The organism is Leminorella richardii (assembly GCF_900478135.1).
GTDB classification, from domain to species: Bacteria; Pseudomonadota; Gammaproteobacteria; order Enterobacterales; family Enterobacteriaceae; genus Leminorella; species Leminorella richardii.
Genome location: NZ_LS483470.1, coordinates 1225820 through 1456505 on the forward strand (window position 1 = coordinate 1225820; position 230686 = coordinate 1456505).

187 protein-coding genes, 3 tRNA genes, 9 pseudogenes and 1 CRISPR repeat array (2 of these 200 cut by a window edge) are annotated in these 230686 nt (G+C 51.7%); of the genes and pseudogenes, 116 read left to right on the forward strand and 83 right to left on the reverse strand.

Translation table 11 applies throughout. The annotated features are described in order from the left end of the window. Positions 1–236 carry the start of a copper-exporting P-type ATPase CopA gene (gene copA, locus DQM29_RS05850; protein WP_111739752.1) on the reverse strand. Its footprint begins 2677 nt before the window's first position, so only the first 236 of its 2913 coding nucleotides appear in the window; the start codon lies at positions 234–236; its stop codon lies off the left edge, out of view. 316 nt (positions 237–552) lie between these two features. On the opposite strand from copA, the gene DQM29_RS05855 reads away from it, so the two are divergent. From DQM29_RS05855 to DQM29_RS05865, 3 genes are all read left to right on the forward strand, one after another. Continuing rightward, a complete protein-coding gene (locus tag DQM29_RS05855) occupies positions 553–1743 on the forward strand; it encodes a mandelate racemase/muconate lactonizing enzyme family protein (RefSeq protein ID WP_111739754.1) in 1191 nt (396 codons plus the stop codon). Positions 1744–2030: 287 nt separating this feature from the next. Next, on the forward strand, positions 2031–3422 hold the full coding sequence (dcuC, locus tag DQM29_RS05860; protein WP_111739756.1) for a C4-dicarboxylate transporter DcuC: 1392 nt from the start codon (positions 2031–2033) through the stop codon (positions 3420–3422). A gap of 56 nt (positions 3423–3478) precedes the next feature. After that, positions 3479–4837, forward strand: a complete 1359-nt coding sequence (locus DQM29_RS05865; RefSeq protein ID WP_111739758.1) for an MmgE/PrpD family protein — start codon at positions 3479–3481, stop codon at positions 4835–4837. 54 nt (positions 4838–4891) lie between these two features. On the opposite strand, the gene DQM29_RS05870 is transcribed toward DQM29_RS05865, so the two are convergent. Continuing rightward, positions 4892–5629, reverse strand: coding sequence for an SMI1/KNR4 family protein (locus DQM29_RS05870; RefSeq protein ID WP_232054865.1), 738 nt, complete (start codon positions 5627–5629; stop codon positions 4892–4894). Positions 5630–5760: 131 nt separating this feature from the next. Between DQM29_RS05870 and DQM29_RS05875 the strand changes: the two genes are divergently transcribed. Further along, positions 5761–6432, forward strand: coding sequence for a GntR family transcriptional regulator (locus DQM29_RS05875; RefSeq protein ID WP_170126493.1), 672 nt, complete (start codon positions 5761–5763; stop codon positions 6430–6432). A gap of 70 nt (positions 6433–6502) precedes the next feature. Here DQM29_RS05875 and DQM29_RS05880 read toward each other — a convergent pair whose 3' ends face one another. Then, a complete protein-coding gene (locus DQM29_RS05880) occupies positions 6503–7099 on the reverse strand; it encodes a FumA C-terminus/TtdB family hydratase beta subunit (protein WP_111739764.1) in 597 nt (198 codons plus the stop codon). A 2-nt stretch (positions 7100–7101) separates the two neighbouring features. Beyond that, complete coding sequence (locus DQM29_RS05885; protein WP_111739766.1) at positions 7102–7995, reverse strand: fumarate hydratase; 894 nt, start codon at positions 7993–7995, stop codon at positions 7102–7104. A gap of 206 nt (positions 7996–8201) precedes the next feature. Here DQM29_RS05885 and cysJ point away from each other — a divergent pair, with 206 nt between their 5' ends. The 3 genes from cysJ to DQM29_RS05900 are packed head-to-tail and all read left to right on the forward strand — an operon-like array spanning position 8202 to position 12494. Next, complete coding sequence (gene cysJ, locus DQM29_RS05890; protein ID WP_111739768.1) at positions 8202–10016, forward strand: NADPH-dependent assimilatory sulfite reductase flavoprotein subunit; 1815 nt, start codon at positions 8202–8204, stop codon at positions 10014–10016. Then, positions 10016–11731: an assimilatory sulfite reductase (NADPH) hemoprotein subunit gene (gene cysI, locus DQM29_RS05895; RefSeq protein ID WP_111739770.1), complete on the forward strand. Its 1716-nt coding sequence runs from the start codon at positions 10016–10018 to the stop codon at positions 11729–11731. The genes cysJ and cysI overlap by 1 nt, the downstream gene beginning before the upstream one ends. A 28-nt stretch (positions 11732–11759) precedes the next feature. Further along, positions 11760–12494: a phosphoadenylyl-sulfate reductase gene (locus tag DQM29_RS05900; protein ID WP_111739776.1), complete on the forward strand. Its 735-nt coding sequence runs from the start codon at positions 11760–11762 to the stop codon at positions 12492–12494. Between the two features lie 10 nt (positions 12495–12504). On the opposite strand, the gene DQM29_RS05905 is transcribed toward DQM29_RS05900, so the two are convergent. Next, complete coding sequence (locus DQM29_RS05905; RefSeq protein WP_111739778.1) at positions 12505–12807, reverse strand: type II toxin-antitoxin system RelE/ParE family toxin; 303 nt, start codon at positions 12805–12807, stop codon at positions 12505–12507. Next, entirely contained in the window at positions 12804–13085 is a 282-nt protein-coding gene (locus DQM29_RS05910; RefSeq protein ID WP_111739780.1) for a YlcI/YnfO family protein, read from the reverse strand. The genes DQM29_RS05905 and DQM29_RS05910 overlap by 4 nt, the downstream gene beginning before the upstream one ends. Positions 13086–13196: 111 nt before the next feature. On the opposite strand from DQM29_RS05910, the gene DQM29_RS18155 reads away from it, so the two are divergent. Next, entirely contained in the window at positions 13197–13340 is a 144-nt protein-coding gene (locus DQM29_RS18155) for a hypothetical protein (protein WP_170126494.1), read from the forward strand. Between the two features lie 126 nt (positions 13341–13466). Here DQM29_RS18155 and DQM29_RS18160 read toward each other — a convergent pair whose 3' ends face one another. From DQM29_RS18160 to DQM29_RS05925, 3 genes are all read right to left on the reverse strand, one after another. Then, on the reverse strand, positions 13467–13634 hold the full coding sequence (locus tag DQM29_RS18160; protein WP_170126495.1) for a hypothetical protein: 168 nt from the start codon (positions 13632–13634) through the stop codon (positions 13467–13469). Between the two features lie 254 nt (positions 13635–13888). Then, positions 13889–14755 carry a DUF3828 domain-containing protein gene (locus DQM29_RS05920; protein WP_170126496.1) on the reverse strand — a complete coding sequence of 289 codons (867 nt, stop codon included), beginning with the start codon at positions 14753–14755 and terminating at the stop codon, positions 13889–13891. A 146-nt stretch (positions 14756–14901) separates the two neighbouring features. Beyond that, positions 14902–16119 carry a carboxypeptidase-like regulatory domain-containing protein gene (locus DQM29_RS05925; RefSeq protein ID WP_111739786.1) on the reverse strand — a complete coding sequence of 406 codons (1218 nt, stop codon included), beginning with the start codon at positions 16117–16119 and terminating at the stop codon, positions 14902–14904. Between the two features lie 173 nt (positions 16120–16292). On the opposite strand from DQM29_RS05925, the gene DQM29_RS05930 reads away from it, so the two are divergent. The 6 genes from DQM29_RS05930 (at position 16293) to tam (ending at position 23046) form a co-directional block, all read left to right on the forward strand. After that, positions 16293–17066, forward strand: a complete 774-nt coding sequence (locus DQM29_RS05930) for a tetratricopeptide repeat protein (protein ID WP_111739788.1) — start codon at positions 16293–16295, stop codon at positions 17064–17066. Between the two features lie 178 nt (positions 17067–17244). Next, entirely contained in the window at positions 17245–18669 is a 1425-nt protein-coding gene (gene cysG / locus DQM29_RS05935; protein ID WP_111739790.1) for a siroheme synthase CysG, read from the forward strand. A 19-nt stretch (positions 18670–18688) separates the two neighbouring features. Further along, complete coding sequence (cysD, locus tag DQM29_RS05940; RefSeq protein ID WP_111742011.1) at positions 18689–19597, forward strand: sulfate adenylyltransferase subunit CysD; 909 nt, start codon at positions 18689–18691, stop codon at positions 19595–19597. A gap of 22 nt (positions 19598–19619) precedes the next feature. Continuing rightward, entirely contained in the window at positions 19620–21080 is a 1461-nt protein-coding gene (gene cysN, locus DQM29_RS05945) for a sulfate adenylyltransferase subunit CysN (RefSeq protein ID WP_111739792.1), read from the forward strand. Positions 21081–21083: 3 nt separating this feature from the next. Further along, the gene (gene cysC / locus DQM29_RS05950; RefSeq protein ID WP_111739794.1) at positions 21084–21683 is read left to right on the forward strand and encodes an adenylyl-sulfate kinase; all 600 of its coding nucleotides are present in this window, start codon (positions 21084–21086) and stop codon (positions 21681–21683) included. Positions 21684–21838: 155 nt separating this feature from the next. Next, a CRISPR array of direct repeats spans positions 21839–22166; the repeat unit is 28 nt; unit sequence GTTGACCGCCGCATAGGCGGCTTAGAAA. 106 nt (positions 22167–22272) lie between these two features. Further along, entirely contained in the window at positions 22273–23046 is a 774-nt protein-coding gene (gene tam, locus DQM29_RS05955; RefSeq protein ID WP_111739796.1) for a trans-aconitate 2-methyltransferase, read from the forward strand. Between the two features lie 41 nt (positions 23047–23087). Here the strand turns inward: tam and DQM29_RS05960 are convergent, their stop codons facing one another. Beyond that, the gene (locus DQM29_RS05960; RefSeq protein ID WP_111739798.1) at positions 23088–24077 is read right to left on the reverse strand and encodes a sulfate ABC transporter substrate-binding protein; all 990 of its coding nucleotides are present in this window, start codon (positions 24075–24077) and stop codon (positions 23088–23090) included. Positions 24078–24276: 199 nt separating this feature from the next. Here DQM29_RS05960 and DQM29_RS05965 point away from each other — a divergent pair, with 199 nt between their 5' ends. The 11 genes from DQM29_RS05965 to DQM29_RS06020 all read left to right on the forward strand — a co-directional run bounded on the left by DQM29_RS05965 (position 24277) and on the right by DQM29_RS06020 (position 35325). Continuing rightward, positions 24277–24681: a lysozyme inhibitor LprI family protein gene (locus tag DQM29_RS05965; protein ID WP_111739800.1), complete on the forward strand. Its 405-nt coding sequence runs from the start codon at positions 24277–24279 to the stop codon at positions 24679–24681. A gap of 183 nt (positions 24682–24864) precedes the next feature. Continuing rightward, complete coding sequence (locus DQM29_RS05970) at positions 24865–25044, forward strand: type II toxin-antitoxin system HicA family toxin (protein ID WP_197708850.1); 180 nt, start codon at positions 24865–24867, stop codon at positions 25042–25044. A 12-nt stretch (positions 25045–25056) separates the two neighbouring features. Next, the gene (locus tag DQM29_RS05975; protein ID WP_111739802.1) at positions 25057–25467 is read left to right on the forward strand and encodes a type II toxin-antitoxin system HicB family antitoxin; all 411 of its coding nucleotides are present in this window, start codon (positions 25057–25059) and stop codon (positions 25465–25467) included. A gap of 37 nt (positions 25468–25504) precedes the next feature. Next, on the forward strand, positions 25505–25915 hold the full coding sequence (gene cueR, locus DQM29_RS05980) for a Cu(I)-responsive transcriptional regulator (RefSeq protein ID WP_111739804.1): 411 nt from the start codon (positions 25505–25507) through the stop codon (positions 25913–25915). A gap of 595 nt (positions 25916–26510) precedes the next feature. Further along, a complete protein-coding gene (locus DQM29_RS05985) occupies positions 26511–27650 on the forward strand; it encodes an MFS transporter (protein WP_338418319.1) in 1140 nt (379 codons plus the stop codon). A gap of 504 nt (positions 27651–28154) precedes the next feature. Beyond that, positions 28155–29912 carry an SLC13 family permease gene (locus DQM29_RS05990; protein WP_232054950.1) on the forward strand — a complete coding sequence of 586 codons (1758 nt, stop codon included), beginning with the start codon at positions 28155–28157 and terminating at the stop codon, positions 29910–29912. 357 nt (positions 29913–30269) lie between these two features. Further along, positions 30270–31019, forward strand: a complete 750-nt coding sequence (locus tag DQM29_RS06000) for a hypothetical protein (protein WP_111739810.1) — start codon at positions 30270–30272, stop codon at positions 31017–31019. A gap of 118 nt (positions 31020–31137) precedes the next feature. Further along, a complete protein-coding gene (locus DQM29_RS06005; protein WP_111739812.1) occupies positions 31138–32898 on the forward strand; it encodes an alkaline phosphatase in 1761 nt (586 codons plus the stop codon). Further along, entirely contained in the window at positions 32898–33386 is a 489-nt protein-coding gene (locus tag DQM29_RS06010; RefSeq protein WP_232054866.1) for a hypothetical protein, read from the forward strand. The genes DQM29_RS06005 and DQM29_RS06010 overlap by 1 nt, the downstream gene beginning before the upstream one ends. Positions 33387–33397: 11 nt before the next feature. Next, entirely contained in the window at positions 33398–34087 is a 690-nt protein-coding gene (locus tag DQM29_RS06015; protein ID WP_111739814.1) for an ABC transporter ATP-binding protein, read from the forward strand. Continuing rightward, the gene (locus tag DQM29_RS06020; RefSeq protein ID WP_111739816.1) at positions 34084–35325 is read left to right on the forward strand and encodes an ABC transporter permease; all 1242 of its coding nucleotides are present in this window, start codon (positions 34084–34086) and stop codon (positions 35323–35325) included. The genes DQM29_RS06015 and DQM29_RS06020 overlap by 4 nt, the downstream gene beginning before the upstream one ends. A gap of 41 nt (positions 35326–35366) precedes the next feature. Here DQM29_RS06020 and yfbR read toward each other — a convergent pair whose 3' ends face one another. The 5 genes from yfbR to brnQ form a co-directional block, all read right to left on the reverse strand. Next, complete coding sequence (yfbR, locus tag DQM29_RS06025; protein ID WP_111739818.1) at positions 35367–35972, reverse strand: 5'-deoxynucleotidase; 606 nt, start codon at positions 35970–35972, stop codon at positions 35367–35369. 118 nt (positions 35973–36090) lie between these two features. Continuing rightward, positions 36091–36558, reverse strand: coding sequence for a hypothetical protein (locus DQM29_RS06030; protein ID WP_111739820.1), 468 nt, complete (start codon positions 36556–36558; stop codon positions 36091–36093). A 134-nt stretch (positions 36559–36692) separates the two neighbouring features. Continuing rightward, positions 36693–38186, reverse strand: a complete 1494-nt coding sequence (locus tag DQM29_RS06035) for a pyridoxal phosphate-dependent aminotransferase (RefSeq protein ID WP_232054867.1) — start codon at positions 38184–38186, stop codon at positions 36693–36695. Positions 38187–38302: 116 nt separating this feature from the next. Beyond that, positions 38303–38440: a hypothetical protein gene (locus DQM29_RS18165; RefSeq protein ID WP_170126497.1), complete on the reverse strand. Its 138-nt coding sequence runs from the start codon at positions 38438–38440 to the stop codon at positions 38303–38305. 137 nt (positions 38441–38577) lie between these two features. Beyond that, positions 38578–39960, reverse strand: a complete 1383-nt coding sequence (gene brnQ, locus DQM29_RS06040; protein WP_111739822.1) for a branched-chain amino acid transport system II carrier protein — start codon at positions 39958–39960, stop codon at positions 38578–38580. A gap of 670 nt (positions 39961–40630) precedes the next feature. On the opposite strand from brnQ, the gene DQM29_RS06045 reads away from it, so the two are divergent. Further along, on the forward strand, positions 40631–41521 hold the full coding sequence (locus tag DQM29_RS06045) for a LysR family transcriptional regulator (RefSeq protein ID WP_111739824.1): 891 nt from the start codon (positions 40631–40633) through the stop codon (positions 41519–41521). Positions 41522–41685: 164 nt separating this feature from the next. Here DQM29_RS06045 and DQM29_RS06050 read toward each other — a convergent pair whose 3' ends face one another. Both DQM29_RS06050 and purB read right to left on the reverse strand, forming a co-directional pair. Next, on the reverse strand, positions 41686–43068 hold the full coding sequence (locus DQM29_RS06050; RefSeq protein ID WP_111739826.1) for an MmgE/PrpD family protein: 1383 nt from the start codon (positions 43066–43068) through the stop codon (positions 41686–41688). Positions 43069–43198: 130 nt separating this feature from the next. After that, positions 43199–44563 carry an adenylosuccinate lyase gene (gene purB / locus DQM29_RS06055; RefSeq protein WP_111739828.1) on the reverse strand — a complete coding sequence of 455 codons (1365 nt, stop codon included), beginning with the start codon at positions 44561–44563 and terminating at the stop codon, positions 43199–43201. 582 nt (positions 44564–45145) lie between these two features. Here purB and metC point away from each other — a divergent pair. From metC to DQM29_RS06215, 34 genes and pseudogenes are all read left to right on the forward strand, one after another. Next, on the forward strand, positions 45146–46318 hold the full coding sequence (gene metC, locus DQM29_RS06060) for a cystathionine beta-lyase (RefSeq protein ID WP_111739830.1): 1173 nt from the start codon (positions 45146–45148) through the stop codon (positions 46316–46318). A gap of 72 nt (positions 46319–46390) precedes the next feature. Next, a complete protein-coding gene (gene dcuC / locus DQM29_RS06065) occupies positions 46391–47758 on the forward strand; it encodes a C4-dicarboxylate transporter DcuC (protein ID WP_111739831.1) in 1368 nt (455 codons plus the stop codon). A 283-nt stretch (positions 47759–48041) separates the two neighbouring features. After that, positions 48042–49040: a D-cysteate sulfo-lyase gene (gene cuyA, locus DQM29_RS06070; RefSeq protein ID WP_111739833.1), complete on the forward strand. Its 999-nt coding sequence runs from the start codon at positions 48042–48044 to the stop codon at positions 49038–49040. Positions 49041–49733: 693 nt separating this feature from the next. Continuing rightward, positions 49734–50159 carry an NADH-quinone oxidoreductase subunit A gene (locus DQM29_RS06075; RefSeq protein WP_111739835.1) on the forward strand — a complete coding sequence of 142 codons (426 nt, stop codon included), beginning with the start codon at positions 49734–49736 and terminating at the stop codon, positions 50157–50159. A gap of 15 nt (positions 50160–50174) precedes the next feature. Then, positions 50175–50849, forward strand: a complete 675-nt coding sequence (locus DQM29_RS06080; RefSeq protein ID WP_111739837.1) for a NuoB/complex I 20 kDa subunit family protein — start codon at positions 50175–50177, stop codon at positions 50847–50849. Positions 50850–51043: 194 nt separating this feature from the next. Continuing rightward, the gene (nuoC, locus tag DQM29_RS06085; RefSeq protein WP_415270879.1) at positions 51044–52828 is read left to right on the forward strand and encodes an NADH-quinone oxidoreductase subunit C/D; all 1785 of its coding nucleotides are present in this window, start codon (positions 51044–51046) and stop codon (positions 52826–52828) included. 2 nt (positions 52829–52830) lie between these two features. Then, the gene (nuoE, locus tag DQM29_RS06090) at positions 52831–53316 is read left to right on the forward strand and encodes an NADH-quinone oxidoreductase subunit NuoE (RefSeq protein WP_111739839.1); all 486 of its coding nucleotides are present in this window, start codon (positions 52831–52833) and stop codon (positions 53314–53316) included. Further along, entirely contained in the window at positions 53313–53891 is a 579-nt protein-coding gene (locus tag DQM29_RS18695; protein ID WP_415270859.1) for a hypothetical protein, read from the forward strand. The genes nuoE and DQM29_RS18695 overlap by 4 nt, the downstream gene beginning before the upstream one ends. Before the next feature lie 85 nt (positions 53892–53976). After that, positions 53977–54192, forward strand: a complete 216-nt coding sequence (locus DQM29_RS18700) for a hypothetical protein (protein ID WP_415270860.1) — start codon at positions 53977–53979, stop codon at positions 54190–54192. 145 nt (positions 54193–54337) lie between these two features. Continuing rightward, positions 54338–54675: pseudogene (locus DQM29_RS18705) on the forward strand (NADH-ubiquinone oxidoreductase-F iron-sulfur binding region domain-containing protein). A gap of 84 nt (positions 54676–54759) precedes the next feature. Beyond that, entirely contained in the window at positions 54760–57489 is a 2730-nt protein-coding gene (gene nuoG / locus DQM29_RS06100; RefSeq protein ID WP_111742016.1) for an NADH-quinone oxidoreductase subunit NuoG, read from the forward strand. After that, on the forward strand, positions 57486–58463 hold the full coding sequence (gene nuoH, locus DQM29_RS06105; RefSeq protein WP_111739841.1) for an NADH-quinone oxidoreductase subunit NuoH: 978 nt from the start codon (positions 57486–57488) through the stop codon (positions 58461–58463). Before nuoG ends, nuoH begins: the two co-directional genes overlap by 4 nt. Positions 58464–58474: 11 nt before the next feature. Further along, positions 58475–59017 carry an NADH-quinone oxidoreductase subunit NuoI gene (gene nuoI / locus DQM29_RS06110; protein ID WP_111739843.1) on the forward strand — a complete coding sequence of 181 codons (543 nt, stop codon included), beginning with the start codon at positions 58475–58477 and terminating at the stop codon, positions 59015–59017. A gap of 12 nt (positions 59018–59029) precedes the next feature. Next, positions 59030–59560 carry an NADH-quinone oxidoreductase subunit J gene (gene nuoJ / locus DQM29_RS06115; RefSeq protein ID WP_111739845.1) on the forward strand — a complete coding sequence of 177 codons (531 nt, stop codon included), beginning with the start codon at positions 59030–59032 and terminating at the stop codon, positions 59558–59560. Continuing rightward, complete coding sequence (gene nuoK, locus DQM29_RS06120) at positions 59557–59859, forward strand: NADH-quinone oxidoreductase subunit NuoK (protein WP_111739847.1); 303 nt, start codon at positions 59557–59559, stop codon at positions 59857–59859. Before nuoJ ends, nuoK begins: the two co-directional genes overlap by 4 nt. Further along, positions 59856–61700 (forward strand): NADH-quinone oxidoreductase subunit L, encoded by a 1845-nt coding sequence (gene nuoL, locus DQM29_RS06125; RefSeq protein WP_111739848.1) that lies wholly within the window; start codon positions 59856–59858, stop codon positions 61698–61700. The genes nuoK and nuoL overlap by 4 nt, the downstream gene beginning before the upstream one ends. Positions 61701–61766: 66 nt before the next feature. Next, positions 61767–63299: an NADH-quinone oxidoreductase subunit M gene (nuoM, locus tag DQM29_RS06130; RefSeq protein WP_111739850.1), complete on the forward strand. Its 1533-nt coding sequence runs from the start codon at positions 61767–61769 to the stop codon at positions 63297–63299. A 6-nt stretch (positions 63300–63305) separates the two neighbouring features. After that, a complete protein-coding gene (nuoN, locus tag DQM29_RS06135; protein WP_111739852.1) occupies positions 63306–64760 on the forward strand; it encodes an NADH-quinone oxidoreductase subunit NuoN in 1455 nt (484 codons plus the stop codon). Between the two features lie 119 nt (positions 64761–64879). Then, a complete protein-coding gene (menF, locus tag DQM29_RS06140) occupies positions 64880–66196 on the forward strand; it encodes an isochorismate synthase MenF (RefSeq protein WP_111739854.1) in 1317 nt (438 codons plus the stop codon). A 27-nt stretch (positions 66197–66223) separates the two neighbouring features. Next, a pseudogene (locus DQM29_RS06145) lies at positions 66224–67000 on the forward strand (hypothetical protein); the annotation flags it as partial. A gap of 328 nt (positions 67001–67328) precedes the next feature. After that, on the forward strand, positions 67329–67883 hold the full coding sequence (locus DQM29_RS06150) for an SMI1/KNR4 family protein (protein ID WP_170126498.1): 555 nt from the start codon (positions 67329–67331) through the stop codon (positions 67881–67883). 52 nt (positions 67884–67935) lie between these two features. After that, positions 67936–68403 carry a methyltransferase family protein gene (locus tag DQM29_RS06155; RefSeq protein WP_111739860.1) on the forward strand — a complete coding sequence of 156 codons (468 nt, stop codon included), beginning with the start codon at positions 67936–67938 and terminating at the stop codon, positions 68401–68403. A 191-nt stretch (positions 68404–68594) separates the two neighbouring features. Continuing rightward, positions 68595–69998: an MFS transporter gene (locus DQM29_RS06160; protein WP_111739863.1), complete on the forward strand. Its 1404-nt coding sequence runs from the start codon at positions 68595–68597 to the stop codon at positions 69996–69998. A 336-nt stretch (positions 69999–70334) separates the two neighbouring features. Next, positions 70335–71354: a LacI family DNA-binding transcriptional regulator gene (locus tag DQM29_RS06165; protein WP_111739865.1), complete on the forward strand. Its 1020-nt coding sequence runs from the start codon at positions 70335–70337 to the stop codon at positions 71352–71354. A 10-nt stretch (positions 71355–71364) separates the two neighbouring features. Then, positions 71365–72366, forward strand: a complete 1002-nt coding sequence (locus DQM29_RS06170) for a nucleoside hydrolase (RefSeq protein ID WP_111739867.1) — start codon at positions 71365–71367, stop codon at positions 72364–72366. 63 nt (positions 72367–72429) lie between these two features. Next, entirely contained in the window at positions 72430–74067 is a 1638-nt protein-coding gene (locus tag DQM29_RS06175; protein WP_111739869.1) for a Na/Pi cotransporter family protein, read from the forward strand. 120 nt (positions 74068–74187) lie between these two features. Then, positions 74188–74793: a YebB family permuted papain-like enzyme gene (locus DQM29_RS06180; RefSeq protein WP_111739871.1), complete on the forward strand. Its 606-nt coding sequence runs from the start codon at positions 74188–74190 to the stop codon at positions 74791–74793. Positions 74794–74808: 15 nt separating this feature from the next. Continuing rightward, positions 74809–75366 (forward strand): DUF4303 domain-containing protein, encoded by a 558-nt coding sequence (locus DQM29_RS06185; protein WP_111739873.1) that lies wholly within the window; start codon positions 74809–74811, stop codon positions 75364–75366. Between the two features lie 260 nt (positions 75367–75626). Beyond that, on the forward strand, positions 75627–77309 hold the full coding sequence (menD, locus tag DQM29_RS06190; RefSeq protein ID WP_111739875.1) for a 2-succinyl-5-enolpyruvyl-6-hydroxy-3-cyclohexene-1-carboxylic-acid synthase: 1683 nt from the start codon (positions 75627–75629) through the stop codon (positions 77307–77309). Next, positions 77303–78103: a 2-succinyl-6-hydroxy-2,4-cyclohexadiene-1-carboxylate synthase gene (menH, locus tag DQM29_RS06195; protein WP_232054868.1), complete on the forward strand. Its 801-nt coding sequence runs from the start codon at positions 77303–77305 to the stop codon at positions 78101–78103. Before menD ends, menH begins: the two co-directional genes overlap by 7 nt. 2 nt (positions 78104–78105) lie before the next feature. Continuing rightward, a complete protein-coding gene (gene menB / locus DQM29_RS06200) occupies positions 78106–78963 on the forward strand; it encodes a 1,4-dihydroxy-2-naphthoyl-CoA synthase (RefSeq protein WP_111739877.1) in 858 nt (285 codons plus the stop codon). Further along, entirely contained in the window at positions 78963–79934 is a 972-nt protein-coding gene (gene menC / locus DQM29_RS06205) for an o-succinylbenzoate synthase (RefSeq protein WP_111739879.1), read from the forward strand. Before menB ends, menC begins: the two co-directional genes overlap by 1 nt. Continuing rightward, positions 79922–81341 (forward strand): annotated as a pseudogene (gene menE / locus DQM29_RS06210) (o-succinylbenzoate--CoA ligase). The gene menC and the pseudogene menE overlap by 13 nt, the downstream one beginning before the upstream one ends. 209 nt (positions 81342–81550) lie before the next feature. Next, positions 81551–82501, forward strand: coding sequence for a bifunctional helix-turn-helix transcriptional regulator/GNAT family N-acetyltransferase (locus DQM29_RS06215; protein ID WP_111739881.1), 951 nt, complete (start codon positions 81551–81553; stop codon positions 82499–82501). A 121-nt stretch (positions 82502–82622) separates the two neighbouring features. Here the strand turns inward: DQM29_RS06215 and DQM29_RS06220 are convergent, their stop codons facing one another. The 5 genes from DQM29_RS06220 to tyrP form a co-directional block, all read right to left on the reverse strand. Then, the gene (locus DQM29_RS06220; protein ID WP_170126499.1) at positions 82623–83345 is read right to left on the reverse strand and encodes a DUF3053 family protein; all 723 of its coding nucleotides are present in this window, start codon (positions 83343–83345) and stop codon (positions 82623–82625) included. 163 nt (positions 83346–83508) lie between these two features. After that, positions 83509–85224, reverse strand: coding sequence for an aminodeoxychorismate synthase component I (gene pabB / locus DQM29_RS06225; protein WP_197708851.1), 1716 nt, complete (start codon positions 85222–85224; stop codon positions 83509–83511). A 1-nt stretch (position 85225) separates the two neighbouring features. Further along, positions 85226–85807, reverse strand: coding sequence for an anthranilate synthase component II (locus DQM29_RS06230; RefSeq protein ID WP_111739887.1), 582 nt, complete (start codon positions 85805–85807; stop codon positions 85226–85228). Positions 85808–85914: 107 nt separating this feature from the next. Next, the gene (locus DQM29_RS06235; RefSeq protein WP_170126500.1) at positions 85915–87354 is read right to left on the reverse strand and encodes a catalase; all 1440 of its coding nucleotides are present in this window, start codon (positions 87352–87354) and stop codon (positions 85915–85917) included. 327 nt (positions 87355–87681) lie between these two features. Further along, positions 87682–88890: a tyrosine transporter TyrP gene (tyrP, locus tag DQM29_RS06240; RefSeq protein ID WP_111739890.1), complete on the reverse strand. Its 1209-nt coding sequence runs from the start codon at positions 88888–88890 to the stop codon at positions 87682–87684. Positions 88891–89166: 276 nt separating this feature from the next. Here tyrP and DQM29_RS06245 point away from each other — a divergent pair, with 276 nt between their 5' ends. Next, the gene (locus DQM29_RS06245; protein ID WP_111739891.1) at positions 89167–90372 is read left to right on the forward strand and encodes a nicotinamide mononucleotide deamidase-related protein YfaY; all 1206 of its coding nucleotides are present in this window, start codon (positions 89167–89169) and stop codon (positions 90370–90372) included. A 28-nt stretch (positions 90373–90400) separates the two neighbouring features. Here the strand turns inward: DQM29_RS06245 and hypT are convergent, their stop codons facing one another. Next, complete coding sequence (hypT, locus tag DQM29_RS06250; protein ID WP_111739892.1) at positions 90401–91309, reverse strand: hypochlorite stress DNA-binding transcriptional regulator HypT; 909 nt, start codon at positions 91307–91309, stop codon at positions 90401–90403. Between the two features lie 618 nt (positions 91310–91927). On the opposite strand from hypT, the gene cuyB reads away from it, so the two are divergent. After that, complete coding sequence (gene cuyB / locus DQM29_RS06255) at positions 91928–92647, forward strand: cysteate racemase (RefSeq protein WP_111739893.1); 720 nt, start codon at positions 91928–91930, stop codon at positions 92645–92647. Positions 92648–92734: 87 nt separating this feature from the next. Then, entirely contained in the window at positions 92735–94033 is a 1299-nt protein-coding gene (locus DQM29_RS06260; protein ID WP_111739894.1) for an anaerobic C4-dicarboxylate transporter, read from the forward strand. Positions 94034–94105: 72 nt separating this feature from the next. On the opposite strand, the gene DQM29_RS06265 is transcribed toward DQM29_RS06260, so the two are convergent. Beyond that, positions 94106–94804 (reverse strand): Abi family protein, encoded by a 699-nt coding sequence (locus tag DQM29_RS06265; RefSeq protein ID WP_197708852.1) that lies wholly within the window; start codon positions 94802–94804, stop codon positions 94106–94108. Positions 94805–95429: 625 nt separating this feature from the next. On the opposite strand from DQM29_RS06265, the gene DQM29_RS06270 reads away from it, so the two are divergent. After that, complete coding sequence (locus tag DQM29_RS06270; RefSeq protein ID WP_111739895.1) at positions 95430–95783, forward strand: hypothetical protein; 354 nt, start codon at positions 95430–95432, stop codon at positions 95781–95783. 69 nt (positions 95784–95852) lie between these two features. Next, positions 95853–96593 (forward strand): hypothetical protein, encoded by a 741-nt coding sequence (locus DQM29_RS06275; RefSeq protein WP_145960338.1) that lies wholly within the window; start codon positions 95853–95855, stop codon positions 96591–96593. 47 nt (positions 96594–96640) lie between these two features. On the opposite strand, the gene nrdB is transcribed toward DQM29_RS06275, so the two are convergent. The 3 genes from nrdB to ubiG all read right to left on the reverse strand — a co-directional run bounded on the left by nrdB (position 96641) and on the right by ubiG (position 101233). After that, positions 96641–97777 (reverse strand): class Ia ribonucleoside-diphosphate reductase subunit beta, encoded by a 1137-nt coding sequence (nrdB, locus tag DQM29_RS06280; RefSeq protein WP_111739897.1) that lies wholly within the window; start codon positions 97775–97777, stop codon positions 96641–96643. Between the two features lie 112 nt (positions 97778–97889). Then, a complete protein-coding gene (gene nrdA, locus DQM29_RS06285; protein ID WP_111739898.1) occupies positions 97890–100178 on the reverse strand; it encodes a class 1a ribonucleoside-diphosphate reductase subunit alpha in 2289 nt (762 codons plus the stop codon). A gap of 344 nt (positions 100179–100522) precedes the next feature. After that, entirely contained in the window at positions 100523–101233 is a 711-nt protein-coding gene (gene ubiG / locus DQM29_RS06290) for a bifunctional 2-polyprenyl-6-hydroxyphenol methylase/3-demethylubiquinol 3-O-methyltransferase UbiG (RefSeq protein WP_111739899.1), read from the reverse strand. Positions 101234–101482: 249 nt separating this feature from the next. On the opposite strand from ubiG, the gene gyrA reads away from it, so the two are divergent. Further along, positions 101483–104200, forward strand: a complete 2718-nt coding sequence (gene gyrA / locus DQM29_RS06295; RefSeq protein ID WP_111739900.1) for a DNA topoisomerase (ATP-hydrolyzing) subunit A — start codon at positions 101483–101485, stop codon at positions 104198–104200. A gap of 78 nt (positions 104201–104278) precedes the next feature. Here the strand turns inward: gyrA and DQM29_RS06300 are convergent, their stop codons facing one another. Beyond that, a complete protein-coding gene (locus DQM29_RS06300; RefSeq protein WP_111739901.1) occupies positions 104279–104521 on the reverse strand; it encodes a DinI-like family protein in 243 nt (80 codons plus the stop codon). Positions 104522–104786: 265 nt separating this feature from the next. Between DQM29_RS06300 and DQM29_RS06305 the strand changes: the two genes are divergently transcribed. Together DQM29_RS06305 and DQM29_RS06310 are read left to right on the forward strand one after the other, a co-directional pair. After that, the gene (locus DQM29_RS06305) at positions 104787–105200 is read left to right on the forward strand and encodes a hypothetical protein (protein ID WP_111739902.1); all 414 of its coding nucleotides are present in this window, start codon (positions 104787–104789) and stop codon (positions 105198–105200) included. A gap of 209 nt (positions 105201–105409) precedes the next feature. Continuing rightward, positions 105410–106512 (forward strand): annotated as a pseudogene (locus DQM29_RS06310) (cobalamin-independent methionine synthase II family protein). Between the two features lie 62 nt (positions 106513–106574). On the opposite strand, the gene DQM29_RS06315 reads toward DQM29_RS06310, so the two are convergent. The 4 genes from DQM29_RS06315 to DQM29_RS06330 form a co-directional block, all read right to left on the reverse strand. Then, positions 106575–109400: an autotransporter outer membrane beta-barrel domain-containing protein gene (locus tag DQM29_RS06315; RefSeq protein ID WP_241966739.1), complete on the reverse strand. Its 2826-nt coding sequence runs from the start codon at positions 109398–109400 to the stop codon at positions 106575–106577. Positions 109401–110014: 614 nt separating this feature from the next. Next, a tRNA-Pro gene (locus DQM29_RS06320) sits at positions 110015–110091 on the reverse strand. Between the two features lie 225 nt (positions 110092–110316). Next, positions 110317–112092: an LPS biosynthesis-modulating metalloenzyme YejM gene (gene yejM, locus DQM29_RS06325; RefSeq protein WP_111739904.1), complete on the reverse strand. Its 1776-nt coding sequence runs from the start codon at positions 112090–112092 to the stop codon at positions 110317–110319. 168 nt (positions 112093–112260) lie between these two features. Next, on the reverse strand, positions 112261–112488 hold the full coding sequence (locus DQM29_RS06330) for a YejL family protein (RefSeq protein ID WP_111739905.1): 228 nt from the start codon (positions 112486–112488) through the stop codon (positions 112261–112263). A gap of 333 nt (positions 112489–112821) precedes the next feature. Between DQM29_RS06330 and yejK the strand changes: the two genes are divergently transcribed. After that, positions 112822–113832, forward strand: a complete 1011-nt coding sequence (yejK, locus tag DQM29_RS06335) for a nucleoid-associated protein YejK (RefSeq protein WP_111739906.1) — start codon at positions 112822–112824, stop codon at positions 113830–113832. A 98-nt stretch (positions 113833–113930) separates the two neighbouring features. On the opposite strand, the gene rplY is transcribed toward yejK, so the two are convergent. From rplY to DQM29_RS06350, 3 genes are all read right to left on the reverse strand, one after another. Continuing rightward, a complete protein-coding gene (rplY, locus tag DQM29_RS06340) occupies positions 113931–114215 on the reverse strand; it encodes a 50S ribosomal protein L25 (protein ID WP_111739907.1) in 285 nt (94 codons plus the stop codon). A 121-nt stretch (positions 114216–114336) separates the two neighbouring features. After that, positions 114337–116097: a DNA repair helicase RadD gene (gene radD, locus DQM29_RS06345; protein WP_111739908.1), complete on the reverse strand. Its 1761-nt coding sequence runs from the start codon at positions 116095–116097 to the stop codon at positions 114337–114339. Continuing rightward, positions 116097–116342: a YecH family metal-binding protein gene (locus tag DQM29_RS06350; RefSeq protein ID WP_111739909.1), complete on the reverse strand. Its 246-nt coding sequence runs from the start codon at positions 116340–116342 to the stop codon at positions 116097–116099. Before DQM29_RS06350 ends, radD begins: the two co-directional genes overlap by 1 nt. Positions 116343–116471: 129 nt before the next feature. On the opposite strand from DQM29_RS06350, the gene rsuA reads away from it, so the two are divergent. After that, a complete protein-coding gene (gene rsuA / locus DQM29_RS06355) occupies positions 116472–117182 on the forward strand; it encodes a 16S rRNA pseudouridine(516) synthase RsuA (protein WP_111739910.1) in 711 nt (236 codons plus the stop codon). Positions 117183–117573: 391 nt separating this feature from the next. Further along, a complete protein-coding gene (locus DQM29_RS06360; RefSeq protein ID WP_232054870.1) occupies positions 117574–117921 on the forward strand; it encodes a YejG family protein in 348 nt (115 codons plus the stop codon). Between the two features lie 126 nt (positions 117922–118047). Here DQM29_RS06360 and yejF read toward each other — a convergent pair whose 3' ends face one another. The 7 genes and pseudogenes from yejF to DQM29_RS06395 all read right to left on the reverse strand — a co-directional run bounded on the left by yejF (position 118048) and on the right by DQM29_RS06395 (position 126483). Continuing rightward, the gene (gene yejF, locus DQM29_RS06365) at positions 118048–119634 is read right to left on the reverse strand and encodes a microcin C ABC transporter ATP-binding protein YejF (protein ID WP_111742019.1); all 1587 of its coding nucleotides are present in this window, start codon (positions 119632–119634) and stop codon (positions 118048–118050) included. A gap of 4 nt (positions 119635–119638) precedes the next feature. Continuing rightward, positions 119639–120663: pseudogene (locus DQM29_RS06370) on the reverse strand (ABC transporter permease). Beyond that, on the reverse strand, positions 120660–121751 hold the full coding sequence (locus tag DQM29_RS06375) for a microcin C ABC transporter permease YejB (protein ID WP_111739912.1): 1092 nt from the start codon (positions 121749–121751) through the stop codon (positions 120660–120662). The pseudogene DQM29_RS06370 and the gene DQM29_RS06375 overlap by 4 nt, the downstream one beginning before the upstream one ends. A gap of 9 nt (positions 121752–121760) precedes the next feature. Continuing rightward, a complete protein-coding gene (locus DQM29_RS06380; RefSeq protein ID WP_170126572.1) occupies positions 121761–123524 on the reverse strand; it encodes an extracellular solute-binding protein in 1764 nt (587 codons plus the stop codon). Positions 123525–123824: 300 nt separating this feature from the next. Beyond that, the gene (gene mepS, locus DQM29_RS06385; protein ID WP_111739914.1) at positions 123825–124412 is read right to left on the reverse strand and encodes a bifunctional murein DD-endopeptidase/murein LD-carboxypeptidase; all 588 of its coding nucleotides are present in this window, start codon (positions 124410–124412) and stop codon (positions 123825–123827) included. 312 nt (positions 124413–124724) lie between these two features. Then, on the reverse strand, positions 124725–125426 hold the full coding sequence (locus DQM29_RS06390; RefSeq protein ID WP_111739915.1) for a phosphatase PAP2 family protein: 702 nt from the start codon (positions 125424–125426) through the stop codon (positions 124725–124727). A gap of 34 nt (positions 125427–125460) precedes the next feature. After that, positions 125461–126483 carry a CobW family GTP-binding protein gene (locus DQM29_RS06395; protein ID WP_111739916.1) on the reverse strand — a complete coding sequence of 341 codons (1023 nt, stop codon included), beginning with the start codon at positions 126481–126483 and terminating at the stop codon, positions 125461–125463. Positions 126484–126775: 292 nt separating this feature from the next. On the opposite strand from DQM29_RS06395, the gene DQM29_RS06400 reads away from it, so the two are divergent. Then, positions 126776–127111 carry a hypothetical protein gene (locus tag DQM29_RS06400; protein WP_111739917.1) on the forward strand — a complete coding sequence of 112 codons (336 nt, stop codon included), beginning with the start codon at positions 126776–126778 and terminating at the stop codon, positions 127109–127111. Positions 127112–127159: 48 nt separating this feature from the next. Here the strand turns inward: DQM29_RS06400 and yeiP are convergent, their stop codons facing one another. Further along, positions 127160–127732 (reverse strand): elongation factor P-like protein YeiP, encoded by a 573-nt coding sequence (yeiP, locus tag DQM29_RS06405; RefSeq protein WP_111739918.1) that lies wholly within the window; start codon positions 127730–127732, stop codon positions 127160–127162. Positions 127733–127900: 168 nt separating this feature from the next. Next, on the reverse strand, positions 127901–129139 hold the full coding sequence (mtr, locus tag DQM29_RS06410) for a tryptophan permease (RefSeq protein ID WP_111739919.1): 1239 nt from the start codon (positions 129137–129139) through the stop codon (positions 127901–127903). A 210-nt stretch (positions 129140–129349) separates the two neighbouring features. On the opposite strand from mtr, the gene DQM29_RS18095 reads away from it, so the two are divergent. Continuing rightward, positions 129350–129604: a YkgJ family cysteine cluster protein gene (locus DQM29_RS18095; protein WP_145960339.1), complete on the forward strand. Its 255-nt coding sequence runs from the start codon at positions 129350–129352 to the stop codon at positions 129602–129604. Between the two features lie 202 nt (positions 129605–129806). Further along, on the forward strand, positions 129807–130745 hold the full coding sequence (gene fruK, locus DQM29_RS06420) for a 1-phosphofructokinase (RefSeq protein ID WP_111739921.1): 939 nt from the start codon (positions 129807–129809) through the stop codon (positions 130743–130745). A 79-nt stretch (positions 130746–130824) separates the two neighbouring features. On the opposite strand, the gene nfo is transcribed toward fruK, so the two are convergent. Both nfo and DQM29_RS06430 read right to left on the reverse strand, forming a co-directional pair. Next, entirely contained in the window at positions 130825–131646 is an 822-nt protein-coding gene (gene nfo, locus DQM29_RS06425; RefSeq protein WP_111739922.1) for a deoxyribonuclease IV, read from the reverse strand. A gap of 84 nt (positions 131647–131730) precedes the next feature. Continuing rightward, positions 131731–132782, reverse strand: a pseudogene (locus DQM29_RS06430) (YeiH family protein). A 137-nt stretch (positions 132783–132919) separates the two neighbouring features. On the opposite strand from DQM29_RS06430, the gene yieE reads away from it, so the two are divergent. From yieE to DQM29_RS06455, 5 genes are all read left to right on the forward strand, one after another. Further along, positions 132920–133825 (forward strand): DNA-binding transcriptional regulator YeiE, encoded by a 906-nt coding sequence (yieE, locus tag DQM29_RS06435; RefSeq protein WP_111739923.1) that lies wholly within the window; start codon positions 132920–132922, stop codon positions 133823–133825. Positions 133826–133991: 166 nt separating this feature from the next. After that, positions 133992–135494 (forward strand): amino acid permease, encoded by a 1503-nt coding sequence (locus DQM29_RS06440; RefSeq protein WP_111739924.1) that lies wholly within the window; start codon positions 133992–133994, stop codon positions 135492–135494. A gap of 232 nt (positions 135495–135726) precedes the next feature. Continuing rightward, a complete protein-coding gene (locus tag DQM29_RS06445; protein ID WP_111739925.1) occupies positions 135727–136872 on the forward strand; it encodes an ABC transporter substrate-binding protein in 1146 nt (381 codons plus the stop codon). Positions 136873–136909: 37 nt separating this feature from the next. Beyond that, positions 136910–137989: a FecCD family ABC transporter permease gene (locus DQM29_RS06450; protein ID WP_111739926.1), complete on the forward strand. Its 1080-nt coding sequence runs from the start codon at positions 136910–136912 to the stop codon at positions 137987–137989. Further along, complete coding sequence (locus tag DQM29_RS06455) at positions 137986–138774, forward strand: ABC transporter ATP-binding protein (RefSeq protein ID WP_111739927.1); 789 nt, start codon at positions 137986–137988, stop codon at positions 138772–138774. Before DQM29_RS06450 ends, DQM29_RS06455 begins: the two co-directional genes overlap by 4 nt. 74 nt (positions 138775–138848) lie before the next feature. Here the strand turns inward: DQM29_RS06455 and wzz(fepE) are convergent, their stop codons facing one another. Both wzz(fepE) and metG read right to left on the reverse strand, forming a co-directional pair. Continuing rightward, positions 138849–139952, reverse strand: a complete 1104-nt coding sequence (wzz(fepE), locus tag DQM29_RS06460) for an LPS O-antigen length regulator Wzz(fepE) (protein WP_111739928.1) — start codon at positions 139950–139952, stop codon at positions 138849–138851. A 487-nt stretch (positions 139953–140439) separates the two neighbouring features. Continuing rightward, positions 140440–142482, reverse strand: a complete 2043-nt coding sequence (gene metG, locus DQM29_RS06465; protein ID WP_111739929.1) for a methionine--tRNA ligase — start codon at positions 142480–142482, stop codon at positions 140440–140442. A gap of 317 nt (positions 142483–142799) precedes the next feature. Between metG and apbC the strand changes: the two genes are divergently transcribed. The 4 genes from apbC (at position 142800) to asmA (ending at position 146691) form a co-directional block, all read left to right on the forward strand. Continuing rightward, complete coding sequence (gene apbC, locus DQM29_RS06470) at positions 142800–143915, forward strand: iron-sulfur cluster carrier protein ApbC (protein ID WP_111739930.1); 1116 nt, start codon at positions 142800–142802, stop codon at positions 143913–143915. A 263-nt stretch (positions 143916–144178) separates the two neighbouring features. Further along, positions 144179–144760, forward strand: a complete 582-nt coding sequence (dcd, locus tag DQM29_RS06475) for a dCTP deaminase (RefSeq protein WP_111739931.1) — start codon at positions 144179–144181, stop codon at positions 144758–144760. Between the two features lie 64 nt (positions 144761–144824). Next, positions 144825–144950, forward strand: coding sequence for a hypothetical protein (locus DQM29_RS18560; protein ID WP_269472285.1), 126 nt, complete (start codon positions 144825–144827; stop codon positions 144948–144950). A gap of 43 nt (positions 144951–144993) precedes the next feature. Beyond that, on the forward strand, positions 144994–146691 hold the full coding sequence (gene asmA / locus DQM29_RS06480; protein ID WP_232054871.1) for an outer membrane assembly protein AsmA: 1698 nt from the start codon (positions 144994–144996) through the stop codon (positions 146689–146691). Positions 146692–146766: 75 nt separating this feature from the next. On the opposite strand, the gene DQM29_RS06485 is transcribed toward asmA, so the two are convergent. Beyond that, on the reverse strand, positions 146767–148353 hold the full coding sequence (locus DQM29_RS06485) for a TerC family protein (RefSeq protein ID WP_111739933.1): 1587 nt from the start codon (positions 148351–148353) through the stop codon (positions 146767–146769). Between the two features lie 363 nt (positions 148354–148716). Between DQM29_RS06485 and gndA the strand changes: the two genes are divergently transcribed. Then, a complete protein-coding gene (gene gndA / locus DQM29_RS06490; protein WP_111739934.1) occupies positions 148717–150123 on the forward strand; it encodes an NADP-dependent phosphogluconate dehydrogenase in 1407 nt (468 codons plus the stop codon). A gap of 164 nt (positions 150124–150287) precedes the next feature. Continuing rightward, a complete protein-coding gene (gene tmaR, locus DQM29_RS06495; protein WP_111742020.1) occupies positions 150288–150602 on the forward strand; it encodes a PTS system regulator TmaR in 315 nt (104 codons plus the stop codon). Positions 150603–150685: 83 nt separating this feature from the next. On the opposite strand, the pseudogene ptsG reads toward tmaR, so the two are convergent. The 6 genes and pseudogenes from ptsG to DQM29_RS06525 all read right to left on the reverse strand — a co-directional run bounded on the left by ptsG (position 150686) and on the right by DQM29_RS06525 (position 158013). Beyond that, positions 150686–152145, reverse strand: a pseudogene (gene ptsG / locus DQM29_RS06500) (PTS glucose transporter subunit IIBC). 953 nt (positions 152146–153098) lie between these two features. After that, entirely contained in the window at positions 153099–154346 is a 1248-nt protein-coding gene (locus DQM29_RS06505; RefSeq protein WP_111739935.1) for an MFS transporter, read from the reverse strand. 139 nt (positions 154347–154485) lie between these two features. Next, a complete protein-coding gene (locus tag DQM29_RS06510) occupies positions 154486–155463 on the reverse strand; it encodes a sugar phosphate isomerase/epimerase family protein (protein ID WP_111739936.1) in 978 nt (325 codons plus the stop codon). An 11-nt stretch (positions 155464–155474) separates the two neighbouring features. Then, on the reverse strand, positions 155475–156185 hold the full coding sequence (locus DQM29_RS06515; protein ID WP_111739937.1) for a GntR family transcriptional regulator: 711 nt from the start codon (positions 156183–156185) through the stop codon (positions 155475–155477). 316 nt (positions 156186–156501) lie between these two features. Beyond that, the gene (locus tag DQM29_RS06520; RefSeq protein WP_111739938.1) at positions 156502–157239 is read right to left on the reverse strand and encodes a pirin family protein; all 738 of its coding nucleotides are present in this window, start codon (positions 157237–157239) and stop codon (positions 156502–156504) included. A gap of 27 nt (positions 157240–157266) precedes the next feature. Beyond that, positions 157267–158013 carry a helix-turn-helix domain-containing protein gene (locus tag DQM29_RS06525; RefSeq protein WP_170126501.1) on the reverse strand — a complete coding sequence of 249 codons (747 nt, stop codon included), beginning with the start codon at positions 158011–158013 and terminating at the stop codon, positions 157267–157269. 393 nt (positions 158014–158406) lie between these two features. Between DQM29_RS06525 and DQM29_RS06530 the strand changes: the two genes are divergently transcribed. The 3 genes from DQM29_RS06530 to DQM29_RS06540 all read left to right on the forward strand — a co-directional run bounded on the left by DQM29_RS06530 (position 158407) and on the right by DQM29_RS06540 (position 162815). Beyond that, positions 158407–159681 carry an anaerobic C4-dicarboxylate transporter family protein gene (locus DQM29_RS06530; protein WP_232054872.1) on the forward strand — a complete coding sequence of 425 codons (1275 nt, stop codon included), beginning with the start codon at positions 158407–158409 and terminating at the stop codon, positions 159679–159681. 240 nt (positions 159682–159921) lie between these two features. Next, positions 159922–161349: an aspartate ammonia-lyase gene (locus tag DQM29_RS06535; RefSeq protein WP_111739941.1), complete on the forward strand. Its 1428-nt coding sequence runs from the start codon at positions 159922–159924 to the stop codon at positions 161347–161349. 44 nt (positions 161350–161393) lie between these two features. Next, complete coding sequence (locus DQM29_RS06540; RefSeq protein WP_111739942.1) at positions 161394–162815, forward strand: aspartate ammonia-lyase; 1422 nt, start codon at positions 161394–161396, stop codon at positions 162813–162815. Between the two features lie 68 nt (positions 162816–162883). On the opposite strand, the gene pdxR is transcribed toward DQM29_RS06540, so the two are convergent. Then, on the reverse strand, positions 162884–164329 hold the full coding sequence (gene pdxR / locus DQM29_RS06545; protein WP_111739943.1) for a MocR-like pyridoxine biosynthesis transcription factor PdxR: 1446 nt from the start codon (positions 164327–164329) through the stop codon (positions 162884–162886). Between the two features lie 101 nt (positions 164330–164430). Between pdxR and DQM29_RS06550 the strand changes: the two genes are divergently transcribed. The 9 genes from DQM29_RS06550 (at position 164431) to DQM29_RS06590 (ending at position 172299) form a co-directional block, all read left to right on the forward strand. Further along, positions 164431–164862, forward strand: a complete 432-nt coding sequence (locus DQM29_RS06550) for a carboxymuconolactone decarboxylase family protein (RefSeq protein ID WP_111739944.1) — start codon at positions 164431–164433, stop codon at positions 164860–164862. A gap of 94 nt (positions 164863–164956) precedes the next feature. After that, entirely contained in the window at positions 164957–165628 is a 672-nt protein-coding gene (locus DQM29_RS06555) for an MmcQ/YjbR family DNA-binding protein (RefSeq protein WP_111739945.1), read from the forward strand. 85 nt (positions 165629–165713) lie between these two features. Further along, entirely contained in the window at positions 165714–166877 is a 1164-nt protein-coding gene (locus DQM29_RS06560) for a winged helix-turn-helix domain-containing protein (protein WP_111739946.1), read from the forward strand. A 282-nt stretch (positions 166878–167159) separates the two neighbouring features. After that, positions 167160–167513, forward strand: a complete 354-nt coding sequence (locus DQM29_RS06565; RefSeq protein WP_111739947.1) for a type II toxin-antitoxin system RelE/ParE family toxin — start codon at positions 167160–167162, stop codon at positions 167511–167513. A gap of 4 nt (positions 167514–167517) precedes the next feature. Next, positions 167518–167820: a helix-turn-helix domain-containing protein gene (locus DQM29_RS06570; protein WP_111739948.1), complete on the forward strand. Its 303-nt coding sequence runs from the start codon at positions 167518–167520 to the stop codon at positions 167818–167820. A 469-nt stretch (positions 167821–168289) separates the two neighbouring features. After that, on the forward strand, positions 168290–168547 hold the full coding sequence (locus DQM29_RS06575) for an AbrB/MazE/SpoVT family DNA-binding domain-containing protein (protein WP_111739949.1): 258 nt from the start codon (positions 168290–168292) through the stop codon (positions 168545–168547). Then, the gene (locus DQM29_RS06580; RefSeq protein WP_111739950.1) at positions 168548–168880 is read left to right on the forward strand and encodes a type II toxin-antitoxin system PemK/MazF family toxin; all 333 of its coding nucleotides are present in this window, start codon (positions 168548–168550) and stop codon (positions 168878–168880) included. A 508-nt stretch (positions 168881–169388) separates the two neighbouring features. After that, positions 169389–170600: a DUF4297 family anti-phage-associated protein gene (locus DQM29_RS06585; RefSeq protein WP_111739951.1), complete on the forward strand. Its 1212-nt coding sequence runs from the start codon at positions 169389–169391 to the stop codon at positions 170598–170600. Between the two features lie 16 nt (positions 170601–170616). Next, positions 170617–172299 carry an ATP-binding protein gene (locus tag DQM29_RS06590; protein ID WP_111739952.1) on the forward strand — a complete coding sequence of 561 codons (1683 nt, stop codon included), beginning with the start codon at positions 170617–170619 and terminating at the stop codon, positions 172297–172299. A gap of 216 nt (positions 172300–172515) precedes the next feature. Here the strand turns inward: DQM29_RS06590 and DQM29_RS06595 are convergent, their stop codons facing one another. Then, the gene (locus tag DQM29_RS06595) at positions 172516–173388 is read right to left on the reverse strand and encodes an integrase domain-containing protein (RefSeq protein ID WP_111739953.1); all 873 of its coding nucleotides are present in this window, start codon (positions 173386–173388) and stop codon (positions 172516–172518) included. 336 nt (positions 173389–173724) lie between these two features. On the opposite strand from DQM29_RS06595, the gene DQM29_RS18170 reads away from it, so the two are divergent. Further along, positions 173725–174117, forward strand: coding sequence for a hypothetical protein (locus DQM29_RS18170; RefSeq protein WP_170126457.1), 393 nt, complete (start codon positions 173725–173727; stop codon positions 174115–174117). A 208-nt stretch (positions 174118–174325) separates the two neighbouring features. Here DQM29_RS18170 and DQM29_RS06605 read toward each other — a convergent pair whose 3' ends face one another. Then, positions 174326–174547, reverse strand: a complete 222-nt coding sequence (locus tag DQM29_RS06605) for a helix-turn-helix domain-containing protein (RefSeq protein WP_097520871.1) — start codon at positions 174545–174547, stop codon at positions 174326–174328. 144 nt (positions 174548–174691) lie between these two features. Here DQM29_RS06605 and DQM29_RS06610 point away from each other — a divergent pair, with 144 nt between their 5' ends. Both DQM29_RS06610 and DQM29_RS06615 read left to right on the forward strand, forming a co-directional pair. Then, positions 174692–174976, forward strand: coding sequence for a helix-turn-helix domain-containing protein (locus DQM29_RS06610; protein WP_111739954.1), 285 nt, complete (start codon positions 174692–174694; stop codon positions 174974–174976). A gap of 106 nt (positions 174977–175082) precedes the next feature. After that, positions 175083–175343 (forward strand): helix-turn-helix domain-containing protein, encoded by a 261-nt coding sequence (locus DQM29_RS06615; RefSeq protein WP_097448367.1) that lies wholly within the window; start codon positions 175083–175085, stop codon positions 175341–175343. Positions 175344–175425: 82 nt separating this feature from the next. On the opposite strand, the pseudogene DQM29_RS06620 reads toward DQM29_RS06615, so the two are convergent. Further along, positions 175426–176687: pseudogene (locus DQM29_RS06620) on the reverse strand (tyrosine-type recombinase/integrase). Positions 176688–176852: 165 nt separating this feature from the next. Continuing rightward, positions 176853–176928, reverse strand: a tRNA-Asn gene (locus DQM29_RS06630). 345 nt (positions 176929–177273) lie between these two features. Between DQM29_RS06630 and DQM29_RS06635 the strand changes: the two genes are divergently transcribed. Then, complete coding sequence (locus DQM29_RS06635; RefSeq protein ID WP_111739955.1) at positions 177274–179820, forward strand: bifunctional diguanylate cyclase/phosphodiesterase; 2547 nt, start codon at positions 177274–177276, stop codon at positions 179818–179820. Positions 179821–179856: 36 nt separating this feature from the next. Here DQM29_RS06635 and DQM29_RS06640 read toward each other — a convergent pair. The 11 genes from DQM29_RS06640 to DQM29_RS06690 form a co-directional block, all read right to left on the reverse strand. Continuing rightward, a tRNA-Asn gene (locus DQM29_RS06640) sits at positions 179857–179932 on the reverse strand. Positions 179933–180552: 620 nt separating this feature from the next. Then, a complete protein-coding gene (ydgT, locus tag DQM29_RS06645) occupies positions 180553–180765 on the reverse strand; it encodes a transcription modulator YdgT (protein ID WP_111739956.1) in 213 nt (70 codons plus the stop codon). 206 nt (positions 180766–180971) lie between these two features. After that, positions 180972–182126 carry an iron-containing alcohol dehydrogenase gene (locus DQM29_RS06650; RefSeq protein WP_111739957.1) on the reverse strand — a complete coding sequence of 385 codons (1155 nt, stop codon included), beginning with the start codon at positions 182124–182126 and terminating at the stop codon, positions 180972–180974. A 297-nt stretch (positions 182127–182423) separates the two neighbouring features. Then, positions 182424–183812 (reverse strand): hypothetical protein, encoded by a 1389-nt coding sequence (locus DQM29_RS06655; protein ID WP_111739958.1) that lies wholly within the window; start codon positions 183810–183812, stop codon positions 182424–182426. An 81-nt stretch (positions 183813–183893) separates the two neighbouring features. Beyond that, positions 183894–184508, reverse strand: a complete 615-nt coding sequence (gene lpoB / locus DQM29_RS06660) for a penicillin-binding protein activator LpoB (protein WP_111739959.1) — start codon at positions 184506–184508, stop codon at positions 183894–183896. 58 nt (positions 184509–184566) lie between these two features. Then, entirely contained in the window at positions 184567–185937 is a 1371-nt protein-coding gene (locus DQM29_RS06665; protein ID WP_145960340.1) for a COG3014 family protein, read from the reverse strand. Positions 185938–186104: 167 nt separating this feature from the next. Continuing rightward, on the reverse strand, positions 186105–186788 hold the full coding sequence (locus DQM29_RS06670; protein ID WP_111739961.1) for a phospholipase D-like domain-containing protein: 684 nt from the start codon (positions 186786–186788) through the stop codon (positions 186105–186107). A 224-nt stretch (positions 186789–187012) separates the two neighbouring features. Beyond that, on the reverse strand, positions 187013–187615 hold the full coding sequence (locus DQM29_RS06675; RefSeq protein ID WP_111739962.1) for a rhomboid family intramembrane serine protease: 603 nt from the start codon (positions 187613–187615) through the stop codon (positions 187013–187015). Positions 187616–187621: 6 nt separating this feature from the next. Then, the gene (locus DQM29_RS06680) at positions 187622–192559 is read right to left on the reverse strand and encodes a DNA repair ATPase (protein ID WP_111739963.1); all 4938 of its coding nucleotides are present in this window, start codon (positions 192557–192559) and stop codon (positions 187622–187624) included. Positions 192560–192717: 158 nt separating this feature from the next. Next, positions 192718–194895: a flotillin family protein gene (locus DQM29_RS06685; RefSeq protein ID WP_111739964.1), complete on the reverse strand. Its 2178-nt coding sequence runs from the start codon at positions 194893–194895 to the stop codon at positions 192718–192720. A 182-nt stretch (positions 194896–195077) separates the two neighbouring features. Continuing rightward, entirely contained in the window at positions 195078–195722 is a 645-nt protein-coding gene (locus DQM29_RS06690; protein ID WP_111739965.1) for an NfeD family protein, read from the reverse strand. Between the two features lie 294 nt (positions 195723–196016). Here DQM29_RS06690 and DQM29_RS06695 point away from each other — a divergent pair, with 294 nt between their 5' ends. After that, positions 196017–196850, forward strand: a complete 834-nt coding sequence (locus tag DQM29_RS06695) for an N-acetylmuramoyl-L-alanine amidase (protein ID WP_111739966.1) — start codon at positions 196017–196019, stop codon at positions 196848–196850. Here the strand turns inward: DQM29_RS06695 and DQM29_RS06700 are convergent. Then, positions 196835–198280: a DUF2867 domain-containing protein gene (locus tag DQM29_RS06700; RefSeq protein WP_111739967.1), complete on the reverse strand. Its 1446-nt coding sequence runs from the start codon at positions 198278–198280 to the stop codon at positions 196835–196837. The genes DQM29_RS06695 and DQM29_RS06700 overlap by 16 nt on opposite strands. Positions 198281–198441: 161 nt before the next feature. Here DQM29_RS06700 and DQM29_RS06705 point away from each other — a divergent pair, with 161 nt between their 5' ends. Then, a complete protein-coding gene (locus tag DQM29_RS06705; protein WP_111739968.1) occupies positions 198442–199176 on the forward strand; it encodes a class I SAM-dependent methyltransferase in 735 nt (244 codons plus the stop codon). A 76-nt stretch (positions 199177–199252) separates the two neighbouring features. Here DQM29_RS06705 and hcr read toward each other — a convergent pair whose 3' ends face one another. The 3 genes from hcr to DQM29_RS06720 form a co-directional block, all read right to left on the reverse strand. Beyond that, on the reverse strand, positions 199253–200263 hold the full coding sequence (gene hcr / locus DQM29_RS06710; protein ID WP_170126502.1) for an NADH oxidoreductase: 1011 nt from the start codon (positions 200261–200263) through the stop codon (positions 199253–199255). Between the two features lie 61 nt (positions 200264–200324). Then, entirely contained in the window at positions 200325–201974 is a 1650-nt protein-coding gene (gene hcp, locus DQM29_RS06715) for a hydroxylamine reductase (protein WP_111739970.1), read from the reverse strand. A 129-nt stretch (positions 201975–202103) separates the two neighbouring features. Beyond that, positions 202104–203006 (reverse strand): LysO family transporter, encoded by a 903-nt coding sequence (locus tag DQM29_RS06720; protein WP_111739971.1) that lies wholly within the window; start codon positions 203004–203006, stop codon positions 202104–202106. A 212-nt stretch (positions 203007–203218) separates the two neighbouring features. Here DQM29_RS06720 and DQM29_RS06725 point away from each other — a divergent pair, with 212 nt between their 5' ends. From DQM29_RS06725 to clpA, 3 genes are all read left to right on the forward strand, one after another. Beyond that, positions 203219–204886, forward strand: coding sequence for an ATP-dependent nuclease (locus tag DQM29_RS06725; protein ID WP_111739972.1), 1668 nt, complete (start codon positions 203219–203221; stop codon positions 204884–204886). Between the two features lie 308 nt (positions 204887–205194). Beyond that, positions 205195–205521 (forward strand): ATP-dependent Clp protease adapter ClpS, encoded by a 327-nt coding sequence (gene clpS / locus DQM29_RS06730; RefSeq protein ID WP_111739973.1) that lies wholly within the window; start codon positions 205195–205197, stop codon positions 205519–205521. A gap of 25 nt (positions 205522–205546) precedes the next feature. Then, entirely contained in the window at positions 205547–207829 is a 2283-nt protein-coding gene (gene clpA / locus DQM29_RS06735) for an ATP-dependent Clp protease ATP-binding subunit ClpA (protein ID WP_111739974.1), read from the forward strand. A gap of 87 nt (positions 207830–207916) precedes the next feature. Here the strand turns inward: clpA and infA are convergent, their stop codons facing one another. The 5 genes and pseudogenes from infA to trxB all read right to left on the reverse strand — a co-directional run bounded on the left by infA (position 207917) and on the right by trxB (position 213665). Then, a complete protein-coding gene (infA, locus tag DQM29_RS06740) occupies positions 207917–208135 on the reverse strand; it encodes a translation initiation factor IF-1 (RefSeq protein ID WP_027274492.1) in 219 nt (72 codons plus the stop codon). A 200-nt stretch (positions 208136–208335) separates the two neighbouring features. Beyond that, positions 208336–209037 (reverse strand): leucyl/phenylalanyl-tRNA--protein transferase, encoded by a 702-nt coding sequence (gene aat, locus DQM29_RS06745; protein WP_111739975.1) that lies wholly within the window; start codon positions 209035–209037, stop codon positions 208336–208338. A gap of 41 nt (positions 209038–209078) precedes the next feature. Beyond that, positions 209079–210803, reverse strand: a complete 1725-nt coding sequence (gene cydC / locus DQM29_RS06750; RefSeq protein WP_111739976.1) for a heme ABC transporter ATP-binding protein/permease CydC — start codon at positions 210801–210803, stop codon at positions 209079–209081. A gap of 2 nt (positions 210804–210805) precedes the next feature. Then, positions 210806–212573, reverse strand: a pseudogene (gene cydD, locus DQM29_RS06755) (heme ABC transporter permease/ATP-binding protein CydD). 138 nt (positions 212574–212711) lie between these two features. After that, positions 212712–213665, reverse strand: coding sequence for a thioredoxin-disulfide reductase (gene trxB, locus DQM29_RS06760; RefSeq protein ID WP_111739977.1), 954 nt, complete (start codon positions 213663–213665; stop codon positions 212712–212714). 558 nt (positions 213666–214223) lie between these two features. On the opposite strand from trxB, the gene lrp reads away from it, so the two are divergent. The 10 genes from lrp to DQM29_RS06810 all read left to right on the forward strand — a co-directional run bounded on the left by lrp (position 214224) and on the right by DQM29_RS06810 (position 228632). Beyond that, positions 214224–214718, forward strand: coding sequence for a leucine-responsive transcriptional regulator Lrp (gene lrp, locus DQM29_RS06765; RefSeq protein WP_027274497.1), 495 nt, complete (start codon positions 214224–214226; stop codon positions 214716–214718). A 125-nt stretch (positions 214719–214843) separates the two neighbouring features. Next, the gene (locus DQM29_RS06770) at positions 214844–218497 is read left to right on the forward strand and encodes a DNA translocase FtsK 4TM domain-containing protein (protein WP_111739978.1); all 3654 of its coding nucleotides are present in this window, start codon (positions 214844–214846) and stop codon (positions 218495–218497) included. A gap of 193 nt (positions 218498–218690) precedes the next feature. Further along, a complete protein-coding gene (lolA, locus tag DQM29_RS06775; protein ID WP_111739979.1) occupies positions 218691–219302 on the forward strand; it encodes an outer membrane lipoprotein periplasmic chaperone LolA in 612 nt (203 codons plus the stop codon). A gap of 7 nt (positions 219303–219309) precedes the next feature. Further along, a complete protein-coding gene (locus DQM29_RS06780; RefSeq protein ID WP_111739980.1) occupies positions 219310–220653 on the forward strand; it encodes a replication-associated recombination protein A in 1344 nt (447 codons plus the stop codon). A 103-nt stretch (positions 220654–220756) separates the two neighbouring features. Continuing rightward, entirely contained in the window at positions 220757–222049 is a 1293-nt protein-coding gene (serS, locus tag DQM29_RS06785; protein ID WP_111739981.1) for a serine--tRNA ligase, read from the forward strand. Positions 222050–222700: 651 nt separating this feature from the next. Continuing rightward, on the forward strand, positions 222701–225136 hold the full coding sequence (locus tag DQM29_RS06790) for a DmsA/YnfE/YnfF family dimethyl sulfoxide reductase (protein WP_111739982.1): 2436 nt from the start codon (positions 222701–222703) through the stop codon (positions 225134–225136). A gap of 10 nt (positions 225137–225146) precedes the next feature. Next, positions 225147–225764, forward strand: a complete 618-nt coding sequence (locus tag DQM29_RS06795; RefSeq protein ID WP_111739983.1) for a DMSO/selenate family reductase complex B subunit — start codon at positions 225147–225149, stop codon at positions 225762–225764. Between the two features lies 1 nt (position 225765). Further along, positions 225766–226620: a DmsC/YnfH family molybdoenzyme membrane anchor subunit gene (locus DQM29_RS06800; RefSeq protein WP_111739984.1), complete on the forward strand. Its 855-nt coding sequence runs from the start codon at positions 225766–225768 to the stop codon at positions 226618–226620. Positions 226621–226716: 96 nt separating this feature from the next. Further along, on the forward strand, positions 226717–227358 hold the full coding sequence (dmsD, locus tag DQM29_RS06805) for a Tat proofreading chaperone DmsD (RefSeq protein WP_111739985.1): 642 nt from the start codon (positions 226717–226719) through the stop codon (positions 227356–227358). 125 nt (positions 227359–227483) lie between these two features. Then, complete coding sequence (locus DQM29_RS06810) at positions 227484–228632, forward strand: MFS transporter (protein WP_111739986.1); 1149 nt, start codon at positions 227484–227486, stop codon at positions 228630–228632. A 74-nt stretch (positions 228633–228706) separates the two neighbouring features. Here DQM29_RS06810 and DQM29_RS06815 read toward each other — a convergent pair whose 3' ends face one another. The 3 genes from DQM29_RS06815 to pflB all read right to left on the reverse strand — a co-directional run. After that, positions 228707–229207: a hypothetical protein gene (locus DQM29_RS06815; protein ID WP_111739987.1), complete on the reverse strand. Its 501-nt coding sequence runs from the start codon at positions 229205–229207 to the stop codon at positions 228707–228709. Positions 229208–229236: 29 nt separating this feature from the next. After that, positions 229237–229977 (reverse strand): pyruvate formate lyase 1-activating protein, encoded by a 741-nt coding sequence (pflA, locus tag DQM29_RS06820; RefSeq protein ID WP_111739988.1) that lies wholly within the window; start codon positions 229975–229977, stop codon positions 229237–229239. A 190-nt stretch (positions 229978–230167) separates the two neighbouring features. Continuing rightward, a protein-coding gene (gene pflB / locus DQM29_RS06825) for a formate C-acetyltransferase (protein WP_111739989.1) crosses the window boundary here: on the reverse strand, positions 230168–230686 show its 3' portion. Its footprint extends 1764 nt past the window's final position; only the last 519 of its 2283 coding nucleotides appear in the window; its start codon lies off the right edge, out of view — the gene reads right to left on this strand; it ends in the stop codon at positions 230168–230170.

Below are 230686 nucleotides of genomic sequence, written 5' to 3' on the forward strand. Positions count from 1 at the left end.
CAGGAAAGCCCGGACAAAGCCAACACCACGTCAGGCTGTGCAATTTGTGCCTGATATCCCGCCTGTTCGACAGCGGCGATGAGGGCGGCGTTTTTGGCTTCCCCAACGATCTTGGCTGTGGTGACGTTAACGTCAGTGGACTGAACGCCGGGCAGGGCGTCCAGCGCTTTTTTTACTCTTCCAGCACAGCCCATACAGGACAGCCCGGTCAGTTGTAAAACGGTGGTGTGTTGCATCGCGTAACTCCTGAGTCTGTCTCCCAGCGGCGCCGGGAGTAAGAGGATTCTTTCATCGTGGTTAAGTCTAAACCTTCCAGCAACAGGAAGGTCAAGGATAAAAAATAATCTTTTTTTGTGGGGGATTTTCAGAGACCGATTTGTTTGGGGGAAGAAAAGAGGATTGCGATCTCGCTCACCTTTTTGCGTTAAGGTGCGATTAATCTCTGTTCATCATATATTATATATCATATATTATTTTCGAGATTCAGAACGAACCAAAAACTCTGTTTTTACTTTCAATTGGTTGTATTCAGTCACTCCAAGGAGAATCAAAATGAAAATCGTCAGCGTTGATATCATTGATGTGAAAAACCCGTTGCAGTCCGCTGTCGCCAAGTGGCGCCCCGTTGTTGTACGTATCAACACCGATGAAGGCATTTCCGGCTTTGGTGAAGTGGGCATGGCCTACGGCGTAGGCGCCTCTGCAGGGTTCGGCATGGCGAAAGATCTTGCCAGCATCATTATCGGCATGGACCCGATGGAGACGGAAAAGATCTGGGACAAAATGCAGAAGAAGACCTTCTGGGGACAGGGGGGCGGTACCGTTGTTTCTGCCGGTATGAGCGCCATTGACGTCGCGCTGTGGGACATCAAAGGGAAAGCCCTTAACGTCCCTTGCTATCAGCTTTTAGGCGGTAAGTGCCGCGATACGCTGCGCACCTACGCGAGCCAGCTGCAGTTTGGCTGGGGCGATGCGGAGAAAAAGGAAATTCTGACTACGCCTCAACAGTACGCGGCAGCAGCGGAAAAGGCTCTGGCAGACGGCTATGACGCGATTAAAGTCGACGTTAACGAAATCAACGAGCAGGGCGGCGTGAAGAAAAGCAACCTTTACGGCGTATTCAGCGATCGCGAACTGAAAGTCGGCTATAAGCGCCTGAAGGCCATTCGCGAAGCGGTGGGCGACGAAGTTGATATTATCGTTGAGGCGCACGCGCTGACGGACACCGCATCCGCCATTCGTTTTGGCCGAATGATTGAAGAACTTCGCATCTCCGCCTATGAAGAACCGGTGATGAACCTGAACCACGGTCAGCTAAGGGAAGTGAAGCGAAACGTCAACATTCCTATCGCTGCCGGTGAGCGTATCTATACTCGCTGGGGTTTCCGTCCGTACTTTGAAGAACACATCATTGACCTGATTCAGCCGGATCTCGGCACCTGTGGCGGCTTTAGCGAAGCGAAAAAGATCTGCGACATGGGGCACATCTACGATACTACCTGTCAGATCCACGTGTGCGGCGGCCCAATCATGACGGCTGCGGCGCTGCAGTTAGAGTGCGCAATCCCTAACTTTGGCATTCACGAACTGCACCGCTATGCGCTGCTGGACGGCAACCGTGCCACCTGTAAGTACGACTACCTGCCGGAGAAAGGCCAGTACAGCATTCCTGACCTGCCGGGTATCGGACAGGAGCTGACCGAGAAGTCTATTGCTGAATCACCAAAAGAGACCGTGAAGTAACAAGCGGCCGTTAAGCAGGGCTGCCGCCCTTAGCCGATGAGAAACGCCGGATGCGGATAAATCAAAGCACACTGTTCACAGCGAATGGGGCACAGCAAGCATTCGCCGGAGACAGCTGTTGTCAAAAACAACGCATCTAAGGCACTATTCAGTTACGGTTAAACAGCGGCGGCGGCCCGAAGGAGGAGAGGTAAATCGCTATAGCGCAGACGCCTCTCAACTACTGACAGTGGGTTATTTGCGCAGAACCGGACATGGTTATCTCCGGCGATGCGGGGAGTTGAAGCATGGGATTAACAATAGCACTTGTTGTCATCGCATGGGTCGCCTGGATGATAGCGCGAAAAGGGTACGCGACCGCAGTGCTGCTGGTTGCCGGTGTTTTCCTGCTGGGAACATCGGTTCTTCTCGATCTGGGACCCGGCCTGACGTTGAAAAAGTCAACAGGCAGCGGTTTCTTTGATATTTTCCAAGTCGTTCAAAACATCATGTCGAGCAACCTTGGCGGGCTAGGGTTGGCGATTATGGCGATGGGCGGTTTCTCTCGCTATATGGACACGCTCAACGCCGGTCAGGCGCTGTACGCGGTTGTCGGCGGGCCGCTGAAGTACATTAAGTCACCTTATCTTCTGGCCTGTGTAGGGTTTATCGTTTCTCAGCTTATCGGCATGGCTATTCCCAGCGCGTCTGGGCTGGCGCTGATGCTGATGGTGACGCTGTACCCGGTTATGATCCGTGCGGGCGTCTCCCGTCTGACGGCTGTAGCCATCATCGGCTCTAGCCGCTTCTTTGACTTAGGACCAGGCTCTGCCAACTGCCTGCTGGCGGCGAAAACCGCCGGTATTGAGTGGGCAGAATACTTCCTAAGCTGGCAGATGAAGATTTACTTCCCGCTGCTGCTCACCATGCTGGTTTCTCACTATTTTGTGCAGCGATTCTGGGAACGCCGTGAAGGGCCAGATCCAGAAGACTTGGTACTGCAGGAAAAATTCCGTCAGGAACAGGAAGGGCAAGGCAATCAGGTACCAAAAATCTATGCGCTGTTGCCTATCGTACCGCTGGTTATTCTGCTGCTGTTCAACCCGGTTGTGCTTGGACAGTTTGGCATTAACATCAAAGTGGGTGTGCCGTCAGCTATCGTTCTTAGCACCTTTGTTGCGATGCTGTTTGAGTTTATTCGTCGTCGTAACGGCTTTGAAGTGCTGAGCGGCATGAAGTCATTTTTCGATGGGCTTGGTAAACAGCTGACAATTGTCGTTGCGCTGATTATCGCAGGTCAGGTGTTCGGCGAAGGCCTGATTGCCATCGGTGCCGTTGATTCGCTGATCAACGGTGTAGAAGGCGCAGGGCTGGGAGCAGGCTTCATGATTATTCTGATGAGCCTGATTATCGGCGCGGTTGCTTTCCTGATGGGCTCCGGCAACGCACCGTTCTTCTCTTTCGCGGCGCTTATTCCAAGTATTGCCGCCAAGATGGGCGTTCCGTCAGCCGCCATGCTGTTACCGCTGCAAACCATGACCGGATTTGGTCGCACCATGTCGCCGGTTACTGGGGCCATTGTGGCCGTTGCGGGCATTGCGGGCGTGTCGCCGTTCCAGATCGTCAAGCGAAACGCTATCCAGCTGATTCTGTGTATGCTGGTTAACTTTATTCTTACCTTCACTATCGTGCTGCCTTAACGGTGCACTGTCTCTGATAAGGCCCGCCGCTCTGGCGGGCCCATAGGGAGTAAATCATGCAGGTAGATATCCAAAAAAGCCTGACTATTCAAAAAGAGCTGGCCGACTTTATCGTTAACTGTCGCACTGAACGAATCGCCGAGCGCCTGATAGAGGACATGAAGTATCGCGTTATTGACTGGCTGGGCTGTGCTGTCGTTGGTGCTCACTATCCTCAGTGTGACATCGCTCGCCAGACGTTTACGCGCTTTGGCGGATGTGCAGAATCCTCTGTGATTGGCTCGGAAGAGCGCTATCCCGCGGCAACGGCGGCAATGGTCAACGGCATTATTGGTCACGTGTCCGAGCTTGACGATGGTCACCGCAAGGCGATAGGCCATCCCGGCTCTGTCACGCTTCCGGTCGCGCTGGCGCTGGGAGAATCCCTTAAGGTGAGCGGCGCTGAATTTTTAAGCGCGCTGATCGTTGGCTACGACGTCTACATTCGCTTAGGGCAGACGGTTAACCCTTCCCACTACGCCCACTGGCATACGACCGGCACCTGCGGAACCTTCGCCGCTGCGGCGACGGCAGCAAGGCTGATGAAGCTGACGCCGAAGCAGACGTGCAGTGCGCTGGGGATCGCCGCAACTCTGGCTAGCGGGCTGGTGGCGTCGTTCGGCTCACACGCTAAGGCTCTGAACGTCGGCAACGCCTGCCAGAACGGCATTTACGCAGCGGTGCTGGCAAAGGACGGCTTCACTGGATCGCCCCAGGCACTCGTTGGCGAAAAGGGCTATGTCAAGGCGACCAGCAGCGCTGATTCGCTACAGTATCTTGAACAGCCGACGGAAGAGGGGCTGCTTTCTGATACCGCGTTTTATAAGGTTTACGCCTCCTGTGGCCACACCAACTCACCGCTGGACGCTATTTTTAACCTGATCAAAACCCACGCGCCGCAGGCGAACAAGATTGCCCACATCAAGGTGGAAACCTATCGGATTTCCGTTTCTTTGACGGCGGCGCTAAAGGCGGGCAACGAGGATGAAGCCAAGTTTTCTCTGCCGTACTGCATTGCAGTTGCCCTGACGTTTGGCCAAGTCTCGCTGGCAGAGTTTCAGCCTGACGTATTGAACGATCCCGACGTACTGGCGTTGGCAAGCAAGATCGAAGTGGTTGAGTCTGAAGAAGCTACGGCGCGCTTTCCCAAGCGACAGGCTCGCGTTACCGTTGTTATGGAGGATGGAACCACCTATCTACAAGAGGTGATGGACGCTACCGACGTTGTTGACTTTCCCATGCTGGAGCAAAAGTTCCTACATTCTGCCCAGAGCGTGGATCGGCAGGCCTCGCAAGAAGTGCTGGCGTTTATCAAGAGTATGGATAAGCGTGGCGATATTGCGCCGCTGGTGGCATATTTGAAAAAAATACGGTAGAGCGTATAAAGGCGTTTGGTGTAAAAAATGGATGCATCACACGCCTTTAACCTTTTAAATTACGTCCTGTTTTATGGGCATCCCACTTTCGTCGTAATGCCTATTCCCCTGATAAAAGAAATTATTAATGCTATGATAAACAAACGTATTGTATTTAGGGATAGGCTCGGATGCTTTCTTTAGGTCGACGTTTCTTTCGCGGCTATCGCTATTGTCACCGTAGCGAAGATCAAAATAGTCCCAAAGATCTCTGCCGTAGCAGATGACGTCAATGCCATCGTGAATCGAGTAGACCGAATTTCCGCACTGCTTTGAGGTTAATGAAAGGTATTTATTCGCGTTGATAGGAATAAAAAGAGGGCTTTTCTGTATTTGGCATTTAGCCAGCGCGATAGCGTCGTCTTCACTATCAGGGCGATTTCCCCAGGCGTTCAACCAGCCGCCTAGCTTGGTGATTGTATATAACACGCCATCAATTGTGCCTTCATACATTTTGGTTTGGATATATTTAACGTATTTTTCTGACATATTTCGCCAGTCCGTATAGTCATAATCATAGAGCGGCAGGCATACGGACAAAAATGCTCGGTAGTCGGCGGGAAATTTTATGTTATAGCAGCGCTCTGCGTTGTCCAATTCTTGCTCGGTCATGCCTTCGGTAAGAAAAATTCCATTTTCCTCTAAAAGCTGCATACTGATGTTTATCTGTTCATCAAATGCGCCCCCGTTTTTACAGAGAGCGGTACTATGATCGGTACTATGCGTATTTATTGAGAAAGGCGATGAGTCCATTGTGTTATTTTCTCTCTCTAATCGCTTATTAATAAAAACTATTCTACTCTTTTCCCTGTCAATTTAGTAAAATTAGGTACAGTTACAGCGATTTTCTCTACCTGACATTTTACGTTTGGTTTCTAATGACGATGATAACGAAAACAAAAGCGAAGACGATCTACTTCGATTTGAAGCACAAGATTTTATCCGGTGAGCTAAAGGCCGATTCTCGTCTGGTGATCCACCAGCTGGCGGGCATGTACGACAGCAGCGATATTCCCGTGCGCGAGGCATTGAAAGAGCTGGCGGCTGAGGATTTGATCGAGATGAGCCCGCACAAAGGCTCTCGAGTCAAAAAGCTGTCAGTAAAAGAAATGCAGGACATGCTGGAAATTCGCAAGACCCTTGAGCCTCTGGCTGCTCGGTTGGCGGCAGAGAACGCTACGCCGGAGCTGATAGCTCAGCTTGAGGCGGTACACGCAAAGTGTGAGAAGATGGCGAAAGAGAAAAACTATTCTGACTACTCCACCGCCAACCGAGAATTTCACCAGTTGATCGTTGAAGCTAGTGATAACACCTACCTGAAAAAACTGCTCAGCGAACTGTTACGCAACGAGCGGCGCACGAAAACTATCTTTGATCTGTTTCCTGAGGTGGTTAACGTTTCTTTGGAAGAGCACCGGGAAATGATTCGGCTTATTGAGCAGAAGAAGGGAAAAGAGATTGCTGAGCTGATGTATAACCACAAAGCCCGCTCTTACGACAAGCTGCACGCCTATTTCTCTAATCTGCTTAAAGAGCAGGAGAACGCGAAATCTTAACGTGTTCGTGCAGTAAAAAAGGCGGCTTGGCCGCCTTTTGTATTTTCTATGACTAAGAAAGGCTTAATAATCAGGCTTTTTCCTGCATGATTTTGTCCGCTTTTTCCCGAGCGTTCGCCTTCACCGCGTCGTAGCGGCTGTTGCCTTTGCAGTCCATTGTGACGATAAACGGGCCAAAGCGTTCGGCTTCCATCACCCACATGGCTTCAGGCATGCCGTTTTCCAGCCAGTGGACGGCTTTTACGCGCTTGACGCCTTCGGCCAGCACGACCGCGCAGCCTGGGGCAGCTTGAAGATAGGCCTGCTTATACTTTTTAAACGCTGCCAGACTGTCACCGGCCATACCGCCTTTGCCGATAATCAGCTTGACGCCCTGCTGGCCGACAAACTCAGCGTGTGGCTCCATGCGGATCGACGTCGTTGGGCCGATAACGCGCAGTTGCCAGCTGCCTTCGGCGTCTTTCACCATGACCGGACCCGCGTGAAAAATCGCGCCGCCCTGTAGGTTTTCCGGCAGCGGGCGCCCGTTGTCCACCAGCTCTCGCATGTTGAGGTGCCCCATGTCTCGGGCGGTGCAGACGGTGCCGGTAAGGTACACCGCATCGCCAATATTGAGCTGTTCTATATCGGCATCCCGAAGGGGAAGCGTAAGTTCATAAACGGCCATGATTATTCCTCCACCTGAAAGAGCATTTCGCGTCGTCCGTCTGGGTAGATACGAACGCCAAAGCGGCGGGCGACCCAGCAATGGAAATTGATAGTGACCGGGCAGATGGCGGTATGGGTAGCCGCATAGGCCATTTTGACCGCCAGAGTGGTGGTTTTTCCGCCAATTCCCGCAGGGCCAATGCCAAGTTTGTTAATGTCTTCTAGCAGCTCGGTTTCCAACTGGTCCAGCAGCGGATCGGGGTTGTGATCCAGCCAGTTTCTGGTACTGATGGCCTCGCGGCTGAGTTTGGCGCTAACGTCCATTTGTCCGCCAAGGCCAATGCCGATAGCGGACGGCGGGCAGGGGAAGCCACCGGCGTTAATCACGGTATCCAGCACTAGTCGCTTTAAGCCTTCATAGTTTTTGCCGAGGGTTGCCGGCGTTAGGATTTTTGACACGTTGCCAAGTTCGGCACCGCACCCTTTAGCACTCAGGATAATTTCCACGTATTCCTGACCCGGCACGTGGCGCAGTTCAACGTTAGGGACGCCCTTACCGGTGCTGTCGCCCGGATTGTGGCGGGTTAACGGGTGGACGATGCTGGGGCGAATCAAACCCGCTTTGGTGGCTTCGGTGAGCGCGCGGGGAAGGTAGCTGAGCAGCGGATCCATATTGAACGCCTGCCCGAAGCTAATCCAAACGGTAGGGTAACCGGGGGACTGGCAGACAGGTTTATCCAGCTTTGTCGCCTGAGCGACGTTTTCGATCATTGTTTCCAGAAATACCCGGGCTTCCTCATGGGTTTCGTCGCGAGCGGCGTTTTTCATCAGGTGGAGCACGTCGGGTGAAATAGTGGTACAGGCGTGGTGAAGGAGGTCGTAAACCTCTTCATAGGTAATGCCCAGCTCTCTCATTTTATTATCCTCTGGTTGGCACTGGTAAATAATATATTATATATGATTTGAAGGAATGCAATGATTTTCGAAATGAAATGCGCGCCAGAGGAGAAAAAACCGGGCTATATGCCTTTTGATTATGAAATATGCCTAACCATTCTTTCTTGGCCCACTCCCCGATAGATATCCTTACCTAAAACAATCATTCAGGAATTCATACCGCTATGTTTGACAAGGCAACGTCCGTGCCGCTTCTGCCCATACCTCAGGAGCAGCTGGCTCAGCTCTCTTCCACTGTAGCCGGCATGACGCCGCAGCAGATTGCGTGGATTTCCGGTTACCTGTGGGGCATTGCGGCGCAGGGGCAAGGTACGGTTGCAGCCGCAGTAAAGCCTGCTGTAGCGGTTGAGGCCGCACCCCAGACGGTTACTGTGCTTTCCGTGTCGCAAACCGGTAACGCGCGCAGGCTGGCGGCAGAGCTTAAAGAAGATCTTCAGCGTGCTGGCCTATCGGTAACGCTGGTTAACGCTGCGGACTATAAGTTCAAGCAAATCGACAAAGCGCGATTTCTGATCGTTGTTGCCTCAACGCAGGGCGAAGGCGAACCGCCGGAAGAGGCCATTGCGCTGCACAAGTTCCTGTTTTCCAAAAAGGTGCCCGCGCTAGCCGAAACCGACTTTGCCGTGTTTGGTCTGGGTGACAGCAGCTATGAAAACTTTTGCCAAACGGGGAAAGACTTTGACAGTCGTTTGGCTCAGTTGGGCGGTCGTCGTCTGCTCGATCGGGTTGATGCCGATGTCGACTACCAAACACGGGCGAAGGCATGGCGCGAAAGCGTTGTCGCGCGGCTGAAGCAAGAAATCGGTGAGACTCGTCAAGCATCGTCAGCCTCTGTTGCAGGACAAAGCAGGCTAGCAGAGGTTGAACGCTACAGCCGTGAACAGCCGCTGGTGGCTTCCCTCAGCGTGAACCAAAAAATTACCGCTCGAGACTCGGAAAAAGACGTTCGCCATATTGAAATTGACCTCGGCGATTCTGGTTTGAGCTACCGCCCGGGTGACGCGCTGGGCGTATGGTTTCAAAATGACCCTCAGCTTATTACACAGATTTTGACGGATCTTTCTCTGACCGGAGATGAACCCGTTGACGTTCAGGGCAAAAAGCAGTCTCTGAGAGAGGCGCTGTCTTACCGCTACGAGCTGACGCAAAACGCGCCTGCGGTAGTAGAGCGCTACGCCCGATTTGCCAACGATCCGACACTGAATGCGCTGCTGCAAGACCGGCTCGCGCTACAAAGCTATGTGGAAAATACACCGATTATCGACATGGTACACCGAGCTCCGGCATCGCTAACGGCGACTGAATTGACAGAGACACTGCGCCCGCTTTCTCCTCGGCTTTACTCTATTGCTTCTTCTCAGGAAGAAGTGGGGGATGAAGTCCACTTGACGGTAGGGGTAGTGCGTTACTTTATCGACGGTCAGGAGCGTACCGGTGGCGCTTCGGGCTACATGGCCGACAGGCTACAGGAAGACGGCGACATCGCGGTTTTTGTTGAGCGAAATGATAACTTCCGACTGCCTGACGATCCCAATACGCCGATCGTGATGATTGGTCCCGGCACCGGTATCGCCCCGTTCCGCGCCTTTATGCAGGAGCGGGAAGCCACCGGAGCGGAAGGAAAAAACTGGCTACTGTTTGGCAATCCACACTTTACTTCCGATTTTCTTTATCAGGTGGAATGGCAGCGCTATGCCAAAAGCGGGCTATTGACGCGCATCGATCTCGCATGGTCGAGGGACTCGGCGCAAAAGATTTACGTTCAGGACAGGCTGCGTGAAAACGGCAGCGAACTTTGGCAGTGGATCCAAAACGGTGCGCACCTTTATGTCTGCGGTGACGCCAATCGTATGGCTAAGGACGTGGAACAGGCCTTACTGGACATTGCGTCAACGCACGGCGGTTTGTCGTTAGAACAGGCCGACGACTTTTTAACTGAACTGCGCCTCGAGAAGCGCTACCAGCGGGATGTTTACTAATGAGCAATGAGCAACGACAGCCGGGGGAGCCTTTAGGGCCACCTTCAGACAACGAGCGCCTGAAGCGCGAGAGCAACTTTTTACGCGGCACTATTGCGGAAGATCTGAAAGACGGCCTGACCGGCGGCTTTCGGGGCGACAACTTCCAGCTGATCCGCTTTCACGGCATGTACCAGCAGGACGACCGCGATCTGCGTGCCGAGCGGGCAGAACAAAAGCTTGAGCCGCTGCAAAACGTCATGCTGCGCTGCCGGCTGCCCGGTGGAATTATTACTCCGCAGCAGTGGTTGGGAATTGACCGATTCGCCGCGGAAGAGACACTGTACGGCAGTATTCGGCTAACGACCCGTCAGACGTTTCAGTTTCACGGCGTGCTGAAGGGCAAAATCAAGCCGATGCACCAGATGCTGAACCAACTGGGGCTGGACTCCATCGCTACGGCAGGGGACGTCAACCGCAATGTGCTCTGCACCTCCAACCCTGTGCAGTCGGCACTGCATCAGGAAGCCTACGAGTGGGCGAAGAAGATTTCCGAACACCTGCTGCCGAAAACCCGCGCCTATGCAGAAATCTGGCTGGACGGTGAAAAGCAGTCCACTACGGACGAAGAGCCGATCCTCGGTGCCACCTATCTGCCGCGCAAGTTTAAAACCAGCGTCGTGATCCCGCCGGATAACGACGTCGATCTGCACGCGAACGATCTCAACTTTGTTGCCGTCGGCGAAGACGGGAAACTGGTCGGCTTTAACGTTCTGGTGGGCGGCGGCTTGGCGATGACCCACGGCGACAGGCAGACTTACCCGCGCAAGGCGTCGGAGTTTGGCTTTATTTCTCTGGCAGATACGCTGGCGGTTGCTGAGGCCGTGGTCTCGACCCAGCGCGACTGGGGTAACCGCTCTGAGCGTAAGAATGCCAAAACCAAATATACCCTTGAACGCTTTGGCGTTGAGGCCTTCAAGGCCGAAGTGGAAAAGCGGGCTGGAGTGCGCTTTGAGCCGATTGTTCCCTATCAGTTTACGTCTCGCGGTGACCGCATTGGCTGGGTTGAGGGCATTGACGGGCGCTGGCATTTGACGCTGTTTATTGAAAACGGACGCCTGCTGGACTACCCGGGCAGGCCGTTAAAAAGCGGTATGGCGGAAATTGCTAAAGTCCATAAAGGGGACTTCCGCCTGACGGCGAACCAAAACCTGATTGTGGCCGGCGTATCGCTGGAAGATAAAGCCCATATTGAGCAACTAGCGCGCGAGCACGGGCTGATTGACGACGGAGTGAGTGAACAGCGTAAGAACTCCATGGCCTGCGTGGCGTTCCCCACCTGCCCGCTGGCGATGGCGGAGGCTGAGCGTTTCTTGCCCGGCTTTGTCACTGAAATTGAAACTATTATGGCCAAACGTGGCCTGGCGGATGACCACATTATTTTACGCGTGACCGGCTGCCCGAACGGCTGTGGTCGAGCAATGCTGGCAGAAGTTGGACTGGTAGGTAAAGCGCTAGACCGCTATAACCTGCATATCGGCGGTAACCGCGAAGGTACCCGCATTCCGCGCATGTATCGGGAGAATCTGACGTCGGCGCAAATCCTGTCCGAGCTAGACGAGCTTGTCGCTCGCTGGGCTGAGGAAAGGGAGGCGAATGAAGGCTTTGGGGACTTTACCGTGCGGGCGGGCATCGTTAAGCCAGTCGTTGACTCGGCGCGCGACTTTTATGACTGATATGACTGAGTCAAGATAGGGGAATACCATGCTGAATCTGGATATCGCCTGGCTAAACACCTTAGACCGGGAGCAGCAAAAGGAGGCGCTGGCACCCACTAACCGCCACCTTGAAGGGCTCAGCGCCGAGGCGCGTATCGCTTGGGCGCTGGAGAACCTGCCGGAAAACAAAGTGCTGTCGTCCAGCTTCGGCATACAGGCGGCGGTCAGCCTGCATTTGGTGACTCGTCTGCGGCCGGATATGCCTGTTATCTTGACGGATACCGGCTATCTGTTTCCGGAAACCTATCGCTTTATTGACCAATTGACCGAGCGGCTGGCGCTTAACCTGAAGGTCTATCGCGCAGCCACTTCCCCTGCCTGGCAGGAGGAACGCTACGGCAGGCTATGGGAACAGGGCGTGGACGGCATTGAGCGCTACAATCAGCTCAACAAGGTTGAGCCGATGAACCGCGCTCTAGCAGAACTTAACGCGTCAGTCTGGTTTTCAGGGCTGCGGAGAGAGCAGTCTGGCAGCCGCAGCCAGCTTCCGGTATTGGCGATTTCCCGCGGTATCTTCAAGATGTTGCCCATTATCGACTGGGACAACCGGCAGGTTTACCGCTATTTGCAAGAGCACGGCCTGAGCTATCATCCTCTGTGGGAACAGGGCTATCTGTCCGTGGGTGATACCCACACTTCCCGCAAATGGGAGCCGGGCATGAGCGAAGAAGAAACGCGTTTCTTTGGTCTAAAGCGGGAGTGCGGCCTGCACGAAGAGTAAGTCCCGTAGGCTAATAGTAGTCATCCTCTCGCTGGTGCCGTACCGCCAGCACGGTAACGGTGGCTTCGCTTTCTATATCAAACAGGGCGACGTAGCCGGATGAGCCAAAGGCGATCAGCAGTTCGCGCAGGAAAGGGGAGCCGTCTGGAGAAACCTTACGGCAGGTAAAGGGGAAGTCCTGCAATAAGGCAAGCCCCTTGGCGATGGCTTCCCTTGTGCGCTCTGCGGTATCAACGTCCCGCTCGGCCAGAAACGCATACAGCTGAAGCAGGTCGTCTCTGGCTTCTTGGGTGAAGCGAATACGGTAGCTCATTGACGATGAGTATCCCGCGCCTGTTTTAAGATATCGTCCAGTTCACCCATCACCGATTCGGCATTGTAGTAAATTCCGCTGGCTTTGGCGCTGTCTCGCGAGGCGAGGCCCCGGGCAACAAAGGCGTCCTGCGCTTGCCTTCTGGCGACGTTCAACTCTATTGACTGCTCGATAAACGCCGACAGGCTTTCGCCTTCATACAGCACTTCTTCAACGGCGCGCCGCGCGTCGGCGGTGACGCGTACGGCAGGGAAAACGGCAGTTTTGGCGAATGACATAATGGACCTCGAGAATGTATTACAAACGTAATGCATTATGTCGTTTTGCCTGACGCTTGTCAAAATGCCGCTACCGGATTTTAGCCCGAGGCGGACGTGCTTTTTGTGTTCATGACGGAGTGCGTATTTGTCCATTTTCTTTGTCCCTGCTTTGCTGATGTGAAAGCCGTAGTGACGTCAGGCCTGCGCCGTCGCCGTTTTTATGTGGGGGAGACGGTAGGGCATTACAAAGAAAAAGTGGACAGGCAGATGTAGAATTTGCGAGATGTCTTCAGCGCGTTTTATTTATATCGACACGCTGTTGCAAGCCGGCTTACGGTACGTCGTAAAATGTAAATTTCAGGTTTTCGGTAAAGTAGGTCAATAACAGCAGTCGTTCGTCTATCTTCCCTTTAACGCCGGGCGGGCTAAGGCGCCGACGACTCCACCTGCGCCAATCGAAACGGCGCTAATGAAAAAGTAAACCCCTCCGATGACCTTCAGCCCATCGATTCCCGAAAAATCGATGGCGACGCCTATTTCTCCCTGAATCAAATGTACTAATGACATTAGTACACTTAGCAGAAGGGTATATCCCAGGCTGATTAACAGCGGCGCGCGGGCGCGTCGAAAGTAGGCTAAAAACGATGCGCTAGCAGGAAGGAGCCAGAAAATGGTTAATAGCAAGTCGCGGCTAACGTGAATCCGGCTATATACATAGCTCTGAAAAAGGGAAGCCGACCAAAGCAGAAAGCAGCTAATTACTATTATCGTAATACCGATGGTGAGGTTTTTTTGTGTTGTCACGGTGAAAGTCCTTGTCGCTAATTTGTTTCATTGGATTCTATCGCACACACCTTCCACGTCTCCTTATAGGGAACCAGCGTCACCTTCAGGTGCCTGGCGGGGTACTCAACGCCGCCTAGCGTGACGGCGACCTGCGCTTTATCCGACGTCTGGCTTATCGGCTCGCTTTTAACGTGCCGCCAGTCGTCAAGGAGGTCCTGCGATTTGGTGAAGTAGTTTCCTTCATCGTCGCCCAGATATTGGATGCGGTAGAGCTGGTTCCAAAAGTTGGCCGTAACGTAGTTGAGGATGTCATTGCTGCCCTCCGCCTCTTTATCGGCAAGTTCTATCGACATATACCAGCGGTAGAACACCGCGGCGGCTTGTTGCGGTGACTGTTTGTCAGCTTGCTCCGGACGAGTGTCGTTTTCCGCGCTGCACGGATCTTTCGCGCCCAGTAGGGTAACGTCGACAATTTTCCACGCCTCTTCCCGTTGCTCCAGCCCAACGGCCAGCGTTTCTATTGGCGTAGGTACACCCTGAAAGCCGATTTCTACCGTAAGCAGAGCGCGATCGCCGTCAATCTTCGTCGATATGACGTCAACACGGTTCCAGCTGTCATCCCAATGCCCAACTTTAAGAAAGTAGTCGATATCGGTTGATTGATGAGGTTTACCCAGATTCTTTTGCTGCTGTTCTATCAGCGAAGGAACGAGCAACCCGTCAAGCGTGCTGCGATTTTCTTGTTTAAAAATAGCGTCTCCATCGTAGAGGTACCAGCTGTAGAAGTTTTGTACGATCTGCGCGGGTGGAAGATTTGGCGCGCTTTGCGCCGAAGCGCCCTGTAACCAGAGAGTACCAATGAGGGCGATGGGGAAAATAACGGCTGAGAAGCGAAGTGTCATATCATGTTCTTTTGTTGTGTAACGCCATTTAGCGTCGGGCAGATGTAAATTTGTTAGTAGACATCGTTTCTTTGTTTTTGCCGTTATGGCGATGGACCGCGCTTCAGGCTTTCTAACGTCATGAGCTAATTCCGGTTGAGATAGCATTAATTCACTTTTACAGGCTCTACCGCGCATATTTTCCACGTTTTCTTGTGGGGGGCTAACGTAACCTTTAGCCGCTGAGAGGGTTGATCTTTCCAGTTCCAAATGGGGATATCGGGATCGCCTAATTCAATCAAGACCTGCGCTTTACCGGGCGCTTGGTTAATAAGCTTGCTTTTGAAGTAATGCCAAACGTTGAGCATCTCGTTTGATTGAGTAAAGTAATAGCTGTTGTAATCGCCCAATAGTCTAATGCGATGGAATTGCTCTAAAAAGTTGTCCGTGACGTAGTGGGCGATTTCATCGCTGTGTTCTGGGGAGGCATGGGAAAGGCTTTTGGGTATATACCAGTGATAAAACGCCTCTGCCGCTTCCTGTGGGGACTGCCTGACGGTTGTTTTAGGCAGCGTATCGTTTTTGGCGTTGCACGGATCTTTTGCGCTGACAAGCGTAACGCTTGAAATTTTCCATCGCTGCTCATGTAGCTGTAGTGCTACCGCTAGCGTTTCTATAGGTTTCTCAACGAACTGATTATTTATTCGCGTATTTCTATAATCGACCCAGCGACCGATTTCAACGATAAGCAGGGCGCTGTCGCCCTCAACTTTCTCGGAGATAACGTTTACACGATGCCAATCGTTGTCCCAGCGAGTGACTTTAAAAAAGTAGTCAACGTACGTTGAATCACGCTCTTTATCGGCGAGGGCTTTCTGCTGTTCAAGAAGTGCGGGCATAAGCAGGCCATAGATGTCGCTGTGTTCTGGCTTTTGAAAAAGCGCGCTACTGTAGGAAAAATATTGACCGTAGAAATAGGTTACCACCTGCTTTGGGGAAAGTTTTTCCAGCGGCGTTAACTCAATATCGATTTTTTCCGGAATAGGGGTGTCGTCGTCAGTGATTCCGTCAGGTAAATAGCCCTGTGCGTGGATCCGCAGAGCCGCGTCAGTTTTCTCCGAGCAGCAGGCGAGAAAAGGAAGCGGGGGTGTCCAGAAGTTGATCCCGGAAAGGCTGAATTTGCCGTCGTTATCGGATTTGGTTGTTTTTGTTTTGTAGGTGCGCCCGGCGGCGTTGTAAGTGATGGTGGCATTACCGATGGGTAATCCTGTGGTTTTGTCCGTCACTCGACCTTCAACCGGCCCCGTGATTTGAGTTGGGACGCAGCCGCCAAGTAATAAAACGACGGCGATTGAGAAGGCAATAAAATAGGGTGTCAGCTTCATAGGCGATATCCTTTTCGCGACGTGAATAGATTAAAGAGCGCCGAGTTCGGAAATCTCTATGCGGCCAACGCCCAAATGCGCTGCGCCATTCTAATAAAATAATGTGACTATTTCTCTCGTTTTGTTGTGTATGATTTCTTCAACTCAAACCGTAACGATGGCGGAGTACGTCAATGAATAAACGTCTTCTTTCCCTCTTTGTTGGCGGCTTCTTTTGGGTGTTTGCCGGATCCGTTTCGGCTCAGCCCTCGCTCTCCGAGCTAGAGAAACAGGCATCCGAAGGAAACGTTGAAGCAATGTTTCACCTTGGGCAAACCTATGACGAAGGGCGAAGCGTCCCGCAGGACTACGTTCGGGCGCTTGACTGGTACTACAGGGCTGCGGATCGGGGAAGCGTCGACGCGCTCTACCGACTTGGCGTAATGTTTGAAAAAGGTCTGGGCGTCCCTCAAAACCTGCCGCAGGCGATGATGTGGTATGAACAGGCGTCGGCGCTTGGCAGCGCAAACGCGCAGTTTTCCCTCGGCATCATGTACGACTTTGGGCGTGGGTTGCCCCAGAACTACCGCAAGGCTCGGGAATACTATCGGCTAGCGGCAGAGCGCGGGCACGCTATGGCGCAGTTTAATCTGGCGTCGATTTACGATAACGCTCAGGGTGTGCCGCAGGACTACACTGAGGCTGCCCAGTGGTATCAAAAAGCCGCCGAGCAGGGGATTTGGGAAGCTCAGTTCAATCTTGCCGGACTTTATTTTTACGGTGAGGGCGTTAAGCAGGACTATGTGCAGTCCTACGCTTGGTATGCTGCCGCAGAGGCTATCATTGGCTACAGCGAAGCGAAGGTGAAGCAAAAAGAAATTGAAGGTCTGCTCGACGCGAAAGACGTTGAGCGAGCAAGGCTGCTGGCTGCTGAGTACATAAAAAACTATACCGTGAAGAACCGGTAGCTGTATGACTGATCGAGGCGAATGACAAAAGCGCATGCGCCTCGCCCGTTGCACTATTTTCCCATTTTTCGGCGTTTTCATTCCATTCCGCTATATCACATTCCTTTTCATCATTTCATTCCTCACCCCCGCCTCTCTATAGTCAGGTTATCGCTTTGTTAACTAACGGAAGGTCGTCGTGGACTATTTACCGCTGTTTGCCTCTTTGCGCCATCGCCCTGTGCTGGTAGTGGGAGCCGGAGAGGTTGCAGCCCGCAAGGTTGCCCTGCTGCTGGAGGCCGGCGCTGAAGTGGCTGTCGTCGCCCGCGAGCTGGGCAGTGAGATAGCTAAGCTGCGGGAAGAGGAGCGCGTTCGCTGGCTGGCGTTAGAGTTTGACGTTGAGCAGCTTGACGATGTGTTTCTGGTCATCGCCGCAACGGACGACACGCTGCTAAACGCCAAGGTTTTTCAGGCGGCCAATCAGCGCCGCAGGCTGGTCAACGTTGTCGACGATCCCGCTCGCTGCTCGTTTATTTTCCCTTCGATTATCGACCGTTCACCGCTGGTGGTGGCCGTTTCTTCCGGCGGAAAAGCACCCGTGCTGGCGCGCATTCTGCGAGAAAAATTAGAGGCTCTGTTGCCCGAAGGGCTGGGGCGAGCCGCCGAGATGGCAGGCCGCTGGCGCGGTCAGGTGAAAAAGCGCCTGACGTCGATTGCCGAGCGCCGTCGCTTTTGGGAACGGCTGTTTAGCGGCCGCTTTCTTGGGCTGGTGGAAACCCATCGCCTCGAAGAGGCTGAAGAAGAGCTGGCTGAAAGCCTAGAGCAACATACGCTTCTTGGCGGTGAAGTCACGCTGGTGGGAGCCGGGCCGGGAGATGCTGGGCTGCTGACTCTCAACGGCCTGCGTGCCATGCAGCAGGCTGACGTCGTGCTGTATGACTCATTGGTGACGGACGACATTTTGCAGCTGGTGCGTCGTGACGCTGAGCGCATCTGTGTCGGCAAGCGGGCTGGCGCCCACAGCGTTGTCCAAGAAGAAACTAATCGACTACTGGTGACGTTGGCAAAACAGGGGAAACGAGTCGTCAGGCTGAAAGGCGGCGATCCGTTTATTTTTGGTCGCGGTGGCGAAGAGCTTGAGGTGCTGCTTGAGGCTGGGATTCCCTATCGCGTAGTGCCGGGAGTCACGGCGGCGGCAGGCGCGGCGGCCTATGCCGGTATTCCGCTGACCCACCGTGAACACTCACAGAGCGTGACGCTTATCACCGGCCACGCCCAAGCCGGAGTTGACGGGCTGGACTGGGGGCAGCTGGCCCAGGGTAAACAAACGCTGGCGGTTTATATGGGCACGCTAAAGGCGCGGGATATTCAGCAAAAGCTGATTGAAAACGGCCGCAGCCCTTTAACGCCGATTGCCGTTATCGCGCGCGGAACCCGCGCCGATCAGAAGGTGTTGAGCGGCACTCTTAGCGAACTGGATGCTTTAGCAAAGCAGGCGCCGACGCCCGCGCTGTTGGTCATTGGCGAAGTGGCGGCCCTGCACGAGCGACTTCACTGGTTTGGCGAACGCACGGCGGCGGAAAGTGCTCAGCCGTCGTGGTCGTCAGCAGTGAATCTGGCCTGAATAACAGAGGACATTGATGGTGAACGAAAAACGCTTGACCCACCTGCGCCAGCTTGAGGCAGAGAGTATTCATATTATTCGAGAAGTGGCTGCCGAATTTTCCAACCCGGTGATGCTTTACTCTATCGGTAAAGACTCTTCGGTGATGCTGCATTTGGCTCGCAAAGCGTTCTATCCCGGTCGGCTGCCGTTTCCGCTGCTGCACGTTGATACCGGCTGGAAGTTTCAGGAAATGTATCAGTTCCGCGACGAGACAGCTCGGGCGTTTGGCCTTGATTTGCTGGTTCACCGCAACCCCGACGGCGTAGCGATGGGGATCAGCCCGTTTGTTCACGGCAGCAGTAAGCACACCGACATTATGAAAACAGAAGGGCTTAAGCAGGCGCTGAATAAGTATGGTTTCGATGCCGCATTCGGCGGCGCTAGACGCGATGAAGAGGCATCTCGCGCCAAAGAGCGTATCTATTCGTTTCGCGATAGCCACCACCGCTGGGATCCCAAAAACCAGCGGCCTGAACTGTGGCACAACTATAACGGGCAGATTAACAAAGGGGAGAGTATCCGGGTGTTCCCCCTGTCAAACTGGACTGAACTAGACATCTGGCAGTACATCTTCTTGGAAAATATCGACATTGTGCCGCTGTATTTAGCCAAAGAGCGGCCGATTTTAGAGCGCGACGGCATGCTGATGATGGTGGATGACGACCGTATTGATCTCAAGCCGGGGGAGGTAATTACCCCTCGTAAAGTGCGTTTCAGAACGCTTGGGTGCTGGCCGCTGACCGGAGCCGTAGAGTCCGAGGCGCAAACGCTGTCGGAAATTATTGAAGAAATGCTGGTCTCTACCTCCAGTGAACGTCAGGGGCGGGTTATTGACCGCGATAAGGCGGGGTCGATGGAGCTGAAAAAGCGTCAGGGCTACTTTTAATCGATGGTTCAAGAGGTAAAAAATGACCAGCACAACACCTGCTATTAATGAAGCCGTGGCGAAACAGATCGCTGCACAGGGCGGCGTTGAGGCCTATTTGTATGCACAGCAGAATAAAGGGTTACTGCGTTTTTTAACCTGCGGCAGCGTTGACGACGGCAAAAGCACGCTGATTGGCCGACTGCTGCACGATACGCGACAAATCTATCAGGATCAGCTCAACACGCTGCACAGCGATAGTCGCCGCATTGGCACCGCGGGAGAAAAACTGGATTTGGCGCTGCTGGTTGACGGCCTTCAGGCTGAGCGCGAGCAGGGCATCACCATTGACGTGGCGTACCGCTATTTTTCTACTGAAAAGCGCAAGTTTATTATCGCCGACACGCCGGGACACGAGCAGTACACGCGGAATATGGCCACGGGTGCGTCAACCTGTGATGTAGCTATTGTACTGATTGACGCCCGAAAGGGCGTACTAGACCAGACGCGTCGGCATAGCTTTATTGCCTCGCTGCTGGGCATTCGCCACCTGATCGTGGCGGTTAACAAAATGGATCTGGTGGCATATCAGCAGTCAGTATTTGACGACATTCGCCGTCAGTTTCTGAGCTTTGCCGAGGGGCTTCCCGGTGAGGCGACGTTCAGCTTTGTGCCTATTTCAGCACTGGACGGCGACAACGTGGTGGACGTCGGTGAGCACATGCCGTGGTATCAGGGGGAAACCCTGCTTGCCATGCTGGAAACCATCAGCGTAGAGCACGATGTTTTCGATGCGCCGCTGCGCTTTCCCGTTCAGTACGTCAACCGCCCTAACTTAGACTTTCGCGGCTATGCCGGCACCATTGCTTCAGGAACCGTGCGGGTAGGGCAGGCGGTAAAAGTGCTGCCGTCCGGCGTTGTAAGCCGCATCAAGTCTATCGTGACCTTCGATGGCGATCTCACTCAGGCTTCTGTCGGGCAGGCCGTCACGCTGGTATTGGAAGATGAAGTGGACGTGAGCCGTGGCGATTTGCTGGTTGCTTCAGGCGAAGAGGCGCTACAGGCAGTGTGGGGTGCTGAGGTTGACGTGGTTTGGATGGCGGAGTCAGCCCTGAAGCCCGGTCACCGTTACGACATCAAGCTGGCGGGGAAGAAAAGCCGCGCCCACGTTGAGCGCATTGTGCATCAGTATGATATCAATACGCTGGAGCTAGGCGACTCGCAGGCTCTGGCGCTTAACGCCATCGGAACGGTTAGCGTTGCGTTCGATGAGCCGCTGTTGCTTGACCGCTATGAAACCAGCCGGGAAACGGGAAGCTTTATCTTTATTGACCCGCTGACCAACGTTACCGTTGGTGCAGGGCTGGTAAAAACGCCGGGGATAGCTTCCGCGCCTTCGGCGGTCGAGCTGTCTAACGATCGCGAGTTTGAAAAGGCGCTGAATGCGCTGATCCGCCACCACTATCCGCACTGGAACGCCCGCGATATAAGTCAGGAGAAGTAGCGGATGAATAGCGATATCGTCTGGCATTCTCACGCCGTTTCAAGGCAAGACAGAGAAGCGCTCAACGGGCACGGTGGGGCAGTAGTGTGGCTTACCGGCCTGTCCGGCTCAGGTAAGTCTACGGTTGCCGGCGCGCTGGAGCTGGCGCTTCATCGCCGCGGAGTAAAGACTTACCTGCTGGACGGTGACAACGTGCGTCACGGGCTGTGCCGCGATCTTGGCTTTTCAGAGAGCGACCGACAGGAAAATATCCGCAGGGTCGGCGAGGTTGCCGGGCTAATGGTTGACGCCGGGCTGGTGGCTATTGCCGCCTTTATCTCTCCCTATCGACAAGACAGAGCGGAAATAGCTCAGCGGCTGCCCGCCGGGCGCTTTATCGAAGCCTTTGTCGATACACCGCTGGAGGTGTGTGAACGCCGCGACCCTAAAGGCCTTTACCAAAAAGCGCGACGGGGAGAAATCCCCGCTTTTACCGGCATCGATCTACCCTATGAGCCGCCGCTGACGCCGGACGTTCACCTTGATGGGCAGAGGCCGGTGGAGGAGCTGGTGGGGCAGTTGATTTCTGCATTAGAGGCGCGGGGCGTGCTTAGCCCACCTTAACGCCAGCAAAAGCGCTGCGCTTCACAGACCCTTTTTTATTCGGTTTCTTAACCTATTGATTTATAGATGATGATTTTTCACGATAAAAAAAGGTTTTTTACATTGATACGCTGAAAAAGTGATTAACAACAGAGAGGTAGTGGCGTATTGTTCTAGTTGACCGCCGCATAGGCGGCTTAGAAATGAGACATCGGCCTTCAGGCGGCTTTTTTCTTGTTGACCGCCGCATAGGCGGCTTAGAAAGTTAACTCGCCCTCACTGAGGTTTGTCAGCATGTTGACCGCCGCATAGGCGGCTTAGAAAAAGCTTATTAATCGAGATGGTGAAGCATCGAGGTTGACCGCCGCATAGGCTGCTTAGAAAAGCTGGGTCCCAATACCTGCCTTTTCCTGTCCGTTGACCGCCGCATAGGCGGCTTAGAAATTTGAGATTGGCGTTTCGCCGAGATGAGAAAAGTTGACCGCCGCATAGGCGGCTCCAATACCTATCGAGACCTACTTTTTTCACCGCTTTGCTACCTGCATCAATATTTATTGCCTCTTTTTCTTCATAATTTCAGCACGTGATTAAGGCCCAGCAAGGAACCCCTATGGCCGATTGGAATCCCTCTCTTTATCTGCAGTTTGAATCTGAAAGAACCCGCCCGGCGCAAGAGCTGTTGGCGCGTATTTTTCACGCATCTCCTCGGTATATCAGCGATTTGGGCTGCGGCCCCGGCAACAGTACTGAACTGCTGCATAGCCGCTACCCAATGGCGTTGACCACCGGTGTCGACAGCTCTAAGGCCATGCTGGAAAAAGCGGCGCAGCGGCTGCCAGACTGTCGCTTTGTTGAGGCGGATATCGGCACTTGGCGGCCTGACGTACCTCAGGACATTATCTACGCAAACGCCTCTTTGCAGTGGGTGCCGAACCATAGCGAACTGCTGCCCCATTTGTTGGAACAGCTTGCCGACGGCGGCGTGCTGGCGTTTCAGGTGCCGGACAATCTGCTACAGCCTTCTCATGCGCTAATGTGCCAAGTGGCGACCGAGGGGGAATGGAAAGACCGCTACGGGGAAGAGGTGCTGAGCCGTAAAAAGCTACTCACGACGGAAGAATACTACGACCTGATAGCCGCTCGCGGGTGCCGGGTTGACCTCTGGCGAACGACGTTCTATCACGTTATGCCTTCTGTCGCAGCGATTGTTGAATGGGTAAAGTCGACCGGACTTCGGCCTTTCTTAAATCCATTGAACGAAGAGGAGCAGGGGCTTTTCCTTCAGCGATATCTGTCAGCCCTGACTCAGGCTTACAGCGTGCGCAGCGACGGCAGCGTACTGCTGGCGTTTCCCCGGCTGTTCGTTGTGGCACAGAAAGGATAGAAAATAGGCCATAGGCGCTTGTTGACCTATGGCCGGCGTGCTTACCGTTTGCTGATTTGGTCAAAAATGCCGTCGGTGGCGAAGTGGGTTTTTTGTGCCTTCTGCCAGCCGCCGAACAGGCGGTCAACGGTAAACAGCGTCAGCGCCGGAAAGGTCGCTGCATGCGCTTTCAATATGTCAGGATCGCGCGGGCGGTAGTAGTTTTTTGCGGCGATTTCCTGCCCCTCTTTGGAATATAAATACTGCAGATAGGCGGTCGCCACCTCGCGGTTGCCGTCTTTATCTACCACGCTGTCCACTACGGAAACCGTTGGTTCGGCCAGAATAGACACGCTGGGCGTGACGATCTCAAACTGGTCTTTTCCCAGCTGTTCAACGGCCAGTAATGCTTCATTCTCCCAGGCAATCAACACGTCGCCAATGCCGCGTTCAACAAAGGTGGTGGTAGAGCCGCGTGCGCCGGTGTCGAGCACCTGCACGTTATCGTACAGCGCTTTAACGAACTGCTGCGCTTTTTGCTGATCGTTATTGTTATGCTGTAGGGCATATCCCCAGGCCGCGAGGTAGTTCCAGCGTGCGCCGCCGGAGGTTTTAGGGTTGGGAGTTACGACGTTAAGCCCGGGCTTGATAAGATCGTCCCAGTCTTTAATATGCTTGGGGTTGTCCTTGCGAACCAGAAAGACAATGGTAGAGGTATAGGGCGCTGAGTTGTCGGGTAATCGGGTTATCCAGTCTTTCACTAGCTTGTCGCGCTCGGCAATGGCGTCCACGTCATAGGCCAGCGCTAGAGTGACAACGTCGGCGGCGATGCCGTTAATCACCGAAGAGGCCTGCTTTCCCGAGCCGCCGTGAGACTGCCGAACCGTGACGCTATCGCCAGTTTTGGCCTTCCAGTATTGGGAGAAAGCCTGATTGTACTGCTGGTAGAACTCGCGGGTCGGATCGTAAGATACGTTGAGAAGCTGAACGTCTTTTGCTAGCGCGCCTGCGCTGGCCAGCAGAAACAATGCGCCGAATTGCCATTTTTGCATGGGTGTAGCCTCACGGTAGTTAGAAGTAATAAGCAAAAGAAATAAATGCGACAGACAGTAACGATGGATAAGCAACACACTGAGACTGCCAGAAAGTGGGGCTATTCAGTAAAGAATAAAAAGCGATTTTTTATACAAATAGAGAATATAGGAAAGGCGTAATTATTGCCTACCAACGCATAGAAAGGGAGATATTGCAATGAAAATGATGCTGTTACCTGCCGCAGCTCTGCTGCTTACGACGGCCTTTGCTCAGGCGAAGACACAGGTTGACATAGACTGTGATAAGGCAGTTACCACGCCTGAGCTTAACGCGTGCGCTGAAAGCACCTTTCAGGACGCCGACAAGAAGCTGAATCAGGCCTACCAGAAGCTGATGAAAACCCTAAGCCAGCCCGATGAAGAAGGGCTTCCCTATTCGACGGTAAAAAGCAACCTGCGGGAAGGGCAGCGAGCATGGGTGACTTTCCGCCAGAAGGACTGCGACGCCATATTTGCGCTCTATTCAGGCGGAACCATCCGCAGCGTAATGTACTGGGGCTGCATGACGGACAGAACCAATAAGCGGACGGATGAGTTAAATTTTTATATTGAAAGCCATTAATGAAAGAGTGACGTTTACTGTAGTGGCTTTGTCGCCTTTGACTGAGTCTATGATATTTTTTGCGAACTTCCTCTGAAGCGCGAAATACCTACATTGACGCGTTTCTGCCGAATGACTTCAATAGCCCCCATTCTTTAACTTAATCAGGTTTAGGGTTATAATAACCCCATTGAGCGGGTGCGAATGGACAGCAAAAATGTAATAGCCATGATTGAGGCCGACGGATGGTATTTGGTTCGTATTAAAGGCAGTCATCATCAGTTTAAGCATCCGCTAAAAAAGGGGCTGGTAACGGTAAAACATACACAAAAGGACATTCCGTTACCCACTCTAAAAAGTATTAAAAGGCAGTCGGGAATTTAGGAGGAGTGGACTATGTTATACCCTGTCGCTATCGATCGCGGGGAAGAGTCTTTAGGGGTTCGAGTACCCGATATTCCCGGATGTTTTTCCGGTGGGGATGACTATCAGGATGCACTGATAAGCGTAAAAGAGGCGATTGAGGCACATATCGAGCTATTGGTTGAAGATGGGGACGACGTACCGGCTGCAACCAACATTGAACGCTGGTTGAACGATCCTGAATATGCTGGTGCAATATGGGCGCTAGTCGACGTTGATATGGTTCGACTAATGGGAGGCGCTGAAAAAATTAACGTAACGTTACCCAAGCGACTGATCGCCAAGATAGACCGTCTAGTTGCAACACGCCCTGAATTTAAAAGCCGCTCCGGCTTTCTGACGCAGGCTGCGCTAGAGCGAATTTCCATTGTGAATAACGCGTAAACATCATTGAATTAGCCCATCTATCACAGAGGCAGCTATGAACATCAGTCAGGTCGCGGAAAAAACCGGCTTAACCAGCAAAGCGATTCGCTTCTACGAGGAAAAGGGGCTGATTACGCCGCCCAATCGCTCGCTGAATGGCTACCGAACCTACAACTCACGCAACGTTGAAGAGCTGACTTTACTGCGTCAGGCTCGGCAGGTGGGGTTTACTCTTGAAGAGTGTAAAGAGTTTCTGGCGCTGTTTCACAACGCCGAGCGCCGCAGCGCTGACGTTAAGGCGCGCACGCTGAAAAAGGTAGAAGAGATAGACAGCCATATTCGGGAGCTGGCGGACATGCGCGAACGGCTGATGAATTTGGCGAACCTCTGTCCCGGTGACGACGGCGCCGACTGCCCGATTATTGATAGCTTTACTGGCTGTTGCCACCATAGCCAAAAGAAATAATATTCCCACCTGCACTTTGATTGCGGGGCGCTGTTTCTCTACTGATGGATCAGAAAGCTGAAAGTGTTGACCGCCGCATAGGCGGCTTAGAAATCGGCGAACAATCCAAAAATCAGCTTCCGGGAGTTAACCGCCGCATAGGCGGTTTAAGACATTTACCACAAACCTTAACGCTTCCCAAAACCCTATTCCTATCAAAAAAAGCTACCCAAAAAAAATCCTCCTGTTATAATTATAAGGTTTGACCACAATCCTTCTAAAATTTTCATCACTTTGCTGACTTGTATACGCCCTTGGTCGTTTTACCAATGGGTGCGCGTTTTTCTGCGCCTAAAATAAGGTGCGGAATAATTGAAAGTACATAAAATTCAGTGTGATAAATTTTATGCAACGCGTTAGGGATTAAATGCGCCTCGTGGAAGAACGAATGGATGGTTTGCCGATAATTGACGAAAAAAAGAATACATACGGGGAAATAGCAGTGACTAACCAATCGATACACCTGACGGATACTCAAAAAGTGCTGGTCGTCGAAGAGGCAAAAAGAAGAAAGTACGCCTATAAGGCAGTGATTGCGTCCACAGTGGGCTATGCGATGGACGGATTCGATCTTCTGATCCTTGGATTTATTCTTAACGCTGTGGGGCAGGGGCTAGGGTTAACATCCAGCGAGGCGGGTTCTTTAGTGACCTGGACTCTGATTGGCGCAGTGATTGGTGGTCTGATTTTTGGCGTGCTGAGTGACTATTTTGGCCGCGTGAAGGTATTAACCTGGTCTATCGTGCTGTTTGCGGGCTTTACCGGCCTGTGCGCGCTGGCGCAGGGCTACTGGGATCTGCTGATTTATCGCACTATCGCCGGTATCGGCCTGGGCGGCGAGTTTGGTATCGGTATGGCGCTAGCGGCAGAGGCCTGTCGACCTAACGAACGTGCCAGAATGTCGTCCTACGTCGGCCTTGGCTGGCAGTTGGGCGTTCTGGCCGCGGCTCTGCTGACGCCGCTTTTACTGCCGGTTATCGGCTGGCGCGGCATGTTTGCTGTCGGCGTTATCCCCGCGCTGGCCTCTTTCGTTATCCGCCACTACATTGGCGAACCGGAAATCTTCGTTAGAAAAAGCAAAGAGAAGCGCAAAAGTAACCCTTTTAAGGCGCTAGTGGCTGATAAAGAGGCGATTCGCGCTAGTATCGGCATCTCCATCCTGACGTCAGTGCAAAACTTCGGCTACTACGGCATCATGATCTGGATGCCCACCTACCTCAGTAAGCAGTTCGATTACTCTCTGACTAAATCAGCCATGTGGACTGCGGTCACCGTGGTCGGCATGGGCTTCGGCATCTGGCTGTTTGGCCAACTGGCAGACCGCTTCGGTCGTCGCCCCATCTTCCTGATGTACCAAGTTGGCGCAGCGCTGATGGTGCTGGCCTACTCTCAGCTGACGGATCCTATGATGCTGCTGATTGGCGGCGCGGTGATGGGAATGTTCGTTAACGGTATGATGGGTGGATACGGTGCTCTAATTTCGGAAGTGTATCCGACAGAGGCGCGCGCCACGGCGCAGAACGTTCTGTTTAACATTGGGCGCGGTATCGGTGGCTTAGGGCCGCTGGCGGTAGGGTTGATTGTTTCCCTCTACTCATTTCAGGTTGCGATTGCCATGCTGGCTTCACTGTACGTGTTGGATATTCTGGCGACGCTGTTCCTGATCCCTGAAAAGGCGGGTAAGCCGCTGGAATAACAATTCTTTTTCACGATGCTGTAACATGCCGACTGAGAGTACCTTTGTCGGCATTTTTTCATTTTTTTATGCCTTTATCCAAAATGCAGTAAGAGCCGGTGTAATAGGAACATTTCGACATAAAGGCATAAAAACAAACGGTAACGGAATAAAACCGATGATTACCTTCAGCGCTCTTTGTTAAAACGCATTAAAAGCCTACGTTTATCATTGATATAAATCAGGTAATGTGTTTTGATTGAGGCGCTGAATTAAATGCTTTTCCGCCCTTAAGGGCAAAATAAAACTAAAACATCATATTTTAATAAGAAAGCGGTTGAAGCCGTCATTAATCGGACAAGGGAACTGTCATTTCAGGAGCAGGTCGTAGAATTTAAAACGTAGGGAGTAGCCGTGATAGAACGATTATTCGCCACAGCCGAGACGCTTGCCGATAGCCAGCTCTTTTGGGTCGTCTTTTTCCTTTTTGTTGCGATAGGCCTGTTTATTTCCAATAAAGTCCGTATGGACGTCGTCGCGCTTCTCCTTATTGTCGTTTTTGTTATCAGCGGTATTCTCACCGTGCCAGAGGCCGTTTCCGGCTTTAGCGATCCCAACGTTATTCTTATTGCGCTGCTTTTTGTCATTGGCGAAGGGCTGGTGCGAACCGGTATTGCCTATCAGGTTGGCGACTGGCTAGTAAAAGTAGCCGGTAACAGCGAGGCGAAATTGCTGATCTTGCTGATGCTAGCGGTTGCCGGGTTGGGGTCAGTAATGAGCTCTACTGGCGTAGTGGCGATCTTTATTCCCGTGGTGATGAGCGTATCGTCACGCATGAACCGCTCTCCCGGGCGGCTGATGATGCCGCTGGCGTTTGCGGGCCTTATCAGCGGCATGATGACGCTGGTGGCAACGCCGCCTAACCTAGTAGTGAACAGCGAAATGGTGCGCTACGGCGTCGGCCAGTTCGGCTTTTTCAGCTTCACGCCAATAGGCGTTGTGATCCTGCTTTTGGGCATCGGCTATATGCTTTTGGTGCGGCGCTTTCTGGTTAAGCCCGAACAGGACAATACCAAGGGCAGCGCTCGTCGCGCCATGCGCGATCTGATTCGTGAGTATAAGCTCAGCGGTCGCGCGCGCCGCTTCTCTATTCGCCCCGGTTCTCCGCTGATAGGCCGCACGCTGGATGAATTGCACCTGCGCTCTCGCTATAGCGCTAACGTGGTTGGCATTGAACGTTGGCGCAAGTTCCGGCGGGTGATGATCAGCGCCTTTGCCTCTACCGAGCTGAGAGTGCACGACATCCTGCTGGTGGATATGCACGACCCTGATGTTGATATCCGCCACTTCTGCACGGAAGAAAACCTAGAGCCGATGATCCTGCGCGGGGAATACTTCTCCGATCAGGCGAGAGAAGTCGGCATGGCGGAAGTTTCGCTGATCCCAGAATCTGAATATATCGGCAAAACGCTGCGCCAGATGGCGTTTCGCACTCGCTACAGCCTGAACGTGATCGGCATACGGCGCGGGGACAAGCTTATCGACAGCAATCAGCAGATCGATATCGAACTGAAAATGGGCGATATGATGCTGGTCATCGGTGACTGGCGGCAGATCCGGCTGCTGCAAAGCAACACTCACGACTTTCTGGTCATGAATCTGCCTGCGGAAGTGGACGAGGTTGCGCCCTCTATTAGCCAAGCGCCTCACGCAGTGCTGTGCCTGTTTTTGATGATATTCCTGATGGTGACGGATCTGGTGCCTAATGTGATCGCCGCGCTGGTCGCCTGCCTGCTGATGGGCAAGTTTCGCTGTATCAATATGGAAAGCGCCTATCGGTCAATACACTGGCCGACGCTGATTTTGATTGTCGGCATGCTGCCCTTTGCACAGGCGTTGCAGAAGACCGGTGGTATCGATTTGGTCGTTCAGGGGCTGATGGATGCTGTTGGTGATAGGGGGCCACACGTGGTGTTGGCGAGCCTGTTTATTCTGAGCGCCGTTATCGGCCTGTTTATTTCCAACACTGCTACCGCCGTGCTGATGGCGCCGATTGCCATTGGCGCAGCTAACCAGATGGGCGTATCCGCTTTGCCGTTTGCCATGGTTGTAGCAGTGGCAGCTTCGGCAGCCTTTATGACGCCGGTTTCTTCCCCGGTTAACACCATGGTGCTGGGGCCTGGGGGCTATAAGTTCAGCGACTTTATGCGCATCGGTATTCCGTTTACGCTATTAGTCATGGTCGTGAGCGTGGTAATCATTCCGATTTTATTTCCGTTTTGAGTCTGGCTGTGAGAGGCCGTGAATGATGTTGAGTCGGATAATATGAATATTGCTCTTCCTGACTGGTATGACGAACTTTTAGAATTTGAATGTGAATCGAAGGGATGCGTTTTGAATCTTAACGTTGTTATAAACGGAGAGGAGAGGGTCATAAACTTTTATGATTTAACTCGATTTTCGCAGGATGTTGAAAGCGAACTGAATGAAAACGGGTATTTTAACGATGAGAACGCGGTTATTCTTTTGAAGGTCACAAAGAACAATATAATGGGCTACTTGTATTCATTGGTGTCTTAGACAGTTGGAGCGACGTGAAGACGGCGTACGACGTTAAGGCGCAATGAACGTCTTAACAATATGCAGGAACGCAATAAATATATGAGAAAAGGGAAAAGGACTATCGGCGCCTTCGTCGCTGTCATTTCACTTTCAGCGGCAAACATTGCTCTGTCAGACGATAAGTTGGATGAAAATAAAATAGGAGAGATTCTGACTACGTCGTTTACGGATCTCAAGAATGTGACCAAGTATGCCTGTGTCAATTTATTTGATCTCGGTCCTAAGTTGCCCGGTAATCTCGAAACGGCTTCTCTGACGTACCGGAACCAAAAAGGGGTAATAAGAAAAGATATCGCTGCGTTAATCAGCAGTGGTTTGATTACTGTTCGTTTGGATTCAGGTAAAGGCTCTGTGACGACGGTAGGATATAGCGGAAAAAAGACTCGCCAAGACGTTCCGCTGAGTTATGTTGATTTAACGCCACTGGGGATGTCATTTTATCGTTATGATGACGCAGAGCTCATTAATATGCCGAAGGACACCTATGGGGAAAACCGTTTTTGCGCGTATATTCAGTATGGCGGCATAGAACGCTTCATGAAGCCAGCAAAGAATCCGTTTGATAATAATCCGCATCTGGTCACATGGGTTGAGTTTTTGTGGAAACCTGATGAAAGTAAGACCCCGTGGCTTGCCGTGCCGGAACTTAAGGAGAGATTGTCCTTTTACCCCAAAAAAGACGGCTGGATGCGAGGGGGAATCATGCTTGAGCAGTATGATGACGGGCACTGGAGATTAGGAAATAAGCCTTACGCTATCCGTTGGTAATTGCGTTATATAGCATCCCTTCAAATTATACAGACATCTAACCGACACACATTGGTCATTAAACTGTCATTTCCCCTCGCTAGGCTTCTCTTGAAAATAAAAACATCAGGAGAAGCTCATGAAAGCACGTTGGTTTGTTCCCGCTGCGCTAGCCGTCGCGCCACTGTTATTACCGATGAGCGCGTCCGCGCTGACCGTCTATCCTATCGATCGCGCGACCATGCTCACCGGAGGCAAGTTTGACTTTAAGGTGGAGTTTGATTCTCAGGTAAAGCCTGAGCAGATCCACATCCGAATTAACGGTAAAGACTATCGGGACGTTTGGAAGCAGGACGGCGAGTTTATTGCTAATGAAGACGGCCTAAACGCCTCTTCGCTAGTGATAAAAAACGTATCGCTGCCGATCGCGGGAGACTATCGCATTGACGTTAGCGCTGGTGACGACAAAGGGGTAGTTAGCTGGAATGTCTACCAAACGCCGTCAACTCGCCAGGCCAAGAACGTGATTCTGTTTATCGGCGATGGCCTCTCTGTGGCTCATCGCACCGGTGCCAGAGTGCTTTCCAAAGGGATAACCGAAGGAAAAGCCAACGGGCGTCTGGCTATCGATGATCTAACTAATATGGCCTTTATCGGCACCTCCAGTACTGACTCTATCGCGGCGGACAGCGCCAACACCATGAGCGCCTACATGACGGGCCACAAGTCCGGCGTTAACGCATTGGGCGTGTACGTTAGCCGAGCGAAGGACTCGCTGAACCACCCGAAACAGGAGACGCTAGGAGAGCTGATTAAGCGCACTTCCAAAATGTCTCTGGGCATTGTAAGCGATGCTGAACTTGAAGACGCCACGCCTGCCGCTGTCGTTTCACACACTCGCCGTCGCGCCGACAAGGCTGAGATCGTGAAAATGTTTTACGACGTGAAGCCGGACGTCCTGCTGGGGGGCGGTTCTGCTTACTTCCTGCCGTCTTCAACGCCGGGCTCAAAGCGCAAGGACGACGTCAACTACGTTGAGCGCTTCAAACAGGATGGCTACCAGCTGGTGACCGACGCCGAGTCGCTGAAAAAGCAGGGGCCGAGTGCGGATAAGCTGCTAGGGTTGTTCCACACCGGAAATATGGACGACGTTCTGGATCGCCGATTCTTGAAAAACGACGTCACCAAGAAGTTTCCCAATCAGCCTGACCTGACCGATATGACCCAAACGGCGTTGGACGTTCTCTCCAAGAATGAAGAAGGCTTCTTCTTGATGGTGGAATCGGCGCTGATTGACAAAGCTTCCCATCCGCTGGATTGGGAACGCGCTATCTATAACACCATCATGCTTGACCAGTCTGTTGAGATCGCCAAAAAGTTTGCTGAAAAGCACCCTGATACGCTGATTATTGTCACCGGAGACCATACTCACGGTATCTCTATTATTGGCACTGTGGATGATGACAAGCCCGGCACGGATATGCGCGAGAAAGTAGGCGTGTATGAAACGGCGGGTTACCCCAACTACGAAGATAAGAACGGTGACGGCTATCCCGATAAAGTGGACGTTTCCAGACGCCTAGCCGTGTTCTTCAACAACTATCCCGATCACTACGAAACCTTCCGACCCAAGCTGGATGGCCGTTTCGTACCCGCTATCCAAAATGAGAAGGGCGAGTATATTGCCAATGCCGCCTATAAGGATATACCGGGTGCTGTATTGCGCGTGGGTAACCTGCCGCGCAGTGCGGATACCGGCGTTCACTCCGTTGACGACATGATTGTTCAGGCCGCAGGCCCGGGGGCTGAGCGTATCAAGGGGTATATGGACAACACAGAACTGTTCCGAGTGATTGTTGATTCTCTCTCGTTGGGACAGGGCCAGAAAGAGGCTAAGTAATGTGGAGTTTTATTCAAAGCCGGAGACGTTCCGGCTTTTTTTCTGGCTGTCGCGCCGTCTTTTTTACTTTTTCACTTTACGCCCTGCTGCTTGGCTGCATGACGACAAGCGTCAGCGCGCGCCAAACTCTCTCGTTCGATGAGTTCTACAGCAAAGTCAGCGTACTGGGATTGGAGTTTTCCGACAAAGTGAAATCGCAGGCGGGAAAGGAGATTGAGATAACGGGGTTTATGGCGCCGCCGCTAAAAGCTGAGTCTCAGTTCTTTGTGTTAACCAAAATGCCGATGGCCATGTGCCCGTTTTGCTCATCAGACGCCGACTGGCCAGAAGATATTCTGGTGGTGTATCTCAGCAAAAGGCAAACCTTTGTGCAGAACAACGCCATGATTAAAGTCACTGGGGTTCTGGAATACGGCTCGTGGCGCGATCCGGAAACGGGATTTGTCAGCCAGCTTCGCTTACGCAATGCGAGCTTTAGTTCGCTTTAAGGGAGAAAAGTGTGTCGGAACTGATTGTTCAACGTTTGAAAGTGCATTTTAACGACAGCCCGCAGCCGGTGCTGCATATACCCTCGCTTAGGGTGTCCTCCGGTTCACATATTGCCGTGACCGGCGCGTCGGGCAGCGGAAAAACCACGCTGGTTAACGCTGTCAGCGGTTTGGATCGCTGTGATGAAGGGCAGATTTTTTGGGATGGAGAAGAAATTGGCAGCCTGTCGGAAAGCGGGCGCGACGCCTGGCGTGCGCGGCACGTTGGGCTGGTTATGCAAGACTTTCACCTCTATCCCGGCCTGAGCGCTCTGGATAACGTGCTGCTGCCTGCCCGCTTTCGCACTTGGCGTATGCCTACAGTTCTAAAATTGCGCGCGAGTGTGCTGCTAGAACGAGTGGGGATATACAGAGTTAATCAGTCTGTAGATACACTGTCCCGCGGGGAAAAGCAGAGAGTGGCCATCGCCCGAGCTTTGCTGCTTTCACCGTCGATTCTTATTGCCGATGAGCCTACCGCCAGCCTTGATGAAGAAAACAGTAAGTTGGTGAGTCAGCTGCTCGTTCAGTTTGCTAAAGAGGGGCGCTCTACGCTGATTTGCGTTACTCACGACGCTAGGCTATCAGCGCAGATGCAGCGGACGCTCGTTCTGGAAAACGGTCAATCGCGGCAAAGTACGCGTTTGGAAAAAACCGCATGATACTGTTGAAGATTATTTTTGCCGACTTAAAGCGGCTGTGGGGCGGCGCGGCGCTGCTGATTGTTCTCATTGCTGCTGCGGTGGCGTTTAGCGTAGTGGTTAACCTACAGGAAAGGGCTCTGAGAGAAGGCTCCGCTAGGGCTGCTGACAGGTTTGACCTTCTGATTGGCGCAGCCGGAAGTGAAACTCAGCTGGTGTTGTCGAGCGTGTTTTTGCAGCCATCGCCGCTTCCTCTGCTGGATGGTCACTATCTGGATGAGATTAAAAGCAATCCTCTGGTCGAGTGGGCTGCGCCGCTGGCATTCGGCGATACGTTCAAGGGGATGTCCATTATTGGGACCGAAGAGGCTTTGTTTACCGGTCGCCGGGTTAACTATGCACCGCGTCCTTTGCCCGATGATATGCGGGTATTTCAGGGACCGAATGACGCTATCGTCGGTGCGGCAACAGGCCTCTCCGTGGGGGACAAGATTGTGCCGCTGCACGGGCAGCAGGGAAGTGAAGGGGCGCACAGTCATGACAATGCCGGATATACGGTAACCGGTATTCTCGATCCCTCTCATGATGCGTGGGATAACGCCATTTTGGTACCGATTCAGGCCGTGTGGGATATTCATCATGAGCCCCACGATCGTGAACACGGTGCTGAACATGATGATGGACACGATCGTGAACATGATGCCGAACATGAGCACGAAGAGCCGGGACGCGTGTCTGCCGTTGTGGTTAAGCCCAAGAGTATAGCGGGTGCATACCAGCTGCGTTCACAGTATCGCAGCGGTGAAACATTAAGCGTATTTCCCGGTGAAGTATTGGCTCGCCTTTACGGAACACTGGGGGACGCTCGTCAGATAATGGCCTGGGTCGCCGTTGGCACACAGGCGCTGGTGATCGTTGCTATTTTGATGGTTATTGTTATTCATCTTGAACAGCGAAAGCGCCAGCTGGGCGCGCTGAGGGCGTTTGGCGCGCCGCGTCGGGGGATTGTTTGCGTCGTTTGGGCGGGGCTGATGCTGATTGTTAGCGCCGGCATTGCCCTTGGCGTGATTGTAGGCTATGTCACGACACTGTGGATTTCCGCCCGCTTTACTTCACACTACGGCATGGCGCTACCGGTGACGCTACAGGTGGAAGACGGAATGAGAGCATTAGCGCTATGGGGCGTGCTGGCAGCTATTTTGCTGTTTCCCGCGCTGCTGACCTATCGCTATTCGCCGGCACAGGCGCTGCGGGGGTAAAGATATGCTTGGCTGGGGACGGATCCCCAGCCGTTCGGGCGTCACATCGGGCTATCGCCGCTGATTTCATCAAGGGAAAGCTTAAAGCTCGGCACGAAGACTTTCATAAAGTAGTCCATTTCCGGGCTGTGGCGCAGCTTGAGAGTCTTTTCCAGTCTTTGCTTGGCCAGCTTAAACTCGTTGTTGCCAGCAGACAGCTCTTCCAGACTTTTCAGGTAGGCGCACAGGGCGTCCGCCTGCTTAACCACCAGTTTCTCATCTTCGCTGTAGTAGCTGTCGTCCAGAATGGTGCGGAAATCCTGCTGGATTTCTTCCGGCAGCATTTCTATCAGACGGAGCTGGGCGGTTTTCTCAATCTTTTTATATTCGTGCGCGATTTGCGGATTGTAGTACTTGATTGGGGTTGGCATATCGCCGGTTAGTACTTCGCTGGCATCGTGATACATAGCCAACAGCGCAACTCGGTCGGGATTGACGTTGCCGTTAAACTTGCGGTTCTTAATCACCGCCAGCGCGTGGGCGACAAAGGCGACCTGTAGGCTATGCTCAGACACGTTTTCGGTGCGGACGTTGCGCATCAGCGGCCAGCGGCTGATTAGCTTCAGGCGGGAAAGATAGGCGAAAAAGTGACTCTGGGGATGGCTCATGGCTTGGTACCTTTGACTCTGAAAACGTGGGGCGAAAGCAGGGGTAGATTGTGGGCGGTTATGGCGCTCAGTGCAAATAGAATCGGCGTTTGGTGCTAAAAGAGCCAGAAGCGTGAGGTTAAGAGCGGTTGGCCGCAGTGTTGATGGATTGATAAGTCCGGTTACCAAACAGCTCGCGCCACGCCTTCTTTAATCGATCGATATACTGTGTAAAAGCAGAAAAAGAGGCTTGAGGATCGTACTCATGCCAAAGCCGCTGCCTATCTCGAGTTGACAGCTCATCATCAATAATTTCCAGCAGAGCGCTAGACGAGAAGAGGCAGTGCTGCTTACGAAAAGCGATAAAGTTTGCCAGATCGTCCATTTCTTGCCTGAGGAAGGACAGGCTCGTTGCTGTTTCATGAGTTGCGGCGATAAACAGGTTTTCCATTTTTACCGCACAGGCGGTTTGTTCAGGAAAATCGCTGCCTTCAAATAGGGTAGGAACGTCCTGAAACTCACTTTCTAGAGCGTCCAGCGCTTTGATAGTCTGCGCGAGCTGTTCCTGTAGTGCTGTCCACTGTTTGCTCTGTTTGTTAGCGCTCATCTATAGCGATTCCTTATTTTTACGGCAGCGGCCTGTATGAGATTATCATTTTACTGATAACGCATTAAAAATATAAAAGAAAAAAGGGTGGCTTAAGCCACCCTCTGAACCGGAACGAGACGATCTTATTATTATCAGGCTTGCTTATAGGTTTCGAGAAACTTCGCCAAACGACCAATAGCGACATCCAGCTCGTCGACGCGTGGCAGGGTGACGATACGCACGTGGTCAGGATAAGGCCAGTTAAAGCCAGAGCCCTGAACCAGCAGCACTTTTTGCTGTAGCAGCAGGTCGTGAACCATCTTCTGGTCGTTCTTAATATTGAAGCGCTTGGCGTCAATTTTTGGGAACATGTAGAGAGCTCCTTTGGGCTTCACGCATGAGACGCCGGGGATGTCGTTAATCAGTTCCCACGCGCGATTGCGCTGTTCATACAGGCGACCACCGGGCTGTATAAATTCGTTAATGCTCTGGTAGCCGCCGATGGCGGTTTGGATAGCGTGCTGCATCGGCACGTTGGCACACAGACGCATTGAGGCCAGCATTTCCAGACCTTCAATATAGCCCTTAGCGTTTTCTTTTGGCCCGCTCAGCACCATCCAGCCCTGACGGAAGCCCGCAACCCGATAGGTTTTTGACAGGCCGTTAAACGTCACAGTCAGTAAATCCGGCGCCAGAGAGGCGATGGAGATATGCTTGGCCTCGTCGTATAGGATCTTGTCGTAGATCTCGTCAGCGAAAATAATCAGGTTGTGCTCGCGAGCAAGCTCAACGATTTCCATCAACAGCTCTTTGCTGTAGACCGCGCCGGTTGGGTTGTTCGGGTTAATGATGACGATACCGCGGGTGCGGGGGGTAATCTTTTTACGAATGTCGTTGATGTCTGGGAACCAGTCAGCCTCTTCGTCACACATGTAGTGTACGGCCTTGCCGCCGGAGAGAGAGACAGAGGCCGTCCACAGCGGATAGTCCGGTGCAGGGATCAGCATTTCGTCGCCCATGTTGAGCAGCGCCTGCATAGCCTGAACGATAAGCTCTGACACGCCGTTGCCGATATAGATATCTTCGACGGTGATATCCATGATGCCCTGAGCCTGATAGTGCTGCATGATGGCTTTGCGAGCGGAGTAAAGCCCTTTGGAGTCACAGTAGCCCTGTGCCGTTGGCAGGTTGCGGATAACGTCCACCAGAATTTCGTCCGGCGCTTCGAAGCCAAAGGGGGCAGGGTTGCCGATGTTGAGCTTAAGGATTTTGTTGCCTTCTTCTTCCAGGCGCTTTGCTTCTTTAAGCACAGGGCCGCGGATGTCGTAGCAGACGTTGTCCAGCTTGTGTGACTTTTCAATCACTCCGGTACGCTGCTGGGTTTCAGCGGCGCTGGTTGCCGGCAGCAGATGACCGTGGGTTGCCGTGTCCAGCATGGCGTCAATGAGGGGATCGCGCTCTTTCTCTTCAGTTGGATTCCCGCTGGAGGCAACGATAATGCCTGCGCTATCAGAAACCAGACGCATTGTCGCGCCAGTAGAAAAGGCAGGCGCCGCGTCCAGCAGCTCTTTCTTTAAACGCAGGGCCTGAGAGTTACCGCTTTTAAACGATGTCAGATCGATCCATTCATTGGTTGTGTCTGTCATGCTGTGCCGCCTTTATTTTTGTATATCCGTTCGTGGTGATTTTGTATATTGCTGGATGCTACTCTTGGATATACTTTTTGGCAAGCTGATTTTTGTTCACTGCGGGCTATCTTTCATCAGGCTGGGCCGCAGACTAAGGGAATGGCTTGGCTGGCGATGGAACCGCAGCCGCCGTCAGAAACCTGATTACATCCGGTAAGGAGTAAGGTGCAGATAAACAGCGTTGAAGCGGTAAGGCGTTTGAGATTGAACATGACGATCTTCCCTGAAGTGAATGAATGAGGGATAACAATGCGTCAGGGATGTGAAGTTAGAATGAAGCTGCGATAAAGCGTTTTGAGAAGGGAAAGCCTGCCGACGACCTGTGTCGGCAGGTTTATTCATAGTGCTATCAGGCTTTTGAAGGCGAGCCCTGTTCGCTTTTTTTCGCAGGAATCAAGAAGACCAGCACCAGCATAATTGCCGTAGGCAGTACCCAAGCCATACCCTGACCAGACAGCGGCATATACTCCGTTTGCTTATCTAGCAGCCACTTGATGCCGTCCACCTTTTGCAGAGCAGAAATGCTGCGCACGCCGTCCAACAGGCTGAAAATCAACGCTACGCCCATCACCGTACGGAAAGAGGTTCTAGGGTTCGGCAGCCAAGGGCGGACAAAGGTCAGCGCGACCAGCGCAATGGCCAGAGGATACAGCGCCATAAGCACCGGTATCGACAGGGCAATCAGCTGGCTCAGGCCGACGTTAGCCACCAGTGCACAGATAATGCTTAACACGATCACCCACTGACGGTAGCGCAGCGGCGTTAGCGTTGAGAAGTAGTCGGCACAGGTACTGACCAGACCAACGGCAGTGGTCAAGCAGGCAAGCAGTACCACGCCAGACAGGATCCACTGACCAGGCTGACCAAACAGCGCCTGAACGTAGGCTGCCAGCACCACGCCACCGTTGTCAGCGCCAGGGGCGACAGTAGCGGAAGTGGCACCTAACCAGAACAGCGAGATATACACAAACGCTAAGCCCGCCGCAGCGATGAGACCGGCAATAACTAAGTACTTATAGGTGGCTTTGGGATCCGTGACACCCTTGCTGCGCAGGATATCGACCAGCAGCATGCCAAACATCAGTGCGGCAAAGGTGTCCATTGTGTTGTAGCCGCCGATAAAGCCTTTCGTGAAGGCCATTTCCTGATAGCTTTCTGCCGGTGAGCTCAGGGTGCCCTGTGGTGCAACGATAACGCCGATGGCAAGGCAGATAAGCAGAAGAAACAGTGCCGGAGTTAATATTTTACCAATGCTGTCGATAAGCTTGCCGCGACTCCACGAGAAGACTAGCGTAACGGCAAAAAACAGCGTAGTGACGAGCGCCTGGGTTTTATCCAAAGTGATATCGCCGAACAGCTCGAGCTGGTTGTCACCTTCCAAGACGCCTGTCAGCGGCTTAATGGCCATTTCGTAGGCGACAAGGCCGGTACGCGGTGTGGCGAATGCAGGACCAATGATAATAAACAGTAAAACGGCGGCAAAGGTACCGGTACCTTTAGGGAGATCGGTCGTCATTGACGGCAGACCGCCGCCGACGCGAGCTACAGCAATAATAGAGATAAGCGGTAAGCCTACCGCAGTAATCAGGAAGCCTGACATAGCGGACAGAACGTTAGTGCCTGCCATCTGACCTTCTAAAGGAGGAAAGATAATATTTCCGGCCCCCAGAAAGAAAGCAAAGGTCATCAAGCCCAGGCCAATGGTATCAGCCCGGCTTAAACGCTGGTTCATAATGTATTCCTTGTTCTAAAATTTGTCAGAGCAGGCAAGAAGGCTTCAAGGCCAGTAGATACGGGTTGCCTGCTAGGACAGGCGCAGAGCCTGTTAAATACTTTCTCCAGCCATCCGTTAGTAAGGTATGCATTAATGAATATTTGAATAAATAATATTCGCTACCAAAATGCATAGAGAAACGAAACGGTGGCCGCTTGGGAAGGGATACTCTACGATTGGCAGGCGTCACGCAAGCGTTTTAGCATAAAATATGAGTATATTCGGACTTGAATCGAAATTTATGGTCTTATGAACTGGAAAATTTTTATTTTCTGGTCTTTATATCTAATAAAAGCGTTTTTTACTTTTTGAGGATAGTGATAGTGTCAAATAATGACCCGTTTTTCATATCGATACGATGATTTTGTGTACGTTTTAAGATTTGAGTATTACATTTGTTAACTCTTTATAGGTAAGATTCCGAACGTAGTATAATTGACGGTCGCTTGGGGGAAACGTGTGGAGCCCCGAGCTTTGATAGCGGCGAGTGTCTGTCATTCAGGTACAGGACTTTTGCGCTTCGCCAAAGGGTAGGATATGGTAGCCCCTAGCTCGGCATCTGCCCTGCATAATAAGTGAATTAAGAGCCGTTGCCCGAAAGGCTGTGGAAACAGAAAAGAGCCAGACTATGGTACATATAAAGCGTTCTATCCCCAATCTTGAACTGGATCTGTTGCGGACGTTCGTCGCCGTTGCGGAGGGCAACAGCTTTGCCGCTGCTGCTGAATCCGTACACCGCACACAGTCCGCTGTCAGTCAGCAAATGCAGCGACTGGAGCTGCTGATCGGCAAAGAGCTGTTTAGTCGCAACGGGCGCAATAAGGCGCTGACTGAGCACGGCGTTAAAATGCTGGGCTATGCGCGGCGCATTTTGCGCCTGAACGATGAAGCCTGTCTCTCACTGATGTACGACGACGTAGACGGCGTGCTGCGCATCGGCTCTCCTGACGATACGGCGGATACTATTCTTCCTGAGCTGCTGTCGCGCTTTTCAAAAGCCTACCCGAGGCTGGCAATAGAAATTGTCGTTAAGCGCAGCCCCTTCCTGATGGACATGCTGAAAAACGATGACGTAGACATGGCCATTTCTACGGTAGAGAGCGTTGAATTTCCCAGCCTAGTGCTGCGCGCTTCTCCGTCGCTGTGGTTTTGCGGCGTAAACTACGAGTTCAATCTTGATGAACCGTTGCCGCTGGTGTCCCTTGACGAGCCTAGCACCTATCGCAACATGGCGATTAACCATCTCGACCGCGCGGGTATTCCCTGGCGAATTGCCTATGTGGCAACGACGCTGTCCGGCGCGAGAGCAGCGGTGGTCGCAGGGCTGGGCGTTATGGCGCGTTCAATAGAGCTGCTGGGGGATGATCTTCGGGTGCTCGGAGAGGCTGACGGGCTGCCGAGGCTACCTGACATCAAGTTTAATCTCTATATGCGGCGCAACAGTCCGCAAAAAGCGGCAAAAGTGCTGTTTGAGTCCCTGTTGGGGGATGACAGTCAGGCAGGAACGCCGCGCAGATAGGCGAGCAGCATAGAGATATAAGAGGTGAACGGGTAGTAAGAAGAAAAAGAGCCCTGATCCCGGTTAGAGGGAGGGAGCAGGGCAAGGGGTATACAAGGAAATAATTGTAGTTATTAGAATTTGAGTCGCGCGCTGCCGTATTTATGCACCGCGCGGTCTGTCTTTTAGCCGACAGTGTGGGTCAGCCACTTCGTCAACTCGGCGACTGAGTTGTTCTCCAAATCAGCGACCAGTTCAATCACCTTTTCCGTTGCCTGCGGCGTTAAGATACCGTTGACGTTATCGCGGAACTTGCGCTCAACGTCGCTGCGCTGCATCGGGTTTTCCGGGTTGCCGTAGTTAATGTCTAACCGCTTAGTGACTTCACGACCGTCTTTCAACGTCACGGTAATCAGCCCAGGGAAGTAAGTTGGGAAAGGGATCTCTCCCTCTTCGCAGTAGCGATAGGAAACCTTCTTCGCCAGCGCTAGCACGTCCGGGCGCGTCAGCTGTTCAGGAAGGAACGACTTCAGGTTAAGGCCGTCGTCGATCATGCCTGAAGCGACCAGATAGGGCAGGCTGAACTTGGCGGCGTAAGGGGTCTTCGGTGCGAACTTGGTGTCGAGAGGTTCACAAATCAGCGCTGACGCGATCGGATCAACGACGCAGTGAATGTGCTCAATATCTTCCGGCTTAATGCCATCTGCGAGTAGCATACGGGCACAGTCAACGGTGGCGTGAGCAAAGTGGCAGCACGGATAGGGTTTGATAGAAACGCGAAGCATCTCCCAGCGCTTGTCCAGCTCGCCGCATACTTGTGCAGGCTCGGCGTCACTTTGAATACCGTGCGTGACGTATAGCCCAAAGCGACCTTCAAAAATGGTGAGCGGACCGGTCATTCCTGCGTTAGCCAGATAGGCCGACAGAATGCCGGAGTGAGCTGCCCAGCCCGCGTGGAAGCACTTGGCCGATGAGCTGTTGGTCAGATATTCCGCTACGCCAGAGGCCTGACTGCCTGCCAGCCCGATAGCGTGGGCACAGGCCTCGGGTGACAGCTTTAGCAGGTGTGCAGCACCGCTGACGGCGCCGAAAATGCCGGCAATGGCCGTTGAGTGAAAACCTCGCTTGTGGAAGCTGCCCTTGGAGGCTAGGCCGACGCGAGCGGCAACTTCCCAACCGATAACATAGGCGGCCAGCATATCTTTCGCGCTCAGGTTCAGATCTTCTGCCAGAGCGATGACCATTGGCACCAGCACGGCGCTGCCGTGGGCGATAGAGTCAGTATGGGTGTCGTCAAAGTCCAGCACGTGTGAGGCAATGCCGTTGGCCAGAGCGGCGTAGGCCGGGGAGAGCGTAAACTCGCTGCCCCAGATGCGACACTTTCCCTGAGTGTTGGGCATAGCATTAAGCCCGTTGCGTCCGTTAATGCCGTTCGCCTGAACGGTGCCCGCCAGCGCAACACCGAGGGTGTCCAGCAGGTGCATTTTGGCGCGCTCGATAACCTGAGGCGGGAGAGTGTCAAAGCTTTTAGTCGTAATAAACTGGCTTAATTGTTCACTGTAGGTCATGGTTTCAGTTCCAGAATGGGTTCGGGGCTTATTGCATCGCGCCGTAGGGCGTTCTTTACGACGCGGAGGAATAAGCTCTGCACTATCGATGGGAAAGGGCGGGGCCTTTAGGCCCCGCCGTTCAAAGAGATCAGTTAAGCCAGCCGTTGGCTTTAACCTGAGCCACAACGCGGTCAACCTGCTCCGGCGCATTGCCGACGTAAGTGGTGGGATCCAGTACAGCGTCGAGCTCTTCTTTAGTCATCGCTGCCTTGATGCGAGGATCGTCAGACAGCGCCTGTGCGAAGGTGCCGCCGTCTTCCAGACCGTGCATAGATGCTTCGTAGACCAGCTCGTGAGCGGTTTGCTTGCCAAGTTTTTCAGACAGGGCGAACATCACGCGCTCTGCCAGCATAAAGCCGCCGAGGATATCGAGGTTTTTACGCATTTTGTCTTTCTTCACGTGCAGGCCAGACAGAGTGAACTTCATGTTGTCCAGAATGACAGAAAGCATCAGACAGATTTCCGGCATCACTTTCCATTCCATCTTCCAGATAGCGCCGTCGCGTTCGTGCTGGTGTTTCATCAGATCGAGAAGAATGGAAACGTTGCCCTTCAGCGTGTTGCTCACGCAGGCAGCGTTTTCTGTAATCGCCGGATTGCGCTTGTGCGGCATGGTTGAAGAGCCAACCTGGCCCTTGCCGAAAGGTTCAGCCACTTCATCCAGCTCATTGTGAGCCAGCAGCAGTATTTCGTTGGCGATTTTGCCGAGGGTGGCGCTAACCATGCCAAGCACCATGCCGTACTCACAGAAACGGTCGCGAGCTGGCTGCCAGGAGATTTCCGGTGTGCCCAGACCCAGTCGATCCAGTACGCGCTTTTCAAGCTCATCGGCCTGTTCACCGAAGGAGGCTTTGGTACCTACTGCGCCGACAACGCTGCCGACAAACAGACGAGGCTCAAGCTGAACCAGGCGCTCGTGATGGCGCATCAGTTCAGCCAGCCAAATAGCAGTTTTGTGGCCGAAAGTAATAGGAATAGCTTGCAAAGCCAGCGTGCGGCCTGCCATTGGCGTGTTGCGGTGCTCTTCAGAAAGCTTCAGCAGGGAACGACCAATATCCTGCAGGTCGCGCAGGATGATTTTATGGGCCATTTTAAACTGCAGCACCATACCGGTATCCATGACGTCCTGCGTGGTTGGGCCGAAGTGAACGTATTCGCCGAAGCCGTTTGAACAGGCGTGCTCAAGGCCGCGAATAGTAGGAACCAGTGGGTGCTTGGTCAAGCGGACCTGCTCAAGAATAAAGTCCATATCCAGACGATCGAGCTTGGCGCAGGCGACGATTTCATCGGCGGCTTCCTGAGGGATAATGCCCATTTTTGCCTGCTCGACCGCCAGAGCCGCTTCGTAGTCAAGCCACATCTGCATGCGGACGTTGTCGGAAAATACTTGACGCATCTCTTCGGTAGACCAGAGATTTTTTAGCAGCACGGAGTCAAAAACGCTGGTAGACATACTTTATCTCCTGATAAGTGGATTATATTTAATAGGCAAAAGCCATACGCTTTAAATAGTGTGATAGTAATTAAAGAGATTGTGATATTTTTGTGAATAACAATCTTTGGGATGAATTAAGTGTCCAATAATGCCAAAAGATAAACAAGATGTTTTATACCAATATTGCATTAGTAATATTTAATCGTTCTTAAATATTTCTAATGTTTCTCTGGAATTACTATTTGGTTTCGTTTTTACTGTTGAGTCTTGCTGTTGGGGAACTGTATAAGGATATTAATGCAATGTTTATTAAGGGATTTTATCTCATATCAGTTTGGCTTTAACATTGTTTAATATAATTAATGTTTTAAAGTGAGATCGGGATCAATGTTTGGCTTTCTGTAGATTTTTAACTCCATCCTTAGGTGGTAGTTTCAAAAAAGAAGGTAAGGAATATCGATTTATTTTCTCATGGGAATAATTATAAACACACCTTCAAAGAGTAGGACGTGTTTTTAATATTTACTGGATTTCTATTCTTTATTTCTGTGGGCGAGTGAACAATATTTCGGCAATATTTTATATCAGGAGAAAATAATAATGACTCAAACGCGTAAAACCCGACTCATTCATGGTGGTAGAGGGCAGGCTCGTGATATTGGACCGGTTAACCCGCCGGTGATGAGAGCCAGCACCATTGTTTTTGATTCCATTACAACGTGGCGAGACGCCCGTAAGCGCAGAGAAACAGAGCGCCTGCTCAGCTATGGCGCTCGCGGAACGGAAACTGCCTTTGCTCTGGAAGAGCTGGTGACCGAGCTGGAAGGCGGCTATCGCGCACAGCTGTTCCCAACCGGGCTTGCCGCTATTGCCGTGACAATCATGGGATACGCCCGAGCTGGCGGTCACGTGCTGTTTGCTGACTCCGTTTATGAGCCAGTGCGCAAAATCGCTAAGAGCTTCTTAACGCCAAACAATATCAGCTACGACTTCTTTAAAACCGACGGCAGCGATTTTGAGTCCAAGCTGCGCCCGGATACACAACTGGTTTTCGCCGAGTCTCCCGGCTCTTTACTGTATGAAATGCTCGACCTGCCGGAAATTTGTCGTATTGCTCACGCTCGCAATATCCCGGTTGCTGTGGATAACACCTGGGGTTCTGCATGGCTCTATAACCCTCTGGAACTGGGTGCTGACGTTTCCGTTATCGCTGCAACCAAATATATGTGCGGTCACTCCGACGTCATGATGGGCATCATGGTCGCCACCGAAGAAGCGTGGAAAAAGATCGGCGATCTGCCAGAAGCGCTGGGTCAGGTAAGCAGCCCAGACGACGTTTCTCTGGTGCTTCGCGGTATGAGAACTCTGGGTACGCGTCTGGCGGTTCACGGTCAGAATGGTCTGAAAGTTGCCAAGTGGTTGCAGGGTCGTCCAGAAGTGAAAAAAGTGTACTTCCCCGGGCTGGAAGATCACCCGCGCCACGACCTATACAAGCGCGACTGCAAAGGCGCTAACGGCCTGCTGACAATTGAGCTTAAGCCTGAGTATACGCTGGAGAAAGCTGAGGCCTTTATTGACTCACTGGAACTTTTTGGCATCGGCGCTTCATGGGGCGGATTTGAAAGTCTAGTACTGCCCGCTAACGTCAAGGGCGCTCGCAGTGCAACCGACTGGAGCCAGCACGGGCAGTTTATCCGTTTCCATATAGGCCTTGAGGAAGTTGATGACCTCCTGGCAGATTTGGAGCAGGGATTTAAGGCTCTTAAAGGCTGATATTAACCGGCGGGCAGTCGCCTCTGCCCGCCAGTCATAGACGGCGGTGCGCCGTTGACACGAGGACAAATTATGCTTGGCGTTATTCTCGCGGGTTTAGTGACTGCACTAGTCATTTTTATGTTGGCGAAAGGCTACAAACCTCAGCCCGTACTGCTGTTAGGCGGGCTGTTGTTGATGGGGCTGACGATCGCATTTGATCTCGGTACCCTGTTGCCGGAAAAAACTACCACTAACTTTGAATTTTTCGATATTTTTAAAGTCTTTAGCGATATCTTAAGCTCACGAATGGCGGGGCTGGGTCTGACGCTGATGGCCATTGCGGGGTTTTCTCGCTATATGGACCACGTCGGCGCCAGTAAATCTCTGTTTGCTGTGTTTGAAAAACCGCTAAAGTCTGTACGTTCCCCATATCTGCTGCTGGTTGTTGCGTTTCTGGTTACCCAGGTGCTGGTTATCTTTATTCCCAGCCACGCAGGTTTAGGCATGCTGTTGATGGTCACGATGTACCCCATCCTGATTCGTACTGGCGTTAGCCCGCTGTCTGCGCTGGCAGTCATCGGTACCTGTCAGTTTATCGACCACGGTCCGGGTTCTGGCAACGTGATTATGGCGGCAAAAACGGCAGGTCTGGATCCGGCTGTCTACTTTGTTGAACACCAACTGCCGGTCACCATTCCTATCATCATTGCTGTTGCCGTGGCGCACTTCCTTGCTCAGCGCTGGTGGGACAAGCGTGAAGGCTTCGTCTTTAACCAGGATACTCTGGACAAGATCGACCATAACGACCACAGCCGTCCACCGCTAGTATACGCACTGCTGCCGGTTGTACCGCTTGTTTTGATTATCGGCTTTAGCCCCATTTTTAAGTCGCCGATCAAAATGGACGTGACGACAGCGATGATTATCAGTACCGCTGTAGCAATGATTTTTGAATACTGCCGTCTGAGAAGCGCGAAGGCCGTGCTGGATAGCTTCATGCTGTTCTTCGAAGGCATGGGTAAGCAGTTCGTACTGGTGGTTTCACTGATCGTCTGTGGTGAAGTCTTCGCCAACGGCCTGCTGAAAATCGGTGCAGTAGATACCATGATTACTGCCGCGCAGGACGCAGGCTTTGGTGTAGGCGCCATGATTATCGTCATGAGCTTCATTCTGGCCGTGGCAGCCTTCCTGATGGGCTCTGGTAACGCAGCGTTCTTCTCTTTCGCCGCACTGACGCCGAAAATCGCTGCTTTCCTGAAGGTTGACGTCGTCACGCTGATCCTGCCTATGCAGATCATGACCAGCTTCGGTCGCTCAGTATCGCCCATTACGGCGGCAATTGTCGCCATTGCGGGCATTGCCGGGGTATCACCGTTCCAGATTGTTAAACGAACAGCGATACCTATGGCCGTGGCAGCCATTGTTAACCTAGTGATGACCTTTATTTACCTAGGATAGCGAAGTATCAGCGCCGGTTCTGTTCTGAACCGGCGCGTTAGACCGGTAAACCCCGGAAACGAGAAACGGATTTCTCTGAATTCGTTGAGCGTTTTCGGGGTTTTGTCTTTTGGGTTTTTGGAACCGCCGGCAAATACAATCCCAGCGTAAGAATCATGCTGTAAGAGTTATGTATATAAAGATGCAACCGTTGACAGATATTCCCACATTCAGTGAGGCGCAGTAACGGTAGGCCTTGTTATCAAACGCCTCTCTCATACCATAAGAATAGATGAGGTATTGCATGAACTTTACCCGATTACCCCGACGTGGCTATGTCACTTCTCCCACACCGATTGAACCTCTGCATAATCTTTCCGCCGCGCTAGGCGCAGGCGTGAACCTCTATATTAAGCGTGATGACCTGCTGCCCGGCTGCGGTGGCGGCAATAAAACCCGCAAGCTGGATTTTTGTATCGCTGACGCACTGAGTCAGGGGGCTGATACCATCATTACCTGTGGCGCCATTCAATCAAACCACTGTCGGCTGACTCTATCGTGGGCGGTTAAAGAGGGACTGGACTGCCATTTGGTTTTGCAGGAGCGCGTAGAGGGCAGCTATAGCGAAAACGCCTCCGGGAACAACTTCCTTTTTCAGCTTATGGGGGCAAAGAGCCTGACAGTGATCCCAAAAGACGCTTCCATGCCCGAGACGATGGAGCGCCTAGCAGCAAGGCTTAAAGATGAGGGGCGAAGACCCTATATCGTTCCCGGCGGCGCGTCTAATGCCATAGGCGCAACAGGATATGTTGCCTGCGCTCAGGAGATTGTCGAACAGATAAACGCTATGAGACTGGATATTCACACGGTAGTGCTGCCAACGGGCAGTTCCGGAACTCAGGCTGGCATGCTGGTGGGAATGTACGGTACTCATGCACAGATCCCCGTTGTCGGCATTAACGTTAGCCGCCCGGAAGCTGTACAAAAAGCGCTGGTGCAGGGCATGTGCGAGCAAACAGCAGCGCATCTGGCGCTCGATACTGTCGTGCCTGATTCAGCTATCGTTTGTCGAGACGACTACATTGGCCCAGGCTACTCTATTGCAACAGAAGGCATGATTGAGGCAGTCAAACTGATGGCGCATAAAGAGGCTATTCTGCTTGACCCTGTATACAGTGGAAAAGCAATGGCGGGCTGTATTGACCTGGTTCGGCAAGGATTTTTCCCCAAGGGAAGCAATGTGCTTTTCCTGCATACCGGCGGGTCTCCGGTGCTCTATGCCTATCTTGACGCTTTCAGGTAAGCGCTAAAGCCTGTAAAGCTCGCTAGCTAATGATGTCCCCCTGTCTTCTCAATAGAGCGGGGGACTCTTTGCTTAACGCCTGCGTTTTGTGTTTTTACACTATCTTCTTCTCTTAAAAAAGAAACTCTCTTTTTCATAATCATTACCCCAGTCTAGACACAATTTGGTTAGAATGAGCGCCGCATGTTCTCTTGGCGCGGATCTTCGCCAAGACAGGCGCGCTGGCGCTTTTCTATCTATGCTTTATTTAGGTTTTCTGAAAATGTGACCGTCATTTTCTGACGTTTGCACTGAGGTGTGCCTACGGCTAACTGCATAAACAGTATAGAAAGATTACTGATTTGTACCGAGATTGTTTCATCATGTGCACTGTATCAAAGAAAAGAGGGTGTTAATCGGTGGTAAAAATATCTATTTCTGTCAAAATACTCAGCTGATTGGGTTCAGCTATCTGAGGAGCTGACTCGATTTAGTTATTTTTGCCAAAGCGCATTCCGGTTTTTAAGTTGTACTTATAATTGTTTGTTTGATGTTGACAGAATGTTGTAAAAAAGAGTAAAAACGCCATCTGAATCACTGCATAAGACAGTGAACCTGTCACAGGTATGGGCGTTTTTATTTTTATCGTCATCGGAGCGGTTCACCGCGTGAGCTGCCCGAGTAATACTATTTTTTAAACAGAGTAGTAAGAGCATGCCTACAAGCACTGAAGTCGTCGCCCATAGCTGGGCCTTTGCCATTTATATCATCGTAGCCCTAGGCCTCTGCGCCTTTATGCTGATTGCCGCTTACTTCCTCGGCGGTCGCGCTCGGGCTAGAACCAAAAACGTACCGTATGAGTCCGGTATCGATTCTGTCGGTTCCGCGCGTTTGCGGCTTTCCGCTAAATTCTATCTGGTTGCGATGTTCTTCGTGATCTTCGACGTTGAAGCCCTGTATCTGTATGCCTGGGCCGTTTCCGTAAGGGAAAGCGGCTGGCTTGGCTTTATCGAAGCGACCATTTTCATATTCGTTCTGCTGGCCGGCCTGTTTTATCTGGTGCGCATTGGCGCTCTGGACTGGACGCCCAAGCGCTCCAAGCGTCAGCTGAAAAACAAGATCCCCAACAATTTGCAGTAACTGCGAGGCCTGAAGATGAAATATACGCTCACTCGCGTAGACCTTGACGGCGACAACGACCGCTATCCGCTACAGAAGCAGGAAATTGTCTCTGACCCCCTTGAGCAGGATGCCCAGAAGGGCATTTTTATGGGCAAGCTCGACACCGCGCTAAACGACGTGGTCAACTGGGGGCGCAAGAACTCTCTGTGGCCGTTTAACTTCGGCCTTTCCTGCTGTTACGTAGAAATGGTGACCTCTTTCACCGCCGTGCACGACGTTTCCCGCTTCGGCGCGGAAGTGCTGCGCGCCTCGCCGCGTCAGGCGGACTTCATGGTGGTTGCCGGTACCTGCTTCGTCAAAATGGCGCCGGTTATTCAGCGCCTGTACGACCAGATGCTGGAGCCCAAGTGGGTGATCTCCATGGGTGCCTGCGCCAACTCTGGCGGTATGTACGACATCTATTCCGTGGTGCAGGGCGTGGACAAGTTTATTCCGGTCGACGTATATATTCCCGGCTGTCCGCCGCGTCCTGAAGCCTACATGCAGGCGCTGCTGCTGCTGCGCGACTCTATCGGCCAAGAGCGCCGTCCGCTGTCGTGGGTCGTGGGCGAGCAGGGCGTATACCGCGCTGATATGCAGTCAGAAAAAGAACGCAAGCGCGCGGAGCGCATCGCAGTGACAAACCTGCGTACGCCTGACGAGATTTAACCATTTTTAATTTGCAGTTTGCCCTAAATAGTTCAAGTTGCAGGAAGGCGACAAACGAGTGAATCCCGATGAGCGCAGCTGTCTACGCGATTAGGGTGAGAAAGCGCAGCCAACGCACCTGCGGCTTGAAATATGACGGGCAAAAAAGAATTTTAATTTGAGTAATGAGCGGCGATATCACTATGACAGAACCAATGACGCAAGAGTGCGCCCTGCCGGAATGGCAGACCCGGGATCATCTCGATGACCCGGTGATAGGCGAACTGCACCATCGCTTTGGGCCTGACGCCTTTACCGTTCAGCCTACCCGTACCGGCGTGCCGGTGGTGTGGGTGAAGCGGGAGCAGCTTTTAGAGGTCATGGCTTTTTTACGCAAGCTACCTAAACCCTACGTCATGCTGTTTGATCTGCACGGCGTAGACGAGCGCTTGCGCACCCACCGTCAGGGCCTTCCTGCGGCAGATTTTTCCGTGTTCTACCACCTGATTTCCGTCGAGCGCAACACAGACATCATGCTGAAAGTCGCGCTGGTGGAAAGCGATTTGCACGTGCCGACAGTCACCAAACTATTCCCTAATGCCAGCTGGTACGAACGTGAAGTCTGGGACATGTTTGGTATTGTCATCGACGGTCACCCGAACCTGCGTCGCATCATGATGCCGCTGACTTGGGAAGGGCACCCGCTGCGTAAAGACTACCCGGCGCGCGCCACTGAATTCGATCCGTTCGTGCTGACCAAGGCGAAAGAAGATTTGGAAATGGAGTCGCTGACGTTCAAGCCTGAAGAGTGGGGCATGAAGCGCGGTACCCAAAACGAAGACTTCCTGTTCCTGAACATGGGGCCGAACCACCCGTCTTCCCACGGTGCGTTCCGTATTATTCTCCAGCTTGACGGCGAAGAGATCGTCGACTGTGTGCCGGACGTTGGCTACCACCACCGCGGCGCCGAAAAGATGGGCGAGCGACAGTCGTGGCACAGCTACATTCCGTTTACCGACCGTATCGAATATCTGGGCGGCTGCGTTAACGAAATGCCTTACGTGCTGGCGGTTGAGAAGCTGGCGGGTATTGAAGTGCCGGATCGCGTTAAGACAATCCGCGTCATGCTTTCTGAGCTGTTCCGCATTAACAGCCACCTGCTGTATATCTCTACCTATATTCAGGACGTCGGCGCAATGACGCCAGTGTTCTACGCCTTTAGCGACCGCGCGCGCATTTACGACATTGTTGAAGCCGTTACCGGCTTCCGTATGCACCCTGCGTGGTTCCGCATCGGCGGCGTGGCGCACGACCTGCCGAAAGGCTGGGACAAGCTGCTGCGTGAATTCCTCGACTGGATGCCTAAGCGCCTTGATTCCTACGTGAAGGCCGCGCTGAAAAACACCATTCTGAAAGGCCGTACTGTCGGTGTCGCTCAGTACAGCGCAGAAGAAGCGCTGGCGTGGGGCGTGACCGGTGCCGGCTTACGTGCGACCGGCGTGAACTTCGACATCCGCAAGGCTCGCCCTTACTCTGGCTATGAGAACTTCGAGTTTGAAGTGCCTATCAGCTATAACGGCGACTGCTATGACCGCGTTATGCTGAAAGTGGAAGAGCTGCGCCAGAGCCTGCGTATTCTTGAGCAGTGCCTGAAAAACATGCCGGAAGGCCCGTTCAAAGCAGACCACCCGCTGACGACGCCGCCGCCGAAAGAAAGAACCCTGCAGCACATCGATACCCTGATCAACCACTTCCTGCAAGTGTCGTGGGGGCCGGTGATGCCAGCCAACGAGTCTTTCCAAATGGTGGAAGCTACCAAAGGGATCAACAGCTACTACCTGACCAGCGACGGCGGCACCATGAGCTATCGCACCCGGATACGTACGCCAAGCTTTGCGCATCTGCAGCAGATCCCCGCCGTTATTCGTGGCTGCCTGGTATCAGACCTTATCGTCTATCTGGGCAGTATTGATTTTGTTATGTCAGACGTGGACCGCTAACTATGACCGATAAAGAAATTTTTACGCTGAGCGCGGAAGAGCTCGACGCCATCGAGCATGAGAAGCACCACTACGAAGATCCGCGCGCGGCGTCCATCGAAGCATTAAAGCTGGTGCAGAAAAAGCGCGGCTGGGTGCCAGACGGCGCAATCACCGCTATTGCCGACGTGCTGGGCATTCCCGCCAGTGACGTTGAGGGCGTTGCAACGTTCTACAGCCAGATTTTCCGCAGCCCGGTAGGGCGTCACGTTATACGCTACTGCGACAGCGTGGTGTGCTACATCAACGGCTATCACGCCATTGAAGCGGCACTGCAGACAAAGCTGAACGTCAAGCCGGGTCAAACCACGTTTGACGGTCGCTTCACCCTGCTGCCAACCTGCTGTCTGGGCAACTGCGACAAGGGGCCGAGCATGATGATCGATGAGGACACTCACGAGCAGGTGAAGCCGGAGGATATTGACAAACTGCTGGAGCAATATCAATGAGCGGGCCAAATTTTCTGGGAACTCAACGCATTCTTACCGAAGAGCAGCATCCGCTGACTTGGCGCCTGCGCGCTGACCATCAGCCGGTATGGCTTGATGAATACCGCAGCAAGAACGGCTACGTCGGTGCGGAAAGGGCACTGAAAGGCATGGCGCCCGACGAGATCGTCTCTACGGTAAAAGACTCCGGTCTGAGCGGTCGCGGCGGTGCGGGCTTCTCCACGGGCCTCAAGTGGAGCCTGATGCCGAAAGACGAAAGCATGAACGTTCGCTACATCCTGTGTAACGCGGATGAGATGGAGCCGGGCACCTATAAAGACCGTCTGCTGATGGAGCAGCTTCCCCACCTGCTGGTGGAAGGGATGCTGATCGGCGGCTTTGCCCTGAAGGCCTATCGCGGCTATATCTTCCTGCGCGGCGAATATATCGAAGCGGCAGAAAACCTGCGTCGCGCTATTGAAGAGGCCAAACAGGCAGGCTTCCTCGGTAAAACATTCTTGGCAGCGGCTTTGACTTTGAGCTGTTTGTCCACACCGGCGCCGGTCGCTACATCTGTGGTGAAGAAACCGCGCTGATTAACTCATTGGAAGGCCGCCGCGCTAACCTCGCTCCAAGCCGCCGTTCCCGGCGACAGTGGGCGCCTGGGGCAAGCCGACCTGCGTGAACAACGTCGAAACTTTGTGCAACGTACCTGCTATCGTTCAGCACGGCCCCGAGTGGTATCGCGGCCTGTCTGCGGGCAAGAGTCAGGATGCAGGCACCAAGCTGATGGGCTTCTCCGGCCGCGTGAAAAATCCGGGTCTGTGGGAGCTGCCGTTTGCATCACCGCTCGCGAACTGCTGGAAGACTACGCCGGCGGTATGCAGGACGGCCTGAAGCTTAAAGCATGGCAGCCGGGCGGCGCGGGTACTGACTTCTTAACGAAGCGCACCTCGATCTGCCGATGGAATTCCCCAGCATCGCCAAAGCGGGCAGCCGTTTGGGTACTGCGTTGGCGATGGCGGTAGACGACAAGATCAACATGGTCGGGCTGTGCCGCAATCTGGAAACGTTCTTTGCGCGGGAGTCCTGCGGATGGTGTACGCCTTGCCGCGACGGCCTGCCGTGGACAGTAAAAATTCTGACCGCGCTGGAGAAGGGAGAAGGGCAGCCAGGGACGTTGAAACCCTTGAGCAGCTGTGCCGATTCCTGTCGCCGGGCCACACCTTCTGCGCACTGGCGCCGGGGGCGGTCGAGCCTTTGCAGAGCGCAATTAAGTATTTCCGAGAAGAGTTTGAGGCGGGTATCAAAGTAAAAACCTTTAATAACCTCAGCTCTATTGCCGGTATCCAGCCTAACCTGCTGAAGCAGCGCTGGTAAGCGTCTTAATCAATAAGACCTTCGGTAAACGAATTTTTTAAAGTTATCTGCCCGCGGTTGCGGGCTACAGGAAGCATGCTGACTATGGCAACGATTCATGTAGACGGCGAAGAATACGAAGTTGACGGTGCGGAGAACCTCCTACAGGCGTGTCTCTCCCTCGGCCTCGATATTCCTTACTTTTGCTGGCATCCGGCGCTAGGTAGCGTCGGCGCTTGCCGCCAATGTGCGGTTAAGCAGTTCCAGGGGCCCGATGACAAGCGCGGGCGTCTGGTTATGTCGTGTATGACCCCGGCATCAGACGGTAGCTATATTTCTATCGAAGATGACGAGGCCGTTAAGTTCCGCGAAGCCGTGGTGGAATTCTTGATGGTCAACCACCCGCACGACTGTCCGGTGTGCGAGGAGGGGGGCAACTGTCACTTACAGGATATGACGGTCATGACTGGCCACAGTTTCCGTAAGTACCGCTTTAACAAGCGCACTCACAACAATCAGGATCTCGGGCCTTTCATTAACCATGAAATGAACCGCTGTATCGCCTGCTACCGCTGTGTGCGCTACTACAAAGACTACGCGGGCGGCGAAGACTTCGGCGTCTACGGTGCTCACGACAACGTCTACTTCGGTCGCCCGGAAGACGGCACGCTGGAGAACGAGTTCTCCGGTAACCTGGTAGAAGTGTGTCCGACCGGCGTATTCACCGACAAAACGCACTCTGAGCGCTATAACCGCAAATGGGACATGCAGTTTGCCCCAAGCATCTGCCAGCAGTGCAGCGTCGGCTGTAACACCAGCCCCGGCGAACGCTACGGCGAGCTGCGTCGCATCGAAAACCGCTATAACGGTACCGTGAACCACTACTTCCTGTGCGACCGCGGTCGTTTTGGCTATGGCTACGTGAACTTGGAAGATCGTCCCCGTACGCCGCTACAGCGCCGTGGTGAAGACTGGATCTCGCTGAACCCGGATCAGGCTCTGCAGGGGGCCGCCGACCAGCTTCGCCAGTCCAAGAAAGCGATCGGAATTGGTTCTCCGCGCGCTAGCCTGGAAAGCAACTATGCGCTGCGCCAGCTGGTCGGTGCGGAAAACTTTTCTACCGGCATGAGCGCTCAGGAGCTGGCTCGCGTGCAGCTGATGCAGAAGATCCTGAAAGAGAGCGGGCTGCATACGCCGTCTCTGCGCGAGATGGAAGGCTACGACGCGGTGCTGGTGCTGGGTGAAGACGTCACGCAGACCGGGGCCCGTATTGCGCTGGCAATCCGTCAGGCAGTGAAGGGAAAGGCGCGCGATCTGGCCGCTGCTCAGCGCGTGGCGGACTGGCAGATTGCCGCCGTGCAGACTATCGGTCAGCACGCCAAGCATCCACTATTCGTTACCGGCGTGGATAAAACCCGTCTGGACGACGTCGCCGCCTGGAGCTACTGCGGCAGCGTGGAAGAGCAGGCGCAGCTGGGCTTCGCCATTGCCCACGCGCTGGACGCGTCGGCACCGGCAGCAGGCATTGCGCCAGACCTTAAAAAGAAAGTCGACATCGTCGTTCAGGCGCTGTCAGGTTCGAAAAAGCCGCTTATCGTGACCGGCAGCGGCGCGGGTAGCGACGCTGTGATTCAGGCTGCCGCCAACGTGGCGCTAGCGCTGAAGAACAAAGGGCTGGATGCGGCAGTGACGTTTGTTGCCGCAGAGTCTAACAGCATGGGTGTCGCCATGATGGGTGGTATTTCCATCGATGACGCGCTGGCTCAGGTTGAGCGCGGGGAAGCCGATACTCTGATCGTGATGGAAAACGACCTCTATCGCCACGCATCGAAGGCGCGCGTAGACGCGGCGCTGGAGAAGGTGGAAAACCTGATTGTTGTCGATCATCAGCGAACAGACATTATGGGCAAGGCTAACCTTGTTCTGTCGGCCGCCAGCTTTGCTGAAAGCGACGGTACGCTGGTTAACCAAGAGGGCAGGGCACAGCGCTTCTTCCAGGTTTACGACCCTGATTTCTACAACAAAGATCCGGCTCATCCGACTCACATGCTGGAAAGCTGGCGCTGGCTGCACTCGCTGGAAACGGTTTATAACAGCCGCCGCGTTGACTGGACTCAGCTTGATCACGTGGTTGACGCCGTTGCCAAATCCTTCCCGGAAATGGCCGCCATTATTGACGCCGCACCGGATGCCACTTTCCGTGTGAAAGGGCAGAAGCTGGCTCGTGAACCGCACCGCTACAGCGGTCGTACCGCGATGTTGGCAGACGTCAGCGTTCATGAAAAGCGCCAGCCGCAGGATAAAGACACGGCCTTTGCTTTCTCTATGGAAGGCTACAACGCGCCTGAAGCAAATCGCCAGCAGATCCCGTTTGCCTGGGCTCCGGGATGGAACTCACCGCAGGCTTGGAACAAGTTCCAGGCAGAAGTGGGCGGCAGCCTGCGCGCTGGCGACCCGGGCGTGCGCCTGATCGAAAAAGCGCAGTCGCCGACGCTGGGTTACTTTGACGTGGCTGTTAACGCGTCGTCTGAAGGGCTGCGCGTAGCGCCTTACTACCATCTGTTCGGCAGTGACGAAACGTCACAGCGTTCAGAAGTGATCCAAACCCGTATGCCGCAGGCCTACGCCATGCTGAACCCACAGGATGCCGCCGCTCTGAATCTGGCAACGGACGCCGTAGTGAGCTTTAGCTGTGCGGGCAGCACGCTGACGCTGCCGGTTCGCCTGAGCGACTCGCTGGGGCAGGGGCTGGTTGGTCTGCCGCTTGGCCTGCCGGGCATTTCTCCGGTACTGGTGGGTGAGCGCGTTGAAAATATGAAGGAGGCGACGCTATGAGTTTTATATCGCCGGAAACGCTAGACGTTCTGGCCGCCGTCGGTAAGTCGGTAGTGATCCTGCTGGTGGTTGTCACCTGCGGCGCACTGATGAGCTTCGGCGAGCGCCGTCTGCTGTCCGTCTTTCAGGATCGCTACGGGCCGAACCGCGTAGGGCCGTTTGGTTCTCTGCAAATCGTTGCCGACATGATCAAGATGTTCTTTAAAGAGGACTGGGTTCCCAACTTCTCTGACAAAGGCATCTTTACGCTGGCGCCGATTATCGCTTTCAGCTCCATGCTGCTGGCGTTCTCTATTGTGCCGGTTACGCCGACCTGGGGCGCCTCTGACCTGAACATTGGTATCCTGTTCTTCTTCATGCTGGCGGGGCTGGCGGTATACGCCGTGCTGTTCGCAGGCTGGTCGAGCAACAACAAATACGCACTGCTGGGCGCCATGCGCGCCTCCGCGCAGACCCTGAGCTACGAAGTGTTCCTTGGCCTTTCCCTGATGGGCATCGTTGCGGTAACCGGCTCTTTCAACATGCGAGACATCGTTGAAGCGCAGGCTGACATGTGGTTTGTGATACCTCAGTTCTTTGGCTTTCTGACGTTTATTATCGCGGGCGTCGCGGTGACTCACCGTCACCCGTTTGACCAACCGGAAGCGGAACAGGAACTGGCGGACGGCTACCACATTGAATATTCCGGCATGAAGTTCGGTCTGTTCTTCGTCGGTGAGTATGTGGGTATTGTGACCATTTCCGCACTGATCGTGACGCTGTTCTTCGGCGGCTGGCAGGGGCCATTCCTGCCGCCGGTGCTGTGGTTTGCCCTGAAGACCGGCTTTTTCATGATGATGTTTATTCTGGTGCGCGCCTCACTGCCTCGCCCTCGTTACGATCAGGTAATGGCGTTTGGCTGGCGCGTGTGTCTGCCGCTGACGCTGATTAACCTGCTGGTGACGGCCGCCGTTATTCTGTGCAGAGCGCAGTAGGGGAGAGAACCATGACCTTAAAAGATATAGTGGTTGGGTTTGGCACCCAGATCCGCAGCCTGTGGATGGTTTTCCTCCACGCGTTTCACAAGCGCGACACGCGTATGTATCCGGACGTGCCGATCTACGTGCCGCCGCGCTATCGCGGCCGGATCGTGCTGACCCGCGACCCTGACGGCCAAGAGCGCTGCGTGGCCTGTAACCTGTGCGCCGTCGCCTGCCCGGTAAGCTGTATTTCACTGCAAAAAGCAGAGACGGAAGACGGGCGCTGGTATCCAGAGTTTTTCCGCATCAACTTCTCCCGCTGCATTTTCTGCGGCATGTGCGAAGAAGCCTGCCCGACGACGGCTATTCAGCTGACGCCGGACTTCGAAATGGCAGACTTCAAGCGTCAGGATCTGGTGTATGAAAAAGAAGACCTGCTGATTTCCGGGCCGGGTAAATATCCTGACTATAGTTTCTACCGGGTATCCGGTATGGCGATCGAAGGCAAGGGCAAAGGCGAAGCCGAGAACGAGTCCAAGCCGGTCGATCTTAAGAGTCTATTACCCTAAGGAGCTGAGAACGTGGAAATTGCATTTTATGTTGCCGCGGCCATCGCTGTTTTAGCGACGCTCCGGGTAATCACTCATACCAATCCCGTGCACGCGCTGCTGTACCTGATTGTGTCGCTGCTGGCTATCTCGGCGACATTTTTCTCGCTGGGCGCCTACTTTGCCGGGGCATTGGAAATTATCGTCTATGCGGGCGCCATCATGGTGCTGTTCGTGTTCGTCGTTATGATGCTGAATCTGGGCGACTCCGTGGCTAATCAGGAGCGCGAGTGGCTTAAACCCGGCGTTTGGATTGGCCCAGCGGCGCTGTGTCTGGTTCTGCTGATTATTCTGGGTTACGGCATTTTCAGTATCTCCGGCCAGTCTATTACCGGCGAACTGATTGACGCCAAGCGCGTCGGCGTGAGCCTGTTTGGCCCTTACGTGTTAGCGGTTGAACTGGCGTCTATGCTGCTGCTGGCGGGTCTGGTAGTGGCCTATCATCTGGGACGCGAGAATAAGAGCCTCGATAGCGTACACGCGAAAACGGAGGAACAAGCATGATCCCATTGGAACACGGCCTGATACTGGCTGCGATACTGTTCGCGCTAGGGCTGACGGGGCTTTTGATTCGCCGCAATCTGCTGTTCGTTCTGATTAGCCTCGAGATCATGATCAACGCAGTAGCGTTGGCGTTCGTCGTGGCGGGAAGCTACTGGCAGCAGCCAGATGGACAGGTGATGTACATCCTGGTGATAAGCCTTGCGGCGGCAGAGGCCAGTATTGGTCTGGCGTTGTTGCTACAGCTTCATCGTCGTCGTCAAACTCTGAATATCGACTCTGTCAGTGAGATGCGCGGATGAATAACTTACTCTTTTTAACTATTTTGTTTCCGCTGCTGGGCTTCTTGCTGCTGGCGTTCTCACGCGGCCGCTGGTCTGAAAACAACTCCGCCGTTATCGGCGTGGGTTCAGTTGGCCTGTCGGCGTTGACGACAGCGTGGATTGTCTATCAGTTTCTGTCTCAGGGCAGCCATACGGCAGTATCTTCACAGGCGTTGTGGACCTGGATGCAGGTTGACGGCTTCAACATCAGCGTCACGCTGACGCTGGACAGCCTGTCCGCCACGATGCTGTCCGTTGTGACTGGCGTAGGCTTCCTTATCCACCTGTACGCCTCTTGGTATATGCGCGGTGAAGAGGGTTACTCTCGCTTCTTCGCCTATACCAACCTGTTTATCGCCAGCATGGTGGTACTGGTACTGGCCGACAACTTGATGCTGATGTACCTCGGCTGGGAAGGGGTAGGGCTGTGTAGCTATCTGCTGATTGGCTTCTACTACACCAATCCGAACAACGGCGCGGCGGCGATGAAAGCCTTCGTCGTGACCCGTATCGGTGACGTGTTCCTGGCGATTGGCCTGTTTATCCTTTACACCGAGCTGGGCACCCTCAACGTGCGCGAGCTGCTGGTGCTGGCACCGCAGAAGTTTGCCGTCGGCGACAGCGCCATGTACTGGGCAACCCTGATGCTGATGGGTGGCGCGTTCGGTAAGTCGGCTCAGCTTCCGCTGCAAACCTGGCTGGCGGACGCGATGGCTGGCCCAACGCCGGTTTCCGCGCTTATCCACGCGGCGACCATGGTCACCGCGGGCGTTTACCTTATCGCCCGTACCCACGGTCTGTTCCTGCTGGCGCCTGAGGTGCTGAATCTAGTGGGCATTGTCGGCGCGATTACGCTGCTGATGGCGGGCTTCGCGGCGCTGGTGCAAACCGATATCAAGCGCGTGTTGGCCTACTCGACCATGAGTCAGCTGGGCTACATGTTCCTGGCGCTTGGCGTGCAGGCGTGGGACGCGGCGATTTTCCACCTGATGACTCACGCGTTCTTCAAAGCGCTACTGTTCCTGTCGTCGGGTTCGGTCATTCTGGCCTGCCACCACGAGCAAAACATTTTCAAAATGGGCGGCCTGCGTAAGAAGATCCCACTGGTTTACCTCTGCTTCCTGGTTGGTGGCGCGGCGCTGTCGGCGCTGCCGCTGGTAACTTCCGGCTTCTTCAGTAAGGACAAGATCCTGTTTGATGCCTATGCAGCAGGCCACTTTAACCTGATGCTGGCAGGGCTGGTCGGCGCCTTCCTGACGTCGCTGTATACCTTCCGCATGATCTTTATCGTGTTCCACGGCGAAGAGAAAACCCACGCGCACTCCGTTGGCGGCATTTCCCACTCTCTGCCTCTGATTGTGCTGCTGGTGCTTTCTACTGCAGTTGGCGCATTCCTGGCCATTCCGCTGGACGGCGTGCTGCCGGTGCGCAATCTGCCGGAAGAGGGCAAGCTGATGCTGGAAATGGTCTCTGGCGGCGTAGCGATTGTTGGTATTCTGGCGGCGGTTGTGCTTTACCTCGGCAAGCGTCAACTGGTGAATGCCATTGCGCAAAGCGGCCCGGGCAAGTTCCTGTCCACCTGGTGGTACAACGCATGGGGCTTTGACTGGCTGTACGACAAGGTGTTTGTGAAGCCTTATCTGGCCGTGGCAAAGCTGATTCAACGCGACCCGATGAACTCGATGATGAACCTGTTCGGCACGTTTGTCCGCCTGTGCAACCGCACGCTGGCGGTGAGCGAGAACGGAATGCTGCGCTGGTATGCTGCATCGGTCGGCATGGGGGCAGTGGTCGTATTGGCTCTGTTGCTGTTGGTTTAACCGAATAACTGAATAACTTAAAGACGAATCGGTTTAAAGTTTTTCAAATAAAGGATACAAAACGCCATGCTACTACCTTGGCTAATACTTTTACCCTTTATCGGCGGCTTTCTGTGCTGGCCGAGCGAGCGCCTGGGCAAACAGGCGCCACGCTGGGTAGCGCTGCTTTCGATGGGGCTGACGCTGCTCCTTTCACTGTACCTGTGGATGGATGCCGGATTTACCGTGACGTCCGCCCAAAACCTGTGGATAGGCGAACCGTTCCGCATTAACTGGATCCCGAGTCTCGGCATTCAGATCCACTTGGCGCTGGACGGTCTGTCCCTGCTGATGGTGGTGCTGACGGCCTTTCTGGGCATTCTGGCTATCGTCTGTTCATGGACAGAAGGGCAGCGCTCTCAGGGCTTTTTCCACCTGAACCTGCTGTGGATCCTGGGCGGCGTGATGGGCGTGTTCATGGCTGTCGACATGTTCCTGTTCTTCTTCTTCTGGGAAATCATGCTGGTGCCAATGTACTTCCTTATCGCCCTGTGGGGGCATAAGGGGTCTGACGGCAAAACCCGCATCAGCGCAGCAACTAAGTTCTTTATCTATGCGCAGGCCAGCAGCCTGTTCATGCTGATTGCTATCGTCGGTCTGGTGTTTGTACACTTCAAGGCCACCGGCGTAATGACCTTCAACTACGAAGACCTGCTTAATACGCCGATGTCTTACGGTATGCAGTATCTGCTGATGCTGGGTTTCTTTATCGCTTTTGCGATGAAGATGCCGGTAGTGCCGCTCCACGGCTGGCTTCCGGACGCGCACAGTCAGGCACCCACGGCAGGTTCTGTCGACCTAGCGGGTTTGCTGTTGAAAACCGCGGCCTACGGCCTGCTGCGCTTTACGCTGCCGTTCTTCCCTGAGGCTTCTCACGCGTTTGCGCCAATAGCTATGTGGCTGGGCGTTATCGGTATCTTCTACGGCGCGTGGATGGCGTTCGTTCAAACGGACATCAAGCGCCTTATCGCCTACACCAGTATTTCCCACATGGGCTTCGTGATGATCGCTATCTACAGCGGCAGCGTGCTGGCCTATCAGGGCGCCGTGGCGCAGATGATTGCTCACGGCCTGTCAGCGGCGGGGCTGTTTATCATCAGCGGCCAGCTGTACGAGCGTCTGCACACTCGCGATATGCGCGAGATGGGCGGCCTGTGGAAGCGCATTCGCTACCTGCCTGCGCTGTCCCTGTTCTTTGCCGTGGCGACGCTGGGGATGCCGGGTACCGGCAACTTCGTTGGCGAATTTATGATTCTGTTCGGCAGCTATAGTGTGGTTCCAACCATTACTATCGTTGCTACCTTTGGTTTGGTATTCGCATCGGTGTACTCACTGATTATGATGCAGCGCGCTTACTACGGTGCGCCTAAGTCAGACCAGCCGATTGCGGGGCTGAATGCGCGCGAGCTGATTATGATCCTGATGCTGGTCGTGCTGTTAGTCCTGTTAGGCGTTTACCCTCAGCCGGTTCTGGATACGTCGCACTCTGCCGTCACGACCATCTCTCAGTGGTTTAGCGCTGCGGCTCCCGTATCACCAGACATGTCTATAGGAAAGTAAATCGCCATGACACTCACTGCACAACATATGCTTGCTCTGTTACCGCTGTTAATCGTTGGATTAACCGTGGTGGTTGTGATGCTGTCCATTGCGTGGCGACGCGATCACTTCCTGAATGCGACGATTGCGGTTATTGGCCTCAACGTTGCGCTGCTTTCGCTGTTCATCGTTGGGCAGCAGCCAGCCATGGATGTGACGCCGCTGCTCAAAGTGGACGGCTTCTCGGTCTTCTTTATCGGGCTAGTGCTGCTGGCCAGCCTGGCAACCTGTACTTTCGCCTATCCGTGGCTTGCGGGCTATCCGGACAACAAAGAAGAGTTTTACCTGCTGGTGCTGATTGCGGCGCTGGGCGGGGTGGTTCTGGCCTGTTCTAACCACCTAGCCTCGCTGTTTATCGGTATTGAGCTGCTCTCGCTGCCGCTGTTTGGCCTGGTGGGCTATGCCTATCGTCAGAAGCGTTCGCTGGAAGCTGCCATTAAGTACATGGTGCTGTCCGCGGCGGCCTCTTCTTTCCTGCTGTTCGGTATGGCGCTGCTGTACGCGGGCACCGGCGGGCTGTCTTTCGCCGCGCTGGGTAACAGCATGAGCGACGGCGCGCTGCATCAGCCGCTGCTGATTATCGGCCTGGGCATGATGCTGGTTGGCTTCGGCTTTAAGCTGTCTCTGGTGCCGTTCCAGCTGTGGACGCCGGACGTTTATCAGGGCGCGCCTGCACCGGTATCTACCTTCCTAGCCACCGCCAGCAAGATCGCCATTTTTGGCGCGCTGGTGCGGATGTTTATGTACGCGCCAGTGGCTGACGGCGAGTCAGTACGCACGGTGCTGGCGATTATCGCTTTCTGTTCGATTCTGTTCGGCAACATGCTTGCCATCAGTCAGAGCAACATCAAGCGCATGCTGGGCTACTCCTCTATCGCACACTTGGGCTACCTGCTGGTGGCGCTGATCGCCGTTCAGGGCAATCAGCTTTCCATCGAAACGGTGAACGTTTATCTGGCCGGTTACCTGTTCGCCAGCCTGGGCGCGTTCGGCGTAGTCAGCCTGATGTCTAGCCCTTATACCGGGCCGGATGCAGAGTCCCTGCACGCTTACCGCGGCCTGTTCTGGCACAAGCCAATCCTGTCGGCAGTGCTGACAGTGATGATGCTGTCTCTGGCTGGGGTGCCGATGACGCTGGGCTTTATCGGTAAGTTCTACGTTATCGCTATCGGTGTGAGCGCCGACCTGTGGTGGCTGACGGCGACAGTCGTTGCGGGCAGCGCCATCGGCCTGTACTACTATCTGCGCGTCATGGTGAGCCTGTATCTGGAAGCACCGCAGGAGCTTAAGCGCGATACGCCGAGCAACTGGGCGCTTACCGCGGGCGGTGTGGTTGTGCTGCTGTCGGCAGTGGCCGTTGTGTTCTTTGGTCTCTACCCAGAGCCGCTGATTGCGCTGGCGAAGTATGCGTTTCCCATGTAATCAAGGCTAATCCTAGATGATTAAATGCCGGTCCTGAAGGACCGGTATTTTTTTACCTGTTTTTGTCGGTGAAGCGCCGTATAATCCGTTGTTTTAGTTTTTAGGCTCAAGAGGTCGTCGTGAAGCAAATATCTGAACTGGTCAAGCAGCTGCATCAACGTTTGCAGGACGCTGCGCGCCCGGAGCCTGGATGGGCGCGCGTTGAGCTGTCGCTGCCGTTGACGGTTCGTTCGCTGCTTGGCTGGCTGTCGGCCCAGTCTTTGTTTCCGCAGTTCTACTGGCGTCAGCGCGACGGTCGCGAAGAGTTTGCCGTCTGCGGTGAAGTGGTTGGCTTTCACGATGCCCGCGCCGCCTATCGCTTTCTGGTGGATAGCGGGCGTCAGGATATGCGCATCTGGGGATTAAACGCTTTTGATCGCGTTGATACTTCAGAGACAGCGGTGCCAAAGGGAGCACTGTTTTTACCCCGCGTTGAGCTACTGCGCGACGAGCAGGGGGTGCGACTGGCGGTTAATCTGTACAGCGAAAGCTCTCTGGCCGACGACGTTCAGCGAGCACAAAAAACGCTGACGGCGCTGGTTCCCTCAAAGCCTTTGCCTTCTATTAACGCCTCCGTGCTTGACGTTCACCACCAGCCCGAAAAAGAGGGGTGGTGCTCTCTGCTGCGGCAGGCTCTGTCGGAAATAGCTAACAAACGGTTCGACAAAGTGGTGCTGGCGCGCCGTTCAACGCTGACTCTTAATAAGCCGCTCAATCCGGCGGCGTTTCTTAACGCCAGTCAGAAAGTTAACCACCGCTGCTTTCACTTTATGATGCGCATGGACGATGAAAAGGCCTTTTTGGGCTCGTCTCCTGAATGCCTGTTCCTGCGCAAGGGGCAGCGGTTGACGACCGAAGCGCTGGCTGGAACGGTAGCCGGTTCGCCGGACGACGAAAAAGCCAAAGCGCTCGGTGAATGGCTAATGCAGGACAAAAAAAACCAGCACGAAAACATGCTGGTCGTGGACGACATCTGCCAGCGCCTGCAGGGAGGAACGCAGGCGATAGACGTTCTGCCAGCGGAAATTGTTCGCCTGCGTAAGGTGCAACACCTTAAGCGCGCTATTCACGCCACGCTTGCCGAGGTAGACGATGCCGATACGCTACAGCGGCTACAGCCCACAGCGGCCGTGGCAGGCTTGCCCAGAGAACCCGCCAGACAGTTTATTGTACAAAACGAGCCCTTTACCCGCGGCTGGTACGCCGGTTCTGCCGGTTATCTTTCAGCGGGGCGTAGTGAGTTTGCTGTTTCTCTGCGTTCAGCGCTGATTGAAGACGATAAAATACATCTATACGCCGGGGCGGGCATCGTTGCCGGCTCCGATCCTGAAGAAGAGTGGCTAGAGATTGAAAACAAAGCCGCTGGGCTGAGAACGCTGCTGGAGCAGGAGGCGTAATTTCCTCTTCTTCGATAAAAAATTACGATGAAAAACGGACTGTTTCATTTTATCGCGCTGGCGTTATTAACGCTGTTTTTTGCCTTCTCGGCTAGCGCTGCCTTTGAGGGTTACTTGCCGATGCCCCGCGCTGAGTTTGCTAAAAAGCGCGGGATGAAGCATCTGTTAACCATTCCTACGCCTGCTGAGCTGTTCCCCGAAGAAGAAAGCAGTGAGCCAAAGCGGCTACCTGAGTGGCATTTTCCACAGGCGGGTGTATCCGGCGTAACGCTGCGACTGGTTTCCGAAGAGGACGGCTACCCAGAAGAGTGGGTATTTGAAGGCTTCGACAAGGCGGGAAAACCGTGGAAAGTGTATACCGGTAGCCTCTACTCTGCCGCTGGCGGCGCAGAAATCTATAGAGCAGACCTCGATCGTAATGGTATTCAAGATGTGATTATGCTGGTGCCAAATGCCGGTAACGGCATGGCGCCCGATTCTCGGCTGGAAATCATTACCTTTGAGCAAGACGGTAGGCCAGTGCTGCTAGAAACCTGGGGCTTCTACTACAGCACTGATAAGAAGGGCATTGACGATCTGCTCGATCTCAAGGGAAACGGGCGGGCACAGCTGTTGACGATGCACTTTAGCGACGGATACTGGATTACCGACCTGTATCAGGTCGCAGACGCTCGATGGCAGCGCGTAACCGGTCGGTTCGGCAAGTTGAGCTATCCTGTGCTTACGCGGTTTACCCACCGCCCTAATCAGCGTGTGGTTCACACCGTGAAGGTTGGGCGACATCCGACAGCGCCGGATCTGTCCAACGTTCGGTCGATTAACGCTGTGCGCTATCAGCTAGGGGACGATGAGAAGATACAGTTTGAGACAGATGACGGACGTTTTCTGTCATCGTGGCTTCGCTCTATGGTACTGACGGTCGATTCACCACAGGGGAGACGCATCTTAAGCGGTACTGCCGACGGGCTGCGGCGTAAAGAAGCCCTGAGCCAGCTGATTAACGATCGGCAACCGGCACGGTTCTATGGCTCGCTGGATGAGGATGGTGGGGACGGTCCTTTTACGCTTTGGGTGAGCGAGTAAGGCGATAAGATATTTGGACGAGGGGTCTTTAATAATCGAGAGGATGAAAGTGTTATTACCTATTGAGGAGATAGAGCGCCGACTGAGCGAGAAATTTCTACCGTTTGATAAAGATATGGACTTGGGCTATCTAATTCTTAAGAAGAAAGCGATTGCTTCTAGTGACATCAAAACAGTAGAGCAAACTTTGGCGATTGATTTTCCGGAAGATTTTAAAGCATTAACTTCAGACTATGATTTTGACTCTTTTTCTTTAGGTAAAGTCCAGTTTAGCTCTAATGGAGAAGCCTATTTTCCATTTCTGGTTGAAGCCAATCAGGATAATGATTTCAACACGTGGTGGGTTGGTGATAGACGCCCGGAAGGTATTGTTGTTATAGCTTTGACTGATCCTTACACCATTTTACTGAATACGTATGATGGCGCAGTATATGCAATGACTAGCGAATCTTCAGTAGATGATTTTGAGCGGATTGCTTCCAACTTTAGCCTTTTTGTTTGTGGTGTTGGCACTGCGTTTCTTTGCGCTGGTACAGAGGAGCAAATACAAAAAGCGGTTGGAGCACAGATGAACTCGTCTTTTTGGCGGGAGATGGTCAATTAATACGTTCAACGAGTTCTTCATTTGAGCCACGTCGTGCTAAGAGTACAATTTTATGAATCTATCTCATCTCGAACTCCGCATTCCCCCTCCGCTGATTTTTACTGCCAGCGCGCTGCTGGCCTACTGCCTGTATTGGCTATTTCCTCAGTGTACTTTTCCTCTGGCGGTGAGCTGGTCGCTGTCTGCTCTTTGCTTTATGGCCTCCGGCGCTATTGGTCTCGCGAGTCTAACGGCCTTTTGGCGAGCCAAAACGACAGTGAATCCGCTTCGCGTAGAAGCGGCTACGTCTCTGGTTGAAAGCGGGCTGTACGCCTTTTCCCGTAATCCTATGTATCTGGCGCTGGCCTTGCTGCTGCTGAGCCTCTGCTTTTTTCTTACCAGCCTCTTTGCGCTGATCGCCGTGGTGCTGTTTATCGTCTATATCACCCGCTTTCAAATTGTGCCGGAAGAGCGGGCGTTGGAGGCGCGCTTTGGCGAGCGCTATCGCCTTTATCGACAGCGCGTGCGGCGCTGGATTTAACTCTCCGTCATCGAACGTTCATCAGACTGTCACTCGTGTGAAATGTGATCAACATTACAATCTACGCGAGTAGACTTGATCTATCTACGCGAGTAGATACACTCACGAAAAAATGCGTTGGCTTTGGGTGTGTACAAAGTCAGCGTGCCAGTCAGATCGATATCCGTTAGACCAAAACAAGGATCTTAATAATGACAATAACCCATGATTCTGGCGCAGTCCCTCAGTCTGAGCAGCTTGCTGCGGACGAGCGCCTAACCACAGAGGAAGGGCGCAAGGACTTCTGGCGAGCGACGTTTTCCTGCTGGTTGGGAACCACGATGGAATACGCTGACTTTGCCCTTTACGGGCTGGCGGCGGGGATCATCTTCGGCGACGTCTTTTTCCCAAACGCAACGCCTATCGTGGCGCTGATTTCCAGTTTTGCCACTTATTCGGTCGGCTTCATCGCCCGTCCTATTGGCGCTTTGCTGTTTGGCTGGCTGGGTGACCGCAAGGGGCGCAAGCTGGTGATGGTGGTCACTATCACCTTAATGGGGGCATCGACGACGCTGATTGGGCTTATCCCAAGCTATGCGACTATTGGCCTGTGGGCTCCTGCCTGTTTGGCACTGTTGCGATTTATGCAGGGGCTGGGCGCAGGGGCTGAGCTTTCAGGCGGTGCGGTAATGCTGGGGGAGTATGCTCCTTCAGAGCGTCGTGGTCTGGTGTCTTCCATTATCGCTCTAGGCTCTAACAGCGGTACGCTGCTGGCGTCAATGGTATGGCTTCTGGTGCTGCAAATGGATCGCGACACGCTGCTTGAGTGGGGATGGCGCGTTCCGTTCCTTTCCAGCATCCTGATTGCCGCCGTGGCGCTGTTTATTCGTCGCCACATGCGCGAAACGCCGGTGTTTGAACGCCAAAAGCAGGTGCTGGAACAGCAGCGCCGCGCGGCGATGGAAGAGGGGCGCAAGCATGAGCAAGAGGTCGGCGAGCAGAAGAGCTTCTGGCAGCGTACCAAGGCTTTCTGGATCATGGTTGGACTTCGCATTGGCGAGAACGGCCCTTCCTATTTGGCTCAGGGCTTTATCGTTGGCTATGTGGCGAAAGTGCTGGCGGTGGATAAATCCGTGCCGACCATGGCAGTGTTTATTGCCTCTCTGCTGGGCTTCTTGATTATTCCTCTGTCCGGCTGGCTGTCTGACCGCTTTGGCCGTCGCATTACCTATCGCTGGTACTGCCTGCTGCTGGTGCTCTACGCGGTGCCGGCATTTATGCTGCTGGATACCCGCGATCCGACCATCGTTATCCTGACAATTATCGTCGGTATGCTGCTGGCGTCACTGGGTATTTTCGGCGTACAGGCGGCGTGGGGCGTTGAGCTGTTTGGGGTGACAAACCGCTACAGCAAAATGGCGGTTGCCAAAGAGCTGGGATCTATTATGTCTGGCGGTACTGCACCGCTGGTGGCGTCGTTTATGCTGTCGTTTGCCGGCCACTGGTGGCCGATCGCCGTCTACTTTATGGTGATGGCGGGAATTGGACTAGTGACCACGTTCTTTGCGCCGGAAACGCGCGGCCGCGACCTCAACCTGCCGGAAGATGCCATTTAAGCGCGCTTTGGGGAAAAATGCCGGCGCGGAGCGCGAGTTCTTGCTCCAGTCGGTATTTTTCAGGCATGGGGTTAGGTATGCTATACAACGGTTTGATTATTGGGTGTTTTGTACCCGTCATACTTCAAGTTGCCTGTGCGTTGGCTTTCCTCGCTCACCCCAGTCACTTACTTATGTAAGTGACTGGGGATTCGCTGCGTTGCCGCGTGATTCGCCCCTACGGGACTCACCCTTACAGGGCCAGCGCAAGCGCTGTTCAAAACGCCATCGGCGTTTTGTCATGCAACTCGAATTATTTAGGGTATATCTCTGTCCGTTAAGGTAGGTGGATACGCTGTGCTAAATCAACATCCTCGTCGCGTCACGCGCGCTGACGTCGCCAAAGAGGCGGGAACGTCGGTTGCTGTCGTCAGCTATGTGATTAATAACGGGCCTCGCCCAGTAGCCGAAGCGACCCGTCAGCGGGTTCTTGATGCCATTAAAAAGACTGGCTATCGCCCTAACGGCATAGCCAGGGCGCTGGCGTCGGGAACAACGCGGACCTATGGACTGATTATTCCTAACATCGCCAACCCGTTTCTTTCCTCACTGGCGCACTCGCTTCAACAAGAGGCCTTTGAGCACGGGCAGGTGCTGCTGCTGGGGGATGCGGGGGACAACCGCCAGCGAGAGCTGGAGCTTATCAATAACCTTCTGCACCGTCAGGTTGATGGCCTGCTGTATACCAGCGTTGACCGTCACCCCTATATCGAGCTGATTCAGGCGTCAGGAACGCCGTTTATCATGCTTGATCGCGTTGATCCTGCGCTCAACGTCACCGCTATTCGGGTCGATGAAAGGGCAGCGGCGTTTCAGGCGACTCGTCACCTGATTGAGCACGGCTATCGCGATATCGCCATTATCTGCGGCCCCAGAGAGATGCTGAACACCCAAGACCGCATCAGCGGCTGGCGTGAGGCGCTGCAAACCGCCAAGCTGCCGGTAAGGGAGGAGTGGATATTTCCCACTACCTATACCCGTGAAGGAGGCTATCAGGCGGCGAGCCGTATGCTTGAGGGGCGACTTCCCCGGGCGCTGTTTGCCACTAACGAGCTACAGGCTCTAGGCTGCCTGAGGGCGCTTTCTGAGAGGGATGTTAAGGTTCCCGAAGAACTGGCGCTGGTGTGTTTTAACGGAACGGTGGAGTCGGAGTTTAACGTCCCCTCCCTGACTCACGTGCGACAGCCGGTGAAAGCCATGGCCAAGGCGGCGATAGAGATGCTGAAAAACTGGAACGACACGCCGGAGCTGCGGGAGTTTTCGTTTGACCTGCTTATCGGCGAGTCGTGTGGATGTTGCACAAAATTGACTAAGTGAAAAACAGCCTATGCGTTTAATTATTGATTGCGATCCGGGGAACGGCGTTGCTGGCGCCAACGTGGACGACGGGCTTGCTCTGGCGGTCGCCATGGCCGCGCCTGAAATCAGCCTAGAGTTGATTACCACCGTGGCGGGAAATACCCCCAGCGACGTCGGTTTTTCCGTAGCGCGCGCGCTGACTGAGCGCATGGGGCTTGATATTCCGGTGCGTCGCGGGGCATCGCGTGCGCTGGTGGAGCCCTCAGCCCCGTGGCGAGACAAACTGGATAACGGTGCCGTACGCTCTGGGCTGATAGACCTATGGCGCGACGTGCCTACACCGCACGCGGTGCCTAGCGAGCGACCGTTGGCTGCTCACGCTATCGGAGAGCTTATTTGCAATAACCCTAATGAGATTACGCTGATTGCTATCGGGCCTTTAACCAACGTCGCTCACGCCCTGCACCTGTATCCCGAGATGGCAGAAAAGGTGAAAGAAATCATTGTTATGGGTGGCGTATTTAACGTTGATGGCTATATTAAAGACACTAACTTCGGTATTGACCCCGAAGCTGCCCACGTGGTGCTGACCAGCGGCGCGAATATTACGCTGGTACCGATGGACGCAACGGTACAGACCCAAATGGTGCTTGATGATTTGGACAAGATCGCTGGCATCGGTTCGCCGTTAACAGACTATCTGGTTGAGACGGTGCGCCCCTGGATCCGCTACTCCATGGAGACTCGCCGACTTCCGGGCTGCTGGATCCATGATGTATTGACCGTGGCATGGCTGTTGGATAAAAGTGTTGCAACAAGTCTGCGGCAATATGTTGACGTTGCTCTGGAAGGGGGAATGGCGCGAGGTACAACTTGGCGCTGGGATCCGGAAAGCTTAAGGCTGGATGTCGGCATTGCGCCACCTCAGGGCCAGCCGATAGAAATACTGCATCAAGTGGATAACCAAAAGCTGCTGTCTATCATTTATCGTACCCTGAGCCAAAGCAAGGGCGCTAGCGCTGAAGCCTGAGTCGCCACCGACTGTTTTTACTAAGATAGCCTCCACGCTAGCGTGGAGCGACAGGACGCCACTATGTTAACGCTGCTGCACTTACTCTCTTCTGTTGCCTTACTGGTGTGGGGTACGCACATCGTTCGCACTGGAGTGATGAGGATATTCGGCGCTAACCTGCGTCGGATTATCGGTGCCAGCGTCAGCAAAAAGAGTAATGCCTTCGTTGCCGGTTTGGGCGTTACGGCACTGGTGCAGAGCAGCAACGCTACCGCGCTGCTGGTGATTTCGTTTGTGGCTCAGGGGCTGATTGGCCTCTCTCCGGCGCTGACTATTCTGCTTGGCGCTGACGTAGGCACCGCGCTAATGGCGCGGGTATTAACTTTCGATCTCTCATGGCTGTCCCCTTTACTGATCCTGTTCGGCGTAATTGCGTTTCTTAGCCAAAAGAAAACCAGAGTGGGTCAGGTTGGCCGGGCGGTTATCGGCCTAGGGCTGATCCTTCTGGCGCTACAGCTGATTGTGGTTTCGGCTAAGCCGATGACTGAAGCCAGCGCGGTGCGGGAAGTGTTTTCATCACTGGCGGGGGACGCCATTCTGGCGCTGCTGATTGGCGCCGTATTTGCCATGCTCACCTATTCTAGCCTAGCGGCAGTGCTGTTAACGGCAACGCTAGCGGCAACGGGGCTGGTGCCGCTGAATATTGCGCTATGTCTGGTGATTGGTTCTAACCTAGGCAGCGGTGCGCTGGCGGTGATCAGTAGCCGAGGGCAGGGGACTATCGCCAGGCGGCTGGTATTGGGCAGCATGCTGTTTAAGGTGATTGGCTGCCTGATGGTGATTCCTTGGGTAACGATGCTGGCGCAGTGGTTAAAACCCTACGAGTTCCCCGCAGCGGACGTGGTGATTTATTTTCACGTGATTTACAACCTGACGCGCTGTTTGCTGATGCTGCCACTGGTGCAGCCAGTTTCTCGTCTGATGGAGCGTCTTGTCCCCGAGGAGCCGATCGTTGAAGCCCAGCTTACGCCGCGCTACCTCGATAGCGCTTCGCTGGATACACCGTCGCTGGCGCTGGCTAACGCCGTACGGGAAACGCTACGCCTTGGTGACGTAGTCGGCCAAATGCTGGACGGCTTTTATCAGGTGCTACAGGGCAACGCGCAGCACAAGCGGGAAGTTTCCCACCTGAAAGACCAGAGCGACATGCTGTATGAAGCCATCAAGCTTTATTTGGCTCGGCTGCCGCAGGAAAGCCTGAGCGACAGCGATTCACGCCGCTGGGCGGAGATTATCGGCACCTCGGTGAATCTGGAGCAGGCGGGAGAAATTATTGACCGCATGGCGGCTGAGGTTTCGTCTAAATCGCTAAACGCCCGCCGTTTTTTCTCTCAAAAGGGGATAGAGGATTTGACCACACTGCACGGTCGACTGGTGAAAAATCTCGATCTGGCAATGTCAGTATTTCTGTCCGGTGAGGTGGATAACGCCAGACGGCTGCGCCGCGCCAAACACCGCTTTCGCCTGCTCAACCAGCGCTATTCGCTGGCTCACGTCGAGCGACTGCATCAGAACAACCTACAAAGTATGGAAACCAGCTCGCTGCACATGGGGCTGTTAGCTGACATGAAGCGCCTTAACTCGCTGTTTTGTGCCGTTGCCTATTACGTTCTTGAAGTGCAGGACGACGAGGGTGGGGAAGCAGACAGCTCAGCCTGATTTGTCAGCTTTGTCAATCAAGGGTAAAGGTTTGTCCCCTTGGTTGAATAAGCCAATTTAACTCGCTAACTTTAATAGGAAATAACGGGATATTGCTTAAACCTGTGAAGGAGTCACAAAATGCAAGCAGGCTACCCTACTGACTATGAAGTTGGCGACGTTGTCTTTACCTGTATCGGTCACCCTCTGTTTCGCCAGATTTCCGCCGCTTCCCTGTGCTGGAGCAATCATGTCGGTATTATTGTCGGCCATGACGGCAGCGACTACATCGTGGCGGAAAGCCGCGTGCCGCTGTCCAGCACCACGACGCTAAGTCGATTTATTGAACGCTCTGTCGATCGTCGCTACGGCATTCGCCGACTCAGCGGCGGACTTTCTGAAGATCAAAAAAAGGCCATCGTCGAGCAGGTGCCTTCCCGTTTGTGGAAGCTCTATCACACTGGCTTTAAATATGACTCCTCACGGCAGTTTTGCTCAAAGTTTGTGTTTGATATCTATCGGGACGCGCTAGAAGTTCCAATAGGAAAAATCGAAACCTTTGATCAACTGCTCAACAGTAATCCAAACGCGAAGCTACAATTCTGGAACTTTTGGTTTCTGGGATCGATCCCCTGGGAGCGCAAAACCGTGACGCCAGCCAGTCTGTGGTTTTACCCAGCGCTTGAGCCGGTTTACAGCAGCCACCCGGAGGCGAGTGAAGCCGAGCCGGACTGGTATTATCACTAGGCGACGTGTCGTCCAGTGAAATTACAGATTAAGAGAGCGCCTACGTTGGGACACTACGCCGAAGCTTCTGCCGATGACATCGCGCAGTTTGTGAAAAATGAAGTTATCCGTTTTGTCGATGCGCATCCCAACGAGGTTTTTTCAGCCTTTGCGTTTGACTGCAACGTTCACGAAGAGGTTGAGCTTAATCTGTGCTTGACCACTTCAAAACACCTCAATGAAATTCTGCACTACTATCAAACCGGCGCCAACGGTGCCTACTATCTTTCCGACGCAGGGATCTTAAGCCTGAAGTACAACACTGGCGACTGGAAGTACCAGTGCTTTAGCTCGATGAACTGCATTCACGATGTTGCCTATGACTACTTTTCGGTGAACGGCGAAGAAAAGTACCGCTACTGGATAGATTTGCTGTCGAAGGTGATGGCTGACTTTATGGCGTCGCCGACCTTTGCTGATATTCCAAAAAGTGAAGGGTTTAAAGTTCTGGTTTACGACCACGAAGAGGAGCCGGAGGACAGCCAGATCCGCCTTAACGCCATTGATAATAATCCTTTCTTCCTGCTGGATTGACCGAGATTTTTTAACGCTAAATTAAGTGTATCTAACTGTGTCTGCCTTTCTGAAAGCGCGCATTTTTTCTATTTAACGGCGACCTTTCTTCGTCTGTGAGTGCGGCTTTCCTCTATAATTTCCCAATAAACAAGACGTTGTAATACGGTGACGCCCATTGCCCTCACTCGTTGTCGCCTGAGTTCGCTTGGTGTAAAATAACCGGCAGTTATGAAATTTATTTTTATAAAAATCAAATAATTAATAGGTCTGGTAGAGCTATGTCAATGAGTGTGTTTAATCGCCGCTGGGCTTCTGTCGTGCTGGAAACCCTGACCCGCCACGGAGTCGAACACGTCTGCATTGCCCCCGGCTCCCGATCTACACCGCTTACGCTAACCGCTGCTGCGAATAAAAAACTCACCTGCCATACCCACTTTGACGAGCGCGGCCTTGGCCACTTGGCGCTAGGCATTGCGAAAGTTAGCCGCCAGCCCGTTGCGGTGATCGTGACGTCCGGTACGGCGGTGGCTAACCTGTACCCCGCGCTGATTGAAGCAAGCTTGACCGGTGAACGGCTGGTATTGCTTACTGCTGACAGGCCGCCGGAGCTTATTGACTGCGGAGCTAATCAGGCCATCCGCCAGACAGACATCTTTGCCCAGCATCCTACCGCCACGCTTTCTCTGCCGCGCCCGACGCCGGATATTTCCGCTGCCTGGCTGACGTCTGCCGTGGACGATGCCATGGGGGGGCTGTATCAGGGCGCGCTGCACATTAACTGCCCGTTCGCCGAACCGCTGTACGGTGGCGATGAAAGCGCCTACGCGGAGTGGTCTGCTGCGCTGGGGGAGTGGTGGAATGACCGCTCTCCCTGGCTAGCTTCACCCTGCGAGCAGGCGCTGCGTACAGAACCTGACTGGCCTACGTGGCGAGCTCGCAAAGGTGTGGTTGTCGCGGCGCGGCTGACGGCGTCTCAGGGGAAGGCAGTAGCCGAGTGGGCGAAAAGGCTAGGGTGGCCAATTTTAGGCGACGTGCTTTCCAGCAGCGGTCAGCCGCTTCCCTGTGCTGATTTGTGGTTAAACAGCCCTCAGGCTAAAGGCTGCCTAGCACAGGCCGAGATCGTGATTCAGTTTGGCGGCAGCCTGACAGGCAAGCGCATGCTGCAGTGGCAGGCCGGCTGTTCTCCTAAAGAATATTGGATTGTCGACAGCGTTCGCGGTCGGCTAGATCCGGCTAACCACCGCGGTCGCCGCATGGTGGGCGACGTTGAGCGCTGGCTTGAGGCTCACCCAGCTACAGAACTGGCTCCTTGGGCACCGGAGCTGGTGTCGCTGGCAGAGCAGGCGCAGCGCCACGTTGTTGACTCTCTTATGGAACGCTTTGGCGAAGCGCAGTTTGCCAGCCGCCTGCCGGAACTGCTGCCCGAAGGCGGCCTGTTTTGGGCAGGAAACAGCCTGATTGTGCGCCTGATTGACGCGCTGGCTCAGCTTCCCGTCGGCTACCCGGTTTACAGCAACCGAGGCGCCAGCGGCATCGACGGCCTGCTGTCTACTGCGGCGGGCGTTCAGCGCTGTTCTGGCTTGCCAATGCTGGCGGTAATGGGGGATATCTCAGCCCTTTACGATCTTAACGCGCTGGCGCTGTTGGCACAGGCTACCCGCCCGACAGTGCTGGTGGTAGTGAACAACGACGGCGGCTCTATCTTCTCACTGCTGCCGACGCCGGAAGCGGAAAGAGAACGCTTTTACCGCATGCCTCACGGTCTTGGCTTTGAGCATGCGGCGGCGATGTTTGGTCTGGGCTACGCTCAGCCAGAAAGTTGGGAAGCGCTACAGAAGGCCGTCTCCACTCACTGGCAACAGCCAAACGGAACACTGCTGCTGGAGCTTCGAGTAGCCCCGCACGATGGCGCTCACACGCTGCAACAGCTGGTGTCTGACGCGGAACGGCTTTCTTGCTAAGCCTAACGCTTCACCCCGCCGAGCCGTCGTTGGACTGCGATCGCCCGTGGCTAGTGTTTATTCACGGCCTGTTAGGGGACGGTCGAGACTGGGAAAAGGTGCTGCCTTACTTCCGCGGCTATTCTTGTGTGACGGTAGACTTGCCGGGGCACGGTAGGTCTAACGATGTTGCGCTCGCTTCTGTTGATACAGAAGGCTTTGCTCAACTTAGCCAACTGCTGACGGAAACCCTGCTGTTCTATAATATTAATCGTTATATACTCGTCGGCTACTCTCTCGGTGGCCGCACCGCCATGTATCATGCCTGCTTTGGTCAACGTGATGGCCTGTGTGGGCTAGTGATTGAAGGGGGAAACCCCGGCCTTAACGATGCGGCCGAGCGTGATGCCCGGCTAGTGCACGATGCCCGATGGGCGAAACGCTTTCGCCAGCTGCCTTTTAGTGAGGCGCTGGATGAGTGGTATCGGCAGCCAGTGTTTGCCGATTTAGACGAAGAGTCGCGCAGGCGCACGATTGCGCAGCGTCTGCAAAATAGCGCACTGACCGTTGCCGACATGCTTGAGGCTACTTCCCTTGGTCGCCAGCCTTGGCTAACGGCGCGGTTAAACGACGAGGTTGAGCGTCGTCGGCTGCCGTTTTGCTATTTTTGCGGTGAACGAGATCTCAAGTTTCAGCGCATCGCGCAGGAAAACCATTTTCCGCTGCGTATTGTCCCTGCGGCGGGTCATAACGCACATAGCGGCAATCCCGAAGGGTTTGCCAAAAGTTTGCTCACATTTTTAAAGGAATGCTAACTATGCTGTATCCAAGTGAAGAAGAACTGTACGCCCCCATCGAGTGGCAGGACTGCTCAGAAGGATTTCAAGACATTCGCTACCACAAGTCGGCGGAAGGGATTGCAAAAATCACCATCAACCGCCCTGAGGTGCGTAACGCATTCCGTCCGCTGACGGTCAAAGAAATGATTCAGGCGCTGGCTGACGCCCGCTATGATGACAATATCGGTACCATCGTATTGACTGGCGAAGGGGAAAAAGCCTTTTGCTCTGGTGGTGACCAGAAAGTGCGCGGCGACTACGGCGGCTATAAAGACGCCAGCGGCGTTCATCACCTCAACGTGCTGGACTTCCAGCGCCAGATCCGCACCTGTCCGAAACCTGTTGTTGCCGCTGTTGCGGGTTACTCCATTGGCGGCGGTCACGTGCTGCACATGATGTGCGACCTGACTATCGCGGCAGAAAACGCGGTCTTTGGTCAAACTGGCCCGAAGGTGGGTTCTTTTGACGGCGGTTGGGGCGCATCATATATGGCTCGCATCGTTGGTCAGAAAAAAGCCCGTGAAATCTGGTTCCTGTGCCGTCAGTACAACGCTCAGGAAGCGCTGGACATGGGGCTGGTCAACACCGTCGTGCCGGTTGCCGATCTGGAAAAAGAAACCGTTCGCTGGTGCCGTGAAATGCTGCGCAATAGCCCAATGGCGCTGCGCTGCCTGAAGGCCTCACTCAACGCTGACTGTGACGGTCAGGCCGGTCTGCAAGAGCTGGCTGGCAACGCCACCATGCTGTTCTACATGACGGAAGAAGGGCAAGAGGGGCGTAACGCGTTCAACGAAAAGCGCCAGCCTGACTTCAGCAAATTCAAGCGTAACCCGTAATGCGCCGAGTCGAACTCTACCGCTTTAGCCTGCCGATGGAGGCAGGCGTTATCCTGCGCAATCAGCGGTTAAAAACGCGCGACGGGCTGCTGGTGTGTCTGGAAGAGAACGGCAGGCAGGGCTGGGGAGAGATCTCCCCGCTGCCGGAGTTTTCCCAAGAGACGCTGGACGATGCGGAATCGGCTACTCTCGGCTGGCTACACAGCTGGGTTAACGGCGAGCAGGCGTTTGACTGCGCGCTGCCTTCTGTCTCTTTCGGTCTGAGCTGCGCTCTGGCAGAGCTGGAAGGGCTGCTTCCCGAGAAGGCAGACTACCGCAAAGCGCCGCTGTGCAGCGGCGACCCAGACGAGCTGTTTCCTGTACTCAGCGCGATGGAAGGCGAGAAAGTAGCGAAAGTGAAGGTCGGCCTGTATGAGGCAGTGCGCGACGGCATGATCGTCAACCTGCTGCTGGAGGCCATTCCTGACCTTAAGCTGCGTTTGGATGCCAACCGCAGCTGGACGCGCGCCAAGGCCGATGGCTTTGTGAAGTACGTTGCGCCGGAGCTGCGTCCTCGCATTCAATTTTTGGAAGAACCCTGTAAAACCCGGGAAGAATCCCGCCAGTTTACGCGTGAAACCGGCATTGCTATTGCCTGGGATGAAAGCGTGCGCGAGCCTGACTTCGTGGTTGAAGCCGAGCCGGGCGTGGCGGCGATTGTCATCAAGCCGACGCTGGTGGGCAACCTACAGCGCTGTCAGCTCTTAGTTCAGCAGGCCCACGATGCCGGCATGATGGCGGTTATCAGCTCGTCGATAGAAAGCAGCTTTGGCCTGACTCAGCTGGCCCGCATTGCCGCGTGGCTAACGCCGAATACTATTCCGGGGCTGGATACGCTGTCCCTGATGCAGTCTCAGCTGGTTCGCCCGTGGCCTGACAGCGAACTGCCGCTGCTGGGGCTTGATTCGCTGGACGTGGTATGGCGCCGTTAGACTGCCCGGAGTTTTTCGACTGGCCGTGGCAGCAGTGGGCAACTCAGCGTCCTGACGCGGTTGCCCTTGTTCGCGGTCAAAAGGAGATTTCCTGGCGGCGACTGGCGGACGAAGTGAACGCCCTGTGCGATCGCTTTTATCAGAGCGGCGTGCGTGAAGGGCAGGGCGTCGCCCTGAGGGGTAAAAACGGTGAGGAGCTGCTGTTGGCCTATTTGGCTGTGCTACAGCTCGGCGCTCGCGTTCTTCCTCTAAATCCTCAACTGCCGGAATCCCTGCTGGCGGAACTGTTGCCTTCTCTTGATATCCACTACGGTTGGTGTGCGCACAATGGCGTCTGGCATTCAGCGATTGTTCCTCTGTCGCCGTTTTCCGCCGAGCTGCTAAGCTGCGACTACGAAGGCGGCTATGACACGAGCTATGCCTCATGGCCGTGTGACAGTTCGTTGACCATGACGCTGACCTCCGGCTCTAGCGGGCTGCCGAAGGCGGTGGTGCACCGCCCAACCGCTCACTTGGCGAACGCGCGCGGGCTTTTGCAGCGCATGACATTTGACGCCGATGATCGCTGGCTGCTGTCTCTGCCGCTGTTTCACGTGTCCGGTCAGGGCATTCTCTGGCGCTGGCTGTTTAAGGGCGCGACGCTAGTGCAGCGCGATATGCATCCGCTATCTGACGCCCTGTCGGGTTGTACTCATGCCTCGCTAGTGCCCACTCAGCTTTGGCGGCTGCTGGAGCAGTCCGCCTCTGGACTGGCGTTAAAGCAGGTGCTGCTGGGGGGGGGCGACCATTCCCGTTGAGCTTACTGCTCGCGCACAGCAGGCCGGCATCAGCTGCTGGTGCGGCTACGGCATGACCGAGATGGCGTCGACAGCCTGCGCCAAGCAGGCGGATGCCAGTGCGGGCGTCGGCGTTCCTCTTCCTGGGCGTGAGATTCGCATCGTGCGGGATGAAATTTGGCTTAAGGGGAGCGGGCAAGCGCTCGGATACTGGCAAAAAGGGCACGTGCGTCCTCTGACTGACGCTGAAGGCTGGTATCACACCCGAGATCGCGGCGAAGTCAGGGAAGGCGAGCTGTTCGTTCAGGGGCGCCTCGATAATCTGTTTTTCAGCGGCGGCGAGGGTATTCAGCCGGAAGATATCGAACGGGCGCTGGCAACCCATCCTGCCGTTCATCAGGCCTTCGTGGTACCAGTAGACAGCGCTGAATTCGGTCAACGGCCTGTAGCGGTTATCGACAGCGATATCGACTTTGATATCGCTAGGCTGTCAGTCTGGCTGGAAGACAAAGTGCCACGCTTTCAAATTCCTGACGCCTACTATTTGTTACCTGAAAGCCTTAAGCAGGGGGGGATTAAGATCTCTCGGCAGGCAGTGAAGGAGTGGGTGAGGCTGGAGACCAATAGCTAATTTGAACAGGCGATACGGGGCCGTTTTCTAACGTATTAGCCTGTTTTATCGATAGAACACTGCCAGGCTCGCTTCTTATCTAAAAAAGCAAAATATATCCCCCACCGATTATGTGATTAAACCCCCTATTTCTTTTTAGTCTTCGTGATATTGTTGCCAATATATGGTTGTATTATGCAACTAATTATAACGATAAGGGACTGACTACGATGGCAAACAGCACACACTTGATAGAAAAAATACGTTCCGCTTCCCGCATGATGGTGCGCGAACTGGGCTTTATGAATGCGACGCTGGCGGCGACGGACTACTCTCCTTCCGCTGTTCATGCGCTACTCGAGATTGAGTCAAACGAAACCATGACGGCGGCGCGGCTTGCACAGGCGCTATGCCTTGAAAAGTCCAGTGTCAGCCGAATGCTTGGCAAGCTGATTAAAGCCGGGGAAATTGAAGAATCATCCGTTGATGGGGACGGTCGGTTTAAACAGCTGCGCTTGACGGCCAAGGGTCAGCGTACCGTTGAGGAAATCCACGCTTACGGCCGCACGCAGGTAGAAACGGCGATGCAGCGCCTTAATCCTGCCCAGCAGCAGGCGGTTGCACAGGGCATTTCCTGTTACGCCCAGGCACTGAAGTCTCGACGAACGGGAGAAGAAGATGCCATGTCCAGTAAAATTCGAATTGAAGCAGGCTACCGCCCCGGACTTGTCGGCAGAGTGGCGGAAATGCACGCGGCGTATTACTCGACGCATTCCGGTTTTGGCCAGTTTTTTGAAAGCAAGGTTGCCGCCGGTATTGCTGAATTTGTCGGCCGCCTCGACGATCCCCGCAATGGCGTTTGGGCTGCCGTGCTCAATGGTCGAATCGTCGGTTCTATTGCGATCGACGGTCAGGATTTAGGCAACGATGAAGCCCACCTGCGCTGGTTCATTCTGGACGACGGCTGCCGGGGCAGCGGCGTAGGAAAGGTTTTAATTGAGACCGCTATGGCGTTTTGCGACCAGCACAATTTTAAAGCCACTCAGCTTTGGACGTTCAAAGGACTGGAGGCCGCAAGGCGCCTTTATGAATCGCACGGGTTTGTGTTGACCTGTGAGGAAGAGGGCAGCCAGTGGGGAAGCGTGGTGACTGAGCAGCAGTTTACGCGCAAGAGGCTCTGACTAAATCTTCTTGGCGAGTTGATATTATCGCTGAGTGCGCGCCGCATACGCTTAATTTAAATATGCGAAAAGAAGGTGAAAGGATTTGCCCAATTTATGGGGCGGCAATCGCCCCACTGCATCACTGCTGATTTGTCTCAGAGGCTAACCGTAGCTGGACTCCCGCCTTCTTTACCTCGTTAAAATGTTCACCCATTAACTTCACCTTCTTTTTGTACGTTTCCCGCTCTTCTTCCGTGGCAAAGGAAGGGTGTCTTTTCTGAGCCTCTAATTTGCCGTTGTGGGCTTTAACGTAGTTTGCAATGTCAATTTCTGCCGCTAGCGCTTTTTCACTGGCGGTGAATATCGCCATCATAAGGAGATGGGGGCGGGCGACGGTTTTCTCGAAAGACCGGTTATATAAGTCAAGAACCTCACCTGAAAGCGCAGGATCTGTCGGCATTTGGCTTGCTCGCTGGAAGGCCTGTTCTAGCCTGCCGATTCCGGACAGCAGCTCATCGTGCAGCTCAGCCAGCCTTTCCCGATTATCCAGTAGTTTTTGTGCGCTGCCTACATTCCACATTAGGTCAAAGTGCTGATTGAAGGGGAACATCAGCGGCGCTGCAATGGCATCATAGTCCGACAGCGTGCGATAGTGGTTGGCATAGGTGCCAAAAGCCGCCAACTGCTCATCGTCTAACTGCGTGGCCGTCATGGTAGGCATGATAAGAATATGAAGTTCCAGGTATTCGGCAAACGCGTCGCGCTGTTTGTTTTTTAAATCGCAGCCCCCGATGGACGACAGGAGAATGATAAAAAGCAGGGCGTAAAGAGATCTCAGGCTATTGCGTGGTGATGGAAACATCATTTCTCCTCTATCCGTGATGAAGCATGGGATTTGTACTGATTGATGAGAGAAATCACCCGCACTTTAACTCGGCCTTGGATTCCTCAAAGGAGGGAGAAGGCTAATGGCATTTTATGAAGTTCTGATGAATATAGTATCAAATTGTTATTATTTGAGTGTTCTACTCTTCCCACACTACCTCCCTCCATCCTCTAACGCTGTTAAAAAAAGCAATCCCCAGTGCCTGAGTAAACAGTTTACGAGGTATAACCGCTTCTTCAATTTTCCCCGTTTCCAGCAGCGCTTCCCGCTCGGTGCCGGGCAGCAGGCCGCAGGCGAGGGCGGGCGTGAGCCAGCGACCGTCGAGCAGCAGCGCGACGTTGCCGTTAACAAACTCGGTAATTTCATCGCGCTCGTTATACATCAGGTATTCGTTGTTCAGCGTGGCCTTGGGGTAATGATCTCGCAGAGTAGTCTTATGGTAAAGCAGCCGATTCTGGCTGTTAACCGGGAAAGGAGACCAGCGGGCGATAAGCGGTGACGTGAGCGGCTCGATGGCTTCGACACCCAGCTCAAGCCTGCCGTTGGCATCCAACAGTAGTCGAATTTTATGGTTGCCGTGAATGTGATAGGCGGTGAGCTCCCTCAGGGCGAGTTCGACTTCTGGTCGATGGAACGGAAAATTGAAATAGCGGGCGGAAGCCGCCAGCCGGTTTAGATGTCTATTCAATAGGAAATAGTCGCCATTTTTGAGCAACAGGCTTTCCAACAGCTGCTCCGGCTGTTGAATGCCTTTAAGCACGCGGGTTTTGTCCACGACTTCCTGATATTCGTTTTCCGCACTGGAATCCCAGGTGATGCCTCCTCCCACGCCGTAGCGGGCGACGCCAGCCTGTGCGTCGATAACCACGGTGCGGATTGGTACGCTAAACAGCGCTTCCCGCTGCGGCGTGATGTAGCCTATGGCGCCGCAGTAAACCTCTCGCGGCTGAGGCTCAAGCTCGGCGATAAGCTTCATGGTGCTGGCCTTGGGCGCTCCGGTGATTGAACCGCAGGGAAACAGGGCGCGAAATACCTCTGTTAGCCTAACGTCAGGTCGCGTTTTAGCGGTAACGGTGGAGGTCATCTGCCAGACGGTAGGGTATTGTTCAATGTCAAACAGGCTGGGAACTTCAACACTGCCGGGTTCGGCGATTTGGCTCAGATCGTTGCGCAGCAGATCGACGATCATCACGTTTTCTGCCCGATCTTTTTCGGAGCTGCGAAGCTTTTCCCTTTGAGCAAGATCGTCGTCAGAGTCTAGGCCTCTGGCGGCTGTGCCTTTCATTGGGCGAGTGGTAACAGTGTCTTCTTTCCAATGGAAGAACAGCTCGGGTGATGCGGACAAGATTTTGAAACGCCCGCAGTCCAGAAACGCGCAGTAGTCGGCGCGTTGAGCCTCTTTTAGCTGCGCGTAGAGCGCTAAAAGCGAGGCGTCGTCGAGGTTATTCTGGCGGCTTTCAAGGCGAATAGCGTAGTTGGTCTGATAGGTGTTGCCCGCCCAAATCTCTTGCTTAATGCGTTCAATGGCTGTGTGGTAGGTGTCGGCGTCGGTTAACGGTGTCCATTGTAGTGTGGGTACGCTAGTGGCCGTATCTGTGTCGATGTTTGTCTCTACGCTTGGGTAAATGCCAAACCACAGCAGAGGCATTTCTCCCTGCGGCGGCGTGCGGTAAAAAGGTTGGAAGGCCGGAGCGGCTTCATAGGCGATATAGCCCGCGGCATAGTTGCCCTCAGCTACCGTCTGTTCTACCTCTGCCAGGCACTTAGTAACCTCGTCAATATGACTGGTTTGAATAATGCGAATTGGGTGGCGAAACAGCCGAGTTTGTTGGTGAAAGTCAAAGCGCAGCGTCACGTCAGGCGACCTCTCGGGTATAGCGGGCTAGAAAGCTGTGGATCATCCGCTGGCCGCCGTCGGTCTGTATGGCTTCGGGATGAAACTGTACGCCCTCAACGGGCAGGCTGACGTGGCGAATCGCCATAACGATGCCGTCTGGCGTTTTGGCGGTTACGACTAGCGTATCGGGCAGAGAGCCGACGTCTACCGTTAGAGAATGGTATCGAGCAACGCGAAGCGGGTTTGGCAGGCCGCTAAACAGCGTCTGACCGTCGTGATCAATCAGTGCCGTTTTGCCGTGGGTTGGCTGAGGACAGGGAATGATTTTAGCCCCAAAGGCGCTGGCGATGGCCTGATGGCCGAGGCAGACGCCGAGAAGGGGAATGTGCCCGGCAAATCGTTCGATGACTGACATCGTGATCCCCGCTTCTTCTGGCCTGCCGGGGCCAGGGGACAGCACAATGGCTGAGGGAGCCAGCGTGGCAATATCGTCCAGCGACAGCGCGTCGTTTTTACTCACCTGTACCTGAACGCCGGACTGTCGCAGGTAATCGTACAGGTTATAGGTAAAAGAGTCGTAGTTGTCGAGAAGCAGGATCATGCTGAACTGGCCGCGTTACCGAAAGAGAGCGGACATTCTAGCGAATGTCTAATGAATGGAAAGTGGAAAATGCCCCGCCGATGAAGGCGGGGCAAGAGGGGAGAGAATTACATCATCTCTTTCACGGCTTTGGCGACACCGCTGCCGTAGTCAGGATGTACCTGCGTAAACAGATCAATCTGACGCTGGCGGATGTGCTCCGGCACGTGGATAAGCTCACCGGCAATGCGTTTGAACATGCGCTCGTGTTCTTGTGGGCTTAGTAGGTTAAACAGCGCTCTCGGCTGGCTAAAGTAGTCGGTGTCTTCCCGGTGGTTCCAGTGGTCGGCTGCGCCTTCCAGCGTTAGAGGTGGTTCTCTGAAGTCCGGTTGCTCTTTAAATACGCCGAAGCTGTTTGGCTCGTAGGTCGCGCCGTTGCCGCTGTTGCTGTCAACGCGCATAGCACCATCGCGGTGGTAGTTATGGAACGGGCAGCGCGGAGCGTTGACCGGGATTTGATGGTGGTTAACACCGAGGCGATAGCGATGCGCGTCGCCGTAGGAGAACAGTCGACCCTGTAGCATTTTGTCCGGCGAGAAGCCAATGCCGGGCACGACGTTAGCTGGGTTCATGGCGACCTGTTCGACTTCGGAGAAGTAGTTTTCCGGGTTGCGGTTCAGTTCAAGGACACCCACTTCAATCAGCGGGGCGTCTTTATGCAGCCAAACTTTGGTCAGGTCGAACGGGTTGTAAGGCAGCTTGCTGGCGTCCTTTTCTTCAATCACTTGAACAAACAGTGTCCAGCGAGGAAAGTCGCGCTTTTCGATAGCCTCATACAGGTCGCGCTGGGAGCTTTCGCGATCTTGGCCGATAAGCTTTTCCGCCTCGTCGTCCATCAGGTTTTTGATGCCCTGCTGGGTGCGCAGGTGGAACTTCACCCAGTAGCGCTTGCTGTCAGCGCTGATAAAGCTGAATGTGTGGCTGCCGAAGCCGTGCATGTGGCGATAAGAGTAGGGCAGGCCGCGGTCGGTAAAGTCGATGGTTAACTGGTGCAGCGCTTCAGGAAGCTGGGAGAAGAAGTCCCACTTATAGGTCGGGTTGCGCAGGTTAGTGCGCGGGTCGCGCTTAACGACGTGGTTAAGATCCGGGAACTTTAGCGGATCTCGCAGGTAGAACACTGGCGTATCGTTACCGACCAGATCCCAGTTGCCCTCTTCGGTATAGAACTTGATGGCAAAGCCGCGAATGTCGCGCTCGGCGTCGGCAGCGCCGCGCTCACCGGCAACCGTGGAAAAGCGGATAAACAGATCGGTTTTTTTACCAATCTCAGAGAAAATCTTTGCACGCGTGTACTTGGTGATATCGTGGGTGACGGTAAACGTGCCGTAAGCGCCGGAGCCCTTGGCGTGCATGCGGCGCTCGGGGATAACTTCGCGGTCAAAGTGAGCCAGCTTTTCGAGGAACCAAACGTCTTGTAGCAGCATCGGGCCTCTGGGGCCTGCGGTCATCGCATTATTGTTGTCAACAACCGGCGCACCGGAGCCCGTTGTCAGTTTTTTATCGCTCATCATTTTCTCCTGTTAAAAGTGGTAAATCCTGAATACGCACACTTAAAGCATATCCTTTCTATTATCTTACCTATCGTTATTGTGTATCCAATTGTTAAATTCTATTGACTTGATTAGCTAAATCGATGTGTCGTAAGAATAATTTTGTTTTGATGATTGAATAATAATCCCTTATAGAAAGTAATGGCTTTGTAGGGAAGAGAATAGTTCAGATAAGCCGGAAGGATCACAGTTTGAAAATATTTACGGCAGAACGGAGATTTTTAGTCTAGCAATGAGAAAACTGACGTTCGGGCCGCTAAAGGCCCGAACGTAAAAGGCAGGCATTTAGCCGACTTGGGGTAATACACCAAAAACGATGCCGAACTGAATGATAATAATCGCGATACCGAAGGCTATTGCGGTAACAACACCGGTGGTACCTCCAGCTACCCGATAGGCTTTCGGGTGCAGTTGACGGGCTTTCAGCACCATTAGCGCTGGTAGCAGTAGTGCCAGAACCGAGAGAGCAATAGCGGCAAAGCCAAGGGCAATGATAAAACCCTTTTGGTAGAACAGGGCAAACATCAGCGGTGGAAAGAAGGTGACTACGCCAGTTTGCAGACGACCGGAAGCGGTGTTGCTACGCTTTAATAGGTCAGCCAGATAGTCAAACAGGCCAAGCGCAACGCCAAGAAACGAGGTCGCCAGCGCCAGCGCTGAGAACAGCCGCACAGAAATTTCTACGCTCGGTGCGCTAACCACTTCTTTAACGGCCTGTAGTAGCCCGTTAAGGCCAGACTCCGCAGCAATAATGCCGACAAAGGTGCGAGAGTCGATGGCGCCCAGCGTGGCAAGCTGCCATAGAATGTAGGCAACCAGAGGAATGGCGCTGCCGATGATAAAGATCTTGCGAAGCTTTGCCGTGTCGCCGTTCATATATTTCACGATGCTGGGAATACTGCCGTGAAAGCCGAACGAGGTGAAAATCAGCGGGATGGCCGAGAGCGCTAGCCCCTGTTCAAGAGGAAGCGTCAGCAGGTTAACGCTTTTGACGTGCGGCAGCATCAGAGCCAGCATGATGACCAGAAAGACAATTTTAGCGGTAAACAGCAGGCGGTTGATGAGATCTACCGTGTGGGTGCCGATGCAAACCACGCCGCCGCCGAGGATAGTAAAGGCTAACGGGCCGAAGACATGCGGTAGGTCGAGACCCAGTCCGTCGTTCAGGCTTATTCTCAATAGCTCTCCGCCGCCGCTTACGTAGGCGGCAACCAGTGCGTACATCAGGAACATGACCGCAAATCCGGTGGTCAAATTGCCAGCTGTGCCCAAGTAGCGCTTAGCGAGAGTGCCAAAGCCGTTATCGGGGTCGTTATGCTGATAAACCTCCACCAATAGCAGGGCGGTGTAACACATCATCAGCCAGAGGATCACCAGCATGGCAAGGGTAACGCCAAAGCCCACGCCAGCGGCCGCTAGCGGCATAGCAAGCATACCGGCACCAATCGTAGTGCCAGCTACAATAAAGATACTGCCCAGAGTGCGATTTCTCACACGAACCTCGGAATATATTCGTTACGTTAAGCGATGTGGTCTGTGCGTAAACCGCACGTACCGCGACTTAGCGGCCTGCTGCCAAAGGGTAGAGGCCGGAATGCTCGCTAGGGTATGTGAGATAGTTTCAGCTGTCAAACTATTGATACGAGTGTAATTTTTTATTTACATTCACTAAAAGGGCTGTCTGAGGCAGTTGGACGAGGCGCTTTTAGCTGATTATCGGCACTGAGCGGCGTAACATAACTGAATAAATGAAAGTAAATGGAGTGATACATGCTGATAGTCGAGATGATGAGTACGGGAGACGAGGTTCTACACGGTCAAATCGTAGACACTAATGCGGCGTGGCTGGCGGACGTCTTTTTTCAGCAAGGGCTGCCGTTATCGACGCGCACGACGGTAGGGGACGAGCTGGACACGCTTATCAGTACGCTTCTGGAACGCAGTCTCTATGCCGATGTACTTATCGTTAACGGCGGGCTTGGCCCAACCAGTGACGACCTGAGCGCTCAGGCCGCTGCAGCGGCAGCGGGCGTGGAATTGGTTGAACATCCGGAATGGATTGCGCATATGGAAAGCTACTTTGCCGATCGCGGTCGTCCGATGTCAGTGAGTAACCGTAAGCAGGCTATGCTGCCCTCCTGTGCCGAGCTGGTGGATAATCCGGTAGGTACCGCCTGTGGATTTTCACTGGTGATTAACGACTGTCTGATGTTTTTTACTCCCGGCGTGCCGTCAGAGTTTAAAGTGATGGTCAACGATCAGATCCTTCCCCGCCTCCGTCAGCTTTATGCTTTGCCACAGCCTCCTCTGTGCCTACGCTTAACGACCTTTGGCCGAACTGAAAGTGGGCTAGCGCAGCAGTTTGACAGTCTGCCTCTGCCTGAAGGCTGTGTAATGGGCTACCGTTCCTCTGCGCCGATTATCGAACTTAAATTAACCGGTCCCGCAAAGCAGCAAGAGGCAATGGAAGCAGCCTGGCAGCAGGTGAAGCAGGGCGTTGCCAGCAATATCCTGTTTGAAGGAACAGATGGGTTACCGGCATCGGTGGTGCGCAAGCTGACTGAGAAAGGTTTAACGTTAGCCGTAAGTGAAAGCTTTAGCGCTGGGCTGCTGAGCTGGGGGCTGACGTCGGTCGAGGCGCCGCTGCGCGGTGCCGAGGTGGTGCCAAAAGGGGAGGAAACGAGCACGCTGGAGACGTTTTTGGCGCGGGCAAAGCGCGTGGCGGAACAATACGGTGCTGAAATAGGGCTGGCGGTGGGTGAATACCAAGAGGGAACATTGTCCGTGGCGCTGTGTACACCAACAAACAGCATTGCGCTACGGTTACGCTATATGCCGCGAAACCACAGCGTTCGGGTTCAGCAAGATGTTGCTGTAGCGCTGGCGCTGGATACACTGTCTCGCTGGCTGCGTGGAAGAGCAGATTTTGGTCAGCACTATGAGTGGCTTGAAGAGCAGGACATCATCATTCGCTGATGTGAGATATTTAGGCCGCTTGGGCGGCCTAGAGGTTTCTGATTTCTTCTGGGATGCCGCTTTTCAAAATGTCCCAGAAGTGTTCAGCAGTTTTATTTAATCGGGTGTCCATCCGATAGATATAGGCTTGAATGGGAATGGTGAGCTCTGGCGTGTCTAAGCAAACCAGTCGCTTTTCTTTTAGCTCGTTAACCACCGAGTAAATAGGTAGCCAGGCAATGCCGTGGCCGTCCAGCGCCATGTTTTTAAGCAGTTCGCTCATTGAAGACATGAACAGGGTTTTGGGGTCTATGGCTTTTACCTCACCAAGGCGTCGGTTAACCAGCCGCCCCATGTATGATGCACTAGTGTAGTTGAGCAAAGGGACCTGAGGCCGATAGATATCGAATCTCGGGCGGCCATACTGATCCGTGGCGCAGACGGGATAAAGCTCAGACTCAAATATTTTCAGATGACAAAATGGCGACTGCATCAGGTCTTCGTCGTAGAAAGAGATGCTGAAGTCGTTTTTCCCCTCGCGCAGCGTGTTGACCACCTGCACAACGTCGATAGCCTCTACGTGGTAAACGAACTCACTGCCATAGCCGGATAGGGAGTGGATGAGCTTTGGCAGCAGGGTAAAGGCCAGAGAGTGGGCGACGGCGATCTTGATATTGGGCAGGCTTAACAGATTATGGCCTGACAGTTCGTTGAGGTTGCACTCCATCTGCTGAAGAAGGCTTCGGGTTTGGGAGTGAAACAGTTTCCCTTCTTCGGTCAGCTGTAGTGGTGTGGTAGTGCGGTCGAATAACTCAACCCCAACGGCTGACTCCAGTGCTTTAATGCGGCGGCTAAAGGCCGGTTGAGAAATATTCCGCTCTTCGGCAGCGTGAGAAAAATGACGGCTTGCCTCAAGAGTCAGAAAATCGTACAGCCACTTTGTCTCTATATTTTTCATGTTACCTGTTCCCGCTGTGCGCTATTTTTCAACGCGTGAGTTTCTTTTTTTATTTATTTTTTGTCAGCCTCACGTTATTGACGAAAAAATAAAGCTCTATGGCTGCGTGAAGGTGAAGAAATTAAATGTTCTTCACGTTTTTCACTTTCTCCTGTTTTACACGCTTATTTGATTTTTGCATAGCCCCTTCGTTTTTAACATTGTAGTGTCAGGCAGCCTAAAAGCCGTCACAGTCCGGTATTTATTCGTTTGTTCGGTCATGTTGTCACGATTTTTTTTCTTGCTCTAGGCTCATGTGTACAAACTGTGAGTCAAGGTTATGCAGATTTTGCATCGCCCCATACATACTTGCATTTCTTTTCTCACGGTGAAGTAGTTATATAGTTAGCAGAGGTTTAAGGCATTTAAATATGCATTAATTCAGTAAAAAGAAAAATTAATGTTAACAAAGTTAATTGCTGTGACGCTTTTCTTTATAAATAAGCGTCAGGGGTTCCCCTTATCAAAAAATGGGGAAAACCGGTTCGGTTTATCGCCCGAATAATTTGCGCGCTGAGGCGTAAAAATGGCGTGAAGTAGCCAGAGCATCAATTAACGGCGTTATCAGGAGGCATTATCGTGAAAGGTTTGATTGGTGTTCTTGGTGGAATGGGTCCGGCTGCAACGGTCGATATGTTTAATAAATTTGTGACCTTCACTGCAGCAGGCAGCGATCAGGAACATATTCCACTTATTATTTCGTCTATTCCTGACATTCCCGACAGAACGACCGCGCTGATGCACGGCGGAACCTCGCCACTGCCAACGATGACTGACTACATGAAGCGGCTGGAGAAGGCTGGAGCCGAGTGCATTGTCATTCCCTGTAACACTGCCCACTATTGGTTCTCTGAACTTAAAGAAGCGAGCGATGTAGATATGCTGAGCATCGTGGAAACCACGATGGATGAAGTGGTCGCTTCCGGCAAGCGGCGCATTGGGCTGCTTGCTACCAACGCGACGATGTATATGGGGCTTTATCAAAATAGCATTGAGGCGAGAGGCCTTGAGTGCATTAGCCCAACGGAAGAGAGTCAGCAGCGGGTGATGGAAAGTATTTATGCGCTGAAGGCAGGCGAACTGCCTCGCGCGACGCAAATGATGGTTGAGCAGGCAGAGGCGCTGTTTGACCGCGGTGCTGAAATCATTGTGTTGGGCTGCACTGAAGTGCCGGTGATCTTGGCTGACGCTGTCTTGCAGAACCCTGAGAAATACGTCGATTCTACTGGCGCGTTGGTAAGGGCCGGGATTCGGTGGTATGAAAAAAGGATGGGGAAGAACCATCTTCTTGTGGAATAAAACAATAAAGCTACACTAACGCGTTTCATTTTCAGTGCTTTTATTTTCATTGCTTTCATAACAATACATAACAAGGTGGAGTCCGCTATGGTTTGGTTAGAGATAATCGTTGTTCTGGGTGCGATATTTTTCGGCATTCGCTTAGGCGGCATCGGCATCGGCCTGTGCGGTGGGTTAGGGCTGGCAGTACTGACGCTGGGCTTTGGCCTGCCGATTGGTTCGCCTCCCGTTGATGTTATTTTGATTATTATGACCGTGGTAGTTGCCGCGTCTGCGCTACAGGCTGCGGGTGGTATGGACTACCTGGTTAAAGTCGCTGGCGCGTTTATGCGGCGTAACCCGAAATACATCAACATCATTGCTCCCATTATTACCTGGACGATGACCATCATGGCGGGCACTGGCTTCATCGTGTTCTCTACGCTGCCGGTTATTGCCGAGGTGGCGAAAGAGTCGGGCATCCGTCCGTCAAGAACGCTGGCAGGATCAGTTGTTGCCTCTCAGATCGCTATTTCAGGTTCGCCTATCAGTGCCGCTATGGCTGCCATGCTGACCATTATGGAAGGCAACGGCGTGACCTTTATTCAGGTGATGGCGGTGTGTCTGCCTGCATCGTTCTTTGCAGCTATGGTGGCGGCTTTTATCGCCTCTCGTCAAGGCTGTGAGCTGGAAGACGACGAAGTGTATCTGGAACGCCTGCAAAAAGGGCTGGTGCGTAAGTATGAAGAGAAGCAGGAAACCACTCCGGGCGCCAAGCTGTCTGTAGCGCTGTTCCTGTTAGCGACGGTAGCGATCGTTGTATTGGCTGCCTTCCCGTCTCTTCGTCCGGGCTTTGATCTCGGTAAACCGATGGGAACGCGCGATATCATTATTATCTGTATGATGTCCGCCGCCTGCCTAATGGTGGTCTTCTGTAAAACGTCGACCGACTCGGTTGTACTAGCGCCCACTTTCCGTGCAGGCATGAGCTCGGTAGCGGTTATTCTGGGTATTGTTACGCTGGGTACGACTTTTGTTGACGCCCACATGGTGCAAATCAAAGAGATCGCTGGCGACGTGCTGACGGCTTACCCAATGCTGCTGGCGCTGGTGCTGTTTGGTACCTGTGCGCTGTTGTATTCACAGGGTGCTACGACGCCGTTGATTATTCCTCTGGCTGTCGCGCTGGGCGTGCCGACTTGGGCAATCCTGGCTTCCTATGTTGCAGTTACTGGGGTGTTCGTTCTGCCGACCTATCCGACATCGCTAGCGGCGATGGAGTTCGATACTACCGGCACGACGCGAGTCGGTAAGTACGTGCTTAACCATCCGTTTATGCTGCCGGGGCTTGGCGGTATTGCGGCAGGCGTAGCGTTTGGCTTCCTGCTGGCGCCGATGGTGGTGTAGTGTTGTGTAGTACTTAGCCTACGTTTGAAATCACGTTCTATGGAGGCCTCAGGCAGTTGCTTGGGGCCTTTTTTATTGTTTAATGAAATAGCGAGTAGAGAAAGGCGAATGCTGAATAAGTTCCTGCACCTGTTGATGCAGCGCCATCCATTCCGCCGTGATCCCACTCCTCAGGTGAATAAGTTGGGTAATTATTTGATACTCAGTATCGAGTTCTCTAAGAAAAATAGGCTCGTGATGTGCAATACGGTTTCGTAATTTACGGATTCTTTCGAGCCGCTCATAAATAAATTGCCTCCGTTGATTTATTTCCCAAGAGGGATCGATATGGGGAAAAATGGCGTTAAGGTGCTTGTTCCACAAACGACAGTCGTTATTACGGGTCAATAATCGTTGCCAGAATACGAATTTCAATTCGGGGATGACCTTTTTTGTCATGCGCTGGTTTTTGCGGGCGCTGAATAAATCCTTTCGTTGACTGTAGCCGTTTACAGGATCGGGAAGGCTCCTTTCAAATCCCGAAGACCACGGCCATCGTTCTCCGTACTGTGTTTCAAGTGCCTCAGCAATGGCGTTTCTAACGACAACCTCACAAAAATGTAGCGGGATGAAAAAAGCTGCCGAGAGATGGGCATTCCACATATACAGATCTAGAGGGGCATGAATGTCTGCTCCGGCTTTAAAAGCACTTTCATACGTACTCATTCTGGCTGGAGACAGCGCTCGTTTAATAGCCTGAATAGTTTTTTCTGTTGACTTTATTGACGTCATTATTGAAACACCATAGTATCCCATGCACGGGCCACGGGACTTTGTTGGCAAACGCCTCCCCCTGTGGACAAAAGAGAGTTCGGAAAAACCCGCTATTTCAGCGGGTTTTTTCTTTTATTTCGATCCTATTGTTTCCATCCTATTTCTTGATACATCCGTACTGCTCACAAATTATTCTTAATCGCTGAACATTATCCGTTCTACACGCCCGTTCTTAATGACGATATACGCAGATTTATGCGTAAGAGTTACTTGATTGCTTAATTTCGCTGGTGCAGAGCGACGATATAGCGGTCAGAAATTTACGGCAAGAAAGGGAATTTAGAGCCTGGAGATATCTCGCAAAAATGAAAGCTGCAAGGATAGTTCTATTGACGTCATTATTTAAACTCCTTACGATCCCTGTCGCGTGCCACGGGACTTTGTTGGCAAGTGCCTCCCCCTGTGGACAAGAGAGAGTTAGAAAAAACCCGCTGTTTCAGCGGGTTTTTTCTTTGCGCGTCATTTCAAAAATTTCCCTATCAGTTTCAGAAAACTTGATTTCCCCAAGAGAAAATAACCGTGTTCTGCATTATGTTATCTCCCCACCTCGACAGATGATTGGTAATCCAGGATGACACAGGAAATGATAAGAAAAATGCTGATTGGCGCAGCGGCGTTACTGATCTCAGCTTGCCAAACTTCGGGGATATCAGGGCAACCCACCGCTGACGAAGCTGACGGTGCGCTTAAGTCCGCATTTTTACTCGATGCGCAGCGAAACGATTCTTCAGCGGCACGGGAGGCACTTCAACAGGACGTTGCCCATTTGAAGGTCACCGCAGTGGACAAATGTGAGCTTCAGAATAAGGCAACGCTGGTGTGTAGCGTCTATTCCGAATTTACTCCGGCCGGTTCTGATGAAGTGCATCGTACTTTTGACCGAATTTCTTTTTCCCGTACGGATGGGGAGTGGGTAGCGACGCTGAGTAAACCCTAGTAATGGTGGAGCTAGCTTCAAGTTTGAACGATGACGGATATAAAAATATTTTAAACAAGGAAATAAGAGGTGCGTATATCTCGATATTTGTTTTTACTACTTACTGCTTTAACCAGTCTCGATGTCATTGCACAAGACACATCTGCTGCTGTAACAAGTCTGGGTAACATTGCGCAGGATGCAGACGTTCGAGACGTAAGTGAAACCGAAGGAGAACGCCAATTACGATTAATGAAAATTCAGGCGTTACAGACTAATTTTAGCCTCAAGCTTGATGAAAAATTTGTATATATCGGTGGAGATAAAACGAGTTATTTTCATCCAATGCAGGTTATTTATCGTGATTATAGCGGTTCAGAAAATGATTATATCTTTATATGGGGAAGTACAGGAGATGGTAATAAGGTGACCTTTTCCTCTGAGTTTGTTCGTCCTTTACCATCTTTGAGAAAAGATGGGATTGATAGCCGGATTAATTCATCAGTGATGAATAAGGATACGGCTTCATTTGAAGCAAAATCGTATGGTGAAAAGTATGAGGAATATCATCAGCGACATATTTCTTTCGCTAGAAAAATTATTCAAAGTGAAGTTTGCGATACGGTAATTTATGTTGCGACGCCTAATTTTGGTGGTCAATATCTTTATGGGCTCTGTGGCGATCGCAAAGAGGTTAAGCAGATGCTATCAGATTTTGAACAGGCGAAACCTTTGAGTAAAACAATTAAAAAAACATATCTGGTATTGCCGAAAGGAACGCGCAATAAGCTGCGCGAAGAGAGCATTAGAAAGATTCAAAATGTTCGCTAAGACTTATTGGCCCGCAAAGCGGGCCAATGCTATTTCAATTAAAAACCTTAAAGCTCAAAATCACTCAAATCGTCTGCATTCACCTCAGAGTCAATCTGCCCAACCAGATAGGAGCTGACTTCTACTTCCTGCGGGGCGACCTGAACGTTGTCGGAAACCAGCCAGGCGTTGATCCAAGGGATCGGGTTGGAACGGGTTTCAAACGGCAGTGATAGGCCAACGGCCTGCATGCGAATATTGGTGATGTACTCCACGTACTGGCACAGAATGTCTTTGTTCAGGCCAATCATAGAGCCGTCGCGGAACAGGTAATCAGCCCATTCCTTCTCCTGCTGAGCCGCTAATACAAACAGGTCGTAGCACTGTTGCTGACACTCTTCGGCGATTTCAGCCATTTCCGGGTCGTCGTTGCCTGAGCGCATCAGGTTGATCATGTGCTGGGTGCCGGTCAGGTGCAGCGCTTCGTCGCGGGCGATAAGGCGAATAATCTTGGCGTTGCCTTCCATTAGCTCGCGCTCGGCGAAGGCGAAAGAACAGGCGAAGCTGACGTAAAAGCGGATGGCTTCCAGAGCGTTAACGCTCATCAGGCACAGGTAGAGCTTTTTCTTCAGATCGCGCAGGCTAATGACAACTTTTTTACCGTTAACCTGATGTGTGCCTTCTCCCAACAGGTGGTAGTAGTTGCTGGTGGCGATCAGGTCGTCGTAATAGTGTGAGATATCCTTTGCGCGCTTTAAAATCTCTTCATTAGAGACAATGTCGTCAAACACGATTGAAGGATCGTTGACGATATTGCGAATAATGTGAGTGTAAGAGCGCGAGTGGATAGTTTCCGAGAAGGACCAGGTTTCTACCCAGGTTTCCAGCTCAGGGATAGAAATCAGCGGCAGCAGAGCGACGTTGGGGCTACGACCCTGAATGGAGTCCAGCAGCGTTTGGTACTTCAGATTGCTGATAAAGATGTGCTTTTCATGGTCAGGCAGTGCCTGATAGTCAATACGGTCACGGGATACGTCGACCTCTTCCGGGCGCCAGAAGAAGGAGAGCTGCTTTTCAATAAGCTTTTCAAACAGCTCGTGCTTTTGCTGGTCGTAGCGGGCAACGTTAACAGGCTGGCCGAAGAACATGGGCTCTTTCAGCTGGTCGTTTTTTTTCTGTGAAAACGTGGTGTAGGTATGCGTCATAGGTAAATCCCTGTGTCAGTCCCTTTATCTTTCAACGCGCCAACAGGGCTGTAGGCGAGGGATGAAATTTAACGGGAATAGGGGGGAGCAAAAGCTCCCCCCAAAAGCGTAATTAAATTTTGCAGGCGCCGCTTTCGCAGCCGTCGTCTTCCGCCTTGGCCGGCATCAGGTCTTCCTGTGCGTCCTCTGCACCGTCACGGGTGTTTTGGTAGTAAAGCGTTTTCACACCGTACTTATAGGCCGTAAGCAGGTCTTTCAGCAGCTGCTTCATCGGCACCTTGCCGCCAGGAAAGCGGGTCGGATCGTAGTTGGTGTTAGACGAAATCGACTGGTCGATAAACTTCTGCATCAGGCCGACTAAGTGCAGATAACCGTCGTTGTTCGGCATATCCCACAGCAGCTCATAGTTGCTGTGTAGCTTTTCATATTCCGGAACAACCTGACGAAGGATCCCGTCTTTTGACGCCTTGATGCTGATATAGCCGCGCGGTGGCTCAATGCCGTTGGTGGCGTTGGAAATCTGAGACGACGTCTCTGACGGCATCAGTGCTGACAGCGTTGAGTTGCGCAGGCCGTGAGTTTTAATTTCATGGCGCAGGGTTTCCCAGTCGTAGTGCAGCGGCTCGTTGCACAGCGTGTCCAGATCTTTTTTGTAGTTGTCGATCGGCAGAATGCCCTGCGAATAGCGGGTTTCGTTAAACCACGGACAGGCTCCCTGTTCTTTCGCCAGCGCGTTGGACGCCTTCAGCAGGTAGTATTGGATAGCTTCAAAGGTTCTGTGAGTCAGACCGTTGGCGCTGCCGTCGGAATAGCGGACACCGTGCTTGGCCAGATAGTAGGCGTAGTTGATGACACCAATACCCAGCGTGCGGCGGCCCATGGAACCGCGCTTAGCGGCCAGAATTGGATAGTCCTGGTAATCCAGTAGGGCATCGAGGGCGCGAACCGCCAGCGTAGCCAGCTCTTCCAACTCGTCCAGGCTGTCGATAGCGCCGAGGTTAAAGGCGGAGAGGGTACACAGAGCGATTTCGCCGTTTTCGTCGTTGATGTCTTCCATTGGCTTGGTCGGCAGAGCGATTTCCAGGCACAGGTTAGACTGGCGTACGGGCGCTACGGTTGGATCAAACGGACTGTGGGTGTTGCAGTGGTCAACGTTCTGAATGTAGATACGGCCAGTAGAGGCGCGTTCTTGCATCATCAGCGAGAACAGCTCGACGGCTTTTATCTGACGCTGGCGAATTGACGCGTCCGCTTCATATTTCACGTATAGACGTTCGAATTCGTCCTGATCGGTAAAGAACGCGTCGTACAGCCCCGGCACGTCGGACGGGCTGAACAGGGTAATGCTTTCGTTTTTCAGCAGGCGCTGATACATCAGCTTGTTGAGCTGTACGCCGTAGTCCATGTGGCGCACGCGGTTTTCTTCCACGCCGCGGTTGTTTCTCAGCACCAGCAGGCTTTCTACTTCAAGGTGCCACAGCGGATAGAACACTGTCGCTGCACCGCCGCGAACGCCGCCCTGAGAGCAGGACTTCACCGCGCTCTGGAAATGCTTGTAGAAAGGAATACAGCCAGTGTGGAACGCTTCACCGTTACGGATCGGGCTGCCGAGCGCGCGAATACGGCCGGCGTTAATGCCGATACCGGCGCGCTGGGAAACGTACTTGACGATGGCGCTGGAGGTGGCGTTAATGGAATCCAGACTGTCACCGCACTCGATCAGTACGCAAGAGCTGAACTGGCGAGTTGGTGTGCGCACGCCGGACATAATCGGCGTAGGCAGAGAAATCTTAAAGGTCGAGATGGCGTCGTAAAAGCGCTTCACGTAGCTCAGACGAGTCTCACGCGGATAGTGAGAGAACAGGCAGGCAGCGACCAGAATGTACAGGAACTGAGCGCTTTCATACACCTCACCTGTCACGCGGTTTTGCACCAGATATTTGCCTTCTAGCTGCTTAACCGCCGCGTAGGAAAAGTTCATGTCGCGCCAGTGGTCAATAAACTCGCCCATCTGTTCGAACTCTTCTTGGCTGTAGTCTTCCAGCAGCAGGGCGTCGTATCTGCCCATGTCGACCATTCTCTTTACGTGGTCGTACAGTGCCGGCGGCTCAAACTGGCCGTAAGCCTTTTTACGCAGGTGGAAGATTGCCAGGCGGGCGGCCATGTACTGGTAGTCAGGCGTGTCTCGAGAGATCAAATCGGCCGCAGCGCGAATGATGGTTTCGTGGATATCAGACGTGCGGATGCCGTCATAGAACTGAATATGGGATCTCAGTTCAACCTGAGAAACGGAGACGTTGTTCAGTCCCTCTGCTGCCCAGTCCAAAACCCGGTGGATCTTGTCGAGGTTAATGCGTTCCTTGCTGCCGTCTCGTTTAGTGACCAATAAGCTTTGATTCATAACGTAATGCTACCTTTCCGTGAAAAAGTGTGCTCTTCAGAGCACCCACTATTTATTGCTCAGCGAGAGAACTGCATCACTGGCAACAAAACACAATATATAGGGGGCCGTGCGGTAATGAGCTACAAGATAGTGGTGTTATGCATCTTTTGCAAGTGAACAAAAAAGGGAAAAGCTGTGGATAACCTTTGGGATAAATACGCTAAGTCACCGTATCGCTGTGAATTCTTAGTTTAAGAGAGAAGTGATAAATAAATGCTGAATTTTCGTAAAAAAATTGATTGATTTCTTATTTCACTCTGTAGGTGAATGCGTTGGCCGCCATTTTTTGGCGGCCGATAGCGCTATGCTTCCCGCGTGCAGTGCAGCATATAGTTGACGTCAACGTTCGGACCAAGCCAAAAGCGCTGGCGCAGCGGATTGTAGTGAAGGCCAATAATGTGCTTTTCTCTTAGCGGCGTGTGGCTCACCCAGTCGATTAGCTCTGAAGGCCTGATAAACTTTTTGGCGTCGTGTGTGCCCTTGGGCACCATGCGCATCACGTATTCAGCGCCGACCACCAGCATCAGCCAGGCTTTGCTGTTGCGGTTAATGGTTGAAAAGAACACTTGTCCACCCGGCTTAACCAGCGCGGCACAGGCGTTTATCACTGACGCTGGGTCAGGGACATGCTCCAGCATTTCCATGCAGGTGACAACATCGTACTGGCCGGGCCGCTCTTGCGCAAGGCTTTCTACGGTTTGTTGGATATATTCAACCTCTACGCCGCTTTCCAAAGCGTGCAGTCGTGCAACCGCCAGCGGCTCTGTGCCCATGTCGAGGCCAGTGACTTTGGCGCCTTCTTTAGCCATGCTTTCAGAGAGAATGCCGCCGCCGCAGCCGACGTCGAGCACGCGTTTGCCGAACAGGCCGTCAGCGCGGTTTTGAATATAGTCCAGACGCAGCGGGTTGATTTGATGCAGCGGCTTAAATTCACCGTCAAGATCCCACCAGCGTGAAGCCATCGCTTCAAACTTGGCTATTTCATTAAGATCGACGTTCTCTGTCACGCTCATGGCTGGGTACCTGATAAATAAAACTGTAGGGGCGACAGTATACCCACAATTTTCGTCGGAAGGGAGTTAGGCTGTGTTGTATCACTGCCTCTGATAGCGGCGTTGAATCAAAATGACGGCTATCGCCGTTTACTGACAGCGGCGGGATACAGCCTTGAGGAAAAGTGGGGAATATTAGAAACCCCCGGCGGGATGTGATATAATTTTGCACCTTTTCGAGGCTAATAAATTTTGAGGGATAGCGGCTTCATGAGCGATCTTGCCAGAGAAATAATGCCGGTAAATATCGAGGACGAGCTAAGAACCTCGTACCTTGACTATGCGATGTCTGTAATTGTAGGGCGCGCACTGCCGGACGTTAGAGATGGACTTAAGCCCGTACACCGTCGCGTACTGTATGCGATGAGTGTACTCGGCAACGATTGGAATAAACCCTATAAGAAGTCGGCTCGTGTTGTAGGCGACGTTATCGGTAAATACCACCCTCACGGCGACAGTGCCGTCTATGACACTATTGTTCGCATGGCGCAGCCGTTTTCTCTGCGCTATTTGCTGGTTGACGGTCAGGGTAACTTCGGTTCCATCGACGGCGACTCCGCGGCGGCGATGCGTTATACCGAAATCCGCATGTCGAAGATGGCGCACGACCTGCTGGCGGATCTGGATAAAGAAACCGTAGACTTCGGGCCGAACTATGACGGCACCGAGCAGATCCCTACCGTGCTGCCGACTCGTGTTCCCAACCTGCTGGTAAACGGTTCTTCCGGTATCGCCGTGGGCATGGCGACCAACATTCCGCCTCACAACCTGGTTGAAGTGATTAACGGCTGCCTGGCCTATATCGATGATGAGCACATCACCCTTGAGGGGCTGATGGAACACATCCCGGGGCCGGACTTCCCGACAGCGGCGATCATTAACGGCCGTCGCGGCATTGAAGAAGCCTATCGCACCGGCCGCGGCAAAATCTATCTTCGCGCCCGCGCCGAGATCGAAACTGACGAGAAGGGCAGTAAAGAAACCATCATCGTTCATGAAATTCCCTATCAGGTGAACAAAGCTCGCCTGATTGAGAAAATCGCTGAGCTGGTGAAAGACAAGAAGGTCGAAGGCATCAGTGCGCTGCGCGACGAGTCCGATAAGGACGGTATGCGTATCGTGATTGAAGTCAAGCGTGATGCAGTCGCTGAAGTGGTGCTGAATAACCTTTATTCACAAACTCAGCTGCAGGTAACGTTTGGCATCAACATGGTGGCGCTGCACAACGGTCAGCCTAAGCTGCTGGGTCTGAAGGACATGCTGGAGGCGTTTGTTCGTCACCGTCGTGAAGTTGTCACTCGTCGCACCATCTTTGAACTGCGTAAAGCCCGTGAGCGTGCGCATATCCTTGAAGGCCTGGCGATTGCGCTGGCCAACATCGATCCGATCATTGAGCTTATCCGCGCTGCGGCAACGGCTGCTGAAGCGAAGGTTGGCCTGCTGGCTCGTCCTTGGGAGCTTGGTAACGTGGCGGCAATGCTGGAGCGCGCCGGTGACGACGCCGCTCGCCCAGAGTGGCTGGAGCCAGAGTACGGCATTCGTGACGGTAAGTACTACCTGACCGAACAGCAGGCTCAGGCGATCCTTGAGCTACGCCTGCACCGCCTGACCGGCCTTGAGCATGAAAAGCTGCTGGACGAATACAAAGAGCTGCTAGTGCAGATCGCTGCGCTGATTCTGATCTTAGAAAGCCCAGAGCGCCTGATGGAAGTGATCCGTGAAGAGCTGACGGCCATTCGCGATCAGTACAACGATCCGCGTCGTACTGAGATCACAGCCAATACCGCTGATATCAATATCGAAGACCTGATCGAGCAAGAGAACGTGGTTGTGACGCTGTCCCATCAGGGCTACGTCAAGTATCAGCCGCTGTCTGACTACGAGGCTCAGCGTCGCGGTGGTAAAGGTAAATCAGCGGCTCGTATTAAAGAAGAAGACTTTATTGAGCGCCTGCTGGTGGCGAATACCCACGATACAATCCTGTGCTTCTCTAGCCGGGGTCGTCTGTACTGGCTGAAAGTGTACCAATTGCCGGAAGCCAGCCGCGGTGCTCGCGGTCGCCCAATCATCAATATTCTGCCGCTGGAACAGGATGAGCGTATTACCGCCATTCTGCCGGTTCGCGAATATGAAGAGGGGCGCAATGTCTTTATGGCAACCGCTAATGGTACTGTGAAGAAAACTCAGTTAACTGAGTTCAGCCGTCCGCGCAGTGCGGGTATCATCGCAATCACTCTGAACGACGGTGACGAGCTGATCGGCGTTGACGTAACCGGCGGTGCTAACGAAGTGATGCTGTTCTCTGCCATGGGTAAAGTGGTTCGCTTCTCCGAGGCGGCGGTTCGCTCAATGGGCCGTACCGCAGCCGGCGTGCGCGGTATTCGTCTGGCTGAAGGCGATAAAGTGGTTTCTCTTATCGTCCCTTACGGCGTCGACAAGCCGCAGGTTCATGGCGATGAGGCGTTGGAAGACGACGCGCTGCTTAATGACGACCTGCCGGAAGAGGACGACGATGAGGGTGCAGAAGAAGCAACGTCCAACGGTATCGGCGATATTCTGACGGTAACAGAAAACGGCTTCGGCAAGCGCACTAGCCTGGACAGCTACCCGGCGAAGTCTCGCGGCACCAAGGGGGTTATCTCCATCAAGGTGAGTGAGCGTAACGGCAAGGTCGTTGGCGCAGTGCAGGTAGACGCCTGTGATCAAATCATGCTTATCACTGACGCTGGCACACTGGTTCGTACTCGCGTAGCGGAAGTCAGCGTTGTGGGCCGTAATGCCCAGGGCGTGACGATTATCCGTACGGCTGAAGACGAGCGGGTTGTTGGCCTACAGCGGGTTGCTGATGTTGAAGAAGATGATGAAAGCGCCTGCGATGAAGCGCTGATTGAAGGTTCTGATGCGGTAGAGTCTTCTGACGAAGAATAAGCTGCTTTAGTTCTTTCTTGCTAAAAAGCCGACGCGTTGAGCGTCGGCTTTTCTATTTATATAGCTTATAGAAATATATTACTGATAGGCTTCAAACCAGTCGTCAGCACTTTCCCAGGTTTGCTGAAGGATCTCGCTGACCAGCTCCTTATCGGACTTCATGCCGCCCAGCACGGTGATGTCGTTAGCGCTGCCGCGCCTAACTCTGACGCGGACGTCCGCAAAGTGACAAAACAGGCGCTTTTCCAATTCTTCTTTTAACGCCGCCTCGGCTCCGTTAGGAAGCACGTCTTCTTTACGTATGGAGATTTCAACCTGCATGATTGACCTCGATGGATAAAAAATACTGTATATATATATAGTATATTGAGATGAAAAAGATGGCAATGGGCAAAAGACGGGGTGGAAGAAGAAGGTGATGCGGCGATGATAAATACCAGTGAGAATAAGCCAGTAAATGTGGTGAGATCTCTAAACAGCACAAAAAAGAAAATCACGTCAGGATTGTATAAATCTCATTGTCATATCAGGGATTTGTTCTATTTTAGCGGGTAAGAAACAACTCCATTAAATGAAAGGGAATATCATGAAGTTAAAGTCTACTATTGTTGGGCTATTCAGCGTTGCGTTACTTGCAGGAAGCATGAGTGCATTTGCCGCTCAGGATGGAGAAGAACATTCATCGACGCCTGCCCATTCAGAGCAGTCTGCAGATCGCGATGATAAAAATGGCAAGAAGCGCCCAGAAGGTAAGCAGGGCAATCATCAGCGTAAGGATGGCAATAAGTCAAATAGCGATAAACAATCTGAAAAGCGCAAGGACGGGGAGAATAAGAAGCGCACTGACGGTAAGAAATCAGAGAAGCGCAAGGCTGGAGAAGGCAAGAAGCGTACTGACGGAAAGAGATCAGAAAAGCGCAAAAATGGGAATAACAGGAAGCCTACTGATGGAGCAGCTTCAGAGCAGCACCGCGATGAAGGTGATAAAAAGCCGGACTAAGATGATTAGTAGAGATTTGAAGCGGCGGCTTAATTCCGCCGTTTTTTTGTCTCTAATTTATGCCAGTATTCGGCATCATGAATTTTTTTCATGTTCCGTGAAATTTCCTCATTTGCCAGAAGGCTGACGGTGTGCCAATAATTAGACGTTCAGATGTTTAGACGTCTAATTATAAATGCACTGTATTCGCACTACCGAGGAGATACCCCATGCAGCCACAGCAAGCCCCCTTTCGCGCCGATATTGTCGGTAGTTTTCTGAGACCCGATGCTATCAAATCTGCTCGCGAGCGTTTTGCCAGCGGTGTGATAGACGCCGCGGCGCTGCGTCAGGTAGAAAACGACGCGATCCGAGCCTCAGTAGCACAGCAGTGCGCCTGTGGGCTACACGTTGTAACCGACGGTGAATTTCGTCGAGCGTGGTGGCATCTCGACTTTTTTGCTGAACTGGAGGGGGTAGAACTCTATAGCGCAGAGCAGGGTATTCAGTTTAAAGGTATCCAAACGAAGGCGCAAAGCGTACGGATAACGGGAAAAGTGGCCTTCGGCAACCACCCTATGCTGGAAGATTTTCGCTTTTTAAAGAGTATCAGCGGCAGCGCTCAGCCTAAAATGACTATTCCCAGTCCCAGCGTTTTGCACTTTCGCGGCGGAGCGGCGGCTATAGACCGGACGGTTTATCCTGACCTGAACGACTACTTTGACGATTTGGCAACCACGTGGCGTGATGCGATCCGTGCGTTTTATGACGCGGGATGTCGCTACTTGCAGCTGGATGACACGGTGTGGGCCTACCTGTGTTCTGACGAACAGCGCGCTGAGGTTCGTGCCAGAGGGGAAGACCCTGATGAATTGACCAGAATTTACGCCCGAGTGTTGAATAAGGCGCTGGAAGGGAAGCCAGAAGATCTTACTGTAGGGCTACACGTGTGCCGCGGCAACTTTCGTTCTCGATGGATTTCTGAAGGCGGCTATGAGCCTGTAGCAGAAGTGCTGTTTGGCACCGTTAACGTGGATGCCTTTTTCCTTGAGTACGATAACGACCGTTCCGGTGACTTCTCACCGCTGCGCTTTATTCGCCCGGGGAAACAGCGTGTAGTGCTGGGTTTGATTACCACAAAGAATGGCGAGTTGGAAAATCCTGAACTGATTAAAGCGCGCCTGAAAGAAGCCTCTGAATTTGTGGATCTTAATCAGGTGTGTTTAAGCCCGCAGTGCGGCTTTGCCTCAACGGAAGAGGGAATGCTATTACTGAACAACAGCAGTGGGACAAGGTGAAGCTGGTTACGGGCATTGCTGCTGAGATCTGGTAATTAACTGCACCATAAAAAAAGCCCGTCGCCGAGGAAGCGGCGGCGGGCTTTTTAGCGTTTTATTAGAACGAGAAGCGGTAGCCGCCGTTCACCTGACGCTGGTCAAACTTGCTGCCGGTTGAGCTGTCCAGATCGAGGTACAGCACGTGCTGCTTGCTCAACTGAGCGCTGACGCCAACGCCGTTGTTCCACCAGTTGCCCTTGAAGGTGTGCTTTTCCTTCGAGCCGTTCAGGCGATAGTCGACGTCGCCGTCAAACTCTCGAACCATGCCGGTTTTCAGGTAAACATTGACCTTATTGTCACCAGCGGACATCTCGTAGCCGAACAGCGCAGAGGCGCGGCCGGTCATGGAGCGGTAGCTGTCTAGGTCAACTTTCAGACCGTTAGACGCGGTGAGGGAAGTCGAATCCTGATGACCATAGGTAAACTGCGCCTGTGGTTCAAGATAGAATCCCTGACCGGCGGTGCCGAAAGAGAACTTCTGACCGGATTCCAGCGAGAAGCTCAGGCCGCTAGAGCTGCCGCTGCCGTCGACGGTGGCGTTCTGGCTGTCCTTGACGTTAAAGCTGTTCTTCACGCGGGAGTACTTGGCCACCGCATCCAGATAGAAGCCGCTGTCAGCCATATAGGTACCGTAGATACCGGCATTGCTGGACTTCGCCGTACCGTCGCCAGAGCGGTAGTCCGGGCTCGCGTGGGTTTGACCCAGGAAAGCACCGATAAACAGCGGCATATCCGCAGAAACGCGCTTGTCGGCACCGATTTGCATACCGCTGTAGCTCATGTCAAAGCTGCTGAGCTTGCCGCTGGAGAAGGAGTCAAACTTACCGGCAAAGCCGCGCAGCCACATGTCACCACGCTCGCCGTTCTGGCGCAGGTCGCCCATGCGCTGAAGCAGGGTTTGGTTTTCCGCGTAGTTCATCAGGTAACCAATGTTCAGGAAGTTGGCGCCCGCGTCGGCGGTGGTGGTAATTTCAGGGCCTGGGTTAGGCGTGCCGGGATCGGGGTTGCCCGGATTCGGCGGAGTAACAGGCTTAGGCGCACCGTACAGCTCCCAGTCGTTGCCGTTCTGGCGCACATCGTACAGGTAGCCGCCGAGTTCCACTTTGTTGGCCATGGCAAACTGAGCAGCGCCGTCGCTGGTTTCAACCACGGTCAGCACCTCGGTACCGTTGGTTTGCGCAGAGCCGTTGTTGAGCACATTCAGAACGTGGCTACCGGCAGAGGTGCCGGTCACGCGCAGCAGGTCACCCTGATTGTTGCCTGCGCCGTCGCCGACGATGTCAGTGCGCAGTACGAAAGTACCTGTACCGCTAAGGTCGTTGACGGTTAACACGTTTGGCGTGAAGGTACTGAAGGCGCTAACGGCAGGATTAAACAGCGAGACCGTACCACTGTTGAGAACTAACGCGTCAATATTGGAACTGCCGGGCATTGACCAAGATGCATTATCAACAGACACGTTAACTACACCAGTGCTGGCGCCGTCTGCATCCACATTAAGGCCGTTACCGGTCCAGTTGGCGCCGTTAGTCAGGTTCATCTGTAATGTAGAAACAAAGCTGCCTGTTTGGCGAGTTAATACGTCACCCTCTACGGCTGCGCCATCGAGAAGGTTGACTGTCATCGTTGAATCGCCAGTGCGAGCCGAGGCCAAAATGGCGCCTACTTTACCGTGAAGCAGTGTGGAGGAGCCTGAGGCGTCAACGATCATGTTGCCCTGAGTCATGTCGACTGCCCAGCCTTCGGCTTCGATCTGGCTGTTAGTCATCGTTAGTTTGGTGTCATTGACACCTCTAACTGCGGCGACGGCAGCTCTTTCAACAAAGACTTGGCTGTTGTTCAGTTCTGCAAAGCCGTTATTAAGCTGAATCGCTTGGGCGTTGTCTTTAATATTCAATACTGAATTATCAGCGATAAAGGTGCCATTACCGTTAACTAGTGCGCCAACGATGGTTTTATCACCGTAAACGTTTAGCGTCGAGTTTTTGAGGTTAAAGGCTGTGCCATTACCGCTCGCCCAAATAGCGTACAGACCTTCGGACTGATCTGCGGCATTGCTGGTGTAGTTTAGTTCAACATTGTCTAGAACAGGAGCCCCGCTAGCGCTGAACAGGACCTGTCCCTTAGTGCTGGTGACGGTACTGTTGGTGAGCTGGAAATCGTTACCGTCATTAATCAGGAACAGGTATCCTGCTCCCGGGCTTAGCACATCACTCTTGATTTCCAGATTATTGCCAGTAAAGGTATTTCCTGTTCCTAAGATCTGAATACTGTAAGTAATAAACTGGGTTTTTCCAACTGAGGAGACATTAAGCTTGGTATCTTCCAAGTGTGCTTCACTACCGTAGGTTACGTTGAGCATGTATCCCGATTTGGTTGTAAACTCAGAATTTTTGACATTCAGATACCCACCGGGTGTTTGACCCACTTTACCTAATTCAGCAAGAAACGTGATTTCAGTGCCATATCTTGATGATGAATTTAGCGTGAGGCCGTCAACATACATTTTCCCACCGGTAGTCACTCGCAGAGCAGGAGAGACGCTTGACGCGTTAACATGCTCAAAGGTACCGCCGTTGATATGCATTTCACCGCTGTTTGATGCAGCCAATCCATAGCCTGCATTTCGAGTACCGTTAATATCGACGGCAACGTTGTTAAGCGTTAGCTTTCCGCCGTCCACCAGAATGCCGTTATTGTTGCTGATAGTGATAGGGCTATCAGAGTTCCATACGGTTTCTGGGTCGCTGGCGGTAATTGTTTGAGGCGCAGTGACTGGGGCAGCGAGAAGGGGAGAAGCAACGCCTAGGCAGCCAGCCAAAATGCTCATCGATAAAAGGCTACGCCGCAGTGACCCTGTATTTATAGCGTGTTTATTTCTCATGGTTAATCCATTATCTCCTTGGCATGAGGGGTAAAAATGCATGATGGAGCTTGCCTGTTCTCCAAGGCATAGTTGTATTTTGTTTTTTTAAAAGAGTGTTTTTTGATTTTCTTTCTATTCTATATTAGTTGTTTTATTTTTTTTACTGAAATCGTTTTCACAGATCGATAGTTGATCAATCAATAGATAAAAGCTATTTATAGTCTTTTATCGATCGTTTAAATTAATTTTATGATAATGGGGTTTTTAAAATTTCATTAATATCAATTGATTATTCTTGGTGTGTTTTATGCGCATTTCTACCCTCAATAAAATAACGCATGAAATAGTTTTGTTTGTTCTTATGTTTCCTGATTATTAAAGAGTTGCATTCTGTTATTAATTCATTTATTTCTTTATTTTTTAAATGTGTTTAAGTTGATATTGTTTCTTTTGTCTTTATTTTTTGAGATTGTTTTTAGCTATTTTTAGCCCATAAAAGCTAAGAATAGGTTAATCGATGACAAACGCTTTGAAGGTAAGAGGGAGAAGGAAAAGAAGAGAAAAATAGCTCGGCTATTCTGAATTTAGAGCGAAAAAAATCAGCCGTGAAAGGCTGATTTTCTAGGGTAATTTGGTCGGCACGAGAGGATTTGAACCTCCGACCCCCGACACCCCATGACGGTGCGCTACCAGGCTGCGCTACGTGCCGAACAGGTGGCTAATACTACAGCTTATTTGTATGAATGCAAGAGCATAGCGGCTCGTTTGCTTTTGTTTTAATCAGTTATTATCCATTTTAGCGCTTTTTACGATTGGCTAATCAGGTTTGCTTTTAGGGCATTTCCAGTCGTGAGGACTTTCGGGGATTTTTTTACAGCACCGACGCCTTATGGTACCGGTGCTGTGTGCTACTTTACAGCGGGATTCGGCGGAGCTAGTTGGCCATAAATCGTCTGACTTCGGTTAAAACCTGTAACAGCAATGTCAGGCTAGGCTTTTGCTCCTGGCGCTGGTAGTCAGCGTCGTAGGTGCGGTAGCGTCCGCTGTCGCTGATTATCGTCGTCTGTTCCGGCGTGATCACTGCCAGCTGCTTGTTATCTCCCGCGGTTACCCAAGGCTGGCGGCGCTGAGGGGTGAACAGGTCTTCACCTTGCGTGTAGGTGCTGGCGGCGTTTCTGACGTACATCAGACGCTGCATCAGCGTTGCCATAACGTCCTCATGCCCTGTTAGCTTGGCAATCTTTTGCGCAGGCGTGTTTGGCCAGTGAACAATGAGAGGAACCTGTAGCTGGTAGCGGCTGTAGTTTTGACCAAATCCTACTGAGTGCTTGCCGGTTTCGTTAAACTCAACGCCGTGAGCCGCGGTAATGACGACAATGGTGTTCTCTAGGAGGCCGCGCTGGGAAAGGGTATTCATTACGGCTTCGATTTGCGCATCAATATCGGTTGCAGAGCTTTGGTAACGCTGAATAAAGGCGTTCAGATCGCCGTTTGTCGCAGCGGCAAGATCGCCGTTGTTATATTGAATATAGGAGAACCAGGCGTCGCCTTCAGTGCGTTTTTCTAACCATTCCTGCCATTGAGCCGTTGTGGCTTTGTTGCTTTGACCAATAGGCTGAGGCAGAGAGAAGTCCGCCAGCAGGGCCTGACGGTACAGCGGTGCGTTAAAGGCTGATGATGAAAATAGGCCAAACTGGTAGTTTCGATACGTCAGCGATGAGATCAGCGCTGATGGTTTTCTTCCTGCTAAAACACCGTCAATATAGGTCGGTGAAATGCCGTAGAATAGGCCAAACAGGCCGGTATCCTGTCGATTTCCACTGCTGTAGTGCTGGGTAAACTGGATATTTTCATCGGCAAGTGCAGAGAGCTTTGGCATGTCCTGCGGTAGGCTCTGGTTACGAATGCCGTCAGCGACAATCATCAGCAGATTATAGCGAGGTGTTTCATCCAGATAGCTGAGTTTGGCAAGGGGATATTCCACTTCAACCGCTTCAGGGTTGCCCTGCGTTGCCAGCTTGTCCTGATAGGCCTGTGCGTCCAGAAGACCGTGCTTTTCAAGAAATCGTCTGGCGGTCATAGGATAGGACAGCGGCAGGTTAGAGCGCTGCATGGTAATAGGGCGATAGAAGTTAGCGTCGGCCCATATGTAGGCCAAATGGGTAAACATAAAGGCCATAATGAAAACCCCTGCCAGAGGGCGACCAAACCGTTGCCGGTTCAGGCTGCGGAGCTTCTGCCAGCTCCATGTGCCAAACAGCATCTCAACCAGAAAGATAACGGGAATGCTGATAAACAGAAGCTGCCAGTCTCGAGCCAGTTCACTTTCTTCCGGGTTAATCAGCAGGCTCCAGACTGTTGGGTTGAGGTGCAGTCGGAAGCGAAAAAAGACTTCAGTATCGATGATTAGCAGCGTTAGCCCTGCGGTCGCCAACACCGCAGACAGCACCCGCATCAGCCGTTGAGACATCACGACAAACGTCAGGGGAAACAGGATCAGCAAATAAACGGCAAACGCCAGAAAGCTAAAGTGCCCCAGCCAGCTTACTAGAGCGTAGATTCGGCCAAACAGTGTTGAGGGCCAGTCTGTGACGAACAGATAGCGGCTGCTCAGAACTAGGCTGAGTATGATGTTAAAGAGAGCAAACCAGTGCCCCCAGCTTATCATCTGGGAGACTTTCTCTTTATAGGGCTGACGGGTTATCACCATGTTTACGCTATTTTCGTTCTGTAAACGCCTTAAAGGCTGTCTCATCAGGCTATTACTTGCCAGTTTGAATCTGGGCAGTGCTCAGCATCTTCACGTACTGCTTGTACGCGTCGGTTTACTCGCAGCGCTCAAACTGACTGCGCCATGTACGCCTACTGAGATAGGTTCTTAGTGGGCTTTATCTTCTTTAATCGAAGCCTGAAGGGCTTCAACAAAAGAGCGAACGATCGCCGGACGAACGGCGGGAGCAATGCTGGTATTAATCAGGTTAGTCACCATATTGCCTAACACCATGAGTGACAGGTCGGTAGGTGTCTTTCTGTTTTCAAGAACCTGAACCAGCTCGGCCAGCAGTTTTTCTACGTGCTCATCGCTATAACGGGACGATTGTGGCATAGATTTGCGCTTATCTACTTATTTAATGCATTAAGGCTGCTTATACTACCGTATTGCCCGAGTATTTTCTGTAGTTTATGCAGAAAATATTCCGCTCTTATCTTATTGTGCGACGCTTGAGAAGGCGTTTACATTTCTTCGGCCTGCGACAGTGTGCTAAAAAAGGTATAGTTCATTAATTACCGCAGTGCGAAGCGTCTGTCGGAACGACACATTTTAATAGATACCAACGGCAACCCGTACTATCATTCTCGGCCATTACGACCGAATGACTGAATATCGCATGACTACCGTACACGAAACGTGCAGAGAAACGTGCGCAGAGGAATCCCCATGAGCCTGAATATTGACCATATTATTTTACACCAGCTCATTAAACGCGATGAGCAAACGCTGGAAATGGTTTTAAGGGACTCACCCCTTGAAGCTAACGCGGCAACGGAAGCCATGGTCGAAGAGCTTCACCGTATTTATACCGGTAAAAGCAAAGCGTTTGGGCTATTTAATCAGGAAAGCGCTTTTGCGGAAGCGTTGAAAAACAACCGTCGCGGTGAGCAGACCTTTTTAGACTTTACCCGCGATAGCACTCAAAGGCTGCGCGATGAGCTGGCCAAATATCCGTTTGCTGAAGGCGGCATCGTTGTCTTTTGTCAGTACCGCTTTCTGGCCGTTGAGTACCTGCTGGTGGCGGTGCTCAGCAGCTGTAGCAGCATGCTGGTGAATGAGCAGTTGGATATTACTACCACTAACTATCTTGATTTGGATCGGGCTGATATTGTCGCCAGAGTTGATTTGACTGAGTGGGAAACTAATCCTGAGTCAGTGCGTTATCTGACGTTTTTACGGGGAAGGGTAGGCAGAAAAGTGTCTGACTTCTTCATGGACTTTCTTTCTGCCGCCGAAGGGCTGGACACCAAAGCGCAAAACCGCGGCCTGCTTCAGGCAGTGGACGACTACTGCGCTGAAGGGCAACTGGATAAGGGTGAACGTCAATCCTACCGTCAGCAGGTTTATACTTACTGCAACGGGCAGCTTCAGGCGGGAGAAGAGATTGAAATCGACGCGCTGGCAAAAGAGCTACCGCCAGTGGGAGAAAAAGACTTCCGCCAGTTTACGCAGGATAACGGCTATCAGCTGGAGGATCACTTTCCTGCAGATCGCGGGACGCTAAAGCAGCTGACCAAGTTTAACGGCAGCGGTGGCGGCGTAACGATAAGCTTTGATGCACTGCTGCTTGGCGAGCGGGTTTTCTGGGATCCGGCGACAGATACGCTGACCCTGAAGGGGCTACCGCCAAATCTGAGAGACCAGCTGCAGCGCCGCATGAGCGGTGGCGATAACTAGCTAGCTGAGTTGGATATCAGCCAAATAAAAACGCCGCGTATAATACGCGGCGTTTTTATTGATAACTGGCGAACCAGTCATCGGCTTCGGTGTGGCAATTAAGCGCGAACGAAGTCGATGTGAGCTAGCTTTGGCTTGAACGGATGGCGCTGTACAGCCTGTACTTTGACTTTAACAGACTTACCATCGATAACCAGAGTCAGACCGTCTTCGTAGAAGCCAGGCTTGGCCTGCATGTTCATAACGAGGTCGTGATCCAGTTGGATAGCAACAGGCTTCTCGGTGCCGCCGTAAACGATGGCTGGAAACTTGTTAGCATGACGCAGGCGGCGGCTCGCACTCTTTCCCTGCTCGGTACGTACTTCAGCATTCAGTGTAAACATGATGTTTTCTCTTTAAAAAAATGATACCCGCTACAGGCGACCCAGCAGCGGGTTTTAGTGTCTTGTGCTTTAAAAGCCGGTGGATTCTAGCGAAATTTTAACCGCACGGCAAATAAAACCGCTATCCCCGCAGCTCATTGGCTCGGCGATAGCGCCCCTGATAGTCGAACATTTTTTCCCGCACGCGCCAAAACTCACCCTGTAGATAGGCCACCACGAAGTCGGGATGGCGAAGCTTTTGCTGCTGGGAAATAATGTCTGCCGCGTCGTTCCAGATAAAGGGAACTCCCGGTGCCTTGTGGTGCGGCAGAAGGAATTTCTGCGTAAATACCGTGCGCTGTGCCGGGGTTTTGAGCCGAAACCGTTCGCTGACGTCTGCACCGTCTTCATCATAGTAAGTCACGCTGAGCCATTCGCCTTTGTCATCCTGCCCGCGCTTAAGAGTCATACCCGAACAGCGTAATACTTTGGCGTTTTTTAGGTTTAGGGCGTCTTTTAGCATATCGTCAGGATCGACCAGCACTTCATGGCACTGGTGGCACCGCCGTGCGGCAATGTCGTTTTCTGCACCACAGTGGGGGCAGCTCTTGAAGCGAAAGCGGTAGTCGCACTGTTCACGATGGCCTTCGTCATCTTCCAGAATGCCCTGACAGCGCCTGCCGTAGTGTTCTATGACTTCGCCGCTGGGGCCGCATTTGCCCCAAAAAGTGTTGGCAAACCCACAGGCAGGGCAGAAAACCTGCACCGGCTGGCTGTCTCCTTTGGGCTTGGCTCCGCCGACTTCTGGCGTATAGAGATCGTAGGGGTTGCCTGCATAGTCAAGAATCAGACAGTCTGTTTTACCCGGAAACAGCCGCAGACCGCGACCGACAATCTGCTGATAAAGGCTTACCGATTCAGTAGGGCGTAAAATAGCAATTAAATCGACGTGGGGAGCGTCAAACCCGGTAGTCAGCACTGCGACGTTAACCATATACCGCAAATGCTGGTGCTTAAATTCGTCAATCAGCCGATCGCGCTCAGCAGGGGGCGTATTGGCGCTGATAAGCGCGGCACTGCCCGTAGGAAGCAGCCCGAAAACCTCTTTGGCGTGCTCTACCGTGGCGCAGAAAATCATGACGCCTTTGCGGCTCTCTGCGTACTCTTCTATCTGGCTGACAATATGGGGAGTAATACGCCGCTGACGCTTGATTTCACGGTTAAGGTCAACTTCACGAAACAGGCCGCTGCTGCTGGCTTCAAGCCGACTGAAGTCATACTGTACGACAGGCATGTCCAGCCGGTTGGGTTCAACCAGAAAGTGATGCTTGATCATGTAACGCAGCGGCAGCTCATAAATACAGTCGCGAAACAGGCTGTTTTCATCACCGCGAACCATACCGTGATAGTGATACTGGTAAATCCATCCTTTCCCCAGACGATAGGGCGTCGCCGTTAATCCGAGCAGGCACAGTTTGGGATTTTTACTGCGCAAGTGAGAGACGATCTGCTGATACTGACTGTCTTCATCGTCACTGATGCGGTGACACTCGTCGACAATCAATAGAGAAAAGCTGTCGCTAAAGGCCTCAAGGCTACGGGCTACAGACTGAACGCTGCCAAAAACGACGTTGGCTGAGCTCTGCTTTTGATTCAATCCAGCAGAGAAAATGTCCGCCTCAAGGCCGTAGGCTCGATACTTGGCGTGGTTTTGCGCCACTAGCTCTTTAACGTGGGCGAGCACCAGCACTTTGCCGCGAGCCAGCCGAGCCAGCTCTGCAATGACCAGACTTTTCCCCGCGCCCGTGGGCAGCACAATAAGCGCCGCATCCTGACGCTGACGAAAATAGCGCAGCGTGGCCTCAACGGCCTCCTGCTGATAGGGACGAAGCGTAAACGCCATTAGTGACTACAGATTTTACTGGCCTGTGTGGTAAATCCCGCCTCAGTGGGCACAAACTTTCCTTTACTGGCCAGAAAGTCCACCAGCTCCGCGGCGGTAAGGTTTTGCTTTGAGCAGGTATGAAAGCGAGCGTCCAGCCCAAAGCGGGCATGAACAGCGGCAATCAGGCTTTCTGTTGAATAGGCTTCGGATGACGCCAGCATCATTTCCAAAACCTGATGACCGTGAATAGAAGACGTAGACATAAGAAGATCTCTTTAAGTGGAACCACGCTGCTATTATGCCTTTATGCGTGATTCAGCGCGAGTCCCTGTGGGCTTAAAGGCGCGGCGAGGATATACTGTGCCATCATTTTTTCTCTCTTGGAAAGCAAGATGCGTTTGGACAAGTTTTTATCACAGCAACTGGGCATTAGCCGTAATCTGGTTGGTCGTGAACTGCGGGCAGGCAGGGTGACCGTTAACGGTGACATCGTGAAAAGCGGCTCCGAAAAAATTCAGCCGGATGACGAGGTGGCCTATGACGGAAACGTGCTACAGCAGTTGAACGGGCCACGCTACTTTATGCTGAACAAGCCAGAAGGATACGTGTGTTCAACGGACGACCCGATTAATCCGACGATACTCTATTTTATCGATGAACCCGTGGCGGAAAAGCTTCATGCAGCGGGGCGGTTGGATATGGACACCACAGGATTAGTATTGCTGACCGATGACGGGCAGTGGTCTCACCGCGTAACCTCACCAAAGCACCACTGTGAGAAAGCCTATTTAGTGACGCTGGCGCATCCTCTGGCGGCGGACACTGCAGAGCAGTTTACTGCTGGTGTACAGCTTCACGGCGAGAAACACTTGACCAAGCCTGCTGCGTTGGAGGTTATTGATGAGCATCAGGTTCGACTAACGATTTCAGAGGGGCGTTACCATCAGGTCAAACGGATGTTTGCCGCTGTAGGGAATCACGTGGTGGCGCTACACCGTGAGCGGATTGGTGAAATTGCTCTGGATCCGACGCTAGAGCCGGGAGAGTACCGTGCGCTGACCGAACAAGAAGTGGGTTCCATTTACGGTAGCGGAATGGATTAATCAGCTTGTCTTTGAGTACATTTCATTAACTTAAATTTAAATTTTTTCAGTAATATACTGATTTTACTATTTGCAGGATGACGTCAAGTCATCCGTGTTTTCTGCAGCATTCCTAATGCTAATGAAGTTACATAACTTGAGTATCATTGTGTAGCTCTCATTAACAGACCAAAAGGCAACGTTTGTTGCTGAATCGATTTCTTATTCTTCCTTCAATCACGGGAAAAATGTGCCTTCTACTCTTCTGAGACAGCGTTGATTTGTGTTTCTCGCCTTAACGTTTTGTGCAAAATAAACGAAATATTAACAGAATAGTGCGCAATGTCCTTTACGATGTGACTTATTTGTGAAAAAATTGTTTTATTGTAGCGGGAAATTTTAAGTGAATACTATGAAGCTATCTGTTCTTCAGCGTTTGCCCCAGTTTTATCACTGGTACGGTGGGGAGGAGGGTAGTCGCGTCGAGGCTTCCCTGCTACCCTCTCACTTTGGCGCAGAGCAGAATAAGGACAATCTGATCGGCCTCAAGCTGCTTAGCTATGCTAACGGCAGAGACTGGGACGTTATGTCTAAAATCAGCCTGTACCTTAAGGGTATTGATGTCGAAAACAGCGTTATCGACGTTGACGGTGAACCCTGTCTGTTTATCCGCTCTCAGGATGAGGCGCTGGCGCTCGGTCGTTTAAAAGACATGGGCATTGCCATTGCCGATTTTATTCCCCACCAGCCTTTCTGCTAGCGCGTTCAGCGCGGCTCTTTTCCCTGAACGAATCACTTTGAGATAATTACGTCGTTTCTATGCTCATAGCCTATGCTCATCGAGCGGTCACTGAGCGTCTATTGAATAACGCGCTATACGCTTTTGCTACTGCGCGTCTTCCAATAGGCTTTTTGTATAGGCGTGCTGGGGCGACTGAAAAACCTGCTCGCAGTCGCCGTGTTCAACGATTTCACCGTTTCGCATAACAATGATGCGATGGCACAGCGAGCGAATAACCTGAAGGTCGTGGCTAATGAACAGATAGGTCAGCCCTCGCTCCTGCTGTAGACCTTTTAGCAGCTGTAAGATTTGTGCCTGTACAGTGCGATCCAGTGAAGACGTCGGCTCATCGAGGATCAGCATTTCCGGCTCGAGTATCAGCGCGCGAGCGATGGCGATACGTTGGCGCTGCCCACCAGAAAATTCAGTCGGATAGCGGTGGCGGCTTTCCGGATCCAATCCGACTTCCTGCATCGTGCTGATAACTCGCGCTTCCCGCTCTTGCGGCGTCAGGGAGTGGTGCACTTCCAGCCCCTCTTCAACGATCTGGGCGACGGTGAAGCGCGGGTTCAGGGCGGAGAAAGGATCTTGAAATACGATTTGCATTCGGCTGCGGTAAGGCAGCATTTGCTTGAATGAAAGGCCGTGCAGCGGCTGCCCGTCAAACCAGATTTCACCGCGAGATGCCAACAGGCGAAGTAGGGCTAAGCCAGTGGTACTTTTGCCCGAGCCGGATTCGCCCACCAGCCCTAGGCTTTCCCCTTTGCGGAGGGAGAAACTGATGCTTTTTACCACGTCGTGACTGATTTTGCGCTGAAACAGGCCGCTAGAGTGGGGAAAACCGATCGTCAGATCTTTAATTTCGAGCAGCACATCGTCAGATGCCAGAGGGCGAGGATGGCCTTTAGGCTCTGAGTCGAGGAGTTTCTGTGTATAGGGATGCTGTGGATGATTAAACAGCGCCTGGCAGCCGTTTTGTTCAACGCACTTGCCTTGATTCATCACCGCGACTCTGTCCGCTAGCTTACGCACAATGTTGAGATCGTGAGTAATAAACAGCATGCTCATATTGAGCTCTTGTCGCAGTTCAGCCAGCAGACGAAGGATCTGCGCTTGAACTGATACGTCGAGAGCGGTTGTTGGCTCATCAGCGATAAGCAGCTTTGGCCGGGTCAGTATCGCCATGGCGATCATTACTCTCTGGCGTTCGCCGCCGGAAAGCTGATGAGGATAGGCATTCAGTCGGTTTTTTGCCTCTCTGATCCCCACGCGCTGTAGAACTTCAAGGATTTCATCGCGAGCTGCCTGTTTAGTCATTCCCCGATGGACCAGTAGCACTTCTGATAGCTGTTTGTCTATCTGATGCAAGGGGTTGAGAGAGACCATCGGCTCCTGAAAGATCATCGAAATATCGTTACCGCGGTATCGACGCAGCGTTTGTTCATCGGCTTTTAGTAGCGAAACGCCGTTAAATAAAATATCGCCGCTGGGATAAACCACCGGAGGAGCGGGCAGAAGGCGGAGTATAGACAGCGCCGTGACGCTTTTTCCCGAACCGGACTCACCCACCAGTGCCAGCGTTTCTCCCTCATCAATCGTTAAAGAAAGGTCGTCAACAATGCGTTTTTCCTGATTGCCCTGCCGAAAGGCAATGCTCAGGTTTTGAATGTCCAGCAGCGGCGTTGTTGTCATCATATTAATGGGCCTTTGACGGATCGAAGGCGTCGCGCACGGCTTCACCGATGAAAATCAGCAGCGTCAACAGCAGGGATAAAACCACAAAACCGCTGATGCCAAGCCAAGGAGCCTGCAGGTTGTTTTTTCCCTGAAGCAGCAGATTACCGAGAGAAGGGGAGCCTATCGGCAGCCGAAGCCAAGAAAATCCAGCGACGTCAGCATGGTGATCGATCCGCACAGGGTAAACGGCAGATAGGTCAGGGTTGCAACCATTGCGTTAGGCAGGATATGCCGGAACATGATTTTGCTGTCTCTAACGCCCATGGCTTTAGCGGCTCTGACGTAGTCAAAGTTTCTTGTGCGCAAGAATTCAGCGCGCACAACGCCGACAAGTCCCATCCAGCCGAACATCACGGTAATGCCCAGTAGCCACCAAAAGTTGGGTTGAATCACGCTGGAAAGCAGCACGATCAGAAATAGCGTCGGCATGCCGGACCAGATTTCAATAAAACGCTGACCGAGCAGATCGGTTTTGCCGCCGTAGTAGCCTTGAGTCGCACCGACAGCAATGCCGATAACGCTAGAAACTAGCGTTAAAGACAGACCGAAAAGAATCGAAATGCGAAAGCCGTAAATCAGGTTGGCCAATACGTCCAGTCCGCGGTCGTCCGTTCCCAGCAGATTGGCTGAAGAAGGGGGAGCCGGAAAGGGCGAAGGGCTTTGATAGTTTATCGTGTCATAGCTAAAGCGGATCGGTGCCCATATTGCCCAGCCGTTTTTATCGATCTGTGAGGCGACAGCAGGGTCGCTGTAGTCCGCTTCAGTTTGAAAATCACCGCCGAAGGTTTTTTCGCTATAGTTCACCAGAAAGGGGGTATACCATTCGCCTTTGTAGCTGACCAGAAGCGGTCGATTGTTGGCGACCAGTTCGGCGCCCATGCTGATGATAAACAGCACGGCAAAAATCCACAGGGCATAATAGCCACGGCGATTGTGTTTGAATTTTTGCCAGCGTCGCTGATTAAGAGGACTGAGTGCGATCATCGGCGGGCCTCGAAGTCAATTCTTGGATCGACCAGGGTGTAGGTCACATCGCTGAGGATATTCAGTACCAGGCCAATCAGTGTGAAAATATAGAGCGTGCCGAACATGACGGGGTAGTCGCGTTGAATGGTAGCGTCATAGCCCAGCAGCCCCAGCCCGTTGAGAGAGAAGATAACCTCAATCAGCAGCGAGCTGGTAAAGAACATAGTGACAAACGCAGAGGGAAATCCGGCGATAACCAGCAGCATGGCGTTGCGAAAGACGTGGCCGTACAGAATGCGCTTTTCCTCAAGCCCCTTGGCTCTGGCGGTTATGACGTACTGTTTGTGGATTTCATCTAAAAACGAATTTTTGGTCAGCATCGTTAAGGTAGCAAAGCCGCCGATGACCGTCGCGCAGACGGGTAAAACGATGTGCCAGAGATAGTCGAGCACCTTGCCGGAAACGCTTAGACTGTCAAAGTTGTTGGATACCAGCCCGCGCATGGGGAACCAGTCCAGATAGCCGCCTCCGGCAAACAGAATAATCAGCAGGATGGCGAACAGAAAAGAGGGGATTGCGTAGCCGACGATAATCAGGCTGCTGGTCCAGATGTCGAACGGTGTACCGTTTTTGACGGCTTTCTTAATCCCCAAAGGAATAGAGATTAAGTAGATAAGCAGCATGCTCCACAGGCCCAACGTGATGGAAACAGGCATCGACTGCTTAATTAACTCCACTACCGAGGCGCCGCGAAACAGGCTGTCACCGAAGTCAAAACGAGCATAGTTCCAAAGCATGTCCAAGTAGCGCTCATGCATCGGTTTATCGAAGCCGAAGCGCTTCTTAATCTCTTCAATCACTTCCGGATCAAGCCCGCGCCCGCCCTGATACTGCCTGTCTGCTGCGGGCACAGCGGAGCCTTTGTCCAGACTGGCGACGTTTGGCCCACCGGCACCAAATCCACTTTGCTGGCCCAGTTCAATAGTAGCAATAGCCTGCTCAACCGGGCCGCCGGGAGCAATCTGCACAATAAAGAAGTTTAGCGTAATGATCGCCCACAGGGTGGGTATCAACAGCAGCAGTCTGCGAAGTAAGTATGTTGTCACGGAATGTCCTTAGCGCCGCTGTTCAGGCAGGGTTGACGCCTTGTTGGCGTCATACCACCAGGTATCAAGGCCAAGGGAGCTTTTCGGCCGCACGGTCGGCATGGATATTTTGTTCCAGTAGGCAAACCGGTCCTGATTGCTGTACCACATGGGGATCATCAACCGGTGTGAGGTCAGCACGCGATCCAGCGCTTTGCCTAACGAAAGCAGTGGCTTTTCTTGCCCCTGGTGGTTGGCGATTTCTTTCGTCAGGCTGTCAACGGCAGGATCGCTTAGGCCTGGAGTGTTATAGGTTGACTTAATGTATTCAGAGTTCCAGTAGATCAGAAGGCTGTTTGACGGGTAGTCCATCGCCGGATACAGGCGAGGGATCATGTCGAAGTCTCGACTGCGTAGTCGATTGACAAACTGAGAGCTGTCTACAGAACGTACGTTCATTCTGATACCAAGCCTGCTTAGGGAGTGCTGGAAGGGCAAAACGTACAGACTATCACTGCCGCTGAGCAGCAAAAGCTCGAAGGTAAAAGGCTGACCGGTTTTGACGTTGACCAGCGCGCCGTTTTTCACTTCCCAACCAGCCTCTTTGAGCAGCTCCGTTGCCTTCAACAGGTTTTGGCGATTGTAGCCGCTACTGTCGCTGGTGGGCGGCTGGTAGGCCTGAGTGAAGACCTCATCCGGTATCTTGCCCTTTAGCGGCGTGAGCCAGGCCAGCTCGTCACTATCGGGAAGCCCGCTAGCGGCGTAGACGGTATTTTGAAAAAAGCTATTGGGCTGCCGATAGGCGCCGTAAAACAGGGCTCTGTTCATCCACGGAAAGTCATACGCCAGCGTTATGGCTTCGCGCACTTTGGGATCGGAGAATAGCGGGCGCTGAATGTTAAACGCCAGCCAGCGGGCGCTCTGTGCACTCTGGTTTTCCCATGTTTGTTTGACGATGTAGCCCTTATCGAAGAATTTCCCTTGATATTGAGTAGCCCAGCTTTTTGGCGAGTTTTCCACACGTAGGTCATAAGCGCCTGCTTTAAAGGCTTCTAGAGAGACTTTATCGTCGAGATAGTAGTCGTAGCGAATGATATCGAAGTTATAGCGACCCCGGTTAACCGGTAAGTCAGCGGCCCAGTAGTTCTCCTGACGCTGATAAACAAGATACTGCCCAAGCTTGTAGCTGCTGATGCGGTAGGGCCCGCTGCCCGGCGGCGGCGCGTTGAGTGGGTCGCTTAGGCTGTGGTTTTGCCAGAAGCTTTTAGGGAAAATGGGCAATCCACCGACCAGAGAAATCAGCTGAGATTTATCAGGAGCCGGAAGTTCAATGCGCACCACCTGCGGTGAAACCGCTTTAATCTTGATGCCTTTGTAAATCGTCCGGAACTGGGGCACGCCTTCGGTCATAAATTTTTCAAAGGTGTAGGCGACGTCTTCTGCCGTAATGGGGGTACCATCCTGAAAGCGGGCTTTCGGATTAATGTTGATTTCCATCCACGTGTAGTCGTCAGGATAGCGAACGGAAGATCCAATAAGAGGGTACAGACTGCTTGTTTCATCCTCAGAAGAGGCAAACAGCGTGTCGGTCAGGCGGTCGGTTCCGGCAGGAGGATTGCCTCGAGAGGCGTAGGTATTGAAATTATCATAGGTACCAACCGCTGGAAGTGTCAGCTGACCGCCCTTTGGCGCATCAGGATTAACGTAGTCGAAGTGAGTAAATCCGCTGGCGTATTTAGGTTCGCCCAGCAGCGAGAGCCTGTCGCTTTCTACAATAGTGGCAGCAGAGGCCATCGATGAAATCAGCAATCCTGCTAATAGGGAAACGATTGATAATGAAAAAGAAAGCGTGCCGACGTTAATGGGATAGCGCGTTGACCGTAGTGTATTCATATCGCCTTCTTGCTCACTTCTGTTGCGTTTCCCTGTACAGACCGCTATGACTGGATGAAGTTCCTTTCAGTATACCGCACAAGGCTTAAGGTATACGGAATGAGATTATAGAGAATTTTGGTGTGGGAGTGATACTAAAGGCAACAAAAACAGCGCTTTTACCCAATGAGCGTGGGTAAAAGCGGGTTTTAAAGTCGGAGATTAACCTTTAGTTAAAACGCGACGCGCCTGATGGTAACGGTTATTCCAGTATTTTTCATTCATGCTGGAAATCATGACGCCGTTACTGGTTGACGCGTGGACAAAGTTGTCGTTACCAATGTAGATGCCGACATGACGGCCGGTAGAGCCTGCGCGGAACAAAACCAAATCGCCTGGGCGCAGCTTAGCGCGCTGAATTGGCTTGCCAATGCCTTGCTGCATTGACGTAGAGCGAGGGAGCGTTAGCCCAAACTGCTCGCGAAACGTGATTTGAACGAAGCCTGAGCAGTCAACGCCTTTTTTGGTCGCGCCGCCCATGCGGTAGCGGACACCTTTCCAGCCCGCGTATTGATTGAGAATGCGCGACTTGATGTCGACATTCTTAACCATGGATTCGAATTCATCCTGAGTAGATTGAAACGCCAGTCCCTGCTTTTCATCTGAACTGTGAGCGGAAGTGTGAGAACTTCTCGCGTTTGCCGCCTCTGCCGTTGAGGAGAGGGTGCCGCAGCCTGATAGCATTACGACTGCGGCCACGGCCGGCGCGAATCGTAGAACGTATCTCAGAATTGGTTGAGATTTGACCATGTTAATGAAGTTCCCGTAGAGTCCTTAGCGACGCAGTCGCTATAAAAATCAGAGTCCGCAGCCCCGTTATCTGAGCTTGATAACAGTTGATGGGCTCGGCAGCCTGAGCGGGGTAAAAATGTTCCCCAAAAACCTGCCGTTATCCACAATAGTGCGCACAAACGAACAGAGACTACTTGATCCACGCTTTGATTGCGAGCGCTTTCTCCCTTGAAACTGTCACGCCGGAAACTTTTTTGTTTGTTTTGTGAGCTAAATCTAGTGTTCAACTCGGCGTCGCTTTCGGCTAAAACCGTTTATTAGAGGTTCGCGTTAAGGACGGTATTTTCCAGGGACTGCACGGTTTAGCGCATCGATCAGGCTATCGCAAAGCGGGGTTAACAGGCACCAGCTTAGGCCAACGCAGGCGATGCTGAGTGAGCCAACGTAAATATCTGTAAACCAGTGAGCGCCAACCATAATGCGCGGTAGTGAAAAGATAATGACGTAAATAGCAGCAACGACAAACGCCCAGCGCGTAAAGTAGCGCAGCATAAAGGCAGCAAAGACCATCAGCATTATCCCGTGATCGCCGGGAAAGCTGTCTTTTGAAGCGTCTTTAGTTGGAATACCGGAAAGCTCAGTCACTCTGTTGATATCGCTAAAGCTCAGCGTCGGGCTGGGGCGGGTGACGGGAAGCAGGTGGCCCGCTTGGTTAAGCACAACGGCGATAAGCAGCATGACTACGCCCATCACAATGGTTTTGCGCTTGCCTGCACCGTCCTGTCTGATAAAAAAGGAGAACAGCAGAAGCCCCATAGCCAGCAGCGAAATGGAGTCAAAGGCGCGGTTGTTAGTGACGGCGACCATCTTAAGGTAGTGAGGGGAGGTTGCTAAGTGTGCGTTGAAATAGTGAAACACGCTGGCATCAATCGTGAACCAGAAACCGTGATTTTCAAGCAGAAACCAGGAAAGAAAAAGTGCGATCCCAAATGCGTTTAGCGCGAGGATCGCGGCAAAATTACGGCGAAGCATCAGAATGGAATTCCTTTGAGCAAATCATGTAAAACTAATCTTCAGGCTCATGCCGTTCGACATGTTCCTCCAAAGAGTGGGGCATTCTGGCCTTCAACAGCGCGCTTTGCAACTCATTCCACGGTCCGTCGCCCGAATGGATAAGCTCTACGCGACTGTCGACAGGGGCTACGGGCTGAGTTTCTATCCTGAGGTCAAAGCCTTGGCGGTTAAAAATCAGTGTCCCTTCAGCAATGCGCATAACGCCTTTAACGCGATCGACAGGAGCCAGTCGCACCCAGTCGAGTAGCGCTGCGGTTTCAAAGCAGGTATCCGAATCGAAGATCCAGCCACAGCTGACATAGCCCTGTCCATGGTTAAGGGCGCGGCGCCAGCCCTGCGCGTTGGGTAAACTCAGCGCAGCCAGCCCGTTTGGCGCTTTTACGGCATGGGTATGGTGAGCGCTATCTGGTATGTCCTGTAGACGACTAAGGCGAGGCACATCGAGGATATCCAAAGAGATCGCGCCTTGCTGTGTTAGCCGGTAGGGGCGGCCTGGGGCGTGAGTTTCATGCCAGCGAAGAAATGCTTGATGGTCTTCTTCCCGATAGGCGTCAGTCTTGTTGACCACGATGACGTCTGCGGCGGTAAGCTGGTCGCGGAAGTTTTCGTTTTCCATATGACGGGGATCGCTAAGCTGGCGGGCGTCCAGCAGGCAGACGGTAGCGCCAACGGTAAGCAGCGGCTGATAGACCTCAGACGTCAGCAGCTTCAAGATTTGCTTGGGGTGCCCAAGTCCTGTCGGTTCAATCAGCAGCCTGTCCGGTCGAGCCTGCTTAAGCAGCATGTTTAATCCAACCTGCATTGGCAAGCCGTTGACACAGCACAGACAGCCGCCGGGGATTTCTTTCATCATCGCACCGCGATCTTTTAGCAGCGCACCGTCAATGCCGATCTCACCAAATTCGTTGACCAGAATAGCCCAGCGTTCGCTGTCCGGTTTTTGGCTTAACAGGTGTTGAATCGTTGTCGTTTTCCCGCTGCCGAGAAATCCAGTAATCAAGTTAACGCGCGTCACGGGCGATCCCCCACTGATGAAAAGTCATTAAACATAAATAGAAAGGAAGGTAGCGTAATGAGTAGTTAATTCTCTAATCCTAAAGGAGATTTATGAGATTTTCTGCTGAAACCAGCCAACATTATGGCATCAGGGGAAAATAAAAAAAAGCCGTCTATACTAGGAAAAGGGGCAGGCGATAAAGGCTATCAGCTGCTTAAATATCAATCTCTTTAGCATAGAAGGGAAATGGAAATATCGCTGGCTATGGGAACGCTCGTGCTGAAGTTCGGTACCAATAAGGCGGTTTCTTATGGCATACCTGTCTATCGGTTTTATTAAAACCGCATCTAAAACTGTGCTGTTACTCTCTTCTTTCTGTTTCTTCGCCGCTCAGGCCAATGCTGCAAATACTGGCACGATTAACTTTGTTGGCCAGGTGGTTGAGGGCGGCTGTGAAATGACAAATGACGCAAATCGCCTAACGCAAACCTGTATGCAGGGCAAAGAGCGCGTTAAACAGCAAATGACGCTCGAAGCGGGCGCTCGCGATGACGTGCTTAAGGGCAAGTCGATGTCAAATGAGGTCTCTTTCCACTGGCTTGATAAGGAAAAAGGCTTGGGGATTGCGGAAGTCACCTATCACTAGGAAATAGTGTGCTGCGCTGAGTCATCAGGCTCAGCGCAGCACAGGCATTTAGTCAGCGCGACTCATATAGCGGCGCTCTGGGACGTGAATGCGGATCCTTTCTCCCGCTTCCAAATATTCAGGCACTTGAATAATCAGGCCAGTGCTCAGGGTAGCTGGTTTGTTGCGGGCGCTGGCAGATGCGCCTTTGATGCCCGGCGCTGTTTCGATAATTTCCATATCGACAGTCTGTGGTAACTCCAGCGCGACAACCTGGCCTTCAACTGTCAGCACCTGAATGCCGGGAATGCCGCCTTCAGGAATGAACAGCAGCTCTTCTTCAATTTGGTCTTGTTTAAAGATGTAGGGCGTATAGTCTTCATCATCCATAAAGACGTACTCATCGCCGTCGATATAGGAGAAGGTGACTGCGCGGCGGCTAAGATTAATTTCATCAATGATGTCATCGCCCTTAAAGCGCTCTTCGACCTTAAGGCCGGTGAGAATATCGGAAAAGCGCATTTTATACAGAGTACTGGCGCCTCGCGCGCTGGGGCTTTGTACTTCAATATCGCGAACCAGCAGCATTTTTCCGTTGTAGCTGACGGCCATACCGCGCTTGATTTCGTTTGCTCTTGGCATATAAACAGGGATCCATTTTCACGGGTTGAATGATTGGCGACAAGTTACTCGCGAGCGGCAAAACTGGCAAGCAGAATCCTGCGCTGAAAAGGAAAAAATCGTGATGGTAAAAAAGACAAAGGCCCGCTTGATGGCGGGCCTTTGTCGCGTCGTTTTGACAACAAGCTATTAACGATAGACCGGCAGTAAATTCAGCGTTGAACTCACGTGGGCGATGATGTTAATCGCGCCAAACAGAACCACGAAGTAAATGGCGAATGTTCCCCCGGGTGCACGATATTCGGCCTGTGGAAATTGTTTGCGGCTGGCTCGCGCCAGAAATGCCGGAACGATCACCGCCCAGACTGTGGCCGCCAGCCCGGCAAAGCCAATGGCGTAGAGAAAGCCGTCTGGATACAGCAGCGCAGCGACGGTGGGTGGAACAAACGTAATCAGCGCAGATTTGGTGCGCCCCGCCGGAGAGTCTTCAAACTTGAAGAAGTCAGCAATGTAGTCCAGCAGCCCCAGAGATACACCGAGAAAGGAGCTGGCTAGCGCCATATAAGAGAAGGCGTTAAGCAGCTGTTTCACCAGCGGCGTGACTGTTCCGTTATCCAACTGCGCCAGCAGGTTGCCAATGTTGCCCCCTTCAGCAATCACCTCTTTAAACGCCGGGCGAGGCACGTTGCCTTGGATCACGTACTGCCACAGTAGGTAGATAGCTAAAGCGATAAGGGTGCCGATGAGCAGGCTGTAGACCACCGACTTGGCGTCTTTTTTGTAGTACTTTGCCAGCCCCGGAATATTGCCGTGATAGCCGAAAGAGGCCAGTAAATAGGGCAGTGCCGCCAGCGCATAGGGAAGGTATTGGGCATCAGACTCTTTCTGGTTGAATAACACTTCTGGCTGAACCTGAACAAACATATCGCTGACGGAAAAGACAAAGGTGATCACCATGCCGCCAATAAGAATGGTGTTGATTCTGTCAACGGCGCGGGTAGAAAGCCAAACGATAAAGGCTACCAGTATGGCGAAAGCCAGCCCGGCAATAGTCTGATTGATGGCAAATACAGAAGAGAGGGTATGGCTGATGATAGAGCCACCGGCGGAAATATAGGCATAGGTCAAGATATACAGCACAAAGGCAACTGACAGGCCGTTAATGGTATTCCAGACGTTGCCTAACAGGCCTTTTACGACAGTATGAAAGCTGGCGCCGGCCTCATAGTTGAGATTGGCCTCCAGCAGCATCAGACCTGAAAGAAACATACAGAACCAGGTATACACCAGCATCAGCGTCGAACCGCTGAACCAAACGCCAGAAGTGACGATAGGGATAGAGAACATACCGGCGCCGACCGCCGTACCTGCAATGATCATTGCGCCGCCGAAAACGGAAGGGCGCTTTTGTGCTTCTACCTGAGACATTTTCTTTTTATTTCCAGATGTAAACATATGATGTACTAGTGGGATGATACGTGATTCATGCCGTTTGTAAACACGTTTTATCAGAAAAGAAGCGGCAGACTTCATGATAGTAGGTGAAATGGCCGAATGAGGGCGAGGTTAGCAATAAAGATCGCTTTTTCTCCCATATCGCGTAGCCTGTGGGTTTTCCTAGCAGAGAGGTAGGGCGTTATGGAGTGCCGAGTCAATTGCGGAGCCTGCTGCATCGCGCCTTCTCTTTCCAGCAGGATCCCTGGCATGCCGAACGGCAAGCTTCCCGATGAGCCCTGTATTCATCTAGATGATGATTTACGCTGCCGCATTTTCCTACATGCCGATCGCCCCAAAGTGTGCGCAAGCCTTCAGCCAAGTCAGGAAATGTGCGGCACCTGCCGAGATGACGCAATGAGCTACCTAAGAGAGCTCGAACGTATTACCGCGCCGTAGGATTTAGTTTCTTTATTCTCTTCGCTACCCTTCAAACGATCGTATTGATTATCTAGCATTATCAATAATTTTGTTCTGAATAGAGCAATTGTGCAAAAATAGCGCTAAAATCGACTGAAACGATCCACCATCCGTCATTAGGGGCTGTGACAATTTTCCAGCCTGAGGGTGGTGTAGTCATCTGTATGAAAAGAAGAGATTAATGAACAGACGCGTAGCGACTATCACCCTTAATCCTGCCTACGATTTAGTGGGTCACTGCCCCAGTATTACGCTGGGGGACGTTAATCTGGTGAGGACAGCCGGGCTTCATCCTGCCGGTAAAGGTATTAACGTCGCCAAGGTTCTAAAAGACTTGGGTATGGATGTCACTGTCGGTGGATTTTTAGGGCGAGACAATCAGGACGGCTTCCAACAGCTGTTTAGTGAGCTGGGAATTGCCAACCGCTTTCAGGTGGTGCCCGGCCGTACGCGTATTAACGTGAAGCTGACGGAAGCCAACAATGAAGTCACTGACTTCAATTTTTCCGGCTTTCAGGTTGATAAGGCTGACTGGCAGCGCTTTACTAACGATTCGCTGTCGTGGCTGGGGCAGTTTGACATGGTGGCGGTCAGCGGAAGTTTGCCTTCAAGCGTAGAGCCTGATGAGTTTAGCGAGTGGATGCGCCAGCTCCGCGCCGTTTGTCCGTGCATTATTTTTGACAGCAGTCGGGAAGCGTTTTCTGCCGGGCTGAAGGCGTCGCCATGGCTGGTTAAGCCCAATCGCCGCGAGCTGGAAATCTGGATGGGTCATCCGCTACCGACGCTGGAGGATGTGGTGTATGCCGCTCACGCGCTGCGAGAAAGCGGCATTGCTCACGTTGTTATTTCGCTAGGGATTGAAGGCGCTATTTGGGTGAACGCGTCCGGAGCCTGGCTGGCTAAACCGCCGTCCTGTGACGTTGTGAGCACCGTCGGTGCTGGGGACTCTATGGTGGGCGGGCTTATTTACGGCCTGCTGATGCGAGAGTCTAGCGAGCACACGCTGCGACTGGCGACCGCTGTGGCGGCGCTGGCAGTGAGTCAGAGTAATGTGGGGATAAAAGACCGCATGCAGCTGGCATCAATGATGGCACAGGTTGAGCTGACGCCTTTTTCTTAAAAAAGCAGAGGCGCGTAAAGCGCCTCATTTTTGACTTCGTCCATTAGGCCGGTTCGCTGACTTTTTGCTGGCTCTTTAATCAGGCAATTTCGTCTTTCCAGATGTCTGGATTAATGGTTTCCAGTATGAGTGGAATACCGTCAAAGCGTTCATCAGCCATGATATAACTGAAGGCGGTTTTGCCAATATTTCCCAACCCAAGACTGTTGTGCCGATCGACGCGGCTGCCAAAGTCGCTTTTGGCGTCGTTCAGGTGCATTCCCCGCAGGTAGTTAAAGCCCACGATACGCTCAAAGCAGGCAAAGGTTTTTTCGCATTCCTCAACCGTTCGCAGATCGTAGCCTGCAGCGAAGGCGTGACAGGTATCGATACAGACGCCGACGCGGGTTTTATCCTCTACGCCGTCAATGATGGCGGCAAGGTGTTCAAACTTGAATCCCAGATTACTGCCCTGGCCTGCGGTGTTTTCAATCACAGCGGTAACCCCTTGAGTGCTGTCCAAGGCGATGTTGATGGACTCGGCAATCCTTGCCAGACAGAGGTCTTCGTCAATTTGCAGCAGATGGCTGCCGGGGTGGAAGTTCAATAGAGATAGCCCCAGTTGCTGGCAGCGTTCCATCTCGTCGATAAACGCGTCTCTGGACTTTTGCAAAGCCTCTTCAACAGGATGGCCAAGGTTAATCAGGTAACTGTCGTGGGGGAGAATTTGTCCCGCGCTGTAGCCATACTTTTCACAGGCCTGACGAAAATTCTCAATGATTTCATCCGTCAGCGGAGCGGCTTTCCACTGTCGCTGATTTTTAGTAAATAGCGCCAGTGCGGTGGCCTCAAGCTCGTGAGCCCGGATGATGGCCTGATCGAGGCCGCCGGACGCGCTGACGTGTGCGCCGATAAATTTCATTTTTGTTCTCCTCAGTGATAGCGCCAGTATCTCACATTTCGGCCTGCGCCATCCAACGCGTTTTGGCCAGAGATAGGGATCTGATTAGACGCTAACTAGGTGAACAGCTTTATTGATCAGCGCACCGCCGACGATAAGCCAGATAAACAGCGAGGCGGCCAGCAGAAGGGGCTTTATCCCCGCCTGACGGATAGCACTGATGTGAGTTGTAAGGCCGAGGGCGGCCATCGCCATGCAGAGCAGAACCGTATCGATATCAATAAGAAGGCTCAACGTGGGCGCAGGTATAAGGTCAAACGAGTTAATTCCCGCAACGACGATAAACAAAACGGCAAACCATGGAATAACGATAGGGGAACGCTGCCCGTCCTGCTTCCTTCACTGCGGTTAAGATAGCCAGAAAGCAAAATAAGGAAGGGGGCTAGCATCATCACGCGGATCATTTTGACGATAACCGCTGAGTTAGCTGCCTCATCAGATATCGAGCGCCCGGCAGCGACGACCTGAGCCACTTCGTGAACGGTTGAGCCAATATAAGTGCCAAATTGGTTATCGGAAAAGCCAAGCAGGCTAAAAGCGCTGTCGAGTTGATACATCCAAGGGTACAAAAACATGGCAACGGTGCCGAAGATAACAACCGTAGCCACCGCAACAGACACTTTGCTGGAATTTGATTTGACCACTGGGTCAGCTGCCATAACCGCAGCGGCGCCGCAGATGCTGCTGCCGGCACCGATGAGAAGGACAGTCTGCCTGTCAATGCCGAATACTTTGCCCCCTAGCCACAGGGCCAAAAAGAACGTCGAAGACAGCGTCAGCGCATCGATAATAATGCCGCTGGCACCGACGTCGATAATTTGCTGAAAAGTAAGACGAAAACCGTAAAGAATAATTCCCAGACGGAGAAGCTTTTGCTTTGCCAACTGAACGCCCGCGTTGCAGGGCGTTGAGATGCTGGGATATACCACGTTGCCTAAAACCATGCCGGAAACGATCGCCAGCGTAAGTGCGCTAAGGCCTAGCTTTGAGAAAGAGGGCAGTGCAGCGGCGTACATCGATAGGGCAGTAATGGAGCCGGTGAGTAACAGCCCCGGTAACAAAGCGATAAATCGGTTACCGGACGGGAGAGTATCCATCGCGTGACGGTGACTGAGTGACATAGTAGCGCTCCATAACGGGTAAATCAGGGCTACAAGAATAAATCTATTGGCTATAAAAGAGAAATTGATTATATATTTATAACTAACCGGAATAAGTGGTAAGAGGTGAGTCCATGCACGTAACGCTAAGACAGCTGTCGATTTTTGTTGAAGTGCTCAAAAGTGGATCGACAACGCAGGCATCGTCGGTACTGGCGCTTTCCCAGTCTGCGGTGAGTGCGTCCCTGTCTGACCTTGAAGAACAGCTGAAAGTCGCACTGTTCGATCGTGTGGGTAAACGGCTGGTGGTGAATGAAAACGGCAGACTGCTGTATCCGAAAGCGCTAGCGCTGTTGGAGCGGGCGACGGAAATCGAACAGCTGTTTAATCATTCCAACGGGGCGCTGAGAATTGCTGCCAGCACAACTATCGGCAACTATATTTTACCGGAGACACTGGCTTTATACCGGAAGGATTTCCCTCAAACTCCGCTGGAGCTGACAGTAGGCAATAGCCGTGAAATTATTCAGTCAGTAGCCGACTTCCGCGTTGATATGGGGTTTATTGAAGGACCCTGTCATCATCCTGATTTAATTACTCATCCATGGCTAAGCGACGAGCTGGTGGTGTTTGCATCGCCGGAGAATCCTTTGGCTAAGGTTGACACTGTCTCTCTTGACGCGCTGATTGCTGCTCCCTGGATTTTGAGGGAAGCGGGCTCCGGCACAAGAGAGGTATTGGAACACAGCCTTATGCAGCACTTGCCGGGAGCTCAGCCGATTTTGGAACTGGGAAACTCTGAGGCGATCAAACACGCTGTCAGACACGGAATTGGCATCAGCTGCCTATCTCGACGGGTAGTGGCCGAACAGTTGAGCAGTGGTTCGCTAGTCGAGCTCACGACGCCTTTTGGTACGCTGGAGCGCACGCTGTTTCTTATCTATCATCGTCAAAAGCACCTGTCAGCTAGCCTGCTGCGCTTTTTGACCTGTTGTCAATTTCCTATCGATGCCATTAAGCGCTGTCGGGACGGGCTATAAGCGTTGTAGTCCCTCCTACTGTCGTTTTTAACAACAATGGTGCTCTTCTGCTTATAACTTTTCACAAGTTATGAACGAATCTTATATTGCGAGCCGAGAGGTTATCGCCCGATCTATCATTTGCTACAATCGCGCACCTTTATAATTGTGAAAACACAGGTTTTGAATGGCACTGGCAGATACAAACACATCAACGGCGGAAGGCAAGCATAGGCTTCGCCGCTCGCTGAAGGCCCGACACTTGACGATGATCGCCGTCGGCGGTTCTATCGGTACGGGGCTGTTTGTCGCCTCTGGCGCAACCATTGCACAGGCTGGCCCGGGTGGTGCGCTGCTGTCGTATGCTCTTATCGGCCTGATGGTCTACTTCTTAATGACCAGCCTGGGCGAGCTTGCCGCTTATATGCCGGTGTCCGGCTCTTTCTCTACTTACGGCGCCAACTATGTTGAGCCTGGCTTTGGCTTCGCGCTGGGGTGGAACTACTGGTACAACTGGGCAGTAACCGTCGCGGTTGACTTGGTGGCTGCGCAGCTGGTCATGCAGTACTGGTTTCCTGAAACGCCCTTGGGCCTGCCGGACTGGATTTGGAGCGCTCTATTTTTGGCGTTCATCTTCTTTTTGAACTTTCTGTCAGTAAAGGGCTTTGGTGAAGCGGAGTTCTGGTTTGCGCTGATTAAAGTAGTGACTGTTATTATCTTTATTGCTCTGGGCGTGCTGATGATCTTTGGCATTCTGAAAGGCGGTAATAACGCGGGGTGGAGCAACTGGACTATCGGTGACGCGCCGTTTGCTGGAGGGTTCTCCGCCATGATAGGCGTGGCGATGATCGTCGGCTTCTCGTTTCAAGGGACTGAGCTTATCGGTATTGCTGCCGGTGAGTCTGCCGATCCGGGTAAGAATATTCCTCGCGCGGTTCGTCAGGTGTTCTGGCGCATCCTGTTGTTCTATATTTTCGCGATTCTGATTGTCAGCGTGCTGGTCCCCTATACCGATCCTAGCCTGCTACGTAACAATGAAACTGACGTTAGCGTGAGTCCGTTTACGCTGGTCTTCCAGCACGCAGGCTTACTGTCCGCAGCGGCAGTGATGAATGCGGTTATTCTGACCTCTGTCCTGTCTGCCGGTAACTCTGGGATGTATGCCTCAACGCGTATGCTGTACGCGCTGGCGGCGGAAGGGAAGGCGCCTAGAATTTTTGCCAAGCTGTCTGCTGGCGGTGTGCCGCGTAACGCACTGATTGCGACAACGGTCGTGGCCGGCCTGTGCTTTTTGACATCTCGCTTTGGCAATCAGCAGGTTTATCTCTGGCTGCTCAACACTTCGGGCATGACAGGCTTTATCGCCTGGCTGGGGATTGCGGTCAGCCACTATCGCTTCCGTAGGGGCTATATGGCTCAGGGTCGCTCTCTGAGCGACCTACCGTATCGCTCTGGATTTTTCCCGCTGGGACCAATCTTCGCCTTTGTGCTGTGCCTGATTATTACTCTAGGCCAGAACTATCAGGCGTTCCTCGAAGATAAAATTGACTGGGCAGGCGTAGCGGCGACCTATGTGGGTATTCCTCTGTTTTTAGCTATCTGGTTTGGCTACAAAATTGTGAAAAGAACCCGCTTTGTGCGCTATAGCGAAATGGAGTTTCCAGAACAGGCTGAGCGTGAAAAGGCCTAAATAAGCGGCTTTTTGTCATCCTGTTGTCACCCTATAAAAGAGCGTCGCGCAGAGATACTGTTCGACGCTCTTTCAATTTTTAACCGTTGCGTACGGTTTGTTGCCAAGAACCGCAGACTGCCAATGTTTTTCTGCCTGAATGCACCCCTCTTTTTGATATCATTTGTTGATAATCATTCTCCTTTGCATTATTGTTTGCATTCTTTTTATGCCGTGGAAAAGGGGCCGGGTAATGAAGCTATTTAAACGTATGTTGACGAAAGGCACAGGGGCTTCTCTGCTGCTGGGAAGCGCGTTGTTATTTAGTGCTGGGGCATGGGCAGAGACGATTACTGACGTAGCGGGGCGTCAGGTTGAGCTGCCGAAGAAAGCCGATCGTATCCTGCTTGGTGAAGGCCGCCTTATTTATGCTGTCGCGCTGCTGGAAGGGAAAAAGCCGTTTTCCCGCATCGTTGGCTGGCAAGGAGACTTCCGCAAGCTGGATCCTCATACCTATGCGGCCTACAAGGCCAAGTTCCCCGAAATTGATGATATCCCGCTGATTGGCAACACAACCGCTGAGAGCGTGAGCGCTGAGAAGGTGCTGGCGCTGCGCCCTGACGTTGCCGTATTTGGACTGTCCGGTCACGGGCCGGGCCGCAGCAGCGAGCTGGTAGCACAGCTGGAAAAAGCGGGTGTGCCAGTGGTCTTTATCGATTTTCGCACTTCTCCGTTAAAAAATACTGTTCCCAGTATGCGCATTCTGGGGAAAGCGCTGCACCGCGAAGCGCAGGCTGAGCGCTATATTCAGTTCTATGAAGAAAACGTTGCCAAGATTACTCAGGTCACTAAAGACATTGCTGAAGAAAACAAGCCAAAGGTGTTTATCGAACTAAAAGCCGCTATGACCGGTGACTGCTGTAGCACGGCAGGCAACGGCAATATGGGCGACTTTATTGATATCGCGGGCGGAAGAAACATGGCTAAGGGGCTTTTACCGGGCGCTCTGGGTACGGTAAATCTCGAAAAGATTATTGCTACTAACCCGGATGTTTATATTGCCAGCGGTTCTCGTGCGGCTGACGCTAAAGATCCCGGCATTAAGCTTGGCGCTGACGTGCCTGAAAGCGTCGCTCGCGAAAGCCTGCTTTCTATTCTTGACCGCAAAGGCATCAGCACGCTGCCGGCGGTGAAAGAGGGCAGAACCTACGGTGTATGGCACAGCTTCTATAACTCCCCTTACAACGTACTGGCGATTCAGGCATTCGGCACTTGGTTCTATCCTGACAGGTTTAAAGATGTCGATCCGAAGAGCACGATGGACTCGCTGTACAAAGAGTTTTTGGCCATTGAGCCGTCGGGTACCTATTGGATTGCCCCTAAAGCAGAAACAAACTGATTAATAATAACAATATTGTCGCAGTGGTCGTCATTGAATGAGCGTAAGTACAGAGTTAATGAAAGACGAAATACCGAATGAACGGAGCGTAATGGGGCGATATCGCCATATTTTACGCAAGCGCCTGATGGTTTTGCTGGTGGTCGCTCTGGCGATTATTGGATCGGTGGTGTTGGACTTTATTATGGGTCCTTCGGGCCTGACGATAGGCGAACTGTGGCAGACGCTGTGGCAGCCTGAAACCGTTGACGCCGGCATTCAGGTGATCGTTTGGGATATTCGTTTACCCTATGCACTGATGGCTGTTGTCGTTGGTATGGCTCTGGGGTTGGCGGGTGCGGAAATGCAGACTATTCTGAATAACCCGCTGGCTAGCCCGTTTACGCTTGGGGTATCTTCCGCTGCGGCGTTCGGCGCGGCATTGGCTATCGTGCTGGGGATTGGTATTCCCGGCATTGACCCTCAGTGGTTCATTTCGGCGAATGCGTTCATTTTTGCGCTTCTGGCTGCCTTTATGCTGGATGCAGTAACGCGCTGGACAAGAGTCGCGACCTCTGGCGTGGTGCTGTTCGGCATTGCGCTAGTGTTCACGTTTAACGCGCTGGTGTCGATGATGCAGTTTATCGCGTCAGAAGACACGCTGCAGGGGCTGGTATTTTGGACAATGGGCAGCCTGGCGCGGGCAACCTGGATTAAACTGGCTGTGCTGTTAGCCGTTTTCTTAGTGCTGTTTCCGTGGTCAATGATGAACGCCTGGCGTTTGACGGCTCTGCGTTTAGGTGAGGATCGGGCGATTAGCTTCGGCATTGACGTTCGCCGTCTGCGCCTGTCTACACTGTTGCGCATTAGCATTTTGTCTGCGCTGGCGGTGGCGTTTGTTGGGCCTATCGGTTTTATTGGTCTGGTGGCTCCACACATCGCTCGCCTGATTTTTGGCGAAGATCACCGCTTCTATCTCCCCGCCAGTGCCCTTATTGGTGCGCTGGTGCTTTCAATGGCCTCTGTAGCCTCTAAGAACCTTATTCCTGGTGTAATTATTCCCGTCGGCATTGTGACGTCGCTGGTTGGCGTGCCGTTCTTCCTGAGCATTATCTTGCGTCATCGGGGGCAGGTATGACGAGCGGCCTTCAGGCTAAGGGGTTTAACGCTGGCTACCCTAAAAAACCAATCATTACCGATTTGGCGATCCCTCAGTTAGCGCGGGGGGAGATTACGGTGCTTCTTGGCCCTAACGGCAGTGGGAAGTCAACGCTGCTGCGGGCGTTAGCGGGGCTAAATCGTGCGACTGGTCAACTGATGCTGGACGGTCAAGATCTTATGCAAGTGCCCTTTGCCGAGCGGGCAAAGCACGTCGTCTATTTACCGCAAACGCTGCCCGCAGGCGTCCATCTTCACGTTCTGGAGTCTATCGTCGTGGCGCAGCGAGCGTCGGGTGGAATGCATTCTGAGCGCGGTGAAGAAGAGGTGATGGAGCTACTGACGCAGCTGGGTATTTCCCATCTGGCGCTTAGCTACCTCGATCAGCTTTCAGGTGGACAGAAGCAGCTGGTGGGCTTAGCACAGTCACTGATTCGGCAGCCTTCTCTGCTGCTGCTTGATGAGCCTTTAAGTGCGCTAGACCTGAACTATCAGTTCCACGTGATGGATCTGGTGAAGCGGGAAACTCAGCGCCGCAATATGATCACGGTGGTGGTGGTGCACGATATTAATATTGCCCTGCGCCATGCCGACCATGTACTGATGCTGAAGAGCGGCAAGCTGGTTGCTAACGGAAAGCCGGAAGTGGTGATTACGGCAGAAAGTCTGGCTGAAGTTTACGGTGTAAGAGGGCGGATTGAGCTTTGTTCTCAGGGGCGACCTCAGGTCACTATTGACGGTTTGGTTGGAAAACTGACGAGCTGACGGGTCGCTAAACGACGGTTGGAGAAAAACGCGTTAACGCCTTGGGCGCTAGCGCGTTTTTTTACGTTACGTATTTATGCAGCCTGAGTCGCGGTTTTACCGGAACGGCTCTTCACTGCATGGTTTAGCAGTACATAGCCACTGGCGATGATAAATCCAAGTAGCGTAAAGAGCACCAGAACGAGCGCTTTTCCTGGCCCTTCCTTTTTGACAGGCCAGGAAGGCTCCATTTGAAACTTATAGGGCTGGAAATGTGCGCCCTGAATGTGGATCTGCTGCATTTTACTTAGGCGCATTTCCCGGTTTTGAATAGAGGCGTTCAGGTGAGAAACGTCAGTGATCGACTGTTCTATTTTCAGCTTTTGTGCCAGCCCGTCTGAGCCAAGGGCGACAGAGTAGTCAGGATCGTCTTTAACTGCCTGCCCGTGACTGTAAACGGGCTGCTTAATGCCTGCGGCATTGGCAACCTCGAGTGAATAGTTAAGGCGCTGTATATTGATATTGTGCTCGTTTTCTAACGCCTGCCTGTCCAGTGCCAGTTTGTCTTTTTCCGCCTGGATCCGCAGTTCTAGCGAGCTGGTGAGATTATCAATGACTTCTTTTTCGACGCCGGTGGTGACGTAATCAATATATCCTTTAAGCACGGACTGGGCGTCGTCAGCGGTTTCGGCCGTAAACGTTAGCGACCAGGCCGTGTAGGGCTGTGGGTCTTTTTTATTTTCAGCGTTATTTAAGCGGAGTTTAATACGCTCTGCCGTTCTGACAATCAGACGGCGTCGCTCGGTATTGTCTGCACCCGTATTTTCCAGCTTATTTTTAATATAGGAAGACTGGTTTAAATAGGCTTTCTGTAATGCTGTGGAGTCAAATCGCTTAATAAACAGTTGGTAGAGGCCGTCAGCTGAAACATCTTCTTTAATATCGAGAACCTGTAATTCGGTCAGCTCTTTCCGTATCTCAATCAGCTCGGGCATTTCCGGCGCAACGATAATGGCCTGGCTGGTCCACTTTTGTGGAAGAAGAAACGCCACGGCAAGCCCAACGGCGGCAAAGCAGAAGGTGATGAGGAAAAGGCGAGCCTTCGCTAAAAAGAGCGTTTCCAACAGAGCAAAAAGGTCTATGTCATCCCGCTGGGAATAGTCTGTGACGGTTAACCTTTTACTGAGCGTATTTTCCATATAGTAGATGTCCGTATTTCCTTCGTCAGGCTAGAGAAATGGATAGCATCTCTAACCAAATAAATCAGGTAGCATATGTTTAGATGTTAGTGGCTTTCTAACTTCGCGTTACCTATATAATTTACTTTGTGATAGTAAAAATAACAAATGATTACTTATTAAAAATAAATCAAATTAAATAGTTATCATGCGTTGTATTTAAGAGCGAGTTTGACGGAAATATTTCTATTTATCTTTTGATAACTATATGAAAAATGAAATAGCAGATTTTTTGATTGGGGGTTGAATTGACCCTAATTTTCCGAAGACAAAAAACGAAATGCTAAAGGTCTGTTGAGATGAGTCTGCGGAATTAAGGAAATTATGCAAAAAATACAAAAGAGAATACATACAGGGTGGATAAAAAATCCCCTTCATCGTTATCTAAAGCGAAGAAGGGGATATTCATGATATGTGCGACTCGCCTAGAGCCTGCCGCCATATTATTTTACTTTACGGACATTCCCGGCTGTGCACCGCTGTCCGGCGTTAACAGGAAGATATCGCTACCGCCGGGGCCTGCGGCCATCACCATGCCTTCTGACACACCAAAGCGCATCTTTCTTGGCGCTAGGTTGGCAACCATCACGGTCAATCGGCCTTCAAGCGCCTTAGGATCGGGATAGGCAGACTTAATGCCGGAGAAGACCTGACGAACTTCACCACCCAGATCCAGAGTAAGCTTTAAGAGTTTGTCTGAGCCCTCAACTTCTTCTACCTGTTTGATCAGCGCAACGCGCAGATCGACTTTGGCAAAGTCGTCAAAGGTGATGGTGTCGGCAATGGGCTCATCCGCCAGCGGGCCCGTTGCAGCGACCTTCGGCAGGTTTTGCATCGCCTGAAGATCCGCTTTAGATGATTCGATCATAGCGTCGACCTGCGCCGTCTCAATACGGTTAAACAGCGCTTTAAAGGCGTTAACCTGATGGCCTAACAGCGGCTGCTCAATGTCGTCCCAGTGCAGTTCTTTGTTCAGAAACGCTTCGGCGCGCTCAGTCAAAGAAGGAAGCACCGGCTTGAGGTAGGTCATCAGCACGCGGAACATGTTGATGCCCATCGAACAGATAAGCTGCAAGTCTTCATCGCGGCCTTCCTGCTTGGCAACAACCCACGGAGCCTGCTCATCGACATAGCGGTTGGCGATATCTGCCAGCGCCATGATCTCGCGAATAGCTTTGTTAAACTCCCGCTGTTCATAGTATTCAGCGATGGTGCTTGCCGCCTGAGTAAAGGTTTTGTACAGCTCTTTGTCTGCCAACTTGTCCGATAGCTTCCCGTTGAAGCGCTTGCTGATAAAGCCCGCGTTGCGAGAGGCTAGGTTAACCACCTTGTTGACGATGTCAGCGTTAACGCGCTGGACAAAGTCCTCTAGGTTCAGGTCGATATCGTCAATGCGTGAAGAGAGCTTCGCCGCATAGTAATAGCGCAGACAGTCCGGATCGAGGTGTTTCAGGTAGGTTTTTGCCTGAATAAAGGTGCCACGCGATTTGGACATCTTGGCACCGTTGACAGTGACATAGCCGTGAACACACAGGCTGGTTGGCTTGCGGAACTGGCTACCCTGAAGCATGGCGGGCCAAAACAGGCTGTGGAAGTAGACGATGTCCTTACCGATATAGTGGTAAAGCTCGGCTTCTGATCCTTCCTGCCAGTATTCATCAAAGTTCAGATCGCTGCGTTTGTCGCAGAGATTCTTGAACGAGCCCATATAGCCGATAGGGGCATCTAGCCAAACGTAGAAGTACTTGCCCGGCGCATCGGGAATTTCAAAACCAAAGTAGGGAGCATCTCGGGTGATGTCCCACTGCTGTAGACCCGCGTCAAACCACTCCTGCATTTTGTTGGCCACCTGCTCTTGCAGGGCACCGGAACGGGTCCATGCCTGAAGCATGTCCTGAAACGCGGGCAAATCGAAGAAAAAGTGTTCTGTTTCACGCATGACCGGTGTCGCACCGGACACCACAGAGCGCGGATCGATAAGCTCTGTTGGGCTATAGGTCGCCCCGCATACTTCACAGTTGTCGCCGTACTGATCCTGCGCCTTACAGCGCGGGCAGGTGCCTTTAACAAAGCGGTCAGGCAGGAACAGCGATTTTTCCGGGTCGAAAAGCTGTGAAATGGTCCGACTTTTAATAAAGCCGTTATTCTTCAGGCGACTATAAATAAGCTCTGACAGCACGCGGTTTTCTTCGCTGTGCGTAGAGTGATAGTTGTCGTAACTGATGAAGAAGCCGGCGAAGTCCTGCTGGTGTTCGCGGTTCATATCGTCAATCATGCTTTCCGGCGTCACGCCCATCTGCTGGGCTTTTAGCATTATCGGTGTGCCGTGAGCGTCATCGGCACAGATAAAGCTAATCTGGTGACCACGCATTCGATGGTAACGAACCCAGATATCAGCCTGAATGTGCTCGAGAATATGACCGAGATGAATTGAACCGTTTGCGTAAGGGAGCGCACAGGTCACCAGTATTTTTTTCGCGACTTGAGCCATAGTTAACGTCTTAATCTTTATTGATGAATGGGAACATTCGATGTTAACTGATTGCGCCAGCCTCGGCTAGGCCGTATCTGCGCGAAAGGGCATATTTTTTCCCGACATCGTGGGCAGACACTCTAATTGCCTATTTCACAATGAACAGTGAAACAAGGGGAGGGGAAAGCGTTGGTGGCGAGTGATAACCCTATTAAAAAAGCCGCTGATACCTTTGGCTCTGGCTTCTGTTATGCTAATAGGCAGTGATTTCGCCACGCGGCCGAAAGGCGGCGGGCACTTTCTTGCTATCATATTGATAATCATGAGGAGTAGGGATGAGTGAACAATCCCAGAATGCGTCAACGTCAGACGCGTTAAACCAGCTTGTGACCAAACGGCTTGCCGCATTTACCCACCCCACGTTGAAAAAAAGCGTGATTGAACTTAAGGCGCTGCACCACTGTGCACTGCTGGATAACGTGTTGCACATCGAGCTGCATATGCCTTTTGCCTGGCACAGCGGCTTTGAGGCGCTGAAGACCGCGGAGACCGAAGCGCTTTTGAGCGAAACGGGAGCCCAGTCTGTCGAGTGGAAGCTGGTTTGTAACATCGTCACACTCAAGCGGGCGAACGATCAGGCGGGCGTTAAGGGCGTTAAAAACGTGATTGCCGTTAGTTCCGGTAAGGGCGGCGTGGGCAAATCCAGCACGGCGGTTAATCTGGCGCTGGCGCTAGCGGCTGAAGGAGCAAAAGTCGGGATTCTTGACGCCGATATTTACGGCCCTTCAATACCGACTATGCTCGGCACGGCGAACGAGCGCCCGACCTCGCCAGACGGCGAACACATGGCGCCGATTGCGGCACACGGACTTGCGACGAATTCTATTGGCTATTTGGTAGAAGACGGCAATGCAATGGTGTGGCGTGGCCCGATGGCCAGCAAGGCGCTGCTGCAACTCCTTCAGGACACTCTGTGGCCCGATCTCGACTATTTGGTCATCGACATGCCTCCGGGAACCGGCGACATCCAGCTGACGCTGTCACAGAATATTCCGGTTACCGGTGCCGTTATTGTGACCACGCCTCAGGACGTAGCGCTGGTTGACGCCATGAAAGGTCTAGTGATGTTTGAGAAAGTGCATGTGCCTGTGCTGGGCATTATCGAGAACATGAGTATTCACGTGTGTAGCCAGTGTGGGCATCAGGAAGCCATCTTTGGCACCGGCGGTGCGGAAAAGCTGATTGCGAAACACGGCAGCCAGCTGTTAGGGCAGCTCCCTCTTCATATCAATATTCGTGAAGATCTGGATCGGGGTGAGCCTACTGTGATTGCCGATCCTGAAAGCGAGAACAGCCAGCTGTATCGCCAGCTGGCCGCCAGAGTAGCCGCTGAGCTTTACTGGCAAGGTCAGGCGATCCCTTCAGAAATTAATATCAGAACGATGATGTAGTTCATCACATCACGCGTCTAACCCCGCGTGCGTCAACGTTTGCTTCTGGCGCGCGCGGTCATTAAATCATATACTTAAAGACATAAACGTCGTACTGCGCCGGAGCTACAGTCCCTGTTGCATCGAGGCTTTTTAGTGCTCGAAATAAATAGGGAACTTAATGAGTTATCAATGGAAACTGGCACAGTTCAATCGAAGCCCTATGCGCTTGGTGAGCGCGGGGTCAACGTTACCAGAACAAGACAGACAGGAGTTTGACCGTAATGAGATTATGCGATCGGGATATTGAAGCCTGCTTAGACAGCGGCAAGTTAAGTATTACACCGCGCCCTCCCGTCGCGCGAATCAACGGCGCTACGGTTGATGTTCGGCTGGGAAATCAGTTTCGCGTCTTTAGCGGGCACACGGCGGCCTACATCGATCTCAGCGGGCCGAAAGAAGAAGTTTCCGCCGCTCTTGAACGCGTGATGAGCGACGAGATCAATCTGACTGAAGATGAACCGTTTTTTCTGCATCCGGGGGAACTGGCTCTGGCGGTTACGCTGGAGTCCGTTTCTCTGCCTGACGACCTGGTGGGGTGGCTGGACGGACGCTCTTCCTTGGCAAGACTAGGACTGATGGTGCACGTTACCGCTCACCGTATCGATCCGGGCTGGCAGGGGAAAATTGTTTTAGAATTCTATAATTCAGGTAAGCTTCCGCTGGCGTTGCGCCCGGGAATGGTGATTGGCGCCCTAAGCTTTGAGCCGCTGAGCGGCCCGGCAGCCCGCCCTTATCACCGCAGGGAAGATGCAAAATATAAAGACCAGCAGGGTGCGGTAGCCAGTCGTATAGATAAAGACTAGCGTTTATCTGTTAGTTTATCCGTTGGTAGTGAACGTCTAAAAGTTACCGTTGGGGATATATGTCATGAGACGATTTTTAACCGCGCTGGCCATTATTCTGGCCGTCGTGGTTGCCGGAATGAGCGCGCTGGTTTTATTGGTCGATCCCAATGATTTTCGCGGCTATATGGTAAAAAAAAGTCGAGGATAAAACCGGCTATCACCTGAAGATTGACGGGGATTTGCGCTGGCACGTGTGGCCTCAGCTCAGCATTCTCGCCGGTCAGATGTCGCTGACTGCGCCAGGCGCCAGCTCCCCTGTAGTGAGCGCGGAGAATATGCGCTTGGACGTTGAACTGATGCCGCTGCTTTCCCATCAACTAGTGGTAAAAAACGTCACGCTGAAGGGCGGCTCTATCCAGCTTTTACCGCAAACTCAACCCCAGGGTGCCAGCAGTGCACCGATAGCTCCACCCGACGCTACTCAGGGCAAGGGCATTCCAGAGAATGGCGACTCAAGCGCTAAATGGGCGCTGGAACTCAATAAGGTGAACGTTTCAGACAGTATTTTAGTCTGGCAGCGTCGTGAAAATGACACCGTCACAGTGCGCGATATGAATTTGGTGCTGGTTCGTACCGATGAAAGAACAGCAAAGGTAAATACCAGTGCAAGAATCAATCGGGATCAGCGTGAGCTGGGTTTTTCGCTAGAGGGCGGCCTTGATTTTACGCGTTTCCCTCAGTCGCTGTCTGTGAATGTCAGCAAGCTTGACTACCAGCTTCAAGGAGCAGGTCTGCTTCCTGGGGGCGTTAAGGGTGAAGCGACGTTTGAAGCGGTGTATCAGCGAGCGCCTGAGTCTGTTCAGGTTTCTCCGCTGTCCCTAACGGTTAACGATAGCCTGATTACTGCTGACGTTTCCGCGACGCTGGGAGATATCCCTCACTATACGCTTAATGCCAAATCTGAACGTCTGGATTTGGATACGCTATTGCTGAATCCATCAAAGGGTAGTGTAGAGGCTTCGGCGCAAAGTATTGAAACACCGCGCCCGGTGACTTCTTCAGCTAATGGGCTGTCTGACACCCTCGATCTTGCATTCTTGAAAGATTTTAACGCCACACTGGCGCTGACTGCTGACGATTTGACGTACCGTAAGATACCAATGCGCAATGCGGTCATAAAAGCCACAAATCAGCAGGGTGTGATGACAATTGAGAGTGCATCAGCGAAAGCGTTTAGCGGCAATTTTAGTGTAAGCGGCGTGGTGGATGCCACAAAGGCCCAGCCAACAGTAGCCATAAAGCCCCAGATTGAGAGAATTCAGCTAGGCGAGCTGTTAAAAACGATGGACTATCCGCAAACAATGACTGGGCAGTTGACAATGCAGGGTTCATTTAACAGTGTTGGTAGCGAGTTGACGAGCCTAGAGAAAGGGTGGCGCGGCAGTGCCCATCTGGCTGTTGACGGTGCGCGTCTGCACGGTCTAAACATTCAGCAGCTGATTCAGCAGGCTGTAACGAGAAATAACCGAGACGTTAAGGGAATGGACAACTATGAGCGCTATACTGAGGTTCAGCGCCTAGTCGTGGATACTGTTCTCAATCAGGGGCAGGTTAGGGTAACGCGGATGAACGGCGCTTCGGAGCTGCTGACGGTTGCCGGTACCGGCGTGCTGAACTTGCCTATGCAGAGCTGCGATATGAATTTGAATATTCGCGTTACTAAAGGCTGGGGCGGTAAGTCAGAACTGGTCAATATCCTGCAGAATACGACGGTTCCGCTGCGCATCTACGGGCCTTGGAGCAAACTGAACTATCAGCTTCACACTGACCAGATCCTGCGCGATAAGTTAAAAGAGCAGTTGGGGCAGGCGCTCGATAAGTGGATTGATAAAAACAAGAATAAGCAGGAAGGTAAGGACGCGAAGAAGCTGTTGCAAAAGCTGTTATAGAGGTTTCGTGAACATAAAGAGAGAGGCGCCTAGGCGCCTCTCTTTCGTTAATCAACAATCAACTTTTTTCATCAACTACTCTTCATCCTGCTCGGGCGGTATCAGTGAGGTGATGCGCACTTTCTGAATGCGGTGGCTGCTGACTTCCAGCGGCTCGTAGATCCAGTCACCAATCTTAATCTGTTCTCCGACTTCCGGAATGCGCTGAGCGTGTTCCATCAGCAGGCCGGCGATAGTGTGATAGTCGCGCTTTTCTTCAACGTCTATAGGAATATAGATGGCCAGATCTTCCAGCGGCATATAGCCATTGGCAATCCAGCTGCCGTCGGCTTCGTGCTGGATGTCGTGACGAGCGTCGAGGTTTTCGCCGTCGACCGGCAGGTTTCCGGCGATGGTTTCCATCACGTCAGTCAGGGTCACAATACCTTCCACAGAGCCAAACTCATCGACGACGAAGGCAAAGTGCGTTTGTGCCTGACGAAACTGCTCAAGCGCCATTAGAAGCGACACGGTTTCTGGGAATATCAGCGGCTGCTTAATCAGCGAGCGAATGTCTAGGCTAGGCTGAGACAGCTGCTGCTTGAGCAGGTCATTAACGTGAATCACGCCCAGCGGCTCGTCCGCTGCGCCGTCTTCAGTGACTACCAGACGCGTGTGTTGGTTGCGGTGAAGCGTTTGGCGAATCACTTCCTCAGGCTCGCTTAGGTCCAGATCTTCAATATCGTGGCGAGAGGTCATGATGCTACCGACTGAACGCTGTGCGAGGCCCAGCACCCGCTCTATCATATGACGTTCTTGGCGGTTGAAGATTTCATCGCTGTCGCCTTTATGGCTGTCAGAGATAAGGCCAGCAGAGTGGCTGTCCAGTTCAGCATCTTCGTGTTTACCGCTCAGCATGCGCAGCACTGCTTCAGCCGTGCGCTGGCGCAGAGGCCTGCTGGAGGAGAGATACTTGCGGCGGTTGGCTATAGAAAGCTGGTTAAAGACTTCAATCAAAATAGAGAAGCCAATGGCCGCGTACAGATAGCCTTTCGGAATATGGAAACCGAGGCCGTCCGCCACCAGACTAAAGCCAATCATCAGCAGGAAGCTGAGGCACAGAATAACGATGGTTGGGTGTGCGTTGACAAAGCGCGTTAGCGGCTTACTGGCCATCAGCATCAGGCCCATGGCGATACACACTGCAATCATCATTACCGCTAGGTGATCAACCATACCTACGGCAGTAATCACCGAGTCTAGGGAGAATACGGCGTCTAGAACGACGATTTGCGTGACGACAGCCCAGAACTTGGCGCCTTTTTGTGTCGAGGTATCTTCGTGATCTTTTCCTTCCAACTGTTCGTTAAGCTCCATCGTGGCTTTAAACAGCAAGAACACACCGCCTATCAGCATGATCAGGTCTCGCCCGCTGAAGGCATGGTCGAAAACGCGAAAAAGCGGCGTTGTCAGCGTTGATAGCCAAGAAATGCTGGCCAGAAGAATCAGGCGCATAACGAGCGCCAGCCCTAGTCCAATGACCCGGGCGCGGTCGCGCTGGTGTTTGGGAAGTTTGTCCGCCAGAATGGCGATGAAAACCAGATTATCAATACCAAGAACGATTTCAAGGACGACCAGCGTTGCTAGGCCAGCCCAGATAGTTGGATCAGCGATCCATTCCATAAGTCAGGTGGTTACCTTCACGTAAAGCAGCACGCGCTGCCGCATTATTGTAGGGGCTAAACCGCAAACCGACAATCTTTTATGTAGTGACTTAGGGTATTGACAGTGAAATTGACCTAAACGGCGGAGATTTCTCTGCGGTTTAAAACCAATTCACTGGCTAACGCGGTATTTGAAGATAATATCTCGCATTTTTTCCTCGAAGGCGACTGAGATAAATGTTGGATCCCGCAAATTATCAATTGCTCTGATAGCTATTTCTGACGTACCAATTACGGTATCTGTGAGATATGATAACTTTGTCTTTATACGTTGTTCATGGGCTGTACGCCGGTGAATGTAGCCTGTCAGTGAGGAGTATATATGTCTAAGCAGCAAATTGGTGTCGTCGGCATGGCGGTTATGGGCCGTAATCTGGCGTGGAATATCGAAAGCCGCGGCTATTCCGTTTCTATTTTCAACCGCTCAGCGGATAAGACCGACGAAGTCATTGCTGAAAGCCCGGGGAAAAAGCTGGTTCCCTGTTATACCGTAGAAGAGTTTGTTAACTCACTGGAAAAACCGCGCCGCATTCTGCTTATGGTGAAAGCGGGCGAGGCGACCGATAAGACCATCGACTCCCTTAAGCCTTATCTCGACAAGGGCGATATTCTTATCGACGGCGGTAACACCTACTATAAAGACACCATTCGCCGCAACAGAGAGCTGTCTGCTGAAGGCTTCAACTTTATCGGTACTGGCGTGTCCGGCGGTGAAGAGGGAGCGCTGAAGGGGCCTTCAATTATGCCCGGTGGGCAAAAAGAAGCCTATGAGCTGGTGGCTCCGATCCTAGAGAAAATTGCTGCCCGTGCTAACGGCGAGCCGTGCATTACCTACATCGGCGCTGATGGTGCTGGTCACTATGTGAAGATGGTGCATAACGGCATTGAATACGGTGATATGCAGCTGATTGCTGAAGCCTACTCACTGCTCAAGCAGGCTGTTGGCCTGACAAATGACGAGCTGGCAGAAACGTTTGCCGAATGGAACAAGGGCGAGCTGGACAGCTACCTTATCGAAATTACCGCAGACATCTTCCGCAAGAAAGACGAGAGCGGCCAGTATCTGGTAGACGTGATTCTGGATGAAGCTGCACAGAAGGGAACCGGAAAATGGACGAGCCAGAGCTCTCTTGACCTCGGCGTTCCTCTCTCTTTGATCACCGAGTCTGTGTTTGCTCGCTTCCTGTCAGCGCTGAAAAACGAGCGCGTGGCGGCATCGAAAGTATTGAGCGGCCCGGCTCCGGTAGCCTTTACGGGTAACAAAGCCGAGTTTATTGAAAAGGTGCGCCGCGCGCTGTATTTAGGCAAGATCGTTTCTTACGCGCAGGGCTTTGCACAGCTTAAGTCCGCTTCTGACGAATATCAGTGGGATCTGAACTACGGTGAAATCGCCAAGATTTTCCGCGCGGGCTGCATCATTCGCGCTCAGTTCCTGCAAAAGATCACTGACGCCTATGCTGAAAACGGCGATATTGCTAACCTGCTTTTAGCCAGCTACTTCAAGAAAACGGCAGATGAATACCAGCAGGCGCTGCGCGACGTCGTGGCTTATGCGGTTCTGCACGGTATTCCTACGCCAACGCTGTCTGCGGCAATTGCCTATTACGACAGCTACCGTGCTGCAGTGCTGCCTGCGAACCTGATTCAGGCGCAGCGTGACTACTTTGGTGCGCACACCTACAGACGTACTGATAAAGAGGGTGTCTTCCACACTGAGTGGATGGAGTAAGCGCATTCAGCGACAGAGAATCCGGCCTGGCCGGATTTTTTGTCTATAGTGACAGAAGATAAAACGCTTTTTGGTAGCGGTTTGCGAGGGAGTTACGTACTATCGACTCATCTCAATTCTTTATTTTTTATCACCCGTATTTGTGACCAGTAAGAGGACCCATGATGGAAAACGCCAAGCCTTCTTTCCAAAACGTGTTGGAATACGTACGCCTTTCTCGCCGTAAAAATAAGCTCAAGCGCGAAATCGTGGATAACGAGAAAAAAATTCGCGATAACCAAAAGCGCGTTCTGCTGTTAGAAAACCTTGCTGACTACATCAAGCCCGGCATGAGTATTGAAGACATTCAGGCTATCATCGCCAACATGAAGAGCGACTATGAAGAGCGCGTTGATGAATACATCATTAAAAATGCCGAGCTGTCTAAAGAAAGGCGCGACCTGTCGCAAAAGATGAAGGGCATGTCTGAGGTTAAATAACCTGACAGGTTCGACAGTAAAAAATCCGCACCGTAATGGCTACGGGCGGATTTTTTTTGACTTAAAAGTGGCGATATTCGGGGTTAATGGGTTCGAATATAGTCATCCATATCGCTTTTCAAGTTGTCCGACTTGGTGCCGAAAACAGCCTGTACACCGGAACCCGCAATAACTACACCAGCGGCTCCGAGCTTTTTTAATCCTTCTTTATCTACCTTATCTATGCTGGTAACGCCGATGCGTAGGCGGGTGATACAGGCATCCAGACTGGTGATGTTGTCTTTACCGCCAAACGCATTGACCAGCGCTGCTGCCATGTCTGAGCTCGTGGTCGCTGTGCTTTTCTCCACGGTCTCTTCTTCTCGGCCCGGCGTTTTCAGGTTTAGCTTAACGATGGCGAAGCGGAAAACCGCATAGTAGAACAGTGCATACAGCGGCCCTAAAATGAAGAACATCCAGCCTTTGGTTGAAAGGTGATAGAACAGAATAAAGTCGATAGCGCCGTGAGAGAACGTCATGCCGTGTTTAACGCCGAGCAGAATGGTAATGACATAGGCCAATCCGGCAAGCAGGGCGTGAATAGCGTAAAGAACAGGTGCGACAAAGAGAAAGGCAAACTCAATGGGTTCAGTAATGCCTGTCAGGAATGACGTTAGAGCAGCGGAAATCATGATCCCGCCTATCTTAGCGCGGTTTTCTGGACGTGCAGTGTGCCACATGGCGACGGCAGCCGCGGGAAGTCCCCACATTTTAAACAGATAGCCCCCCGCCATATTGCCCGCAGTAGGATCTCCCTGCAGGTAGCGCTGTATTTCGCCAGTGATCCAGCGGCCTCCGTCAGCGTTGCAGGCGGCTTCGGTGGCAAATCCAGGGACGACTTTCCCATTAATCACGCAGGCCTGACCCGCTTCGTAAAAGAAGGGGACGTTCCAGATATGGTGCAGACCAAAGGGGATCAGTGAGCGCTCAACAACGCCGTAAATCCCGAAGGCCAGCGCGGGGTTCTGATAGGCAGCCCACTGGGAGAATGCGTTAATGGCATGGCCAACTGGCGGCCAGATAAAGGAAAGCGCTATGCCCAGCGCGATACAGATAAAGCCAGTGATAATCGGTACAAAGCGCTTACCGGCAAAGAAGCCAAGGTAGTCGGGAAGCTGGATGCGATAAAAGCGGTTAAACAGATAGCCCGCCAGCCCGCCCACCAAAATTCCCCTAGAACGCCGGTATCTATCTTGCCAACGCCTAGTGTTTCTGCCATTACTTTCAACGTCGCTGCCATGATGCCATAGCCAACAATGGCGGCTAGTCCAGCCACGCCGTCATTATTGGTGAAGCCGAGTGCGACGCCAACGGCAAACAGCAGAGGCATTTGATCAAAAATAGAGCCGCCTGCCTGTGCCATGACTTTAGATACAATAGCCGGTAGCCAGCTAAATTCGGCGCTACCGACCCCTAAAAGAATACCCGCAATGGGTAAAACGGACACCGGAAGCATCAGCGCTTTACCCACTTTTTGTAGACTCGCGAAGAGATTTTTAAACATAAATAAGCCCTTAACCAAGTATGTCGCTGAATAACCGACAAATAATATGCATCTGCCGAACGTTGAGGTATCGGTTAATAAATGTGTTATAAAGTGATGACGATCACGGCATCAAAGTGAAGGACAAATTATAAATAGAAGATCTGCTTTTTATTTTTCCTGTCTTTACAATATCCTTATATAGGGATAATTATTTTAAATAAGTATAGTTACCTTTTTTATCATTGCTTAAGAAGCGCTTTAAATTTTTAAATATTAGCTTTATTTATTTTTAATTGATTAAAATCAATCAGTTAATTTTATTCTCTGAATGATATTTCGAAGAGTGGAAAATGATTTTTCGATTCTTTTTTCATTAAGAATGAGGGAAGTGATTGTTTATTTTACTATCTCTATTTTTTACGCTTTTAGCAGATAAAGTGTATTGACAAACGCAAATAAAAGACTAAATTTATAAATAACGCAGGCGAGGTTAGCCGAGTGGCTAAATAAAGATGTTTGCGTTGTTAATGCGCGATAAGGGCCTTGTAGTTAACCTATGTTAATTGTGAAAGAGGATGCGGACGCAGATACGCGTAGGTATATGTAAGTAGGTGTAGGTAGGTATTGAAAAGCCGCATCGGAAGTCGGGTCATGTAGTGAGAGTATCATCGCGCTGGGAACGAAAGGGGATACACGGTCAGCCAAACGTAGGCCGCTGTATCAGGTGATGTTGTGAGTTGGCTTAACATACAGATATGCCGCTCGACCTGTTTAGATGTGAAGAAAAAAGCGTTTTGGTTAATAAATCGGAGGGTTTTTTACTACGACAGCTTGATTTCTCGCTTATAAAACAAGTGCATCAAACTGCTACTGTTTTAGTCTATTAACTTAATTCATGTTTAATTTATTATCGGTTCGACCTTAAAGCCCTGGCGCAATGTCAGGGCTTTTTGGTTTCTGGATGTCTGTCTCTATTGGACTGCTTTCATCTTGGCAATTCTCTTCACCAGCAGGACGGAAACGACACCGCCGCAGCCAGCAAAACATGCCATGATAGCAAAGACGATCTTGTAGCCCATGATGCCAGGGTTGAGATCTAATATATAACCATAGAGGCTGAAGCAGAACATGGCAGGGGCATAGCCGATAAAGCTGCCTAAGGCCATTGCGGCCCCGGTTTGCTTTTCAGAAATTTTTGCTTCCCCAATGGGGGCGAAAAAGACGGCTCTCTGAGTGAAGACGATTGCGCCGAATCCCAGCGTGCACATCATACCTAGATAGACCGGCATGCTCTCATGAGGAAGAAGAATCAGTACAACAAGCGCAATGGTGCTGATCATAAAGGTGTAGCACAGATATTTGCTGGGCGACTTGAGAATTTTATCCGAAATGAGTCCGCCTATGGGGCCTCCAACCATTTTCAGACAGTACTGATTGATGATGCCGTAAGCGCCAACCAGCGCAATGGGCAGCATATAGATATTTTTTAAGAAGGGAATAAAGAAGGTCAACCCACAGTAGACGGCATAGACAAAGAAGACGTTGAAGGCGATAAGCCAGACGGTTTTGTCTTTAAGCACCGAGGTCATTTTGCTGTCTTTTGCCGACTCGCTGCTTTTCTCACTGGGCGTATTTTCACCGTCACTGTCTTTAAGAACAAAAAAGATGATGATACCAACCGTGATAACAATACCGGAGTAGAACCAGATCCCTGCTCTGAATCCCATCAGCTCGCTGCCGAAATAGGTGAATACTGCCAGAGCGGAAAAGGCAACGATGGTATCAACAATGCCGCGACCCGTTTCAAAAAAGCCAAAGAGGCGCCCCTGCTGTTCGCTGTTGCCTAAACGGCTGACGGATTTAAGTAGGACAGGCCAGTTCAGCATATCGCAGGTGACGCCAAAGAGCGCCCAGACAAACAGGATGCCCCAATAGCCCGGCATCGTGGACAAATAAATACCCAGTAGCCCCGTTGCGATGAGAGAGAAAGCCATGGTGTACCGACGCGGTAGTCGGTCAGCAAAGTAAATAGAGAGAAAAAAACCGATGGTCGTTACGACAGAATTGACGGACATGGCATTGCCAATTTGTCCGTTGGTTAAATGAAAATATTCCTGCATGGGAATATAAAAAGCGTCTTTAAGCGACGGCAGCTTATAAATTGTCGCGCCACAAAGAGTCAGTAGGCTAAATATAGCCCATTTCTTTTTCGTTAACATGATAATACCCTTACTGTATTGTCATCATAGTGTGTTAGCTGTTTTTTAGGTAAGAAAGCACATCCATTTAAAAGAAAATAGAGGGGGTAGGGCCGTTTATTCGGCCATGCTTTCTTTTTAATATCGCTGTTAATTAATTCTAAATAGAACCTAATGCTTCAGTTTTGATTTCATTTAATACGCGGCGAACAAATCTCAGCTGATTTAACGCATCTTCTTTTTCTTGTATTAGACGTGCTTCTAAATGTTTAGCTTCAGGTAAAGGCGTTTCACTCATTTGTCGCCATGGGATCCATGGATTCTCACCTTCGTTGTCAAAGCGGAAAGGAGGAGCATAATAGTCAACTTCTTCCTCAAGCCCATATGAAATAACCTGTGGTTGCTCCTCGCCAAGGCAAATGAGGCGGGTTAGCATTTCTTTAAACGGCATATCTCCCTGACCAGATGCGCAGGCTCTATGACCAAAGCCTGCACTTTCCTTAACGATTTGAGCATCTTTGATATGCACTTGCGTAATTAGCGGGGAAAGCGTTTCCAGAGCCTCTAGAGGCTTTTCATTGGCGTTAATCATATTGGCGAAGTCAAACAGGATGGACAGGTTAGGCATACCGCTTTGCTGTACGAGCGTCATCAGTTCGGCGCTTGTTAGGTCTTCATGCTGTTCAATCACAAAAGTTAAGCCACAGGCGGCGTAGCTATCTCGCAGGTAGCGTATGTCTTCAGTGACATAGGCCATAACGTCCTGAAGATGGCCTTCATAGCGAGGGTAGAACCGCACGGATGATGACCCGGTTTTTAAGGCAATGTCTACTGCCAGATCGATGTCTTTCTTATCAGAAGAGCTGGTTTCAATATTGACGTCAAGATTCAGGCGATGCGCCTTGTCTTTAAACGCTGCCAGCTCGATATCACTCATGTTTTGCAGCGCCCGACTTTCGCCGTCAAGGACGTGGATTTTTACACCACTCAGCTTTTGTTGATGGGCAATATCCAGAAGATCGTTAGGCAATATCCTCTCAACACGCATATTCAAGTGATATGCATAGGCGTGTAGATAAAGAGGAAGTTTATCTATCCGAGAAAGTATTTTAGAGGCGTTGTGTTTTTTTATTGTCATGAGCCTATAGCCTATAGGTTAATAAATAAGTCGACGGACTCGAAGCGCCAATATTCGATATCTATTTGAACGATATTTCCATCGCTGTCTGCCCGGTGTTTTTCTATGAGAATAGCGGGTGTTCCGTAAGAGCCTCCTATAAATTTACAGATATCGTTGGACATTCTGATTGGCCTAAAAGCCAATTTTTTAATAACGACGCTTTTTCCGTATTCCTTTTCCCACACGGATGAAAAAGAATGACTTTCAAGTTTCTCTATGAATCCAGGGGCAACGTTAGGATTGATAAAGGTCTCGTGATAAAAAACTTTATGCCCGTCCAGCGCTCCCCAGCCGGTAATGCGATAAAGCTCACTGGATTTTGTACCATTAAAAAGCGGTAAGGCCGCTTCAGGGATCCCCGTAACACGGCTTTTTTCAAGGAATCCCCAAGAGGGTTCACGGCCTTGTTCCTGTGCCGCACGCTGAAAACTGGCGGACAGCTCAGGGTTGTAGTTAAAGCGGGGCTGAGTTACAAACCATCCTTTACGGTCTTTGCGAAAGATTTTGGATTCTGACTCTAGGTTTAATAAAGCCTGACGCAGCGTCATGCGCTTAATGCCAAGCAATTCCCCTAGCTCCCTTTCTGAAGGGAGCTTGCTGCCCGGAGTGACAATTCCTTCTTTTAACCATCGGTCAATTTTGTCTTTTGCATTTTCAACGGTTGACGGATTTTTATTCATGTATTAACCCAATTGGTTTAAACCAGATGGTGTGATAATACTCTTGAAAAGAAAAAGAAGGCAATGGCCTCGCTCATTTATAGGAATAAATGTGATAGATGTCTCAAATGGTGATTTGACTACACCGTGCCCTATGGAGTCTGGCTCCCCCTATTTTGAATAAATGACTTTGATGGGGGAGAGTAGGGAGGTTAAATAACGCCTTGGTTTTTTTATTTGGCTATTCAGGCTTGACTCTAGCACATAGGACAAGCCTGAATCGGTCAGCAGAAAAAGGTATTAGCGGTTTTGTTAGGTCACGATTTGTAAACAGGCGCTATATCTCTGTCCTCATCAGCACGAAAAGGCATTCTCCTTTTGTATCGGAACGCAGCTGTAGCTGTTCTTCTCCGGAAATGCGGGCATGGGCTCCCGTTTCCATTTGGCTGCCGTTACATACAATATTCCCTTCTATCACATAGAGTAATGCCTTATGCCCTTCAGGAACGGAAAACGCCAATTCAGAAGGGCCAACCGTGACCCGATAAAGCGTTGCTGCGGCGTTAAACGAAATGGCAGGGTAGCCCGGGATGGATTGCCGCACTGGCTGGTCTGAGACGATAGGGTAGAAAGCGCCATTCCACAGCTGTGGATCGTACTCTTTAACATCATGCTCTGGATGTTGGTTCTGCGCTTTTGGAAGCAGCCACACGCCAATGTAGCGGGCCGGTAGCTTTGTTTTATTGTGATTAGAACGAGCATAGCCAGAACCCGCTGTGATCCGCTGTACGGATCCCTTTTTGAGCACCAGAGTATTCTTCAGGCTGTCTTGATGAGTTAGCTCTCCCTCAATAATAAAGAAAACCTGTTCCAGATTTTGATGCGGGTGCATGTCATAGCCAAAACCCGGGAGGATTGTATAGTCATTTATTAACAGGATATTGCCAAAATTTTTCCCCAAGTCCTGATTTTTATTGCCAAGGTCGTGGGTAGAGTTAGCGGGAAAAAGGCAATATACCTGACTCCAACCGTGGTTGGCATAGTAGCGCTTTTGGGCTTCAATAATCGAGATCATAGTATCTCCTTTACAATCTGAGGGTAGCTAACTTTCTGTATTTTTTGCAATATCTTGTAAATTCCTACCTTCATACGATCGCCATACACCGGAAATTGAACCAACCAGAGGCACGAAAAGGGTATGGTTCATGTCAAGAACAACGGGTTCATATTCGGGATTATCGGCAACGCAAATAAGCATGTTGTCTTTGACGTAGCAGCGTTTCAGCGAGAGACCGACTTCATCTGCGACACTCATGCGAACGGCAAAAAGCTCTTTAAACGGCACCGTTTGTAGAAAAGTGTGGGAGACAAATGACGGCTGAATGAAGACGATATCGCCCACAAGAAGCTCGTTCGACATGCTGTCATCTTCTATCTGTAGTGCATATGGTCGTTTGAATGTTACGGCGTCAGCACTGTCATTTTGTGCTTTAAGCCATCCTCGAGGACTTGGCGGCATTCCTTCACTGGTCACTCTTGGTAAAGAGGTATATAGGGGTATCCAACTGCCGTCGTTTCCCGCAGGAGGGTGCTCTCCAGTAATAAATTCCGGCTTGCCGTTTCGTAGTCCAGGGGTATGCAAAGGAGAGGGCATTTCACATCCCAATAGATAGTCAATAGAGACGTTAAGGCTCTGCGCTATCTTGATCAGAATGTCATAACCCGGTTCACTTCTTCCTTTTATATAGTTGTTCAGCCTAGCGCGGGTGATCCCCGTTTCATCAGCAAACCTGCTTTGGGATAAGTTCCGTTCTTTGATCAGTTCTTTAAGTCGTTCACTAAAAGACACGTGTACTCCGTTTTTGCAATTCCCGGCGATCCGAGTGGGGTTGAGCGGTATTGTATTGCTATAAGCCCAGAATCATGAGTTCTCTTGCGTTAAAAATACACTATAACTCTCTTTTTTGTCAAAGATATGTGTACAAAACGTTTTTATTCTCTCGCTTTTTTTATGCTTATGGTCACTTATTTGCCATTTTTTATGTCCATATTTCTTTTTTATAATGCTGATCACATTTTTTACCCATAAAGTACATATTATTTGTACTTAAATTGTATTTTGTTGCGATTTTATTTACTAATGGTTCGGTAAGTATAGGATATGACCCAATACCAACAATAACCTACAGAGGTAGATATGGTCTCATTTTGGTTACAGCTAGCGATAGTTCTTGCATGTATCGTGATTGGAGCACGTATTAGCGGAGTCGGCATCGGCATTGCCGGAGGGTTCGGGCTAGCCTGTCTGACGTTTCTTTTTCACCTTAAGCCGAGTTCACCGCCGATCAATGTTTTGCTTATTATCGCGGCGCTGGTGACGATAGTCAGTACGCTACAGGCCGCAGGCGGGCTGGATTATTTAGTCAGTATTGCTGAGAGACTGCTTCGAAGGAATCCGAATCGTATTACCATCATCGGACCTCTCGTGGCCTATCTGTTCACTATTCTGGCTGGAACGGCCTACGTTTCTCTTTCCCTATATCCAGTTATCGCTGAGGTTGCCCTTGAGGCTAAGGTTCGACCGGAGCGCCCAATTTCTGCCGCACTGATCGCCGCCAAGTTCGGTATTACCAGTAGCCCAATGAGTGCAGCTACGGCAGCGATGCTGGCAATCCTTGCGCCAAGCGGCGTGAGTATTACCCAAATTCTGCTGGTGTGTATTCCCTCTGGCATTATCGCCACGCTTGCTGCCTCTTTTGTGGTGTATAAGAGAGGGCTTGAGCTGGCTGACGACCCTGAATTCCAGCGTCGAATTGCCTCTGGGGAAATAGAATCCGCCGTTCGAAAAGAGAAAAGTGAAGTGAGCCGTTCGGCCAAAATCTCGGTATGGCTGTTCAGTATAGCGATTCTTCTGGTCGTGATTTTTGGCTCGTTCAGCTCTTTGCTGCCGACCTGGCAGGTGGGTGAGAAGATAGTTAGGCTAAGCGTTCCCCATACGATCGAAATGCTGATGCTGGGTACGTCGCTGCTTATCGTATTAGCCTGTCGCGTTAAATCGTCGAAAATCGCCACAGCCTCTACGTTTCGTGCAGGAATGGTCGGCTTCATGGCTATCTTTGGCGTCGCATGGATGACTGACACATTCTTTATTCAACATAAAAGCCTTTTTATTGAAACATTCGCTGACGTAGTGAAGGCATATCCTTGGCTGTTCGCTGTTGCACTCTTCATGATGGCAGCCATGCTGTTTAGCCAGGGTGCCGCCGTCGTGGCGCTGATGCCTTTGGGGCTGTCGCTAGACATTCCCGCTCCCTATCTTGTTGCAATGTTTGCCGCTGTAAACGGCACGTTTTTCTTCCCCGCAACGGGAACAACGGTGGGGGCCATGTCCTTTGACCGTACCGGAACTACAAAAATCGGCAAGTACGTCCTCAATCACAGCTTTATGTTGCCCGGCCTCGCCGCTACGGTGACGGCAATCGCTATGGGCTTTGTCCTTAGCTACTTTGTTTTTTAACGGTATGAGTTTTTTAAACGGTGCTTGCTAACGGCGCTCTTTAACAGCGCATTTCAACAGCGCATTTCAACAGCGGTTTTTTAACGGTGAATCTTTAAACGTGAGCGACGAGCAAGACGCGCGCTGCGGTAGCGGCTGCGCAAAAAACGGCAATGACAAGATGATTTAAACGTACGACACGGCTGTACGCCCTGATGTTAGAGGGGATCAGCAATGACCCAATTTTACAGGAGAACAACGATGCGCGTAGAAAAAGACAGTGTAGGTACACTGGAAGTGCCTGATGATGTGTACTACGGGATCCAGACCGTACGCGGTAAAGCAAACTTTGACGTTTCTCCCAAAACGTTCAATGACTATCCAAACGTTTTAAAGGCCTATGCCGAAGTGAAAAAGGCCTGTGCGTTTGCCAACCGGGATATCAACGCGTTGGCACCGGAAAAGGCTGAAGCCATTAGTAAAGCCTGCGATGAGATCGTTGCAGGAAAGCTGGCGGGGCAGTTTCCTGTCAATGTGTTCAGAGGGTGCGGAACCTCCGCCAATATGAACATGAACGAAGTTATCGCGAATCGGGCGAATGAAATTCTAACGGGTAAGCGAGGGTACGATCAGGTTCATCCTAACACTCATGTGAACATGTGCCAGTCCTCTAATGACATCTTTCCTACCGTTGAGTCTGTAGTGATTTACCGAGAGATTGGCACGCTGCTGGAAACTATTCCTTTGCTTGAAAACGCGCTGGAGGCAAAAAGCAGGGAGTTTGCCGATGTCGTCAAGATTGCCAGAACCAGCCTGCAGGACGCCCTACCAATCACTTTAGGGCAGGCCTTTTCTGGCTACGTGGCAGCAATAAAGCGAAACCGCCTGCTGCTTGAAGGTTATCAGAATACCTTTAGAGAGGCGATCTTGGGGGCGACGGCGGTAGGGACGGGCATGGGGGTGATGCCCGGCTTTATCGAGAATGTGTATAAATACATGAGCGATATTGTCGGTTTTCCCATGCATCGTCACGAAAACCTGATTGACGGTATGCAAAACGCCGATCACTTCATCATCCTTTCCGCCTACGTGAAGGCCATTGCGGGTATGGTCGGTAAAATTGCCAACGATTTTCGTCAGCTCTCTTCTGGTCCAAGAGGCGGCTTTAATGAGCTTATTCTGCCGGATATGGGTGCTAGCTGCGCCATCATGCCCGACAAGGTCAACCCTGTCATTCCTGAGCTGATGGTACAAATGATGCATCAGGTGTGCGCTAACGACTGGGGCATTAGCCTATCGGTTCCCTCAGGGGAGACGGACATTGTTCCGTCAGCCGTCATCAACTTTATGGGTTCGCTGGAATCCATGGAAATTCTTACCAAAGGGATAAAGCTGTTTACGACTCACTGCGTAGAGGGGTTGGGAGCCAACGTGGAAGTGTGCCATCGCTATGCTGAGGGCTCAACTTCTCTGGCGACGATGGTCAGTGCCCTTTACGGCTACGAAATTGGTAACAAGATTGCCAAGATTTCTTATGAACAGGGCGTGACGTGTAAAGAGGTGGCGATTCAGGAAAATCTCTTGCCGTTGGACGTGGCTGAAGAGCTGTTTGACATCAAAAAACTGACCGAGCTGGAGTCTACCGTCGCCATGTTCGAAAAGTATAAAGACATTCGGCGCGTTAACTAACACCGCTATCCGTTCAGTATTGAGACAAACCTAAGGAGAATTTCATGCATTCCGATACCGCAGTACGTGAAAACGCGTCTAGCCCTGATAAAGTGTATTACGGTCCTGAAACGGCCAAAGCAAAAGACTATCTTAACCTCTGTGAAACAACGCTTGAGAAATATCCCCAGATTCTGGTGGCGATGGGCAAGGTAAAAAAGGCCTGTGCGATGACCAACCGGCAGGTACAGGCTCTGGAAACAAAAAGGGCTAATGCGATCGCTGCTGCCTGTGACGAGCTGATTGCCGGTCAGTTTATGGATCAGTTCCCTTTGTGCGCCATTGGCGGGTTTAGCGCTTCTCTGAATACGGCAGTAAACGAAGTGCTCGCCAAGCGGGCCAATGAGATTCTGGTTAAAGAGGGGAGGGCAGGAGACATATGCCCGAACGTTCATGTCAATATGGGACAGTCGTCAAATGACGTGCTTAAAACCGCCAAAGCGCTGGCCGTTTATGATGAAATCGGCGTTTTGCTGGAGGCTATCCCACACTTGGAAAAACCGCTGGCGGACAAAAGCGAAGAGCTGAAGCAGGTGGTTAAAATGGGGCGCACATCGTATCGAGATGCGGTTCCCGTTACTCTAGGGCAGGAATTTTCCGGCTACTACAGTCAGATAAAGCGCAACCGACTGCGTTTGGAAGAGGAGCGCCAGCGCTGGAATCACGTACCTCTAGGCGCTACGGTTCTGGGGACTGGGTTTGGCTGTATGCCGGGTTACTTTGACGCCGTGTGCGAGAGCCTGTCTGCCGTTTGTGGAAGAAAAATTGTCCAAAGCGATAACCTGTTTGACGCCATGCAGAGTACTGACGCCTACGTGATGCTGCACGCGCATATTCAGTCTCTGGCTATCTGTGCTGCTAAGGTGGCGACTGATATCCGCCTGATGGCTTCCGGCCCGCGCGCTGGGCTGCGGGAAATCACCCTTAAAGCCTTGCAGCCGGGCTCTTCTATTATGCCGGGGAAAGTAAACCCGGTGATCCCCCACATGGTGATGCAGATTAGTCAAAAGATCTCCGCTAACCACGCGGGCGTCGCTCTGGCTGCGTCGTCTGGAGAGCTTGATCTCGGTTCAACGAGCTCTATCGTTTTCAAGACGGTGCTGGACTCTATGGAGTTGATTGGCAAAGGGATGAAAATTATGGGTGAGAAGGTTGTTCCCGGCCTGACGCCGAATACAGAACGCTGTCGAAGTCTGGCAGAACAGTCACTGTCGCTGTCGGGGGTTGTCGGTGCGCTGTTTGGCTATTCGGTAGGTAAGAGAGTCGCCCAACGCGCCTATGAAGAGAATATCACCTGCAAGGAAGCCGCGATTAAAGAAGGGGTTTTAAGTCAGGGAGAGGCCGATGAGCTTTTTGACGTTTTAACATTAACGGATGTTCATAAAAGTGAAAGGATGTTTAAAAAGTATATGAACAGAGCCTCGTAGCGTTTCATTAGCTAAAAGCCTGAGCGGGAAAAGCCTGTTCAGGCTTTTATTTATTGAGGTGATGAATACTATTGGCCTGCAGCAAGGCGCCTGACGATCGTCGCCAAGTGGGACACGGCCCGCTCTGTTTCTTCAGGGTTGGTAAAGTTGGCAAATCCCACCAGTAGCCCTTGCTCCACACTTTCAGTCGTTTGCCAGTGTGACAGCGCCTGCACAGCAAGTCCCTGCTGCCAAGCGTGTTGAGCAATCTCAATATCTGACAGGGCACATTTTAGTTTGGTCAGCAGCTGGATGCCTCCCGCTTGAGGAACGACCTCCAAAAAGTCTCCTAGCTGCTGTTCCAGCGCCTGCGCCAGCCACTCACGCCGCTGGCGATAAAGTACTCTCATTCGCTTTAGGTGGCGATAAAAATGACCTTGGTGAATAAAATCTGCCACGCCTCCCTGAATGAGCGGCGGGCTGGCACAAACGTGCAAACGGTTAGTCGCCTCAAAGGCGGTAACCAGCTCATCGGGAACCACAAGATAGGCTAGGCGTAGAGCCGGGAAGAGCGCTTTGCTGAATGTGCCGATATACAGCACGCTGTTCTGGCGATCGATGCTTTTTAGCGGCGGAAGCGGCCTTCCGTGATAGCGAAACTCACTGTCGTAGTCGTCTTCGACTATCCATGAGGAGCGGCTATTGGCCCAGTCCAATAGCGCGAGTCGTCGTTCCAGGCTAAGGGATACGCCCAGCGGACTTTGGTGGGTAGGCGTTAAGATTGCCATGCGAGCATTTGGGCAGGCGGCCGCGCCTGCGGCGATATCCATTCCCTGTTCATCTACGGCAACGGGGACTGGCTGCATTCCCGACAGGGCTAGTAGAGATGACGTGACGGGATAGCCAGGGTCTTCATGCCATACTGCATCACCGGGCTGTAATAGCGTCTTGAGGATCATATCCAAAGCCGTAGGGTAGCCTGCACAGATAAAAATCTGCTCTGGACTGCAAACAATGCTTCGAGAAACGTGCAGATAGTGTGCAATTGCCTCACGCAGTTCAAACAGGCCGTTTAGAGCAGGAAGCGACAGCGAGGCGGCTGTGGAAGCTCGCAGACGGCGAGTAACAAGACGCTGCCAGAGCGCGCGTGGAAACATATCTAAAGCCGGTAGCCCCAGCTGAAACGGTCGAGAAGATTCTGAAGAGTAAAAGGCGGTTGCCGGAACGGCTGCGGTGGGTTTTTTAGCGGCTGTGGCGCTGAGTATTGATGCTTTGGTGAGTTGAGCAGAGACGTAAGTACCTGCCTGACCGCGGCTTTGCAAAAAGCCTTCCGCAATTAGCGCGCTGTAGGCATTTTCTACCGTAGCGCGCGCAACGCCGAGGTCACTGGCTAATCCTCGCAGCGAAGGTAGTCGACTGTTGGGAGCCAGCGTCCCTTGAATAATCGCTTCTTTTAACCGCTGATAAATTTGACGATGAAGCGGTTCGAGCTGGCGTCGTTCTCGTGAGAGGTTAGCTAAAATAGAGTACATGATGGCCTAGTTAAATAAGCATTTTATGGCTCTATGATATGAACCATGTTGGCGCTAAAGTCTACCTTAATCAATCCTGAACGATGAATATGAAGAGGTTATAGATGATTAAGCAGCGTTTAAAATATGCCGAACTGTCACCTGCGCCGTATCAAAGCATGCTGGCAACGCTTACTGCGCTGGGAAAAGGCGAGTTGGATAATGCCATTATCGAACTTGTCTATATGCGAGTGTCCCAGATCAACGGCTGTGCTTACTGCTTAGACATGCATGGGAAAGCGTTGCGTAAGTCTGGATATAGTCAGGCCAAGCTTGATACTCTGGCCGGCTGGCAGGTTAGTCATGAATTTAACGAAGCAGAGCGTGCTGTTTTAGAGTGGACAGATTCAGTTACGTTGATTGCCGCCACCGGTGCACCGGACAGCGCGTTTAACGCTCTACAGGCGCACTTTAGCGACAGCGAAATTAGTGAACTGACGTTTGCTATTAGCATTATGAACGCCTTTAATCGCTTGGCCATTAGTATGAGGCAATAGTCGATCTTTGTGAGCTTCCAGACTATCGTCACAGGTATGAAGGCTGTATGTTTGTGTACAGGAGACCGTCTGTGGCGATAGCGTGGAGTTAAGCATGAAAGATACCGTTGAGATTTTTAGCCGACGTCGCGTGAACGTTGAGAAACTGCTTCCTTACGGATTTCAACAGGATGACGGTGGCTATCTTTATCAGGCCGATTTAGTTAAAGGCCAGTTTAAGATGACGGTGGTGGTTTCTCCTGAAGGCGCTGTGACAACGGCAGTGGTGGACGCATCCACAGGGGAGGACTATGTACTTCATCGCGTCGCGGCTACTGTTGGCGAGTTTGTCGGTAAGGTGCGTGAAGAGTACGAGCAGGTGCTTATTCATATTGCCGATACGTGCTTTACCTCCGACGTTTTTAAAAGCCAAATGGCTAAGCAGATTATTCAGTTTGTCCGCGATAAATATCACTCCGAGCTGGAGTTTCTCTGGCCTCGCACTCCCGATAACGCTATTTTTCGGCGTGTAGACAATGCCAAGTGGTACGGTGCAATACTGACAGTCAGTGGTAAAACGCTGGGTTTGGATGATGCTTCTCGGCTAGAAATCCTGAATGTGCGTATGAGGCCGGATGACGTCGTGGCGCTGACTGACGGTAAAAAATACTTTCCAGGCTACCACATGAACAAAAAGCACTGGGTTACTCTTCGCCTAGACGGTTCTGTGCCTATCGAAGAGATATTGATGCGGATTGATGATAGCTTTGGGCTTGTGGGGGCCTGACGAAAGATGAAGTCGTGTGCAGTATTTCTTTGAAGAAATTATCGAGCGTGAGCGAGTGACAAAGGGAGTATTAAAGGAGCGGTAAATGGAGCAGTTAAAGCGATTAAGGCGCTTAACGCTAGCGAAGCAGGGGCTATTATCAAAGAAAGTATTTAGCGCTGATATCACAGGAACGCTGAGCGCCATTGAGCATTTGGGATATGTGCAGATTGATACGATTTCCGTCGTTGAGCGGGCACATCATCATGTTCTCTGGAGCCGTGTGCCAAACTATATCCCCGCTCAATTAAACACACTGATCGAAAATAGGGATATTTTTGAGTATTGGTATCACGCGGCCTCTTATCTTCCCATGAAAGATTTTCGATTTGCTTTGCCGCACATGAATGCTATTCGGCGAGGTGAAAAGACGCACTTTCATTCCTCTGATAAAAAAACGATGAATGAGGTTATTTCTCGAGTTAAGGCCGAGGGGCCTGTACGAGCAAGAGATATGGAAAGCAAGTCCAATGAAAAAAAGGGCGGCTGGTCCATTTCTAATACCCATAAGCGAGCGTTAGAAGCCCTGTTCATACGGGGTGACCTGATGATTTGTAAGCGGAACGGCATGGAAAAAGTCTATGATTTGACTGAGCGCTGTTTACCTTCAGGCATAAATACCCAAGAACCAACAGTGGACGAATATGCTGAATATATTCTTGAGACAACAATCAGGGCTCACGGTGTATTTGACTGGAAGCAGTTAATGCATTTGAAAACGGGTAAACCGCTGAAAGAGGCTATGCAGCAGGGGCTTAACGATCGTCTTCAATCAGGGGTCGTAAAGAAAATCGTCCTTGATGATTCAAATGAGCTTTATGTGGACTCAGTAGCATACGAACAGCCACTTGCTTTTGATAGCGCAATAAGGATTTTATCGCCTTTTGATAATTTGGTGATTCACCGAGATAGATTGAATTCGCTTTTTAATTTTGACTATAAAATCGAATGCTATGTGACTCCCAGTAAAAGAAAGTATGGCTACTTTTGTTTACCGATCCTCTATAACGAAACGCTGATTGGTCGAATTGACTGTAAAGCCCATAGGAGTCAACGCCGCTTTGAAGTGGTGGGGCTGTTTTTAGAAAATCATCAATTTGAGAGGGATGAGTTTTATTCGACTTTAATTGATGAATTACAAAAATTTGCTGATTTCAATGAATGCCCTGAACTTGATAAGAAAGTTGTTGATAACGTTTTAAAGCATTAAGCGAATCGAGGAGAGCTATTTGTTATTCGCATTTGTATCATCTTTCCCCTACTAGACGCTGTTTTATAGCAGCTTCTAGTCTTCACGCAACACCCATATTCTGAGCTAATTTTGTGCTACCGATCGTAACATGATGCATAATTCTCACATCATCCACTGAAATATCTGAACGCTTCTCCAAACCTCCAATAACAGTACAGGGTTTCCTCACTGAGTTTCCTCATAACCTTTATTATAGCTTTACACCTATATAGTCTATGATCTATATTTATGGAGGGTTCTGTGTGGACAATTAAAACAACGGATAGGTTCGATAATTGGTTTACCTCACTCAGCGATACCGATCGCGTTAGTGTGCTCGCTGCACTGATGATTCTGCGGGAAAGAGGGCCGGGGTTACCCAGACCTTATGCCGATACGCTCAGAGGCTCCAGCTATAGCAATATGAAAGAGCTGCGTATACAGAGTCGGGGCGATCCGATACGGGCATTTTTCGCTTTTGACCTTGAGCGCACTGGGATTGTGCTGTGTGCTGGTAATAAAGTTGGTAATGAAAAGAGTTTTTACAATGAGATGCTCCCGATTGCAGACAGGGAGTTCACAAACTGGCTAAATACATTAAAAGAGAAGGAGTAACGCGATGGGCAGAACGCTGGAACAGCTTATTGCTGATGAAAAACCAGAGGTTGTCGCTGAAGCGCAGGCAGTGGCGACAGATATTTTGCTCAATATCCATCTTGCTGAACTGCGCGAAAAAGTGCAGAAAACGCAGGTCGAAATGGCTCAAACTCTGGGTATTAAACAGCCTACTGTGGCAGGGATGGAAAAACCGGGACGTGACCTGAAACTTTCTACACTCAAACGCTACGTTGAGGCGGCGGGCGGCAAACTGCGACTTGATGTTGAACTGCCGGATGGCTCTCATTATGGGTTTGTTTTGTAGGTGTGGGGTGGGGGATTTGGGGTAGCAAATGTGCTGATACGCCTCTGAGATAGTCGCGAGAGATTAATCGTGAAGCATGAGGCATTGTACCTAAGCAAATATAACCTTCGTCCTGTCGTTAGTGTCTCTCCGGCGCGGCTTTGATATGGAAGCTGTGCCGCATTTCGTTTATTTGATCCATCATAATCCTTTGAACTATAAAAACAGTTTTCTATTATCGACCTTCTTACCACGAACTAAGCTCCCGCCTGCACAAAATGCTTCATGACCTGAAAGAAGCGCCTTATGTATCAGGATGGTCGCTGTTTTACCGACAATGCCGCATTTGAAAACTGCCGGATCTGTCCTTAGATGGATTACGGCTTTCCTCACGCATTATTACGCTAAGGAGATCGTAATGAATATGATGAATAATTGTGCATCGTCTATCGCAAATGTTATATTAAAATATAATATTTGGAGGTGCTCTATGTATACAACTCGCCTGAAAAAGGTCGGTGGCTCTATCATGCTGACGGTTCCTCCTGCTGTGTTGAAAACGCTGGCGCTGTCGACGGACAGCGAAGTGGGTATGACTATTGAGAATGGCTGCCTGATTATTGAACCCCAGAAACGGCCCCGTTATTCGCTTGAGGAGCTGCTGGCGCAGTGCGATCCGCACGCCGAAATGAGCGAAGAGGATCGTGAATGGATTGATGCGCCTGCGGTGGGTAAGGAGATCCTCTAAATGGACAGAGGGGAAATCTGGCTTGTTTCACTGGATCCGATTGCTGGTCACGAGCAAAGCGGAAAACGCCCGGTACTTATCGTATCGAAGGCATCGTTTAACAATCTGACCCGGCTACCCGTTGTTGTTCCCGTTACCAGCGGCGGAAACTTTGCCCGCACAGCCGGTTTTACCGTCTCACTGGATGGTTCGGGAACAAAAACAACAGGGGTTATTCGCTGCGACCAACCGAGAACTATTGATATAGGCGCTCGTAATGGCAAGCGGTTGGAGCGTATACCTGACAGTATTACCAACGAGGTGCTGGCTCGACTAGGGGCTATTCTTTTCTGATATATGAAAAGCAAAAAGCCCGCTTTATAAAGCGGGCTTTTGAAATTTGGCTCCTCTGACTGGATGCGACATTCTTTTTATCTAATTGAATTTAAAATGATTTTATTTTTTAAATCAAAATGAGGCCCTTATAAAGGCCCCATATGTTATTGCTGTTTTGAAATGTGACATTTGTCACGTTTTATATTGCTGTACTGTCAGTTGATAGATATTACAGTCGACTTTGTGCCAGAAGCGGATGTTGCCGACACAGTACTGCGTCATTGAAAGGGAGTAAACCAATGAAACTGACGTTAGCGGGTTCTCATTTTCTGATTTCGAAGAGCATTTTGTAGGATATCAAGAGGCAAGATTTCCATGAGGATGCTTATGTGAGGCTGCAATTTTCTGAACTCCTTTAACATTTTCGGTGATCAGCATTTGAACTATCCATCTGCTTGCAACATACTGTCAAATATGGGAATTAGTAATTTCAAAGAAACCATCAACGATAACTATTGGATATGCCATGGCCGACAGAAGTGCAGTTGACACAATACGAGGTTATTTTTATCAATTTGATCTAACTATTCTAAGCATCTTGAAACTAACATCCTTAGACGAATCTGTTGAAATCGAATGCACTGAGGACATTGACATTCGAACCGCAACAGACGTCACAGCTACACAATGCAAATATTACGCCAAGACCGAATACAACCACTCTGTCATCAAAGATGCGATAAAGCATATGGTATCGCATTTCAAGGAAACGCTATCAGGTACGAAGCCAAAGATCTTTTACTCTATATATGGACACTATGCGTCAGGCCAAGAAAAATTGGATGTAGAGATAAACGTTGATTTCCTAAAGAAACACTTCCTAACCTACACCAAGGAAAAAATCACATACCACCATCATCAAGATTTACAACTTACAGATGCAGATCTTGAAGAGTTCCTAAATCGGTTAACCATAAATATCAGAGCAGTAGAGTTTAATACACAGTTTCAAGAAGTGATCGACATTCTCCAAACGATCTTTAAGACTAAACAGTTCTCAGCTGAATACTTTTATTACAACAACGCACTAGCTGTTATACGAGAACTTTCAATCGAGGCAGTTCAAAAAAATCGTTCGATTACAAAGAAAGAATTCTTAGAAAGGATCAATACTTCCAGCGTTCTCTTTAATGAATGGTTCGTTGAGAAAAAAGGGAGAAAAGCACATTTTGCGGCTCTACGTAATCAATATTTCTCAGAAGTTAACATATCTCCATTTGAACGCTTCTTTCTGGTAGAAATAGATACGGCTTCTTACGTTCGATACGAACTCAAAAATCTTCTATTTGAGTTTTCCCGGAAGTGGTCCAAATTGTCGAGGCGAGAACCTGCTCCTTTCTGCCCGTACATATATATACATGGATTATCGGAGAGTGAGTTACTCGCACTAAAAAGTGAACTTAATACCGAAGGTTTTAAGTTTATAGACGGTCACGATTTCCATGGTGCTGATTTTAGCTGCCAATCTATTGTTCAGAAAGCTACATATGGTAATGGTATCAAACTTAAAATTCTAAATATTCTTCAAAATGTTAATCATACTGTAGATACCATTACTAAGACTCGACGTATTTACCAATTTCACATAGGCCCTAGCTTCTTTGAATACGATAAACCAGCAGTTCAACATGTCAAAATTCAGATAGAACAACTTTCAGACGTCAAGTCAATCATCTAGTTGAAGGAAACTTAACATGGACCCTAGACAAGAAGAACAAATTAATGCCCAAGTCATTGCAGTATTCCCAGATAAAGTACGTATCATCGTGGATGACCTTGAGGATTTTAAAATAGCGGAAGAGTCACTGAAAGTTGGTTCTTACGTCAAAATTGCGGATAACGAAAATGCAGTTCTTATAGCAATCATTGAAAACTTCCAAATAGCAGTTAGCGCTGAAGGGAAGCGGGATCACATCATTGAAGCTTTTCCTTTAGGCATCTTAAGAAATGGTAAGTTTGAACGAGGCGGTGATTCACTAGCTATTCCGCCAAAAGAGGTCCAGCCCGCAACCATCTCTGACATAAAGAAAATCTATGAAGACTCGGTGCCTAAAGAGGCATCTTTTCGTTTTGCTACATTATCCTCAAATATAAGTGTTCCAGTTCCCGTAAACGGAGATAAATTTTTCAACAAACATATTGCTGTCGTCGGGTCTACTGGCTCAGGAAAATCACATACTTTAGCAACTATTATTCAGAAAGCTGTATCCGAAAAAGGAGATGGTTTCTCATTAAATAATTCACATGTAATTATTTTCGACATACACTCTGAGTATAAATCAGCATTTCCTTCAGCAAACCATATTGATATATCCAATTTAGCTTTACCATATTGGATGCTGAATAGTGAAGAATTGGAGGAATTCTTCCTCGATACTGAAGCCAACGATCACAATCAGAGAAATATTTTCAAAGAAGCCATAATAAAAGATCGCCTTGCAAAATTTTCAGGTTCAGCCTCTGAAAAACAAAATATTCACCTCGATACTCCTATTCTATTCGATATTCGGGAAGTTCTTGCGTACGCAATTGCAAAAAATGAAGAGATGGTCAATACCGGAGAGGTTTACGCTTCGAGCAATAAAGAGAAAGCGGGACAGCCAAAATACACACAAGGTAGTCTTCATGGAAAACTGACTAACTTTGTGAATCGACTTGAGAACAAGCTTAATGATAGTAGGCTAAACTTCTTTCTTGGCGAGCAGTCCATGAAAATCACTTTCGAAGAAACCCTCCAAAAACTGCTAGGATACTCCTCGAAAAGTGAATCGAACGTAACCGTTATTGACTTAAGTGGAGTTCCGTTCGAAGTTCTGAGTATAACTGTCTCACTTATCTCACGCCTCGTATTCGAATACGGTTATATATACAAACGTATACGTTGTGCCAAAAACCCAAATGAGAAAATCAATAATGACATTCCGATTCTGCTCGTTTATGAAGAAGCGCATAAATATGTCCCTAATAGTGATCTTTCAAAATATCGAGCTTCAAAAGTAGCCATAGAGCGAATTGCAAAGGAAGGACGAAAATATGGCGTAACATTGCTGCTAGCAAGTCAACGTCCATCCGAAATATCCGAAACAATCTTTTCGCAGTGCAGTAACTTTATTGCTATGCGCTTAACCAATCCAGCGGATCAAGGATACGTTAAAAAGTTACTGCCAGATTCACTCGGTTCGTTGATCGATAAAATGACATCGTTCCGTCAAGGGGAAGCATTACTGGTTGGCGAATCTATAATTCTTCCCTCAATCGTCCAAATTGAGCCATGTATACACACCCCATCTTCTAGTGATATCCCGTACTGGCAACTTTGGAAGGAAGAATGGAAAAATATGGACTTTGCTGCTATTAAGGAAGAGTGGTATAAATAATCGCATCATATCTTGGTAGAAAGCGAATACCATGTATTTACAGATTGAGTCGATTCGTCCTGAATCGACTCAAAGTATAGGAGTTTTAATCTCAATCACACCTTAGCCTTACAAATCTCCGGTGGATCTATATTTGTCAGACTATTATTTATTGTGAATTGGCGATTATCGTAGACTTCAATGCCGTTAAATCCACTTTTCTCTCTTATCCGATTGTCAAATTTGCCCATACACCTGCTCTACATACCGCCCACGTCCATCACCATGCCCCAGATCCATCGCCACCATTGCCAGCGCCTCCTTCCTGCTAAATCCCTGCGCCAGATAGTAACGAATAGCATCCTGCGCCCACGCATAGCGCAGCGAATGCGGAGAATATGCGCCAGTCAGACCAATACGTGCCGCCTGGTTGTGCCAGTAGTCCATAGCACTTTTCAGATCCGGCTTGTCGATCAGTCGGTCATTACGGCTTTCAGCAATATTCAACGCATTATCCAGCGCTTTTCTGACTGCGCCAGTATCCAAAATCACCGTTTCGCGTGGCCGTCCGCCTTTGGTGCCGAACACCACGGTTAAGCGCGTATCGCCGCGCTCAACGGCCTGTTTCCACGTTTTCAGTGACTGTACACTCTGCACCGCCTCCTGCGAACGCAGCCCCATCAGCCGCGCTAGTTCCAGCGCCGCCGCCAGACCCGGATCTTTCGCATGGGTCGTTTCCAGCACATGGAGGTAATGATCCGGTGTGATGGCTTGTCGCGTACCGTTACGCGATGCACCAGACAGCCCCAGCGATTTATTAGTCAGCCGCTCATGCTCTGCCACCTGCTTACGCCCGGCCTGTTGCAGAATGGTGCGCAATGAGGCCATTTCATTTTGCAATGTGCGTTTGCCGATCCCCTGCGCCAGTCTTGCATGAATATAGTTTTCAATGTGGCGAACCTTAATCTGTGCCACGCGCTGGATCTGGACGTTCAGCGCCCGTAAGTGGTGATCGAAACGCTGCACGATATGGATGCGATCGTTCACCGTTTTATGGCTACCGCCACAGTGCTTTGCCAGCGCCTTCATTTCACAGCCTAACTTACCCATGCACTTCCCCTTAATTTTGAGAATACAAATAGTCTCCGGCGTATGCTTTTTGGCTGTGCCAGAACGATACCTTCACGCCGGAGTGGCAGTTTGTTGAGGTATAGGGAGTTTCAGCCAGTACGCGGTACGGGCTGCCTGCGTGAGCAGGAATTCTCCGGGGCATCATGCCCCCCTCGGTATCGATCTTTTTCTCCTTTCTTCTTGCTGACTGCGGCCTAAAAAAGGCGTGTCAGATGCGGGAATGAGCACCGGAACCCCGAAATCAGGCGTATGGTGCGGTGTGGTGGTTGTGCGTCACTTTGTCGCTTTGCGCGACGAAAGTGACGCACTGGTCGGGTGCAGTGCGCGAAAGAGCGCGGGGTCTGGTGCAGTTTTACGGTCACGCGGCAGCAAAGCCTTGCGGCAACGCAGGCCGCAGCCCGTAAAGTAAAAGGCGCTGATGTGGCAGCAGGTGCAGGTTTACCGGAGCGTTTCCGGCGCAGTGCAATATTGGCCAGAGATCTGGCGCAGATAAAAAGCGCTGATAATCAGCAGGTACAGACGAACCGGGAAATCGTGAGACTTCCGGTCGGATGGAAACACAGCCAGCGAGCTGGCGCAGTGAAAGGATGTATCGTGTATAACTCTCAACCTCTGCCGCAGTATCTGCGGCCCGGCATTTTTGCAGAGGCCCTGCCGGTAAAATGGCAACCATCTCCTGACAGGTCAGGCGCTTCTTTCAGGTCATGAAGCATTGGGTGCTGTCGGCGACAGCATAGGGCAGGAGGGAGATTACAGCCGTTTTCCGCGAATGAAAAGGGGAAACCTTTTTTTCGGGAATTGAGTTGTTTGTAGATTTTTTCGCAATTTTATGAATGACACTCTGCCGCGCTTCGCTTGTCTTCTCCCGCTCTTCCGCCAGCAGAGCTGGCAGAAGAGCGGGAGAGTCGGTTTAGCTTCAACGGTATTCTGGCTTTCGGTAACGGGACGGCCAGATCTGTTCAGGCGCAACGCCCAATTCTTCGGCTATCAGCCTTTCGCCTTTAGGCCAGTGTCGGTTAAGGGCATTGGTCAGCGTGGAAGAGGCCAATCCGGCCCTGCGCGATACCGCAGCCAGAGACGTTCCTTTCTTCCGTAACCCGGCGATGATGTCTGCCGGGTGCCAGTCGTCTTTATCCATTGGTTTCTCCCTGTCTGTCATCCTGAACGAAAGCACCGATCTGCTTCCGGCCTCTGCTTTATTTATCTTTAGTAACTCTAAAGATAATGAATCTTAAGGAATGCTAAAGATGGTGTCAACGTAAGTATTAACAAGACACGTAATATGATCCCTGAACGACTGAAAGCCGCAAGGTTACGGGCCAACCTTACCCAGGAGCAATTGGGTGTCCGCGCAGGCATAGCTGAAGACACCGCTTATTCAAGACTCTCTCAGTATGAAAGTGGAACGCACAAACCGACGTTTAAAATGGTTTGTGCTTTTGCCTGTGTGCTAAACGTTCCTGAATGCTATTTCTACACGGTGGATGATAGTTTCGCCGAAGCGCTATTAAGGTTGTATGACGGCGAGGTAGTTCAGTGGAATATGAAAGTGGGGAATTGCTCTTAATACAAAAAGGAAACGGGCGTTTGTTCGTCTTTATGAACTCTAAAGAAAAACATTCTTGAGGAATGCTAAAGATTACCCTCATAAATTCAAACTGATGGTAATTTCGATGATCCCCAAACGCTTAAAAGAAGCCCGGTTGCGGGCGAAACTCACGCAGGAAAAGTTGGGGGTACTGGCCGGAATAGAAGAGGCAACAGCTTACTCCCGCCTCTCACACTATGAGAACGGCACTCATAAGCCTACTTTTGATCTTGTCTGCGAATTTGCCAAAGTGCTCAACGTACCGGAGTGCTATTTCTATACGGTTGATGATGATTTTGCCGAAGCGGTACTGGATCTTTATGTCCGGTGGGAAAGTAAATCCTGATCAGAAAATAACTTTGCCCCTGAACAGGGGCAAAGAGCTGGCTTTCCGTTAATTGACGGAAAAAGAAATAGCTGTATTTTTATTACGACACGTTTTTCAGGGGAGCTGCGTACTGATAAGGGGAAATATACCCGCCGAGATTTGCGTCCAGATAATTCGCCCACCACTGCATCATCGCGATCCGTTCCTCCAGATATTCAGCCTTATGGATATAAGCAGCGCGGACGCTGTTTCTTTCCTGATGGCTCATCTGCTTTTCAATGGCTTCTTTGCTCCACAGCCCGACTCACTCAGCGCGCTGCACGCCATTGCCCTGAAACCGTGGCCGCAGACGTCTTTTTTGGTGTCGTAGCCCATCACGCGCAATGCTTTATTAATCGTGCTGTCGCTCATGCATTTATCCTGATCGTATTCGCCGGGGAAAATGAAGGCCAGATGGCCGGAGAGCGCTTCAATTTGCTTTAAGACAGCAACAGCCTGATCGGACAACGGAACGATATGTTGCGTTTTCATTTTTGTGCCGCGATGAGAGAAGCGCACGTTTTCGATCTGCTCCCGCTCTTCCGGGATTATCCAGAGTTTTTGCTGCCAGTCGATTTCACTCCAGCGGGCAAAGCGCAGTTCGCTGGAGCGCACAAAAAATAGCAGTGACAGCTTAAGCGCGTACCGTGTCAGCAGTCTGCCGGGGTAGTTATTCGTCCGCGATAACAATTCAGGCATTTTCTCAAGGGGCAGGGCCGGGTAATGTTGCGTTTCCGGCGGTGTAAACTCGCCGTCCAGATCCAGTGCCGGGTTTGATTTGATTAACTGCTTCTTCACCGCATAGCGCATGATTTCAGTGACGTAGTTTTTCAGCCGGGCGGTAATTTCCAGAAAGCCTTTGTTCTCCACCTTACGCAGGGTAAACAGCAAATCCTCCGTGAGGATCTGATCGATGAATTTTTCCCCGATATCCGGGAAAACGTACATTTCCAGCCTGCGCTGGATGGTCGTTGCATAATGCGCAGACCAGCGTTTGTGATCGGCGTGCCAGTTCATGGCGATCTGCCGGAATGTTTGCCCGTTTTTCTTTTTCTGCTGCGCGATTTTTTTATCAGCAGAAGGATCGGCCCCTTCACGAACTTTAGCGCGTGCGGCATCGCGTAGCTGACGCGCCTTAAACAGAGAAATATCCGGGTAGGGGCCAAAGGCCAGCTTTTTCTCTTTACCAAAGATGCGGTACTTCATGTACCAGAGTTTTGAGCCGTTGGGTTTGATCAGCAGGTAGAGTCCTGCACTGTCAGTAATCTTGAAGGATTTATCGGTGGGTTTGATCTTGCGGATTGCGGTATCGGTTAATGCCATAGGTGGGGGCTCCATTTTCTCAACGAACCGTGAGGCCCCCGATTAAGCCCCCAAAAACTATGGATGTCAAGAAACCCGGTAAACCTTCGCAGGTCAACCGGGTTAAGATAAGTTCTTGTTTTTTAAACGTCTCCGGACTTACTGGGATGTCCCGAAACTAAAATTTGGCTCCTCTGACTGGACTTGAACCAGTGACATACGGATTAACAGTCCGCCGTTCTACCGACTGAACTACAGAGGAATCGTATAGACAGGCGCATCATATCTGCCCGCCCGAGTGCTGTCAACCGCTGGAAAAAGCCTGTGAGTGTATTTGCTTATTGTTCATCCAAAAAAGAGCGATTTTCGTTTCTATTTTAGCCATGCAGGTCTTTCTTTCATCAACCCATTCTGATTTCTTCTGCATTTGAAAAGCTAACTGTCAGAAATATTTGCATTTCGGTATAGCTAATGAAAAAAGTAATATAGACTTTAAGGGAAAGAGAGAACGAGAGAGACCAGTGAAGAGGTGTATAGAGGTGATGTGTATAAGTTTGATTTCTCTATCCCTTAGCGACGTAATATTTGATGGTTAAGTGGTGGGAAAGTGCGCTTATTTAGATCCGTATCATTAAAACCGTTAGTCACGCTGCTGTTTGTGCTGCTGCTAACGATTACATTAAGCACTGCGCTCTTCCTACAGCTACGTAATGAAATGCGCCTTTTTGAACGGCTGAGCGACCGTGTGACAGCCACCCATATTGAATCCGTTCGTTCCCACCTTTTTAACTTTATGGAAGTGCCCATTCAGGCTAATGCTGCTGTCGAGATCGCTATACGAAACTCTCTCAATGAGTCCGATAGCTCCCTTAATGAGCTAGAAGTGCCGCTTAAGGAGACGATGGAACGCATTTTTCCCAATATGCCTCAGCTAAGCCTCATTGCCTTTGGTTCGGCTAACGGCAATTACGTTGCCGTTGACAGAGATAGCCAGACCGGTGATTTCAGGCTTCTGTTAAAGGATGTGCGAACCCGCGGCGTGATGAACTTTTATTCTGGTATGAGCACGGAAAATCCAGTGATAAACAGCCTTAAGTATTACGATCCGCGACTTCGCCCTTGGTATCGCAACGTAGAGGTAAATCGCCGGGGAATATGGACCACAGGCTATTGGGATTTGAATAAGGTTAGAGAGCTGACGATTTCCTATAATAGCCCCGTTTATGATACTAATAAACGCTATGTCGGCGTGCTTTCCAGCGATATTAAAGTCGAGCGTTTTAATAAGTACCTGCGTTCGATACCCAGCCTTGGTAACGGCGTTATTTTTATCCTGAACGGCGACAATAAAATGGTGTCGTACTCGTCCGATGATAAATTAAAGTTTGTACCTCAAGAAACAACGATTCTTTACGATAAAGCGACTCTCATTTCTCCGCAAGAAAGCATCAGCCCCATCATTCGGGAGATGGCTCCTTACCTTAACGATAAGAGCATCGATAAGATTCTTTTTACCCTTAACGGCGAGGTTTTTCACGGTCGAATTGCATCATTTGGTTCGGGTCTTGGCTTAAAAAATTGGCGCATTGTCGTTGCGGTACCGCAGAGTGATTTTATTGGCAAGCTGGATGCAGACAGGCGTTCCACGATCTTTCTTATTTTGGGCGTTTTTTTGGTAGGCATCACGCTGGCATGGATTATTTTATCAAAAATTACAACGCCAATACTGGACGTCGCCAGGCAGGCTAGATTGATCGCTCTTCAGGAGTGGTCGCCTGCTCGAGCACCTCGCTTCCAGCTTAAAGAGATTAGGCTGCTTAACAATGCGTTTAACGAGATGTCTGCCACGCTGTCGACGGCCTTTTCTAAATTACGACACCAGGTTAACTACGATCCCGTCAGCGGCCTGTTGAGCGCAGAAGGCCTGCTGGAGCAGATGAAGATCTCTGATACGTCCGGAGAGAAGCGTAAATGGCGTGGGTTAGTGATGCTCAGTCTGGACAATATCGGTGACGTGAACAATACATTGGGGTATCAGAAAGGTGAGTGGTTATTAAGCGAGTTTGCGGCAACGCTCAATGATGTTGTACCTAAAGAGGCACTGCTTGCTAGAGTCAATGACGTTGAATTTGCCGTGTGCTATCCGGAGGGGTGCCCTAAAGACATCCTGACTGAAGAAGTGCAAAAGTACGTTCATCTTTACGCACACGCTCAGGGCAGTGAACACCTGATGTTTGTCGGCAGCATTGCTTTTGTCGATGGAGAGTTTGACGATGCGTCGTTGACCCAGCACCTGCGGAAGGCCTCTTTAGCGTTGGTTAACGCTCGTAAAAAGGGCACTGGGGCGTATGAGGTGTATAAGCCGGAAATGATGACTCAGGCAGTTGAAAATACCCAGATGCTGCAAGAGTTAAGTCAGGCACAGATTAATCAGGAGTTACTGGTCTATTTCCAGCCGATTGTTGAACTGCGTGACGGTAGAGTCATCGGTGCAGAGGCACTGCTTCGCTGGCGGAGTAAAGCGTACGGTATGGTCGCGCCCTATATCTTTATTCCTCTTGCTGAGGAATCTGGCCTGATTTTGTCTATCGGACGCTGGGTGCTTAAAGAGTCCTGCCGCCAGTTGGCGCTGAAGATAGCAAGCGGCTGGCCGAGAGACTTTATTATTCATATTAACGTGTCTGCCCGGCAGCTGATGCAAACGGATTTTTATGACGTCATCGTTGAGTCTTTGCGTGAAAACGACCTTTCTCCCTGTAATTTGGCGATTGAGCTGACAGAGTCTATTTTAGTGGAAAAGGGCACTATTATCGGCGAGCAAATTGCACGGATCCGGGCTCTTGGACTTTCCGTGGCGATAGACGATTTTGGTTCTGGGTTCTCAAGCCTTTCCTATTTGTACCGATTGCAGTTTGACTGTTTGAAAATTGATAGGGACTTTGTTTGCGGCGTGTTGGAGAGCGCTCGAAGCGAAGCTATTGTCTCCGCGGTTGTCCGCCTGGCTGACGGGCTGTCCGTTCCGCTAGTTGCTGAGGGGATCGAAACCGAAGAGGCAGCAGCGAAGCTTTATCATCTGGGATGTAAACGCGGACAGGGATACTATTTTGGTAGGCCAATTCCGCTGGATGAATGGGAGAATCCCAGAAACAAATAACAAAAAAGCCCGCTTTAAAAGCGGGCTTTCGAAATTTGGCTCCTCTGACTGGACTTGAACCAGTGACATACGGATTAACAGTCCGCCGTTCTACCGACTGAACTACAGAGGAATCGTGTGAACGGGGCGCATCATATCTATCCTCGCTCACCCTGTCAACGCTAAATTGTTATCTTTTATCTAAGTGTTCATCAACTAATCAAAATGACCGTTCATTGAACAGCGGCGGCGTAAAATGAGTGGGCCAGAAGCTGTATTCATCCAGCGAGAGGAAACGGCTGCTGTTTAAATAATAGAGATAGAGGGTGAAATTTCACAGCGGTGTTGCTATTTACCAAGGCAGATAGCGTTCGTTGAATAACGTTAGAGTAGAAGAGGGGGAACAATAACGAAAAGCTAGCAGGGTAGCTTTTCGTTATTAGGTTGTAATGTTTTTATTAGCGTAAATAAGAAATTATCAAATAAACAAGAGAAATAAAGTGCGGCGTAAGCGTATATTTTTATATAAATCTGGATACGCGAGCATCAGTCAGCTTTGCTTTTATATTACTCTCTGCGCCAGCGGCTGTCTGAATTAAAACAAACCGAGTCAATAGAGTTTATAAAATATCAAAGTGTAAAATGCTTCAGCCTAGTATATTTAATCAGCGCAATAGCTACGAACAGAGCCTAATGCACAGATACCGAAAATAGCGGCGGTGCTCCGCTACGTAATGCTTGTGAAGATTGGAATTATTTCACCTGGAACCAAATGGATTTTGGCACTTTGCCTAGGTCAAAGAGCTTACCGGCAACCAACTCAGCTCTGCGGTGATCGGCAGCGCGGTACATATTGGCGAGAATACCGTTGTCTGATAGGGAATAGTTTAGTTTATCGTAAAGGCGCTCTAGGCTATCCTCATTGGAGCATTTACGGAACATCATTAAATAATCAATATCACTCATTATAGGCTACTTATTATTTAGCTCAACGTGAAGAAATGCATGCATTGATTAATACACGCGGAATATCACTCGGTACGTTGAGGTATTGGATTAGGGGTAATCTGTAACGACATAAAGACGAACGTGTGATGTCGTTACAGATATCATAGTCTGTTGATAGAGAATGAACAAGCACTTATGGCGCCATTATTTGTAATAGCGCACAATCAGTAGCTTAAGCTCAGGATCCTGCGAACTTCAATTTCATTGATATCCTTATGTTCACCCAGCGGTAATAAATTAAATCTTTTTAAATAGTTAATTGCATCTTCAATACAGGACTCAGGGATCCCATAGGCTCTTAAACTGGTAGCGATACCCATTTCTTCGAAAAAGCGTCGGGTTAGCGCAATGGCACTATTTATCCGCATTTCTTCGTCGCCTTCGGTTAATCCCCAAACTCTTTCAGCATACTGTAATAGCTTCAGTCGCTTAGTCTTTTTTTGTATATCCAAAACGGAAGGAAGTATGACCGCGAGCGTTTGCGCATGATCGAGACCGTAATAGACAGTGAAATAGTATCCCATCCGGTGAGTAGACCAGTCCTGAGGCACGCCGAGGCCAATGAGCCCGTTTAGCGCCTGAGTTGCGCTCCACATGATAGACGCTCTGGCGTCATAGTTCTCTTTCTCTACGAGTGCCTTAGGGCCTTCTTCAATGAGTGTTAACATCAGGCCTTCTGCGTAGCGATCCTGAACTTTTCCATAAACGGGATAGGTTAAATACTGTTCGGCAACGTGAACGAATGCGTCAACAACTCCGTTGGCGACCTGTTTTTCAGGCAGGGTATAGGACTTTTTCGGATCCAATAGCGCAAAGCGTGGGAAGAGCAGAGGGTGCTTATGGCTTAGCTTAGCGTTAAGGCCTGCGTGGCTAATAACGGCAGTGCCGTTCATTTCAGAGCCGGTTGCAGGCAGTGTGACAACGCAGCCAATCGGAAGCACCTGGCTGAGAGGAATATTCTTTACCCAGCTTTCCCACACATCGCCTTCAAAATAGGCCGCGGCAGCAATAAATTTTGTGCCATCGATGACTGAACCGCCGCCAACGGCAAGAAGAAAATCTATCTTTTCTTCTTTTACAATGTTAACCGCCTTCATTAACGTGTCGTATTGAGGGTTGGGCTCGATACCGCCAAATTCAATATATTCTCTTGCACCTAGCGCCTGAGTCACTTCAGCTAGGGTGCCATAGCGTTTGGCACTGCCTCCACCATAGGTGATGAGTACGCGGGCGCTGGGAGGAATGTGGGCGTCAATATCCTTCATTCTTCCTTCGCCAAAAAGTATTCGCGTTGGATTGTAATAGTCAAAGTTAAACATGGTTATCTCCCAGCGGTGGGCTATTTGATCACGATAAATTCAACGGAGCGAGCGAGTGCGCACGCTGTGGCTTGAAAGTGTTGCTACGCATTGATGCTTTCGACTATAGCGTATTTATATCGGGCATCTTACTGATATGAGATAAATTATACCCCATTTCTGTGTTTGTTTTTGGCAGCAGTATGAGGCTGGGGGAGACTGTGGGGCTTTAGCTGTGAAAAATTGTCAGAGGAATGACGAGAAAGAGGGGATAAAAAAACCGGCCATAAAGGCCGGTTTGAAGAATTAGACGATCGATTAAAGGAATACGCCGCCAGATTCACCCAGCTTTTGATCCCCAGCCTTAGGCTTGGCTTTTGCTTTTGGCTTGGATGATGTCGCTTTAGCAGGTTCTGCTTTAGCCTTGTCGGCCTTTTTCTCTTCTACAACTGGCGGAGCCAGTCGAGCGATTGCGCCTTTATCAATGGCATCAACTTTACCGCTTTCAACAACACCGTAAGAGATCTTGTCTTTGATAGAAGTAATCACGATGGTTGCCACTTTCTCTTCGGCTGCTCCCAGTACTTCACCGGTATCCGGGTCGACCAGCTCTTCACCCTGAGAATAAATGTCAAAACGGTCGCCGTCATACACCATGGCCTCGCCGCGGTTGATGATGATCTGGCCGTTAGTGACGGCAACAACCTTCGCAGGCGTCAGCTTGTTAACGATTTTATCGGCAATAACGTCGCTGATTTGCTTACGAGCGGTTTCTATATAGCGGCCGCTCTGTTCAAAGACCGTAGAGTCAGACCACTGGATGCCGTGGGTCGCTGCTTCCAGAAGGGAGTAGCGAACGGTGACTTTGGTTTTGGACGAGCTGGTGACGTCAAATTCACCGGTCAGGTCAACGCTGGTAACTTTCGTCGTCGTTCTTACGCCGGCTTCAGTGACGTTAATGACCAACAGGTAGTCGGCGGGAAGGGCAGTTTGGCGCACGTCAACGGAGTTGTCTAAACGGCTTTCCAGAAACTTCTCTTCAGACTCGAACGCCTTATCGTTGACGGCACTGCGATCTAGCACGGTAAAGCGCTGAGACTGTACGATGCGGTCAGTAATTTCCTGGCGCAGCGTATTGGCAAAGGCAGAACGGCTGCGGTTACCGGTGGTGATAATCGCCAGACGATCGCGCTTTGAGGACGCCTGAGAGGTTTTACGCTCTACTTTATCGATTTCGACCGTCAGAATAACGGTACAGCCTTTGGCGTCACAGTCGCGAGTTTTAACCTTATAGCCTTTTACCGTTCCTGCACTGCGCGTATTGATCTGTGCGCTTTTGCCGGTATTAACGGTAATGTCGCGGTTTGCGTTGCCGCCAACGTTGACATCAAGGTTTTCAGTATAGGTTGAGTCACCGGCCTTATTGCTGAGAAACGAATTGTCGTTATTCTTCGTATTCTCAACGTAGGTGCCTTTTCCTTCCACGTTAACGTCGGCTTTGTCTTTTACGCGGACATAGTCGCCGGCACGTTCAGACTGTGTGCTTACGGTCATTCCATTTACCTGACGAACGGCATCAGCCAGAGCGGCGTCAACAGCCTTTTCGTAGGTTTCACCGTATCCTTGCGCTTCGACGGTTTCAATTTTTGCAAAAGCAGCGGGTGAAAGCGTCAGAAGTGCTGCAAGTACCAAGATCCATTTTTTCATTAGCAAGCCCTAATGGATGAAATAAACATATGCGGCGCGCGTCGAACTCTGTCGGGCGCGCCGCGCCCGGGAATCGTTTGATTACCAGCTAGCAGTGCGGTTGTCGCCACGCTTGATGATTGGGTACTCTTTTTCCCAGTAAGCCAGACCGTCGTCCAGGTTAGTCAGTGTCAGTTGGAAGTAGTACTCAACCTGCTGAGTGCTGGAGCTTACGCGACGGTTCTGCTGAATGATTTTACCGGTCAGAGAGAAGTCAGGAGCGATAACGCGACCGTCTTTCTTCACAGTCTTTTGGTTAACCATTTTGGATTTACGCAGCTGGCGTACTTTACGGGTCATTTCGTCTTCAGGACCGTTAGCGCTAATAGCGGTGGTCACAACGAAACGGCCTGAGTTCAGCAGGCTGGTACGAATTTTCTTGGTCAGCTGATCGGTATCGATGCGCTGATCGGTATCGTTAACAATGCCAGTGACAGTCAGAACGTAGCGGCCGCCCTGTGGGTGAACCAGCAGGTCGGAGCTCAGCATGTCGTCAACCATATTGGTTGCCGCCATTTCGAAATCTTTATAGTCGAGGCCCATAATGGCTACGCCGTCGTTTTTACTGTCGACGTAGTAGGCGCCTTCTTGAGCACATCCAGCAAGGGAAAGGGCTACAGCCGCGGCAAGAAAAATCTTTTTGTTAAAAATAGTCATTATTGCGTTCTCAACATAGTTTAAAGGTTATTACGATATCGATCCCTAAAGGGAAAATCTACATCGCATTCTTACTGGTTAGTACGTCCACCTTAGGCGGCATCAGCGAGTTTATACTGCGCACGTATACCACCACGGGCTGTGGCGTAGCAGGCAGGTCGACGGTGATAGCAGAACCGCCTGAAGGGGCGATCTGAATCTTTTGACTGCTGGGCCACTTAACATAGGCAACCTGGAAATCATAAGGAAGCGTATGCCAACTGCGGATATCGGCCTGAGTGGTGACTGCCTGAGCAACCCCAGTGATAGCGCCGAGGATCCTGATCGTTTTATTATCTGAGTTCATCATCGTCGCCTGAGCTGCCGTCTTCAGAATGGCGCGAGAGAGCTCCTTGATAAGGATGCCGGTAAATTCCGTTTTAAATTCACCCTGAATGATTTTATCCATCTGGGCGAACGACTCCGTTTTATTCCCTCCATTGATAGAAAGATAAGGATACGCCGGGCTACCTGATTCCAGCGTTGGCAGTGCAATACCCGCGTAGGCTACTTTACGGGTGACCAAAAGCAACGGTAAATCTATGCGACGCTCAGCCTTTCTGGCAGACGAGCCGTTTTCAAAGATAACCCAAACGCCCGGCGGTACATTGCGCCCCTTGCTGTTTGCCAGATTCAGGTCTGAGCGAATCTGGCGGTTTTTCGTCAATGCATAGGCACGCTTGAGGCTCTCTTTGGCTTTGTTAAGGTCGCCTACGTTTTCATTATTGATCAGGAAGTAAAGGCCGTGCAGATAGAGCGATGCGGGGTTGATATAGCCGTCATACGGCTTCCATTGTGCAACGTCGATCCCTGATCCTTCCAATGTTTCCATTGACTTGGAGTACGATTCGCCAAGATTGTTGCTCTTGATGGCGCTTTTTTGCTCGTTAATCTCTTTTGAGAAGTATTCTGCCGCCCGACGCTGGCGGTCGTCAACCCTGTTCCATTCAACGCGGGCGTTATTAAAGTCAGCCAGCTGCCAAAAGTTCAGCGCTTTATAGGTATTGACCATCACGCGGTCATAGACGCGCGGAGAGTAGTCCATGACGTTATCGTTGACGACCATTGATGCAGCCTGGCTTAAGCCTGATGCGGCAATGTTTTTCGTTTCACTGTCTTTAATCAGCAGCTCTGCGCCGTCAAACACTTTGGTGGAGCGATCCAGCTGATTCGTCATGCGAAGTAGGGCACCCGCCTCAAGAGACCACAGGAGATGAGTGGCTTCTCCACTGCCGGATACGCCTTCATCGAGCGCAATTTTTTCTGCCATTTCTATATGTCCCTGAGACAGGGCATAGTCGAGATTTTGACGTGAAGGTGGATTAGCGCAGGAAGCTAATGCCAGGGCGATGCCGCAGCAAAGAGAAACACGAGTGATCTGATTTTTCATAGATTTTCTGCTGTAATAAAGTGTGTAGTTGTATTTTTTTCGTTGTAAATAGAAAGCGGTCAGGGAGGAGAGGCGATTAACCATGCCTCTTTTATTATTTAGCGTGAAACAGCCCGTCGCCTTTGAGCCAAAAGGCGCGCTCGATGCTGTTACCCCTGCCGCTTTCATCAGTCAAATCTCCGCCATAGCTGATTGAACTGCTGTTGATAGAGATTCAAAAGATCTGGGTTGTCCGTAACGAGAACGTTTTCATAATTGTGTTGGGACGCACTTCTCGTCCAGTTAAAACTGCCGTTAAGCAAATAGCGCCCGTCAAAAATCGCAAACTTATGGTGCATGTGATACGGCGAGTCGTCCATGACAACGGTCACGCCCTGACGAATCAGATAGTCAATATCGCTGCCGTGGTCTTCAGATTTATCGTTATCGGTAATAATCCTGACGTTAACCTGCCTTTTATGCGCCTGCATAATGGCGTCAGTAATATCGTCATCGGCGATGGTAAACACGCAGATATCAACAGACTGTTGAGCGTGAGAGAGAAGGGCTCGGATTTTATCACGGCAGGCGCTGCCGGGTGAGAAGAAGGCGGTGCTGTTAACGCGCTTTTGGCGAGCGGTGGCGTCGAGCGTTTTGACTACCGTTTCTAACCACTTTAATACAGGTTGAAGATCGGTAGGGGCGGAGTCAAGATGGCTGCGAACCATGTCGAAAGCGCGATTGCGCATAAAGCCAAACTGTTCAGCAGAAAGTGACTGACCTATGTCTCTTAGCTGAATGCGCTCTCCCTGACTGAGAGTAAGATCGGCCAGTGAATCCTCGAGGTAGCGTTCCAGCTCGTTGTTTTCCATGTATCCTTTTCTCATCCATAAAAAGAAAATAGCGCTAAGGATTTATTACGGCCCGATCAAATGTGTGGGCTTTTAAATGGCGATCCTTTCTGTAGCTATATAATCCTAGTTTGCTGTAATCAGCGCCCAAAATAAAGGGGAATTGCTGAAAAATTACTTATAACAAGAGAGAATGTTGCCAGTTTGCACTTAGTTGAAACGAATTGCTTCTTTAGCGTTTTATTTCACCTACTGCCGCTATGTGGTACTTCCCTTTCATCAAGGCGTTTTGTTTTTCTCATTCGCCATTTTCTTTCTAGCCACGCATAAATTATGCCAGCGACTGCGCCAGCAATATGACTTTCGGTAGAAATGCGAGAATCTCCCGGCAGTAGCCCCGCTGCCATACCGCCGTAGTAAAACAGGATCAGCAGCGCCAGAGCGAGGTCGAGAAGCTTCCTGCGGGCGAGCCCCTGCGCTAAAAGCAGTGCCCATAGGCCGAAAATCCAGCCGCTGGCGCCAACGTGATAGGCTGAGCGGGCAAATATCCACACCAGGCCTCCCCCTATCACAATCACTGCGAGGCTGGAGTACACGTAGTCTCGTACTGAAGACGCCATCAGCAGCGCACTTAATATCAGTAGGATAGGCAGGTTGCTGAAGAGATGGCTCCAGTCACCGTGGATAAACGGCGCCAGCAAAATTCCCTTCAGACCGCTTAAGGTTCGCGGCAAAATCCCCAGCGACGTCAGTAAACCGCCGCTCAGAGCATTAATGCACTGAACGACGATAAGCAGAGCCGCTAAGACAGCCAAAATGTAAACGCGCTGTGTGAGCCAGGATTTCACCCTAGGTTAGTTCCTCAATGACTGAACGCTTTCGACCAGTGACGCTAGCTGAACAACAACGCGGTCACCCACGTCAGCACCATCGCCACCCAGCGCTTTGTTTCTCGTAAAGTCACGCTTAATCTGCTGCCAGCGCTGCTCTTCCTGAGGTGACAGGGTGTCACGAATTTCCGCCAGCTTCAGCAGGTTTTCTTCTGCCCCCTGTGTAAGCAGCTGTGCTTCACCAAGATAGTGATCGTCAAGGATTTGACGAATTTCCGCCGCATTCATCACTGCGGAGATCTTTTCAGCGAGCTTGTTCATATTGCGATAGCTGCCCTGTAGCTTAAAGGGCGGCTCGGTTCGATACCGGTCTGACTGTGCAGCGCTGGCAATATACTGCTGGTTAACCTTCAGCACTACGTCGCGCAGAGAAATCATTCTTTCCAGTATGGCAACGATTTCAGTAATCTCTGCCTCACTGTACTGATAGCTGAGTGAATTGGAAGAGAATGGTTTACCCATGGCTTTATCGACAAGCAGATAGAGATCGTTCATATCGCGTAGCGCCAGTGGAGCCAGCACGGGGTTAGAGGTCAGGCTGTTTTCGATATAGCTTAGCGAGAAGGATTCCTCCATGCCGCCTAGTACCTCACCGAGGTTATAGATATCCGCGCGGTTGGCCAGCATGTCTGGAATTTTGAAAACTTCGCCGGATTCCGTATAGGGGTTACCGGCCATGACGACGCAGAATTTTTTACCGCGCATGTCATAAGTCTTAGTCTTGCTTTTCCAGACGCCCTCAATGCGCCGAGTGCCGTCACACAGCGAAATAAACTTTTGCAGAAATTCCGGGTGAGTGTGCTGAATATCGTCCACATACAGCATCACGTTGTTACCCATTTCCAACGCCAGATTCAGCTTCTCAAGCTCTTGACGGGCGGTAGCGTTAGGCGCTTGCTCTGGGTCGAGAGAGAGGACGTCGTGACCCAGCGCCGGGCCGTTTATCTTCATAAAGATCAGACCAAGGCGGTTAGCGACGTACTCCATCAGCGTTGTTTTACCGTAGCCCGGCGGCGATATCATGAGTAACAGACCCATCAAGTCAGTGCGCTTGTTTTCACCCACGGTGCCGATTTGCTTAGCCAAGTTATCGCCAATGATCGGCAGGTAAACGTCGTTAATCAGCTTGTTACGCACGAAGGAGCTGAGCGGCTTGGCCTTGAACTCGTGCAGACGCAGGTCAGTACGCTGCTGATTGAGCACTTCCTGGCGCAGTGATTGATAGCGCTGGTAGCCGGGAATAAAGACCTTACGCTGTCTGCGCATGCGGCTAAAGTAGTCATCTAGTCGAAGCGTCAGAGACTGATTAGCGATCAGCGGGTGTTCGCCCATCAGGTCGGTTACTGTAAAGTGCAGGTCAGCTTCGCTGAAACGAGCGCTGCTGGGTTTGTCTAGCAAGGTAAGCGCTACTGCTTCAGCTACGTAGTCGCGCAGTGGTGCATAGTCAGGTAAAGAGCAAAGCCCAGTGAGCCAGTTTTCAACCAGCGCCCATCGCTGGGCGTAGCGTTTCTCTAAATTTTGCTGTGACTGGTTAAAATCCAGCCACATATGAGCCTGTGTCAGATGAGACTGAAGGCCTTCCAGTAGCGTTTTCGCATATTTGCTGAAGGTAAACTCAAGAGGCGTCCTTCCCAGCGCCAGGCTCAGATATTCAGCGGCCTGATGCTGCTGATAGGGCTGGCAAGGGATAGGGTAGCGTTCTAAGAACAGGCTGAGTTCGGCTTCGATTTCGGCTTGCAGATCCAGCAGGCCAGAATCGTGGCGGAACAGCTGCTGAATATTAAGGCTGGTGCGCGCGCGCTCCGGCCATAGGGCTGGAAGCTCCTGCTTTTGAACGTGACGCCAGAAGAGCACTGCCAGCCCGCGAGCCAGAGCGTTAAACCGAAGCAGGTCAGCGCTTTGGCCGACAGGGATCAGCTTTTGTAGAATAGCGACCGCATCGTGATCGTGAATCCCTTTTTCGTATCCTTCACGATAGCGGGGAGCCGCAAAGTCTCTGACTGCCTTTTCCAGCGCTTCCGGCTGGTTAAGCAGGCTGGTGAGGGATGGGATTGTCAGGCCGTCCAGTTCTTTGCTGGCGGCGTAGATCATCGAATAGGCCAGATATTCTGCACGATAGACATCGTTAGACTCGGACTCAATGGAAATAGGCCAGTAGTCTTGTAGCTCGTTGAGTTCTGCGCTGTCGAGCTGTTCCTGATAGTCTGTACCGGTAAGGTGCAGGAACAGGCGATCGCCGTGGGGCAAAATAGTGAGATCCAGCTCCTGCGTGTTGACGCTGAACCGGTGACGAGGCCCCAGTTTGATCACGCTGCCGTCGTTTTCAAAGATTTCCGACTTATCCCGCAGGCTGCGAATGGCCTGATCGCGAGCGGCCTTAAACTTGGCGTCAATGTCGTCCGCTTTTACGCTGTCTTTCAATTCCCTCAGCCGTTCGACGATTTCCCGGGTTTTTAGCGCAAGGGGGTCGGAGGCAAAGAAGGCGTTGAGCTCATCCAGCGCATTAAACTTGGCGGTTCTTCGACGAATGCTGTCGAGCAGGCGCTCGGCGGCGACCTGTAGATTCTGGGCTTTGCGCTGGCGCTCGTCTAGCAGCGCTTGCTTATGGGTTTCAAAGGTTTCAAGCAGCTCTTCGCGCTTGCTGAGAATGTCGTTTAAAAACTCATCGTGCTCGCTGAACTGGCTTTCTAACTCTTCAAGCTGAACCAGTAGCCGAGACAGCTGCTCGTCGCAGCGTTCTGGATCGGTTGCCAGAGAGAGCGCGTTGGCAATCCCCTGGCTGAACAGCTTAAACTGTGCGCCGAACTGAGCGACGGCCTCAACAGACGTCTGTTCTTTACGACGATGCTGCAGGCGCGCTCTGGCCTGATTAAGGCGGGCATAGATTTCGGAAATGGACTCAATAATGCGCGTCTGCTGAGTGGTGTCTTCAAACTTCAGCGACGCCATCAGGTTGGAAAGCATGTCGAGATCCGCCGACATGGTGTCCATATCGGCCATAGGTTCAGACAGCTGAGCGCTGTTTAGCGCTTCCTGAGTCTGCTTTTCAAGGTGTTGCAGGCGGGCATTAAAGGGCGCTAGCGCCGCATCGCCGGCAAGAAATGCCGCTGTTGCCAAGGAGATGTTCTGCTGGCTTTCGGTCAGCTGCTTTTCCATCTCGTCCAGACGAGTTAAATCAATATAGCGGTAGTCGCGTAGTGTAATCAGATGCCCACGCTGGACGCTTAGAGCATTGAGCGCATCGACGAACTGCTGCGCCTCTGTCCAACTGTCTGGCAGCATAGCAGACAGCAGTTGCCTTTGCCGAGTCGTTGCCTCATTCATTGCTCGGACTGACTGACGGCGGATGCTTTCTACTTTTTCATACTCGTCCAGCACCAGCTCGCCGGTGTGGGCAATTTCTTTCAGCAGAATAGCGGCGTGCAGGCTGTGTTCGTCGTTAAGCCAGTAGTAAATATCGATAAGCCGCTTGGCGTCTTGGCTCAGCTTTTCATAGAGCTGAGATGAAATTTGCTGCTGCTCGATTTCTCGAGCTATGTGGTAAAGGTCGGAAATCCCCCGCACCAGTTCGGCGTTACCGATGCGCCCAAAGAAGCTGTTCTTGGCAGGCTGACTGGCGGCAAACTCGTCGGAATAGAAGGGCGTTTGCCAGATCTGCATGGGGTGAATACGCGTAGGCTCTTCAGACTGGCCTTCAAACAGCACCATTCTGCCGTCTTCCAGCATGGCGTAGCCGTGGCCGAACAGCGGATTTTGCAGCTTGCGCTCAATCATGTTGTAGTTAAACAGCGCCAGTCGACCGCGGTTTGGTTCGTAGAATATGTACATCACGTCTTCGCCGTTTGGCGAACGTCGGACTCGGCGAAAACGCATGCCGTCCATCGGCTGATCGAAAGTCTTGTATTCCCCGTTTTGCAGATAGTAGCCGCCGGGGAAAATGATGCCGTGGTCTTCAGGTAGCTGAATACAGGCTTGACCAATGGCGTCGATGCGCTGCACGCCCTGAGTTAGGGTGTTATAAACCAGATAGCGCCAGCTTTCTTCACGATAGGGCAGCACTTTGAGCAGGATCAGACTGCCAGTCTGGGCGTATTCTATTTGAGCATCGTCTAGGGACTGGGTTTTATCCAGCACCGCCTCGCGGTAGATCCCCAGTCCGTCTTCAGTGTTGTTTTCGCACTTGACTGTAAGGTCACCGCCGACGGTTTCTACAAATACCGTATCGAGAATGTTGACGTGAGGATATCGGCCGTTAACGCTGTTTTCACGAGTTGTTTTGTGCCATTCAAAATCGTAAGCAGGGGGCAGGGCGATATCGCGCTCACCCCGATTGTCGATATAGCGAATGTCGGTTTTATCGCTGGAGATGGACCAGCGGAAGACGCGGATATCCGTGATGCGTTCGCCGATCTGGAAACTGGCGAGAAGCTTACCGTCACGCTCAACCAGCTGTAGCAGCTGGGTGTTTTTATAATAGGTATAAAGCTCGTTGAAGTCCTGTACGAAGCTTTGGATGTTGAGGAAAGTGCCTGTTAGAGGGACAGACTCAACGTCGTATTCCCCGTTTTCTTCTTTTAAACGATAGAGGGAGAACACGTCCTCAATGCGGGTTTCTTTTTTTAACCCGAGAAAGACGTTATAGCCAAACAGCAGCCAGTCACCGACCCGGACAATGTCACGGGCGACACAGTTATTTTCTGTACGAATGCGAATACGGCCAACGGCATCCATTTGGCTTTTGCCAAACTCTTCCAGACGGCGAGCGTTGAGCACAGCAGCTTTTTCGTGCAGCTGCTGACCCTGTTCAGATAGTCGCTTGCGTAAGATATCGTAGGCACCGCCTTCGGCAACGGCGTTATCCAATATTTCCTGTTCGCGCTGGTTCGTTTGGCTGTCTGACATGGCGTGTCGCATTCCCTTTGAAGATTTTATACGCACCGCTGCCCGCGGAGCGCTTTACAAAAACTAACTGAGATAAAGGCACGGTATCGACCCTTTATCTCAGCCAGCGAGACTAAAGAACGCCCGGCCTTTATTACCTAAAGGCCGGGCGTAGGCTATTACTCTTCGCTTACGCTACGGCTGTTGGAGACTGCCGGAAGCGTTTTGGATGCGCCAAACTGCTTTATCAGAGCCTGAACTTCAGGGTTTTGCAGTAGGGCGTCAAGATCCAACTTTTGACCGTCCTTGCCGCTGAGCAGTTTATCGACCACGTTTTGCACCAGTGGGCTTTTTTCCACCACGCCGTTAATGGCTTTACCCACGCTAAGAGCTTTAGAGAAGGTGTTAAAGAAGCTGCCGTCGCCGCCAACGATGTCGATGTTGGTTTTGCTGAGGGCAGAGGCCAGCACTTCGGCCTGCTCGCGAGCAATCTCTTTGTTCGCGGCAATTTCGGCCATCGCCTGCTCAAAGTGCTTCTCAAGGCGCATGCGAAACTCTTCGTGATCCCGCGCCGTATCGTTGAGGTTGCCCATGGCGGTGAACTTGTCGGTCAGACCGTCCGCTTCTGCCTTCAGGCGCTGGCGAATCACTTCTGCCTGCGCGGAGCCCAGTTGGCCTTCACCGCGAGCCTGTGCACTCAGCTTTTCTTCCAGAATCTTGGCGTCTGCCAGACCCAGCTTCTCGTTAGCGTTAGCCTGCTGCTCATCACCGCGGGCCTGTGCTGACAGCTTCTCTTCCAGGATTTTTGCATCTGCCAGTCCCTGTTTCTGGGTGGCAGCAGCCTGAGCTTCCATCACGCGAGCCTGAGCCAGGCCTTTTTCCTGCGTACCGCGGGCTTCTGCCAGCAGCTTTTCAGCCGTTACGTTAGCCTGTACTAGGCCTTCTTTTTCTTCGGCTTCAGCCTGCGCCTGACGGACGCGGGCTTCTGCTAGGCCAAGGGCAGCCTGCTCGGCCTCGATACCTTCAGCCATGCGCTTTTTCGCTTCTGCCTGTTTAGCCGCAGCTTCCAGCTCGGCTTGCGCCATGGTGCTGATTTCCAGCGCTTTAAACTTGGCGCTGCTTTCATCGGCTTCTGCCTGCTTGACCTGACGCACCAGTTCCTGCTCGGCTTCTGCCTGAGCGTGGATCACGGTGACCTGCTTCTGGCGGTCAGCGTCGGAAACCAGACGGACTTCTTTAATACGCTCTTCTTCCTGAGCAACAGTCTTTTCTACTGCGACGCGCTCGCGGATGACGTTAGCGATATTTTTACGCTCTTCTTCCAGCGCCTTTTCTTTCTCAATGCGTTGCAGCTCAACTTCGCGCTCGCGGGAAACCACTTCCAGATCTTTCGCTCTGGTGACTTTCTCTATTTCAATGGTGACGGCGCGGGTACGGTTCTGTTGAGCAACTTCGACTTCACGCAGGCGGTTTTCTTCGCGAATTTCAATTTCCTGCTGGGTGTGGATGCGGGCCTGTTCAGCCTTCAGACGCTCTTCTTCCTTCACTTTCAGCGTTTCAGCCGCTTCGCGAGCGCGGATGCTCTCAATTTCACGCTGCTGGCGAGCTTCTGCATCAGCCTGCTGGCGTTCCAACGCTAGGCTAGCTTCGCGGGTTTCCACGTTTTTCTTCTGGATCGCCAGTTCCTGATCGCGCTCTTTCTGGTTGGTTTCGATATTGTGAATTGCGGTGATCTCGGTGATCTTGCGGATACCTTCGGCGTCAAAGATATTGTTTGGATCCAGCGAGTTTTTCGGCGTTTGCTCCAGATAGTCGATGGCAACGTCTTCCAGCGCGTAGCCGTTGAGATCTTCACCAATAACGTCAACGATGCGGTTGCGGAAGTTCTGGCGGTCTTCAAACAGTTTGGACAGCTCGAACTGCTTGCCGACGGTCTTTAATGCTTCAGAGAACTTGGCGTTAAACAGTTCGCTAACGGCCTGGTGGTCAGACGCGCGGTCTACGCCAATAGATTTGGCGACTTTAAGGACGTCTTCTGTTGTTTCATTCACCCGAAGGTAGAAGGCGACGGTAATGTCTGCGCGAAGGTTGTCTTTACAGATCAGACCATCTTTGCCGCGGCGATCCACTTCCAGCGTCAACAGCGAGATGCGCATGAATTCCTTTTTGTGGATGACCGGATAAACCAGTGCTCCGGTAAAATACACCTTTGGCTGTGTACTTGTGTCGTTGACAATAAGCGCCGTTCCCTGAGGTACTTTGACGTAAAACGCCTTAAAAAGGCCAAATGCGCCCAAAATAAAGATGATGACCCCGACGATACCGACGATAAACGGCATGAGGTTTTCCATAGCCATAAGATGAATGTCTCCGTGTTGTACAAAGGTGGGCAAGGCCCGGTTCCTAAGGTTTAAACCGCTATCTGCTTATGGGCGATAGCCATTTTTGACTTCTTTCCTACACGCTGTTGCTGAGGGAGAATGGCCGCGCTTAGGTGAGCCGCGGCTTTCCCACAACATGCAACAGGTGAGATGTGCATTTAGAGTCGATTAAACTCTTCTTCGCTGACCACGTCATAGCTGTGCGTTGCCGCACTGTAGCTAATAATGACAACGCGATCGCCTCGCTTGAGCCCCGCGTCTTCCGGCGAGCGGATTTGCAGAATCAGACCGGCGCCGCCGTCTTCCATCAGGGCTTCTCCGCGCCGATCTGTCACGCTGTCAGAGCGGACTTTTGCGATTTTTCCAATCAGGTTTTTTACGTTCTTCTGTTCGTCGCCTTTTGCTAACACAGCGCGAAACGGCTTCAATAAAAATGCGGTTATCATTAAAGAAACAAACGATACCGCCACTAAGATAGCCGTGGCTACCAGATAGCGGATGATGTCCGTGTCGATAAAGCGTAAAAACCAGTTCACGCTAAAATAGCTGATAAACCAGCCGATAAACGTAAACAGCGAGAGAATGATGGTAACGGGAATGCCAGCTAGACCAAATTTGGCCAACAGGCCTGCCAGACCGCTGAGATCTGCGCCGTCAATGTCAACGTCAGGGCCGTCGATATTAAGAAAGTCGCCGTCCATCAGTCCAAAAGAGGCACAAATCCAATAAAGTAGTACCAGGACGAGGAGGCCACTGAAAATGATGACAGGGAAGGTCAGACAGTTTTGTAAGAATAGCGCCATTAGAATCCTTTCTTAATAGTACAGCTACTGAGAGTGGTGTTCTTGATACAGCATTAAGTAGAACAGTTTTTGCCTTAGTTTTGTAGTGCAAATCGGTGCTTTTTTCGATTTTTGAGACATATAATTTAGTGATTGTATTAATTTTAATCAGTTACGGGATTAAATAAAAATAGGAAAGAAAATCAGTGAGTAAAACGCGTTTATCAATAGGCAGGCGATAGCGTATAGTGGCAGCCTGATTTTCGACGACCGTAGAGTGGTTGGGTATTCATAAGGTTAGGGGCATTTTCTGCTATGCGAGGACGTTACTCGATTGTCTTATTACTTTTTCTAGGGATTGTATCCGGCTGTTCTTCATTTAAGGAACGCAGCGGCTATTGGGTTGACGATCGCTACCCGGCTAAGGGCAATGAACCCCGCATTCAGACTCTGATTTTCCACTATACGGCAGAGAACGCCGATGTTTCGCTTAAGGTGCTCACGGGCGATCGCGTTAGCAGTCATTACCTTGTCGATCGTGTGCCGCAAGAGGTTAGCGGCAAGCCTGTTGTGCTACAGCTGGTGCCTGAATCGCAAAAGGCCTGGCACGCTGGGGCCAGCTTCTGGCGGGGACAGAGCCGACTGAACGACACCTCGATTGGGATTGAGATTGTTAACTGGGGCTATAGGAATACGCCGGGCGTTGAACCTTGGGAGCCCTATACAGAGCAGCAGATTGAGTTGTTGATTGCTCTGTCACAGGACATCGTGCAGCGCTATGGGATCCGCCCTGAAAACGTGCTTGGTCACAGCGACGTGTCGCCGCAGAGAAAAGTTGATCCCGGCCCGCTGTTCCCTTGGGAGCGGCTGGCGCGAGCAGGCATCGGCGCTTGGCCGGATAGCCGAGTTGTCTCTGAGCGGCTGAAGATACGCCGCGAGCAGCCTACTGTCAGTGTGGTAGAGCTACAGGACAGTCTGAGGCGCTATGGTTATGAGGTAAGCGACAGCGGTCGCCTTGACGAACAGACGCGCAGTGCAGTCAGGGCATTTCAGATGCACTTTCGGCCAGCAAACTACAGCGGCGAGCCGGATGCCGAAACGATAGCCATATTGGATGCATTGCTGATTAAGTATCACGACGGAATATGATCGTCGCGCGCTTCCGCCAGAGAAGCGATGCGCTTTGCCATGCCTTTAAAGATAAACAGGTGTGCGGGCATCATGGCGAACCAGTAGAGCAGGCCGTTAAAGCCTGCCGGGTGCCACCAGGCTCTGACGTCAATCTGTCGATACTGAGTCGTGTCGGTGATGGTCAGCGTCAACCTGCCTAACCCCGGAGCCTTCATGCGAAACAGCATCACCAGCTGCCGCTTCGGTCGAATGGATATCACCTGCCAGGCGTCGATGCGATCGCCAACCTGTAGTTCGTCTCTTTCGGGGCGCCCATAGCGCCTTTCTCCGCCGACGGCGTCGTCCAAAATGGCGCGAATTTTCCACAGGACGTTAGCATAGAAGTAGCCGCGTTCACCGCCAATTTCCTGACAGACTGACCACAGGCTTTCCGCACTGGCGCGAGTTTTCACGCTATACCCTGCCTGCTTGGGGTAAAACGCGTATCCAGGCCGCCAGCGTGCTCTGGCTTCGGGCGAGTAGCCCCAGTCTGTTGAGTTCACTGCCTGCTGCTCTTTCTCCAGCGTTTTTCGCACAGCGTCATCGTAGTTGAGCAGGGTTTGCGGAATAAGCTGGCGAATTGGCGCATCGTTAGCGGGCAAATCGTGCTTTAATCCTTCGATCAGCGCTTTGGCCGTTGAGGTGGGCACGGTAGTTATCATGTTCAGCCAATAGACGGAAATCAGCCGAGTAGGCAGAGGGATCGGAATGATCCAGCGCTTTTTACCTGTCAGGCCTATAAAGCGTTCGAACATGTTTTGGTAGCTGACATACTCAGGGCCGCCAAGATCAAAAATTCGATGCTCAGAAGAGGGATGAGCCAGAATGTTTGTCAGGTAAACCAGTAGGTTTTCCAAAGCAATAGGGGACGACTTTGAGCGAACCCAGCGGGGAGGCGTCAGTATCGGGAGGCTATACACCATGTCACGCATGACTTCGAATGCCGCCGATCCGGGACCGACAATAATCCCAGCTCGCAGCTCAGTCACGGGGATACCGCTGCTGCGAAGCACTTCTCCGGTGATTTTTCGCGCCGTCAGGTGCTGGGAATGGCTGGGCTCTTTGGGCTGAATGGCGCTTAAAAAGATAATGTGTTTAACCTGAGAAAAACGCAGCGCCTGCTGAAGGTGCTGAGCCGCCTGACGCTCGCGGTAGATAAAGTCGCTTCCTTCTCCCATACCGTGCACCAGATAGTAGACAACGTCGATATTGTTGAGTACTGGCGGAATAGTTTCTGGCTGCATCAGGTCAACGTACTGGCAGGTCACGTTGGGAAAATGCTGTTCCTCTAGCCAGTCAATGCGCCTGCCGGCGGCAATCACTCGGTGACCTTCGGCGGTAAGATAGGGCAAAAGGTTTTGGCCGATATAGCCGCTGGCTCCTAAAACCAGTATGCGTAGAGGCGTCATGAGAGTAGGCCTTAGTCTAGATAGTGAGGCGAGAAGGGACTGCCTGTTTGCAGAGACTGTATCATAGAGAGTATTGAAAAGTTATTTTTATGTATATTTCTTGTTAATTATATTTCTTATTGTCGATTGATATGCATTGAACAGCAGTGGAGCACAAATGAATGAAAGAAAATATTTACGACAGTGAGCGCTTTTTTGAAAAGTACAGCCGCTTTCCTCGTTCGGTTCAGGGCTTAGCCGCAGCGGGAGAATGGCACGAGCTGCAAAAGATGATGCCCGACTTTTCCGGCAAAAAAGTGCTGGATCTGGGCTGTGGCTTTGGCTGGCACTGTATCTATGCCGCTGAACGCGGGGCGCATTCCGTGACTGGCATCGATATATCTCAGCGAATGCTGGCAGAAGCGATGCAAAAAACGGCGTTCTCCAATGTCGAGTATCGACAGATGGCAATAGAAGATGTGTACCCAGAACCGGAAAGCGTTGACGTAGTAATCAGCTCGCTGGCGCTGCACTACGTTGCCGATTTTGACGAAGTTTGCCGACGAGTTTATGAAGGACTCACGCCCGGCGGCACTTTCATTTTTTCTGTGGAGCATCCAACGTTTACTGCTGAGGGCGGTCAGGATTGGTACTACGATAGCGCAGGGAATCGTCTGCACTGGCCAGTGGATCGTTATTTTGCAGAAGGGTGGCGTAAAGCGGTATTTCTCGGTGAAGAGGTTTCCAAGCACCATCGGACGTTGACGACTTATATCAACGGCCTGTTGAAACATGGATTCAGACTGGCTTCGCTGGTCGAGCCTCAGCCAGCGAAGCACCTGCTGGAAAGCGTGCCAGAGATGGCTGATGAGCTGCGCCGCCCAATGATGCTTTTGGCGGCGGCAGTTAAGCCATAGAGGCTGCTGTTGTTTATCAATGTATTGATTGTAAAAACATTGTTTATCAAGATATTGTTTATCAGTGCATCGACCATTAGGCGATTTCTACACTGCCTGTCAGCTGGCAGCTGCAGGCCAACACGTAGCCCTGACTGATTTCATCTTCCGTCAGGGTTGACTGGCTGGTGGTGGTGTATTCACCCTGTAAAACCTGAGTTTTACATGAGCCACACACGCCTGAACGACAGGCCGCAATAACGGGAAGGCCGTTTTGTTCTAGCGCGTAAAGCAGCGTTGCGCCCACGGGCACAGAAAAGTCTTTTGCCAGGCTGCGAACCCGCATCGTGATTTCATCACCCTGACTGACACTGCTTTCTGCCGAGGTGTGAAATCTTTCCTGATAAAAGCGCTCTGGCGCGACACCCAGACTCAGGCAAACGTCTTGCGCCTTTTCCATATAGCCTTCAGGGCCACAGGTCATGACGGTGCTCTTCGCTACATTAGGGGCATATTGCTGAATCAGCGCTTCACTGAGGTGTCCTTGAACAAAGCTTTCTGGCGCGTCGGATGCGCTTGTAGCCAAATGAAAGCGCAGTCGATCAGCGTAGCGTTCACAAAGGGACGCCCATTCCTGAGCGAAAATTACGTCATTGGGAGTATGCACATGGTAAATCACCGTGACGTCAGGCTGAGCGTCACTGGCTAGCAGCCAGCGTGTCATTGACATGATAGGTGTAACGCCACAGCCGCCCGCCAACATCAGGAAAGGCGTGTTCTCTTTATTGATACAGGTAAATTCTCCCTGAGGCTCAGAAAGCCAGAGTGTGTCTCCGGGCTTGATCTCTTGGGTCAGCCAGCCTGAGCCTTCACCGTTCTCAAGGCGGCGAACGGTTAGTGTAATAAAGCGGCTAAGGCCCGGCGAAGAAGAGAGCGTATAGGCGCGTAGCACGCTGTCACTATGGCGAATACTGACCAGAGCGTACTGACCGGGAGAGTAAGGATAAAAGTCCTGAGCGATAAGCTCTATCGTCCAGACGTCGTCAGTCTCCTGATGAACGCCGTGCACCTGCATCGCGTTAGGGCAAAGGGGTGTGGGGGATGTCATGATGATAATCTCACAAGAGGCGGGAGCCGTTAGCGCACTCCCGCAAAGCCAAAAAGAGACCTTAGGCAGCCAGGATCTCTTTCATATCCTGTTCCACTGTGGTGATTGAGCGCATGCCAAAGTTTTCTTTCAGCACGTTAAGCAGGTTTTCCGTCAGGAACGCGGGAGCGGTCGGGCCGGTATAGATATCTTTTACGCCCAGCGCCAGCAGTGTCAGCAGGATGACAATGGCCTTTTGCTCAAACCAGGACAGCACTAGCGTTAGGGGAAGATCGTTGACTGAACAGCCCAGTTTCTCTGACAGCTTGACCGCCAGCATGATAGCCGAATAGGCGTCATTGCACTGGCCGACGTCCAGCAGGCGAGGTAGGCCTTCTAGCGTGCCAAAGTCCAGCTTGTTAAAGCGGTACTTGCCACAGGCCAGCGTCATGATCAGGCAGTCCTGCGGAACGCTGCGGGCGAAGTCAGTATAGTAGCTGCGTTCAGTGCGACTGCCGTCACAGCCACCGACCAGAAAGACGTGACGAAGCTTCTTCTGGGCAACTAGATCAATTACCGTATCTGCCGCGTTCAGCAGCGTTTGGCGGCCAAATCCAACGGTAATATTGTGTTCGAGCTCAGTATAGGGGAAACCGGAGAGGGACTGAGCCTGAGCGATAATCTGGCTGAAGTCGTCCCCTTCCAAATGCTTGACGCCCGGCCAGCCGACGATGCTGCGCGTCCAGATGCGGTCACCGTAGTTGCCGACGTTAGGGTCAATAATGCAGTTTGACGTCATAACAACGGGGCCGGGGAATTTGGCAAACTCGGTTTGCTGATTCTGCCAGCCGCTGCCGTAGTTACCGACCAGATGCTTAAACTTGCGCAGTTCTGGGTAGCCGTGCGCAGGCAGCATTTCACCATGCGTATAGATATTGATGCCCGTTCCTTCCGTTTGCTGCAGCAGCATATGGAGGTCTTTCAGGTCGTGACCGGAAATCAGGATAGCTTTACCCGCAACCGGCTTCACGTTCACGGCAACAGGCGTAGGATCGCCATAGGCGTCGGTTTCACCGCGATCCAGCATGGCCATAATGCGGAAGTTCATTTGGCCTATCTGCATGGCTTTTGCCAGCAGGTCAGCCATGTCGGCGGGCTGAGTACCTAGCCAGGCCATAATTTGGTGGTATTCCGCGTAGACGCTTTCGTCCTGCTGCCCAAGCACCAGTGCGTGTTCCATATAGGCCGCGGCGCCTTTTAGCCCGTAAAGGCAAAGCATTCTCAGTCCGTGAATGTCGTCACCGATAGCCGCTTTGTCTTTATTTAGGGCGAACTCGGTGGCCTGTTCCAGCAGCTGAGGCAGGGTGTCAGAAAGCGTCAGATCTGCCATAGGATGATCGAGGGTCAATAAAGCGTTTTGAGCGCGGCAGCGCTCGGCCAGTCGGGCTCTCATTTCAATGGCCTCTCTGGCATAGGCAATAATGCGGTCGCTGTCGAAGTTAACGTTGGTCAGCGTTGAGAAAAAGGCTCTAGGCGCAAAGGTGTCTACGCCGTTGTCGACAATATCGAGCTCGCGCGCTTTAACAGCCCAGGCTGAGAGGCTTTCTAGCACCGCGACGAGCAGATCCTGAAGGTCTGAAACCTCAGCGGTTTTGCCGCACATGCCCTGCGCATAGGCGCAGCCGTTGCCTGCGGGAGTACGGATAGTTTGTTCACATTGTACGCAATACATAACGAAGCATCCTATAAGTTGTATTTTATATTCATGTTTAATGATAGAGAACAGTATCAACATTAAACAGGAGTTTTTAATGCAACTTTAACTATGATTGATCGATATCAAATTTTTGCGTACAGACCGCTAGGCGGCAGAGAACAGCGCCATCACGATGGGAGCAAGAAGGCTCAGAATAAAACCGTGAACAATGGCAGCGGGAACGATTTCTACCCCAGCGCTCCGCTGTAAGACCGGCAGCGTAAAGTCCATAGAGGTTGCTCCGCAAACGCCAAGGGCGGTCGACTGCCGCCGCACGATCAGTGAAGGGATAATCAGAATAGCTGCCAGCTCGCGAGCCAGATCGTTAAAGAACGCTGCGCTGCCGAGAACGGGGCCAAAGGCATCGGTCAACAGAATGCCGGAAAGCGAATACCAGCCGTAGCCGGAAGACATAGCGATACCAACGTGAACGGGAAGCCCCAGAACCAGCGCGGCCAGCGTGCCCCCAACGGCGGCGCTCAGGGCAACCACCAGCGCCACAATGGCACCGCGTCGGTTAAGGGTAATCTCTTTAATTGTCATGCCGCTGTTTCTTAGCTGGATGCCGATAAGCAGCAACAGGAGCACCAGTGCCACTTCGCTGGCGGCAGAGGCGTGCGTTAGCCAAGGGTAGTGGGTTAGCCCAATCAGAAATCCGGCAATAACAACGCCGCAAAGCTGTAAAGACGACAGAATGGTGTGCCACGGCGATTGGGGCTCTGAGTGAGTACGAGAAGCCCGCCAGGGCCAGCGTCTGTCCAGAAGGCTCAAGGCGGCCAGATTTGCGCCGAAAATAGCGATAAAAAACGTGACGCTATAGAGCAAAATTGACTGAAGGTTAGCGCTCAGATTGTCGAGAAAGGCCAGCCCAATTCCCATAAAGAACAGGATAACGTAGACCATTCCTCCCAGAGTACGATGAATCGCCCGCAGCGCTGCGGCGTTTTTAAGGGGGATCAGATAGCCAGCGATAAGCGGCAGTAGGACAATAGCCAGTCCAGAGTACATAGTATTGCAGCGGTGTAGATAAACAGTGTGATAACGCTAGCTAAATATGAAGCGAGAGTAAAGTCGTGATGAAAAAGCGCAGTGGAAACAGCGTTATCTCTCGTTTTTTGCAGTGGTTCATCGCTTTCAACGCCATCTGGAATATAATTACTTTGTAGCTCAGCTAATTAACGACGACACAAAAGCCTGACCGACTTTGGGAGAAATTAAGCATGTTTTTAGAGCGCATTGAAATTGTCGGCTTTCGGGGAATTAACAGGCTGTCGCTGCTGCTAAACGATAACGTGGTATTAATTGGCGAAAACGCCTGGGGTAAGTCCAGCCTGCTGGATGCACTGACTCTGCTGTTTTCTTCTGGAAACGGGCTTTACGAATTCAAGATACAGGATTTCCACTATCCCCTTGGCGACGTCTCCTCAAGGCTCGATCATTTACACATTGTGCTAACGTTCTGCGCGCGCGACGTTAACTCTCCCGATTTACCGAAGTTTAAGCGGATCCGCCCGCTGTGGGTTAAAAACGGCGATGCGCGCCCGCGCATTTTTTATCGCCTTGAGGCCGACGTGCAGGACACTGACAAGGTAGTCACTTCACGTTCCTTTCTGGACAGCCACGGTCAGACGCTGGAGCTCGACAGTATTGACGAGATGGCGCGGGAGATAACCGGTCTTCATCCCGTACTGCGACTAAGAGACGCCCGATTCGGCCTGCGGCTAAAGAACGGTAACCTGTTCTCCAACGGGGACAGCGATATCCTTACCAAACAGCTCAGCCGGCTAGCAACAGAGCTGGAGTGTAATCCTCATAAAATCAGCAATAAGGACCTCAGGCTTGGGCTTCAGGCGATTCACGCGCTGTTAAAACACTATTTTTCCGCTCAGTTTGCCAAAGAGGGGGCGGATGTCTCCCCCTACCTTAACGAGCGCTATCGTCGCGATACGCTGCTGTGGCAGTCGCTGGCGTACCTGAACCAACTGCTGTCTGAGCCAGAAAGCCGCCACATGAGGCTGATGCTGCTTGGCGTATTCTCAGCGCTTATTAACGCGCGCGGGCCGGAGCATTTAGATGAAAAAGCCGTTCCACTTTTGCTGATTGAAGACCCGGAAAGTCGGCTTCATCCCATTATGCTGTCTGCTGCGTGGGGGCTCTTGGACAACTTGCCCTTGCAGAAGATCACTACAACCAATTCCGGTGAGCTGCTGTCTCTGGTGCCGCTGGAAAGCGTGAACCGGCTGGTGCGCCAGTCTAGCCGGACGGCGGCGTTTAAAATTGATCCGGGCGAGCTCAGCGTTCAGGAGCGCCGTCGAATTTCATTTCATATCCGATTAAATCGCGCCTCGTCGCTGTTTGCCCGAAGCTGGCTGCTGGTGGAAGGGGAAACGGAAGTGTGGCTGTTGACTGAGTTGGCAAAGCAGTGCGGCTACCACTTTGAAAGCGAGGGCATAAAGGTTATCGAGTTTGCTCAAAGCGGGCTGCGTCCGCTGCTGAAATACGCTAGCCGTATGGGCATAGAGTGGCACGTGCTGGTTGACGGCGACGACGCAGGGAAAAAATACGCCGAAACCGTGCGCTCCTTTGTGAACGGCTCCGGCGACAGCGATCGCGAGCGGTTAACCCAGCTTCCCGCTTTGGACATGGAGAACTTTATGTATAAAGCCGGGTTTAGCGAGGTGTACCACAACGCCTCGGGGATCCCCGCCAGTGTTCATATGCCGATGCGCAAAATCATCAGTAAGGCAATTCAGCACAGCTCCAAGCCGGATCTGGCTATTGAGGTTGCCGAACGAGCCGGTGCGCTGGGAACAGAAAGTATTCCGCCGCTGCTTAAAAAAATGTTCTCCCGCATTCTTTGGCTGGCGAGGGGACGAGCCAGCGTTTAGATACTGACGAGAGCCTGCTTAGCCCTACTGGGCGCATAGAAATATGCGCCTTTTTCTTGTAACGGATTGTGCTATCGGTGAAATCGCCGTAGCGAATGATGGGCTTTTGACGTATAACAGCGGCCGTTTGCAGGTACCGATCAGAGCGAGATGCCACGCGCGGATGTTGAAAAATGCGTAAAAGAGCCCAATGATAGAGAGACGATGGATTTTTACCCTGTCCCGTTTTGGAGCCGACGCGTGGCGTAGAGCGGATCGATGAAATAAGTAAAGAACGGTAAGCGTCATGAGAGAGCGGCACGTAACGCATGAATAATTTACACGATTGGCTAAGCTTGGAAGAGAAGGTTGCATCGGAAGACAAGACGTCGTTGAAACAGCAACCGCCTCCCATGTATCAGGTTATACTGAATAATGATGACTATACGCCGATGGAGTTTGTGGTAGAGGTTTTACAACGTTTTTTTTCCTACGACGTCGAACGGGCGACTCAGCTGATGTTGACCGTTCACTATCAGGGAAAAGCAATATGCGGGGTATTTACGGCGGAGATTGCCGAGACCAAAGTTACGCAAGTTAATCGCTACGCGCGAGAGAATGAGCATCCGTTGCTGTGTACGTTAGAAAAGGCCTGAAAAGGCGATTGATGAGGAGGTGCCCATGCTTAATCAAGAACTGGAACTTAGTCTCAATGTGGCATTTGCGAGAGCCAGGGAACAGCGTCATGAATACCTGACTGTAGAGCACCTTCTTCTTGCTTTACTGAGTAATCCGTCGGCCAGAGAGGCGCTTGATGCCTGTCAGGTGGACATCGTTACGCTGCACAATGAACTGGAAACGTTCATTGAACAAAACACGCCTCTGCTGCAAGAGGGGCGGCCAGAGTCTGACACACAGCCGACGCTGAGTTTCCAGCGGGTACTACAGCGGGCGGTATTTCACGTGCAGTCTTCCGGGCGCACCGAGGTTAACGGTGCGAACGTGCTGGTTGCCATTTTCAGCGAGCAGGAGTCCCACGCGGCCTACCTGCTGCGTAAACACGACGTCAGTCGTTTGGACATCGTCAACTTTATCTCTCACGGTACGCGTAAAGACGGCGCGCAGGATGATTCCGGCGCACAGGGAACGCTGTCCAATGAAGAGGAGCAGCCTAACAGCGAAGAGCGGATGGATAACTTCACCGCTAACCTTAACCAGCTGGCGCAGAACGGCGCTATCGATCCGCTGATTGGGCGCGAAACTGAGCTGGAAAGGACGATTCAGGTGCTGTGCCGTCGCCGTAAAAATAACCCGCTGCTGGTGGGTGAGTCCGGCGTGGGTAAAACGGCTATTGCCGAGGGGCTGGCGTGGCGGATCGTTCAGGGAGATATCCCAGAGGCGATGGCCAACTGCACGGTTTACTCCCTCGATATCGGTGCGCTGCTGGCGGGTACGAAGTACCGCGGTGACTTTGAAAAACGCTTCAAAGCGCTGTTAAAGCAGCTGGAAGCCGATAAGAACAGCATTTTGTTTATTGATGAAATCCACACCATCATTGGTGCCGGAGCGGCGTCAGGGGGGCAGGTGGACGTTGCCAACCTGATTAAGCCAATGCTGTCTAACGGGCGCATCCGCGTGATGGGTTCGACGACCTATCAGGAGTTCAGCAATATCTTTGAAAAAGATCGCGCGCTTTCCCGCCGCTTTCAGAAGATAGACATTACTGAGCCCTCTCTTGAGGACACAGTGCAAATTCTGATGGGGTTAAAGTCAAAGTACGAACAGCATCACGACGTGCGCTACACCTCTAAGGCGATCCGCGCGGCGGTTGAGCTGTCCCAGAAGTACATTAACGATCGTCACCAGCCGGACAAGGCCATTGACGTGATTGACGAGGCGGGCGCCTATGCGCGATTGATGCCTGCCAATCGCCGTAAAAAGACGATTAACGTCAGCGATATAGAAACTATTGTTGCTCGTATTGCCCGAATTCCTGAGAAAACGGTGTCGGCAAATGACAAAACAGTGCTTAAGACGCTGGCAGAAAGAATGAGCATGATGATCTTCGGTCAGGACAGCGCCATTTCTGCACTGACAGAAGCGATCAAAATGAGCAGGGCTGGGCTTGGTGACGAGCGCAAGCCGGTGGGCTCATTCCTGTTTGCCGGGCCAACGGGCGTTGGTAAGACCGAAGTTACCGTGCAGTTGGCGAAAGCGCTGGGTATTGAGCTGCTTCGCTTTGACATGTCGGAATATATGGAGCGCCATACGGTTAGCCGTTTAATCGGTGCGCCTCCAGGCTATGTTGGCTTCGATCAGGGCGGCCTGTTAACTGATGCGGTGATTAAGCATCCGCACTCGGTTCTGCTGCTTGATGAAATTGAAAAAGCTCATCCGGACGTCTTTAACCTGCTGCTGCAGGTGATGGACAACGGCACGCTGACGGATAACAACGGCCGCAAGGCGGATTTTCGCAACGTGATTCTGGTGATGACCACCAACGCGGGCGTGCAGGAGACGCAGCGGGAGTCCATTGGTTTCAGGCAGCAGGACAACAAAACTGATGCGCTGGGGGAAATCAAGAAGGTGTTTACCCCAGAGTTCCGTAACCGTCTGGACGGCACTATCTGGTTTAATCACCTGTCTGAAGCAGTTATCCAGCAGGTGGTGGACAAGTTTATTGTTGAGCTGCAGGCCCAGCTGGATGCCAAAGGCATTTCTCTGGAAGTGAGTCACGATGCGCGTCGCTGGCTGGCGGAAAAAGGCTATGACAAAGCGATGGGTGCTCGACCAATGGCCAGAACCATTCAGGAACACCTGAAGAAGCCGCTGACGAATGAGTTACTGTTCGGCAAGCTGGTAAGCGGCGGCTCGGTTAGCGTCACGCTGGAGGCGAACTCAAACGCCCTTGACTATAAGTTTGAAAGCGTAAAGAAAGCGAAGGTTGAGAAAGCCGTTCAGTAAAGCCTAAATAAAACGCCCTTGCCGTGAGGTAAGGGCGCAGGAGCCTTCAGACTCCACGGCTTTGCGCGTAGGCGCGAGAGCCGTTTATTAGCGGCTACGGAAGATAATGCGGCCCTTGCTCAGGTCGTAAGGGGTCAGTTCGACCGTGACCTTGTCACCGGTTAAAATGCGGATGTAGTTTTTACGCATTTTGCCAGAGATATGGGCGGTCACGACGTGACCATTTTCCAGTTCAACGCGGAACATGGTATTAGGCAACGTTTCTAAAATGGTGCCCTGCATTTCAATATTGTCTTCTTTGGCCATTGAATCCTCTAGGTGTAGCTACCTTAGTTTTTAACCGGCAAGATAATGCCGAAAAACAAGCAAAGAGTAAAGAAAAGAGTGCGAACCGGCTTGGATATGTGCCGGAACGAGGCTCATTATAGCGCATCCTTACTTTTAAAGGATTTTATTATAGCTGAAAGCGAATTTTCTGGCGCGCTATGTCTTTGACTCGGTAAAAATTAAAACATGAAGTCTAATATCTGTGACTGCCAGCACGGTGCGGGTAGGGGAGTATCTCTCAGTGCTAATAGCCGTTGTTGATAGTCTTGTCGGGAAATTTCTACTGCGCCCAATGAAGCCGTGTGGTCGTTAAGTATTTGACAGTCGATAAGCTGGCCGCCGTAGCCAAGAAAGTGTTGGCAGAGGGCGTAGAGCGCCAGTTTAGAGGCGTTGCTTTCCCGGCTGAACATCGATTCACCGCAGAACATGGCTCCCTGTGCAATGCCGTATAGCCCGCCAATTAGCGCTTCTCCCTGCCAGACTTCAACAGAGTGCGCGACGCCCTGCTGGTGAAGCTGTAGGTAGGCCTGCTGCATTTTAGGCGCAATCCAGGTGCCTTCATCCCGCTCGCTGGCACAGGCGTTGATAACCTGCGCAAACGCGTGGTTGAGCGTTACTTGAAAAGTCGTGCGTCGAATAAACTTGTTCATAGAGCGGCTAACGTGCAGCTCGGAAGGGAAGAGTACCGCTCTGGGATCTGGCGACCACCACAGAATGGGATCGTCGGGGCTAAACCAGGGAAATATGCCGTTCCAGTAGGCGTTTTTCAGGCGTTCCGGCGAAAGGTCACCGCCGAGCGCCAGAAGACCGTTAGGGTCATCCAGCGCCAGATCTATTGGTGGAAACTCTATCGAGTGGGGCGAAAGCTGAATCAAAGGCATGGTCTACCGCCGCGAGTTATTAATGATATTGGCATTAAGCGTTACTCGGCGCGCTGGTGGAACCTGTAGTACTGCCCTTGCTGAGCAAGAAGCGCGTCGTGGCTTCCCTGTTCAATAATGCGGCCTTCATCCATCACGTAAATTCTGTCCATATGGTGCAAATCAGCAAGCCGGTGGGTAACCAGAATGACGGTTTTCCCTTGGCTGTGCTCGCGCAGCGTTAGCAGTATCTGCTTTTCCGTTTCGGCGTCTAGGCCTTCAGTGGGTTCATCCAGCAGGATAAGCGGCGCGCTGTGCAGCAGCGCTCTGGCTAATCCAATACGACGTCGTTCACCGCCAGAGAGAGGGCGACCTCCTTCTCCCAGCCAGCCGTTTAGTCCTTCTTGATCAAGCAGGTCGTCAAGACCTACACGCTTCAGCGCATCAATCATATGCGCCTCGTCGGCCTTAGGCGCAGCTATTTTCAGGTTATCGCGCAGCGTTGCGCTAAAGATGTGAACGCGCTGTGTAACCACCACCATCATTTCACGAAGCGTTGCTTCATCATAATCTGATAGAGGGCGCTGATTGAGTGTAATGTCTCCCTGCTGGGGATCCCAGGCGCGAGTTAGCAACTGCAACAGCGTTGACTTACCACAGCCGGTGCGCCCCAGCAGCGCAACGTGCTCTCCAGAGCCAACAGAAAAGCTCACTTCATTGAGAACAGGCGAAGCCTGATCCTGATAGGTGAACTCAAGGTTCTTAGCGACCAGCGCTGCCTGTGGCTCTGCACGGGGGCCCTGAGCTGGAAAGGTTACTTCAGGCTTTTGCTCAATAAGCTGGTGCACGCGCTCAGCGGAGGACATAACCTGTCCTAGGTGCAGAAACGCGCCTGCAACCGGTGCCAGCGCTTCAAAGGCCGCTAGTGAAATAAAGACGAACAGAGCGATATAGGGGCCAGGATGAGGATCGCCACCGATACCGTTGGCCGCCAGCCAAAGCATGAAAATAAAGGTTAGCCCAGAGGCCAAAGTCATTAGTGCCTGAGAGGCGGCGTTAAGGCGCGCCTGCTTCTTCTGCTGCGCTATCCACTGCCGTTCAGTGTCGTCCAGCTTTTGGCGAAATGCTCCCAGTGCACCGAAGACCGCCAGTTCTGCCTGCCCCTGTAGCCATGCTGTTAGCTGCCAGCGGTATTCACCGCGCAGAGACGTCATGGCTACGCCGACGGGTTTTCCCGCTCGGTAAAACAGCACGGGTACGATAAACAGCAGAGCCAGCATAATGCCACCTAGCGTTAGCGCTAGAGTGACATCAAGGAAGCTTAACCCAAAGGTGACCACCAAAATAACCACTACGGCGCTGACCAGTGGCGACATGAGGCGCAGATAGAGGTGATCCAGCGTATCTACGTCAGCGACTAGACGATTTAACAGTTCAGCCTGTCGAAAACGAGCAATAGCACCGGGGGAAAGCGGCAGAATTTTCTGAAAGGTAAAGGTGCGCAGATGCGACAGCACGCGAAACGTCGCATCGTGACTGACCAGCCTCTCAGCGTAGCGTGCCGCAGTGCGAATAATGGCAGAGCCCCGCACGCCAGCGGCGGGCAGCATGTAGTTAAAGGTTAAAAGCCCTGCCAGCCCGGCCAGCGCTGAAGCGGCTAGAAACCAGCCGGACAGCGTCAGTAACCCAATGCTGGCCAAAATAGTCACGATTGCCAGGATCATTCCTAGAGACAGTCGGAAGGCGTGGCGGCGATACAGAGCGAGGAAGGGGAGTAGCGCTTTCATGTTTATACCTCCACGCTTCGGTTAGATAGCAGATCGGCGAACGGCCCCGGTGTGCAGGAAAGAGTCGGGTAATCCCCCTGCTGGACAATCATCCCTTTATCCATGACCCAAACGTCGTGGTAGTGAGAGGCGTCCTCCAGCCGATGCGTTACCAGTAGGGTAGTTTGCTGCGTTGAGGCGTTGTTAAGCGCTGACATAACTAAGCGCTCGCTGTTGGCGTCAAGGCTGGCGGTGGGTTCATCAAGCAGCAGCAGGCAGCATGGCGACATCAGCGCCCGAGCGACGGCAACGCGCTGAGCCTGCCCAACGGACAGCCTAGCGGCACTGTCACCCACCTCGGTATCCAGTCCGTCAGGAAAACGAGACAGGAACTCGTCAATGTAGGCTCTGTTGGCGGCTTTCGCAATTTGCTCGTCTGATGCCTGCGGTGCGGAAAGCGCGATATTCTCTCTGATTGTGCGTGCAGGCAGATGCGGATTCTGACCAACCCAGCTTATCTGTTGACGCCACTGTGACGGGCTCAGAGCGCTAAGCTCGGTACCGTTAACCGTGATGGAGCCGCGATAGGGGAGGAAGCCCAGCAGCACATTGAGCAGGGAGCTTTTCCCCGCGCCGCTGTGGCCTACAATAGCGATTTTTTTCCCCGGGGACAGCGTAAAACTGAGCGGCCCGGCAAGACGATGCCCCTCTGGCGACAGGATTTCCAGATCGGTAGCCTTAAGAGTGATATCGTCGCTGGAGCTAAATGCGCTTCTTTCTACCGGAGCCGTGTCGGCTTCTGTATTTAAGAAGGTTTCCAGCGTTTCCGCTGCGCCAATAGCCTGTGCCTTCGCGTGATAGTAAGTGCCTAAGTCCCGCAGAGGTTGGAAAAAACTCAGGCGCTAAGATAAGCACCAGAAAGCCTGCAAATAGGGTTACAGGCGTGCCGTAATGGCCGAAGTTTAGCTCGCCAAGGTAAGAGAAGCCGAAGTAGACAGCGGCAACGGCGATAGAGACGGAGGCAAAAAACTCCAGAACAGCAGATGAGAGAAAGGCTAGCTTTAAAACGTCCATTGTGCGGACGCGAAAATCTTCTGACGCGCGGCGAATTTGTTCTGTTTCTGCCTCGGCGCGATGAAATAGCCGCAGCGTGTCCAACCCTCTAAGGCGATCGAGAAAGTTACCGCTCAGGCGAGCCAGAGCAATAAAATTGCGCCGGTTGGCTTCTGCTGCTCCCATACCGACGAGCGCCATAAAAATGGGTATCAGCGGCGCGGTAGCGAACAGAATCAGACCCGCAGCCCAGTTAGTGGGAAAGACTGCCGCGAGGATCAGTAAAGGGATAATTGTGGCCAGCATCATCTGGGGCTGATAGCGGGCGTAAAAGTCCTGCATGTCGTCTATTTGTTCAAGAACCATGGTTGCCCAACTGCCTGCGGGTTTTCCCTGTATCCAGGCGGGGCCGAGCGCCTCTAGACGATTTAACACCTGTTGACGAATAGACTGGCGGATAGTTGCGCCATAGATAAACCCGACCTGTTCCCGCAGCCAGACCAACAGAGCGCGTAAAACGACGGTGGTAACCAACAGAATAAAGTACAGAGTGAGCGAGGAACGGGGAGCCTGTTCAACGATAAATGCGTGCAGCAGCGTTGCCAGCAGCCAGGCTTGACCAATAATCAGTAAGCCGCTAAGAAGTCCTAACAGCGTTGATATACGCAACCAGCGGTGGGCTAGGGAACCGTTATTCTTAAGCCAGCGCGTCAGTTCGCGCTGCCGCGTTTTTTTCATTTCAGACATAGGGATCGCCGAGGGTTGCGTAACAACATGGGCTCTAGGATACCATCACTGTCGCAAAAGAATAAGGCGACTCGCGTCGCCTTACTTTATCTTTCATCGAGAGAGAGCCGGCTCTCTGCATTACAGCGCCTATTTGCTGTTTAGCGTCTCAAGATAGCGTTCGGCATCCAGCGCAGCCATACAGCCGCTGCCAGCAGAGGTGATGGCCTGACGATAAATATGATCGGCAACGTCCCCTGCGGCAAAAATACCGGGAATGCTGGTTTGTGTGGCATTACCACGGGTACCAGAGTGAATCGACAGGTAGCCGTCATGCATTTCAAGCTGGCCGGTAAAAATAGCGGTATTGGGGCGGTGCCCAATAGCGATAAAGACACCGGTCAGCGTCAGCTCTTCTGTGACCTGAGTTTTTGTGTCTTTTAGGCGAACACCAGTCACACCCATATCGTCGCCCAACACTTCGTCCAGCGTTCTGTCGGTGTGCAGTACGATGTTTCCGCTGCGCACTTTTTCCATCATGCGGTCAATAAGAATTTTTTCTGCCCGAAAGCTGTCACGACGGTGAATAAGGTGAACTTCTGCCGCAATGTTAGACAGATACAGGGCTTCTTCCACAGCGGTATTGCCGCCGCCGACAACAGCGACTTTCTGATTGCGATAGAAAAAGCCATCGCAGGTGGCGCAGGCGGACACTCCGCGCCCTTTAAAACTCTCTTCTGATGGAAGGCCGATATACTGTGCAGAAGCGCCTGTTGCGATAATCAGCGCGTCGCAGGTGTACTCTTCGCTGTCGCCAAATAAACGGAAAGGGCGAGTTTGAAAATCGACTTTATTGATATGGTCGATAATGACCTCAGTATTAAACTTCAGGGCGTGTTCGCGCATCCGCTCCATCAGGCCCGGCCCGGTGAGGCCTTCTGCATCACCCGGCCAGTTTTCAACCTCAGTGGTTGTGGTTAACTGACCACCCTGTTCGATGCCCGTAAGCAGAACCGGCTTGAGGTTTGCCCGAGCAGCATACACAGCGGCGGTGTAGCCTGCGGGTCCAGAACCTAAAATCAGCAATTGACAATGTTTGGCCATAAACGGTTTCCTGTTAACGAGTAGGGCGGATCAAGTTGTACGATTGTAAGAAAAATACACTATGAAAAAAAGCGCGTAACGCGTTTACATCGATTATTCTGATAGATATTACCTATTGAATAGGTTTGATTGAGTAATAAACAGCGAGATTAGGAATATTTATAGAGATATGTGCTTTTTTTTACTCTTTTACTTTGACAATACAGCGTGTATTTGCGAAAACATTATCCTGTAATTACGCTACTAACTGCGCAAATAGAGTTTATGAAGGTGGGTAATCGGGCAAGGTTACAGAGACTTACTCTTTATTTGCGTGGATTAACGGCTAATTCAACTTGTTCAACTCAGGATTCGGTTGAGTAGCCCTGCTAAAAACAACAACAGGCGGGGGTAACATTCCGATCCAGCAGGTCTTTTGCTATTGCGACGGGAACAATAGCAGAAGGCGCAGAGCGTATGCTGGCTATTCATAACGAGCCTGATTGAACAGCGGTGCCAACTATCTTTAGGAGAGAGAGTGGTGTATCCAGAAACAAGGAAGATATTGAGAGAAAAAAAATGGTAGACAACAAAAAACGCCCTAGTAAAGATCTTGACCGTATTGACCGCAATATTCTGAATGAATTACAAATGGATGGTCGCATCTCTAACGTTGAGCTTTCAAAGCGTGTAGGGCTTTCGCCTACGCCTTGTCTGGAGCGCGTTCGCCGTTTGGAAAGACAAAAGTTTATTCAAGGCTATACGGCGCTGTTAAACCCTCACTATCTCGACGCTTCACTGCTGGTTTTCGTTGAAATAACGCTAAACCGCGGGGCAGCCGACGTTTTTGAACAGTTCAACACGGCTGTTCAAAAGCTGGAAGAGATTCAGGAGTGCCACTTAGTATCAGGTGACTTTGACTATCTGCTGAAGACGCGGGTGTCTGATATGTCGGCGTACAGAAAGCTGCTGGGTGAAACCCTGCTGCGTTTACCCGGCGTTAACGACACGCGTACCTACGTCGTCATGGAAGAAGTTAAGCAGAGTAACCACCTCGTCATTAAGACGCGATAATTCACTGGAGCAGGTGCAAAACCTGTGAATTTCCGTTACACTCCTGTTTATTCATACAGTTTCAGCGCTGGGGTAATCCTGGCGCTGTCGTTTGCGCGTCACTAAGATGACCTGGAGAGCCCTTCTTGAGCCAGGAATATATAGAAGATAAAGAACCCAAGTTGAAGAAGCTGAACAGCCGACAGAGGCTGCTTGAAGCTGCTCTACTCGCGGTTACAGTATTTGCTGTTTACATGATAGCGGCGCTTGTCAGCTTTAGCCCCGCCGATCCCAGCTGGTCACAAACGGCTTGGCACGATCCTATTCAGAATTTTGGAGGAGAAAGCGGCGCCTGGTTGGCGGACGTTTTCCTGTTCGTTTTTGGCATTCTGGCTTATGCCATTCCTCCGCTGATGATTTTTTCATGCTGGATGCTGTATCGCTTTACGCGTGAACAGAAGTCGGTGGACTTTTTTGCTTTCTCGCTGCGCTTAGTTGGCCTGCTGGCGCTGGTGTTTTCTTCATGCGGCCTTTTTGCCATTAGTATCGATGACTGGTACTACTTTGCTTCCGGCGGTGTAGTCGGTAATCTCATTAACAGTGCGCTGTTGCCGCATATGAACAGCGTGGGAGCAACGCTGGTGCTGCTTGGCGTCTGGGCAGTAGGGCTTACGCTGCTTACTGGCTGGTCTTGGCTGACGATTGCAGAAAAGATCGGCGGGCTGGTTATGGGCGTGCTGACGTTTGCCTCCAACAAAACCAGAAAATCCTCCGATAGGGCAGATAGCGCCATCGATAGTGAACCTCAGATTAGTAGTGAGCGTTCCGGCGCGAGTGACGATGATGTTCTGCTAGGGGCATCGTCATTCAGTATTGCTGAGGACGGGCCTAAAGACGATGATCTCAGCGATGAGTTCCAGCAAACCTTTACCTTTGCACAGGCAAAAGCCGACGATGTTGAAGGCAGTGACGGCGCTGCTCTGCAGCCGGGCCGTGTAGATATCTCCATGTTTGATGACTCGCTGTCCCCTCAAGCGATGAACGAACAGGCGCAAAGCGCTCAGGCGAACAGTGAAGCGCTAGTCAACGAACAGCCTATAGACGATCAATGGCTTAAAGAAGGCGGTGAAACCTCGCTTTCTTCGGTCACTGTGGAGCCTAACTCATGGGAAGGCAGCTCTAGTTGGGAAGGTCACTCGAGCCGTGTGGAAGAAGAGTCTCAGCCACCAACGTTCTCCTTCGGGCAAACAACGTTTACCCGCGCATCGACAATTTCTTCTTATTCTGACACCGCGAGCTCTTCGAGCGGCATAGAAAGCCACATGGCTGAAAGCGAAACACCAGCCGTTCAGGATGCCTCTACCGTATCTGCATTCAGTGCAGAAAATCACTATGGCTATACCAATAGTGAATCCAAGCCCGGTTCTGAGGCGGGGGTTGATGTAGAAAGCGATACAGTCTCTGGCGCCTTTAGCGCACTGTCCGCGTCCGCTGCCGCAGCAGCTGCGGCCACGTCGGCGGCGTCAACTTCTTCTGTCAGCATGCCGTTTACGCCAGTGCCGCTAGGCGGTGCTTCTCAGGTGAAGCAGGGCATTGGCCCTGAACTGCCTCGGCCAAATCCTGTGCGCATTCCAACGCGCAGAGAGCTGGCTTCCTTTGGTATCAAACTGCCTTCTCAACGCGAAGCTGAACAGCGTGAACGGGAGAAATTAGGGGGCACCGCGTCCCAGCTCTCAGAACCGAATCTGTCTGTTGATGACGACGATTTAGACGCTATGCAGGAAGAGGCGCTGAGAAGAGCCTTTGCTGAAGAACAGCGCGAACGCTACGGCGACAGCTTCCAGATAGAAGGCGACGCCACTGAAAACGAATCTGATTCTAGCGCCTACCACAGCCCGCTTTCCGGCATATCTGCCCGGGACGATGATGATGAGATAGATTCAGCAGCAGGGCGAGCCGTTGAACCCCTGTTTACTTTACCTTCGCAAACCGGCGTTGCAGATACCAGCGGTCTGCTGCCTGTTGACGTGATTGAAGCGGCACCGAGCGCTCCCGCGTTTAACTCGCCAGTAGCTGGGTTGACGCCAGCGTCGCGCCCAGCGGCTCCTTTTGAGCCCGCAGCGCCAGATGCAGCGAAAGAAGAGTACGGCTACCGAGCGCCAGCGCCTGCTGCTGTGCCGTCTTTTTCAGCGAGTTCAGTGAATCAGCCTGTGGTAGCGTTTGCGCCTGAGCCTGAAGAAGAGTCAGTTTCTCCGTCAGTTGAGGGGCTTATTCATCCTTTCCTGATGCGCAACGAGCGACCGTTGGAGAAGCCAACGACGCCGCTACCGTCTCTTGATTTGCTGGCCGCACCGCCGCCTAATCCTACGCCGATCGATACCGAAGCACTGGAAGAGACCGCTAGGCTGATTGAGCGACGACTGGCCGATTTCCGCGTTAAGGCCCGGGTTGTTGATATTCTGCCGGGGCCGGTGATTACCCGCTTTGAGCTGGATCTGGCTCCGGGCGTTAAAGCCGCTCGAATTTCCAGCCTAGCGAGGGACTTGGCGCGCTCTCTGTCTGTGGTTGCCGTGCGCGTGGTAGAGGTTATTCCCGGCAAGCCTTATGTTGGGCTTGAGTTGCCGAACGAGCATCGCCAAACGGTATACATGCGTGAAGTGCTGAACGGCCCTGAGTTTACCGGCGCGTCGTCTCCGCTGACAGTTGTGCTGGGGAAAGACATTTCTGGGCAGCCGGTTGTTGCCGATTTGGCCAAGATGCCACACCTTCTGGTGGCCGGTACGACAGGCTCCGGTAAGTCGGTGGGCGTGAACGCCATGATCCTCAGCATGCTGTTTAAGTCCAAGCCTGAAGACGTGCGCTTTATCATGATCGACCCGAAAATGCTGGAGCTGTCTGTCTATGAGGGCATTCCGCACCTGCTGACTGAGGTGGTTACCGATATGAAAGACGCCGCCAACGCGCTGCGCTGGTGTGTGGGCGAGATGGAGAGACGCTACAAGCTGATGTCCGCGCTGGGGGTAAGAAATCTGGCGGGGTATAACGAACGATTGGAAGAGGCAGAGTCCTTAGGTCGTCCTGTTCCCGATCCGTTCTGGAAGCCTACTGACAGTATGGACATGACGCATCCGGTGCTGGAGAAGCTTCCCTATATCGTGGTGATGGTTGACGAGTTTGCCGATCTGATGATGGCGGTCGGCAAGAAGGTTGAAGAGCTGATTGCTCGCTTAGCGCAGAAAGCGCGTGCCGCAGGGATCCACCTCGTGCTGGCAACGCAGCGCCCGTCTGTTGACGTTATTACTGGCCTAATCAAGGCTAACATTCCGACCCGAATGGCGTTTACGGTTTCCAGTAAAATTGACTCACGCACCATTCTGGATCAGGGGGGGGCGGAATCGCTGTTGGGGATGGGGGACATGCTTTATCTGCCCCCAAACTCTTCTATGCCGGTTCGTGTACACGGCGCGTTCGTCCGCGATCAGGAAGTTCACGCAGTCGTTCAGGACTGGAAGGCGAGAGGCCGTCCTCAATACATTGAAAACATCACTGCCGCTTCGGAAGAAGGCGGAGGTGAGGGTTTGGGTTTTGACGGTGAAGAAGAACTGGATCCTCTGTTTGATCAGGCTGTAGCCTTTGTGATTGAAAAGAAAAAACCTTCCATTTCAGGTATTCAGCGCCAGTTCCGCATTGGCTATAACCGAGCGGCGCGCATTATTGACCAAATGGAAGCTCAGGGAATTGTGAGTCCTCCAGGGCACAGCGGTAACCGAGAGGTGCTGGCGCGCTCTGACTTTGATTGATCGACATCGGGTCGGAATGCGGCCCAGACTATGAGTGAACAGTATGAGTGAAAAGATAGGTAAAATACATTCACTTAGTGAGATAGCACGATAGTCTGTTGAATACGACCCGTTTACTTTTACGCACGGCGCCTGAGCAGCATAAGCAGAAAGGCGCCGATGCGATAAGCCATAGAGTGGAGTGATTGTCACGATGAAGAAGTCTCTTATTGTCGCAGGCCTGTTGTTGACCGTGGCATCATCTGCCGCACTGGCCGATGCCCGATCTGATCTACAGGGCCGGTTGAGCAAGTTGAACAGCTTTCAGGCGCGTTTTACTCAAACGGTGAAAGACGCCGGTGGCGCTTCTATCCAGCAGGGTGAAGGCGACTTGTGGGTTAAGCGGCCAAACCTGTTTCGCTGGCATATGACTTCACCGGACGAAAGCATTTTGGTATCCGACGGTAAAACGCTGTGGTTCTACAATCCGTTCGTTGAGCAGGTCACGGCGACCTGGCTTAACAGTGTAACCAGCGATACGCCATTTATGCTGATTACGCGCAACAGCAAGGCCGACTGGGACAAATACAACGTCGCCCAGAAAGGCGATGAGTTCGAACTAACGCCAAAAGCGAAAAAAGGGAACCTGAAAGCGTTTTCTATCAGCGTAACCAGCGACGGCACCATTAGGAGCTTTACGGCCGTAGAGCAGGATGGCCAGCGCAGCAGCTATCAGCTTAAAGGGCAGCAGGTGGGCTCTGTAGACGCCTCTAAGTTTACCTTTACACCGCCCAAGGGCGTGACGCTGGACGACCAGCGCAAGTGAGGCTTGCGTGAGTAACCTTTCTCTCGACTTTTCACAAAACGAATTTCAACCGCTGGCGGCCCGTATGCGGCCGCGCTCTCTTGAAGAGTATATCGGTCAACGACACCTTCTTTCTCCCGGAAAGCCTTTGCCGCGCGCCATTGCCGCCGGTCAGCTTCACTCCATGATCCTTTGGGGGCCACCCGGAACGGGAAAAACCACGCTAGCGGAAATTATTGGCCGCTATGCCAACGCTGATATAGAACGCATTTCTGCCGTTACCTCAGGCATTAAAGAGATTCGTGAAGCGATCGAGAGGGCGCGCATCAATCGCGATGCGGGAAGAAGAACTATTCTGTTCGTTGACGAAGTTCACCGTTTCAATAAAAGCCAGCAGGACGCGTTCTTGCCTCATGTTGAGGATGGAACTATCACGTTTATCGGCGCGACGACGGAAAACCCTTCGTTTGAGCTGAACTCGGCGCTTTTATCAAGGGCAAGGGTATATTTGCTTAAGTCGCTGGACGCTGAAGACATTGAGCAAGTTCTGCTACAGGCCATGAGCGATGAAGAGAGAGGTTATGGTAAGCAGAATATTCAGCTGCCGGATGAGTCTCGTAAGCTGCTGGCTGAGTTGGTCAACGGCGACGCCCGTCGGGCGCTAAACTGTTTGGAAATGATGGCCGACATGGCGGAAATATCGCCGGACGGCCAGCGTGTGTTAACAACATCTCTGTTGAAAGAGGTGTCTGGCGAGCGAAGCGCACGCTTTGATAATCAGGGTGACCGCTATTACGATCTGATTTCCGCGTTGCATAAGTCAGTGAGAGGTTCAGCTCCCGATGCGGCGCTTTACTGGTATGCACGAATTTTGACTGCCGGCGGCGATCCGCTTTACGTTGCGAGAAGACTGCTGGCGATTGCCTCTGAGGACGTCGGCAATGCCGATCCTCGCGGTATGCAGGTGGCTATCTCCGCCTGGGACTGCTTTACCCGTGTAGGCGCCGCAGAAGGCGAAAGAGCAATCGCACAGGCGATCGTTTACCTGGCCTGTGCACCTAAGAGTAATGCGGTATACACCGCCTTTAAGGCTGCCGTGAAGGACGCCCGCGAACGGCCAGACTATGACGTTCCGGTACATTTGCGCAATGCGCCGACGAAGCTTATGAAAGAGATCGGCTTTGGCGCTGAATATCGCTATGCCCACGATGAGCCTAACGGCTATGCGGCGGGTGAAAGCTATTTTCCTCCGGAAATGGACGGCCATCGCTACTATTTCCCCGAACCTCGAGGTCTGGAAACCAAGATTGCTGAAAAGCTAAACTGGCTGACTGAGCAGGATCAAAATAGCGTCACAAAACGCTACCGTTAGCCGATAGGTTGCGGTAAGGTACACGAGTACAAGGCTTATCAGCGCCTCTTTGAGGCGCTGATATCATTATTAATATTCAAAAACAGATAGGCACGGGATTAGCATGCTGGATCCGAATTTATTACGTAATGAGCTGGATGCAACCGCAGAAAAACTGGCTCGCAGAGGTTATAAACTGGATGTAGATACATTACGTCGGCAGGAAGAGCGTCGTAAGGTTCTGCAGGTAGAAACAGAAACGCTGCAAGCTGAACGTAATTCCCGATCCAAATCCATCGGTGAAGCCAAAGCGCGTGGGGAAGACATCGAGCCTCTGCGCCGTGAAGTTAACCTGCTGGGTGAAAAACTGGATGCGGCAAAGGCCGAGCTGGATAAGCTGCAGGCAGAAATTCATGATTCAGTGTCCGTGATCCCCAACATTCCTGACGAGTCAGTGCCTTTCGGTAAAGACGATAGCGACAATCTCGAAGTCAGTCGCTGGGGTGAGCCGCGCAAATTTGATTTTCCTATCCGCGATCACGTCGATCTGGGCGAGTTAAGCGGCGGGCTAGACTTTGCTGCCGCGGTGAAGCTTACCGGCGCTCGTTTTGTGGTGATGAAAGGGCAGATTGCCCGTATGCACCGAGCCTTGGCTCACTTTATGCTCGATCTACACACCACACAGCACGGTTACACCGAAACTTACGTTCCTTACCTGGTTAATCAGGCAACTCTATTTGGTACTGGGCAACTGCCGAAGTTTGGTGAAGATCTGTTCCACACCAAGCCGCTGGCTGAAGAAGCGGACAGCAGCAACTATGGTCTGATCCCAACGGCAGAAGTGCCGGTCACCAACTTGGTGCGCGATGAGATCCTTGAAGAAGATGTACTGCCGTTAAAAATGACGGCGCATACGCCGTGCTTCCGCTCTGAAGCGGGCTCTTACGGGCGTGATACTCGCGGCCTGATTCGTATGCACCAGTTTGATAAAGTTGAGCTGGTACAAATCGTGCGTCCAGAAGACTCAATGAACGCGCTGGAAGAGCTGACTGGGCACGCTGAGAAAGTGCTACAGCTGCTCGGCCTGCCGTATAGAAAAGTGTTGCTGTGTACGGGCGATATGGGCTTCGGCTCACGCAAGACCTACGATCTTGAGGTCTGGGTTCCGGCGCAGAATACCTATCGTGAAATTTCTTCCTGCTCAAACATGTGGGATTTCCAGGCTCGCCGCATGCAGGCTCGCTTTAAGGCCAAGGGCGATAAAAAGACTCAGCTAGTCCACACGCTGAATGGCTCAGGCTTGGCGGTTGGTCGTACACTGGTTGCCGTACTGGAAAACTACCAGCAGGCAGACGGTCGAATCGAAGTGCCTGAGGCTCTGCGCGCCTATATGGGCGGCTTGGAGTATATCGGTTAATCGCATTGATGCTATAACACATGCCCGATAAGCGACAAAAGCGTTTATCGGGCATTTTTTATTCTTATTTCAAACAGAATAATAGACACGATAGCGCTGCTTTTTTGTTTCTTTTTATTTTCTTTTATTTTAATGAAGTCATCAGATAATAGCTGTGGCTATTGATAATATTTAAGAAATGCGGTGAAAAATTGTGTTAATACAGAGAGATTTTTTGATAATGATTATTATTGTCTAACCATTATTTAAGAAAATACATGGAGTTATTAGGCTGATTTGTTTGATTTTTTATGCTGATTAATCATCTTTTTTAGGTTGTTTTATCCTTTAAATCTATTAAGTGACTCTTCTTTGACTAAGCGCAAGCTCCCTCTTCACTTTGGCATAGTATAACTAGCCAAGATAGATACAAATAGAAGTGCCCTAAATATACTTTTCTTTCTGAAAAAATAAATAACGCTATTGACGATAAATATCTATCAATTTTAAGTGCCGCTCGATTTTTGTGGTTCTTTTCTATTTCTGATTATTTCGGAAGTCAGCAGTTTAACCAGGTGATTTTTTAGCGATGCTTTGCTATTGGTGTATTTTTCGTACAAAGCGGCGCAATAAAAGAGGCCTGATATATCTATAACAGCAAGTAGGTGAGCTATGAGCCTTGATAAAAAGAGAAACTCTGGAGCGTTACCAGTAAGTCGGCGTACGTTTGTACAAACTGGTGCGATCGGAGGTTTAGCCCTAGCGGCAAGCGGCGTTTCTCTGCCGTTTGGTAAAGCGAAAGCGGGTACTGTTGCGCCACACAGTTCGGCGGATGAAAAAGTTGTCTGGAGTGCCTGTACGGTTAACTGCGGTAGCCGCTGCCCGCTGCGCATGCACGTAGTGAACGGTGAGATAAAGTACGTCGAAACGGACAATACTGGTGAAGACGCATACGCTGATAATCAGGTTCGAGCCTGTCTACGCGGGCGCTCTATGCGTCGCCGCGTTTATAACCCCGACCGCTTGAAATATCCAATGAAACGCGTTGGTAAACGCGGCGAAGGCAAATTCAAGCGTATTTCTTGGGAAGAGGCGTACGATGAAATCGCCAATAGCCTAAAGCACGTTATTAAGGACTATGGCAATGAGGCGGTTTATTTGCAGTATGCGACCGGTACACTGGGCGGCACAGTTACGCGCTCATGGCCACCGGGAAATTCTCTCATTGCTCGCCTGATGAATTGCTGTGGCGGCTATCTGAATCACTACAATACCTACAGTACGGCGCAGATCAGTACCGGCTTGAGCTATACCTACGGCGGCGGTTCGGGCAACAGTATCAGCGATATTGAAAATACCAAGCTGGTAGTGATGTTTGGTAACAACCCGGCAGAAACCCGAATGAGCGGCGGTGGGATCACTTACCTGCTTGAGCAGGCTCGCGAGCGTTCTAACGCCAGAATGATCGTTATTGACCCTCGCTATTGCGATACCGCTGCGGGTCGTGAAGACGAGTGGCTCCCCATTACGCCGGGAACGGACGCGGCACTGGTTGCGGGCATTGCCTACGTGCTGATTACGGAAAACATGGTCGATCAGCCGTTCCTTGATAAATACTGTGTTGGCTACGATGAGAAGACACTGCCAGCCAGTGCACCACGCAACGGTCACTATAAGGCCTATATTCTTGGTGAAGGGGACGACGGCATTGCCAAGACGCCGGAGTGGGCGTCAAAAATCACGGCCATTCCTGCTGACCGCATCATCAAACTGGCAAGAGAGATCGGCGGCGCCAAGCCGGCCTACATCTGTCAGGGATGGGGGCCACAGCGCCACGCGAACGGTGAGCAAGTGGCGAGAGCGATTGCGACGCTGGCCTGCCTGACGGGTAACGTCGGTATCAGCGGTGGTAACACCGGCGCTCGTGAAGGCTCCTATGCGATCCCATTTGTTCGCTTCCCGACGCTGACTAATCCAGTAAAGGACAGCATTTCGTTCTTCCTGTGGACCGACGCCATTGTGCGCGGGCAGGAAATGACCGCCACCCGCGACGGCGTGCGCAATACCGATCGCCTGAAACAGCCAATCAAGTTTATCTGGAACTATGCTGGCAACAGCATGGTAAACCAGCACTCGGATATTAATAAAACGCTGGAAATTCTGGAAGACGACACGAAGTGCGAGATGATTGTGGTCATTGATAACCACATGACTGCCAGCGCAAAGTGTGCCGACATTTTGCTGCCGGATCTCACGACGTCAGAACAGGCGGACTTCTGCCTTGATGCCTCTTCCGGCAACATGGGCTATGTCATTTTTGCCGACAAGGCGATTGAGCCGCAGTTTGAGTGCCGCTCTATCTATGAAATGACAACAGAAATTGCCAAGCGCATGGGCGTTGAGCAGCAGTTTACCGAAGGTCGCACGCAGGAGGAGTGGCTACGCCACCTGTATCAGCTGTCTTGTGATAAAGACCCACAGCTGCCAAGCTTTGACGCGTTTCGTGAAATGGGCATTATCAAGCGTAAAGACCCGAACGGGCATACCATCGCCTATAAGTCTTTCCGTGAAGATCCGCAGGCTAATCCGCTGTCGACGCCGTCAGGCAAAATTGAAATTTACTCAGAAAAGCTGGCAGAGATCGCGAAAACCTGGGAGTTGGAAAAGGATGAGGTTATCTCTCCGCTGCCGATCCACGTTTCAACCTTTGAAGGTGCGGACGATCCGCTGCGCAAGAAGTTCCCACTACAGCTTATCGGCTTCCACTACAAAGCGCGCTGTCACTCGACGTATGGCAACGTTGATGTGCTTAAGGCTGCTGCACTTCAAGAGATCTGGATGAACCCGCTGGATGCAAAAGAGCGCGGTATTCAGAACGGCGATATGATCCGTATGTTTAACGATCGCGGTGAAACGCAAATCAATGTGAAGGTAACGCCGCGGATGATGCCGGGCGTCGTTGCGCTGGGAGAGGGGGCATGGTACACGCCGGACGTCAAAGGGGTTGACCACGGAGGCTGTATCAACGTGTTGACCACACTGCGTCCATCTCCGCTGGCCAAGGGTAATCCTCAGCACACCAATCTGGTTGAAATCGCGAAGATTTAAGGAGTAGCCAATGACAACGCAATACGGTTTTTTTATAGATTCAAGTCGTTGCACGGGCTGCAAAACCTGCGAGCTTGCGTGTAAAGACTATAAAGATTTAACGCCGGACGTCAGCTTCCGCCGCATCTATGAGTATGCCGGAGGAGACTGGCAAAAAGACGGAGATACTTGGCATCAGAACGTGTTTGCCTACTATCTTTCCATTGCCTGTAACCACTGTACCGATCCCGCCTGTGTCAAAGTGTGCCCAAGCGGTGCCATGCACAAGCGCGACGATGGCTTTGTGGTGGTGAATGAGGAAGTGTGTATTGGCTGCCGCTATTGCCACATGGCCTGCCCGTACGGCGCGCCTCAGTTCAATGCCGCGAAAGGGCACATGACCAAGTGCGACGGCTGCCATGAACGGGTTGCCGAAGGTCAAAAGCCGATGTGTGTAGAGTCCTGCCCACTGCGGGCGCTGGATTTCGGGCCAATTGACGAGCTGCGCAAGCGCTACGGTACGCTGGCGGAGGTAGCACCGCTGCCGGAAGCCAAGTATACCCAGCCGAATATCGTGCTGAAGCCTAACGCCTGTGCCCGCCCTGTTGGCGACAAGACAGGTCATTTATCCAATCCAAAGGAGGTATAAGATGGGACTGGGATGGCATGAATGGCCTCTGATGCTGTTTACTGTACTGGGTCAGTGCGCCGTAGGTGGTTTTATTGTGATGGGGCTTTCGCTTCTGTGCAGTAAAACGGATGAAGCACAGCGTAAATCAGTTCATAAAGGTATGTTTTTTATTTGGGTGCTACTGGGTATCGGTTTCCTGCTTTCCATGATGCACTTAGGCACCATCGCTCGCGCGATGAACTCACTTAATCGCGTTGGTGAATCCGCTCTCAGTAATGAGATCGCGTGCGGTATTGCTTTCTTTGCCCTTGGCGGCTTTTATTGGCTTCTGGCAATGATGGGTAAAATGCCCGCGGCGTTGGGTAAACTGTGGCTTATCGTTGCCATGATTGCCGGGGTGGTATTTATCTACGCTATGAGCAGGGTGTACCAGATTGATACCGTACCGACCTGGCATAGCGGCTATACAACGCTGAGCTTCTTTATGACTGCGCTTGTCGGCGGTCCGCTGCTTGGCAGCCTGCTTAAAGGCCGTCAGTGCACGTGTAGCGGTAAGGCGCTTGCTGCTGTCAGCGTGATGGCGCTGATTGTTAGTGCCGCTTTTGGCATGATGCAAAGCGCCGAGCTGAGCAGTATGTCTAGCTCTGTGACGTCAGTGGCAGTCATGGTGCCTAACTACGCTTCACTGATGGCGCTTCGCGTTGCGCTGGTTGCTATAGGCCTAGCACTGTGGATTTACCCGATGGTGCGCGGTCAGCAGCCGGGAACGGCGAGTATGCTGCTAGGGTTCATTGTGGTTGTTGGCGGTGAAGTGATTGGCCGTGCAGTATTCTACAATTTGCACATGACCGTTGGCATGACTTTCGGCGGTTAACGTTATCAAGCGGCGTCTTCTCGGAGGCGTCGCTTCTTTATCTGGTATGTTATTCCATTGTTTTACCAGTGCCAGAAGCAATAAATAAGGTATGTTATGAACTCATCCGTTACGCTGACTGACAGCGATTTAAGCGCGATTTCTTTAACCGGAAGAATGCTCGGCGCCTTGCTGTATTACAGCCCAGAGCAGCAAGAAACTGCCGCGCTGTTGAGCCTGTTTCAACAGCCCGACTGGCGCGACGAATGGCCCTGTGGATCCCCGGCTGAGCTTGACGCAGCGGCACTTGCGATAGAGCAGGGGTTGACTAAAGAGCAACATGCGCTGTTGCCTGAGGCCTATCAGACTCTGTTTATCGGCCCCAATGCTTTGCCAACGCCGCCATGGGGTTCTGTTTACCTCGATAGAGAAATGGTGGTTTTTGGTGAATCGACACTGGCACTGCGCGCCTGGCAGGGTTCATTAGGTATTAGCGTTGAGCAGGAAATGCGCGAGCCAGAAGACCATATTGGCCTGCTGTTGATGATGGCGGCATGGCTGGCAGAAAATCGCCCTGAGCAGCTGAGTGTGCTGTTAGGGGAACATATGCTGCCGTGGAGCGGTCGCTTCTTTACGCTGCTGGAAGAGCATGCGGGCCATCCGTTCTATCAAGGAATTGCGCTGCTGGCGAAGGCGACACTGGGCGACTGGCAGACAAGGGTTCAGCCTACAGTAGTATCAAAAACGCTATTTTTCTAATAAGTCGAGCGGCGCGGGCTGCCGTGCCGCTATTTTTACTTATCTTCAGCAATTCCCATTGACATTTTTTACCGCAGTGGGATGATCGCCGTCACACATATCTTCCTTCCCTTATTGGCATAAACATGTCCGCGTTTAGTCGTCCCGTGCTGCTTCTGTTAGCCGGGCTGTTGCTGTTTACAACGTCGATGGCGGTTTTAAACACGCTGGTTCCCCTTTGGCTTAATCACGCATCCCTTTCTACTTGGCAGGTGGGGGTTGTGAGCTCAGCGTATTTTGCAGGTAATCTAGTTGGCGCACTGATAGCAGGAGCCTTGATTAAGACGTTTGGCTTTGTCAAAACCTATCACGGTGCCTGCGCGCTGTTTATTGCTGCAACGCTTCTTTTAGGCATTTCTGTCGGTTTTATTTCCTGGAGCGCATGGCGCTTTCTGGCGGGGATTGCCTGCGCGATGATCTGGGTTGTTGTAGAGAGTGCGCTGCTGTACAACGGCGCGCTTCGCTGCCGCGGCCAGCTTTTGGCTGCCTATATGCTGGTTTACTACACGGGGACACTGCTTGGCCAAATACTGCTAGGTGCACTGCCAACCGCACTGCATGGCGTGCTGCCTTGGGCAACTGGTGTGCTAATTGCTTCGCTGCTGCCGCTGCTGTTTATGCGCATGCCTAAGCCGGTGAGTGAAGATGGGAAACGTCATCACGTTTGGTCTATGGTGAAGCGAAAAGATGCTCGGATCGGCGTTGTCGGCTGTATGCTGTCAGGCGTTGTTTTAGGCTCGCTGTACGGCCTGTTACCGCTTTATCTTTCCCATATCGGCTATGACAACGCGCGCGTTGGCTACTGGATGGCGCTCATCGTCTGTGCAGGAATGATGGGGCAGTTGCCCATTGGCAAGCTGGCGGACCGCTTTGGCCGACTGTTTATTTTACGCATTCAGGTATTTGTTATTATCATCAGCGCTCTTAGCGTTCTGGGTGGCGATTCTTTGGCGCTGTCTTTGTTTATGCTGGGGCTGTCCGGCTTTACTCTTTATCCTATTGCGATGGCGTGGGGCTGTGAACGGGCGAGCTCTGACGAGCTTATTGCGATGAACCAGACGCTGTTATTGAGCTATACCGTTGGCAGTCTGTTAGGGCCAGCGCTTACGGCGATGTTGATGCAGCAGTATTCAGACAAGCTGCTGTTTGTTGTCATTGCGGTGTCTGCTGCGGTATTTATGACCATGCTGTTTCGTAAGGCGGGTCGCTATCATCGCCCATTGACGATGCAGTAACCCGAGCGGATGTCTTAACTTTGTTTATCCCGCGCCTAGTCGCGGGATTTTACTGCTTTTGCCTTATCGATAAGTCATTGGTTTAACGACGCGTCTTTAATATCTAGCTCGATAACCTGATTCTTTTTTATAGTAGATAAACTGAAGTCCGGCAGAATGCCGCTATTTGACGCTAGCAGTCTTAGTCGAACGGATTGGATTATCCAGCTCTCGTTGGAATAAACGGCTTCTAGCTCTATCTGCCCCGTCATTTTGCTGCCTCTTATCAGAGAGGTGAAGTCAGTACATTCTCGGTTTTTACAGGGGCTGGTGAGGGGAATTGGGTGAACGTCCAGCGGTTCTCCCAGCAGGGAAATCACCTGCCGATCCAATTTCACCCGTTCGGCGACAGAATGATAAAACTGATAGTTTTTAGAAACGGTAGGGGAGAAAACGATAAATCTAATCGTAAACGTAATGGTTAATACCAACACGCCTGCGGCAGCGATAGCTATCCATAGCCACTTACGGCGCAGAAGCGTCGGCGTTTTTCCCACAGAACCCGAAGGAGGGCTGGGTTGAAAATCCTTTTTCACAATGCGTCCTTGTGCGGCTAAACCTGAGATTAATAAATAACCCTGTGTCCGTACTCTTCCAGAATGGATTTGACCTTGTCCATTGTCTCTTTTTTAGGCGGCTTGACGCCGTCGAGCTTGTACTCTTCGCCCATGGCCGTCCACTTGTGCTTACCCAGTTCGTGATAGGGCAGTAGTTCGATTTTTTCGATGTTGGTCATGTTCTGAGTGAACTCGCCAAGCATGCGGGCAGATTTCTCATCGTCGGACCAGCCGGGAACAACAACGTAGCGGATCCAGGTTTTCTGGTTGCGCTTGGCCAGATAGCGGGCAAACTCTAGCGTACGGTGATTGGAGACGCCGACCAGATTCTGGTGAACGCTGTCATCTAGCTGTTTAAGGTCGAGCATGACCAAGTCAGTAACGTCCAAAAGCTCGTCAATAACCGCGTCATAGCGGCGAACGAAGCCGTTGGTGTCCAGACAGGTGTGAATACCTTCTTCTTTACAGGCGCGAAACCAGTCGCGAACGAACTCAGCCTGCAGAACTGCTTCACCGCCGGAAGCCGTCACGCCGCCGCCGGACGCGTTCATGAAGTGCCGATAGGTCACGATCTCCTTCATTAAGTCTTCGACTTCGATTTCTGTCCCGCCGTGCGTATCCCAAGTATCTCGGTTATGGCAGTAGAGGCAGCGCATTAGGCAGCCCTGAAAAAATACGATAAAACGGATACCTGGCCCGTCAACGGTACCGCAGGATTCGAAAGAGTGAATACGACCTTTTACTGACATTGCGCGATGGCTCCATAGGGGCTGTGATTTCCAGCCCTGTCGTTTATTGCTTTGCCTGAGACCCTTTTATTTTACACCGTCTAAAGCAGGATTTCCGGCAAAGCACCGATACTCGTAGAAAGAGATAAATATAAAAGGCTCCACCTTAGGTGGAGCCTTTTATTCTATGCTATTTCAACCGGAGTTGAAATTACATCGTTTGGGTGAACGTACGGGTGATAACGTCCTGCTGCTGCTCTTTGGTTAAAGAGTTGAAGCGAACGGCATAGCCGGATACGCGAATGGTCAACTGAGGATACTTCTCAGGGTGTTCCATAGCGTCAACCAGCATTTCACGGTTCATAACGTTAACGTTCAGGTGCTGACCGCCTTCGATAGAGGCTTCGTGGTGGAAGTAACCATCCATCAGACCGGCAAGGTTAGCTTTACGCACGTCGTCGTCTTTACCCAGAGCGTTCGGTACGATTGAGAAGGTATAAGAAATACCGTCTTTTGCGTAGGCGAACGGCAGTTTAGCAACAGAGGTCAGAGAGGCAACAGCACCTTTCTGATCGCGGCCGTGCATTGGGTTAGCACCTGGTCCGAACGGTGCACCAGCGCGGCGTCCGTCAGGGGTGTTACCGGTCTTCTTACCATAAACCACGTTAGAGGTGATGGTCAGAACAGACTGGGTTGGGATCGCGTGGCGATAGGTGCGCAGCTTCTGAAT

Bases quoted from the DNA above. Each gene is read 5' to 3' on its own strand.
- DQM29_RS05855 (WP_111739754.1), top strand. From the start codon at position 553: ATGAAAATCGTCAGCGTTGATATCATTGATGTGAAAAACCCGTTGCAG.
- dcuC (WP_111739756.1), top strand. From the start codon at position 2,031: ATGGGATTAACAATAGCACTTGTTGTCATCGCATGGGTCGCCTGGATG.
- DQM29_RS05865 (WP_111739758.1), top strand. From the start codon at position 3,479: ATGCAGGTAGATATCCAAAAAAGCCTGACTATTCAAAAAGAGCTGGCC.
- DQM29_RS05870 (WP_232054865.1), bottom strand. From the start codon at position 5,629: ATGGACTCATCGCCTTTCTCAATAAATACGCATAGTACCGATCATAGT.
- DQM29_RS05875 (WP_170126493.1), top strand. From the start codon at position 5,761: ATGATAACGAAAACAAAAGCGAAGACGATCTACTTCGATTTGAAGCAC.
- DQM29_RS05880 (WP_111739764.1), bottom strand. From the start codon at position 7,099: ATGGCCGTTTATGAACTTACGCTTCCCCTTCGGGATGCCGATATAGAA.
- DQM29_RS05885 (WP_111739766.1), bottom strand. From the start codon at position 7,995: ATGAGAGAGCTGGGCATTACCTATGAAGAGGTTTACGACCTCCTTCAC.
- cysJ (WP_111739768.1), top strand. From the start codon at position 8,202: ATGTTTGACAAGGCAACGTCCGTGCCGCTTCTGCCCATACCTCAGGAG.
- cysI (WP_111739770.1), top strand. From the start codon at position 10,016: ATGAGCAATGAGCAACGACAGCCGGGGGAGCCTTTAGGGCCACCTTCA.
- DQM29_RS05900 (WP_111739776.1), top strand. From the start codon at position 11,760: ATGCTGAATCTGGATATCGCCTGGCTAAACACCTTAGACCGGGAGCAG.
- DQM29_RS05905 (WP_111739778.1), bottom strand. From the start codon at position 12,807: ATGAGCTACCGTATTCGCTTCACCCAAGAAGCCAGAGACGACCTGCTT.
- DQM29_RS05910 (WP_111739780.1), bottom strand. From the start codon at position 13,085: ATGTCATTCGCCAAAACTGCCGTTTTCCCTGCCGTACGCGTCACCGCC.
- DQM29_RS18155 (WP_170126494.1), top strand. From the start codon at position 13,197: ATGACGGAGTGCGTATTTGTCCATTTTCTTTGTCCCTGCTTTGCTGAT.
- DQM29_RS18160 (WP_170126495.1), bottom strand. From the start codon at position 13,634: ATGTCATTAGTACATTTGATTCAGGGAGAAATAGGCGTCGCCATCGAT.
- DQM29_RS05920 (WP_170126496.1), bottom strand. From the start codon at position 14,755: ATGACACTTCGCTTCTCAGCCGTTATTTTCCCCATCGCCCTCATTGGT.
- DQM29_RS05925 (WP_111739786.1), bottom strand. From the start codon at position 16,119: ATGAAGCTGACACCCTATTTTATTGCCTTCTCAATCGCCGTCGTTTTA.
- DQM29_RS05930 (WP_111739788.1), top strand. From the start codon at position 16,293: ATGAATAAACGTCTTCTTTCCCTCTTTGTTGGCGGCTTCTTTTGGGTG.
- cysN (WP_111739792.1), top strand. From the start codon at position 19,620: ATGACCAGCACAACACCTGCTATTAATGAAGCCGTGGCGAAACAGATC.
- cysC (WP_111739794.1), top strand. From the start codon at position 21,084: ATGAATAGCGATATCGTCTGGCATTCTCACGCCGTTTCAAGGCAAGAC.
- tam (WP_111739796.1), top strand. From the start codon at position 22,273: ATGGCCGATTGGAATCCCTCTCTTTATCTGCAGTTTGAATCTGAAAGA.
- DQM29_RS05960 (WP_111739798.1), bottom strand. From the start codon at position 24,077: ATGCAAAAATGGCAATTCGGCGCATTGTTTCTGCTGGCCAGCGCAGGC.
- DQM29_RS05965 (WP_111739800.1), top strand. From the start codon at position 24,277: ATGAAAATGATGCTGTTACCTGCCGCAGCTCTGCTGCTTACGACGGCC.
- DQM29_RS05970 (WP_197708850.1), top strand. From the start codon at position 24,865: ATGGACAGCAAAAATGTAATAGCCATGATTGAGGCCGACGGATGGTAT.
- DQM29_RS05975 (WP_111739802.1), top strand. From the start codon at position 25,057: ATGTTATACCCTGTCGCTATCGATCGCGGGGAAGAGTCTTTAGGGGTT.
- cueR (WP_111739804.1), top strand. From the start codon at position 25,505: ATGAACATCAGTCAGGTCGCGGAAAAAACCGGCTTAACCAGCAAAGCG.
- DQM29_RS05985 (WP_338418319.1), top strand. From the start codon at position 26,511: ATGGACGGATTCGATCTTCTGATCCTTGGATTTATTCTTAACGCTGTG.
- DQM29_RS05990 (WP_232054950.1), top strand. From the start codon at position 28,155: ATGGACGTCGTCGCGCTTCTCCTTATTGTCGTTTTTGTTATCAGCGGT.
- DQM29_RS06000 (WP_111739810.1), top strand. From the start codon at position 30,270: ATGCAGGAACGCAATAAATATATGAGAAAAGGGAAAAGGACTATCGGC.
- DQM29_RS06005 (WP_111739812.1), top strand. From the start codon at position 31,138: ATGAAAGCACGTTGGTTTGTTCCCGCTGCGCTAGCCGTCGCGCCACTG.
- DQM29_RS06010 (WP_232054866.1), top strand. From the start codon at position 32,898: ATGTGGAGTTTTATTCAAAGCCGGAGACGTTCCGGCTTTTTTTCTGGC.
- DQM29_RS06020 (WP_111739816.1), top strand. From the start codon at position 34,084: ATGATACTGTTGAAGATTATTTTTGCCGACTTAAAGCGGCTGTGGGGC.
- yfbR (WP_111739818.1), bottom strand. From the start codon at position 35,972: ATGAGCCATCCCCAGAGTCACTTTTTCGCCTATCTTTCCCGCCTGAAG.
- DQM29_RS06030 (WP_111739820.1), bottom strand. From the start codon at position 36,558: ATGAGCGCTAACAAACAGAGCAAACAGTGGACAGCACTACAGGAACAG.
- DQM29_RS06035 (WP_232054867.1), bottom strand. From the start codon at position 38,186: ATGACAGACACAACCAATGAATGGATCGATCTGACATCGTTTAAAAGC.
- DQM29_RS18165 (WP_170126497.1), bottom strand. From the start codon at position 38,440: ATGTTCAATCTCAAACGCCTTACCGCTTCAACGCTGTTTATCTGCACC.
- brnQ (WP_111739822.1), bottom strand. From the start codon at position 39,960: ATGAACCAGCGTTTAAGCCGGGCTGATACCATTGGCCTGGGCTTGATG.
- DQM29_RS06045 (WP_111739824.1), top strand. From the start codon at position 40,631: ATGGTACATATAAAGCGTTCTATCCCCAATCTTGAACTGGATCTGTTG.
- DQM29_RS06050 (WP_111739826.1), bottom strand. From the start codon at position 43,068: ATGACCTACAGTGAACAATTAAGCCAGTTTATTACGACTAAAAGCTTT.
- purB (WP_111739828.1), bottom strand. From the start codon at position 44,563: ATGTCTACCAGCGTTTTTGACTCCGTGCTGCTAAAAAATCTCTGGTCT.
- metC (WP_111739830.1), top strand. From the start codon at position 45,146: ATGACTCAAACGCGTAAAACCCGACTCATTCATGGTGGTAGAGGGCAG.
- dcuC (WP_111739831.1), top strand. From the start codon at position 46,391: ATGCTTGGCGTTATTCTCGCGGGTTTAGTGACTGCACTAGTCATTTTT.
- cuyA (WP_111739833.1), top strand. From the start codon at position 48,042: ATGAACTTTACCCGATTACCCCGACGTGGCTATGTCACTTCTCCCACA.
- DQM29_RS06075 (WP_111739835.1), top strand. From the start codon at position 49,734: ATGCCTACAAGCACTGAAGTCGTCGCCCATAGCTGGGCCTTTGCCATT.
- DQM29_RS06080 (WP_111739837.1), top strand. From the start codon at position 50,175: ATGAAATATACGCTCACTCGCGTAGACCTTGACGGCGACAACGACCGC.
- nuoC (WP_415270879.1), top strand. From the start codon at position 51,044: ATGACGCAAGAGTGCGCCCTGCCGGAATGGCAGACCCGGGATCATCTC.
- nuoE (WP_111739839.1), top strand. From the start codon at position 52,831: ATGACCGATAAAGAAATTTTTACGCTGAGCGCGGAAGAGCTCGACGCC.
- DQM29_RS18695 (WP_415270859.1), top strand. From the start codon at position 53,313: ATGAGCGGGCCAAATTTTCTGGGAACTCAACGCATTCTTACCGAAGAG.
- nuoG (WP_111742016.1), top strand. From the start codon at position 54,760: ATGGCAACGATTCATGTAGACGGCGAAGAATACGAAGTTGACGGTGCG.
- nuoH (WP_111739841.1), top strand. From the start codon at position 57,486: ATGAGTTTTATATCGCCGGAAACGCTAGACGTTCTGGCCGCCGTCGGT.
- nuoI (WP_111739843.1), top strand. From the start codon at position 58,475: ATGACCTTAAAAGATATAGTGGTTGGGTTTGGCACCCAGATCCGCAGC.
- nuoK (WP_111739847.1), top strand. From the start codon at position 59,557: ATGATCCCATTGGAACACGGCCTGATACTGGCTGCGATACTGTTCGCG.
- nuoL (WP_111739848.1), top strand. From the start codon at position 59,856: ATGAATAACTTACTCTTTTTAACTATTTTGTTTCCGCTGCTGGGCTTC.
- nuoM (WP_111739850.1), top strand. From the start codon at position 61,767: ATGCTACTACCTTGGCTAATACTTTTACCCTTTATCGGCGGCTTTCTG.
- nuoN (WP_111739852.1), top strand. From the start codon at position 63,306: ATGACACTCACTGCACAACATATGCTTGCTCTGTTACCGCTGTTAATC.
- DQM29_RS06155 (WP_111739860.1), top strand. From the start codon at position 67,936: ATGAATCTATCTCATCTCGAACTCCGCATTCCCCCTCCGCTGATTTTT.
- DQM29_RS06160 (WP_111739863.1), top strand. From the start codon at position 68,595: ATGACAATAACCCATGATTCTGGCGCAGTCCCTCAGTCTGAGCAGCTT.
- DQM29_RS06170 (WP_111739867.1), top strand. From the start codon at position 71,365: ATGCGTTTAATTATTGATTGCGATCCGGGGAACGGCGTTGCTGGCGCC.
- DQM29_RS06175 (WP_111739869.1), top strand. From the start codon at position 72,430: ATGTTAACGCTGCTGCACTTACTCTCTTCTGTTGCCTTACTGGTGTGG.
- DQM29_RS06180 (WP_111739871.1), top strand. From the start codon at position 74,188: ATGCAAGCAGGCTACCCTACTGACTATGAAGTTGGCGACGTTGTCTTT.
- menD (WP_111739875.1), top strand. From the start codon at position 75,627: ATGTCAATGAGTGTGTTTAATCGCCGCTGGGCTTCTGTCGTGCTGGAA.
- menB (WP_111739877.1), top strand. From the start codon at position 78,106: ATGCTGTATCCAAGTGAAGAAGAACTGTACGCCCCCATCGAGTGGCAG.
- menC (WP_111739879.1), top strand. From the start codon at position 78,963: ATGCGCCGAGTCGAACTCTACCGCTTTAGCCTGCCGATGGAGGCAGGC.
- DQM29_RS06215 (WP_111739881.1), top strand. From the start codon at position 81,551: ATGGCAAACAGCACACACTTGATAGAAAAAATACGTTCCGCTTCCCGC.
- DQM29_RS06220 (WP_170126499.1), bottom strand. From the start codon at position 83,345: ATGTTTCCATCACCACGCAATAGCCTGAGATCTCTTTACGCCCTGCTT.
- DQM29_RS06230 (WP_111739887.1), bottom strand. From the start codon at position 85,807: ATGATCCTGCTTCTCGACAACTACGACTCTTTTACCTATAACCTGTAC.
- DQM29_RS06235 (WP_170126500.1), bottom strand. From the start codon at position 87,354: ATGAGCGATAAAAAACTGACAACGGGCTCCGGTGCGCCGGTTGTTGAC.
- DQM29_RS06245 (WP_111739891.1), top strand. From the start codon at position 89,167: ATGCTGATAGTCGAGATGATGAGTACGGGAGACGAGGTTCTACACGGT.
- hypT (WP_111739892.1), bottom strand. From the start codon at position 91,309: ATGAAAAATATAGAGACAAAGTGGCTGTACGATTTTCTGACTCTTGAG.
- DQM29_RS06260 (WP_111739894.1), top strand. From the start codon at position 92,735: ATGGTTTGGTTAGAGATAATCGTTGTTCTGGGTGCGATATTTTTCGGC.
- DQM29_RS06265 (WP_197708852.1), bottom strand. From the start codon at position 94,804: ATGACGTCAATAAAGTCAACAGAAAAAACTATTCAGGCTATTAAACGA.
- DQM29_RS06270 (WP_111739895.1), top strand. From the start codon at position 95,430: ATGATAAGAAAAATGCTGATTGGCGCAGCGGCGTTACTGATCTCAGCT.
- nrdB (WP_111739897.1), bottom strand. From the start codon at position 97,777: ATGACGCATACCTACACCACGTTTTCACAGAAAAAAAACGACCAGCTG.
- nrdA (WP_111739898.1), bottom strand. From the start codon at position 100,178: ATGAATCAAAGCTTATTGGTCACTAAACGAGACGGCAGCAAGGAACGC.
- ubiG (WP_111739899.1), bottom strand. From the start codon at position 101,233: ATGAGCGTGACAGAGAACGTCGATCTTAATGAAATAGCCAAGTTTGAA.
- gyrA (WP_111739900.1), top strand. From the start codon at position 101,483: ATGAGCGATCTTGCCAGAGAAATAATGCCGGTAAATATCGAGGACGAG.
- DQM29_RS06300 (WP_111739901.1), bottom strand. From the start codon at position 104,521: ATGCAGGTTGAAATCTCCATACGTAAAGAAGACGTGCTTCCTAACGGA.
- DQM29_RS06305 (WP_111739902.1), top strand. From the start codon at position 104,787: ATGAAGTTAAAGTCTACTATTGTTGGGCTATTCAGCGTTGCGTTACTT.
- DQM29_RS06315 (WP_241966739.1), bottom strand. From the start codon at position 109,400: ATGAGAAATAAACACGCTATAAATACAGGGTCACTGCGGCGTAGCCTT.
- yejM (WP_111739904.1), bottom strand. From the start codon at position 112,092: ATGGTGATAACCCGTCAGCCCTATAAAGAGAAAGTCTCCCAGATGATA.
- DQM29_RS06330 (WP_111739905.1), bottom strand. From the start codon at position 112,488: ATGCCACAATCGTCCCGTTATAGCGATGAGCACGTAGAAAAACTGCTG.
- yejK (WP_111739906.1), top strand. From the start codon at position 112,822: ATGAGCCTGAATATTGACCATATTATTTTACACCAGCTCATTAAACGC.
- rplY (WP_111739907.1), bottom strand. From the start codon at position 114,215: ATGTTTACACTGAATGCTGAAGTACGTACCGAGCAGGGAAAGAGTGCG.
- radD (WP_111739908.1), bottom strand. From the start codon at position 116,097: ATGGCGTTTACGCTTCGTCCCTATCAGCAGGAGGCCGTTGAGGCCACG.
- DQM29_RS06350 (WP_111739909.1), bottom strand. From the start codon at position 116,342: ATGTCTACGTCTTCTATTCACGGTCATCAGGTTTTGGAAATGATGCTG.
- rsuA (WP_111739910.1), top strand. From the start codon at position 116,472: ATGCGTTTGGACAAGTTTTTATCACAGCAACTGGGCATTAGCCGTAAT.
- DQM29_RS06360 (WP_232054870.1), top strand. From the start codon at position 117,574: ATGAAGCTATCTGTTCTTCAGCGTTTGCCCCAGTTTTATCACTGGTAC.
- yejF (WP_111742019.1), bottom strand. From the start codon at position 119,634: ATGACAACAACGCCGCTGCTGGACATTCAAAACCTGAGCATTGCCTTT.
- DQM29_RS06380 (WP_170126572.1), bottom strand. From the start codon at position 123,524: ATGGCCTCTGCTGCCACTATTGTAGAAAGCGACAGGCTCTCGCTGCTG.
- mepS (WP_111739914.1), bottom strand. From the start codon at position 124,412: ATGGTCAAATCTCAACCAATTCTGAGATACGTTCTACGATTCGCGCCG.
- DQM29_RS06390 (WP_111739915.1), bottom strand. From the start codon at position 125,426: ATGCTTCGCCGTAATTTTGCCGCGATCCTCGCGCTAAACGCATTTGGG.
- DQM29_RS06400 (WP_111739917.1), top strand. From the start codon at position 126,776: ATGGCATACCTGTCTATCGGTTTTATTAAAACCGCATCTAAAACTGTG.
- yeiP (WP_111739918.1), bottom strand. From the start codon at position 127,732: ATGCCAAGAGCAAACGAAATCAAGCGCGGTATGGCCGTCAGCTACAAC.
- mtr (WP_111739919.1), bottom strand. From the start codon at position 129,139: ATGTCTCAGGTAGAAGCACAAAAGCGCCCTTCCGTTTTCGGCGGCGCA.
- DQM29_RS18095 (WP_145960339.1), top strand. From the start codon at position 129,350: ATGGAGTGCCGAGTCAATTGCGGAGCCTGCTGCATCGCGCCTTCTCTT.
- fruK (WP_111739921.1), top strand. From the start codon at position 129,807: ATGAACAGACGCGTAGCGACTATCACCCTTAATCCTGCCTACGATTTA.
- nfo (WP_111739922.1), bottom strand. From the start codon at position 131,646: ATGAAATTTATCGGCGCACACGTCAGCGCGTCCGGCGGCCTCGATCAG.
- yieE (WP_111739923.1), top strand. From the start codon at position 132,920: ATGCACGTAACGCTAAGACAGCTGTCGATTTTTGTTGAAGTGCTCAAA.
- DQM29_RS06440 (WP_111739924.1), top strand. From the start codon at position 133,992: ATGGCACTGGCAGATACAAACACATCAACGGCGGAAGGCAAGCATAGG.
- DQM29_RS06445 (WP_111739925.1), top strand. From the start codon at position 135,727: ATGAAGCTATTTAAACGTATGTTGACGAAAGGCACAGGGGCTTCTCTG.
- DQM29_RS06450 (WP_111739926.1), top strand. From the start codon at position 136,910: ATGAGCGTAAGTACAGAGTTAATGAAAGACGAAATACCGAATGAACGG.
- DQM29_RS06455 (WP_111739927.1), top strand. From the start codon at position 137,986: ATGACGAGCGGCCTTCAGGCTAAGGGGTTTAACGCTGGCTACCCTAAA.
- metG (WP_111739929.1), bottom strand. From the start codon at position 142,482: ATGGCTCAAGTCGCGAAAAAAATACTGGTGACCTGTGCGCTCCCTTAC.
- apbC (WP_111739930.1), top strand. From the start codon at position 142,800: ATGAGTGAACAATCCCAGAATGCGTCAACGTCAGACGCGTTAAACCAG.
- dcd (WP_111739931.1), top strand. From the start codon at position 144,179: ATGAGATTATGCGATCGGGATATTGAAGCCTGCTTAGACAGCGGCAAG.
- DQM29_RS18560 (WP_269472285.1), top strand. From the start codon at position 144,825: ATGAGACGATTTTTAACCGCGCTGGCCATTATTCTGGCCGTCGTGGTT.
- DQM29_RS06485 (WP_111739933.1), bottom strand. From the start codon at position 148,353: ATGGAATGGATCGCTGATCCAACTATCTGGGCTGGCCTAGCAACGCTG.
- gndA (WP_111739934.1), top strand. From the start codon at position 148,717: ATGTCTAAGCAGCAAATTGGTGTCGTCGGCATGGCGGTTATGGGCCGT.
- tmaR (WP_111742020.1), top strand. From the start codon at position 150,288: ATGGAAAACGCCAAGCCTTCTTTCCAAAACGTGTTGGAATACGTACGC.
- DQM29_RS06505 (WP_111739935.1), bottom strand. From the start codon at position 154,346: ATGTTAACGAAAAAGAAATGGGCTATATTTAGCCTACTGACTCTTTGT.
- DQM29_RS06510 (WP_111739936.1), bottom strand. From the start codon at position 155,463: ATGACAATAAAAAAACACAACGCCTCTAAAATACTTTCTCGGATAGAT.
- DQM29_RS06515 (WP_111739937.1), bottom strand. From the start codon at position 156,185: ATGAATAAAAATCCGTCAACCGTTGAAAATGCAAAAGACAAAATTGAC.
- DQM29_RS06520 (WP_111739938.1), bottom strand. From the start codon at position 157,239: ATGATCTCGATTATTGAAGCCCAAAAGCGCTACTATGCCAACCACGGT.
- DQM29_RS06535 (WP_111739941.1), top strand. From the start codon at position 159,922: ATGCGCGTAGAAAAAGACAGTGTAGGTACACTGGAAGTGCCTGATGAT.
- DQM29_RS06540 (WP_111739942.1), top strand. From the start codon at position 161,394: ATGCATTCCGATACCGCAGTACGTGAAAACGCGTCTAGCCCTGATAAA.
- DQM29_RS06550 (WP_111739944.1), top strand. From the start codon at position 164,431: ATGATTAAGCAGCGTTTAAAATATGCCGAACTGTCACCTGCGCCGTAT.
- DQM29_RS06555 (WP_111739945.1), top strand. From the start codon at position 164,957: ATGAAAGATACCGTTGAGATTTTTAGCCGACGTCGCGTGAACGTTGAG.
- DQM29_RS06560 (WP_111739946.1), top strand. From the start codon at position 165,714: ATGGAGCAGTTAAAGCGATTAAGGCGCTTAACGCTAGCGAAGCAGGGG.
- DQM29_RS06570 (WP_111739948.1), top strand. From the start codon at position 167,518: ATGGGCAGAACGCTGGAACAGCTTATTGCTGATGAAAAACCAGAGGTT.
- DQM29_RS06575 (WP_111739949.1), top strand. From the start codon at position 168,290: ATGTATACAACTCGCCTGAAAAAGGTCGGTGGCTCTATCATGCTGACG.
- DQM29_RS06580 (WP_111739950.1), top strand. From the start codon at position 168,548: ATGGACAGAGGGGAAATCTGGCTTGTTTCACTGGATCCGATTGCTGGT.
- DQM29_RS06585 (WP_111739951.1), top strand. From the start codon at position 169,389: ATGGCCGACAGAAGTGCAGTTGACACAATACGAGGTTATTTTTATCAA.
- DQM29_RS06590 (WP_111739952.1), top strand. From the start codon at position 170,617: ATGGACCCTAGACAAGAAGAACAAATTAATGCCCAAGTCATTGCAGTA.
- DQM29_RS06595 (WP_111739953.1), bottom strand. From the start codon at position 173,388: ATGGGTAAGTTAGGCTGTGAAATGAAGGCGCTGGCAAAGCACTGTGGC.
- DQM29_RS06605 (WP_097520871.1), bottom strand. From the start codon at position 174,547: ATGGATAAAGACGACTGGCACCCGGCAGACATCATCGCCGGGTTACGG.
- DQM29_RS06610 (WP_111739954.1), top strand. From the start codon at position 174,692: ATGATCCCTGAACGACTGAAAGCCGCAAGGTTACGGGCCAACCTTACC.
- DQM29_RS06615 (WP_097448367.1), top strand. From the start codon at position 175,083: ATGATCCCCAAACGCTTAAAAGAAGCCCGGTTGCGGGCGAAACTCACG.
- ydgT (WP_111739956.1), bottom strand. From the start codon at position 180,765: ATGAGTGATATTGATTATTTAATGATGTTCCGTAAATGCTCCAATGAG.
- DQM29_RS06650 (WP_111739957.1), bottom strand. From the start codon at position 182,126: ATGTTTAACTTTGACTATTACAATCCAACGCGAATACTTTTTGGCGAA.
- DQM29_RS06655 (WP_111739958.1), bottom strand. From the start codon at position 183,812: ATGAAAAAATGGATCTTGGTACTTGCAGCACTTCTGACGCTTTCACCC.
- lpoB (WP_111739959.1), bottom strand. From the start codon at position 184,508: ATGACTATTTTTAACAAAAAGATTTTTCTTGCCGCGGCTGTAGCCCTT.
- DQM29_RS06665 (WP_145960340.1), bottom strand. From the start codon at position 185,937: ATGAAAAATCAGATCACTCGTGTTTCTCTTTGCTGCGGCATCGCCCTG.
- DQM29_RS06670 (WP_111739961.1), bottom strand. From the start codon at position 186,788: ATGGAAAACAACGAGCTGGAACGCTACCTCGAGGATTCACTGGCCGAT.
- DQM29_RS06680 (WP_111739963.1), bottom strand. From the start codon at position 192,559: ATGTCAGACAGCCAAACGAACCAGCGCGAACAGGAAATATTGGATAAC.
- DQM29_RS06685 (WP_111739964.1), bottom strand. From the start codon at position 194,895: ATGGCTATGGAAAACCTCATGCCGTTTATCGTCGGTATCGTCGGGGTC.
- DQM29_RS06690 (WP_111739965.1), bottom strand. From the start codon at position 195,722: ATGGCGCTATTCTTACAAAACTGTCTGACCTTCCCTGTCATCATTTTC.
- DQM29_RS06695 (WP_111739966.1), top strand. From the start codon at position 196,017: ATGCGAGGACGTTACTCGATTGTCTTATTACTTTTTCTAGGGATTGTA.
- DQM29_RS06700 (WP_111739967.1), bottom strand. From the start codon at position 198,280: ATGACGCCTCTACGCATACTGGTTTTAGGAGCCAGCGGCTATATCGGC.
- DQM29_RS06705 (WP_111739968.1), top strand. From the start codon at position 198,442: ATGAAAGAAAATATTTACGACAGTGAGCGCTTTTTTGAAAAGTACAGC.
- hcr (WP_170126502.1), bottom strand. From the start codon at position 200,263: ATGACATCCCCCACACCCCTTTGCCCTAACGCGATGCAGGTGCACGGC.
- hcp (WP_111739970.1), bottom strand. From the start codon at position 201,974: ATGTATTGCGTACAATGTGAACAAACTATCCGTACTCCCGCAGGCAAC.
- DQM29_RS06720 (WP_111739971.1), bottom strand. From the start codon at position 203,006: ATGTACTCTGGACTGGCTATTGTCCTACTGCCGCTTATCGCTGGCTAT.
- DQM29_RS06725 (WP_111739972.1), top strand. From the start codon at position 203,219: ATGTTTTTAGAGCGCATTGAAATTGTCGGCTTTCGGGGAATTAACAGG.
- clpS (WP_111739973.1), top strand. From the start codon at position 205,195: ATGAATAATTTACACGATTGGCTAAGCTTGGAAGAGAAGGTTGCATCG.
- clpA (WP_111739974.1), top strand. From the start codon at position 205,547: ATGCTTAATCAAGAACTGGAACTTAGTCTCAATGTGGCATTTGCGAGA.
- infA (WP_027274492.1), bottom strand. From the start codon at position 208,135: ATGGCCAAAGAAGACAATATTGAAATGCAGGGCACCATTTTAGAAACG.
- aat (WP_111739975.1), bottom strand. From the start codon at position 209,037: ATGCCTTTGATTCAGCTTTCGCCCCACTCGATAGAGTTTCCACCAATA.
- cydC (WP_111739976.1), bottom strand. From the start codon at position 210,803: ATGAAAGCGCTACTCCCCTTCCTCGCTCTGTATCGCCGCCACGCCTTC.
- trxB (WP_111739977.1), bottom strand. From the start codon at position 213,665: ATGGCCAAACATTGTCAATTGCTGATTTTAGGTTCTGGACCCGCAGGC.
- lrp (WP_027274497.1), top strand. From the start codon at position 214,224: ATGGTAGACAACAAAAAACGCCCTAGTAAAGATCTTGACCGTATTGAC.
- lolA (WP_111739979.1), top strand. From the start codon at position 218,691: ATGAAGAAGTCTCTTATTGTCGCAGGCCTGTTGTTGACCGTGGCATCA.
- serS (WP_111739981.1), top strand. From the start codon at position 220,757: ATGCTGGATCCGAATTTATTACGTAATGAGCTGGATGCAACCGCAGAA.
- DQM29_RS06790 (WP_111739982.1), top strand. From the start codon at position 222,701: ATGAGCCTTGATAAAAAGAGAAACTCTGGAGCGTTACCAGTAAGTCGG.
- DQM29_RS06795 (WP_111739983.1), top strand. From the start codon at position 225,147: ATGACAACGCAATACGGTTTTTTTATAGATTCAAGTCGTTGCACGGGC.
- DQM29_RS06800 (WP_111739984.1), top strand. From the start codon at position 225,766: ATGGGACTGGGATGGCATGAATGGCCTCTGATGCTGTTTACTGTACTG.
- dmsD (WP_111739985.1), top strand. From the start codon at position 226,717: ATGAACTCATCCGTTACGCTGACTGACAGCGATTTAAGCGCGATTTCT.
- DQM29_RS06810 (WP_111739986.1), top strand. From the start codon at position 227,484: ATGTCCGCGTTTAGTCGTCCCGTGCTGCTTCTGTTAGCCGGGCTGTTG.
- pflA (WP_111739988.1), bottom strand. From the start codon at position 229,977: ATGTCAGTAAAAGGTCGTATTCACTCTTTCGAATCCTGCGGTACCGTT.